The organism is Pseudoxanthomonas composti, from assembly GCF_004122095.1.
GTDB lineage: Bacteria > Pseudomonadota > Gammaproteobacteria > Xanthomonadales > Xanthomonadaceae > Pseudoxanthomonas_A > Pseudoxanthomonas_A composti.
Genome location: NZ_SAWZ01000002.1, coordinates 594,638 through 769,646, shown reverse-complemented (window position 1 = coordinate 769,646; position 175,009 = coordinate 594,638). Strand labels below are relative to the sequence as shown.

135 protein-coding genes, 8 tRNA genes and 1 pseudogene are annotated in these 175,009 nt (G+C 67.5%); 77 read left to right on the top strand and 67 right to left on the bottom strand.

What is annotated here, in order from left to right:
• Positions 1-1,742: 1,742 nt before the first annotated feature.
• Positions 1,743-8,909: a putative Ig domain-containing protein gene (locus EPA99_RS19060; RefSeq protein WP_129470363.1), complete on the top strand. Its 7,167-nt coding sequence runs from the start codon at positions 1,743-1,745 to the stop codon at positions 8,907-8,909.
• A gap of 771 nt (positions 8,910-9,680) precedes the next feature.
• Positions 9,681-9,756: transfer RNA gene (locus tag EPA99_RS06530), tRNA-Gly, on the top strand.
• Between the two features lie 204 nt (positions 9,757-9,960).
• Here EPA99_RS06530 and EPA99_RS06525 read toward each other — a convergent pair.
• From EPA99_RS06525 to EPA99_RS06460, 15 genes and pseudogenes are all read right to left on the bottom strand, one after another.
• The gene (locus EPA99_RS06525) at positions 9,961-10,299 is read right to left on the bottom strand and encodes a DUF3325 domain-containing protein (protein WP_129470362.1); all 339 of its coding nucleotides are present in this window, start codon (positions 10,297-10,299) and stop codon (positions 9,961-9,963) included.
• Positions 10,296-11,933 carry a PepSY-associated TM helix domain-containing protein gene (locus EPA99_RS06520; RefSeq protein WP_129470361.1) on the bottom strand — a complete coding sequence of 546 codons (1,638 nt, stop codon included), beginning with the start codon at positions 11,931-11,933 and terminating at the stop codon, positions 10,296-10,298. The genes EPA99_RS06525 and EPA99_RS06520 overlap by 4 nt, the downstream gene beginning before the upstream one ends.
• The gene (locus tag EPA99_RS06515) at positions 11,930-12,259 is read right to left on the bottom strand and encodes a DUF3649 domain-containing protein (protein WP_129470360.1); all 330 of its coding nucleotides are present in this window, start codon (positions 12,257-12,259) and stop codon (positions 11,930-11,932) included. Before EPA99_RS06515 ends, EPA99_RS06520 begins: the two co-directional genes overlap by 4 nt.
• An 802-nt stretch (positions 12,260-13,061) precedes the next feature.
• The gene (locus EPA99_RS06510) at positions 13,062-16,751 is read right to left on the bottom strand and encodes an ABC transporter permease/M1 family aminopeptidase (RefSeq protein WP_129470359.1); all 3,690 of its coding nucleotides are present in this window, start codon (positions 16,749-16,751) and stop codon (positions 13,062-13,064) included.
• A 16-nt stretch (positions 16,752-16,767) separates the two neighbouring features.
• A complete protein-coding gene (locus EPA99_RS06505) occupies positions 16,768-17,646 on the bottom strand; it encodes an ABC transporter ATP-binding protein (RefSeq protein WP_129470358.1) in 879 nt (292 codons plus the stop codon).
• A 185-nt stretch (positions 17,647-17,831) separates the two neighbouring features.
• Complete coding sequence (locus EPA99_RS06500) at positions 17,832-18,461, bottom strand: YybH family protein (RefSeq protein ID WP_164978579.1); 630 nt, start codon at positions 18,459-18,461, stop codon at positions 17,832-17,834.
• Between the two features lie 104 nt (positions 18,462-18,565).
• Positions 18,566-19,363, bottom strand: coding sequence for a hypothetical protein (locus tag EPA99_RS06495; RefSeq protein WP_129470356.1), 798 nt, complete (start codon positions 19,361-19,363; stop codon positions 18,566-18,568).
• 283 nt (positions 19,364-19,646) lie between these two features.
• Positions 19,647-20,063, bottom strand: coding sequence for a hypothetical protein (locus EPA99_RS06490; RefSeq protein ID WP_129470355.1), 417 nt, complete (start codon positions 20,061-20,063; stop codon positions 19,647-19,649).
• A gap of 64 nt (positions 20,064-20,127) precedes the next feature.
• Positions 20,128-20,607, bottom strand: a complete 480-nt coding sequence (locus tag EPA99_RS06485) for a nuclear transport factor 2 family protein (RefSeq protein ID WP_164978578.1) — start codon at positions 20,605-20,607, stop codon at positions 20,128-20,130.
• 177 nt (positions 20,608-20,784) lie between these two features.
• Complete coding sequence (locus tag EPA99_RS19150) at positions 20,785-21,303, bottom strand: cupin-like domain-containing protein (protein ID WP_425479176.1); 519 nt, start codon at positions 21,301-21,303, stop codon at positions 20,785-20,787.
• Between the two features lie 258 nt (positions 21,304-21,561).
• Positions 21,562-22,317 (bottom strand): annotated as a pseudogene (locus tag EPA99_RS19145) (DUF6065 family protein); the annotation flags it as partial.
• Between the two features lie 13 nt (positions 22,318-22,330).
• Entirely contained in the window at positions 22,331-25,591 is a 3,261-nt protein-coding gene (locus EPA99_RS06475) for an autotransporter outer membrane beta-barrel domain-containing protein (RefSeq protein WP_129470353.1), read from the bottom strand.
• An 845-nt stretch (positions 25,592-26,436) separates the two neighbouring features.
• Positions 26,437-26,964: an ECF-type sigma factor gene (locus tag EPA99_RS06470; protein ID WP_206733703.1), complete on the bottom strand. Its 528-nt coding sequence runs from the start codon at positions 26,962-26,964 to the stop codon at positions 26,437-26,439.
• A 38-nt stretch (positions 26,965-27,002) separates the two neighbouring features.
• A complete protein-coding gene (locus tag EPA99_RS06465; protein WP_164978576.1) occupies positions 27,003-29,852 on the bottom strand; it encodes a serine/threonine-protein kinase in 2,850 nt (949 codons plus the stop codon).
• 623 nt (positions 29,853-30,475) lie between these two features.
• On the bottom strand, positions 30,476-31,489 hold the full coding sequence (locus EPA99_RS06460) for a LacI family DNA-binding transcriptional regulator (protein ID WP_129470351.1): 1,014 nt from the start codon (positions 31,487-31,489) through the stop codon (positions 30,476-30,478).
• A gap of 93 nt (positions 31,490-31,582) precedes the next feature.
• Between EPA99_RS06460 and EPA99_RS06455 the strand changes: the two genes are divergently transcribed.
• The 4 genes from EPA99_RS06455 to EPA99_RS06440 are packed head-to-tail and all read left to right on the top strand — an operon-like array spanning position 31,583 to position 35,938.
• Positions 31,583-32,635 (top strand): sugar phosphate isomerase/epimerase family protein, encoded by a 1,053-nt coding sequence (locus EPA99_RS06455; RefSeq protein ID WP_129470350.1) that lies wholly within the window; start codon positions 31,583-31,585, stop codon positions 32,633-32,635.
• A gap of 33 nt (positions 32,636-32,668) precedes the next feature.
• A complete protein-coding gene (locus EPA99_RS06450) occupies positions 32,669-33,886 on the top strand; it encodes a nucleoside permease (protein ID WP_129470349.1) in 1,218 nt (405 codons plus the stop codon).
• Positions 33,887-33,897: 11 nt separating this feature from the next.
• On the top strand, positions 33,898-35,034 hold the full coding sequence (locus EPA99_RS06445; RefSeq protein ID WP_129470348.1) for a Gfo/Idh/MocA family protein: 1,137 nt from the start codon (positions 33,898-33,900) through the stop codon (positions 35,032-35,034).
• Between the two features lie 58 nt (positions 35,035-35,092).
• Positions 35,093-35,938 carry a sugar phosphate isomerase/epimerase family protein gene (locus EPA99_RS06440; protein WP_129470347.1) on the top strand — a complete coding sequence of 282 codons (846 nt, stop codon included), beginning with the start codon at positions 35,093-35,095 and terminating at the stop codon, positions 35,936-35,938.
• 528 nt (positions 35,939-36,466) lie between these two features.
• Here the strand turns inward: EPA99_RS06440 and EPA99_RS06435 are convergent.
• The 5 genes from EPA99_RS06435 to EPA99_RS06415 form a co-directional block, all read right to left on the bottom strand.
• The gene (locus EPA99_RS06435; RefSeq protein WP_425479167.1) at positions 36,467-37,216 is read right to left on the bottom strand and encodes a 3-keto-disaccharide hydrolase; all 750 of its coding nucleotides are present in this window, start codon (positions 37,214-37,216) and stop codon (positions 36,467-36,469) included.
• A gap of 41 nt (positions 37,217-37,257) precedes the next feature.
• Positions 37,258-37,833: a gluconate 2-dehydrogenase subunit 3 family protein gene (locus EPA99_RS06430; protein WP_129470346.1), complete on the bottom strand. Its 576-nt coding sequence runs from the start codon at positions 37,831-37,833 to the stop codon at positions 37,258-37,260.
• A complete protein-coding gene (locus tag EPA99_RS06425; RefSeq protein WP_129470345.1) occupies positions 37,833-39,518 on the bottom strand; it encodes a GMC oxidoreductase in 1,686 nt (561 codons plus the stop codon). The genes EPA99_RS06430 and EPA99_RS06425 overlap by 1 nt, the downstream gene beginning before the upstream one ends.
• A 27-nt stretch (positions 39,519-39,545) precedes the next feature.
• Positions 39,546-40,421, bottom strand: a complete 876-nt coding sequence (locus tag EPA99_RS06420; protein ID WP_129470344.1) for a hydroxypyruvate isomerase family protein — start codon at positions 40,419-40,421, stop codon at positions 39,546-39,548.
• Positions 40,422-40,997: 576 nt separating this feature from the next.
• Positions 40,998-42,017, bottom strand: coding sequence for an NADP-dependent oxidoreductase (locus tag EPA99_RS06415; protein WP_129470343.1), 1,020 nt, complete (start codon positions 42,015-42,017; stop codon positions 40,998-41,000).
• 519 nt (positions 42,018-42,536) lie between these two features.
• On the opposite strand from EPA99_RS06415, the gene EPA99_RS06410 reads away from it, so the two are divergent.
• From EPA99_RS06410 to trhA, 3 genes are all read left to right on the top strand, one after another.
• Positions 42,537-43,211 carry a response regulator transcription factor gene (locus tag EPA99_RS06410; RefSeq protein WP_129470342.1) on the top strand — a complete coding sequence of 225 codons (675 nt, stop codon included), beginning with the start codon at positions 42,537-42,539 and terminating at the stop codon, positions 43,209-43,211.
• Positions 43,208-44,530 (top strand): sensor histidine kinase, encoded by a 1,323-nt coding sequence (locus tag EPA99_RS06405; protein WP_129470341.1) that lies wholly within the window; start codon positions 43,208-43,210, stop codon positions 44,528-44,530. The genes EPA99_RS06410 and EPA99_RS06405 overlap by 4 nt, the downstream gene beginning before the upstream one ends.
• Positions 44,531-44,760: 230 nt before the next feature.
• Positions 44,761-45,525 carry a PAQR family membrane homeostasis protein TrhA gene (trhA, locus tag EPA99_RS06400; RefSeq protein ID WP_164978575.1) on the top strand — a complete coding sequence of 255 codons (765 nt, stop codon included), beginning with the start codon at positions 44,761-44,763 and terminating at the stop codon, positions 45,523-45,525.
• Positions 45,526-45,883: 358 nt separating this feature from the next.
• Here the strand turns inward: trhA and EPA99_RS06395 are convergent.
• Both EPA99_RS06395 and EPA99_RS06390 read right to left on the bottom strand, forming a co-directional pair.
• Positions 45,884-45,958, bottom strand: a tRNA-Val gene (locus EPA99_RS06395).
• Positions 45,959-46,098: 140 nt separating this feature from the next.
• Positions 46,099-46,854 (bottom strand): sulfite exporter TauE/SafE family protein, encoded by a 756-nt coding sequence (locus tag EPA99_RS06390; protein WP_129470339.1) that lies wholly within the window; start codon positions 46,852-46,854, stop codon positions 46,099-46,101.
• Positions 46,855-46,995: 141 nt separating this feature from the next.
• On the opposite strand from EPA99_RS06390, the gene EPA99_RS06385 reads away from it, so the two are divergent.
• Both EPA99_RS06385 and EPA99_RS06380 read left to right on the top strand, forming a co-directional pair.
• Positions 46,996-47,412 carry a hypothetical protein gene (locus tag EPA99_RS06385; RefSeq protein WP_129470338.1) on the top strand — a complete coding sequence of 139 codons (417 nt, stop codon included), beginning with the start codon at positions 46,996-46,998 and terminating at the stop codon, positions 47,410-47,412.
• Complete coding sequence (locus EPA99_RS06380; protein WP_129470337.1) at positions 47,409-48,722, top strand: PQQ-dependent sugar dehydrogenase; 1,314 nt, start codon at positions 47,409-47,411, stop codon at positions 48,720-48,722. The genes EPA99_RS06385 and EPA99_RS06380 overlap by 4 nt, the downstream gene beginning before the upstream one ends.
• 131 nt (positions 48,723-48,853) lie before the next feature.
• On the opposite strand, the gene EPA99_RS06375 is transcribed toward EPA99_RS06380, so the two are convergent.
• The 3 genes from EPA99_RS06375 to EPA99_RS06365 all read right to left on the bottom strand — a co-directional run bounded on the left by EPA99_RS06375 (position 48,854) and on the right by EPA99_RS06365 (position 53,389).
• Positions 48,854-51,628: a PAS domain-containing protein gene (locus tag EPA99_RS06375; RefSeq protein WP_241688278.1), complete on the bottom strand. Its 2,775-nt coding sequence runs from the start codon at positions 51,626-51,628 to the stop codon at positions 48,854-48,856.
• A gap of 301 nt (positions 51,629-51,929) precedes the next feature.
• A tRNA-Leu gene (locus EPA99_RS06370) sits at positions 51,930-52,016 on the bottom strand.
• Between the two features lie 338 nt (positions 52,017-52,354).
• Positions 52,355-53,389, bottom strand: coding sequence for a LysR family transcriptional regulator (locus EPA99_RS06365; RefSeq protein WP_129470336.1), 1,035 nt, complete (start codon positions 53,387-53,389; stop codon positions 52,355-52,357).
• Positions 53,390-53,522: 133 nt separating this feature from the next.
• On the opposite strand from EPA99_RS06365, the gene EPA99_RS06360 reads away from it, so the two are divergent.
• From EPA99_RS06360 to EPA99_RS06335, 6 genes are all read left to right on the top strand, one after another.
• Positions 53,523-53,744, top strand: a complete 222-nt coding sequence (locus EPA99_RS06360) for a hypothetical protein (RefSeq protein ID WP_129470335.1) — start codon at positions 53,523-53,525, stop codon at positions 53,742-53,744.
• Positions 53,741-54,517 carry an SDR family NAD(P)-dependent oxidoreductase gene (locus EPA99_RS06355; protein ID WP_129470334.1) on the top strand — a complete coding sequence of 259 codons (777 nt, stop codon included), beginning with the start codon at positions 53,741-53,743 and terminating at the stop codon, positions 54,515-54,517. The genes EPA99_RS06360 and EPA99_RS06355 overlap by 4 nt, the downstream gene beginning before the upstream one ends.
• A gap of 141 nt (positions 54,518-54,658) precedes the next feature.
• Positions 54,659-55,861, top strand: a complete 1,203-nt coding sequence (locus EPA99_RS06350; RefSeq protein WP_425479175.1) for an efflux RND transporter periplasmic adaptor subunit — start codon at positions 54,659-54,661, stop codon at positions 55,859-55,861.
• A 29-nt stretch (positions 55,862-55,890) separates the two neighbouring features.
• Complete coding sequence (locus tag EPA99_RS06345) at positions 55,891-59,079, top strand: efflux RND transporter permease subunit (RefSeq protein ID WP_129470332.1); 3,189 nt, start codon at positions 55,891-55,893, stop codon at positions 59,077-59,079.
• Between the two features lie 41 nt (positions 59,080-59,120).
• On the top strand, positions 59,121-59,867 hold the full coding sequence (locus tag EPA99_RS06340; protein WP_129470417.1) for an SDR family oxidoreductase: 747 nt from the start codon (positions 59,121-59,123) through the stop codon (positions 59,865-59,867).
• On the top strand, positions 59,861-61,336 hold the full coding sequence (locus tag EPA99_RS06335) for an efflux transporter outer membrane subunit (RefSeq protein WP_129470331.1): 1,476 nt from the start codon (positions 59,861-59,863) through the stop codon (positions 61,334-61,336). The genes EPA99_RS06340 and EPA99_RS06335 overlap by 7 nt, the downstream gene beginning before the upstream one ends.
• Positions 61,337-61,764: 428 nt before the next feature.
• On the opposite strand, the gene EPA99_RS06330 is transcribed toward EPA99_RS06335, so the two are convergent.
• Positions 61,765-62,388, bottom strand: a complete 624-nt coding sequence (locus EPA99_RS06330) for an NAD(P)H-dependent oxidoreductase (RefSeq protein ID WP_129470330.1) — start codon at positions 62,386-62,388, stop codon at positions 61,765-61,767.
• Between the two features lie 258 nt (positions 62,389-62,646).
• Here EPA99_RS06330 and EPA99_RS06325 point away from each other — a divergent pair, with 258 nt between their 5' ends.
• From EPA99_RS06325 to EPA99_RS06315, 3 genes are all read left to right on the top strand, one after another.
• Entirely contained in the window at positions 62,647-63,111 is a 465-nt protein-coding gene (locus EPA99_RS06325) for an Rrf2 family transcriptional regulator (protein WP_129470329.1), read from the top strand.
• Positions 63,112-63,275: 164 nt separating this feature from the next.
• Positions 63,276-64,208 carry an NAD(P)/FAD-dependent oxidoreductase gene (locus EPA99_RS06320; RefSeq protein WP_129470328.1) on the top strand — a complete coding sequence of 311 codons (933 nt, stop codon included), beginning with the start codon at positions 63,276-63,278 and terminating at the stop codon, positions 64,206-64,208.
• Between the two features lie 69 nt (positions 64,209-64,277).
• Positions 64,278-65,438 (top strand): lactonase family protein, encoded by a 1,161-nt coding sequence (locus tag EPA99_RS06315; RefSeq protein ID WP_206733702.1) that lies wholly within the window; start codon positions 64,278-64,280, stop codon positions 65,436-65,438.
• Positions 65,439-65,477: 39 nt separating this feature from the next.
• On the opposite strand, the gene EPA99_RS06310 is transcribed toward EPA99_RS06315, so the two are convergent.
• The 3 genes from EPA99_RS06310 to EPA99_RS06300 are packed head-to-tail and all read right to left on the bottom strand — an operon-like array spanning position 65,478 to position 67,218.
• The gene (locus EPA99_RS06310) at positions 65,478-65,999 is read right to left on the bottom strand and encodes a GNAT family N-acetyltransferase (protein WP_129470415.1); all 522 of its coding nucleotides are present in this window, start codon (positions 65,997-65,999) and stop codon (positions 65,478-65,480) included.
• A gap of 51 nt (positions 66,000-66,050) precedes the next feature.
• On the bottom strand, positions 66,051-66,443 hold the full coding sequence (locus tag EPA99_RS06305; RefSeq protein WP_129470327.1) for a DUF3037 domain-containing protein: 393 nt from the start codon (positions 66,441-66,443) through the stop codon (positions 66,051-66,053).
• Positions 66,421-67,218, bottom strand: coding sequence for a HipA family kinase (locus tag EPA99_RS06300; RefSeq protein WP_241688277.1), 798 nt, complete (start codon positions 67,216-67,218; stop codon positions 66,421-66,423). The genes EPA99_RS06305 and EPA99_RS06300 overlap by 23 nt, the downstream gene beginning before the upstream one ends.
• A gap of 166 nt (positions 67,219-67,384) precedes the next feature.
• Here EPA99_RS06300 and EPA99_RS06295 point away from each other — a divergent pair, with 166 nt between their 5' ends.
• The 3 genes from EPA99_RS06295 (at position 67,385) to EPA99_RS06285 (ending at position 72,074) form a co-directional block, all read left to right on the top strand.
• Positions 67,385-69,883, top strand: coding sequence for a S9 family peptidase (locus tag EPA99_RS06295; RefSeq protein ID WP_425479166.1), 2,499 nt, complete (start codon positions 67,385-67,387; stop codon positions 69,881-69,883).
• A gap of 71 nt (positions 69,884-69,954) precedes the next feature.
• Complete coding sequence (locus EPA99_RS06290; protein ID WP_129470326.1) at positions 69,955-71,241, top strand: M20/M25/M40 family metallo-hydrolase; 1,287 nt, start codon at positions 69,955-69,957, stop codon at positions 71,239-71,241.
• A gap of 92 nt (positions 71,242-71,333) precedes the next feature.
• Complete coding sequence (locus tag EPA99_RS06285) at positions 71,334-72,074, top strand: hypothetical protein (RefSeq protein WP_129470325.1); 741 nt, start codon at positions 71,334-71,336, stop codon at positions 72,072-72,074.
• A 1-nt stretch (position 72,075) separates the two neighbouring features.
• Here the strand turns inward: EPA99_RS06285 and EPA99_RS06280 are convergent, their stop codons facing one another.
• The gene (locus EPA99_RS06280; protein WP_129470324.1) at positions 72,076-72,465 is read right to left on the bottom strand and encodes a RidA family protein; all 390 of its coding nucleotides are present in this window, start codon (positions 72,463-72,465) and stop codon (positions 72,076-72,078) included.
• A 144-nt stretch (positions 72,466-72,609) separates the two neighbouring features.
• Between EPA99_RS06280 and EPA99_RS06275 the strand changes: the two genes are divergently transcribed.
• The 3 genes from EPA99_RS06275 (at position 72,610) to EPA99_RS06265 (ending at position 76,807) form a co-directional block, all read left to right on the top strand.
• Positions 72,610-73,539, top strand: a complete 930-nt coding sequence (locus EPA99_RS06275) for a LysR family transcriptional regulator (protein ID WP_129470323.1) — start codon at positions 72,610-72,612, stop codon at positions 73,537-73,539.
• A gap of 117 nt (positions 73,540-73,656) precedes the next feature.
• The gene (locus tag EPA99_RS06270) at positions 73,657-76,044 is read left to right on the top strand and encodes a GH92 family glycosyl hydrolase (RefSeq protein ID WP_129470322.1); all 2,388 of its coding nucleotides are present in this window, start codon (positions 73,657-73,659) and stop codon (positions 76,042-76,044) included.
• A 121-nt stretch (positions 76,045-76,165) separates the two neighbouring features.
• Positions 76,166-76,807 carry a SpaA isopeptide-forming pilin-related protein gene (locus EPA99_RS06265; protein ID WP_129470321.1) on the top strand — a complete coding sequence of 214 codons (642 nt, stop codon included), beginning with the start codon at positions 76,166-76,168 and terminating at the stop codon, positions 76,805-76,807.
• Positions 76,808-76,880: 73 nt separating this feature from the next.
• Here the strand turns inward: EPA99_RS06265 and EPA99_RS06260 are convergent, their stop codons facing one another.
• Complete coding sequence (locus tag EPA99_RS06260) at positions 76,881-79,010, bottom strand: TonB-dependent receptor family protein (RefSeq protein WP_129470320.1); 2,130 nt, start codon at positions 79,008-79,010, stop codon at positions 76,881-76,883.
• A 491-nt stretch (positions 79,011-79,501) separates the two neighbouring features.
• Here EPA99_RS06260 and gpmA point away from each other — a divergent pair, with 491 nt between their 5' ends.
• Both gpmA and EPA99_RS06250 read left to right on the top strand, forming a co-directional pair.
• Positions 79,502-80,251 (top strand): 2,3-diphosphoglycerate-dependent phosphoglycerate mutase, encoded by a 750-nt coding sequence (gene gpmA, locus EPA99_RS06255; protein ID WP_129470319.1) that lies wholly within the window; start codon positions 79,502-79,504, stop codon positions 80,249-80,251.
• Positions 80,252-80,546: 295 nt separating this feature from the next.
• Positions 80,547-81,686, top strand: a complete 1,140-nt coding sequence (locus EPA99_RS06250) for an MFS transporter (RefSeq protein ID WP_129470318.1) — start codon at positions 80,547-80,549, stop codon at positions 81,684-81,686.
• 108 nt (positions 81,687-81,794) lie between these two features.
• Here EPA99_RS06250 and hutU read toward each other — a convergent pair whose 3' ends face one another.
• The 4 genes from hutU to hutI all read right to left on the bottom strand — a co-directional run bounded on the left by hutU (position 81,795) and on the right by hutI (position 87,362).
• Positions 81,795-83,462, bottom strand: coding sequence for a urocanate hydratase (gene hutU / locus EPA99_RS06245; protein WP_129470317.1), 1,668 nt, complete (start codon positions 83,460-83,462; stop codon positions 81,795-81,797).
• 51 nt (positions 83,463-83,513) lie between these two features.
• Positions 83,514-84,377 (bottom strand): N-formylglutamate deformylase, encoded by an 864-nt coding sequence (hutG, locus tag EPA99_RS06240; protein ID WP_129470316.1) that lies wholly within the window; start codon positions 84,375-84,377, stop codon positions 83,514-83,516.
• 231 nt (positions 84,378-84,608) lie between these two features.
• On the bottom strand, positions 84,609-86,144 hold the full coding sequence (hutH, locus tag EPA99_RS06235; RefSeq protein ID WP_129470315.1) for a histidine ammonia-lyase: 1,536 nt from the start codon (positions 86,142-86,144) through the stop codon (positions 84,609-84,611).
• 12 nt (positions 86,145-86,156) lie between these two features.
• Positions 86,157-87,362 (bottom strand): imidazolonepropionase, encoded by a 1,206-nt coding sequence (gene hutI, locus EPA99_RS06230; RefSeq protein WP_129470412.1) that lies wholly within the window; start codon positions 87,360-87,362, stop codon positions 86,157-86,159.
• A gap of 83 nt (positions 87,363-87,445) precedes the next feature.
• Here hutI and EPA99_RS06225 point away from each other — a divergent pair, with 83 nt between their 5' ends.
• Both EPA99_RS06225 and hutC read left to right on the top strand, forming a co-directional pair.
• On the top strand, positions 87,446-88,840 hold the full coding sequence (locus EPA99_RS06225) for a formimidoylglutamate deiminase (RefSeq protein ID WP_129470411.1): 1,395 nt from the start codon (positions 87,446-87,448) through the stop codon (positions 88,838-88,840).
• A complete protein-coding gene (gene hutC / locus EPA99_RS06220; protein ID WP_129470314.1) occupies positions 88,837-89,565 on the top strand; it encodes a histidine utilization transcriptional repressor HutC in 729 nt (242 codons plus the stop codon). Before EPA99_RS06225 ends, hutC begins: the two co-directional genes overlap by 4 nt.
• Positions 89,566-89,584: 19 nt before the next feature.
• Here hutC and EPA99_RS06215 read toward each other — a convergent pair whose 3' ends face one another.
• Positions 89,585-90,580, bottom strand: a complete 996-nt coding sequence (locus EPA99_RS06215; RefSeq protein WP_129470313.1) for a restriction endonuclease — start codon at positions 90,578-90,580, stop codon at positions 89,585-89,587.
• A 218-nt stretch (positions 90,581-90,798) separates the two neighbouring features.
• Positions 90,799-91,074 (bottom strand): polyhydroxyalkanoic acid system family protein, encoded by a 276-nt coding sequence (locus EPA99_RS06210; RefSeq protein ID WP_129470312.1) that lies wholly within the window; start codon positions 91,072-91,074, stop codon positions 90,799-90,801.
• Positions 91,075-91,162: 88 nt separating this feature from the next.
• Between EPA99_RS06210 and EPA99_RS06205 the strand changes: the two genes are divergently transcribed.
• Positions 91,163-91,957: an FHA domain-containing protein gene (locus EPA99_RS06205; RefSeq protein ID WP_129470410.1), complete on the top strand. Its 795-nt coding sequence runs from the start codon at positions 91,163-91,165 to the stop codon at positions 91,955-91,957.
• Here EPA99_RS06205 and msrQ read toward each other — a convergent pair.
• Positions 91,839-92,597 (bottom strand): protein-methionine-sulfoxide reductase heme-binding subunit MsrQ, encoded by a 759-nt coding sequence (gene msrQ / locus EPA99_RS06200; protein WP_129470311.1) that lies wholly within the window; start codon positions 92,595-92,597, stop codon positions 91,839-91,841. The genes EPA99_RS06205 and msrQ overlap by 119 nt on opposite strands.
• A gap of 4 nt (positions 92,598-92,601) precedes the next feature.
• Positions 92,602-93,570 carry a protein-methionine-sulfoxide reductase catalytic subunit MsrP gene (gene msrP, locus EPA99_RS06195; RefSeq protein WP_129470310.1) on the bottom strand — a complete coding sequence of 323 codons (969 nt, stop codon included), beginning with the start codon at positions 93,568-93,570 and terminating at the stop codon, positions 92,602-92,604.
• 185 nt (positions 93,571-93,755) lie between these two features.
• Between msrP and serC the strand changes: the two genes are divergently transcribed.
• The 3 genes from serC (at position 93,756) to aroA (ending at position 97,425) form a co-directional block, all read left to right on the top strand.
• Positions 93,756-94,841 carry a phosphoserine transaminase gene (serC, locus tag EPA99_RS06190; protein WP_129470309.1) on the top strand — a complete coding sequence of 362 codons (1,086 nt, stop codon included), beginning with the start codon at positions 93,756-93,758 and terminating at the stop codon, positions 94,839-94,841.
• 65 nt (positions 94,842-94,906) lie between these two features.
• Positions 94,907-96,115, top strand: coding sequence for a prephenate dehydratase (gene pheA / locus EPA99_RS06185; RefSeq protein ID WP_129470308.1), 1,209 nt, complete (start codon positions 94,907-94,909; stop codon positions 96,113-96,115).
• A complete protein-coding gene (gene aroA, locus EPA99_RS06180; RefSeq protein WP_129470307.1) occupies positions 96,112-97,425 on the top strand; it encodes a 3-phosphoshikimate 1-carboxyvinyltransferase in 1,314 nt (437 codons plus the stop codon). Before pheA ends, aroA begins: the two co-directional genes overlap by 4 nt.
• A 314-nt stretch (positions 97,426-97,739) precedes the next feature.
• Here aroA and EPA99_RS06175 read toward each other — a convergent pair whose 3' ends face one another.
• Together EPA99_RS06175 and EPA99_RS06170 are read right to left on the bottom strand one after the other, a co-directional pair.
• On the bottom strand, positions 97,740-98,306 hold the full coding sequence (locus EPA99_RS06175) for an energy transducer TonB (protein ID WP_164978574.1): 567 nt from the start codon (positions 98,304-98,306) through the stop codon (positions 97,740-97,742).
• A 147-nt stretch (positions 98,307-98,453) separates the two neighbouring features.
• Positions 98,454-99,119: an energy transducer TonB gene (locus EPA99_RS06170; protein WP_129470305.1), complete on the bottom strand. Its 666-nt coding sequence runs from the start codon at positions 99,117-99,119 to the stop codon at positions 98,454-98,456.
• Positions 99,120-99,251: 132 nt separating this feature from the next.
• On the opposite strand from EPA99_RS06170, the gene serS reads away from it, so the two are divergent.
• The 4 genes from serS to EPA99_RS06150 all read left to right on the top strand — a co-directional run bounded on the left by serS (position 99,252) and on the right by EPA99_RS06150 (position 102,959).
• Positions 99,252-100,532, top strand: a complete 1,281-nt coding sequence (serS, locus tag EPA99_RS06165; RefSeq protein ID WP_129470304.1) for a serine--tRNA ligase — start codon at positions 99,252-99,254, stop codon at positions 100,530-100,532.
• Positions 100,533-100,977: 445 nt separating this feature from the next.
• Positions 100,978-101,949, top strand: coding sequence for a LysR family transcriptional regulator (locus EPA99_RS06160; RefSeq protein ID WP_129470303.1), 972 nt, complete (start codon positions 100,978-100,980; stop codon positions 101,947-101,949).
• A 178-nt stretch (positions 101,950-102,127) separates the two neighbouring features.
• Positions 102,128-102,217, top strand: a tRNA-Ser gene (locus tag EPA99_RS06155).
• 97 nt (positions 102,218-102,314) lie between these two features.
• On the top strand, positions 102,315-102,959 hold the full coding sequence (locus EPA99_RS06150; RefSeq protein WP_129470302.1) for a response regulator: 645 nt from the start codon (positions 102,315-102,317) through the stop codon (positions 102,957-102,959).
• A 112-nt stretch (positions 102,960-103,071) separates the two neighbouring features.
• Here the strand turns inward: EPA99_RS06150 and rne are convergent, their stop codons facing one another.
• Entirely contained in the window at positions 103,072-106,308 is a 3,237-nt protein-coding gene (rne, locus tag EPA99_RS06145) for a ribonuclease E (protein ID WP_129470301.1), read from the bottom strand.
• A 401-nt stretch (positions 106,309-106,709) separates the two neighbouring features.
• On the opposite strand from rne, the gene EPA99_RS06140 reads away from it, so the two are divergent.
• On the top strand, positions 106,710-107,693 hold the full coding sequence (locus EPA99_RS06140; RefSeq protein ID WP_129470300.1) for an RluA family pseudouridine synthase: 984 nt from the start codon (positions 106,710-106,712) through the stop codon (positions 107,691-107,693).
• A gap of 91 nt (positions 107,694-107,784) precedes the next feature.
• Here the strand turns inward: EPA99_RS06140 and EPA99_RS06135 are convergent, their stop codons facing one another.
• Together EPA99_RS06135 and EPA99_RS06130 are read right to left on the bottom strand one after the other, a co-directional pair.
• Positions 107,785-108,207 carry an energy transducer TonB gene (locus EPA99_RS06135; protein ID WP_129470299.1) on the bottom strand — a complete coding sequence of 141 codons (423 nt, stop codon included), beginning with the start codon at positions 108,205-108,207 and terminating at the stop codon, positions 107,785-107,787.
• Positions 108,204-108,551 (bottom strand): 4a-hydroxytetrahydrobiopterin dehydratase, encoded by a 348-nt coding sequence (locus EPA99_RS06130; RefSeq protein WP_129470298.1) that lies wholly within the window; start codon positions 108,549-108,551, stop codon positions 108,204-108,206. Before EPA99_RS06130 ends, EPA99_RS06135 begins: the two co-directional genes overlap by 4 nt.
• A gap of 92 nt (positions 108,552-108,643) precedes the next feature.
• On the opposite strand from EPA99_RS06130, the gene EPA99_RS06125 reads away from it, so the two are divergent.
• Positions 108,644-109,240 carry an NfuA family Fe-S biogenesis protein gene (locus EPA99_RS06125; RefSeq protein ID WP_129470297.1) on the top strand — a complete coding sequence of 199 codons (597 nt, stop codon included), beginning with the start codon at positions 108,644-108,646 and terminating at the stop codon, positions 109,238-109,240.
• Between the two features lie 210 nt (positions 109,241-109,450).
• Positions 109,451-111,022, top strand: a complete 1,572-nt coding sequence (locus tag EPA99_RS06120) for a hypothetical protein (protein WP_129470296.1) — start codon at positions 109,451-109,453, stop codon at positions 111,020-111,022.
• A 462-nt stretch (positions 111,023-111,484) separates the two neighbouring features.
• On the opposite strand, the gene EPA99_RS06115 is transcribed toward EPA99_RS06120, so the two are convergent.
• Together EPA99_RS06115 and EPA99_RS06110 are read right to left on the bottom strand one after the other, a co-directional pair.
• Positions 111,485-111,940 (bottom strand): c-type cytochrome, encoded by a 456-nt coding sequence (locus tag EPA99_RS06115; RefSeq protein WP_129470295.1) that lies wholly within the window; start codon positions 111,938-111,940, stop codon positions 111,485-111,487.
• Between the two features lie 5 nt (positions 111,941-111,945).
• Positions 111,946-112,350: a c-type cytochrome gene (locus EPA99_RS06110; protein ID WP_129470294.1), complete on the bottom strand. Its 405-nt coding sequence runs from the start codon at positions 112,348-112,350 to the stop codon at positions 111,946-111,948.
• Between the two features lie 250 nt (positions 112,351-112,600).
• On the opposite strand from EPA99_RS06110, the gene EPA99_RS06105 reads away from it, so the two are divergent.
• From EPA99_RS06105 to EPA99_RS06095, 3 genes are read left to right on the top strand one after another with little or no spacing between them, the layout of a single operon-like run.
• On the top strand, positions 112,601-113,716 hold the full coding sequence (locus EPA99_RS06105) for an efflux RND transporter periplasmic adaptor subunit (protein WP_129470293.1): 1,116 nt from the start codon (positions 112,601-112,603) through the stop codon (positions 113,714-113,716).
• Positions 113,713-117,222 carry an efflux RND transporter permease subunit gene (locus EPA99_RS06100; protein ID WP_129470292.1) on the top strand — a complete coding sequence of 1,170 codons (3,510 nt, stop codon included), beginning with the start codon at positions 113,713-113,715 and terminating at the stop codon, positions 117,220-117,222. The genes EPA99_RS06105 and EPA99_RS06100 overlap by 4 nt, the downstream gene beginning before the upstream one ends.
• On the top strand, positions 117,219-120,329 hold the full coding sequence (locus EPA99_RS06095; RefSeq protein WP_129470291.1) for an efflux RND transporter permease subunit: 3,111 nt from the start codon (positions 117,219-117,221) through the stop codon (positions 120,327-120,329). The genes EPA99_RS06100 and EPA99_RS06095 overlap by 4 nt, the downstream gene beginning before the upstream one ends.
• 552 nt (positions 120,330-120,881) lie before the next feature.
• On the opposite strand, the gene EPA99_RS06090 is transcribed toward EPA99_RS06095, so the two are convergent.
• From EPA99_RS06090 to ykgO, 6 genes are all read right to left on the bottom strand, one after another.
• Positions 120,882-122,105: a TraB/GumN family protein gene (locus EPA99_RS06090; protein ID WP_241688297.1), complete on the bottom strand. Its 1,224-nt coding sequence runs from the start codon at positions 122,103-122,105 to the stop codon at positions 120,882-120,884.
• A gap of 12 nt (positions 122,106-122,117) precedes the next feature.
• Positions 122,118-122,648 (bottom strand): GNAT family N-acetyltransferase, encoded by a 531-nt coding sequence (locus EPA99_RS06085; protein ID WP_129470289.1) that lies wholly within the window; start codon positions 122,646-122,648, stop codon positions 122,118-122,120.
• 9 nt (positions 122,649-122,657) lie between these two features.
• Entirely contained in the window at positions 122,658-123,542 is an 885-nt protein-coding gene (locus EPA99_RS06080) for a carbon-nitrogen hydrolase (protein WP_129470288.1), read from the bottom strand.
• 129 nt (positions 123,543-123,671) lie between these two features.
• Complete coding sequence (locus tag EPA99_RS06075; protein ID WP_129470287.1) at positions 123,672-124,709, bottom strand: agmatine deiminase family protein; 1,038 nt, start codon at positions 124,707-124,709, stop codon at positions 123,672-123,674.
• 129 nt (positions 124,710-124,838) lie between these two features.
• Complete coding sequence (locus EPA99_RS06070) at positions 124,839-125,162, bottom strand: hypothetical protein (protein WP_129470286.1); 324 nt, start codon at positions 125,160-125,162, stop codon at positions 124,839-124,841.
• 100 nt (positions 125,163-125,262) lie between these two features.
• Positions 125,263-125,388: a type B 50S ribosomal protein L36 gene (ykgO, locus tag EPA99_RS06065; RefSeq protein WP_010342887.1), complete on the bottom strand. Its 126-nt coding sequence runs from the start codon at positions 125,386-125,388 to the stop codon at positions 125,263-125,265.
• Positions 125,389-125,561: 173 nt separating this feature from the next.
• Between ykgO and cmk the strand changes: the two genes are divergently transcribed.
• The 8 genes from cmk to galU all read left to right on the top strand — a co-directional run bounded on the left by cmk (position 125,562) and on the right by galU (position 133,790).
• On the top strand, positions 125,562-126,242 hold the full coding sequence (gene cmk, locus EPA99_RS06060) for a (d)CMP kinase (RefSeq protein WP_129470285.1): 681 nt from the start codon (positions 125,562-125,564) through the stop codon (positions 126,240-126,242).
• Between the two features lie 146 nt (positions 126,243-126,388).
• Entirely contained in the window at positions 126,389-128,080 is a 1,692-nt protein-coding gene (rpsA, locus tag EPA99_RS06055) for a 30S ribosomal protein S1 (protein WP_129470284.1), read from the top strand.
• 75 nt (positions 128,081-128,155) lie between these two features.
• Entirely contained in the window at positions 128,156-128,461 is a 306-nt protein-coding gene (locus tag EPA99_RS06050) for an integration host factor subunit beta (RefSeq protein WP_129470283.1), read from the top strand.
• 68 nt (positions 128,462-128,529) lie between these two features.
• Positions 128,530-128,817 carry a LapA family protein gene (locus EPA99_RS06045; RefSeq protein WP_129470282.1) on the top strand — a complete coding sequence of 96 codons (288 nt, stop codon included), beginning with the start codon at positions 128,530-128,532 and terminating at the stop codon, positions 128,815-128,817.
• A 3-nt stretch (positions 128,818-128,820) separates the two neighbouring features.
• Positions 128,821-129,999: a lipopolysaccharide assembly protein LapB gene (gene lapB / locus EPA99_RS06040; RefSeq protein ID WP_129470281.1), complete on the top strand. Its 1,179-nt coding sequence runs from the start codon at positions 128,821-128,823 to the stop codon at positions 129,997-129,999.
• Positions 130,000-130,046: 47 nt separating this feature from the next.
• Positions 130,047-130,964 carry an MraY family glycosyltransferase gene (locus EPA99_RS06035; protein ID WP_241688296.1) on the top strand — a complete coding sequence of 306 codons (918 nt, stop codon included), beginning with the start codon at positions 130,047-130,049 and terminating at the stop codon, positions 130,962-130,964.
• Between the two features lie 7 nt (positions 130,965-130,971).
• Positions 130,972-132,891 carry a polysaccharide biosynthesis protein gene (locus EPA99_RS06030; RefSeq protein WP_129470279.1) on the top strand — a complete coding sequence of 640 codons (1,920 nt, stop codon included), beginning with the start codon at positions 130,972-130,974 and terminating at the stop codon, positions 132,889-132,891.
• Positions 132,888-133,790 carry a UTP--glucose-1-phosphate uridylyltransferase GalU gene (galU, locus tag EPA99_RS06025; protein WP_129470278.1) on the top strand — a complete coding sequence of 301 codons (903 nt, stop codon included), beginning with the start codon at positions 132,888-132,890 and terminating at the stop codon, positions 133,788-133,790. Before EPA99_RS06030 ends, galU begins: the two co-directional genes overlap by 4 nt.
• Positions 133,791-134,134: 344 nt before the next feature.
• On the opposite strand, the gene EPA99_RS06020 is transcribed toward galU, so the two are convergent.
• From EPA99_RS06020 to EPA99_RS06010, 3 genes are all read right to left on the bottom strand, one after another.
• Positions 134,135-135,343 (bottom strand): acetyl-CoA C-acyltransferase, encoded by a 1,209-nt coding sequence (locus tag EPA99_RS06020; RefSeq protein WP_129470277.1) that lies wholly within the window; start codon positions 135,341-135,343, stop codon positions 134,135-134,137.
• A gap of 154 nt (positions 135,344-135,497) precedes the next feature.
• Positions 135,498-137,870, bottom strand: coding sequence for a 3-hydroxyacyl-CoA dehydrogenase/enoyl-CoA hydratase family protein (locus EPA99_RS06015; protein ID WP_129470276.1), 2,373 nt, complete (start codon positions 137,868-137,870; stop codon positions 135,498-135,500).
• A gap of 5 nt (positions 137,871-137,875) precedes the next feature.
• Positions 137,876-138,538, bottom strand: coding sequence for a TetR/AcrR family transcriptional regulator (locus EPA99_RS06010; RefSeq protein ID WP_129470275.1), 663 nt, complete (start codon positions 138,536-138,538; stop codon positions 137,876-137,878).
• A gap of 205 nt (positions 138,539-138,743) precedes the next feature.
• Here EPA99_RS06010 and ndk point away from each other — a divergent pair, with 205 nt between their 5' ends.
• The 10 genes from ndk (at position 138,744) to EPA99_RS05960 (ending at position 149,885) form a co-directional block, all read left to right on the top strand.
• Complete coding sequence (gene ndk, locus EPA99_RS06005; RefSeq protein WP_129470274.1) at positions 138,744-139,169, top strand: nucleoside-diphosphate kinase; 426 nt, start codon at positions 138,744-138,746, stop codon at positions 139,167-139,169.
• Positions 139,170-139,181: 12 nt separating this feature from the next.
• Positions 139,182-140,393, top strand: a complete 1,212-nt coding sequence (gene rlmN / locus EPA99_RS06000; RefSeq protein ID WP_129470273.1) for a dual-specificity RNA methyltransferase RlmN — start codon at positions 139,182-139,184, stop codon at positions 140,391-140,393.
• Between the two features lie 16 nt (positions 140,394-140,409).
• Positions 140,410-141,207 carry a type IV pilus biogenesis/stability protein PilW gene (pilW, locus tag EPA99_RS05995; RefSeq protein ID WP_425479174.1) on the top strand — a complete coding sequence of 266 codons (798 nt, stop codon included), beginning with the start codon at positions 140,410-140,412 and terminating at the stop codon, positions 141,205-141,207.
• Positions 141,204-142,064 (top strand): helix-turn-helix domain-containing protein, encoded by an 861-nt coding sequence (locus EPA99_RS05990; protein WP_129470271.1) that lies wholly within the window; start codon positions 141,204-141,206, stop codon positions 142,062-142,064. The genes pilW and EPA99_RS05990 overlap by 4 nt, the downstream gene beginning before the upstream one ends.
• A gap of 91 nt (positions 142,065-142,155) precedes the next feature.
• Complete coding sequence (locus tag EPA99_RS05985; RefSeq protein WP_129470270.1) at positions 142,156-142,785, top strand: YfgM family protein; 630 nt, start codon at positions 142,156-142,158, stop codon at positions 142,783-142,785.
• Positions 142,785-143,966 (top strand): outer membrane protein assembly factor BamB, encoded by a 1,182-nt coding sequence (bamB, locus tag EPA99_RS05980; RefSeq protein WP_129470269.1) that lies wholly within the window; start codon positions 142,785-142,787, stop codon positions 143,964-143,966. The genes EPA99_RS05985 and bamB overlap by 1 nt, the downstream gene beginning before the upstream one ends.
• Positions 143,967-144,110: 144 nt before the next feature.
• Positions 144,111-145,508 carry a ribosome biogenesis GTPase Der gene (gene der / locus EPA99_RS05975; RefSeq protein ID WP_129470268.1) on the top strand — a complete coding sequence of 466 codons (1,398 nt, stop codon included), beginning with the start codon at positions 144,111-144,113 and terminating at the stop codon, positions 145,506-145,508.
• Positions 145,509-145,511: 3 nt separating this feature from the next.
• Entirely contained in the window at positions 145,512-146,729 is a 1,218-nt protein-coding gene (locus EPA99_RS05970) for a molybdopterin molybdotransferase MoeA (protein ID WP_129470267.1), read from the top strand.
• A 28-nt stretch (positions 146,730-146,757) separates the two neighbouring features.
• Positions 146,758-147,897: a molybdopterin-synthase adenylyltransferase MoeB gene (gene moeB / locus EPA99_RS05965; RefSeq protein ID WP_129470266.1), complete on the top strand. Its 1,140-nt coding sequence runs from the start codon at positions 146,758-146,760 to the stop codon at positions 147,895-147,897.
• Between the two features lie 161 nt (positions 147,898-148,058).
• Complete coding sequence (locus tag EPA99_RS05960; protein ID WP_129470265.1) at positions 148,059-149,885, top strand: monovalent cation:proton antiporter-2 (CPA2) family protein; 1,827 nt, start codon at positions 148,059-148,061, stop codon at positions 149,883-149,885.
• 49 nt (positions 149,886-149,934) lie between these two features.
• On the opposite strand, the gene EPA99_RS05955 is transcribed toward EPA99_RS05960, so the two are convergent.
• Positions 149,935-150,231, bottom strand: a complete 297-nt coding sequence (locus EPA99_RS05955; RefSeq protein WP_129470264.1) for a DUF1244 domain-containing protein — start codon at positions 150,229-150,231, stop codon at positions 149,935-149,937.
• A 94-nt stretch (positions 150,232-150,325) separates the two neighbouring features.
• Between EPA99_RS05955 and folD the strand changes: the two genes are divergently transcribed.
• A complete protein-coding gene (gene folD, locus EPA99_RS05950; RefSeq protein WP_129470263.1) occupies positions 150,326-151,183 on the top strand; it encodes a bifunctional methylenetetrahydrofolate dehydrogenase/methenyltetrahydrofolate cyclohydrolase FolD in 858 nt (285 codons plus the stop codon).
• Between the two features lie 124 nt (positions 151,184-151,307).
• Here folD and EPA99_RS05945 read toward each other — a convergent pair whose 3' ends face one another.
• Complete coding sequence (locus tag EPA99_RS05945) at positions 151,308-152,879, bottom strand: glycosyltransferase family 39 protein (protein ID WP_129470262.1); 1,572 nt, start codon at positions 152,877-152,879, stop codon at positions 151,308-151,310.
• 145 nt (positions 152,880-153,024) lie between these two features.
• Between EPA99_RS05945 and EPA99_RS05940 the strand changes: the two genes are divergently transcribed.
• The 3 genes from EPA99_RS05940 to guaA all read left to right on the top strand — a co-directional run bounded on the left by EPA99_RS05940 (position 153,025) and on the right by guaA (position 157,251).
• Positions 153,025-153,906, top strand: a complete 882-nt coding sequence (locus EPA99_RS05940) for a LytTR family DNA-binding domain-containing protein (protein ID WP_129470261.1) — start codon at positions 153,025-153,027, stop codon at positions 153,904-153,906.
• Positions 153,907-154,113: 207 nt separating this feature from the next.
• On the top strand, positions 154,114-155,571 hold the full coding sequence (gene guaB, locus EPA99_RS05935) for an IMP dehydrogenase (protein ID WP_129470260.1): 1,458 nt from the start codon (positions 154,114-154,116) through the stop codon (positions 155,569-155,571).
• A 114-nt stretch (positions 155,572-155,685) separates the two neighbouring features.
• Entirely contained in the window at positions 155,686-157,251 is a 1,566-nt protein-coding gene (guaA, locus tag EPA99_RS05930; RefSeq protein WP_129470259.1) for a glutamine-hydrolyzing GMP synthase, read from the top strand.
• Positions 157,252-157,517: 266 nt separating this feature from the next.
• On the opposite strand, the gene EPA99_RS05925 is transcribed toward guaA, so the two are convergent.
• Entirely contained in the window at positions 157,518-158,423 is a 906-nt protein-coding gene (locus EPA99_RS05925; RefSeq protein ID WP_129470258.1) for a LysR family transcriptional regulator, read from the bottom strand.
• A gap of 97 nt (positions 158,424-158,520) precedes the next feature.
• Between EPA99_RS05925 and EPA99_RS05920 the strand changes: the two genes are divergently transcribed.
• Both EPA99_RS05920 and EPA99_RS05915 read left to right on the top strand, forming a co-directional pair.
• Positions 158,521-158,850, top strand: a complete 330-nt coding sequence (locus EPA99_RS05920) for a nuclear transport factor 2 family protein (RefSeq protein WP_129470257.1) — start codon at positions 158,521-158,523, stop codon at positions 158,848-158,850.
• Positions 158,847-159,632: an SDR family oxidoreductase gene (locus EPA99_RS05915; RefSeq protein WP_129470256.1), complete on the top strand. Its 786-nt coding sequence runs from the start codon at positions 158,847-158,849 to the stop codon at positions 159,630-159,632. Before EPA99_RS05920 ends, EPA99_RS05915 begins: the two co-directional genes overlap by 4 nt.
• A gap of 154 nt (positions 159,633-159,786) precedes the next feature.
• On the opposite strand, the gene EPA99_RS05910 is transcribed toward EPA99_RS05915, so the two are convergent.
• Positions 159,787-160,398, bottom strand: a complete 612-nt coding sequence (locus tag EPA99_RS05910) for a superoxide dismutase (protein ID WP_129470255.1) — start codon at positions 160,396-160,398, stop codon at positions 159,787-159,789.
• Positions 160,399-160,615: 217 nt separating this feature from the next.
• A complete protein-coding gene (locus EPA99_RS05905; protein WP_241688276.1) occupies positions 160,616-161,764 on the bottom strand; it encodes an acyltransferase family protein in 1,149 nt (382 codons plus the stop codon).
• Between the two features lie 355 nt (positions 161,765-162,119).
• Between EPA99_RS05905 and EPA99_RS05900 the strand changes: the two genes are divergently transcribed.
• The 3 genes from EPA99_RS05900 (at position 162,120) to orn (ending at position 164,359) form a co-directional block, all read left to right on the top strand.
• Positions 162,120-163,007 carry a LysR family transcriptional regulator gene (locus EPA99_RS05900; RefSeq protein ID WP_129470254.1) on the top strand — a complete coding sequence of 296 codons (888 nt, stop codon included), beginning with the start codon at positions 162,120-162,122 and terminating at the stop codon, positions 163,005-163,007.
• Positions 163,008-163,018: 11 nt separating this feature from the next.
• Positions 163,019-163,528: a tRNA adenosine(34) deaminase TadA gene (gene tadA / locus EPA99_RS05895; protein ID WP_425479165.1), complete on the top strand. Its 510-nt coding sequence runs from the start codon at positions 163,019-163,021 to the stop codon at positions 163,526-163,528.
• Between the two features lie 264 nt (positions 163,529-163,792).
• Positions 163,793-164,359: an oligoribonuclease gene (gene orn, locus EPA99_RS05890; protein ID WP_129470253.1), complete on the top strand. Its 567-nt coding sequence runs from the start codon at positions 163,793-163,795 to the stop codon at positions 164,357-164,359.
• Positions 164,360-165,213: 854 nt separating this feature from the next.
• On the opposite strand, the gene EPA99_RS05885 is transcribed toward orn, so the two are convergent.
• Both EPA99_RS05885 and ppsA read right to left on the bottom strand, forming a co-directional pair.
• Positions 165,214-166,200 (bottom strand): mechanosensitive ion channel family protein, encoded by a 987-nt coding sequence (locus tag EPA99_RS05885; RefSeq protein WP_206733700.1) that lies wholly within the window; start codon positions 166,198-166,200, stop codon positions 165,214-165,216.
• Entirely contained in the window at positions 166,197-168,572 is a 2,376-nt protein-coding gene (ppsA, locus tag EPA99_RS05880) for a phosphoenolpyruvate synthase (protein WP_129470252.1), read from the bottom strand. Before ppsA ends, EPA99_RS05885 begins: the two co-directional genes overlap by 4 nt.
• A 162-nt stretch (positions 168,573-168,734) precedes the next feature.
• Between ppsA and ppsR the strand changes: the two genes are divergently transcribed.
• Both ppsR and EPA99_RS05870 read left to right on the top strand, forming a co-directional pair.
• Positions 168,735-169,559, top strand: a complete 825-nt coding sequence (ppsR, locus tag EPA99_RS05875; protein ID WP_129470251.1) for a posphoenolpyruvate synthetase regulatory kinase/phosphorylase PpsR — start codon at positions 168,735-168,737, stop codon at positions 169,557-169,559.
• A 127-nt stretch (positions 169,560-169,686) separates the two neighbouring features.
• Complete coding sequence (locus EPA99_RS05870; RefSeq protein ID WP_129470250.1) at positions 169,687-170,166, top strand: DUF1249 domain-containing protein; 480 nt, start codon at positions 169,687-169,689, stop codon at positions 170,164-170,166.
• Here EPA99_RS05870 and EPA99_RS05865 read toward each other — a convergent pair.
• Entirely contained in the window at positions 170,157-170,633 is a 477-nt protein-coding gene (locus tag EPA99_RS05865; protein WP_129470249.1) for a hypothetical protein, read from the bottom strand. The two genes, EPA99_RS05870 and EPA99_RS05865, sit on opposite strands and share 10 nt — an antisense overlap.
• 288 nt (positions 170,634-170,921) lie before the next feature.
• On the opposite strand from EPA99_RS05865, the gene EPA99_RS05860 reads away from it, so the two are divergent.
• On the top strand, positions 170,922-171,413 hold the full coding sequence (locus EPA99_RS05860) for a hypothetical protein (RefSeq protein ID WP_129470248.1): 492 nt from the start codon (positions 170,922-170,924) through the stop codon (positions 171,411-171,413).
• 391 nt (positions 171,414-171,804) lie between these two features.
• On the opposite strand, the gene EPA99_RS05855 is transcribed toward EPA99_RS05860, so the two are convergent.
• From EPA99_RS05855 to EPA99_RS05840, 4 genes are all read right to left on the bottom strand, one after another.
• Positions 171,805-171,880 (bottom strand) — tRNA-Glu (locus EPA99_RS05855).
• Positions 171,881-171,932: 52 nt separating this feature from the next.
• Positions 171,933-172,008, bottom strand: a tRNA-Ala gene (locus EPA99_RS05850).
• Positions 172,009-172,063: 55 nt separating this feature from the next.
• Positions 172,064-172,139: transfer RNA gene (locus EPA99_RS05845), tRNA-Glu, on the bottom strand.
• Positions 172,140-172,191: 52 nt separating this feature from the next.
• Positions 172,192-172,267, bottom strand: a tRNA-Ala gene (locus EPA99_RS05840).
• A 156-nt stretch (positions 172,268-172,423) separates the two neighbouring features.
• Between EPA99_RS05840 and EPA99_RS05835 the strand changes: the two genes are divergently transcribed.
• The 3 genes from EPA99_RS05835 to EPA99_RS18810 all read left to right on the top strand — a co-directional run.
• Entirely contained in the window at positions 172,424-172,831 is a 408-nt protein-coding gene (locus EPA99_RS05835) for a CopL family metal-binding regulatory protein (protein WP_129470247.1), read from the top strand.
• A 99-nt stretch (positions 172,832-172,930) separates the two neighbouring features.
• Positions 172,931-174,772 (top strand): copper resistance system multicopper oxidase, encoded by a 1,842-nt coding sequence (locus tag EPA99_RS05830; protein WP_129470246.1) that lies wholly within the window; start codon positions 172,931-172,933, stop codon positions 174,770-174,772.
• The coding region (locus EPA99_RS18810; protein WP_206733698.1) for a hypothetical protein at positions 174,769-175,009 on the top strand (241 nt) is incomplete at its 3' end. The genes EPA99_RS05830 and EPA99_RS18810, both read left to right, overlap by 4 nt.

Sequence of the window (175,009 nt, the reverse complement as noted above, 5' to 3'; positions counted from 1 at the left end):
TGACAGGCAAGAGGGGAGGTGCTTGGGGTGGGCCGACGGAGTGGTTGTCCAGCGACACGTTATTGCGGGTCCCGGCGATGCAAGGGGAGGCGGCGTCCCCGGCATGGAGCGGGAGTTACATACCGGTTCTTCTGGATTATGACGCCCAACAGCGGCGTTGGACGTTGTTAGTCACTGTGCTGACCTGTCCGCAGTGGTATGAGTTGGGGAGGCCATCGGCGCCCTATCTTCAGTATGAGTCACGGAAGGGGGGGGCTTGGGTACTGATGCCGCTGGATAAGAATTACTTTGGTCAGAAAAGCAACCTGCTTACAGGTCCGCGCCAAACGGATGAAGGTCACTTGGTGACTTGGCAGGAGAAATTGCGGAGGAAGCTAACATCTGCAGATAACTACAGGTTGATCGTGGAGTCATGGAATACGAGTTGCTGATTAACTTATAAATTCTCCTCAAGGAATAGGAAATGACAAGCGAAACTGACTACGCACTACTGGCTAATCGGGTCTACAGCCGCTCTTTCGCGAACAAGATCGAGCTTGTGGGTGAATGGCAAGAGTTCGAATGGTCCTTGCGAACAGATGCTGCGAGCGATAATGATCGCGGCTGGGATGATCGCTAGGAATCCAGGGTCGGCCGTAGGATTACGGATAATTCTTGCTGAGGTGGTTTGAGATAGCTTGATTGATGTGCTTTGTATCGATTTTAAACAATAATCGAAATTGGAACCTATTTCAGTAAAGGAGGGCGTTAGTGGAAAGTGCGCGCGTCACAAGGATACTTGGATTGCATATAGTTTTTGTCGCGCTTGTAATACTACTAATACCGGCTGGATCCATGGAATTTTTGGATGTTGACGGAGCGATTATACCAGTATACAGGTGGGTTCGCGGAATAAATGGTGGGGCTTCGTTCCTAAAAGATGCGTTCATCGTCATATGGATCAGCTCCCCAATTTGGATGGTAATGGCTGGGATTGAGTACCGGAAAAGTACGAGAGGTGAGCGCTATCAGGCTCCTTTCATAATTTTTAATTGGATCCTTGTCCTTCTTGTCGTGGCAATTGTTTTCGTTCCGAATTACATTTTTTCCTCCTCTGGATACTGGCGGTCCGGTCTGTTTGTGTTAGCGGCAAAGAATAGGCTTGCGGCCTTCATGATCTTCCCAGTTATCATGATATTTGTAAATACTCTGATATACGCGGCTTTCGTGAAGCTTCCTATCAATTTCGCGCGATCGATTATACCCTAGCAAGAAAGTCCTTGGGGGCATAAATTTCACGGGTAACAAGATGGCATCGCGTTGATGGTCATGCTGTTTTTCAATTAGAAAGATTTAATTGTAACATTCTCCATCTAATCTCTGGAGGGGGTCTGAGTGACCGGAAAATTAACTAAAGTCGTCCGCAGCTGGCCTGGATTTATTGTGATTTCTTCAGCTTTCGCGTGGATCTCGTTTACTGTCGGTGAGGTGGTCGTGGAGTCAGTTGTGACTGGAGTCGCGCCTTGTCCAGGACGCGCGTGCGTGCGGCCTGTGTACGCAAAAGCTGAGCCGATTACCTATTGGATAAGCATTGGGATGATGTCATTTTCTTCATTTTTTTTAATCTATGTGATCTACAAGTACTTAACGACGGTGTTGCGGCGCGGGAGATAGGCGGAGTTCGCTATGGGGAAGTTGCCATCTCGCAAGGAGTGGTAAGTAATGGTAAGCGTTAACTCAAGCAACTAATAAAGGAGTTTCAAATGAGTGATGGCGCATCAGGTGAAGAGCTGGGCATTTCATCCGAGAATCTTGAATTGTTGGCGAAAGCTACTGGTGAGATTACGAAAAATTACCACGACGCGATGAGGGCGGCGAGAGAAGAGATCCTGGGCGGGCGCGATCAATACGAGGCCATTAGAGAGGCGATAATTAAGCAAAAGCAATTCGAGATGATGGAGTTTGAAAGGCTTCAGCGCCTCATTGCTGGCAAGCCAGCGAACGAGATCGCATTGAAAGCATTATCTGGCTTACGTGCCCAGTCCGTAAAGGAATGGAACATTCTTAATGGAAATCAGATTGATGCTGAGGCGGCAATCAATCAATACTTGAAAGAAAATGAAGATAACTATTCAAAATTCATTCCGCGCGCAAAATTTTCGTCTGCACTGAAATTTGTGGGAAACGCAGACACGGCATATAAACTAGCATCTGCAGTGATGGATCAAAATGGTGAGCAGCTTGTAAAAGAGATTGCTGGACTGGTGTTTGGGGCTGCTGGGGCGCTTCTTGCTACCGCGTTTGCGCCGATGCTTGGCATCACAGGTGTGGCGGCGGGGGTTTTCATCGGAGTAATTTCTTTCGTGGCGAGCATCATTCCTGATATTACTAAGGATGATCCTGCTTGGAGATATCTCGGAGGGCTGGCGGACAGCTTGTTGGGTAAAGATTCAAAAATCAGCGTTGGTCCTGGCTCATACTTCAATTTTGGTACATACGAAGATAATCAACTAACGGGAAGCAGCTCTTCGTCTAATTTCCTTATGGGCGGGGCTGGCAATGATCTTATTTGGGTTACTAATGGTGATTATAACTTTATCGATGGCGGCGAGGGTAATGATGAATTGTCCGGCTGGATTGGGGTTGATCATCTAGTCGGTGGTAACGGCAACGATACGTTGGTGGGCGAGGCGGGAAGTGATCGTCTTGAAGGCGGTGAGGGATTTGATGATTACCAGTTCTTTTCGAAGGATTTCGAATCTGACGGATCCGTGGATATTATCTCCGACTCGGACGGATTGGGGAAATTAACATTCAATGGTTCTGAAATATCTGGATCCTCAGTGGGGAGTGGCGTCCGATATGCATCGCTCGGCGCCTGGGAGTCGGCTGATGGCGAATTCAGAATCTGGAAGAGTGAAGGGGTCGGCGTCTCGCTCTATTTTTTGCATAAAAAGACCCATGCCACTATTGTGGTCGAGAAATGGAAGCAGGGTGATCTTGGGATAACCTTGCCTGAGCATCCCGACAGTCCGAATCTTGAAGGTATTACCCTGGTAGGTACCAACGGATCCGACTACTTAAATGCAAGCTCCGGTTCGCCTGGTACGGTCCACGTGAGCGGCGGGGACGACCGTGACATGATCTTGGGTCGCGATAACTCGGACGGCGATACGCTCAATGGCGGATCTGGCGACGACATTATCAGCGCGGCAGGCGGTAAGGACCAGATCGTGGGTGGGGCTGGTGCTGATTTCATTTCAGATTTCGGCGATGAGTCAGTTGTCTATGGTGGTGAAGGGGATGACTTCATTAGTGCCGAACACGCCTTCCATTTTCGGATTGGGACTTCTGGGTTGATTCCGCATGACGAGTCCGCTGTGTGGCGGGACATCGAGTCCTTCTTTGGCTGGACACGGACTCAGGATCTGATAGTGCGTAAGGATGGCCAACTTGGTGTCGAGGCTGTATCCAACCTGATTGATGCGTTTGATTATTCTGGAGCCTCGCACATCCAAGGGTGGAGCTACCGATTCCATCGCGTGGATGGTCATACCTATGAGCTGAGTTACTTCAGCGATTCTGAGCCGGACGGCATTAGCCCAGGTCCCAGTTATTTCAATTTCGAACAGCAGATTGACGCGAATTTCGATATTGGCGTCTCGCTTTACGGCGAGGATGGCAATGACTCAGTTTCGGGTGGAGAAGGAAGCGACTTCCTTGATGGTGGAAATGGAAATGACCTTATAGCGGGCGGGAAAGGCAATGATGTCTTGGTAGGTGGCCTGGGAAACGACGTTCTTGGCGGCGGCCAAGGCAGCGATGTTCTCGATGGCGGGGGCGGCGCGGATGTGTTGTATGGCGAAGCGGGTAGCGACATTCTTGACGGGGGTGATGGCAATGATGTCCTTTGGGGCGATTATCAAGGCGACTCCGAGACCAATGGCGGGCTCGATATTCTCAGAGGCGGTGCAGGTAGCGATCACCTGATGGGTCAGGGCGGAGACGACCAGCTCTATGGTGGTGCCGATGGCGATACCGTCTTCGGAGGACAAGGCGACGACCGTCTCTATGGCGACAGCGGCGACGATGAGCTGCAGGGCGGTGACGGTAACGATCGCCTGGACGGCGGCGATGGCGATGACGTCCTGTTCGGTGAGGCCGGCGAAGACGACCTGGCGGGAGGCATGGGTGACGACACGCTCTACGCCGGTGACGGCGACGACCATCTGACTGGCGGCGCCGGGGTTGATCGCCTGGCGGGTGGTACGGGCGACGACGTACTAGAGGGCGGGGATGGGGACGATACGCTTGATGGCGAGGCGGGAAACGACACGATCATCGGCGGTGCTGGCAACGACACCATCGATGCGGACGACGGCGACGACCGTGTCGACGCCGGCAGAGGCAACGATGGGATCTATGGCGGCCTCGGTCGCGACGTCATCGACGGTGGGGAAGGAAACGATACTGCCAACGGCGGGGACGGCAACGATGTGCTGTACGGCGGCGCAGGTGATGACAGTCTGGGCGGCGATGCCGGCAATGATGAACTCTCCGGTGGTGAGGGCAATGACAACCTGCAAGGCCATGCGGGAAATGATGTATTGAATGGCGGAGCGGGTGACGATGTCATCGTCGGCGGTACCGGAAATGACGATCTATCGGGTGGCGCTGGCACCAATTTCTACTACTTCGGTCGCGGCTTCGGCGTAGACGTGGTTCGCCAAGCTGCGGGTGCGACGGATAGGGTCTTCTTCCAGGATGGCATTGCCTCTAACGAGCTCGCCTTCACGCGTGATGGTGATGATCTGTGGGTACAGGTCATTGGCCAAGCAGATCGGCTAAGCCTCAATGGCTTCTTTTCGGCTGAGAAGCAAGCAACCATCTACACGGCTGATGGCTACGTTTACTCGCGGAGTGACTTCGAGCAGGGCGTCATGCTGGGTTTGCCAGCGTCCGGTGGTTCGAACGATGACACCATGACCGGCACGAACCAGGATGACCGTCTCTACGGGTTCGATGGAAACGACATCCTGGAGGGCGGCGAGGGGAATGACTTCCTGGACGGCGGGGCTGGCAACGACACGTTGAGGGATGGTCTTGGAAGCGACGTCATGCAGGGAGGCGTCGGCAACGATGTGATCCGGTTCTCGGCTGACGGTTCGATCGGTCGTGCCGACGTGGCGACCGGCGGCTCCGGTGACGACACATACTACGTGCCTTTGAATTCCGGATTCGACCGCATCAAGGGCTTGGGTGACGTCGGCAGCGGGATCGACCGCATCGTGCTGACCGATATCACCAGCTCGATGGTCAGCAATTACGTGATATCCGGAGACGACCTCCACCTCATGGTCGGGAACGCTTGGAACAACGATATCCAGAACGCGTTGATACTCGAGGGCTTTCTGAAGAATGGGGCTGCGGCGCACGTCATAGAATTTTCGGACGGTACCACCATGACCGTAGCGGACTTCGTCCAGCGGGGTTGGACGGGGACCTCAGCAGATGACACGTATGTTGGCGGCTTCTACCCAGACAACATTGATGGGGGTGCCGGGAACGACACGCTTTCCGGCGGACCAGGTGGAGACCAGATACAAGGCGGGGACGGGAACGATGTCATCCATGGGAATGAGGGGAACGATGTCCTTTACGACGGCAAGGGAGGCGACGTCGTCCATGGCGACGAGGGCAACGATCAGATTCATGTGACGGCGTGGGATGGGAATGATCAGTTCCTTGGAGGCGTTGGCGATGATACCTATTACTATCTGTCTCAGCTCAGCACTCCGAGCGTTCCAGGTGCGTCGAGTGGTGAAGTCGAAGAACTGGCCGGCGAAGGTAACGATACGGTCTACACCAACTACTATCACTTCAGCCTGACTGATACGAGTATCGAGAACCTGACGGTTGAAGCGGTCAACTACTGGTATACGTCGGCAACTAACAAGCCGGTACATCGCCAACTGATCGGAAACAGCCTCGATAACACGATTCGCATAGGGTCGAATTTCAACTCCGGCTATTCCTATAATCTTCTGGACGGCGGGGCGGGTAACGATACGCTGATAGGCAGCGCGGGTTCTGATACTTATGTGGTCGATTCGAAGGGTGACGTCATCGTGGAGTCAGGCGCTTACGCGTCGATTGATACGGTGCGCGCTTCGATCTCCTATTCGCTCGCTGACGTGACGGGTGTCGAGAACATCGAGGTCACATCCAACGACACGACCGCAACCGGCGATTCTGGGAAAAACCAGTTGGACGGCTCGATGGCCGCCGGTGCGAACACCTTGATCGGCGGAGATGGGGACGACACTTACATCATTGACGACATGGACACCGTTGTTGAAACCGCCACAGGTGGACACGACAAGATCGTCATCAAGAAGATCAGTTCGAATACCAATACGTTCTATGTTCCGGTTGGCACCAATGTGGAGGTATTCCAACTCGACGAGGGCCTGTCGCGGCGTGTGACGCTCCAAGGTGATGCTGCAAACAATCTCCTCGTCGGTAACGCCACCGCGAACACGCTGCGGGGCGGCGCTGGCGACGATGAGATTCGGGCGGGCGGCGACACGTACGGCGGGATTGACTTCTTGTACGGAGATGATGGTGACGACCTGCTAATTGCGGGATCCGGATACAACGAGCTCGCCGGTGGCGCTGGGAACGATCGGCTGCAGCTTTACTCCGGAACAGATCGAGTGTCGTACAACAAGGGGGATGGAATCGATACTGTTTACGTGTCAGATCTCTTCTATACCGGTGGGATCGACACGCTTAGCTTCGGGTCCAGCATAAGCAGCGAGGATGTGGTCTGGACGCGTGAGGGGAATGACCTGGTAATCACGTTTAAAAACGTGGCAAGTGATTCCATCAAGATCCAGGCTTACTGGAAGGAGGTCGGGGGCGTCGACGCGCTCTCCGGAGTCATTGATCAGTTCGCCTTCTACAATGAGACCGGATACCGAACCGGCCTGACCGTCGAGGCGCTGCGAAACAGGGCTCCGGTGACGAACTCCTGGAGCCTGCGAGCGGCGGCGCCCGCGGGACAGTCGTTCACGTATATCTTGCCGGCAGGCGCCTTTTCCGACGAAGATGTCACCTCCCTGGCGTACTCCACCACTTCGCTTCCCTCCTGGCTGAGTTTCGATCCGGAAACGAGGACTTTCCGGGGCACGCCGCCAGCTGGCGCGCCTGAAGGCCATATCACTGTCACCGCGACAGATGCTTACGGTGCTTCTGCGAGATTGACATTGACCGTGTCGGTCGTGAACGTCGTCCAGGGTACTAGCGGCAACGATACCCTGACAGGCACCAGTGCCGCAGACATGCTCGTCGGCGGGGCAGGAGATGACATCTATACGGTGAACCATTTCGGAGACGTGATCATTGAAGAAGCGGGTGAGGGAAGCGACCTGATCAATGCATCGATCAGTTACGACCTTCCTGAAAATGTCGAAAAGCTTACGCTTACTGGTTCTGCAGAAAATGCATATGGGAACGGGCTCGACAATACCCTGACCGGGAATGGTGATGCGAATTATCTCGTGGGTGGTGCCGGCAACGATACGTTGCTGGGTAACAACGGCAGTGACGAGTTGGACGGCGGCCTTGGAAACGACACGCTCGATGGCGGCGGTGGCGATGACTACATGTACGGTGGCGATGGTGATGACACTTACGTTGTGGGAAGCTCCGGCGATGAAGTGCGAGAGGAGGAGCATGAAGGCGTCGACACGGTTCGTTCCTCCTTGACTTACACGCTGGGCAGTGAGATCGAGAATCTCGTGCTCACAGGGTCCAGCGGCCTCAGCGGAAACGGCAACGAGCTCGATAACGTACTGACTGGCAACAGTGGCGCCAATACACTCCGAGGCTATGCCGGTAACGACTATCTGGACGGCGGAAGTGGTAACGACACCATGATCGGCGGATCGGGTGATGACGTCTACGTGGTTGGCGCCACCGGGGACAAGGTGACCGAGTCGGCGAATGAGGGCGTCGATTCCGTACTCTCCGCAGTCACCTATACCTTGAGCGCAAATCTCGAGAACCTGACCTTGACCGGGAAGTCGGCGATCAATGGCACCGGAAATGCCTCCGCAAATCTTTTGATCGGCAATAGCGGCAACAATGCGCTCTCGGGGCTCGCCGGTGATGACACGTTGGAAGGCAAGCAGGGGGGCGACACCCTGACGGGCGCTGCTGGAAATGATACCTATCTGATGGCACGCACCTATGGTGTGGACACGGTGGTCGACAACGACACGACATCCGGCAACGTAGACACTGCCAGGTTCCTCACTGGAGTGACTTTCGATCAATTGTGGTTCCGTCGCCCATCGGGAGGTAACGATCTGGAGGTATCCATCATCGGGACGAGCGATAAGCTGACTATCAAGAACTGGTATTCGGGTGCCCAGCACCAGATCGAGGAATTTTACGTCGACGATGGCGGTATGGTTTTGCGCTCCAGCGACGTCCAGGCCCTGGTCACGGCCATGTCAGGGATGACGATGCCCTCGCAAGGGCAGACGACATTGACGTCAAGTCAGCGCTCGGCGCTCGACCCGACATTCACCAGCACTTGGCAGAGCCAGCAGCAGCGGCGGTCGGGCTCGTTGCGGGCAATGAGTCTGCCGCCTAGCGCGATGGGCGTCGATGGAGTGCGGATGGACGTTCTGCCGTCAATGGGAGCCTGGCAAAAGCATCGGGTGCTTGGAAATGAGATTGCGGTGGCTCGCCTCCAAAAACGATACAGTCACGGCGGCGCTGGCCTTCCCAGGCAACATTCGCGTGACCTGAATCATTTGATCTCTGCGATGGCCGGCTTCCGTACGCACGAGTCAGATGTCAGTGTATTTCCGATCCATGAGAGGTACCAGCATCCGCAGTTGGTTGCTTCATTGGTTTGACTCCGGTACGCCGAATGACTCCTCCTCCAATACAGATCGGAGGAGGAGTTTCACGGACCGATACCGATACTCTCTTTGGTGAAGAAGCCTGGTTACTCCCCCCGTATGGAGCTTCAACAACACAGGAAGGAGTCACGATGCCTTCGGCCGTCCAGGCGCGCTGATAGGGTTGGCGATCGCAGCACATGTCCCGCGCGGCGGGCACATAATACGCACGCGCAGTTCACCGCCCTTTATCGGTCCGGACCCGTTTAGGGTGCATGACGCCAAACGCCAGGCGTAGGCAGCAGGCCAAGGAGTGCGGCAAGTCCGACAGAGCGGAGCCCCGGCCGAGGTGCCGGACGCCTAGCGAGCGGCAGGGGCCTGTGCATGCCCAGTGCGGGACCGGAAAGGATGCTTACAACGTACACGTCAGCCCCGCGGGGCTTGTTCGGGCAAGTCGCCATGACTGCTCAGTCACCTGCCGCAAAGTGACGGCATGGCCGTGTGCAGTACGGGACGGAGCCAACGCCGTTGTTCCGGATCCACGTCAGTCTCGGATCTGCTTTTTGACCGGCGAGCGGCAGCGCGGCGACGCCTGCTAGCCGAAGGACTGGAGCCGGCATCTGCTGGCCGGGAAGTGCATGTTCCCGAAGGCCTGACTCTCGACCGCTCGCAGCTGTCGATGAGATGAATTTGGGTGTTGCCAAGGAACTGCTGAAGTCTTAAGATTCGCCTCCCCGAGCCGTCTCGGGGGCGTTTTCACCGGACAGTCCGGTCACCAAGTTTCATGCGGGATTAGCTCAGTTGGTAGAGCACGACCTTGCCAAGGTCGGGGTCGAGAGTTCGAGTCTCTTATCCCGCTCCATTTTGATCGGCCACTTGCTGGCCAACGAGAAGCTCCGGTCCGCCGGGGCTTTTTTGTTTTCATCGTCTGCCATCATGCGCTGGCGATGGCGTGCTCGCCCGTGGCAGGCCCCGGAGCAGGCGATGCGCCGGTACAACGGGCAGCGCTTGCCGCCGCGCGGTGATCCGAGCGGCCTTGCCCGACACGGTTACCTCTGCGCCCGCCTCACCCGATCTCAAGCAGCCACACCAAGCCGGCCGCGAGCGGCAGCGCATAGGCCAGGGGTTTGATCCAGCGCGGGCGGTACGGCAGCAGGCCGTAGGTGATGACGATGCCGCCCAGCGTCATCGCGCCCAGCCACAGCACCGCGCCAACTGCCCAGCCGCGGGCCAGTACGGCGGCGGCGAAGGCAGCCACCAGCAGCGTCCAGCCTGCCCAGCCGACGCGTCGTGTCGATCCGCCCGCAGCGCGTGCGGTGCCGGACGGCTCCAGCTGATGCTTGTCCATGGCCAGGCACAGCGCGGTGAATCCGCTGAAGGCCAGGGCAAGGCTGAGCAGCATCATGCGACACCGCCATCGCGCGCGACCTGCGTGGGCGGCGCGCCGTCGACCGCCGCGGCCTGGCGCCTGCGCTTGTCGGCGGCGGAGACGGCCGGTTGCCAGCGCTGCATGCGCCAGCCGCAATAGCCCAGGCACAGGCCGAAGGCGAGCGCGAACAGGTCCACGCCCGCCAGCACCCAGTCGCCAGCCGGAAGCGACACGCCCAGGTGCGCGCGCGTGGTGAGTGCATTGAGCACCGGCAGCAGCACGAACATCGCCGCGCCCAGGTACAGCAGCCACGCCCAGCTCTGGCGGCGCGGGTGCAGCAGGCCTACCAGCGTGGCCAGCCCCCAGCCGGCGAAGAACAGGTTGATCTCCGCCTGCGGGCGCTCCAGGGTGTCCAGCGGCAGCAGGCGGTTGGCCCAGAAGTAGGCGGCGAAGGCGATCGGCAGCCCGGCCACCGCGCCGATGTTCAGGGCATCCACCAGGCGCAGGCCGAAGCCGACCCTACCGGACCGTGCGTGCTTGGCGCGCTCCTTGATCGCCCACAGCACGCAGCCGCTGGCGACCATCAGGCAGCCCAGCAGGCCGGAAACGAAGAGCAGCAGCCGCAGCCCGGCATCGGCGAAATGCGCCAGGTGCAGGCCCATCAGCACATCGCGGGTCGCGGTGGCCCCGCCGGCCTGTCCACCGCGCTCGAGCAGCTGGCCGTTGACCGCATCCAGCCGCAGCGTCGGGGTGGCGATGGACAGCGCCTTGCCATCGCGCTGGGTCAGGGCCAGGGACGCGGCCGCATCGTTGGGGTGGTCCATGCGCAGGGTGGCGACTTCGGCGCCGTTCCATTCCCTGCGCGCACTTTCCATCAGGGCGGCGACGTCACGCATCGGTGCGGATGTCCCGCTCGCCGGGCGCGGCTCGGACAGCCCGCCCAGGGATTCGACGTAGAACTTGTCCTCCTCGCCGGGATAGGCGGCCTTGATACCCCATGGCAGGTACATCAGCATCAGGGTGACGATGCCGGTGTAGGTGATCATCAGGTGGTAGGGCAGGGCCATCACCGCGCTGACGTTGTGGAAATCCAGCCAGGAGCGCTGGCCCTTGCGCGGCCGGAAGGTGAAGAAGTCCTTGAAGATCTTCTTGTGGGTGATGACGCCGCTGATGATCGCCACCAGCATGAACATCGCGCAGAAGCCGACGATATAGCGCGCCCACAGCACCGGGATGTAGTGCAGGTCGAAATGCAGGCGATAGAAGAACTCCCCGCCACGGGTCTGGCGCGCCTGGATGGGCGTACCACTGGCCGCATCCAGGGTCGCTTCCCCGAAGCGTGCGCGGCGGCTGGCGCGGCCATCGCCTTGCCCGTCCTTGGGGGCGGGGTTGAACCAGTACATGGTGATGGCCGGGTTGCGCGCATCGGGCAACTGGATGTGCCAGTACTCGGCGTCGGCGGCGTTGGCCTGGAGGTAGCTCACCGCGTTGGCTGCCGCGACCTCCTGGGACACCGGGGCGGTGGTCAGCTCCGGGCGCATCCAGCGGCTGATCTCCTGCCGGTAATAGCTGGCCGTGCCGGCCATGAAGATCATCAGCAGCAGCCAGCTGGTCAGCAGGCCGACCCAGGTGTGCAGCCAAGCCATCGACTGGCGGAAGCCCTGTTTCATGCCCAGGCCCCCAGCAGGGAGCTGCCCAGCGCGAGTAACAGCGTCGGCACGGCGATGCCGATCCAGGCGCGCGCGGCGCTGCGCGTGGCGAAGGCCCACAGTGGCGCGCAGGCGCAGGCGAGGATGGCCAGCAGCATGGACGTCAGCACGGCCTGGCTGCGCTGCATCGGCAGGGCCAGGGACAGGAAGACGTTCACGCTGGCCGCCAGCGCGTAGCCGCCGAGGATCGAGGCCAGGGTGCGCGAGAGCACGCCCAGCCAGGGGCGCTGATACCAGGCCGGAAGGACGTCGAGGACGCGGGCGGAAGCTGCGGGTTTGCGGGTCATAAGCGCTCTATGGGCGCCCGGGGCGGGCCGGGCATCGCGCGCTTGCTGGCAGAGACTGCGTGGCTGGCGCCAGTGGGGCGTCCTTGCGGACCGAGCATATGATAGAGGATGCGAGTCATTCTCACATCAGTTGGCGATATCCCCTGGCCGGGTGGGGCCGGCTCGAAGGCGGTCTGCGGAAGACGCTGCCGCGCCCGGTCGGGTGCGGGAGTGGGGGGCAGAGGTCAACGGTTTCCTTCCAATGCCGGCTGCCTTTTCTCCAGGCCGATCTACCTGCCGCTGGTCCTGGACGGACGTGGCTGCCCGACACAACGCCGCGCAACGCGGCGGGCGCTGTGATGCGTTCCGTATTTCCTGCACGAGGTGTTCAAGGGGCCCAGCGGGACGCCGATAGCTGCGGAAGGACAGCGACGGAGGGGAGCCATGGCGATGACGGTCTTTGCACTGCTGCTGGTGTCGGGCGGATTGGCCGTGCTGGCGATCCTGCTGCTCGGGACCCTCAAGGAGCGCTGCCGCAGGCTGTGAGCTGGACCCGTGGTGGGATGCGTCGCTTAGGCAGGTCGTCTGCCAATGTGTTCGCACTTGGTCGGATCAGCGGTGCCCGAGAACCGCCAGGTCACACCGCGCGGCCGGCCCGAGGCCACCACCACCGCGGGTGACGACCCACGGCTGACGCCATTGCAGGGCGCCAAGCACGGATCCGCCATCTGCCGGCACCGCCGCTGTCCGGTCGTGGGGGTCGGGACGGGGCGCTTCTCAAGCGAGCGTGCCGGGCCCGTCAGGGCGCGGCACTGCGCGCCGGCTATTTCAGCGACACATCCACCAGGTTGTCCTCTGCGATGCGGTCCACCAGCTTGTTGTATGGGTCCACGCCCGCCCGGGTGGGCAGGCGGTTGACGGTGAAGCTGAAATCGCGCTGGCCCGCCTTGAGGCGCACGCGCTGCACGGCCAGTGGCTTCTCCTTGCCGGCCTCACCCTCGAACACGCCCACCTCCACCAGGTCGTCCATCGGCGCCGGGGTCTCGTTGCCGTTGCCGTCGTCCTGGGACTTGCCGGCCTGGACCTGCAGCGTGACCTGGTAGCGGCCGTCGGCCAGCTTGCGCGCGCTGGCCGACCGGGCGCGGTTGTCGTACAGGACGATGCGCTCGAAGCTGTCCTCGATGAAGGCGTGCAGCTCGGCCGGGGCCTGCGCGCGCAGCGCGGCCACGAACTCGCGCGTGTCCGGGTAAGAGCCGTCGCGGCCCTCGGCCGGGTCGGCGTTGGCGTAGCGGCGATGCAGCAGCAGCTCGCGCAGCGCGGCGTTGACCTTGTCCTCGCCCATGTAGTCGGCCAGCGTGTACATCAGCAGGCCGCCCTTGTAGTACCAGACGTAGGGCTCGTTCTGCACCAGCACCAGTGGGCGTTCACGGCGCAGTTCGCCGGTGCGCCCGCGCAGGTAGTTGTCCAGCTCGCTGCGCAGCACCTTGCGCATGTAATCCGGCCCGTAGCGATGCTTGAGCGCCATCAGCGCCGAATACTCGGCCAACGTCTCGGACATCATGTTCGAGCCTTCCACGTTGCCGCCGATCAGCTGGTGGCCCCACCACTGGTGGCCCAGCTCGTGGGTGGTGATGAAGTAGGCCTGGTCCACGTCGTCATCCTTGCGCCGGCGCTGGATGAACCCCAGCGCCTCGGAGAACGGCACGGTGTTGGGAAAGGACTGGGCGAAGCTGCGGTAGCGTGGGTATTCCAGGATGCGGTACTGGCGGAACTGGAACGGGCTGAAGTTGGCCTCGTTGTAGGCCAGGCCGGCGCGCGAAGACGCCAGCATGGTGCGGACGTTCCAGGCATGTGCCGGGTCGTAGTAGACCTCCAGGTTGATCGGCCCCTCCTTGCCGGCGTAGACCTCCCGGTGCAGCGCGTAGCGCCCGGAGACGAAGGCGAAGAAGTGCTGCATGGGCTGCTGGCCCATGCTGTACTCGAAATAGTTGCGACCGTCCTGCTGCCACCGCTTCTGCAGATACCCCGGCGCCAGCGCGGTCTGGTCGCCGCTGGTGCCCACCACGGCGTGGAAGCTGATCCAGTCGGCGTTGGGGCTGAACAGGTTGACCTTGGACTGCACCGCATCCCCGCGCTTGGCCATTTCCTGCAGGGCGCCCAGGCCCTGCTCGCGGCGGCGACGGGGATCGTCCAGCTCGTAACCCGTCTGGTAGCCCAGGACCGGGAAGTACTCCAGGTCGAAGAACGTGCCGTTGTAGGCGAACTTGCCGCCGGCATCGCCACCGGAGAAATCCAGGACCTTGCCGTCGGTGAAGCCGGGACTGTCATGCCCCACCTTGAACTGCAGGTGCATGGTCTGGCCCGGCTGCAAAGGCGTCTTGAGGGCGTAGATCACGTACAGCCCGCGCGCCGCGCGGCTGACCAGGCGTGTGGGGCGGTCGAAGGACAGCGCGCGCGCCGATTGGTTGACGTCGGTGAAGTGCAGCTCGGTTACCGGCACGCTGCCGCGGTTCTGCAAGGTATAGGTGCCGGTGGCTTCGAACGCACGACGTTCGGGGTGGATCTCCACCCGGGTGTCCACGGCGGTGACCTTGGGCAGGGGCTGATGCTGGTAGCGCTTGAACTGGCGCTCGTAGTCGGCCTGGATCGCGCGGCGGTCCTCGGTGCTCAGGAACTCGTTGAGCACATGCGTGTTGTAGTAGAACCAGCCACCGGCGCCGGCGGCCACGCACAGGCAGGCCAGGGTGGCCGGCAGCCAGCCGGCCGGCCGCCGCAGGGCCGCACCGATGCGACGGCGCAGGCCGGTCTCGGCGCCGCGCCGGGCCAGGGCCATCGACAGCACGCCCAGCGCCGCAAAGATCGCCAGCCAGTACAGGATCGACCAGAACAGCGCCGGCACGTAGTGGCCGTAGCCATTCATGTCCGAATACGTGTAGCCCGTGGTCGCACCAGGCAGATACAGCGTGTTCTCCACGCCGAAGTTGTACAGGATCGGCACGATCACCCACACGCCGATCACGATGGCATGGCCCAGGAACTTGTTGGGGACCACCGTCTGCACGAACAGGGCCAGCATCGAGAACCCCACCAGCTGCGGCAGGACCAGGACGAACAGCTCCTTCAGGTACAGCGGCAACTCGTAGTGGTGGTAGCCCAGCACGGTCTGCATCAGGATGCCGCCCAGCATGGACAGCAACAGCATCACGAGCTGCGCGGCGCTCAGCGCCACCAGCTTGGACGCCGCATCCGGCAGCGGCCGCAGCGGCAGCGCGTCGAAGATGCCATCGAAGCGCACGTCGCGCTCGCGCCACACCAGCTCGCCGGCGTACAGCGCGGTGACGATGATCAGGAACAGGTAGGCATTGCCCTCCACCGATTCGAGCATCAGGTAGGTCACCGGCCACACGTCGGTGCCGCTCATGCGCCCGGCGTAGTAGCCATTGTTGACGATGAAGGCGAACAGCACCCCGCAGAGTGCCCAGAACGGCACCGCCTTGAGGATGGCGCGCGTGCGCAGCCCGGCAAGGGCCAGGAACTGGCGCCAGCGCGTGGCCAGGTCGTAGCGCGGATGCACCTGCGGCAGCCGGGTGGCGATCTGGGTGCGCACCGGCGCGCCCTGCGCCTGCTCCAGGGTGCGCAGCTTGGCCGCGCGGCGCCCCTGCGAGCGCGCGCCCAGGGCTTCGACCGACATCGGGAACAGCACCGCCAGCAGGGTCAGCACGATCGCACCGAAGCCGATCCACAGCAGGCGGTTGTAGAGGAACACGCCGGGCGTATAGCCGCTGGTGGTGTCCAGGGGCAGCAACCAGCTGTTGCGCTCCACCACCGACCAGTAGCCACTGACCACGCGCACCAGCTGCATGCCGATGGGGTCAAGGATGCCCGACCAGAAATGCTCGGTGGAGCGCGTGGCCGAGAACGCGGTGATGCCGATCAGGTACAGCACGAACAGCGCCACGCCCTGCACGTACACCACGAACAGGCTGCGGGTCAGCGCCGCCACGGCGAAGAACAGCGCGCCGATGAAGAACACCTGCACCACCACGATGCTGAGGAAGGGCTGCACGTACCACAGCAGGTGGTTGGGCCCGATGCGCGCCTGGTCGGCCCAGGGCGCGTGCGTGCCCAGCCAGGCGCCCAGCATCAGCCCGGAGAAGGCGAACAGGGTCACCAGCATGGAGCCGGACCAGCGCCCGCCCAGGTAGGCCAGGCGCGAGACCGGCTTGGTGAACAGCAGCTGGAAGGTGTCGCGCTGGAAGTCGCGCAAAATCGAGGTGCCGAAGATCGCGGCCATCACGATCATGCCGAACATGCAGGCGCCCAGCATGTTGAAGGTCATCGCCCATGGTCCGTTGAGCATTACCTTGCCGCTCTGGTTGGACACCGGGCCGAAGTTCTCCGAGGCCACGCAGAGGAAGGCGAACGCCGTCCACATGAAGCAGTAGACGTAGGTGGACGGGCTTTTGAAGCGCAGCTTCAGCTCGAAGCGCAGGAACTCGAGGAACTGGTGCATGGCGCGGCCTCCTGGCTCAGGCGCGCCCGGCGGCGAGCCGGGTGAAGTAGACGTCCTCCAGGCCCGCGCCTGCGGGCGCGAAGCCTTCGCCGGGCGCAGCGGCGGCCAGCACGCGCACCTCGTGGCGGCCACCGACCAGATGGGTGCTGATGAGCGTCATGCCAGCCTCGATGGCGCGCAGCTCCTCGTCGCTGTCCACCAGCTTGGACCACACCTGGCCGTCCAGCGCGGCGATGGCCTCGTTGGGGGCGCCTTCCAGCAGCACCTGGCCGCCAGCGATGATGGCCATGCGCGGGCAGAGCTCGCGCACGTCGTCGACAATGTGGGTGGACAGGATCACCGTCACGTCGCGGCCGATGCCGGCCAGCAGGTTGAGGAAGCGGTTGCGCTCGGCAGGGTCCAGGCCGGCGGTGGGCTCGTCCACGATCACCAGCCGCGGGTTGGCCAGCAGCGCCTGGGCGATGCCGAAGCGCTGCTTCATGCCGCCGGAGTAGGTGGCGATGGCCTTCTTGCGCGCATTCCAGAGGTTGGTCTGGTTGAGCAGCGCCTCGATCATCTCGCGGCGCTCGCCCTTGTGGGTCACGCCCTTGAGCACGGCCAGGTGCTCCAGCATGTCCAGCGCCGAGACCTTCGGGTAGACCCCGAACTCCTGCGGCAGGTAGCCCAGCAGGCGCCGCACCTGGTCCTTCTGGCGGACCACGTCGATCCCATCCAGGGTGATGCTGCCGGCATCGGGATCCTGCAGCGTGGCGATGGTGCGCATCAGCGAACTCTTGCCGGCACCGTTGGGCCCCAGCAGGCCGAACATGTGGTTTCCGATGGTCAGCGACAGATCCTTCAGCGCCTGCACGCCGTTGGGATAGGTCTTGGACAGTCCTTCGATGACGAGAGCCATGCATGGATCCTTGGGGAAGCGGCGGGAGGAGACGCGGCGATGCCGACGCCGCGGCTGGGCGTCGGCGGGGACTGTCAAAGTGACCTGGATTGATTGCCTTGACGCGGGATTCAGGTCGGTGCGGCCACACGGCTGCGCGCCCGGCGTCGGCCGCGCGCCGTGGGAAGTGCCCGGCTTCGCTTGGTTCAGGGCTGGCGCGGAGCGGCGGCCTTCGGCGCGGTGCTTTCCTTGGTGAGCTGACCGGCCGCGATGCGCCAGCGATCGGCGTCATGGACCGCCACCAGCAGCAACGCGCGTTCGATCCCGGGGACGGGCGCCCCTTTGCCGTCGAGGAAGCGGACCCTGAAGAACAGCGTGGCCACGCCGGCCGCGGGCCGGCCGACGGTAGGGGTGTCGAACGGTGCAATGGCGGTCTTGCCTGCCCAGCTGGCATGTGCGACGGCCAGATCCTGCAGGATCGCTGCACGGCCCTCGTCGCGGACTTCCGCCACCGGCACCCAGATCGCCTGCTCGGTGAACAGCGGCTCGAAGCGACGCACGTCATGCGCGTTCCAGGCCTCGACGAAGGCGGGGATCAGCGCTTCCGGCGCGGCAACGGCGGCCTCGTCGGCTGTGCGCGCACCAGCGCTCGCTTGCACGTCTGTCGCTGGATTCGGGCCCAGTTTGGCAGACGAGGCGTCGTGGCCGGCATGGCTGGGCGCGACGTCCATGCGGTCCACCGCAGCCGCCGTGTCGATGCGCGTGTCGCTGGCCGCGGTGGCCGCGTTGGCGTTGGCGGGCTGGGCCTGGTTCGCGGCGGCGCTGCAGGCGATCAACAGCAGCGCCAGGCGGCGGGCGCTGTGTGCGGGAGACGATGGAGTCATGCCGTGGTCCTCGGGCTAGAGTTGACGAACGCGGAGCGACTGCCGGGCCAGCGACATCATCGAGGTGACTGGGCCCAGGCGACGAGCCGCTGGGCGAGCGTGGTCTTGGCGACGATATCGGCGAGGGGATTCATCGCCAGCAGCAGCGCACCGCCGACGACGGTCACGGCAACGACACGCCGGTACATGGCCAGATCGAAAATGAGCAGTGCAAGGATCGAGGCCAGCGGGATGAGGCCGATGAGCGCCGGGTGCTGCACCATCACCGGAAACGTCAGCACCGGGTCGTCCACCACGGGAAAGGCCATCCGGAACAGGGCCGGTGGCAGCAGAGCCGCGTGGGCGATGAGCATCGCGCGCTTGTGCACGATGCGGTCCTTTCGCTTGCAGATGGCCAAGGCGACGAACCCGCCGAAGAACAGCATCTCGATGACGTTGCCGACCAGGAAGGAGGCCGGGCTGCCCAGCGCAGGCGGTAACGCCAGCCCGCGCGCCAGCGTCGCGAAAGTGGTGAGGATCCCGAGCACAACCATCGTGGCGGCGATAAGCGCACCTGCCACGCCGAGCATGCGGTGCAGACGCAGATTCCCCGCCGACACCAGCGCGCACTGGATGACGAACAGGAGCATCCAGGACGAGAACACCAACCCATGCACGTGAACGAGCGCGCTGGGCTGGTGCGAGAGCGCCACGCCACGCAGGAAGTAGCTGGAGGCGAATCCCAGGAAGACGATCGTCAGCATCAACAGCGATGCGACAGTGAAAAACACGTCGTCCGCGTGTTTGGGGATGGCAGGCGAAGGGCGAGACCTGCTGCCTGCGTAAGCTGCCCGCATCGATGAAGGGTCGCTCATCCGCCCTCCATGAAGGCTTCCGCCCGACAGCGCGAAGCGCATGCTCGCAATAGCGACACTGCAATTCGCGCTACAGCCCGATGGTCCCGCCGGATGCTGTCGTAGTGCGCCCTCGCGGAAGGCCTTAAACCATCCTGTGGGAGCGGCTTCAGCCGCGAAGAGGCTTTACCGAGAAAGCCTCTTCGCGGCTGAAGCCGCTCCCACACGGCATTTGCATCTGGCTCGGTCGTGCCCAGTGCAGTCGCACCGCCGCGCCAGGCCCGCACCGCAACGGCCGCTTCGCTCACAACGCCGCCGCCCCGTGCGTCTCCGAACCCTGCTGGGGTGAAACCACTCGCCAGGCGCCATTCGGAAAGAGCCAGATGCGGGTGACGTTGCCCGGTGCATCAAGCGCTGGCCCGTCGCCATCATTGGCCAGGCGCGGGGCCTGCTCCAGCAGGACTGCGCCATCGGCACAGAACTCGGCGCAGGCGCGGCGATGCAGGGACGACGCGTCGTCCCGGGCGCTGCCTGGCGCGTGCGCGGCCTCGCGCCACGCGGCCTCATGCGTGGCGGTCCCGGTCTCCATCCCGGTCGGCCACGGGTTTACTGCCGGGCGCGCCCGCCTGCGGTCTGCCGAGCGCGGTGGGGCAGGGACGACAGCGCGGACTTCGGCCAGGCCGGTGATCAACAGCAACATCAAGAGCAGCAGCAGTTCCATGACCGTCTCCTGGCGTTAGAAAGGGTGCAGCGGACCTCGATCAGGCGATGTCCCGACCGGTGACTCAGTAGTGCTTGACGGCCGGGTCGTAGATCGTGGCCTGACGCGCGATGAGCACCCAGGCACCATCGCTGTACTGCCAGATATTGGTGGCGCGTCGGTGCAGCCGCTTGCCTTTCTCCGGACCGAAGGTCGGCGTGTAGGTGTCCTCGCCCATGGTCACCGCGACATTGCCGTAGAACTCGGCGCGCTCGAGCTCGAAGGTGGTGCCCTGCTCGTAGTCCAGCATGCCGGCCTTGATCGCGCCGAACACCTGATCGCGTGTCAGCACCGAGTTGTCGGGCGAGTTGACCAGCAGCTTGGGCGACCAGAGCTTGTCCAGGGCGACCAGGTCATGGGCGCGGATGGCCCGGCCCACGGCCTCGGCCGCCTGCGGCAGCTGCTGCCTGGCGCGCGCGTCCAGTTCCTGGGCCTGCGCGAGGCCGCAAGCCAGCAGCAACACCAGCAACAGCAGCAACAGCAGCGGTTTGGCGATCTTGAACATGAAATTTCCTTGTTGAAGTGAAACCAAAGGTCGTGACCTGGCCGCGAGCGCGGGACCTGGCCGACCCGGTTCGTCAATGGGTGGGCGCAGGGCGTCTATCGCGCCTGTCCCCATCTGTTACGCCCAAAGGCGCGCCAGTCCGCCATCGATGCGGCCGACACGTCGCTTTGCCCCGGCTCAGGGCGGGTTGGGCCAATGAAAGTCCTCGCGTGCCACCGACACGCTGAAACCCTCGGCCGCGGTCTGGCGCCACCAGCCGTCGGGGACGAACAGCGCATCGCCCGGGGCCAGCAGCACCGCATGCAGTTCCAGGCCGCGCAGCTGCGGCTGGCGCTGCAGCAGGTCCGGCGCGCTCAGGTCGCCCAGCGATCCGGCACGGGCCAGTGGCGCCAGGCGCGCGGCCTCGCCGGGCGGGGCCAGCCACATTCGGCGCTGGCCGTGCAGTTGCAACAGCAGGCGATTGCAGTGCTCCGGTGCGGCCAGGGTGCCGCTGCCGGCGGCTTCCAGCCACAGACGGCCAGGGTCTTGGCCGCTCAGCAGCCGATCCAGGCGGCCCAGCCGCGGGCTCAGCGCGGGCAGCGCTTGCAGCGGGCCGGTCAGGCGCGCCTGACGCCCGGGCGTGCCGGCTGGCTGCAGCGCCAGGCGGACGAACCAGGCCAGGGTGCCGGCATGGCCCAGCGCATCGACCAGCGACACGTGGCCGTGGGCCGAGGCCAGCGACTGCGGCGTCCAGCGTCCCAGCGCTTCCTCGATTTCCCCGGCCAGCAGCACCGGCCAGTTGGCGGCGTAGTGGTCCTCCAGGAAGGCGCCAGCGGGCAGGCCGCCGCTCCGTGGGATGTTGCGGGCGCGCGCCGACAGCGCACGCAGCCGCTGCAGGCGCGAGAGCACCTCGGCCGCGTCGCGCTGCGGCAAGGCCGGAACCACCGCGTTCGCATGCGGGCATGACGGTGGCGAGGCGGCCGTCGGCAGCGGCGCGGCGCCCTGGAAACCGGGCAGGCGCAGCTTGCTGCGATGATCCGGCGCACCCGGCGTGCCGTCGGCATCGGTGCCGTGGAAATAGAACTTCTGCCACTTCGCGCGTGGCGCGGCGTCGGGTGCCGCGGCGAGCTGGCGCTGGAAGGCGTCGCGCGACCGGCTCCATTGCTCGAAGCGCCGCTTGAGCGCTGGCGCCTCATCGATCGGCGCGATGCGTGGCGTCACCTCGTCCAGCAGGTTGCGCGGCAGCGGGAACAGGAAGGCCACCGGCTCGTTTTCCTCGAAACGCACCACGTGTCCTGGCCGGGTGAAGCGCCAGTTCATGGTGAAGGTGTAGGGCGCCCAGTCGGTCTCGATGATGCCGCCCAGCGCGGCCACGCCATCCTTGGCCTGGTTGGGCGAGCCACCGACCCACAGGTCGTGTCCGGGCGCGGTGCAGAACAACCCAGGCACATGGAAGGTGAAAGTGCCCTGGCCGAACAGCGGGATGGGGGCATCCTGTTCGGCCGTGCCCGGATCGACCTCGATGCGCACGTCCTGCGGCAGCGGGCCGCCGTTCCAGTGCGCCTGGAACCCGCACGGACTGAGCAGTTCCCAGCCGTGCGCGTTGGCGATGCCCAGCGGCAGGCAGCGGTAGGCGAAGCCCTCGGGGCTTGCGTCCATCCAGGCGCGCCGCGGACTGGCCGGGCGCAGCCGCGGCTTCCAGCCTGGATAGACGTAGCAGGTCAGCTCCATGCGGGCCTGGTACTCAGAACGTCGTGCGCAGGCTCAGCGTGCCCTGTTGGTCGCTCCAGCCATCGGCCCACTGTCCGTGCCAGACCAGCGACAGCGTCCACGCCCCGCCATGCGCGGTCAGGCCGGCGCCGGCCTGGCCGACATTGCGCGAGATGGCATCGCGGTTGCCGTCGAACAGCGTGCCGTCGGCCGCGGCAAGGGCGTAGCGCTGCCCCTGTCCGGCTTGCGCGCGGCGGTAGCCCAGCTGCAGCTCCGGCGTCCAGCGGATGCCATTGGCCTGCTCGAAGCTGCGGGAGAGTCCAAGCCCGGCAAACGGCGACACCAGGGTCTCGCGCGCGGCCTTGCCGGTGATCTTGAACGCCTCCGGCACCGCGCCGGTTTCGGCGAAGGCATCGCCGGACAGGCGCGTGGCCACCACGCCTGCCACCGGCGTCAGCTGCACCTGGCCCAGCTGCAGCGGCAGCGCCAGCTGCAGTGCCGCGGTAGTTGCATCGGTGCCGCGGCTGGACAGGGCCAGGCCCAGGCCGGTCTGGCGCCAGGCCTGCTCACGCGCGTTGGCATGACCCAGCATCGCCGACACGCCCAGCCGACCGATCAGCTGCGAGCCGTACAGCGCCACGCGGGTGACATCGCTGCGGCCACGGCTGCCGATGCTGTCGTGCATCCAGGCATTGTCCACGCCCACGGCCAGGCCCAGGCGCGTGCCCTGGCCGAGCGTGAAGTCGGTGCCCACCTGCGTGGCCGTGCTGCGCGCGCCGAAGCCGACCTGGTCGCTGGCGCTTTCCACATCCAGATCCTGGTAACGCACTTGCACCCAGCCGCGCGCGGCTGGATCGAGCGCGGTGTCGTGGTTGAAGAGGCTGTTGCCATCGCCCTCGGCGCGCGTGCGGGCCAGCAGGCCCATGGCATCGGCCTGGCTGGACAGCGCCAGGGCGGTGGCCTGGCGGCTGAAGAGCTCGGCATCGTTGGGTGCCACCAGCACCGGTGCGGTGGGGACCGGTGTCGGGGTAGGCGTCGGAGTAGGAGTAGGAGTAGGAGTCGGCGTTGGCGTTGGCGTTGGCGTGGGTGTGGGTGTGGGAGTCGGCGTTGGTGTCGGCGTTGGAGTAGGTGTCGGCGTCGGCGTGGCCGTGGGCGTGCCCAGGGTCAGGTAGGCATTGTTGGCGTCGTAGCTGATCGTGGTGGGAAAGCCAGCCGGCGGCGTTGTGCCCGCGGCGTTGGTCACGGTGGCGAACTGGCCGCTGATGCCACCGCCGGCGGTGAGGAAACTGCGCGTGACCGAGCTGTAGGTGCCGGGTGCCCAGGCGAAGGCCACCGTGCCGGCCAGCGTGGCGGTGCCGGCAAAGCCCGGATTGCCCGCGACCTTGAGCTGGTCGATGGCATCGGGCGTCACCCCGACCACCAAGGTGCCGGTGGCGGTCTGGATGTAGTCGCTGGCGCCGTAGGTCGGGCCCAGGCTGACGGTATTGCCCGGCGTGCCGGATTGGCTCAGGTCGAACACGCCGGCGTTGTTGACCAGCAGCCGGCGTGCGTCGGTTTCGCGCTCGATCAGCAGCCCTTGGCCTGCGATGAAGCGGGAACTGGCATCGATGTTGAGGCTGGCATCGCTGCCATTGCCATCCCCTCGCATGCTGAGCACGCCGGTCATCGTGCCGACGCTGCCGTTGCGCAGGTTGATCGTGTTCCAGCCGGCAAGTGCGATCCCCGGCGCGCTGGCGTTCTGGTAACCGAAGCGCCCAAGCCAGGTCACGCCCTCCAGATTCAGCGTGCTGTTGAAGTTGCCTGCATTGGCGTTGAGGAAGGTCAGGCCGGCCATGTCCGCCTCACTCAGCCCGCGCAGGGTCATGGTCCCCACGCCGATGTTGATGCCGCCACGCACCGAGCCACCCGTCCACAGCACCGTGGTGGGCGCGTCCGCGCTGGGGGCAAAGGAACCGGGCACGGTGTCGCCGACGACTGATCCACTCAGCAGATTGAGCGTGGCGCCAGGGTGCAGCACCATGGCCGTGTAGACCGAGGTGATGGTGCCAGTGTTGTTGAGCACCAGCGCCCGGTTGACGTCGATCCCGCCCACCACAGTGCCGGCGTTATTGAGGGTCAGGACCTTGCTGTTGACCGAGCCGGTCAGTCCGCTGCCCTGGTCCCAGATCCCCATGACGTTGTTGGTGGCGCCACGCGGAATGCTGCCCCCGTTGGCGGCGGCATCGGCCGCGGCAATGGTGGCGCCCGGGGCGATATCCAGGGTGACTTGGTCGCCGCCGGCCATGGTCAGGCCGGTGTAACCCTGGATGGTGCCGTTGATGGTGAGGCGTATGGCCGCGTCTATGCCGGTGCCATCCACGCTGCTCCCGCTACCGCCCAGGCCGGTCACCCTCAGCCCGTTCCCGCCGACCGTGTTGCTGTCGACGACGCTCCCGTCGACGCGGATGTTCATGCTGCGATTGCTGGTACCTGGCGTGGCCGTGGTCCATTGATTGATGCGCCCGCCGTTGGACCCGGCGGTGAGCAAATTGCCCGCGATCACCGCGCTCACCGGTCCATTGAAGTTGTCCACGACCATGCCGGCGCCCAGGGCGTTCTGCAGGGAGGCGCCGGCCGCCACCTGGATGTCACTGCCGCCGGCGCCGCGGTTTTCGGTGTAGAGACCAAAGCCGCCGAAGACGGCGGTGTTGCTGTTGGCCACCTGGCCCTGGATCAGCACCGTGGTCTTGCCGCTGCCGCCGGTGAGGGTGGACTGGACGCCATAACTGCCACCATAGGTGACGTTGCCCACGACCAGCGACAGATCGCCACCGGCGGTGGTGCGCAGGCCGGTCGCGCTGGCGTCGATGCTGCCGGTGGACTGCACGGTGACCGCGCCAGCGCTGTTGGCGATGTAGACGCCATCGCCATTGCGCGCGGTGATGGTGCCGTCGCTGACCAGCGAGAGCGGGGCGCTGCCGCTGCCGACGTTCCAGAAGATGCCGCCGCCACCGGCGATGCTGGACTGCTGGGCATCGGTGAAGCTGCCGGCTCCGGTCAGGGTCAGCGCGGTGGCGGTGTTGCCCACGTCCAGCCCGAAGCCGGCCGCGGTGCTGGCGGTGTCGACGGTGGGGCTGAAGGCAATGGTCTGTGGCGCGGTGTTGGCGCTGGCGGGGCCATCGCAGATCCAGGTCTGGGGCGTGAGGTCGTTGCGCAGGACGCAGGCGGCCAGGGCCTGCTGGCTGGCCAGCACGGCCAGGATGGAAACGCTGAGTGCGGCATAGCGCGGCACGGCCTTGCGCCGGATCGGGTTCATGTCTGCTCCAGGAGGGACGAGGGAGCCATCGCCCCTGGTCAGGACGACGGCGCGGGCCCGCCTCGCACGGGCTCGCATTTCCTGTTACGCCGCATGGACCAGCGCGCCGCCACGCATGACGTTTTTTTTTGCCGCAGAGATAAAGGGACGCACGGCTCGCGTGCGCGGTCCAAGCAGCCCTAGGGTGGATGACGCTCTCCCATCCACCATCGCCTCCAAACGGCCAGCACGACCACGGGGGGCGTCCCGCGCGCAGCCGCGGCAGGCGCCTTGATGGACAAGCTTCGCGTTGTCCACCCCACGTAGGGTGGATGGCGCTTTTCCATCCACCATCGCGGCCAACGACAACAAGGAGCGACGGTGTCCCACGCTCGCCCGCGGCGGCGTCTTGGTGAACAGCTCCGCGTCGTCCCTACGTAGGGTGGATGGCGCTTTTCCATCCACCATCGCGGCCAACAACGACGACAAGCGACGGCGTCCCACGCTCATCCGCAGCGGGCGCCTCGGTGGACAAGCTTCGCGTTGTCCACCCTACGTGGGGTGGATGGCGCTTTTCCATCCACCATCGCGGCCAACAACGACGACAAGCGACGGCGTCCCACGCTCATCCGCGGCGGGTGCCTCGGTGGACAAGCTTCGCGTTGTCCACCCTACGTAGGGTGGATGGCGCTTTTCCATCCACCATCGCGGCCAGGAAAAAAAACGCGGGAACGCGACGTTTTACGCTCATCCGCGGCCGGTGCCTTGGTGGACAAGCTTCGCGTTGTCCACCCTACTCGAGGTGTTTGCAGTGCATGGAAGCGTCGGCTTCCCTCCTTGCTTGTCACGCGCGCTTGGGACCAGCCTCAGGTGCCCAAGGCCTCGTAAAGCAAGGCCTTGGCAATGGACCAGTCGCGCTGCACCGTGCGTTCGGACACGCCCAGGGCCAGGGCGGTCTCGCTGTCGGAATAGCCGGCGAAGTAACGGCAATCGACGATGCGCGCCAGGCGTGGCTGCTGGCGCTCCAGTTCGGCCAGGGCCTCGTCCAGGGCGACGATGCGCTCGTCGCTTTCGGCCAGCACCTCGACCGTGTCGATGTCCAGCAGCGCACGGCCCGGGTCGCGCTTGTGGCGCAGGCGCGCGCGGGCGTGGCTGACCAGCACCTGGCGCATGGCCAGGGCCGCGGTGTTGAGGAAATGCGCCTGACCCTGGAAGGCGCCGTGGCGGCTGAGCTTGAGATAGGCCTCGTGCACCAGCGCCGTGGTCTCCAGCGTGGCCGCGCGCGGGTAGGCGCGGCCGCGTTCGCGCCGGGCCAGGCGCTTGAGGTCGGCGTAGAACATGCGCGCCAGGTCATCGACCAGCGAGGCATCCGGCTGTGGGGGAGCGGCGTCCATGGGGGGATTCTGCCCCAGGGCGCGGGCGGCGGCGCGGTTCATCTCCGCCCCGCCGTGCGTCCGGCCTTGATGCCCGCAGCCTGCGGGGCGCGGCGCGCCTGCGCAAGCGCCTGCTGCGTCTGGACGATGCGCGGGCTCTGCGGCAGGTCCAGCTCGCGGCGCAGCGCCAGCGAGGCCTCCAGCAGGCGCGCGGCGCCGTCGGCATCGCCCAGGGCCAGGGCAGCGCGGCCTTCGATCAGCAGGGCATCGGCGATCGTCGAGCGCAGGTAGGGCGCCAGCGCGCTGGCGCGCGCCGCTTCGACCGCGGCCTGGGCGCGGCGGGCGGCATCGGCGGCATGGCCGCCGGCCAGCGCCAGCTCGGCCTCGGCCAGGGCGCGCTGCAGGCGGCGCGTCTGCGCCTTGGGGCCATCGCCCTCGATTGGCTTCAAACGCGCGTACCCGGCCTGGGCTTGTTCCACCTGGCCTTGCGCCAGCAGCGCGCGCACGCGCAGCAGCATGTTGAAGTCGTTGGGACCGGCGCTGCCGAGCGCCTGCATCAGGCGGTCGCATTCGTCCAGCACCTGCCGGGCGTCGTTCGCCCGGCCCAGTTCCACCAGTGCCTCGGCCTGGCGCTGCAGGGCGGTGGTCAGCACGCTGCCGCCCGGATCGGCCGTGCGTGCCCGGTGCACGGCCTGTTGCGCATCGACCAGGGCGCTGGCCGGATCGCCGGCGCGGACCTTGGCCCGGCTGCTGGTGGTCAGGGCCTGGATCAGCAGGAACTGCGCTTCCGGGTTGTCGCTCGCTTTCGGCGCGGCGGCCCGCACGCGTTCGGCCTCGGCCAGGCCTTCGCGGGCACGGTCGGCATTGACCAGCGCCACGGCCAGCGTGGCGCGTGCACGCACCAGGGCGAAGTCGTTCTCCGCGGTGGAGGCCTGCGCGCGCTGGATGCCACGGCGCAGGTCGGCCGCGGCGGCGGCGTGTTCGTAAGCGTAACTCTCGGTCTCGCCCAGCTGGATGTAGTAACCGGCCAGGGACGGGTTGGGGTCACCATCGGCCTGGATCGAGACCTGCACCGAGCGCCGCAGCGGCGCCACGGCCTCGGCGGTCTTGCCGCTGTAGGCCGTGGCCACGCCTTGCAGCTGCAGCGCGCGGGCCAGCTCGGAAGAGGGCGGATACGCCGACAGGATCGTCACCGCCTGGCTGGCATCGGCCAGGGTGCGGTTCAAATCGCGGGTGTAGTTGTTGGTGGCCGAGGCCACCAGCAGGCGCCCGCGCAGGATCGAATGTCGATCACCGCGCCGGTCCAGGATGGCGCGCGCTTCGGCCAACAGGGCTTCGGCCTGGGCGTGGTCGTCGATGGTGATGCGCGCCTGGGCGATCAGGTCGTTGGCAAGCTCCAGCGAGTCAGACCCATGCAGCTGGCGGCTCAGGGCCACGGCCTGCTGGCGGATCGGCAACTGCTCGCCGCTCAGCGCGAACTCGTCGTAGAGGTTGGCAAACAGGCGAAGCAGCGCCAGCTTGTTCTCCGGCGCCTGGTCCAGCTCGGTCTGGATGCGCGCCGCGCCGATGTCCAGCAGCTCGCGTGCGGTGGTCTGGCGTGCGCGCACCGGGTCGGCCTGGCGGCTGCTGTTGGTGCGGAACAGGTCCACCATGAAGCCCTGCATCGCCGCGGCGCGCTGCGCCTCGCGCTGGGCGCGGCGTTCCTGCCAGGCCAGCGTCACCAGGCCGATGCCCAGCGCCAGGAAGGCGACCCCGACCAGGGCCAGGCCGCGCCAGTGCCGGCGCACGTAGCGCCGCAGCTGGTAGCTGCGCGCGCCGGCGCGGGCCAGCACCGGGCGGTGCTCCAGGTGGCGGCGGATGTCCTCGGCCAGGGCGCGCGCGTCCGGGTAGCGCTGCTCGGGTGCCGGGCGCATCGCGCGGGCGACGATGGCGTCCAGGTCGCCGCGCAGCGCGCGCGCGGGCACCGGGCCATCGGCGGCGACGACACGGCTGGGCGGCGGCGGCTCGGCCGCGGCCAGGCGCCGCACCGCGGTGGCCAGCGCGCTGCCCTCCAGCGCCCAGGGCAGCCTGCCGGCGAGCAGTTCGTACAGGGTCACGCCCAGGGCGTAGACATCGGTGGCGGTGCCGACCAGGCCACCGTCGAGCTGCTCGGGCGCGGCATAGGAAGGGGACAGCTGCAGGGTGCGCGTGCTGGCCGCGGCCGCTCCGCCGCCTGGCGCATCATCAAGCAGGCGTGCCAGGCCGAAATCCAGCAGGCGCGCCTGGCCGTCGTCGGTGACCAGGATGTTGGCCGGCTTGATGTCGCGGTGCACGACCAGTCGGGTATGCGCGTAGGCCACGGCATCGCAGACCTGCAGGAACAGGCCCAGGCGCTCGGCCACGCCGCTGCCACGTGACTGGCACCAGCTGGCCAGGTCCTGGCCCTGCACGTACTCCATGGCCATCCAGGCCAGGCCCTCGTCGGTCACGCCGCCGTCGTAGAGGCGGGCGATGCCCGGATGCACCAGCGAGGCCAGGATGTCGCGCTCGGCCGACAGGCGCCCTTGCACCGGGTCGGGCACCTGCGCGATCAGCTTGATCGCCACCTGCTGTCGGAAGCCCCCGGCGATGCGTTCGGCCAGCCAGACCTGGGCCATGCCGCCCGCGCCCAGCCAGCGCAGCAGCCGATACGGCCCGACCACGCGCCCGGGCGCTTCAGCATCGGCCGTGGGCGAGGCGCTGTGGTCGAAGGGGGAGCGGTCCAGGAAGCCGTCGCCGCCCTCGGCCAGCGCCAGCAGCCGCTGCAGGCGCTCGCGCAGCTCGGGCTGGCCCTCGCAGGCGCGCGTCAGCGCAGCCTGGCGCTGCGTCGGCGGCAGGGCCAGCAACTGCTCCAGCAGCGCATGCACGCCGTGCGCATCGGTCTGCGTCATCGAAAGGTTCCAGGCCCGTCCCCTGCCGTTGACGAGCATAGCGGCACAGACCGGCCGGACGACGAGGGCGGAGCCCGATGCCGACGCGTGCGAGACGGCGATGCAGGTGGCGGGCGCAGGTGGCGGGTGCAGGACGATCCATGCCGTTGCCGCCGTCGGCCTGAAGGCAAATGCTTCGCCGATGAATCGGCTCCCACGCGCTTCGAAGGAGCGGCACGGCGTCAGCGCTCCCGCGCGACCGTTCTTCCTCGTGGCAGCCGATTCATCGGCGATGAGGCTTCCCGAGCGAGTGGGGCGGATCTCGCCAATGCGCTGCTGGACCTTTCGGCAGGCGTGGGCTCCGGCTTTGGGGTTGTCGCGCAAGCTGGCGTCATCGTTACGGACTTCGTGCTTTGGCGGATCACGATCCGCCCTACGCGCTACGCGCCTGTGATCGCGAAAGCATCTTGTGGGAGCGGCTTCAGCCGCGAAGGGGCTTTACCGGTAACGCCCCTTCGCGGCTGAAGCCGCTCCCACAAGGGAGCTCCGCATCGCGATGAGATAGCGACGCCCGGCATTGGGTGTTAACGCCGCGCGCGCAGATGCCTGTGTGCGCGGGAGACTCAAGCTGATGTGCGACGTCCTCACACCGAAGCCGAAGGCGGCGCAGCAGTGGACGCGCGCAGCATCAGCCTGAAGTCCAGTGTCTGCTGGTGCGGCACCTGGGTGTTCTCGATCAGCGCCAGGACCAGCTGCACGGCACGGATGCCGATCTCGCGCATGGGCTGGGCCACGCTGGTCAGCGGCGGGGTCAGATAGCGCGAGGAGGGCAGGTCGTCGAAGCCGACGATGGAAAAATCCTGCGGAACACCGATGCCCGATTCGCGGCAGGCGGCAAGACAGCCCAGCGCCATCTGGTCGCTGAAACAGAACGCCGCCGTCGGCGCCGCGGGCTGGCCGATCAGCCGCATGCCCGCCGCATGGCCGGACTCGACCGAGAAGTCGCCAGGCAGTAACAGCAGCTGCCGCAGACGGCCGTGCGCGCGGGCCGCGGCGCGCGCGCCTTCCAGCCGCTGCTGGTGCAGCGGGTTCTCGGCCGGGCCGCCGATGACGGCGATGCGCTCGTGGCCCAGCGCGTACAGGTGCGTCATTGCCGCGCGCGCCGCGCTGGCGTTGTCGATGTGCACGCTGGGGATGCCCAGCGATGGGTCGAATTCGCAGCCGTTGACCACCGGCGCGGCGGCGCCGAGCCGGGTGACGATCTCGCGTGCGGTGGGCGGCAGGCGATGGCCGAGCACGATCAAGCCATCGGCCTCGTTGCGGCGGAGCATCTGCGCATAGCGCTCCTCGCGCTCGGGCTGGTGCTGGGTGTCGCCCAGCAGCACCGCATAGTCCGCCGCCTGCGCCGCTTCCTCGGCGCCTTGCAGGATCTGCGCGAAGAAGGGGTTGGCGATATCCGGCACGGTGACCAGGATCTTGCCGGTGCGCTGGGTCTTGAGCGTGCGCGCGGCGGCGTTGGGGACATAGCCCAGAGTGGCGGCCGCCTGCTCGATGCGCGCGCGCGTGGTGGGCAGCACCTTCTCCGGGCGCGACAGGGCGCGGGACACCGTGCCCGCGGAGACACCGGCGCGCTTTGCAATGTCATAGATGGTGGGCATGGTCAATCCTGCCTTCGCCGATGCGGCGCACAACGAGTGTACGCACCAAGCCATGCTAGGATCGTGCAATCGATTGCATCTAGGCGGTTCGGCGTGAAAACACTCAAGGGCCCGGCGCTGTTCCTGGCGCAGTTCATTGGTGACAAGCCTCCTTTCAACCGGTTGGACACCTTGGCCGAGTGGGCCGCGGGGCTGGGCTATTCTGGCGTACAAGTGCCCACCAGCGCGCCGCATCTGTTCGATCTGGCCAAGGCCGCCGAGAGCCAGGCCTACTGCGACGACATCGCCGGCATGCTGGCCGGCCACGGCATCCAGATCACCGAGCTGTCCACGCATCTGCAAGGCCAGCTGGTGGCCGTGCACCCGGCCTACGACAGCTTGTTCGACGGCTTCGCGCCGCAGGACAAGCGCGGCAACCCGGCCGCGCGGCAAGCCTGGGCGGTGGAGCAGGTCAAGCTGGCGGCCAAGGCCAGTCAGCGCCTGGGGCTGACCGCGCATGCGAGTTTTTCCGGCGCGCTGGCCTGGCCCTACATGTATCCCTGGCCGCAGCGTCCGCCGGGGCTGGTGGAAGAGGCCTTCGCCGAACTCGGCCGCCGCTGGCGCCCGATCCTGGATGTGTTCGACGAATGCGGCGTGGACCTGTGCTACGAGATCCACCCGGGCGAGGACCTGCACGACGGGGCGACCTTCGAACGCTTCCTGGACGTGGTGGACCACCACCCGCGCGCCAAGATCCTCTACGACCCCAGCCACCTGCTGCTGCAGCAGATGGACTACCTGGGCTTCATCGACCGCTACCACGCACGGATCGGCATCTTCCATGTCAAGGATGCCGAGTACCGCCCCAGCGCGCGCAGCGGCGTCTACGGCGGCTACGAGAACTGGATCGACCGGCCGGGTCGCTTCCGCTCGCTGGGCGATGGCCAGATCGATTTCAAGGCGATCTTCTCCAAGTTCGCCCAGTACGATTTCCCGGGCTGGGCGGTGCTGGAGTGGGAGTGCTGCCTGAAGCATCCGGAGGACGGCGCGCGCGAGGGCGCGGCCTTCATCCGCGACCACCTGATCCGCGTCACCGAACACGCCTTCGACGATTTCGCCGACAGCGGTGCCAGCAGCGAATCGCTGCGCAAGATGCTCGGGATCTGATTCACACCTGTTACTGACCTGGGAGGGGAAGTCATGACGTCCACCATGTCGCGCCTGGGCGCGATGATGTTTCTGCAGTTCTTCATCTGGGGCGCGTGGTTCGTCACCCTGGGCACGTACCTGGTGCAGGGCCCGTTGCAGGCCAGTGCCAGCCAGGTCGCCACCGCCTTCCTCAGCCAGTCCATCGGCGCCATTGTCGCGCCGTTCCTGGTGGGGCTGATCGCCGACCGCTACTTCGCCGCCCAGCGCATCCTGGCGGTGCTGCACATCCTGGGCGCGGTGCTGATGTGGGGCGCTTCGGTGGCCACCACCTTCGACACCTTCGCCGCCTGCGTGATGGGCTACATGCTGCTGTTCATGCCCACCCTGGCCCTGGCCAACAGCATCGCCATGCGCCACATGCAGGTGCCGGAGAAGCAGTTCCCGCCGGTGCGCGTGGCTGGCAGCGTGGGCTGGATCATCGCCGGCGTGCTGATCGGCTGGCTGGGCTGGGAGCAGTCCCATCGCCTGGAGCTGACCTTCCGCATGGCCGCGGGCGCCTCGCTGCTGCTGGGCCTGTACGCCTTCACCCTGCCGCATACCCCGCCGCTGGAACGCGCCCGCAATGCCTCGCTCGGCCAGATCCTGGGCCTGGACGCGCTGCGTCTGCTGAAGTCGCGCTCCTACCTGGTGTTCTTCCTGGCTTCCATCGCCATCTGCATCCCGCTGTCGTTCTACTACAACTTCACCAACCCCTATCTCAACGACCTGGGCGTGCGCGGCGCGGCTGGCCTGCAGTCGCTGGGGCAGGTGTCCGAAGTGCTGTTGATGCTGGCCATGCCGTTCCTGTTCGCGCGGCTGGGCGTTAAGGCGATGCTGGCCCTGGGCATGGCCGCCTGGGTGCTGCGCTATGCCTTGTTCGCCTACGGCGATGCCGGTGCCGGCTTCGCGCTGCTGGTCGGTGGCATCGTGCTGCACGGCATCTGCTACGACTTCTTCTTCGTCACCGGCCAGATCTACACCGATGCGCATGCCGGCCCGGCCGCGCGCAGCAGCGCGCAGGGCTTCATCACCCTGGCCACCTATGGCGTGGGCATGCTGATCGGCAGCTTCCTGTCCGGTGCGGTGGTGGAGCACTACACCACCGCCGCCGGCCGCGACTGGCAGCACATCTGGCTGTTCCCCGCGGGCGTTGCGCTGGTGGTGCTGGTGGCCTTCCTGTTCCTGTTCCGCGACAAGCCGGCCTCGGCTGCGGTCGCGCCTTCGCATTGAGGACCTGAAAGATGAGCAAGCCCGGCATCGCCATTCTCGGCACCGGCATGATCGGCGCGGTGCACCGTCGCGCCGCGCTGTTGGCCGGCGCGTCGATCCGTGGCGTCATGGCGTCCTCGCCGGCACGTGCGGAAGAAGCCGCGCAGGACTGGGGCGTGCCCAAGGCCTATGCCGATATCGCCGAGGTCGTGGCCGATCCGCAGGTGCAGGTGGTGCACGTGTGCACGCCCAACCACCTGCATCGGGCCATGGCCCAGGCGGCGCTGGAAGCGGGCAAGCACGTGATCTGCGAAAAGCCGCTGGCGACCACGCTGGAGGATGCCCAGGCGCTGGCCGCCTTGGCCGCCTCCACCGGGCTGGTGGCCACGGTGCCGTTCGTCTATCGCTACCACCCCGTGGTGCGCGAGGCGCGTGCGCGCATTGCGCAGGGCGAGCTGGGCCCGCTGCGCCTGATCCACGGCAGCTACCTGCAGGACTGGCTGCTGGACCCGGCCAGCAACAACTGGCGCGTGGACCCCAAGCTGGGCGGCACCTCGCGCGTGTTCGCCGACATCGGCTCGCACTGGTGCGACCTGGTGGAGTGGGTGAGCGGTGAGCGCTTCGTCGATGTCAGCGCCGCGTTCGAGACGGTGATCGCCGAGCGCGCGGTGGCCGCCGGCAAGAGTTTCGCCACTCCGGCCGCGGGCGGTGAGGTGCAGGCCGTGTCCAGCGAGGACGTGGCCGCGGCGATGTTCAAGACCAGCGGCGGCACCCTGGCCTCGCTGACGGTCAGCCAGGTTTCGGCTGGCCGCCGCAACCGCCTGTGGTTCGAGATCGATGGCGGCAAGGCCAGCGTGGCCTTCGACCAGGAAGACAGCGAGCGCCTGTGGATGGGCTATCCGGACCAGCGCGAAGTGACCTTCTATCGCGGTCCCGGCGCCGGCAGCGCTGAGCAGCGCCGGCTCTCGACCCTGCCGGCCGGTCATGCCCAGGGCTATGCACAGTGCTTCGAGTCCTTCGTCGCCGACACCTACCAGGCCATCGACGGGCAGCGTCCGGAAGGGCTGCCCACGTTCGACGATGGCCTGCGCTCGGCACAGATCGTAGACCGGGTGATCGCCTCGGCGCGTTCGCGTGCCTGGACCCGCATCGACGCGGCGCAGCCGTGATTCAGATCCAACGCTTCATCTTGTCATCGACTCTGGGAGGAACACCATGACATTCAACATGCCACGCAAACTCGCCGCCGCCGCGCTGCTGTGCTGCGCCGCCTTCCCGGGCCTGGCCCAGCAGGGCAAGGCGCCGGCGCAGCCGATCGCGGTGCAGATGTACACCCTGCGCAGCCTGCCCACGCTGGAGGATCAGCTGAAGGCCGTGCAGGACGCGGGTGTCAGCGCGGTGGAGACCGTCGGCACGCAGAACGTGTCGGCGCCGGAGCTCAAGGGCCTGCTGGACAAGTACCAGATCAAGGCCATCTCCACCCACGCGCAGCTGGCCGACCTGCGCAAGGATCTGGACACCGTGGTGGCCTTCAACAAGGCCATCGGCAACAGCGTGCTGGTGGTGCCCTACCTGCAGGAAAGCGATCGTCCCAAGGACGCGGCCGGTTGGACCGCCTTCGGCAAGGAGCTGGGGCAGATCGCCAGGAAGCTGCAGGCCCAGGGCATGACCCTGGCCTACCACAACCACGACTTCGAGCTGGTGGACTACAACGGCAAGACCGGCCTGGAGCTGCTGTTCGCCGCCGCCGGCCCGGCGTTGAAGACCGAGCTGGACCTGGCCTGGGTGGCGCGCGCCGGCTACGACCCGGCGGTGTTCGTGGGCAAGTTCAAGGGCCGGCTGTTCGCGGTCCACGCCAAGGACAATGCGCCCAAGGGCCAGGCGATGGACGAGGGTGGCTTTGCCGCACTGGGCACCGGCGTGCTGAAGTGGGACGCGATCCTGCCGGCGGCGTCCAAGGCCGGCGTGAAGTGGTACATCATCGAGCACGACCAGCCCAAGGACCCGGCCGCGGTGATCAAGACTGGCGCGACCTATCTCAAGGCGCATCTGCCGGCCCAGGCCAAGCGCTGAGGCGCCGCCGCAGAAGATGGTGAAAAAGGCGACGCCCTGGGGCGCCGCCTTTTTGTTGGTGCTGTGCCTCGTGGGAGCATCAGTTGCGGAAGCTGCACGTGTGGGAGCTCCAATTGTGGAAGCGGCTTCAGCCGCGAAGGGGCTTGCCCGGGAAAGCCCCTTCGCGGCTGAAGTCGCTCCCACAAAAACAACTCCGCAGCTGACGGCCCGAGGCCATCTCGATTCGCTCCCACAGAAAACGAGGAGGGCGGATGTTGATCCGCTGCCACGATCCTGGATTTTCCTCAACCAATGTGGCTGGCGTGAGGCTGTGGTGCAGCGATGGGCGTAATGGGCACGGACCCTGCGCGATGGCGGATCGCGATCCGCCCTACGCTTCAGTCTCCATCACCCTCGAGCCGGAAGCAGCGGGACCCGTGGGAGGGGCTGCACTTGTGGTAGCGGCTTCAGCCGCGAAGGGGCATTGCCTGGGAAACCCCCTCGCGGCTGATCCAGAGCGGCTGCGCTCAACAAGCCGCTCCCATCGGCTCAGCGGCTTGGCAGTTCACGCACCCAGATGTTGCGGAAGCTGACCTTGGAGTCGTGATCCTGCAGCGCGATCGGCGCGCAGCCGTGCGCGCTGTAGGAGGGGGCACCGATGTACTCGGTCTTGCCGGCCAGCACGGTGTCGTCCTGCACCAGCACGCCGTTGTGCAGCACGGTGATGCGGGCCGGCGAGCGCAGGCCACCGCCTTCAGAGAAACGCGGCGCCTTCCAGATGACGTCGTAGCTCTGCCACACGCCCGGCGGGCGCGAGGCATTGACCGCCGGGATCGCCTGCTTGTAGATCGAGGCGGCCTGGCCGTTGGCGTAGGTCGGGTTGTCGTGGCTGTCCAGGACCTGCAGTTCGTAGCGGTCCTGCAGGAAGATCCCGCTGTTGCCGCGGTTCTGGCCGGAGACACCATTGGTGTCGGCCGGGCTGCGCCACTCCACGTGCAGCTGCAGATCGCAGAAATTCTTCTTCGTGCGGATGCCCTTGCTGCCTGGCAACACGGTCAGCACGCCATCGGCGACCGACCAGGGCGCCTTGCCGCCGGACTCCGATTCCCAGGCGTCCAGGCCCTTGCCATCGAAGAGCACGGTGGCATCGGAAGGGGCGGCATGTTCCGGCGTGGCCACGACGGCGGGCACCGGCTTCCAGACCTCGGTCTTGGCGGCCTCGCGCTGCTGCGCGCTCTGCGCCAGGCCAAGCGTAGGCGCGGCCAGCAGCAGGCCCACCATCGCGATGGGCGTGCGCATCGACCATTGCGACAGCGTCAGGGCAGGGCGAGCGCGGTCCATCAGCCGGTCGCCCAGGCCGGCGTGCCCTTTTCGTAGGGCATGTCGCCGTCGTAGCGGCCGGGGACGGCCTCGTAGCGCAGCACCTGGGTGGCGCCCACCTCGGAGGTGAAGAAGCTGAAGAGCACCAGCTGCTTCATCATGGTGAAGTAATGCGGTGGGGTTTGCTTGTCTGCGGCGCCGGCCTTGTTCTTCATCGCCACGGTCTTGGCTTCGGCATCCAGGGTGCGCAGCAGGTCGCCGCGCGCGGCGGGCTTGAGGGCCACAAAGCTCCCCTTGCTGCGCTTGTCGATGTCGGCCAGGCCCGCACGGAAGATGTCCTGCTGCTCCTTGGTGCAGCAGTCGGTGACGTACTGGGCCATGAACAAGCCGACACCTGCGTCCTTGGCCCCCGGCGTGCTGGTCTTGGGCAGGATGACCTCGGCGATCTCATCCAGCTTGGCCACCTCGGTGGGGGAGAAGCTGTTGTTCGCCCCGGGCACCGGCAGCTGGGCCTGCGCGAAGAGCAGCGACGGATTTCCGACCAGCGCCGCGCCAGTGGCGGCGGCGATCATCTTCAACAGTTCGCGACGTTCCATCAGAGATTCCCCGCCTTGAGTTCGCGCACGGCATGGTCGGCCGCGCGCGCGGTCAGGGCCATGTAGGTCAGTGAAGGGTTCACGCACGCGGCCGAGGTCATGCAGGCACCGTCGGTTACGTACACGTTGGGTGCGTCCCACACCTGGTTGTGCATGTTCAGCACCGAGCTCTTGCGGTCGCGGCCCATGCGCGCGGTGCCCATCTCGTGGATGCCCATGCCCGGTGCGTAATCGCTCTCGTAGGTCTTGACGTTCTTCACCCCGGCCGCTTCCAGCATCTCGGCCGCGTCCACGCCCATGTCCTTGCGCATGGCGAACTCGTTCTCGCGCAGCGACACGTCCATGGCCAGCACCGGCAGGCCCCACTTGTCCTTCTTGTTCCTGTCCAGGCTGATGGTGTTGTCGTGGTAGGGCAGCATCTCGCCGAAGGCGGTCATGCCGATGCTCCAGTCGCCCGGGGTGGTCAGGGCGTCCTTCAGGTCCGCGCCGATGTTCAGCTCGGCGATGTCGCGCGACCAGCCGCTGCGGCTGGCCGAGCCCTGGTAGCCGAAGCCACGCGTGTAGGGCCGCTTGTCGGCACCGACGTTACGGAAGCGCGGGATGTAGAAGCCGCAGGGACGACGGCCGAAGTAGTACTTGTCGTCGTAGCCGTCCACCTCGCCCGAGGCGCCGATGCGGAAGTGGTGGTCCATGACGTTGTGGCCCAGCTCGCCCGAGGACGAACCCAGCCCGCCGTCCCACACGTCGGTGGCCGAATTCATCAGCACCCAGGTGGAGTTGAACGCCGAGGCGTTGAGGAAGATCACCTTGGCGGTGAAGGTATAGGTCTGGCCGTTCTCGGCGTCGATGATCTCCACGCCGCGGGCGCGCTTGCGGTCCTTGTCGTAGAGCACTTCCTTGACGATGGAGAACGGGCGCAGGGTCAGGTTGCCGGTCTTCATCGCCGCCGGCAGGGTGGCCGACTGCGTGGAGAAGTAGGCGCCGAACGGACAACCCAGGATGCACTTGTTGCGGTACTGGCAGTTGGTGCGGCCCTGCTCGACCTTGGGCTCGGTGATGTTGGCCGAGCGCGAGTGGATCATGTGGCGGGTGCCGCCAAAGGCCGCCTTGATGCGCGCGGCCACGTCCTTCTCGACGATGTTCAGCGGGATCGGCGGCAGGAACTGGCCATCGGGCAGCACCTCCAGGCCCTCGCGCGTGCCGGAGATGCCGGCGAAACGCTCGACATGGTCGTACCAGGGCGAGATGTCGGCATAGCGGATCGGCCAGTCGGTGGCGATGCCTTCCTTCTTGTTGGCGTTGAAGTCGATGTCGGACAGGCGATAGCTCTGCCGGCCCCACATAATCGAACGCCCGCCCACGTGGTAGCCGCGGAACCAGTCGAAACGCTTGGTCTCGGTGTAGGGGCAGTCCTTCTCATCGGCCCACATGCCGTTGGTGTTTTCCGCCAGCGGGTAGTCGCGCTTGAGCACCGGGTGGTCGGCGATCATCTGCTGCGTGGGCACGTTGCGATGCGGGAAATCCCAGGCCTCCTTCATCGCATTAACGTAGTCCTTGATGTGCTCGATGTTGCGACCGCGCTCGAGCATCAGGACCTTCAGGCCCTTCTCGGTCAGTTCCTTGGCGGCCCATCCGCCGCTGATGCCTGAGCCGACGACGATGGCGTCGTAGTGGTTGTCTGCCATGGGGTGTGTTCCCTCGGTGGATATGTTCTAGATGTCGCAAAGACGGACCGCATCGCGCAGCGAGGCGAGCGGATCGGGGGCGGTCGGGATGAACTCCTGAGCCAGGTAGCCGGTGAAGCCGGTCTGGCCGATCGCGCGGCAGATCGCCGGATAATTCAGTTCCTGGTCGTCGCCGATCTCATGGCGACCGGGCACGCCCGCGGTGTGGTAGTGCACGTAGTAATCATGGTGCTTGCGGATGTTGGCGATGATGTCGCCCTCCATCACCTGCATGTGGTAGATGTCGTATAGCAGGCCGAAATGCGCCGAACCCAGGCGCTTGCACAGCGCGATGCCCCAGTCGCTGTGGTCGCACAGATAGTCCGGGTGATTGACCTTGGAGTTCAGCAGCTCCATGGCCAGCACCACGCCGCGCTTTTCCGCATGGCCCAGGATCCGCTTCAGACCGGCTTCGGCGTTGCGCAGTCCATCCTGCGGATCCATGCCGTTGCGGTTGCCGGAAAAGCAGATCAGGTTGCGATAACCGGCATCGGCCACCAGGTCGATGTGGCGGGTGTAGCGTTCCACCAGCGCATCGTGGAACTCGCGCCCGGCAAATCCCTGTTCCAGGCTGATCTCCGCGCCGTTGCACATCGAGCTGTCCACGCCATGGGCCTTCAGCGTCGCCCAGTCCTGCGGGCCGACCAGATCGATGGCGGAAAAGCCGATGCCCTTGACCGCCACGCACAGCTGCTCGACCGAGAGCTTGGGGAAGGTCCAGCGCGCCACCGAATGCTTGTATGGCGCCTTGAGCGGCGACGAGGGCGCGTTCGACTGCGCAGCCAGTACGCCAGGGGCGGCCAGGGCGACGCCACCGGCCAGGGTGGCGCGCAGCGCATCGCGACGACTGAAGCGCGCGCTCATGCGCCCACCTGCTGGCGGCCTGTGCCGACCGCGTGCACTGGTACGGGTGTGTGTGCTTCCAGGCCAGTTGAAGCCGCCGCGCGCGCGGCGTGTCGCCCGGCGCGAATCGCTGCTGCGTGCGGGCTTTCAGGACGAGGAGAGATCACGCTGGAACCCATCGAGGCGATGGTGGAAAGCGCGCGTTGCGGGTGTGCAGGACAATGGCCACGTTTCCGCTGGCCTCCCAACCAGGTTCCACAGGTTAAATCGTTTCATGCAATCGATTGCACGATAACAGCCATGCCAGGGTTTGCAAGGCCCTTGCGTCTAAAGTCTGTGCTGCAGGGCAGCATGGACACGTGCGCGCTCGAACTTCAAATTTTTAGTGGCAGACAGCGCCGTCGATGATATGCCAAGCAGGTTGGCGGCCGGCCATGCGCATGTGTAGCTGAACGCGCGACAGTGGTGCTGTGTGACCAGGTAGACCAACCAGTGAGCGCAGCTGCCTTGGCCGCGCCGATCGCGATCGACGCGTGGGCGGGCGGCGTGGAAGGGCAGGCCGTCCCTGGCCGCCGCCGCGTTCTGCGGGCTAGGCGATCAGAGCTGGACCAGCAGCTTGCCGAAATTGTGCCCCTGCAGCAGGCCGATGAAGGCCTTTGGCGCCTGCTCCAGCCCTTCGACGACATCCTCCAGATACTTGATGCGGCCTTCCGCCAGCCAGCGCGTCATCTCGCGCTCGAACTGCGGGAACAGCGCGATGAAGTCGCGCTGGATGAAGCCACGGAAGGTCAGGCGCTGCCGCAGGATCTGCCCCATCAATGCAGGCAGCCGGTCAGGGCCCGGGAAAGCCTCATCGCGCGCGTTGTAGGTGGCAATGGTTCCGCAGACAGGGATGCGGGCGAAATCATTCAGCCGCGGCAGCACCGCATCGAACACCTTGCCGCCGACATTCTCGAAGTACACGTCGATGCCATCAGGCGTGGCCTCAGCCAGTCGCTCGGCGAAATCCGGCGCGCGGTGATCCAGGGCGACGTCGAAGCCGATCTCTTCCAGGTAGGCGCATTTGCGCGGGCCACCGGCGATCCCGACCGCACGCGCGCCGTGCATCTTGGCGAGCTGGCCGACGGTGGCGCCGACCGGGCCGCTGGCCGCCGCGACGACCAAGGTCTCGCCGCGCTGCGGCTTGCCGATCTCGTGCAGCCCGGCGTAGGCGGTGAAGCCCGGCATGCCGAACACGCCCAGCGCGGTACTCAACGGCGGGCCGGAGGGGTCCAGGCGACGCGTCAACTGCTCCGCAGGCAGCACCGCATGGGTCTGCCAGCCGCCGCTGGCCAGGACCAGGTCGCCGGGCTTGAAGCCCGGCGCGTGGGAGCGCACCACCTCGGACACGGTGCGGCCTTCCATTACCTCATCCAGCGCCACCGGCGGGGCATACGAGCGCCGGTCGTCCATGCGCCCACGCATGTACGGGTCCAACGACAGGTACCGGTTGCGGACCAGCACCTCGTCGGGCCCGGGTGCCGGCAGCGGCACTTGCTCCAGCCGGAAGTTCTCGGGCACGGGCGCACCCTGCGGTCGCGAGGCCAGGACGATGCGGGTGTTGCGTACATCGGACATGTGGGGGATCTCCGAAAAGTGTAAGGGCGAATGGACCTGATCATGCGAGCAGGCAGGTTCGGCGGACGCGAAAGCCGTGATCGCCAGCCTGCCTGCTCACTGCAGGACCGAGAACAACTCCGGCCGCGAGGGAGCGGAGTTTCCGACCACGCGTGCGCTCCTCGCACGCGGCCGACAGCGCAGGCCGTCCCATGACGACAAGGCGCGAGGGCGTCCTGCGCACAACCGCAGCGGGCGACTGGGTGGACAAGCTGCGCGTTGTCCACCCTATGCAAGGGACGCATCCGCACACTGACGACTGCACGCGATCCCGGCCAATGGCATGTGCTCAGGATTCATGGGTTGCGCTCATTACGCGCGTCGCGGCTGGTGCACGCCATGTTGCGGCAATGTTGCGGTGGTTTGTTGCCACGCCCCCTGGCGGCGCCTGGCCGGTGGCAGGCGGACAGGCCCTCATCCGGCCCGCGCCCACGCCTGCCTACCATGCCGGGCGACGACGGCACGACTCAAGGAACATCCATGCGCATCCTCCTGGTGGAAGACGAGATCGAACTGGCCAGCGCCGTGCGCGGCAGCCTGGAGCGGCAGCGTTATGTGGTCGATCACGCCGGGACGGCTGCGCTGGCGCGGCAGGCCGCGCACGGCGGAACCCATGACCTGGTGCTGCTGGATCGTACCTTGCCCGATGGTGATGGCCTGCGCCTGATCCCCGCCATCCGTGAGCGCAATCCGGGCGTGCCGGTGATCGTGCTCAGCGCCCGTGGTGAGTTGTCCGATCGCATCGAGGGCCTGGACGAAGGGGCGGACGACTACCTGGCCAAGCCCTTCGACCTGGAGGAGATGCTGGCGCGCATCCGCGCCGTGCGCCGGCGGCCGACGGACCTGCGACAGGAACAGGTTGCGCTGGGCCGGCTGGTGTTCGACCTGGATTCGGAGGAGGCCAGTGTCCACGGCGAGCGCCTGGATCTGCCGCGCCGTGAGCTGCGCGTGCTGGCCGCGCTGATCCGCCGGGCCGGGCGCACCGTGCTGCGCGAGTCGCTGGAACAGGCGGTGTACGGATTCGACGATGAGATCCAGTCCAACACGCTGGATTCGCACGTCTCGCGCCTGCGACGCAAGCTGGCCGACGCGGACACGGGGGTGGAGATCCACACCATCCGCGGTGTCGGCTACCTGCTGCGGGAGGCCAAGTGAGCCGCGGCCAGGCGTCGCTGAAGTGGCGCCTGATCCGGCAACTGCTGATCTACCACCTGCTGGCCTTGCTGGTGGCGTTCTTCGTACCGCTGACGCTGCTGGTGCGTGCCGACAGCGGCGGACAGTTCACCGATGAGAGCTTCGCCAAGGTGGCCGCCGATGCGGTGGTGCGTACGCAGGACGGCGGCCTGGCGGTGCGCATGACGCCGGAGCTGGCCGAAGCGCGCGGCCAGACGCCCACCGCGTGGTTCGTGGCCGAGGACGCGCGTGGGCGTTCGGTGTCCTTCGGTCGGGTGCCTTCCGAGTTCGACTCGATGCGCGGGCGCCTGCATCGCCTTGCCCATGGGGATCTGCGCGGTCGGGTGGCCGAGCAGGGCCTGTCGGTGGTGGTGCGTCGCGAGACCGGACCGGCGGGCGAACTCACCGTGCTCGGACACGGCAAGCTGACGGCGGTCACGATGGTGCTGGTGATCGCCGCGAACGTGTTGATGCTTCCCATCTTCGTGCTGCTGGCGGTGGTCACGATCGTGCTGACCACGCTGATCGTGCGGCGCTCCATGGCAGGCGTAGCCCACATCGCCGGCGAGGCCGATCGCATCGATATCAATCAGCGCGGCCTGCGGCTGACCGAGTCGGAAGTCCCCAAGGAGATCGCGCCCCTGGTGCGTGCGGTCAACCACGCCCTGGCACGGCTGGACGAAGGCTACGAGCGCCAGCGTCGTTTCATCGCCTCGGCCGCCCATGAGCTACGCACGCCCATCGCCATCCTGCGCGCCAGGATCGACGTGACCGACGATGCCACGGCGCGGGCGCTGTCGGCCGATGTGGCGCGGCTGGCCACGCTGGCCGAGCAGTTGCTGGACCTGCACCGCATGGAGCACGCCGAGCGCATGGAGACGCTCGAGCTGGGCGCGCTGGCCCGGCGCGTGGTGGCCGACCTAGCGCCCCTGCTGATCGCGGCGCGCAAGTCGGTGGAGGTGGTGGTCGCACGCCCGGGCACCGTGCTTGGCGATGCCGGGGCGATCGAGCGCGTGCTGTCCAACCTGGTGCAGAACGCCGCAGAGCACGGCGCGCGGCGGATCGTCGTGCGGGTGGACGGGACGAGCCTGGAGGTCGAGGACGATGGCCCGGGTATCCCCGAGGAGGATCGCGCGCGCGTGTTCGAACCCTTCCAGCGCCTGCGCCCGCGCAGCACCGGCGCAGGCCTGGGCCTGAACCTGGTGCAGCAGGTCGTGGAGCGGCACGGCGGTCGCATCAGCCTGCTCGACGGCGCCACCGGTGGCGCGCTGGTGCGCGTGGAGCTGGGCCAGGGGCCATGACGGCCGGACAAGGTTGACGCAATGTTGCCGAGCCAAGCTGCGCCAGTCGGTGGTTGTCCCTGGCGTTGCGCGGATCGGCGAACTGCCCCTCCGCGGACGCGGTGCTGACCCAGTCAGGTGCGAACCCGTGCGTGCGTTTTGGGGGTCTTCGCATGACGCGCACCACCGATCCACCGTCGGCGCCTTGCAGGGCGATCCGGCCCTGCCGCCTCACAAGGATCGTCCTGCCCATGCGCGACTCCCAACCCACTGCCTCATCGTCCTCAGTAACCCACCAGGTCGGGCGCGGCCGCTCGCACGGCCTGACCGAAGCCGCATGGAACGTGCGCAGCGCGAGGGCAGCCAGCCTGCAGCTGATGCGGCCGATGCGCGCCATTCCCGATGGCGAGCGTGCGAACGTCATCATCCACGCCATCGGCGCGCTGATGTTCGCCGTGTTGGGCTGGCGCCTGGTCATCGACAGCGCGGCCAGCGTGCCGCCGGTATTGACGATCGCCATCGCCGTTTTCGTGCTTGCGCTGGTCATGACCTACGTGTGCTCGGCGCTGTACCACGGCAGTCGACTCGCCGCGCGCAAGGCCTTGCTGCGCCGGCTGGACCATAGCGCCATCTATCTGCTGATCGCCGCAACCTACACCCCGTTCGCCGTGGAACTCGGGGGCGGGTGGGGCGCGCTGCTGCTGGCCATCGTCTGGCCCGCGGCGCTGATCGGCACCGCGCTGAAGCTGCGCGCGGCGCCACGCCGGAACAGGAGTTCGGTCGGCATCTACATCGCCATGGGCTGGCTGGTGATCATCGCCACCGGCCCGCTGATCGACCATTTCACCGGCACCACGCTGCTGTGGCTGGCCCTGGGCGGCGTGGCCTACACCCTGGGCACACCGTTTTACCTGCGCTCCGAGCGCCCCTGGATGCACGCGCTCTGGCACGGCTTCGTGGTCGTCGGCGGCGCCTTCCACTTCGCCGCGGTGGCGTCGCTGGTCGGTGGGCCATAGCGCGCGGCGCTGATGATTGAGGGACCTTAGTGCGGGCTTATTCGTGGGAGCGGCTTCAGCCGCGAAGAGGCTTTCTCGGTAAAGCCTCTTCGCGGCTGAAGCCGCTCCCACAGGCTTTCGAGTTGGGCCCACTTTGGCGAAGCCAGGTTTTTCAAGTTGGTCCTTTTGCCGCTGCCACTTGTCACCGCTTTTCCGGCATTGCTGGCAGGTGGGGCGCGCGGTCTTGCCGCACTGAGCGGATGCGGGACAGCCCGTTAGTGTGATGGCAGGTCATGCAACGAGGGCTCGCATGGCCAGAATGGATCATCGAGCGCCCAACAAAAAAGCCACCTGCAAAGGTGGCCTTTCGTCGAATCCATGGTGGGCGGTACAGGGATCGAACCTGTGACCCTTGCCGTGTGAAGGCAATGCTCTACCGCTGAGCTAACCGCCCGTCGATTGGCGTGTGGGCCGATCGGGGCCGCAAATAGTAATGGCGCTCGCGCGGCGGGTCAAACATTTTTCATCGGGGGCTCACGCCCGGGGCGCTGATGGCCGTCGGGACGCTCGGCCGGCGCTGCGTGGCCCGAGGTTTCAGGCCGCTCGCTGCAGCAGGTTCGGCAGCGCGGAGGCCAGCAGGGCAATGCCCGAGGCGGTGAGCAGGCCCAGCACCAGCTGGCGGAACCGGGCCTCGCTGATGCCGGCGTAGAGGCGCGCGCCGAGCAGGGTGGGCAGCAGCATCGCCGGGGCGACGATGGCCAGCAGCGGCAGCACCTGGCGGGTGACCAGACCGGTGGCCAGGTAGGTGCCCATGGTGACCAGCAGCATGGACAGGTTGAAGTTCTGGATCACCGCGCGCTGGGTGTCCTTCTGGTAGCCGCGCAAGGTGCACCACAGCGTCGGCAGGGTGCCGGTGAAGCCGCCGATGCCGCCGAGCACGCCGCCCGCCATGCCCACCATGCCATCGGCGATGCGCCCGCCGGCAGTCAGCCGCGGCAGGTGCCGCGAGGCCAGCATCAGCGGGCACCACAGGACCAGCAATCCGCCGAGGATGGCCTTGAACCAGTGCAGGTCCAACTGCGGCAAGAGCCACACGCCCAGCGGCACGCCGGCCAATCCGCCCAGCACGAAGGGCAGTAGCAGCTTGAGGTTGAAGCCACGGCGCACGCTGACCGCGGCAATGAGCTGCCCAATCAGCGCGCCGAACACTGACAGCGTGGCGGCCAGGCGCGGCTCAAGCGTCCAGGCCCAGAACGACATGGCGGTCAGGCCGAAGGCGAAGCCCGACAGCCCTTGCACGAAACCCGCCACCACCGCGCCAAGGGCGACCACCAGATAGACCGAATCCAAACTCACTCCACGACTGTGCACAACGAAGGGTCGCCAGCATAACGATGACCTGCGTCCGCCCGCGTCGTCGCGGCTCACCCTCACGGTGCGCATACGTCGCAGTGGCAGCATCGTGAGACTTCTGCCGTCGAGCCGCATGCCATGCACGCAACTTCACCCACGACCCGCGTCTGGGTCATCCATCCATTCCATGCCGCGGTGCTCGGGGGACTCTGGCCCCTGTATCTGGGCACCCTGCTCAGCGACTACGCGTACTGGAGCAGCCATGAGATCCAGTGGGCCAATTTCGCCGCATGGCTGCTGGCAGGGGCCATGGTGGTGACCACGCTGGCGCTGCTGTGCGCGCTGGTCGGGCTGGCCCGTGGCAGCCGCGCGGTGTTCTACGTGGTGGCGCTGGTGGTGACCTGGTGCGTAGGACTGCTGGGCTCGCTGCACCATGCGCGCGATGCCTGGGCGATCATGCCTGGTGCGTTGGTGTGGTCCGCCGCGGCCTTGTTTCTTGCGCTGCTGGCCACCTGGGCCGGCTTTTCCAGCCTGCGTGACGGAGGTGCACGATGAAGTCCCGGACCTCCTGTGTGTTGGCGGTCTCCGTCCTTGCGGCGTCCCTGGCGGCCTGCAGCGGCAAGGCACCCGAGCTGAACCAACGCGGCGCCACGCCCGAGCTGCCCAAGCCTGCGCGGGGGCTCATGCCGGACATGACCATCGCCAAGCCTCAAGCCTGGGGCGACCGCACGCCGGTGGTTCCGGCCGGCTATCGCATCAGCGCCATCGCCACCGACCTGGGCATCCCGCGCCAGTCGCTGGTGCTGCCCAATGGCGACATCCTGGTGGCCGAAGGGCGCGGCGGCAGTGCGCCGGCGCTCAAGCCCAAGGATGTGATCGCCAGCAAAATCAAGGCCCAGGGCAACACGCCCGGGTCCAAGAGCGGCAATCGCCTGACGCTGCTGCGCGATGCCGACGGCGATGGCACCTATGAGCTCAGGTCGGTGTTCGCCGACAAGCTCAATGCGCCCTATGGCCTGGCCCTGATCGGCGATGCGCTGTACGTGGCCAACCAGGATGCGCTGGTGCGCTTCGATTATCGCCAGGGCCAGACCAAGGCGAGCGGCGCGCCGGTCAAGGTCACCGACCTGCCGTCGGCCATCAACCACCACTGGACCAAGGCCCTGGCGGCCAGCGCCGATGGCCGTTACCTGTACGTGGGCATCGGCTCCAACAGCAACATCACCGAGCGCGGCATGGCCGCCGAGGTGGACCGGGCGCAGGTGTGGCATATCGACGCGGCCACCGGTGCGCACCGCACCTACGCCAGCGGGCTGCGCAATCCCACCGCCCTGGCCGTCCAGCCCGGCACCGGCACGCTGTGGTCGGTGGTCAACGAGCGCGACGAGATCGGCCCGAACCTGGTGCCGGATTACCTGACCTCCGTGCGCGAAGGCGGCTTCTACGGCTGGCCCTACAGCTATTGGGGCAAACACGTGGACCGGCGCGTGATGCCGCAGGACCCGGACAAGGTCGCCTCGGCGATCACCCCGGACTACGCGCTGGGGTCGCACGTGGCCGCGCTGGGCCTGGCGTTCTCGCAGGCCAGCATTGGCGAAAAATTCGCCAACGGCGCATTCGTGGGCGAGCACGGCAGCTGGAACCGCAATCCGCCGGTGGGCTACAAGGTGGTGTTCGTGCCCTTCCGCGACGGCAAGCCGGCGGGCGACCCGATCGACTTCGTCACCGGTTTCTACGGCGATGACGGCATGACCAGGGGGCGCCCGGTGGGCGTGACGGTCGATCCGCGCGGCGCGCTGCTGGTGGCCGACGATCTGTCCAACACCTTGTGGCGGGTGACGCCGGAGCGGGCCGCGGCCAAATAGGCGGCATCGCGTGTAGCGGGCCTGTGCCTGGGATGGCCGGGTCCGCGTCAGCTGGTGGGGCGCGCGGCGCCTGGGCGAGACGACTGCCACGCAGCACGGCCGTCTCGCACGAAGCGCGCGGCCGCGGGTGGTCAGGCGACAGCGACCGAAGCGGGCTCGTCCAGCACCGCACGGACCTGACGGGCCAGGGCGTCCAGGGAATAAGGCTTGTGCAGCAGGTGGACGCCTGGGTCCTGGACGCCGTTATGGCCCATCTCATCGCGGGTGTAGCCGCTGGTGAACAGCACCTTGAGCTGCGGTGACAGCACCCTGGCGGCAGCAGCCAACTGCGGGCCGCTGGCGCCGGGCATCACCACGTCGGTGAACAGCAGGTCGACCTCACGGTGCTGTTTGAGCAGGTCCAGCGCCGCCGCCGGGCTGCCGGCGGTCAACACGCGGTAGCCCAGTTCGGCGAGCGCGGTGCTGGAGAACTCCAGGACGCCGGGTTCGTCATCGACGACCAGGATCAGCTCGGCGCGCACCGGTCCACAGGCGTCGCCGCCGCTTGTCGCCACCACCGGGGTCAAGTCGGCCTGCAGCACGCGCGGCAGATGGATGCGGATGGTAGTGCCGCGTCCAAGCTCGGATTCGAGCCTGACATGGCCCGCGGACTGGGTGACAAAGCCATACACCTGCGACAGGCCAAGGCCAGTGCCGCGGCCGGCGGGCTTGGTGGTGAAGAAGGGGTCGAAGGCCTTGGCCAGCACCTCGGCCGGCATGCCGGTGCCGGTGTCGGAGACTTCGATGACCACGTATTGGCCCGGCGGGACATCCGACGGCACCGCACCGTGCTCCGTGATTTCGCAGTTCGCGGTGCGGATGCGCAGCTGGCCGCCGTCGGGCATCGCATCGCGCGCGTTGACGGCCAGGTTGAGGATCACGTTCTCCAGCTGGTTGGGATCCACCCGCGTCCACCAAAGCCCCGCGCTTTGGACGGTCTCCAGCTGGATGCTGCTGCCCAGCGAGCGGGTGATCAGCTCGGACATGCCCACGATCAGCGCATTGGCATCCACCTGCACCGGCTGCAGCGGCTGCTTGCGCGAGAACGCGAGCAGGCGCCGGGTCAGTTCGGCCGCGCGACGCGCGCCATCCTGGGCCATGCTGATGCAGCGCCGGATGCGCGGGTCGCTCTCGCCCAGGCGGGCTTCCAGGACCTCCAGCGGCCCGATCACCGTGGTCAGCATGTTGTTGAAGTCGTGGGCAATGCCACCGGTCAGCTGGCCCACCGCTTCCATCTTCTGGCTCTGCCGCAGCGCGTTCTCGATGCGCGTGCGCGCCTCGACCTCCTCCAGCACCCGGCTCTCCAGGTGCTCGTTCAATTCCTGCAGGCGCGCCTGCGCGGCCTTGCGCTCGGTGACGTCGATGGCCACGCCGACCACGCGCACGCAGCGATCCTCAACGAAGATGCCGCGGCCCTTGGCCGCCACCCAGCGCACGATCCCGTCCTCCTTGCCGATGGTGCGGTACTCCACGTCGTACAACGCGCGTTGCACCGGGTCTGCCGCGGCGGCGAAGGCCTGACTGGTGGGCGCCAGGTCGTCCGGGTGCAGGCCGCCATAGAAGTCCTGCATCGACACCTCCACGCCCGGGGAGATGCCGAACATGGCCTTGGTCCGCGCCGGCCAGATCAGCTTGTCGCGGATGACATCCACATCCCAGAAGCCCATGTCGCCGGCTTCGGTGGCCAGGCGCAGGCGCTCCTCGCTCTCGGCCAGCGCGGCTTCGGCCATGCGGCGCTCGGTCAGGTCCAGCATCGCGCCGATCATGCGGATCGGTTCGCCGCCTTCGCCGCGCAGGACCGCGCCGCGGTCCAGCACGTCCGCATAGCTGCCGTCGATCCTGCGGAAACGGTATTCGCTTACCCAGCCGGTCCCGCCTGCGTTGATCACCGCCTGGATGGTGGTTTCGACCCGATCCCGATCCTGCGGATGGATATGGTCCAGCCACCACGCCGCATCGGTCTGGGTGACCGGATGGCCGAACAGGTCGCCCATCGCCTCGTTCCAGACCACCTGGTCGTCGGACATGCGCCAATCCCAGATGGCGTCGTTGGTCGCCCGTGCCGCCAGGCGATAGCGCTCCTCGGTCTCCCGGTGCCGGGCTTCATCGAGCTTGCGCTGGGTGATGTCCAGGGAGGTGCCGATCAGGCCGATGACCTGGCCCTCGGCATCGCGCAGCGGCGCCTTGGTGGACAGCCAGTAGGCGTGGGTGCCATCGGGGAAGCTGACTTCCTCCTCGACCTGCTCGGACTGCCCGCTGGACATGATGCGCTCGTCCACGGCCATGATCGCCGCAGCCTGGTCCGGATCGGCCAGGAACTCGGCGTCGGTGCGGCCCACGTACTGCTCCGGGGGCATGCCGATGAGTTCGGTGGTGCCGCGGTTGCCGATCAGCATGCGACCCTGGCGATCCTTGGCGTAGACCACGCCCGGGGCCGCTTCGATGAAGGAGCGCAGCAGCGCCTGGGCCTGGTCGCGCTCGGCCTCGATGCGCCTGCGCTCATCGATATCGATCAGCACGCCGGAGAAGCGTCGCGCCTTGCCTGATGGATCATGATCCACCTGGCCGATCGCCTCGATCCAGCGATAGCCGCCGTCATGCAGCCGGACCCGATACTGCTCCCCATAGCGGCCGCCGCGCTGCAGCGCGCTGGCGATGGCCGCTTCGACCGCGGGCCGGTCCTCGGGGTGGATCGAGTCCAGCAGCAGTTCCAGGCGCACACGCTCACGTGGCGCTGCGGGATCCAGGTCGAAGGCCTTGGCCAGTGCATCGTCGATCGTCAGTCCGTCCTGGGACAGGTCCCAGATCCAGGTGCCGACGATCGCGCCGGCGGCCAGGGCCATGCTGACGCGTTCGGTGTCAGGCACGGGCGGTCGGGGCAGCGAGGGGTTCACGGAGTGCAGGACCTTTCAACGGACTTTGGCCGGCCCTGACCCGGGCCGCGCCACAGCATAAGGTCCGGGCCATGCCGGTGCGGTGATACCGTGCGGTATCGATACGAGAAGAGCCAGCCTGCATGACACCCCCGGGCCATGGTGGGACTGCAAGGGCGAGCTTGGATGAGGCCTGCTGCCGGCGCTCGAACCGGCCGATGGCGTGCCGCCCGCGGCAGCGCCTGCATCCGGATCGATCGCGCCGCCAGACGCCCCCTTTCGCTCACATCGTCGCTGGTGCCCGGAGCCGGGATCGAACCGGCATGGGATTGCTCCCGACAGATTTTAAGTCTGGTGCGTCTACCGATTTCGCCATCCGGGCCCGCGCCGATAGCCTGCCTGAGGCGCGCGCAAATGGAAAGGCACCTGGGGTGGTGGGTGCGCAGCGACCGGGGTTGGGTCGTTGTGCCCGAGGCTGCCGCGCGCATGAAGCGTCGGTGGCTTGGCCTCATGCGATGGCCGATGAAGATCCGCTCCACAAGAGGGTAGGAGCGGCTTTAGCCGCGAAGGGGCTTTACCGGGAAATTCCCCTTCGCGGCTGATGGCCCTAGGCCACCTGGAGCCGCTCCCACAGGATCCTTGCAGGGTGGTGCGAGATGACCTGGCCGCGATGAGGTTCTTCCGCTGAACGCCCATCGCGGCCGACGGCCAGGCGCGCGATCAGTCGCGCGTGATCTCCTCCAGGATGCGCTGGCCGGTGTCGCCGTCCTCCTCCAGCTGCTGCTCGCGCTCGCGCAGGGCAGCCGCTTGCGCTTCCTTCTCGGCCATCAGCACCGGGCACATGGCCATCATGTAGTCGGCGTCGAAGTTGAGGCGTTCGACCAGGAAGTCGACGAAGGCGCGCACCTTGGGCGACATCAGCTTGCCGCCCAGGAACACCGCGCTGAAGTCGTACTCCGGCCCGGTCCAGCCGGCCAGCACGCGGCGGATCACCCCGGCTTCCACGTAGGGCTTGGCGGACACGTCGCCGGTCAGCATCAGGCCTTCGCCGCAGGCCAGCGCGCCGTGCAGGGCGGCCGGGTCGTTAGCGACTACGAAGGGATTGACCGTGAAGTCGGTGGTCTCGTGGCCATTGCTCAGCGTCCAGGCGAAGCGATTGCCGACGCGGTTCTTCCGCATCGCCAGGGTGCGGTGGTACTGAAGGTCGTTGGGGTGCAGCGGCTCGCCGTGTTCTTCCAGGTAGCGTGGGCTGGCGAAGATCTGCGTGCGCAGGGTGGCCAGCTTGCGCGCCACCAGGCCCGAGTCGGGCAGCTTGCCGCCGCGCAGGGCCAGATCGTACTCGCTGCCGATCAGGTCCTGGGTTTCGTTGCCCAGGTGCATGTCCAGCTGGATCTCCGGGTACAACTCGCGGAACGGGCCCAGCAGCGGCGCGATCCAGGTGATGCCGATGGAGTAGGGCACGGTGAAGCGCAGCCAGCCGCGCGGGCCGGACTGCAGCTGGCCCACCGCGCTCTCGGCTTCTTCCAGCTCCTGGGCGATGCGCTGGCTGTGTTCGAAGTACACGGTGCCGGCCTCGGTCAGGCCGAGGCGACGCGTGGTCCGGTGCAACAGCTGCGCGCCCAGGCGCGTTTCCAGTTCCTGCACCTTGCGGCTGACGGTGGTCTTGGGCAGCCCGAGGGAGTTGGCTGCTGCGATGAAGCTGCCTTGCTCGACAACCTTGACGAAGATCAGGGTGTCGTTGAGATCGTGGGTCATGGGGGCTCCATGGTGGGCCGCCGAACCGATTGGCCCGGCCGTGGGATGATTATTCCCTCAAATCCGGACTAATCAAGTCCTCATTTGCGGCCTAAGGTGTCGTCCATCGAATGAAGGACCGACGAGGCCCGCCATGACCAAACTTCTGAGACTGCTGGCGTCGAACTGGAAATCCCCCGTGCGTATTGGGAATTTCAGCGACGCGTTGCGCGATCGCAAGCCCGGCGAAGGCTTTCGCGAGTTCACCACGCCGCGCCGCCATCAGGGCGGGGCCAGCGTGCAGCTGGGGGCGCGGCGCGTCCGGCAGCATCCCGCTGGCGGGATTATCCCGGATATGGGAGGAAACATCCCGTGAGACGGTCCAATCCTGAAGCGCTGGTGCTCGGCGCCGATGGCGTGATCGGTTATGGGCTGGTCGGGGCGCTGCTGGAAGTGGGCAGCCCGGTGCTGGCCGTCGGCCGCGACGGTCCGCGCATGCAGGCGCTGGCCGACTACTTCGCCGACGAACCGGGACTGACCTTCCTGCGTGAGGCCTCGGTGGCCGACGAAGCCGCGGCGCAGTCCCTGGCGCAGCGCATCGCTCAGCGCGGCAAGCCCCTGCGCGCCGTGTTCGCCAGCCTGTCGGGCCTGCCCAGGGCTGGGCGCCTGCTGGACCAGCCGGCCGACGTGCTGCGCGAGCGGATCGAGCAGGACGTGCTGCCGCACCTGGCCGCTGCCCGCCACCTGCTGCCGCTGCTGGCACGCTTCAACGAGGAGTCGCCGTACCAGTCCTGCCACTACGTGCTGCTGGACGGGCCGCTGCCCAAGAACGGCTGGGCCGGGCACGGGCATTACTCGGTGGCCGCCGCGGCCACCCGCATGCTGGCGCAGATGCTGCACGAGGAAGCCGCGCAGTTGGGCGTGCGCGTGCAGCTGCTGGCCACCGAACACCCGATCTCCACCCCGGAGAACGCCGCCGACGCCTGCGCCGAGTGGCCCAGCGCGCTGGCGGTCGGTCGCCAGGCGGTGGCGCTGATGACGCACAAGGGCCCAGCCGCGCCGATCATCGGCCGTGCCGGCAGCAAGGCCTGCGTGCCCACCCAGCCGCTGTACCCACTGGAACGCGCCAGCACCGCCGACCCTCCATGACCGCGGCGCTTGACCTCAACTTCGGTTGAGGTCGCAGGCTGCGCACCGCATCGCATTCGCTTCTCCCGACCGTCCGCGCTCGCGTGGACGCAGGGGCTGTTTTGTTCCTCGTCTCCTCCACCCAAGAGGCTCCTCATGAAAATCTCCCTCCAAGCATCCACCTGGACGTCGCGTCGCCTGGCCCTGATGGCCGCTAGCGCGCTGGCCTTGGCGGTCATCGCCGGCTGCAGCGGCAACGCCGCCGAACAGTCCGCACCGCCGCCGCCGGCCGTGGGCGTCGCCCCGGTCCTGGTCAAGAACATCCACCAGTGGGATGAGTTCAGCGGCCGCGTCGAAGCCGTGCAGACCGTCGAGCTGCGTCCGCGCGTGTCCGGCTACATCGACAAGGTCAACTACGTCGAAGGCCAGGAACTGAAGCAGGGCCAGGTGATGTTCACCATCGACGCGCGCAGCTATCGCGCCGAACTGGCCCGCGCCCAGGCCGAGCTGGCCCGCGCGCGCAGCCAGGCCACGCTGAGCCGCAGCGAGTCCGAGCGTGCCGGCCGCCTGGCCCAGCAGCAGGCCATCGCCACCGAGGCGGTCGAACAGCGCCGCTCGGCCGAAGCCGAAGCCCGCGCGAATGTCGAAGCTGCCCAGGCCGCGGTCGACCAGGCGCGCCTGAACCTGGAATGGACCCAGGTGCGCGCGCCCATCGATGGCCGTGCCGGCCGCGCGCTGGTCACCGCCGGCAACCTGGTCACCGCCGGCGATGCGGCCAGCGTGCTGACCACGCTGGTGTCGCTGGACAAGGTGCACGTGCATTTCGATGCCGACGAAGGCACCTTCCAGCGCTACGTGCGCATGGCCCAGTCGGGCCAGCGCCCGGGCGCGCGCGACACCAATGTGCCGGTGCAGATCGGCCTGGTGGGCGAGGACGGCTATCCGCACGAGGGCCACGTGGACTTCGTGGACAACCAGGTCGCGCGCAGCACCGGCACCATCCGCGTGCGCGCGGTGCTGGACAACCAGGACCGCAGCTTCACCCCGGGCCTGTTCGCCCGCGTGCGCCTGCTGGGCAGCGGCGAGATGAAGGCCACGCTGATCGATGAGCGCTCGGTGATGACCGACCAGGACCGCAAGTACGTCTACGTGGTGGACAAGGACGGCAAGGCCCAGCGCCGCGACGTCGTGCTCGGCCGCCAGGCCGAGGGCCTGCGCATCGTCGACAAGGGCCTGGCCAGCGGCGACCGCGTGATCGTCGACGGCGTGCAGAAGGTCTTCATGCCGGGCATGCCGGTGGACGCCAAGCCCCTGAAGCTCCAGCCCGAGCCGGCGCGCACCGTCGCCGCCGCGGGCACGCACTGATCGGCCCTGCGCCGACGGGAACCCACACCATGAATATCTCCCGCTTCTTCATCGACAGGCCGATCTTCGCGGCCGTGCTGTCGATCGTCATCTTCGTGTCCGGCCTGATCGCCATGCCCCTGCTGCCCATCAGCGAGTACCCCGACGTGGTGCCGCCGAGCGTGCAGGTGCGTGCGGTCTATCCGGGCGCCAACCCCAAGGTCATCGCCGAAACCGTCGCCACGCCGCTGGAGGAGGCGATCAACGGCGTGGAAAACATGATGTACATGAAGTCCGTCGCCGGCTCCGATGGCGTGCTGGTCACCACGGTGACCTTCAAGCCCGGCACCGACCCGGACCAGGCCCAGGTGCAGGTGCAGAACCGCGTCAGCCAGGCCGAGGCGCGCCTGCCCGAGGACGTGCGCCGCCAGGGCGTGACCACGCAGAAGCAGTCGCCCACGCTGACCATGGTGGTGCACCTGACCTCGCCGGACGGTCGCTACGACTCGCAGTACCTGCGCAACTACGCCACGCTGAAGATCAAGGATGAGCTGTCGCGCCTGCCGGGCGTGGGCCAGATCAACATCTTCGGCGCCGGCGACTACGCCATGCGCATCTGGCTGGACCCGGACAAGGTGGCCGCGCGCGGCCTGACCGCCAACGACGTGCTGACCGCCATCCGCGAGCAGAACGTGCAGGTCTCGGCCGGCCAGCTTGGCGCCGAGCCCATGCCCAACGCCTCGGACTTCCTGCTGCCGATCAACGCCCAGGGCCGCCTGCAGACCGAGGAGCAGTTCGGCGACATCGTGCTCAAGGCCGGCCAGGCCGGCGAGATCGTGCACCTGCGCGATGTGGCGCGGCTGGAGCTGGGTGCGGGCGACTACACCCTGCGCTCGCAGTTGAACGGCAAGGCCGCGGTGGGCATCGGCGTGTTCCAGTCGCCGGGCGCCAACGCCATCGAGCTGTCCGACGCGGTGCGCGGCAAGATGGCCGAGCTGGGCGGGCGTTTCCCGCAGGGCATGGCCTGGGAAGCCCCGTACGACCCGACCGTGTTCGTGCGCGATTCGATCAAGTCGGTGGTGCAGACGCTGCTGGAAGCCATCGTGCTGGTGGTGTTCGTGGTGATCCTGTTCCTGCAGACCTGGCGCGCGTCCATCATCCCGCTGCTGGCCGTGCCGGTCTCGGTGGTGGGCACCTTCGCCGCGCTGTACCTGCTGGGCTTTTCGATCAACACGCTGAGCCTGTTCGGCCTGGTGCTGGCCATCGGCATCGTGGTGGACGATGCGATCGTGGTGGTGGAAAACGTCGAGCGCAACATCGAGGAAGGCCTGTCGCCGCTGGCGGCGGCCCACCAGGCCATGCGCGAGGTCTCCGGACCGATCGTGGCCATCGCGCTGGTGCTGTGCGCGGTGTTCGTGCCGATGGCGTTCCTGTCCGGGGTGACCGGTCAGTTCTACAAGCAGTTCGCCACCACCATCGCCATCTCCACGGTGATCTCGGCGATCAATTCGCTGACCCTGTCCCCGGCCCTGGCCGCGATGCTGCTCAAGCCGCACGGTGCGGCCAAGGATCGCCCCACGCGCATCATCGACCGCCTGTTCGGCTGGCTGTTCCGCCCGTTCAATCGCTTCTTCAACACCAGCTCGCACAAGTACCAGGGTTCGATCTCGAAGATCCTGGGCAAGCGCGGCGCGGTGTTCGCGGTGTACGCGCTGCTGCTGGTGGGCACCGGGCTGATGTTCAAGGTGGTGCCGGGCGGCTTCATCCCCGAGCAGGACAAGCTGTACCTGATCGGTGGCGTCAAGCTGCCGGAAGGGTCCTCGCTGGCACGCACCGATGAAGTCATCGCCAAGATGACCACGATCGCCTTGCAGACCCCTGGGGTGGACAGCGCCATCGCCTTCCCCGGTCTGAACCCGCTGCAGTTCACCAACACCCCCAACACCGGCACGGTGTTCATCACTCTCAAGCCCTTTGCCCAGCGCAGCCGCACAGCCGCGGAGATCAACGGCGAGATCAATGCGCGCATCGCCCAGATCCAGCAGGGCTTCGCGTTCTCGATCATGCCGCCGCCAATCCTGGGCCTGGGGCAGGGCGCCGGCTACTCGCTGTACATCCAGGACCGTGCCGGCCTGGGCTACGGCGCGCTGCAGAACGCGACGACGGCCTTCTCCGGGGCGATCTCGCAGACCCCGGGCATGTCCTTCCCGATCAGCACCTACCAGGGCAACGTGCCGCAGCTGGATGCGCAGGTAGACCGCGAGAAGGCCAAGACCCAGGGCGTGGCGCTGACGGACCTGTTCGGCACGCTGCAGACCTACCTGGGCTCCAGCTACGTCAACGACTTCAACCGTTTCGGTCGCACCTGGCAGGTGATTGCCCAGGCCGACGGCCAGTTCCGCGACAGCGTGGAGGACATCGGCAACCTGCGCACCCGCAATGCCGCCGGCGAGATGGTGCCGATCGGCAGCATGGTCAGCGTGGGCCAGAGCTACGGCCCGGACCCGGTGATCCGCTACAACGGCTATCCGGCCGCGGACCTGGTGGGCGGCGCCGACCCGCGCGTGCTGTCCTCCACCGAGGCCATGGCCAAGTTGAAGGACATGGCGCCGGCGGTGCTGCCCAACGGCATGACCCTGGAATGGACCGACCTGAGCTATCAGCAGGACACCCAGGGCAATGCGGCGATGATCGTGTTCCCGATGGCCGTGCTGCTGGCCTTCCTGGTGCTGGCCGCGCTGTACGAAAGCTGGAGCCTGCCGCTGGCGGTGATCCTGATCGTGCCGATGACGCTGCTGTCCGCGCTGGTGGGCGTGTGGCTGACCGGCGGGGACAACAACGTGTTCGTGCAGGTGGGCCTGGTGGTGCTGATGGGCCTGGCGTGCAAGAACGCGATCCTGATCGTGGAGTTCGCCCGCGAGCTGGAGATGCAGGGCAAGGGCATCGTGGAGGCGGCGCTGGAAGCCTGCCGCCTGCGCCTGCGTCCCATCGTGATGACCTCCATCGCCTTCATCGCCGGCACCGTGCCGCTGCTGCTGGGCCATGGCGCGGGCGCCGAAGTGCGCTCGGTCACCGGCATCACCGTGTTCGCCGGCATGTTGGGCGTGACCCTGTTCGGCCTGTTCCTCACGCCGGTGTTCTACGTCGCCCTGCGCAAGCTGGTGACGCGCCACGAGGCGAAGAAGGCCGCCACGCTGGCGCATGACGACGCCCATGGCCACGGCACCCAGGCCGTCTGACCGACACCGCATTCCAACGACAACATCAAGAGAGCATGCAAATGAACGACGCACAGAAGATCGCCCTGGTCACCGGCGCCACCCGCGGCATCGGCCTTGAGACCGTCCGCCAGCTGGCGCAGGCCGGCGTGCACACCCTGCTGGCCGGCCGCGACCGCGACCGCGCCGTGGAGGCCGCGCTGAAGCTGCAGGGCGAGGGCCTGCCGGTGGAAGCCATCGCGCTGGACGTCACCGACGCCGGCAGCATCGATGCGGCCGTGGCCACCGTCAGGACCCGTCATGGTCGCCTGGACATCCTGGTCAACAACGCCGGCATCGCGGTGGACGACGTCACCAAGAAGCCCTCCGAGCAGGGTCTGGACGTGTGGCGCCGCACCTTCGACACCAACCTGTTCGGCGTGGTCGCGGTGACCAACGCCTTCCTGCCGCTGATCCGCGCCTCCAGCGCGGGCCGCATCGTCAACGTCTCCAGCCTGCTCGGTTCCATCACCGCGCATCTGGATCCGGCCTCGCCGATCTACGAGATGAAGATCCCGGCCTATGACGTGTCCAAGACCGCGGTCAACGCCTGGACCGTGCACCTGGCGCACGAGCTGCGCGGCACGCCGATCAAGGTCAACACCATCCACCCCGGCTACGTGCAGACCGAGATGAACTACAGCGACGGCGAGCAGCGCGGCGAGATCAGCGTGCCCGAGGGCGCCAAGACCAGCGTACGCCTGGCGCTGATTGGCCCGGACGGTCCCACCGCCGGATTCTTCTACATGGACGAGGCACTGCCATGGTGATCAAACCCCTAGCCGCCGGCGTGCTGAGCATGCTGCTGGCCGCCTGCACCGTGGGGCCGGACTATGTCCGGCCCGATACCCCGACACCGGCCACGTATCTGCACGCCGGTACCGAGACCGCGGCCCAGGCCGATGCCGACCCGGCCTTCTGGAAGCAGTTCAACGACCCGCTGCTGACCCAGCTGGTGGACGATGCGCTGGCCAACAACCGCGACCTGGTCGCCGCGCTGGCCCGCTATCGCCAGGCCAACGCCCTGTTGCGCGGGGCACGCTGGAACCAGGCGCCGACGTTGCAGGCCGACGCCGGCTACCAGGACCGACGCTCCAGTGCGGCGGGCCTGCCGATGTTCGACCGCGACCTGCGCGACCAGGATGTCTACCAGGGCGAGGTCGGCTTCAGCTGGGAGCTGGACCTGTTCGGCCGCCTGCGCCGTGCCACCGAGGCGGCGCGTGCCGACACGCAGGCGCGTGCCTCGGATCTGGCCGCCTTGCAGGTGTCCATCGTCGGCGAGCTGGGGTCGCGCTACTTCCAGCTGCGCGGTCTGCAGGAGCAGCTGCGCATCGCCCGGGCCAACGCCGAGAACCAGGCGCGCACGGCCAACCTGCTGGAAGTGCGCCAGCGCGAGGGCTTTGCCACCGCTTTCGACGTGGACCGCAGTCGCGCGCAGCTGGAAAGCACGCGCAGCCGCATCCCCGCGCTGGAATCGCAGGCCGCGCAGGTCGCGCACGGCATCGCCGTGCTGGCCGGCAAGCGCCCGGACGAGTTCTGGGCCTCGCTGAGCGCCGATGCGGCCTGGCCGCAGCTGCCCGAGCGCATCGCCACCGACGCGCCGGCCGAACTGCTGCGCCGGCGTCCGGACGTGGCCGCGGCCGAGCGTCGCCTGGCCTCTGCCACCGCCCAGGTCGGGGTGGCCACTGCGGACCTGTTCCCGCGCATCAGCCTGAGCGCGCTGTTCGGTACGCAGGCCCTGGCCAGCGGCGATCTGTTCAAGCGCGACAGCGAGACCCGCACGCTGGGTGTCGGCGTGGGCGGTGGCTTCCTCAATGTCGGCCGGGTGCGTGCGCAGATCGCCGCCACCAATGCCGGCGCGGCCGAGTCGCTGGCCCTGTACGACCAGAGCGTGCTGCGGGCCCTGCAGGATGCCGAGGACGCGCTGGCGCGCTGGCGTGGCAGCCGCGGTGAGCTGACGCATCTGCAGGAAGCGGCGGAAGCCAGCGCCCGGGCTTCGGACATCGCGCGCCTGCGCTTCGACGAAGGCGCCATCGATACGCTGGAACTGCTGGAAGCGGAGAACGCACGCCTGTTGGCCGAAAGCGCGCTTGCCCAGGGGCGCGCGGGGCAGGGCCAGGCCGTGGTCGGTCTCTACCGCGCCATGGCTGGCGGCTGGCTGGACCAGCCGCCGGGCGAGAAGGTGGTGGAGATCGTGCCGGAGCAGGCCGCTGGCAGCGCCAGGACCGTGATGCGCTGAGCAGCGGGTGCGTCCAGTCCGCATGTGCAGCGCGATCGTGCGTGCGGGCTGGCGTCGTGGCCACCGAGGGCATCGAGCCCCGGTGGCCGCGCGCCTGACATGGGCCCGACGTTGTTGCCGGCGCGGGGTATTGTTGATTCCTCGTCGTCGTGCGGGAGGTCTCGATGCGATGTGGCTGGTCGCGGAAAGCAGACTTCCAACACCACTGGCCCTAACTCGGTAAGGCTCTTCGACTCGGTCGTCTCTTCATGCCGAGCGTAGAGGAAGCCTCGAACAACTTTTCTCCGCGACAATTCATCCGCGTGCACCTGTTCTGTGGGAGCGGCTTCAGCCGCGAAAGGGCTTCACCGGGAAAGCCTCTTCGCGGCTGAAGCCGCTCCCACAGGAAGAGCTGCATCTATGGAAGCTTGCTCACTATTCGCCAGCGCTCACGCCAGCGCGCGCTCCTCGCGCGGAGCAGCCGTCGCGCGGAAAACGCGCTGGCCAATCTCACGCGCCGTGTCGTAATGCGCCTGCGGAAACGCAGGGTCCGGCAGCAGGAGCAGCTCCGAGGTGTGCACGCGTGCGCCGCAGTAGCCGAAGATGCCGTGGTCGATCTGCGTCTTCATCGCGCCGAAGTAGCCATGGCGCGCATAGGTGCGCTGGTCGGCGCCGCCGATGGCGACCAGATGCACCGGCAGGTGCCCAAGCTTGCCGACCAGCTTGCCGTTTGCATCGTCCTCATAGGCCCAGCCCTGGACGAAGACGCGATCGATCCAGCCCTTGAGCAGCGCGGGGAAGGACCACCAGTAGATCGGATACACCAGGACCAGGGCATCGGCCCGCTCCAGGCGCGCGTGCTCGGCGGCGATGTCGCTGTCGATGGCTGCGCTCTTCAGCTGTATTGCGACATCGTTCCTGATGAAGCGCGGGTCGAACCCTTCCGCGGCCAGGTCGGCGATCTCGAAAGTGTGCTGCCCGTCGGCGGCAGTCAGCCCCATGCTGAGCTGCTTGGCGACCGCATGGGTATGCGAGTCGGGATTGGGGTGGGCGACGACGATCAGGGCATGCATGGGCGACTCCGGCATTGATTCCTACGAATAGTAACCTACTAATTGTAGGTATTGCGAGGCCGTCACCGTGCCATCGGTGCCAGTGAAGGGAAGCGGTCCACCCGATCGGACGGACTTCCTGCTCGGTCGCGCCGCAGAGGACGGCGTTGGAGCAGGGCGGTCGTGCACGCGCGGCTCACCACCGTGACGACGTTGCCCGTTCTTGAGTGGGATCTGCGCTGTGCTAGCCTGCGGCGCCTTCCTGCCGACCCACGCGCGATGAGAACCGACAGCCGCCTGTCCCGCATGCTGCATGTGCTGCTGCACATGGCGCGCCACGACGGGCCGTTCACCTCGGAGCAGATCGCGCAGATGCTCGGCACCAATGCAGTGGTGGTCCGGCGCACCATGGCCGGCCTGCGCCAGGCGGGGTATGTGCGTTCCGGTGGCGGCCACGGCGGCGGCTGGCTGATCGATTGCGACCTGGCCCAGGTCACGCTGCTGGATGTGCACCGCGCCGTGGGCGGCGCCAAGCTGTTCGCGCTGGGCCATGAGCATCCCAATCCGGACTGCGGGGTGGAGAAGGTGGTCAACGCCGCCATCGACGATGCGCTCCAGCAGGCCGAGGCCTTGCTGCTGGCGCGCCTGGCCCAGGTGAGCCTGGCCGATCTGGCCGCGCAGTTCGATGCGCTGTGCCGCAAGGGCGGCTGGGACCGCAGGACCGCCAAGGCGCATCTCGTCTGACCCCACGGGATTGGCCGGCTCCGCCAGTCACCCGGAAGCAGCACCCGACATGTCCTCAACCTTGCTCTCGTCCGCAAAAACGCGAGCCGCGACGTCGTGACCTATTGAGTAACAAATAAAGTTACGTAAAATGGCGACCATCCCGAACCGAGAGGAGCGCTGCAATGTCGCCTGTATCCGAGCCTTATGACGTGGTGATCGTGGGCGGCAGTTTTGCCGGCCTCTCGGCCGCCTTGATGTTGGGCCGCGCGCGCAAGCGCGTGCTGGTGATCGATGGCGGACGGCCGCGCAACCGCTTTGCCGAGCAGGCCCATGGCCTGATCGGCCACGACGGCAAGCCGCCAGCGCAAGTGCTGGGCGAAGCAGTGGCGCAAGTGATGACCTACCCGACGGTTGAGCTGCACATCGGCCTGGCGCGCCGTGCCGAGCCCGAGGGCGAGGGCTTTTGCATCACCCTGGACGAGGGCCTGGCCGTTCGCGCGGGCAAGCTGATCCTGGCCAGCGGCATCCGCGATGTCCTGCCGCAGGTGGAAGGCGTGGCCGAGCGCTGGGGCCAGAGCGTGCTGCATTGCCCGTATTGCCATGGCTACGAGTTCGCCGGCCAGCCGCTGGGCATCCTGGCCAACAGCGCCATGAGTCCGCACCAGGCCGAGGTCGTCTCCGAATGGGGGCCGACGATCTACTTCAGCCAGGGCCGCTATCTCCCGGACGCGGCGCAGGCCGCACGCCTGCAGGCACTGGGTGTGCAGCTCGAGCACAGCCCGGTGGTGTCGCTGCAAGGCCCTGGAACCCATCTGCGCTTTGCGCAACTGCAGGACGGGCGCCGGATTCCGCTGGCGGCGATGTTCACTGCACCAGGCATCGAACTGGCCAGCGATCTTGCCGTCCAGCTGGGCTGCGAACTGGTTGACGGTCCGCTGGGCCGCTACGTCAAGGTGGACGAGCTGCGCCAGACCAGCGTGGCCAACGTATTCGCCGCCGGCGACATGGCCACGGCGATGCAGAGCGTGCCGCTGGCGGTGGCGGCCGGGGCGATGGCGGGGGTGGCGGCGCACCGGGCGATGATCGAAGCCCGATGCCGCGCCGGCGCGATGTGAAGCGGTTGGCGGCACGGCAACGCGCCAGGCCCGATACTTGGCGGCTCATCCAAGATCACGGAGCCTGCCTTGTTCGGTCCCCTCCTGTTGTGCGCTGCCAGCGGCCTGTCCGCCGCCGCGATGCCGCCCGCCACGCCGCAGACCCTGCTGGTCGGCACCTACACCGCCAGCGGCAGCGGCGGCATCCAGGTGTTCGACTTCGATCCGGCCGCCGGCAAGCTGGGCCAGGCGCCGCGCCAGGTCGCCCCGGCGGAGAATCCCTCCTGGCTGGTGGTGGCGCCCGATGGCCGCACGCTGTTCGTGGTCAACGAAAATGGCCCCGGCCAGCGCGATCCCATCGGCCGTGCCAGCGCGTTCCGCATCGATCCGGCCACGCACGACCTGCAGCAGGCCAGCCAGATCAGCACGCTGGGCAACGAGCCCACGCACGCTTCGCTGAGCCGGGACGGGCGCTTTCTGTTCGTGGCCAACTACTCCGGCTCGGTCGATCCGGGCGGCACCCTGGTGGTGCTGCCGGTGCAGGGCGACCAGCTCAAGCCCGCGGTGCAGGTCAAGACCCACCACGCCAGCCGCGTGAACGCCGAGCGCCAGCAGGCCGCGCATGTGCATTCGGCAGTGGTCTCGCCCGATGGCAAGCGGGTCTATGCGCAGGACCTGGGCGCGGACCGCATCTATGTCTATCGCTACGATCCGTCCCAGCCCGAGGCGCCGCTGAGCCGCGACCCGGACCAGCCGGAAGTGGTGCTGCCGCCGGGCTCCGGGCCACGCCATCTGCTGTTCAGCGCCGACGGCCGCCATGCCTGGTTGACCCTGGAGATGCCGGGGCAGGTGGTGGGCTTCGACGTGCGCGAGGGCAAGCTGGTGCAGACCCAGCAGGTGGACCTGGCGCCCCAGGGCTTTGCCGGCAAGAACTCGGCCGCGGCGCTGCACCTGTCCGCCGACGGGCGGTTCCTGTACGTCAGCAACCGCGGCACCGACAACCAGCTGGTGGTGTTCGCCGTCGATGCCAAGAGCGGCCAGCTCACGCAGGTACAGCGGCGCAGCGTGGAGGGCGACCATCCGCGCGAGTTCACGCTTTCGCCCGATGGCCGCTACGTCCTGGTCGCCAACCAGTTGAGCAACGCGGTGGTGGTCATGCGGCGCGATGCCAAGACTGGGAAGCTGGGCGAGGTGGTGCAGACCGTGCAGGTGACGTCGCCGTCGGACCTGAAGTTCCTGCCGGCGCCTTGAGTCGCCGTTAGCTGTCGTGGGAGCGTCTCGGGCCTGCCTTCAACCATCCACCGGATGCGCCGGTCCGCTGAGCAGGCGCTGGTAGAACACCAGGTCCAGCCAGCGGCCGAACTTGAAGCCCGCATGGCGGATCACCCCGGCGCGCTCGAACCCCAGCGACTCGTGCAGGGCGATGCTGACCGCATTGCCCAGGTCGATGCCGCCCACCAGGGTATGGATGTCCCGACGCTCGGCCTCGTCCACGATGGCCTGCAGCAGGACTCGCCCCAGCCCCTTGCCGCGGTAGGCCGGCGCCACGTACACCGAGTGCTCCATCGTGTACTTGTTGGCCGGGCGCGGGCGGAACGGGCCATAGCTGGCAAAGCCCATCAGCGTGCCGTCCTCGTCTTCCAGGCCGATCACCGGATGGCCGCTGGCCTGCTTGTCGGCGAACCAGGCGGTCATTGCGCTGCGCGGCCGTTCCACGTAGTCGTACAACGCCGTGGAATTTACGATGGCATCGTTGAAGATCGCCAGGATGGCCTCGGCGTGGCGTTCTTCGGTGCAGGTGACCTGGTGCAAGGCGGCATGGGCGCGTGGGGAACCGGCCGAATCTAGCATGCGCCGCGCGCTTCAACGCGGGACGCGGACCATGCGCTCCAGCAGGTGCTCGACGATGTGTTCCGGGCGGGTGGTGCGGCCGACATGGGTCGGGGAAACCTGCACCACCGCGCTGCGCTTGGCGGTCAGGAAGTGAAAGCGCGCCCGTGCCGGCAACTGCGCCACGGGGCCGGCGCTGGCATCGCCGCGGCAGATCGCGACGATGGCCTGCAGCCAGGGCTGCACCGCCTCCGCCTCGAGCGTCGGTGCGAAGGCCTGCAGCCGCGCCGGGTCGATCTCGATGGCCGCCTGCAGGTGCCGCGCACCCGGGCAGGACACGATGACCCCGACGTTGATGAACTCCTCGCGCTCCACCCGCGGCACCACGCGGATGATGGCGTAGTCATACGTGTGCAGCGTGGGCACGCACAGCCTCCTGCACGAAGGCGGCCCGCGCATCACGCCGCCGCTTGAGGTAATCGATGTAGGCGCGCCGGTGCGCGGGGACATCGGCGAAGGCGGCTTCGCCCTGCAGCCAGCTTTCGGGAACGGCGGCGACGACATCCTCGATCACCGCATCGGTCAAGGCCTGCGCCATGTCCGCATCGACCTGCGCGATGCGCGTGGCGAACGGCAGCAGCACGTGATCGCGGACCAGCACGAAGGGCTTCTCGCAGGCGGCACCGGCATTGGCCCAGTCGTGGTGGAAGTACAGCGCCGCGCCGTGATCGATCAACCAGGGTTGGCGGTGCCAGACCATCAGGTTGGGGTTGCGCGCGGTGCGATCGACATTGCTGATGAAGGCATCGAACCAGACGATGCGCGAGGCCAGCTCGGCCTCGACGGTGGCCGCAGCCGGGTCGTAGTTGAGCGCGCCGGGCAGGTAATCCATGCCCAGGTTGAGGCCCTCGCTGGCCCGGACCAGGTCCTGGATCTCCGGGTCCGGTTCGGTGCGCGCCAGCTCGATGTCCAGCTCCACCAGGGCCAGCTCGGGCATCGGCAGCGCCAGCGCACGCGCCAGTTCGCCTGCGATGACCTCGGCCACCAGTGCCTTGGGCCCCTGTCCGGCGCCGCGGAACTTCAGCACGTACAGGCCCTCGTCGTCGGCCTCGATCACCGCAGGCAAGGAGCCGCCTTCGCGGAGTGGGGTGACATAGCGGGTTGCGGTGACGGTCTTCAAACTGGGCGCTGCGACAGGCATCGCGCAAGCCTAGCCCAAGCCGGCCGGCAGGGTCACCAGCCCCGGTGCGCATGCGCGGACCCTGACCTCTGGCCCAGGGGCGAGCGTCTGCCCGGTGCTAGAGTCGGGGAGGACGCGGCCGCGACCAGGCGGCCGCACATGTTCTGGATCGACGGGGAAGCGCCTGATGTTGAAGACCAAGCAAGTACGGCCGGGCCTGTGGGCCGCGGCACTGATCGCCATGGCCGGCACCGCCACGCTGGCCTGGCCCGCCTGGGCCGGCTACCAGGCACCGCCGGAGTCGCTGATGAAGGTGCTCAAGGCGCCACCGCCGCCCGTGCCCAGCGTGGACCCCAGCGGGCAGCGTGTGCTGCTGACCACGATGCAGACCTATCCGTCCATCGAGCGGGTGGCGCGGCCCTATCTGAAGCTGGCCGGCGTCCGCCTGGAGCCGCAGAACCGCAGCCGCCACGATACCCGCGCCGGTTACGGCATCCCGGCCTGCGTGGCCGAGTTCACCCTGGTGGACATCGCCAGCGGCAAGGACATCAAGGTGCCGCTGCCGGCCGGTGCCTGCCCGGGCCCGGCGCGCTGGTCGCCGGACGGCACGCGCTTCGTGTTCGAGAACGTCTCGCCCACCTCGGTCGAACTGTGGGTCGGCGATGCGGCCAGCGGCCAGGTGCATCAGGTGCCGGGCGTGCAGCTGAACCCGATCTTCGGCAGCGCCGTGCAGTGGCTGGAGGGCAGCAAGTCGCTGCTGGTCAAGCGCGTGCCGCCAAAGCAGGGGCCGGCCCCTGCCGATGATGCGCCCGGCCCGGACGTGCAGCAGTCGCTGGGCGGCAGTGGTGAAAGCAGCACCTATGAGGCACGCGACCTGCTGACCAGCGAGCACGACGAGGCGCTGTTCGCCTACTACGGCACCTCGCAGCTGGCGGTGGTGGACGTGGCCAGCAATGCCGTGCGCGATGTCGGTGCGCCGGCCATTTACGACGGCGTCAATGCCGCGCCCGATGGCCGCCACGTGCTGACCTATGCCATCCAGGCGCCGTACTCGCACGCGGTCACCTACCAGCGTTTCGCCAACGACGTGGCGGTGCTGGACCTGGGCAGCAACCAGAGCAAGCTGCTGGCCAGGCTGCCGCTGGCCGAGCGCGTGCCGATCCACGGCGTGCCCGAAGGCCCGCGCGATTACGACTGGCGCGCCACCGACCCGGCCACCCTGGTCTGGGCAGAAGCGCTGGACCGCGGTGACTGGAAGGTCGAGGTGCCGCACCGCGACCGCGTGCTGATGCTCAAGGCGCCTTTCACCGGCAAGCCGACCGAGATCGCCCGCACCAGGCAGCGCTTCGAGGGCCTGGCCTGGACCGCCCAGCCCGGCGTGGCCTTCCTGTTCGAGAACGACGACAACCGCCACTGGCGGCAGACGCACGTGGTCGATGTCGACAAGCCCGGGCAGCCAGGGCGGCTGCTGTGGGATCTGTCCAGCGACGAGCAATACGAAGACCCCGGCATGTTCGTCTACCGCACGCTGCCCAACGGCGCCTATGTCGTGCGGCAGGAAGGCAATACCGTGTTCCTGCGCGGGCAGGGCGCCTCGCCCAAGGGCGATCGCCCGTTTCTGGACCGGCTGGACCTGGCCTCGTTCAAGACCGAGCGGCTGTTCCGCAGCGACGCCGATGCCTACGAGCAGTTCCTGGGCTTCACCGCCACGCCGCAGAAGTTCCTCACCTGGCACCAGTCGGTGATCGATCCGCCCAATGCCTTCGTGCGCACGCTGGGCGCGCCGGTCGCGGCCGCCGACAAGGGCGAGGCCGCCTTCGCATCGACCTCCACCGCGCTGACCCACCTGGCCGACCCCACCCCGGAAGTGCGCCAGATCAAGAAGCGCCTGGTCACCTACAAGCGCGCCGATGGTGTGGACCTGTCCTTCACCCTGTACACGCCGCCGGGCTACACCGAAGGCCAGCGCCTGCCGGCGATCCTGTACGCGTATCCGGCCGATTTCGCCAACAGCGCGCAGGCCGGGCAGGTCTCCGGCTCGCAGCAGACCTTCACCCGGCTGCAGCCGTATCGACTGATGCTGCTGGCCGGCTACGCCATCATCGACAACGCCTCCTTCCCCATCGTCGGCGACCCCAAGACCGCCTACGACACTTATCTGGAGCAGCTCACCGCCGACGCCAAGGCGGCGGTGGACAAGGCGGTGGAGCTGGGCGTGGTGGACCGCAACCGCATCGGCGTCACCGGCCACAGCCATGGCGGACTGATGACCGCCAACCTGATCGCCCACACCGATCTGTTCAAGGCCGGCGTGGCCACCAGCGGCTCCTACAACAAGACCTTCACGCCGTTCGGCTTCCAGAACGAGCGTCGCTCGCTCTGGCAGGCGCAGGACGTGTACCTGAAGGCCTCGCCGTACTTCTATGCCGACAAGATCAAGCTGCCGCTGCTGCTGGTCCACGGCGAGGACGATGCCAACCCGGGCACCGAGCCGTTCCAGTCGCGCAAGCTCTACCAGGCTATCCGCGGCAATGGCGGCACCACGCGCCTGGTGATGCTGCCGCATGAGCCGCACTGGTACACCGCGCTGGAGTCCAACCAGCAGCTGGTCTACGAAATGCTCAGCTGGTTCGACACCTACGTGAAGAACGCGCCGGCCAAGGGCGCGGCCGGCAATTCCAAGTAGCGCCGATTCGCCGCCACTGTTCCGGCAGTGGCGGCGATGCGGGGCTGTTCTCCCCCGGACAGGAAGACGCGATGAAACAGATTGCCGCGGCGATGCTTGGCTGGATGCTGCTGGTGCCGCCGCCCTCACAGGCCGCCTCGGAAGCCGTCAGCTATGAAGCGCAGGCCAAGGCGTTGCTGGCCAGCCCCCGGTTCGCCCAGGCGCGCGCGGCGCTGGAGCGCGACTACGACCGCACGATCGACCACCTGGTCGGGCTGACCGAGATCCCGGCACCGCCCTTCAAGGAACAGGCGCGCGCGCAAGCCTATCTGGCGCTGCTCAAGGCCCAGGGCCTGAGCGATGTGGAGCTGGACGCCGAAGGCAATGCGATGGGCCTGCGTCGCGGCACCGGCGGCGGCCCGCTGATCGTGGTCGCCGCGCATCTGGATACGGTGTTTCCGGAAGGCACGCCCATCAAGGTCCGGCGCGAGGGCAACACGTTGCGGGCGCCGGGCATTGGCGATGACACCAGCGGGCTGGCGGCGTTGCTGGCTTACTTGCGCGCCATGGACGCGGCCGGCTATCGGCACAAGGCCGACATCCTCTTCGTTGGCGACGTGGGAGAAGAAGGCCCCGGCGATCTGCGTGGCGTGCGCCATCTGTTCACCCAGGGCAAGTACAAGGACCGCATCGCCGCCTTCATCTCTTACGAGCCCGGCCGCGCCGGTCGCATCACCAACGGTGGCGTGGGTTCGCTGCGCTATCAGGTCAGCTTCACCGGCCCCGGCGGGCATAGCTATGGCAGCTTTGGCCTGGTCAACCCGGCCTACGCCATGGGCCAGGCGATCACCGGCGTGGGACGACTGCAAGTGGCCGAGTCGCCCAAGACCACCTACAACGTCGGCGTGCTGGAAGGCGGCACCTCGGTCAACTCCATTCCGCACAGCGTGGCCATGACCGTGGACATGCGCTCGGAAGGCCGGGAGCAGCTGGAACAGCTGCGCAGCCAGTTCCTGGCCCTGCTGCAGCCGGCGGTCGATGCGGAAAACGCGGCGCGTGACACCCGCGAGGGCAAGGTGGCTTACGAGGCCAAACTGATCGGCGACCGCCCCGTCGGCCGTACCGGCGAGGACACCGCCCTAGTGCAGATCGCCCGCGCTGTCGCCCAGGCCGGCGGCATCGCCCCCAGGCTGGGCGCCAGTTCGACCGACGCCAACCTGCCGATGAGCCTGGGTATTCCCGCCGTCACCCTGGGCTGCGGACTGGACAGCGAGCGCTCGCACTCGCTGGACGAAAGCGTGGCGCTGGACAAGCCAGTGGATGTGGAGCACCTGTCGCTGGCGTTGGCTTCGTTGTTGCTGCTGGCGGGGGCGGAGTGATCTTTGCCTTGGTGGCACGAACCTGTTTGGTGGCGCTATAGCTGACACTTGTCGCGTGCAGCGCTGAACCCAACCAGGACCGTGGGGCGGCAGTGGATTACATCGTGATCCATTACCAGTACTGGGGGTGGGACCGCGTGAATGAGGTGCATACCATCCGCCCGCGTGGCGACGGCGAATACGGCGACCAATGGGTACAGGAGGGTGAGACGAGGCCTGCCATTCCTCGTCCGGTTGGAGCGCCTGCTGTTCGTAGGCTCATCAGCGCCGTTCAAGCGCGGCCGGTCACCCGTGAATCGGCAGTTCAGACGCTTGCGAAGAAAACCACCGCCGAGCGGATCATGGCGAGGTGGCGCCCATGGAGGAGTTCGCCACCAGAGCCGTGTGGCGATGAGCAGAAGCGTGCGCTGGTGAGCGCCAAGTTGCAGAGTGACGGTGTGGAGCGGCTTGTTCGGTCGCGCTTGGAAGGGCCTTGGACGTTCCGCTGGACAGATGATTACCCGACGCTGACGATCGATATCAGGCTGTCTGATGGTCGGCGCTGGCTCCTGCACTCTGCCTCTCAGTTGGAGCGCATGCTGCCCTGGTCGTACCTCCGAGGGGACGAGAAAAACATAGATGAGATAGCGGCCGCGCCTGTAACTTGGTCAGTCGAGTTGGCCGATGCGATCGCGGGACTTCTGCCCGTGGGCGAGCGCACCCGGGACCGCTTCAGCGATGCCTGGTTGATCAATCAGCTGGCACAAGAGGTCCACCTTCAACATATGGATGCGTGTTTTCCCTCTCAGAAAAAGCCGCCACCAAGTGGCAGCGGCGTAAGCGCTGTGCAGTGAATCACGGCAGCCTGGCAACTACCTTGATCTCGAAATCAAAGCCCGCCAGCCAGGTCACGCCCAGGGCGGTCCAGGTCGGGTAGGGCGCCTGGGGGAACATCTCGTCCTTGATCTTGAGCACCGTGTCGAACTGCTTGTCCGGATCGGTGTGGAAGCTGGTGACATCGACGATGTCGTCCAGCGTGCAGCCGGCGGCCTGCAGGGTCGCCTTGAGGTTGGCGAAGGCGCGGCGGACCTGGGCGTCAAAGTCCGGTTCCGGGGTGCCGTCCTCGCGGCTGCCGACGTGGCCGGAGACGAACAGCAGGCCGTTGGCGCGCACGGCGGGGGAGTAGCGATGCAGCTCGTACAGGGCCTGGCGGCCTTCGGGGAACACGACGTCGCGCTTGCTCATGAACTTGTCCTCGTTGCGGTGACCTGCGCGGCCACGGTGGGGTGATGGACCCAATCTAGGCATCGGTCGCGATGGGATAAACCGGGTAATCGCGCCCTCAATGTTTGTAAAATCCAAACAATCACAGGCAGCAGGGGAAGCGCGATGGACCGTCTCGATGCGATGCAGGCCTTCGCGCGGGTGGTGGAGGCGGGCAGCTTCACCAAGGCCGCCGAGACCCTGCAGGTCAGCAAGACCACGGTGACGCAGCTGGTGCAGCAGCTGGAAGCACGGCTACGCGTGAAGCTGCTCAACCGCACCACGCGCAAGGTCGCCCTGACGGCCGACGGTGCGGTGTACTACGAACGCGTGGTGGGTCTGCTGGCCGAGATCGACGATGCCGAGACCAGCCTGTCCAGCGCTTCGGCCGTCCCGCGTGGACGCCTGCGCGTGGACGTGCCCAGTCCCTTCGCGCGCATGATCCTGGTGCCGGCACTGCCGGACTTCCATGCGCGCTATCCGGACATCCAGTTCGACATGGGCGTGAGCGACCGCATCATCGACCTGATCGGCGAGCACGTGGATTGCGTGGTGCGCGGCGGTGAAATCACCGAACAGTCGCTGGTCGCCCGGCGCGTGGGCGATCTGCGGCTAGGGATCTACGCCTCGCCGGCGTACCTGCAGCGCAACGGTGTGCCGCGGCACCCGTCCGAGCTGGAGGGCACGCAGCATCGCATCGTCGGCTTCCTGTCGGCGCGCACCGGCAGGACCCTGCAATCTGCGATGCAGCGCGGCGATGAGCGCCTGGTGCCCAATGGGCGCCACATCCTGGCGGTGGACGATGGCAATGCCTACCTGGCCGCCGGTCTTGCCGGGTTGGGCGTGCTGTGGTTGCCCGACTACATGGCCAAGGCCGCCGTGCAGGCGGGCGAGTTGGTGCCGCTGTTCGAGGACTGGCAGCTGGAGACCATGCCGATGTACGTCGCGTATCCGCCCAACCGCCATGTCAGCGCCAAGCTGCGGGTCTTCATCGACTGGGTCGCGGCGCTGATGGCGGTACACGCACCGGCGATGGACGCGGTGGCCAGAAAGTAAGCGCAGGTCGGCCCCAGGTGCAGGCCAGGTGGACTTTCGGATGAGTTCGCACTTTTAAACGATTTAGGTCGGCATACTCGGCGCGGGCATTTGTCCGACCATTGCGAGCCTTGCCACATGATCCGATCGCTGTTGTTCACCGCGTCCACGCTGCTGTCGAGCGCGCCAGCGCTGGCCCTTGAGGCACCACGCAGCGTCGATCCGGCCGCCGAGGTGAACCCCTTCATCGGCACCACCAACGGCGGCAATGTGTATCCGGGCGCCACGATGCCCTTCGGCATGGTGGCCTTCAGTCCAGAGCAGACCCCACTGCCGGGCAAGCGCTTTCCTTTCGCCGCGCCCGGCGGCTACGAGTGGCGCGCCAACGGTGTGCGCGGCTTTGGCCTGACGCATATTTCCGGCACCGGTTGCGCCGGGGCCAATGGCGATATCCCGATCATGCCGGTGACCCTGCCGATCAAGGTCTCGCCGTCCTCGGTGGATGCGGGCGTGCTGTACTCCAGCATCCTCGATCATGCCAAGGAGCAGGCCAGCCCCGGCGCGTACGCGGTGACCCTGGACAACGGCGTGGCGGTCGCGCTGGGCGCGAGCGAGCGCACCGCGGTCGGCCGCTTCAGCTTTCCGAAAGACAAGCCGGCCAACCTGCTGTTCCGCACCTCCGACAGCGAAGTGGGCAGCACCGCCTCGACCATCCGCATCGACGCGGACAAGCGCACCGTCAGCGGCTCGGTCACCAGCGGCAACTTCTGCGGCTACCTGGCCGATGACCGCCAGGAGAGTTACTACACGCTGCATTTCGTCGCAGAGTTCGACCAGCCCTTCAGCGTGGGCGGCACCTGGAAGGACGAGACGCTGCAGGCCGGCGCCAGCGAGGGCGGCGGCGGCACCACCTACGGCACGCGCGGGCATCCGCCGGCCGGCAAGGGCGCCGGTGGCTGGATCAGCTTCGACCCCAAGCACCACGCCACGGTCAACGTGCGCATCGGCGTGTCCTATGTCGATGCGGCCGGCGCGCGCGCCAACCTGCAAAAGGAAAGCCCGGCCGGCACCACGCTGGAGGCCACCCAGGCGGCCACGCGCACCGCCTGGAACAGGGCCCTGGGCCAGATCCACATCGAAGGCGGGGCGCAGGACGATCGCACCGTGTTCTACACCGCGCTGTATCACAGCCTGCTGGAGCCGAATCTCTACAGCGACGTGGACGGCCGCTACCGCGGCTTCGATGGCGCGGTGCATCGCCTGGCGCGGCGCCAACAGGCGCAGTACGCCAACTATTCGGGCTGGGACGTCTACCGCTCGCAGCTGCAGCTGGTGACCCTGCTGGACCCGCAGCGCGGCTCGGACATCGCCCAGTCGCTGCTCAACCAGGCCGACCAGAACGGCGGGGTGTGGGACCGCTGGACCCACCAGACCGGCGCCACCGGGGTGATGAATGGCGATCCTTCGCCGCCGTCGCTGGCGGCCATCCACGCCTTTGGCGGGCGCGCCTTCGATCTCAAGCGTGCCTACGCCTCGTTGAAGCGGGCAGCGACCGTGCCGACGGAGAAGGATCTCAGCCGCAAGGGTTGCCCGATCCTGTGCGTGGGCCAGCGTCCTGGCCTGGATGCCTGGCTCAAGCTGCACTACATGCCGGTAGGCGCGCCGGGGTGGGGCATGGCCGCCGACACCCTGGAACTGGTCGCGGCCGATTTCGGCCTGGCCGAACTGGCCCTGGCAGCGGGCGACCGAAAAGGCGCCAAGCTGTTCCGCGAGCGCTCGGGTTGGTGGCGCAACCTGTTCAATCCGCAGGCCACGGCGACAGCCGGCTACATCCAGCCACGCAATGCCGACGGCAGCTGGCCGAGCTTCGACCCGGCCTCGGACGAGGGCTTCGTCGAGGGCTCCGGTGCGCAATACCTGTGGATGGTGCCGTTCGATCCGGCGGGCTTGATTGACACCCTGGGCGGTGCCGAGGCCACCACCGCGCGACTGGATGCCTTCTTCCGCAAGCCCGATGGCAGCTGGGCAGTGACCAAGTCCGGCCCGCTGCACGCCGAGCTGGACAACGAACCGTCCATCGCCGCGCCCTGGCTCTACAACTTCGTCGGCCAGCCGTGGAAGACCCAGGACACGGTGCGCGCGGCCATGCGCCAGATCTGGACCAATACGCCGCAAGGCATCTCCGGCAACGACGATCTGGGGCAGATGTCCTCCTGGTACGTGTGGTCGGCGCTGGGGCTGTACCCGGTGTATCCGGGGCGTGCGGAGCTGGTCATCGGCAGCCCGCTGTTTCCGCGGGCGGTGATCGAACGGCCAGGCGCGCGCATCGAGATCCGTGCACGCAACGCCGCACCGGATGCACCCTACGTGCAATCGCTCGAGCGCGATGGCGCAAGGAGCGAGCGCGCGTGGCTGCCGGCCTCGTTCATTCGGACCGGCGGCACACTGGACTTCACCCTGGGCCGGGAGGCGAAAACGCAGTGGGGCACGAGCGAGCTGCCGCCTTCCTTTGGCCCTGCGCTGTAGGAGGCGGAGAAGCGCCTGACATTTCTGTCGGTATCACCGCTTATAGAAGATGCGTATCATTCCCAACAACGGCGGGGCGCATCCGCGTCCCGTTCTCTCGCATCCGATGATGAGGTTCCGAATGAAACGTCCGCTGCTGTTCTGTGCGCTGCTTGCCGCTGCGGTCTCCGCGCAGGCCCATGAAATCTGGATCGAGCGCGATGGCGCGGGCCCGGTGCGCGTGTACTTCGGCGAGCCGGCGCAGGAGGTGCTGGACCACGGCCAGGATGAGATCAAGCGCATCGTCAAGCCGGACCTGTTCGGCGCGAAAGACAAGGCCGGTGCGTTGACGCGCGAAGGCGACCACCTCAGCGCGCCGCTGAAGGACAGCGGCGATGCCTGGCTGGCCGATGACAGCGTGTTTGCGCCGTGGAAAGGCGAGGACGGCCGCTACGAGTCGGTCAGCTATTACGCGCGTGCCGGCAGGCAGGACACGCAGGGCCGCCTGGCGTTCGAGCTGGTGCCGCGCGCGTCGCAAGGTCAGGATTTCACGCTGCAGTTCCGCAACAAGCCCCTGGCCGATGCCAAGGTCACGGTGATCAACGCCGACAAGTGGACCAAGGAGGTCCAATCCGATGCGAAGGGGCAGGTGACCCTGCCCAAGCTGGCGGCGGGCCGCTACATCGTGGTCGCCAGCCACAAGGAGCCGGTGGACAAGAAGATCGGCGACCAGCAGGTTGCGGTGATGCATCACATCACCACGCTGACCTTCAAGGCCGAGTAAGTCCGGTGTACTGGACTCACACGCCGCGGGCCTGCGTCCGCGGCGTGTCGATCCGCCGCTGTCGCCGACGCGGTCAGTCCAGGCGCAGGCGCAGCCCGGCGTAGAGGCCAAAGCCTTCGCCTGGCGTCGAGCGGGCCATGTCGCGCCCGCCGTCGTCGTAGCCGGGCGTCACCGTCGCCGCGTAGTGGCGATCGCCGAGGTTGCGGGCCTCCAGCCAGCCCTGCCAGCGGCCGTCCGGCGCGTCGAAGCCGACGCGGGCACCGAAGATCACGCGGGCATCGGCGTAGAAGCTGTTGGCGTAGTCCACCGCCATGTTCGAGGCGTACTCGGTGTTGAGCGCGGCGTAGACGCCCGACGGGTGCGCGTGGCGCAGTTCGGCCTGGTAGTAGTGTCGCGGCAGGCCGGGCAGCCGGTTGTCGCCGAAGCGCGCATCGTGGCGATAGCGGAAATCGCTATAGGTATAGGCCTGGCGCAAGGTCAACGTGCCTGCATCTGCTTGCCACAGCGTGCTGTCCAGTCCGGCTTCCACGCCGCGGTGCACGGTGGGGCTGGCGTTGGCTTCGGCTACGATCAGGTTGGGGACTGGCTGTCGCTCCACGGTCAGCAGCTCGTGGCGCAGCTGTGCGTTGTAGGCGGTCACCTCCCAGCGGCCTAGTACGCTTTCACCGCGTGCGCCCAGTTCCAGCGTGGTCGCGGTCTGGTTGTCCAGCGCGACGGGCACGCGCTGGCGGCCGGTCGAAGCGCCGCTGCCTGCCGGGAAGTACGTGCTCGACCCCCAGATCATCGACCAGGGGTGCGGCGGTTCCACCGAGCGGCTGAGGTTGCCGAACAGCTGCAGCTGCGGCGAGCGCTGCCAGGTCAGGCCCAGCCGCGGCGCGTAGTCCCAACCCTCCTGGGCGATGCGCCCGCCACTGGCGGGCCAGGTCACCTGCACCTCGCGCGTGGTATGGACTAGGGCCAGCCCGGTCACCAGGTGCAGCGCCGGTGTCAGCACCAGGTCGTTGCCCGCATGTAGGACGCTGTCGGTGCCGCGATGGTGGAAGTCGCGTGTGCGCGTGCCCGCCGGGTACCCGTTGCTGGCAAAGCGCAGGGTTTCGCGCACGTCCGCGTCCAGGTCATGGGTCACGCGCAAACCGAGGGAGGTGACGCTTTCGCGGTCGAACAACGTATGTCGATGCCGGTAGTCCAGCGTGCCGTTGAGGGCTGCATAGTCCAGCTGCTGGCGGTACAGGCTTTCGTTCAAGTCCATCGGGAACCGGTGATACACCAGCCCGGCGCGCAGGGTGGAGTCGGCATCCAGCGCGAAGGTGGTGACGTTGCCGATCCAGGTGCTCCCCGGCTGCGGGCGTCGCGCATCCAGGGCCAGGAAGGCGGGATTGGCCTGGCGCGGGTTGTCGCGGATCTGCGCGCGGGTCAGGCGGCCGGGCGTGTCGTGCTCGGTCTGGCGGTAACGCAGGAAGAACCGCGTCTGCACGTCGGGCCCGAGCTGCCAGCCCACGTTGGCCATGGCGCCGCGTCCCTGGCCGGCCGCGTGCTGCTGGTAGCCGTCGTACTCGCTGTCGGTGTAGGCCGCGTAGTAATCCACCTCGCCGGCGACACCGCCGTAGCCGAGGCTGCGTTTCTGGTAGCCGTACCGGCCCGCCTCGTAACGCAGTTCCAGACCGGGCGAATCCAGTCCGCTTCGGCTGACGTAGTCGATCGCCCCGCCGAGGGCCAGCGCACCGCGGTCGAATCCGTTGGCCCCGCGCAGCACCTCCACGCGGCTCAGCCAGAGCGGTTCCAGCAATTCGTAGGGCGTGCCGCCGGAAAAGGTGAGGGGCAGGCCATCCAGCGACACCGACACGCCCGTGGCATGCGCGCCCGGTGCGCGGTTGATGCCCGAACCGCGGATGGACACCTTGACGCCTTCGTTGCCGGGCGATTGCGCATGCATGCCCGGCTGGTAGGCCAGCACGTCGGCGGTGCCGACCACGCGGCCCTGGCCGGCCGCGGACAGGTCGATGACGTTGCCGGCGCCGGGCACCTGTTGCAGTCGCGCGCGCGCGGCCTCGAGGGTGTCTGCCCGCTGGCTGGTCACCTTGACCGTGTCCAGGATCACCGAGGCGTCCTGTGTCTGGGCCACGGCGACAGAGGCGGCAAGGCCCTGGACGATGGCGAGCGTCAGCAGCGCGGGGATCAGGACACGGGCAGGGCGAGGGGGCATGGGGTGTTCCAAAAGCGGCGAAGGTGTTACGCGCGCACTCGCTGATCGCGAAGCGCAGGACGCACGCGATCTGGAGAAGCGGCTGACGCGCCTGGACACGGCGACGGCGGCGCGCATTCTTCCGTCGACTCGCCGTCCTGTCAACTTTTAAAAAATAAAATTGGTTTACAGGGCAGGCTGCGCTCCCCTTGCGGATCCGCTCGGATGAGTTGGGACCGATGCACCGGTGGGCATTGCGCGGCAACGCGCTTCAGACTGGTCGCCGCTGCAGTGCCGCCTTGACGCGCGGCCGGCAAGACCTGCGTTGAGCACGGATGTCGCCATGCCCGCGTTCTCGTCTCGCGGCGGTGGTGGATGGAGGAGCGCCATCCACCCCACGTAGGGTGGACAAGCGAAGCTTGTCCACCAGGGCGCGCGGCCGTCGAACCGGCACGGTCCCTTGCGGATGCAGACGCTACAATCGCGCTCCCCTGTTTCGCTTGGAGATCGTAGTGACCCGCAAACTCGTACTGCTGCGCCACGGCCAGAGCCAGTGGAACCTGGACAATCGCTTTACCGGCTGGGTCGATGTCGAGCTGACCGACCAGGGGCGTTCGGAAGCCACCGCCGCCGGCAAGATGATGAAGGACGAGGGCCTGCAGTTCGACGTGGCGTACACCTCGGTGCTCAAGCGCGCCATCCACACCCTGCAGGGCGCGCTGGCCGAGCTGGGCCAAGACTGGCTGCCGGTGCACAAGAGCTGGCGCCTCAACGAGCGCCACTACGGCGGGCTGCAGGGCCTGGACAAGGCCGAGACCGCGGCCAAGCACGGTGAGGACCAGGTCAAGATCTGGCGCCGCTCCTACGACATCCCGCCGCCGCCGATGGATGTGGCCGACCCCGGGCACCCGGCGCACGACCGCCGCTATGCCACGCTGGACCGCAACGCGCTGCCGGCCACCGAGTCGCTGGCCACCACGCTGGACCGCGTGCTGCCGTACTGGTTCGACGCCATCGCTCCGCAGCTCAAGGACGGCAAGACCGTGCTGGTGACCGCGCACGGCAACTCGCTGCGCGCGCTGTACAAGTACCTCAACCACATCGGCAACCAGGAAATCCTGGAGCTCAACATCCCCACCGGCATCCCGCTGCTGTTCGAGCTGGACGACCAGCTGCAGGTGCAGTCCTTCCGTTACCTGGGCGACCCGGAAGCGGCCAAGCGCGCGGCCGAAGCGGTGGCCAACCAGGGCAAGGCCAAGTAGTCCCGCCCGCCCGGGACACGACGCGCTAGGTCGTGTTTCCGCCGTGGACGCAGGGTTTTAAGGCGGATGAGACGCGTCCACGGCGCGCCGTCATCCGCCCTACGGTTAGGAGCCGCTTTGGCCGTGCGCTCATCCACCCCGGCGTAGGGCGGATGACGACACGCCCGCGGCGTGTCTCATCCGCCATCGATCCCTGCCCGCATGCGGGAAGTGCGTCGTGCAGGGACGGGCAATGGCTCGCCCTCAACCGCCATCGGTCCGACTCCCACGAGCGGCACGAGAGAAGGACTCTCCGATGACATCCTCCAGCCCCCGTTCGCAACAACACGCCACCCGCGCCGCCTTCTTCATCCCGGGCTTCGCTGCGGCCGTGTGGGCGCCGCTGGTGCCCTTCGCCAAGACGCGGGCCGGCCTGGACGATGCGGCGCTGGGCCTGGTGCTGCTGTGCCTGGGGACGGGATCGCTGCTGGCGATGCCCCTGGCCGGTGCCTTGACCGCGCGCCAGGGCTGCCGGCGGGTGATGCTGGTCACGACCGCGCTCATCGTCGCCATGCTGCCGCTGCTGGCGTGGATGCCTACGCCACTCTCGCTGGGCCTGGTGCTGTTCGGCTTCGGTGCCGGCATCGGCGCCATGGACTGCGTGATGAACATGCAGGCCGTGGCGGTGGAGCGCGACAGCGGCCGCGCGATGATGTCCGGCTTCCACGCCTTCTACAGCATCGGCGGACTGGCCGGCGCGGCGATGACCACGCTGCTGCTGGCGCTGGGCGCCGCCCCGTGGCTGGCCGCGGTGGTGGCCGTGGTAGCGATCGTGCTGCTGGCGCTGGGCTTTGCGGGCCATTGGCGCAGCGAGCGCGTGGCCCAGGATGCACCGCTGCTGGCCTGGCCCCGCGGCGTCGTGTTGTTCATCGGCGTGCTCGGCTTCGTGGTGTTCCTGGCCGAAGGCGCGGTGATGGACTGGAGCGCGGTGTTCCTGATCGAAGCGCGGGCGATGGCCCCAGCGCGCGCGGGGGCGGGCTTTGTGGTGTTCACCCTGGTCATGACCGTCACCCGCTTGTGGGGCGATGGTCTTGTGGAGCGGCTGGGGCGCCAGCGCGCCATCGGGCTGGGCGCCGCCCTGGCGTGCATCGGATTCCTGCTGGCTGTCCTGGTGCCGGCCTGGTGGGTGGCCCTGCTGGGCTATGCGATGGTCGGCCTGGGCTGCGCCAACATCGTGCCGGCCCTGTTCTCGCTGACCGGCCAGCAGAAGGTGATGCCCGAGAGCGTGGCCATCCCCGCGGTCACCACGCTCGGCTATGCCGGCGTGCTGGCAGGCCCGGCGTTGGTCGGCTTCGTCGCCCACAGCTCCAGCATCGGCATCGCCCTGGCCTGCGTGGCCATGGCCCTGGCGGGCGTGGCGCTGTCCACCCGTTCGTTGATGCGCAACCTGCGCTGAGGGCTGGCGCGAATCGCGCGATGAGGCGCACCTGGCCGGCAGCCTGACCAACCATGCAGCGCATGCGGAATCGGCCACGGCCGCTTCTGCATGCGCGCATTCCTAAGCTCAGCGCAGGATGCCGGGCAGGTCCAGCTGCTTGTCGCGGGCGCAGTCCAGGGCGATGTCGTAGCCGGCATCGGCATGGCGCATCACGCCGGTGGCCGGGTCGTTCCACAGCACCCGGGCGATACGCTTGGCGGCGGCCTCGCTGCCGTCGCAGACGATGACCATGCCGGCGTGCTGGGAAAAGCCCATGCCTACGCCGCCGCCATGGTGCAGCGAGACCCAGGTGGCGCCGCTGGCGGTGTTGAGCAGGGCGTTGAGCAGCGGCCAATCGGAGACCGCATCGGAGCCATCGGCCATGGCCTCGGTCTCCCGGTTCGGCGAGGCCACGCTGCCGCTGTCCAGGTGGTCGCGGCCGATCACCACCGGCGCCTTCAGCTCGCCGCTGGCGACCATCTCATTGAAGGCCAGCCCCAGCCGGTCGCGATCGCCCAGGCCGACCCAGCAGATGCGCGCGGGCAGCCCCTGGAATTTGATCTTTTCGGCGGCCATGTCCAGCCAGCGGTGCAGGTGCGGGTTGTCCGGGATCAGCTCCTTGACCTTGGCATCGGTCCTGGCGATGTCCTCCGGGTCGCCGCTCAGCGCCGCCCAGCGAAAGGGGCCAACCCCGCGGCAGAACAGCGGGCGGATGTAGGCCGGCACGAAGCCGGGGAAATCGAAGGCGTTGCCCACGCCTTCCTCCAGCGCCATCTGCCGCAGGTTGTTGCCGTAGTCCACCGTCGGCACGCCCAGGGCGTGGAAGCCGAGCATGGCGCGGATGTGGTTGGCCATCGAGGCGCGCGCGGCGCGTTCGACGTCCTTTGGCGCCAAGACGCGTTTTTCGTCCCACTGCTCAACGCTCCAGCCCTGCGGCAGGTAGCCGTTGACCGGGTCGTGGGCGGAGGTCTGGTCGGTCAGCAGGTCCGGCTTGACGCCGCGCGCCAGCAGTTCGGCCAGCACGTCGGCGACGTTGCCCAGCAGGCCGACCGAGCGCGGCGTCTTCGCCATGCAGGACGCCTCGATCATCCGCAGCGCCTCGTCCAGGTCATCGGTCCAGGTGTCCAGGTAACCGGTGCGCAGGCGCATGTCGATGCTGCTCTTGCGGCACTCCACCGCCAGGCACGAGGCGCCGGCCATCACCGCAGCCAGTGGCTGCGCGCCGCCCATGCCGCCCAGGCCGCCGGTGAACAGCCACTTGCCGGACAAGTCGCCGTCGTAGTGCTGGCGCCCCATTTCCACGAAGGTCTCGTAGGTGCCCTGAACGATGCCCTGGGCGCCGATGTAGATCCAGCTGCCGGCGGTCATCTGGCCGTACATGGCCAGGCCCTTCTTATCCAGCTCGTTGAAATGGTCCCAGTTGGCCCAGCGCGGCACCAGGTTTGAGTTGGCGATCAGCACGCGCGGCGCGTCGGCATGGGTGCGGAACACGCCGACCGGCTTGCCCGACTGCACCAGCAGGGTCTGGTCATCGTCCAGGCGCTGGAGGGTTTCGACGATGGCATCGAAGCTCTTCCAGTCGCGCGCGGCACGGCCGATGCCGCCGTAGACCACCAGTTCCTGCGGGCGCTCGGCCACGTCGGGGTGCAGGTTGTTCATCAGCATGCGCAGCGGCGCCTCGGTCAGCCAGCTCTTGGCGGTGAGCGTGCTGCCGGTGGGGGCCTGGATGTGGCGGGTGGCGTCGAGGCGGGTCATGCGGGAATCCTCAGGTGGAGACTCGAAAGGGCCGAGCGCGGTGCGCGAGCGTCAGTGGCCGGCGCGGGCGGGTGCGGCGGAGCTGTTGGCGAAGTCCAGGCAGGCCTGCAGCACCTGCTGCAACAACGCGCGCAGCGGCGCGGCGTAGTCGGGTTGCCAGGGTGACGGCCAGTTGCTTTGGTTGACCGTGTCCGGCTCGTGCATGTAGCCGCGGCAGGCCAGCTCCATCTGGATCGCATGCACGCCATCGGCCGGCGCGCCGTGGTGGCGCGTGCTCCAGCCACCTTTGAAGCGGCCGTTGCGCACGTGGCTGTAGCCGCTGCCGGCGCAGACGCGCTCGACCGCATCGGTCAGCACGGGCGCGCAGCTGGTATCGACCGCGCCGGTGGCACCGGCACTGCCGATGTTGAACTGCGGCAGCTCGCCCTCGAACAGGTGCGGGATGCGCGAGCGGATCGAGTGCGCGTCGTACACCACGATGGCCGGGTGCTGGGCGCGCAGGCGCGCGATCTCCGTCTCCAGCGCCGCGTGGTAGGGCGCGAACCAGCGCGTGCGCCGCGCCTGGATCTCTTCCGCATCCGGTTCGGCGCCGCGCCGGTACAGCGGCTGGGCATCGAAGGTGGTCAGCGGACACAGCCCGGTGGTGTTCTGCCCGGGATACAGCGAGACCCCGGACGGGTCGCGATTGACGTCGATCACCGAGCGCGAAATCGCCGTGCGCACGGTGCTCGCACCCAGCGCGGTGGCGAAGTCGTACAGCTGGTCCACCCACCAGTCGGCATCGCGCCGGGCCAGCCAGGGCGAGACGAAGCGCTCGGCCAGCCCATCCGGCAGCACGGTGCCGGTATGCGGAAAGCTGATGATCAACGGCGCGCGACCGCGCTGCACACTGAGCCAATCGGGCAGGGATGTCATAAGGCCTCGCTTCGAGCAGGTTGTGCAGCAGCCGCTATGGCAGCGTCATAGATGGCAGGAGGTCGTGGGAGGGGGCTTCTGTGGAAGTCGTTTTGTGGAAGGGGTTTTGTGGGAGCGGCTTCAGCCGCGAAGAGGCCTCCCCGGGAAAGCCCTTTCGCGGCTGAAGCCGCTCCCACCCCACGACTCCGACACAAGCCGCTTCCACAGCGCCGCTCTCACAGGTCGATCAACTCAAGCGCTCACCCCAGGCAATCGCAGCGCCACCGCTTCGGCCAGCAAGCCTTCGCGCACCAGCGCGGTGGCCGCCAGCATGTCCGGGTGGAAGTAGCGGTCGTCCTGCAGCGTCGGAACCTGCGCCCGCAGCGCGCCGCGCGCCGCTTCCAGCGCCTGGCTGGAGGCCAGCGGTGCATGGAAATCGCAGCCCTGCACCGCGGCCAGCAGCTCGATGCCCACCACGTTGGCCGCGTTCTCGGCCATCGCCATCAGCCGGCGCGCGCCATGCGCGGCCATGGACACGTGATCTTCCTGGTTGGCCGAGGTCGGAATCGAATCCACGCTGGCCGGGTACGCGCGCTGCTTGTTCTCCGAGACCAGCGCCGCGGCGGTGACCTGCGGAATCATGAAACCCGAGTTGAGCCCCGGCTTGGGCGTCAGGAACGCCGGCAGGCCGGACAGGGCCGGATCGACCAGCATGGCGGTGCGGCGCTCGCTGATGGAGCCGATCTCGCACACCGCCAGGGCCAGCATGTCCGCGGCGAAGGCCACCGGCTCGGCGTGGAAATTGCCCCCGCTCAGGGCCTCGCCGGTGTCGGTGAACACCAGCGGATTGTCGGACACGCCGTTGGCCTCGATCTCCAGCGTGCGCGCGGCCTGGCGCATCACGTCCAGCGCCGCGCCCATCACCTGCGGCTGGCAGCGCAGGCAATACGGGTCCTGCACGCGCACGTCGCCCTCACGATGCGACTCGCGGATGGCCGAGCCGTCCATCAGCTCGCGCAGCGCCTGCGCCACCTCGATCTGTCCCGGCTGGCCGCGCAAGGCATGGATGCGCGGATCGAACGGCGTGTCCGAGCCCTTGGCCGCCTCGGTGGACAGCGCACCTGCCACCAGCGCCGCCTGGAACACGGTCTCGATCTCGAACAGCCCCGCCAGCGCATAGGCGGTCGAATACTGGGTGCCATTGAGCAAGGCCAGGCCTTCCTTGGCACCCAGCACCAGCGGCTGCAGACCAGCCTGCGCCAGCGCGTCGGCCGCGGCCATGCGGGTACCGCGATGGAAGGCCTCGCCGGTGCCGATCATCGCCGCGGCCATGTGCGACAGCGGCGCCAGGTCACCCGAGGCGCCGACCGAGCCCTGGCAGGGCACCACCGGCAGCACGTCCTGCTGCAGCATCGCTTCCAGCAGCGCCAGCGTCGCCGGCTGGATACCCGAAGCGCCCTGGGCCAGGCTGGCCAGCTTCAGCGCCAGCATCAGCCGCACCACCGGCAGCGGCATCGGCTCGCCCACGCCGGCGGCGTGGGAGAGCACGATATTGCGTTGCAGGGCGGCCAGGTCCTCGCGCTCGATGCGCACGCTGGCCAGCTTGCCGAAGCCGGTGTTGATGCCGTACACCGGCGCGCCCTTGGCGACGATGGCGTCCACGGTGCGCGCGCTACGCGCGACCGCGTCGGCGGAGGCCGGATCCAGCGCGAGACTGGCGCCGCGATGGATGGCGCGCCATTGCGCGAGGCTGACGGCGCCGGGACGCAGCAGGACGGACGGGTTCATCGGGTTCTCCAGTCAATCGGGATGTCCACGCCACACCCGGGCGTGCAACGGGTTCATGCCCATGCGGTAGACCAGGTCGGCCGGGGAGTCGATGTCCCAGATCGCCAGGTCGCAATCGAAGCCCGCGCGCAGGCGGCCCAGCCGGTCCTGCCGGCCGAGCGCACGCGCGGCATGGCGGGTGAAGCCGGCGATGCATTCGCTCACCGTCATGCGGAACAGGGTGGCGGCCATGTTCATGGCCAGCAGCGGGCTGGTCAGCGGCGAGGTCCCCGGATTGCTGTCGGTGGCCAGGGCCAGCGGCACGCCGGCCGCGCGCAGGGCGGCGATCGGCGGCAGCACGGTCTCGCGGGTGAAATAGAACGCCCCTGGCAGCAGCACGGCCACCGTGCCGGCAGCGGCCATCGCCTCCACGCCGGCCTGGTCCAGGTACTCGATGTGGTCGGCCGACAGCGCCCCCAGGCGCGCGGCCAGCGCGGCGCCGTGCTGGTTGGACAGTTGCTCGGCGTGGATCTTCAGCTTCAGGCCGTGTGCGGCGGCCGCCGCCAGCACCTGCTCGGCCTGCGCGTGGGTGAAGCCGATGTGCTCGCAGAACACGTCCACCGCCTCGGCCAGGCCCTGTGCGGCGACGGCCGGGATCATCTTGGTGCAGACCTCATCGACGTAGTCCTGCGCCGTCATCCCCGGCGGCACCGCATGGGCACCCAGGAAGGTTGTCGCCACCTCGACCCGGCGCAGCTCGCCCAGCCGCCGCGCCACGCGCAGCTGCTTGCACTCGTCCGCAAGGCTCAGGCCATAGCCGGACTTGATCTCCACGGTGGTGACGCCCTCGGCCAGCATCGCATCCAGCCGCGGCAGGCTGGCGGCGGTGAGCGCCGCCTCATCGGCCTGCCGCGTGGCGCGCACGGTGGAGACGATGCCACCGCCGGCCTTGGCGATGTCGGCATAGCTGACCCCGTCCAGGCGCTGTTCGAACTCGCCGGCCCGGTTGCCGGCGTAGACCAGGTGGGTGTGGCAATCGATCAGCCCGGGCGTGATCCAGCGGCCCTGGCAATCGATCTGGTGCGTGGCCTCGAACACCGGCGCGTCGCGGGCCGGGCCGACGTGCACGATGCGACCGTCGCGTGCGGCGATGACGCCGTCGCCAAGCTCGCCCAGTCCGCCGTCCTGCGCGTCCAGCGTGGCCAGATGGGCGTTGTGCCAGAGCGTGTCGCAGCGCATGGGCATGGGATCGTTGGCGAAAGTCTATTTGTCTATACAATAAAACCGTCGTTCAACGCATGTCCAGTCGCCGGAGCCGCGCCATGCCGCTGCAATCGCCACCTTCCGCCGGTCACACGCCGACGCAATACGTCTGGATCGATCAGGCGCTGTTGGCCCAAGGGTGGGCGCGCGGCGTCCGCCTGGCATTGGCAGATGGGCGCATCGCCGACCTGCAGACCGGAGCACTGGCGCAGCCGGGCGATGTGCGCCTGGGCATCGGCGTGCCGGGCCTTGGCAACCTGCACAGCCACGCCTTCCAGCGCGGCATGGCCGGGCTGACCGAGGTCGGGGGCCGCAGCGGCGACAGTTTCTGGAGCTGGCGCGAGCTGATGTACCGCTTCCTGCACCGCCTGGCGCCGGACAGTTTCCAGGCCATTGCTGAGCAGGCCTACATCGAGATGCTGGAAGCCGGCTTCACCCGTGTCGGCGAGTTCCATTACCTGCACCACGCCCCCGATGGCAGCGCCTACGCCGATCCGGGCGAGATGGCCGCACGCATCGCCGCGGCCGCCCAGTCCAGCGGCATCGGCCTGACCCTGCTGCCGGTGTTCTACGCACATGCCGACTTCGGCGGCGCAGCGCCCAATCCGGCGCAGGTACGGCTGATCCATGATGTCGACGGCTTTGCCCGCCTGCTGGAGCACAGCGCACGCGCGATCGCACCGCTCGGCGATGCGGTGCTGGGCCTGGCCCCGCACAGCCTGCGCGCGGTTACGCCGGATGAACTGTCGGCGCTGCTGCCGCTGTGCGATGGCCCGGTGCACATCCATATCGCCGAACAGACCCGCGAGGTCGAGGCCTGCCTGGCCTGGTCCGGCCAGCGTCCGGTGCAGTGGCTGCTGGAGCACGCGCCGGTGGATGCGCGCTGGTGCCTGGTGCATGCCACCCATGTGCAGCCGGAGGAAGTGCAGGGCATCGTCGCGCGCGGCGCGGTGGTCGGCCTGTGCCCGATCACCGAGGCCAATCTCGGCGATGGCCTGTTCCCGATGCGCGATTTCGCCCAGGCCGGCGGCCGCTTCGGCGTGGGTTCGGATTCCAACGTGCTGATCGATGCGGCCGAAGAGCTGCGCCTGCTGGAATACGGCCAGCGCCTGCATGTACGGGGACGCAACGTGCTCGCACAGGGCGAGGGCGTTTCCAGCGGCCGCTGGCTGTTCGACAACGCCCTGCAGGGCGCGGCCCAGGCGCTGGGGGTTCAGGCCGGTCTGCGCACCGGTGCGCCAGCCGACCTGGTGGAACTTGACGCCACGCATCCGGCGCTGCGCGCGCGCCAGGGCGATGCATTGCTGGACAGCCTGATCTTCGCCGCGCGCGGCGGTGCGGTGCGCAACGTCTGGCGCAACGGCCGCCAGCTGGTGCGCGATGGCCGCCACGTGCACCGCGAGCAGGTGGCCCAGCGCTACGCCCAGGCCCTGGCAGGCGTGCTGGACGCATGAGCACGCCCGCGCCGCTCACCCTCAACCAGCGCATCCGCGGCGATATCGAGGCGCGCATCCTCAGTGGCGAATGGCCGCCGGGCTATCGCGTGCCCAACGAGCACGCGCTGATGGCGCAGTACGGCTGCTCGCGCATGACCGTCAACAAGGTGCTCTCGGCCCTGGCCGAAACTGGCCTGATCCAGCGCCGCCGCCGTGCCGGCTCGTTCGTGGCACGGCCGCACCCACACATGGAACAGGTGGCCCTGGAGATTCCGGACATCCCGGTCGAGGTGGCCTCGCGCGGGCACCGCTACGGCTTCGAGCTGCTGGAACGCAAATGCCGCAAGCCGGCGCGCGCGCTGCCGCAGGAGGTCGAGGTGGCCGGCGGCCACACCGTGCTGTCCCTGCGCAGCCTGCACCTGGCCGATGGCCGGCCCTTCGCGCTGGAGGAGCGGGTGATCAATCCGGTGGCGGTGCCCGAAGCGCTGGGGATGGATTTTTCCTGCACCGTGCCGGGCAGCTGGCTGCTGCAGCACGTGCCCTGGACCCGCGCCCAGCACCGCATCAGCGCCATCAACGCCGATGCGACCCAGGCACAGCGGCTGCAGGTGGCCACGGGCACGGCCTGCCTGGTGATCGACCGCCAGACCTGGCGCGGCGAGGCCGCCATCACCTACGTGCGCCAGGTCTTCCTCGGCGAGGCCTACGACCTGATCGCGCGGTTCTCGCCAGGCGGTCGCTGAAACCCAGCCGCGCCTGCGCTCAGCGCGGGACGATCACCGTGGCGCCGCACTGGCGCCAGTGCACGGACTGGTCGCTGCCGGGCGGCGGGTTGAGCTGGATACGGCTCAGGCTCAGGTCCGGATAGCGCGCCAGCACGGCGCAGACCTCGGCCATGGTGGCCTCCTCGTCGCCACCGATGCGGTCCACCTCCAGGGTCGAACGCGAGATCCAGACGCCGCGGCTGATGGTCTTCAGGGCCCGCATCTGCCGCGCGACCACGGTGCGGGCTTCCTCGATCTGCGCCGGGGTCATGGGCGCTGCAGCCGCAGCAGGCGCGGGCTGGGCCGCTTCCGGTGCGGCAGCCGGTGCCGGGGCAGGTGCCACGGCGGGCGTGTACGCGACCGGCGCGGCGAGGTCCTCGTGCCCGGCCTGCGGTCCGACCACGCTGGACAGCACCAGTCCGCTGGCCAGGCCCAGCGTGGCCGCGCCCAGCCAGGTGATGGCGATATGGCGCTTGGCCGTGGCGGTGGCATCGTCGACGATGCGCTGGCGGATCACCGGGTCCAGCACCGGCTTGAGCTCCGGCCACAGCCGCCGGCCGTCGAGGATCTCCACGTTGTAGCGGCGCGCGCGCTCCTGGCCGCCGGCATCCACCGTGCCTTCGGTCACCAGCAGGCCGCGCTGTGCGCCGCGCAAGCGCATCTCCGAGGCGATCTCCTCGATGGCCGCCGAACCGATCCGATAGGCGATGCCGTGCTTGGACGCCAGCAGCCAGGTCTCGACCGGGCCGCGCAGCAGCAGGTTGCTGCTGTGCTCGTCGCGCAGCTCCTCATCGGTGGCCGGGGTCACGCGCTTGAGCTCGCGCGCCTTCATCGCCTCCAGCACCAGGCGCTGGAATTCACGCCAGCGCAGCCCGGCCAGCGTCAGCAGGCCCGCGGCGGTCTCATCGTCGCGTCGGCGCACGAACCACAGATAGAAGGAGAAGGCGCAGCCGACCAACAAGGCGATGGCGGCACCGAAGAGCCAGTAAGTCATGGACTGCCGAGAAAGCCGGGGCGGGTGGAGTCTAGCCGGCTGTCCGTCGCGGGCACGAAAAAGCCCGCCAGTCCAAAACCGTAAGGGGAGGGGAGCATACGGAGGACCGGCGGGCTAGGGAATGTTTTACGCCAACAAATGGTGCTTTGCAACACGAGCCGGGTCCGCCAGAGGAATGCTCCGTCGTTAGCGGCCGATCATCGCAGCACTTGAGGGCTTCAGCTGAAGCGCTCGCCGAGCACGCGGCGGATCTCGGCCTCGATCGGGCCCTTCATCGCCGACAGCAGGAAGTTCAGCTCGGCCGTCACGTGCAGCTGCTGCGGCAGCAGGGCGATCCCGCCGTCGACGCCGGCGCCGTTGAAACTCAGGCGATCGCCCTGCCAGGCGGACTTGACGCCGAAGCGCTCCTCGAGCTTGCGCGCGATCGCATCGACCGAGGCGCGGGCCTGTTCGGTGGACTGGGCGTGGTCGTGGCGGATATCGATGCTGGACATGGGTCGTGGCTCCTGATGCGGCGCGTATTGTCGCGCATGCCCTCGTGAGCGCGCCATGCAATGACACGGCATGCTAGGCTCGCGCCGCGTGCGAAACCTGATTCTTCACTTTCCCCAGCGGCAGCAACCGGACTATCCCCTCGGCACCGGCGTGCATCGCGTGGTGCGCGAGGCCAGCGGCCATGTCGGTGTCGGCGACCATGTGCAGGGCGCATTGCTGGCGCAACTGTGCGTGGACCGCCGCGGCCTTTGGCTGCAGGTGGCCAGCGGCATGCGCGGGCTGCACGTCAACGGCCGCGCGGTGCATCGCGTGGCGCAGCTGCGCGCCGGCGATGCGCTGTTCGCCGACGGCGTGGAGCTGCGCGTGCGCGCCGATGTGACTGCAGCACCGGTCGGCCCGGGGCGTCGTTCCATGGACGTGGCCGACCCGCGGATCGTCCTGCGCGGTGTCGGCGGTCGTTACCACGGTCGCAGCATCGGGCTGGAACGGCCGGTCACGGTCGGCGGCGACCCGGCCTCGGATATCCGCCTCGAGCTGCCGGGCAGCGCCGCGGCGCACGCCATCCTGGAACGCCAGGGCGATCGGGTGCTGCTGCGCGACGCCGGCTCGGCCGATGGCTCGCTGGTCAACGGCGTGCGCATCCGCGAGGCGTTGCTGGAGGCGGGCGACCAGGTGGTGTTCGAGCCGCAGGCGCGCTTCGTGGTCGAAGTGCCCTGGGGCAAGGCCGTGGAGAACGACCTGCCGCCGGAAGTCGAATCGGGCTTCAGCGCCGATCTGCCGGCGGCCGCGCCGGTGTCGGTGGGTCGCTGGCCGTGGCTGCTGCTGGCCGCACTGCTGATCGCCGGGGCGCTGGCTGCGCTGCTGCTGTTCGGCGCCGGCTGATCGCCTTCACCACCCGCCAGCCCAGCAGCATCGCCAGGATGCCGGCATACAGCGCCGGTTCGCGGATGTCGGACTTGACCAGCCACCAGAAGTGCAGCACCGCCAGCACCCCGATGGCGTAGACCGCCTTGTGCAGCCGCGCCCAATTGCGGCCCAGGCGGCGGATCCAGCCGGTAGTGGAGGTGATGGCCAACGCCAGCAGCAGCACCCAGGCGGCAAAACCGACGGTGATGTAGGGGCGTTTGACGATCTCTTCGAAGATCTGCGCCCAGTAGCCACGCAGGTCCAGCCACAGGTAGGCGCCCAGGTGCACGGTGGCGTAGAAGAACGCGTACAGCCCCAGCATCCTTCGGAACCGCACCAGCACGTTCAGCCCGCTCAGCTGCCGTAGCGGCGTGATCGCCAGCGTCGCCATCAGCAGTCGCAGCGCCCATAGGCCGGTGTCGTGTTCGATGTAGGCCACCGGGTCGGCCCCCAATGCATCGACATTGCCGCCGTTGAAAACCTGCCAGAAGCGCCAGCCCAGCCACGCCGCCGGCACCAGGGCCAGCGCATGCACCAGGGTCTTGGCCAGGACGACCCCGCCGGAGGTCTTGCGTCGCGGCGTGAGAGTCGCTTTGGTGCGGGCGGCCTGGCTCACCGGCTCAGTACCACTTCTTCAGGTCCATGCCCGCGTACATCGAGGCGACCTGGTCGGCGTAACCGTTGAACATGCGCGTGGGGATGCGCTCGGCGAACAGCTTGCTCGCCGTGCCGGCGATGCGGCGCTCGTTCTTCTGGCTCCAGCGCGGATGGTCCACGTTCGGATTGACGTTGGAGAAGAAGCCGTACTCGGAGGGCTGAAGATCGTGCCAGGCGGTCTCGGGCATGCGCTCGACGAACTTGATCTCCACGATGGACTTGATGCTCTTGAAGCCGTACTTCCACGGCACCACCAGCCGCACCGGCGCGCCGTTCTGCTGCGGCAGCGGCTTGCCGTACAGGCCGGTGGCCAGGAAGCTCAGCGGGTTCATCGCTTCATCCATGCGCAGGCCTTCGCGATAGGGCCAGTTGATCGAGCGGTAGCGGATTCCGGGCATCTGCTTGGGATCGGCCAGGGTGGTGAAGGCCACGTACTTGGCCTTGGAGTTGGGCGCGAAGCGGGCCAGGACCGAGGCCAGCGGAATGCCCATCCACGGGATCACCATCGACCAGCCCTCCACGCAACGCAGTCGGTAGATGCGCTCTTCGCTGGTGCTGGTCTTGAGCAAGTCTTCCAGGCCGATCTGTCCCGGCTTGTCGCATTCGCCGGTCACGTTGATCGTCCACGGCGAAGTCTTCAGGGTCTTCGGCGCCTGCGAGGGATCGTTCTTGGCGGTGCCGAACTCGTAAAAGTTGTTGTAGCTGGTGACGTCTTCGATCCGGGTCAGCGCCTCGCTGGTCCTGAACCCCGAGCGCGCCTGCTCCGGCGTCACCGTCGCTGCCGGTGCGGCCGGCGGCTCGGCATCGGCGCAGCCGGCCAGGGCCAGCACCGGTGCGGCGCCCAGGGTCTGCAGGAAACCGCGGCGCGCGGCATGGACGGCTTCGTCGGTGACCTGCCACTCGGGAATCCTCAAGGCATCGCGCAGGGACATCGGGGTGCTCCAGTGACAGGTGATGGTGGTCGTTGGACGCGTGGGCGGGCGAAAAATTCCCCGGCCGCAGCGGATTTCGTCGCATCGGTAACCATACGCGCCACGGTGTGATCCGGATGCAGCCATCGCCGCACGGGCCATTCAGGCTGCGGCATACTAGGCAACTTGCCCGCAGGTCCCCCGCAATGACGCGTCACTACAACTTCAGTGCCGGCCCGGCCGCGCTTCCCGAGTCCGTGCTGCGCCAGGCGCAGGCCGAGATGCTGGAGTGGAACGGCATCGGCGCCTCCATCGTCGAGATCAGCCATCGCAGCGCCGATTTCATGGCCGTGGCCGAGCAGGCCGACCAGGACCTGCGCACCCTGCTGGGCATTTCCGATGACTACGCCATCCTGTTCCTGGGCGGTGGTGCGACCACGCAGCAGGCCCTGCTGGCGCTGAACTTCGCCTCGCCCGGCCAGCGCGTGGATTACGTGGTGACCGGGCACTGGGGCAAGACCGCGATCAAGCAGGTCTCGCACTACGTCGACGTGCACGTGGCCGCCAGCAGCGAGGCCGATGGCTTCACCTCCATCCCGCCGCGCGCGTCCTGGACGCTCAGCCCGGATGCGGCCTATGTGCACATCACCGACAACGAGACCATCCACGGCGTGGAGTTCCACGACACCCCGGACGTGGGCCAGGTGCCGCTGATCGCCGACTTCAGTTCCTCCATCGCCTCGGAAGTGGTCGATGTCTCTCGTTATGGAGTGATCTACGCCGGCGCGCAGAAGAACCTCGGGCCGGTGGGCGTGGCGGTGGTCATCATCCGCCGCGACCTGCTGGAGCGCGCCGGCCAGCCGCGCGCGGACATCTTCGACTACCGCTCGCACGTGGCGCGCGATTCCATGCTCAACACCCCGCCGACCTGGAACTGGTACCTGGCCGGCCTGATGTTCAAGTGGATGCTGGCCGAAGGGGGCGTGGCCGAATTCGCGCGCCGCAGCGCCGCCAAGTCGGCCCTGGTCTACGAGGCCATCGATGCCTCCGGCGGCTTCTATCGCAATACCGTGCAACCTGCGGCGCGTTCGCGGATGAACATCCCGTTCTTCCTCCCCGACGAGACGCTGACCACGCGTTTCCTGGCCGAATCCAAGGCCGGTGGCCTGCTGGCGCTCAAGGGCCACAAGGCCGTCGGTGGGCTGCGGGCCTCGTTGTACAACGCCTTGCCGGTGGATGCCGCACAGGCGCTGGTCGATTTCATGCGCGATTTCCAGCAGCGCCATGGCTGATGTTCCAGCGTGCGCGGACCCGGTGACGGTGCCATTGCGCGCTCTCTGTTTCCTGGAAGTGAGAAATGCCCAAAAAGCCCGATAAAACCGCCGCGCCCAAGGCGACGCCGGCCGCCAAGCCCGGCAAGGCGGCCAAGACCAGGCCAGTGCCGGCCAAGGCCGGTGGCGACAAGACCAAGGCGCCTGCGCCGGCCCAGTTCGACCTGGCCGAGGTGCGCCGCCGCATCGACAGCATCGATCGCGAGATCCAGGCCCTGATCGCCGAACGCGCCAGCTTTTCGCTGCAGGTCGGCAAGGCCAAGGGCAAGCTGGCCGCGGCGGTGGACTATTACCGGCCCGAGCGTGAGGCGCAGGTGCTGCGCATGGTGGTGGATCGCAACGAAGGTCCGCTGTCCGACGAGCTGCTGGTGCACATCTTCCGCGAGATCATGTCCTCCAGCCTGGCTCTGCAGGAGCCGTTGAAAATCGGCTACCTGGGCCCGGAAGGCACCTTCAGCCAGCAGGCCGTGCTCAAGCACTTCGGCCGTTCGTCGGTGGGCTTGCCGCTGGCCTCGATCGAGGAAGTCTTCCAGGAAGTGGAGGCGGGCAACGCCGACTTCGGCGTGGTGCCGGTGGAGAACTCCGGTCAGGGCACGATCCAGATCACCCTGGACATGTTCCTGACCTCCAACCTGAAGATCTGCGGCGAAGTGGAGCTGCGGGTGCAGCAGTTCCTGATGTCGCGCAGCGGCCGCATCGAGGACATCGAGCGCGTCTACGCGCACCCGCAGTCCTTCATGCAGACCGCCGGCTGGCTGCGCGCCAACCTGCCCAAGGTGGAGAAGGTGCCGGTCTCCAGCAACGCCGAGGGCGCGCGGCGCGCGCGCGGCGCGGACGACGCGGCCAGCATCGGCGGCGAGAGCGCGGCTCACGTCTACGGCCTGAAGAAGGTCGTCATGAGCCCGATCCAGGACGACAAGGACAACACCACGCGCTTTTTGGTGATCGGCCGCAGCATCTTCCCGCCCTCCGGGCACGACCGCACCTCGGTGCTGGTCTTCATCCACGACAAGCCGGGCGCGTTGTTCGACGTGCTCAGCCCCTTCGCACGCCATGGCATCAGCATGAACCGCATCGAATCGCGTCCCTCGCACCACGCCAAGTGGGAGTACGGCTTCTTCATCGACCTGGCGGGCCACGTCGAGGACGAGGCCATGAAGCAGGCCCTGGCCGAGCTGAAGGAGCACTCGGCCCAGATCAAGATCCTGGGTTCCTACCCGGTGGCCGTGCCGTGAGCGCGCGCCAGGATTGGTTGGCCGCCGCCGGCACGGCGCTCAGCGGCACGGTGGCAGTGCCCGGCGACAAGTCGGTCTCGCACCGCGCGGTGATGTTCGCCGCGCTGGCCGATGGCACCTCGCGCATCGATGGGTTCCTGGAAGGCGAGGACACGCGTGCGACCGCGGCGATCTTCCAGCAGCTGGGGGTGACCATCGAAACCCCATCGGCCTCGCGCCGCATCGTCCATGGCGTCGGCGTGGATGGCCTGAAGGCGCCGAGCGCGCCGCTGGATTGCGGCAATGCCGGCACCGGCATGCGCCTGCTCTCGGGTCTGCTGGCGGCGCAGCCGTTTGGCAGCACCCTGGTGGGCGATGCGTCGCTGTCCAAGCGCCCGATGCGCCGGGTGACCGTGCCCTTGGCACGGATGGGCGCCAGGATCGACACCGAGGACAACGGCACTCCGCCGCTGCGCATCCACGGTGGCCAGGCGATCACCGGGATCGATATCACCACCGAGGTCGCCAGCGCCCAGGTCAAGTCCGCGCTCCTGCTGGCCGGCCTGTACGCGCAGGGCGAGACGGTGGTGCGCGAGCCGCATCCCACCCGCGACTACACCGAGCGCATGCTCTCGGCCTTCGGCGTGCAGATCGAATTCTCGCCCGGCTATGCGCGCCTGCGCGGTGGCCAGCGCCTGAGCGCCACCGATATCGCGGTGCCGGCCGACTTTTCCTCCGCGGCCTTCTTCCTGGTGGCGGGCTCGATCGTGCCCGGCTCGCAGCTGCGCCTGCGCCAGGTAGGCCTCAACCCGCGCCGCACCGGCCTGCTGACCGCGCTGCGCCTGATGGGCGCCAACATCACCGAGGAAAACCGCGGCGAGCACGGCGGCGAGCCGGTGGCCGACCTGGTGGTGCGCCACGCCCCCTTGCGCGGGATCGAAGTGCCTGAGGAGATCGTGCCGGACATGATCGACGAGTTCCCGATCCTGTTCGTGGCCGCGGCCTGCGCGCACGGCCCGACGGTGGTGCGTGGGGCGGCCGAGCTGCGGGTCAAGGAGTCTGATCGTCTTGCCAGCATGGCCAACGGCCTGCGCGCGCTGGGGCTGCAGGTGGACGAGACCCCCGATGGCGCCACCATTCATCCCGGCGTGCTCGGCGGCGGCGAGGTGGACAGCCACGGCGACCACCGCATCGCCATGGCCTTCGCCGTGGCCGCCCAACGCGCCTCCGCGCCGGTGCGCATCGGCGACATCGCCAACGTCGCCACCTCCTTCCCAGACTTCGACGGCCTGGCCCGCAGCCTGGGCATGTCGCTGCAGCCGGCAGACTGAGCCCCGCCAACGAAAAAACCGCCCGTGGGCGGCGTTTTCGTCAGCTCGCGGTTCCGGACGCTCTGGTGGACAAGCTCCGCGTTGTCCACCCCACGTAGGGTGGATGACGCTTTTTCATCCACCACCGCGACGAACCAAACCACGTAGGTGTGTCGCCACGCGAGCCCCCTGACGAAAAAAACCGCCCGTGGGCGGCTTTTTCGTGACCTCGGCGCGGTGGTCAAGCGGCTCAGTGGACAAGCTTCGCATTGTCCACCCCACGGATGCAACCTTCGATCGTGCCATGGTCCAACCATGGCGGCCAATCGAAAGCCTCAGCGCTCGGCGGTCTTGAACTCCACCGGCACCCGCACGTCCTGCGCGACGGCCTTGCCATTGCGGATGGCCGGCGCGAAGCGCCACTTGCGCGCGGCCTGCAGCGCGGCACGGTCCAGGTCGCGATTGCCGCTGCGCTCGATGACCGCAATCTCGGTCGGCACGCCATCGGCACCCACGCTGACATTGAGCATCACCGTTCCGCTCGCGCCCGCGCGCAGGGCGCTCGGCGGATAGGTCGGTTCGGCATTCGAACCCAGCGGCACGGGCGCCGAGTCCGCCACCGGGTCCGGGCGGCTACGATCGCTTTCGGCCGGGCGGCTGGGCTTGCGAGCGGCGGCCGGGGCCTTCTCGCCCTCGTTCGGGGCGGCGGTCTGCTCGACCTCGGTCACCGGCGCAATGGCGTCACCGTCGCCCTCGGTATCGCGCTGACTGCTGAAGTACCAGATCCCCAGGGCGATCACCGCCAGCAACAGCAGGATCCACAGCAGCGGACTGCCCGGGCGGCGGGTCGGGGGCACGTCATGCTGCGTGTCCGGCTCGGTTCTTGGATGGGGCTGAGACATGCGTTCCTCCTCACTCATGTACCCAAAGGGGTGCCGGGCAGTGTTCGGATTCAGGTGTCGTGGACGTGTGAGCCGCGTCGCCTCGGCTGCGGCTGACGCCTGCGGCCGTTCAGGTTAACGGAAGGGTGCCTGGCTGCCGCCGCGCGCTCAGCGGTCCAGGTTGAACTCGAAGGGGATATCCACCGACCCGGGCGCCGGTGCGCCATTGCGCTGGGCCGGCTGGAACTTCCAGCGGCGCACCGCTTCCATCGCCGACCGATCCAGCTCGCGCGATCCGCTGCGGCCGATCAGGGCCACGCCGACCGGATCGCCCTGGGCATCGACCTGCACCCGCACCACGACCGTGCCGGTCTCGCGCTTGCGCATGGCGGCATTGGGATAGCGCGGCGCGGGGTTCTGGCCCTGGATCGGAATCGGCGTCCCGCCACCAGCGGCTGGCGCAGCGGACCCGCCGGCGGCCGTCGTCTGACCTGCGGTTTCGTCGATGCTGGGCGGGGCCGGAGGGGCAGGCGGCGCGGTTTCGACCAGGCGTGGCGTTTCGGCATCGCCGCTGTCGGCGACCTCGCGCGGGGATTCCATGCCGCTGGCGCCGCCTTCTGCCGACATCGGCGCGGGCAGGGCATCGGCCTGTGCGGCAGGTGCGGCTGCCTTCTCGCCGGGCGGCACGGTATAGAAGGCGTCATCGCGCCCGGCCCACCAGACGATCACGAACAACAGCAACCCCGCGCCGAAGGCGATGCCGGCGATCTTCAGGGCCGAGCGGGGCAGGCGCAGTGTCAGTTCGCGGTCGTTGGAAGACGGGGAAGAGGGCATCGGCGGCGCCAGGTGCGAGGGAAAGACGCCGGATCTTCGCACAGCACCGCGCATCGGCCATGAACTGAAGGCAGCATCCCGGCGCGCAAGCGGCGATAATGGCGGTCTTTCCCGCTGTGCGCCTGTGCCCTCATGCTCGATCCCGTCCTGCTCCGCAACCAGCCCGCCGACCTCGCCCAGCGCCTGCAGGCCTCCCGTGGCTTCGCGTTGGACGTCTCCTCGCTGGAGGCCCTGGAGGCACGCCGCAAGCAGCTGCAGGTGCGCACCCAGGAGTTGCAGAACCTGCGCAACACCCGCTCCAAGGCCATCGGCCAGGCCAAGGCCAAGGGAGAGGACGTGGCCGCGTTGATGGCCGAGGTCGCCGGCTTCGGCGACGAGCTCAAGGCCTCGGAACTGGAACTGGACCAGCTGCGCGCACAGATCGAGGCCATCGCCTTAGGGATTCCCAACCTGCCGCACGACAGCGTGCCGACCGGCAGCGACGAGTCCGACAACGTCGAGCAGTCGCGCTGGGGCACGCCGCGCAGCTTCGACTTCAGCATCAAGGACCATGTCGAACTCGGCGCCCGCAATGGCTGGCTCGATGGCGATACGGCGGCCAAGCTGTCTGGTGCACGCTTCACCGTGCTGCGCGGACCGCTGGCGCGGCTGCACCGCGCGCTGGCGCAGTTCATGCTGGACCTGCACAGCAGTGAGCACGGCTTCGAGGAGACCAATGTCCCGGTCATCGTCAACGCCGACAGCCTGTACGGCACCGGGCAGCTGCCCAAGTTCGAGGAGGACATGTTCGCCACCGCGTTGGGCGAGCAGAAGCGCTACCTGATTTCCACCTCCGAAATCTCCCTGACCAACATCGTCCGCGACGAGATCATCGACGAGGCGCGCCTGCCCTTGCGCATGACGGCCCATTCGCTGTGCTTCCGCTCCGAGGCCGGCAGCGGCGGCCGCGACACCCGCGGCATGATCCGCCAGCACCAGTTCGAGAAGGTCGAGCTGGTGGCGATCGCGCGGCCCGGCGAGAGCGATGACGAGCACGAGCGCATGACGCGCTGCGCCGAGGTGGTGCTGGAAAAGCTCGGCCTGCCATACCGCCGCATGCTGCTGTGCTCGGGCGACATGGGTTTCTCGGCGACCAAGACCTTCGACCTGGAAGTCTGGCTGCCATCGCAGGGCATGTACCGGGAGATCTCCTCGATCTCCAACTGCGGAGACTTCCAGGCCCGCCGCATGCAGGCGCGCTGGCGCAACCCGGCCACCGGCAAGCCGGAACTGGTGCACACGCTCAACGGCTCGGGCGTGGCCGTGGGCCGCTGCCTGATCGCGGTGATGGAGAACTACCAGAACGCCGATGGCTCCATCGATGTGCCCGAGGCGCTGCAGCCTTACATGGGTGGGTTGACCAAGCTCGCCTGAGCCGGCATGCGGATCGTGGCGCGGCCGGGCCTGTCCTGGCGGGCACGGTTGGCTGATGGTGCATGCCGCTCGGCTCTGGGCCATGGGCTGCGGTGAGCTTGTTGTGGAAGCTTCTTCGCCTCCCACAAATGCCCAGCGGCCATGCGCGCTTGCAGAAGGTGCGCGTGTCGCGACGGCCATCGCAGGCACAGGTCTGGTCAGCGGCGCGAGGGTGGGTCGCCCCTGGCGCGCGTCAGGTTGGCGTGTGCCGGTGAGCTTGCCGCGTCGACGGCGGCGCGCGGTGAGGCCCGTGGGTTGGGAAGGCACGCACCCCCGTCAGCATGGCGCGCCAGCCGCAAATGGCCTCAACACCGCGGCCCAGCACGAGCCCTGATGTCAGCATTGCGTAATCAGGACCGAAGTGGTCCAATATCACGCATTGTTCTGCTGATGGAACTCACGCGTCATGCACGACCTCAATGATCTGTACTACTTCGCCATGGTCGTCGACCACGGCGGATTCGCCGCCGCCGAGCGCGCGCTGGGCATCCCCAAGTCCCGCCTGAGCCGCCGCATCAGCCAGCTGGAAACCGACCTGGGCGTGCGCCTGCTGCAGCGCTCCACACGGCGGTTCGCGGTGACCGACGTCGGCACCAGCGTGCATCGCCACGCCCAGACCATGCTGGCCGAGGCCCAGGCCGCGCGTGAGGTGGTCGACCGCCTCTCCGCCGAACCGCGCGGGGTGGTGCGCGTCAGCGTGCCGGTGGCCGTGGCGCAGATGCAGCTACCGAAGATCCTGCCGGCCTTCTTGGACAAGTACCCCAAGGTGCGCCTGCAGCTGCACGTCAACAACCGCCGCGTGGACATCATCAACGAGGGATACGACATCGCCCTGCGCGTGCGCGCCAAGCTCGACGACGACGGCAGCCTGGTGATGCGCAGCTTCGGCCAGATCCAGGAGCTGCTGGTCGCCAGCCCCAAGTATCTGTCGCGTGCCGGCCGCCCGCGCGCGCCCGAGGACCTGGTCAACCACGTGACCATGAGCATGAGCGAGGACGAAGCGCGCCAGCGCTGGGAGCTGCACGGCCCCAACGGCGAGGTCCGCAAGATCGAACTGCAGCCGCGCCTGGCCGGCTTCGATTTCCCCTTGCTCAAGGCCATGGCCAAGGACGGATACGGCATCACCATGCTGCCCGAGACCGTCTGCGCCGACGCCGTGCGCAGCGGCGAGCTGGAGGTGGTGCTGCCGGAATGGTCGCTGCCCCAGGGCATCTGCCACGCCGTGTTCGCCTCGCGCCGCGGCCTGCTTCCGGCGGTGCGCGTCTTCATCGACTTCCTTGCCGAGCACCTGCCGCAGCAGATCGAAGCCTCGCGCCTGGACTGCGGCGGCAAGTGCAACGACAAGCTGGTCGAACTGGGCTTGCGCAAGGCCTCCTGACCCGGCTGCCGCCTCGCACCGCATCGTGCGAGAATATGCGGCCGGTTTCCTTCGGGTGCCGGCCTGACGTATCGAGGCGGCAACCTCGATCAGGCCCAAGCGGTCGAACGGCGTGGCAGCCGGTCGTTCGATCATCGAGCGCGGCGCCAAGGTTCCGCAGGTGGACAATGCAAATTACGGAGAGATGGCCGAGCGGTTTAAGGCAGCAGTCTTGAAAACTGCCGTAGGTGCAAGCCTACCGTGGGTTCGAATCCCACTCTCTCCGCCACACTCCCAAGTCTCGAGCATCACGCCCCGCATTGCAGCCGCGGTGAATTCCCCTCTATGCTCGTCTCGGGGAAGGGGCCACCACCGGGGGAACAGGGATGACGATTCGGGTCTTTCTGGTTGATGACCACGCCTTGGTCAGGACCGGGATCAAGATGATCCTGGGCAATGAAGTCGATATCGAAGTGATCGGCGAGGCCGAGGAGGGCGAGCAGGCCTTGCGCCAGATCCGCGCGCTCAAGCCGGATATCGTGTTGTGCGATCTGCATCTGCCAGGCTTGAGTGGCCTGGATATCACCGAGCGCCTGGTCAAGGGCAAGTCCGAGAGCAAGGTGATCATCGTGTCCGTGCTGGAAGATGGGCCCTTGCCCAAGCGGCTGATCGAAGCCGGTGCCTGGGGCTACATCGGCAAGGCGGGCGATGCGGGTGAACTGCTGCGCGCGGTGCGCCAGGTGGCGCGTGGCAAGCGTTATCTGGGCACCAACGTGGCGCAGAACATGGCGCTGGCCCAGGCCGAAGGCCAGTCGCCGTTCGCCGAGCTGACCGAGCGCGAACTGGAAGTCATGATGCTGCTCGCGCAGGGCCTGCGCCAGGGCGAGATCGCCACGCGGCTGAGCCTCAGTCCGAAGACCGTGCATACGCACAAGAGCCGGCTGTTCCAGAAGCTGGAAGTGCAGGACACCATCGCGCTGGCGCGACTGGCCGCGCAGTACGGTTTGAAGGACCCGGCGCACACGCTGTAGCCCCTCGACGCATCGCTGCAAAGAAAAGGGCCGCGCGAGGAATCGTGCGGCCCTTTTTACTTTCTATCCAGGCCGGGCATCCACAGGGTGTGGATGCCCGAGCGTGGAGGCGTCAGGCCTTGGGCCTGTCCTCGTCCCGCTGCTCGTCGCCGCGCTTTTCTTCGGCATCGGCATCGGCATGCGCGACGGACGCCTCGGCACTGGTCGGCTGGACGGCGGGTGTCGCCGGCTCGAACAGGTGACGCGTCACCGAGCGCGGTGTCTCCGCGTCGGCCGTGAAGAACAGCGAACCGGTGGAGGCGGGCGCGGCGGGCTTGGTCACCGGCGCCGCAGGTTCCGGCGCGCTTGCAGGAGCCGGCACGGCAACGTCTTCGGCGGTCTCAGTCGCGCTCGCAACCTCGGGTTTGACCGCTGCGACCGGCGTCGGCGCTGGGGACGGTGCAGCCGGGGTGGCTTCCGCTTCCGGCGTCTGCTCGGTCGCGGTCGGCGTCGCCAGGGGCAGTTCGGTCACCGGGGTGGGCGCGATGATCTCGGCCTCCTGTGCGACCTCGAGCGAGGCGAGCTCGGTTTGCACCGGTTCCGGCCGGGTGGCCTGCACGGTCGGCGCAGCCGGGGCCTCGTCGCGGGACTCGACCACGGCCGGCGCGCTCGCCTGCGGCGTCGGTGCCTCGACCGGCGACACCTCGGCCGCGGCAACTTCAGCCACCTGCGGCTTGGGCGCTTCGACGTCTGCCACCTCGGCACTGACGGCCGCCGGGGCGGCGGCAGCAGCGGCGGCGCGCGGGGGGCGCTCCGCCTTCACCGGCGCAGCGGCAGGCGCTGGCGCATCGTCGAAGTCGAACTCAGGCTGGTTGTTGCTGACGACCACCACGGAGGGCTCGCCGTCGCTGCCGTCCTCGTCGCCGTCCGAACCATCGTCGATGCCATCGGCGGCGCCTGCGGCAGCGCCTTCGCCACCGTTGCCACGACGACGACGACGGCCGCCGCGGCGACCGCGACGACGGCGGCTTGCGCCCTCGCCAGCATCCGCGCCGGGGGTTCCGTCCGCATCCTCCGCTTCGGGGTTGGCGACGGTCGAGTCCTGCGCCTGGGGGGCCACCGCGTCGAGCGTGGTCGCATCGGCCACTGGGGCCGGGGCGGCGGTCACGGGCTTGGCCGTGGGCTCGCTGGTGGCCGGGGCCGGCGCCTGTGCCACGGTCTCGACGATGGCCGCGCCCTGCGCAGCGGTCACGGCAGCCTCGGCCGCAACCGTGGCCTCGTCACGCTGCGGCTTGGGCTGGCGCTCGTTGCGCGGCTTCTGCGGCTGCTGGCCGACCTGCGCGGTCTCGGCGTTCTGCGGCTTGGGCTGCTTGGGCTGCTTGGGCGGGTTCTGCTGGTTGCCAGCGGCGTTCTTCTGCTGCTGCGGCTGGGCGTCCTGGCGCGGCGGCTTCTGCGGCCGGTCCTGCTTTTCCTGCTTGTTGCCGCGATTTTCGTCGCGATCGCGGCGGGTCTTCTCGTTGCGGTTCTGGCCATTGCGGCCGTCACGACCATCGCGACGCTGCTGGCCACCCTGGCCGCGGCCTTCCTGGCGGGCGCGGTTGTCCTGCGACGGTGCGGCCGGTTGCGGCGCCGGTGACGGCGCACCGGCGAACACGCGCTTGAGCCAACCCATCACGCCGCCCGTGGCCGGGCTGGCCATCGGCACGGCCACGGGCGCAGGCGTCGGCTCGGCCGCCACCGGCTCCGGCGTTTCCTTGCGGATGGGCGCCGGCTGGCTGTGCTTGACCGTGGTCACCGCCGGGGTTGCCGGGATGTTGAGCTGGGCCTTGGTCAGCGCATGCACCGGCAGCTTGCGCGGGGTGCCGCGCTGGTAGCTCGGCTTGCTGGACTCTTCGCCCAGCTCGTTCTCGCGGATGCGGGTGACTTCGTAATGCGGGGTGTGCAGCTGGTCGTCGGCGACGATGATGATCGGCGAGCTGTGGCGCTGCTCGATCTCGCGCAACGCACCGCGCTTCTCGTTGAGCAGGTAGTTGGCGATCTCCAGCGGCGCCTGCACCAGGACCTGTCCGGTATTGTCCTTCATCGCGTGCTCTTCGGCCACGCGGATGATCGACAGCGACAGCGACTCCACGCTGCGCATGCGGCCATGGCCGTCGCAGCGCGGGCACACGATCTGGCTGGACTCGCCCAGGCTGGGGCGCAGGCGCTGGCGGCTCATTTCCATCAGGCCGAAGCGCGAGATGCGGCCCAGCTGGACGCGGGCGCGGTCGTACTTCAGCGCGTTCTGCAGCTTGTTCTCCACCTCGCGCTGGTGCTTGTTGGAGGACATGTCGATGAAGTCGATCACCACCAGGCCGCCCAGGTCGCGCAGCCGCAGCTGGCGAGCCACTTCCTCGGCCGCTTCCAGGTTGGTGTGGAACGCAGTCTCCTCGATGTCCCCGCCCTTGGTGGCGCGGGCGGAGTTGACGTCGATGGCGGTCAGCGCCTCGGTCTGGTCGACCACGATGGAACCGCCCGAGGGCAGGCGCACGTTGCGCTCATAGGCGCCTTCGATCTGCGACTCGATCTGGAAGCGGTTGAACAGCGGGATGTCGTCGGTGTAGTGCTTGAGCTTGCGCAGGTTGTGCGGCATCACCTGCTGCATGAATTCCTGGGCGGTGGCGTAGAGCTCCTCGGTATCCACCAGGATCTCGCCGACATCGCTGCGCAGGTAGTCGCGCAGGGCGCGCACGATCAGGCGCGACTCCTGGTAGATCAGGAACGGCGCCGGCTTGGACAGGGCGGCCTCGGCGATCGCCTTCCACACGCTCAGCAGGTAATCCAGGTCCCACTGCAGCTCTTCGGCATCGCGGCCCACGCCGGCGGTGCGGATGATGACGCCCATGTCCTCGGGGATGGCCAGCTTGTCCATCGCTTCCTTGAGGGCGGCGCGGTCGTCGCCCTCGATGCGGCGCGAGACGCCGCCGGCGGTGGGCGAGTTGGGCATCAGCACCATGTAGCGACCGGCCAGCGAGATGAACGTGGTCAGGGCAGCGCCCTTGTTGCCGCGTTCGTCCTTGTCGATCTGGACGACCACTTCCTGGCCTTCGCGCAGCAGTTCACGCAGGCCGGCCTTGTGGTGGTCCACGCCCGCCTGGAAATAGTCGCGGGAGATTTCCTTCAGCGGCAGGAAGCCGTGGCGTTCGGCGCCGTAATCGACGAAGGCCGCTTCCAGGGAGGGCTCGAGCCGGGTGATGCGGCCCTTGTAGATATTGGACTTCTTCTGTTCCTTGGACGGCTGTTCGATGTCGATGTCGTACAGGGTCTGGCCGTCGACGATCGCCACGCGCAGTTCTTCCGCCTGCGTGGCATTGATGAGCATTCGCTTCATTGTTGCGTTCCTGGCGCTACTACCGCGCGGAACGCCATGGCGTTTTGCTTCTGGAACGTTCGGCCGCCCCTCGCGCGCAGCGCGGGTGGGGCGGGTTGGAGCTTCCAGCGCTTCGACACCACGGCAGGCCGCGGGAGCGCTTTATTGTTGTGTTGCGGGACCGGTGCTGCGTTGGTCGGACCAGCGCGGCACACGGGACATGTTCAGCTCCGGAGCCCCGAAAGACCCGGGCGGTATCCGGGCCTGCCGGTGAGCCGCTAACATGGCCGCCCCTGGGGCGGTGGCCGCGCGCTACGCCGGAAATCGCGGGAAGCTGGGCTTCTGGCCCGACAACAACTCCCTGCGAAATCAAACCCTTATCTCGCCCCCCGAGTGTATCAGAATAAATTGGTAAATCTGCGATGAGCTCCCACGTTCCCGAGAGGCCCGCCGCCAAGCAGGCGTCGGTCAGGTTGGTCCGCGTGCCCGAGGACCGGGGCGGACAACGGCTGGACAACTTCCTGCTGGGCCAGCTCAAGGGCGCGCCACGCAGCCTGATCTACAAGCTCGTGCGCAGCGGCCAGGTCCGGGTGAACGGTGGCCGCGCCAAGGCCGAGCGCAAGCTGGAGCCCGGTGATGAGGTCCGCATCCCGCCGGTCAGTCTCGCCGAGGAAGGAGAACGGACGGCGCCGCCGGCTGCCTTCATGCAACGGCTGGAGCAGGCCATCGTGTTCGAGGATGAGCGCCTGCTTGCGCTGAACAAGCCCTCGGGCGTGGCCAGCCATGGCGGCAGCGGGATCAGCCACGGCGCCATCGAGACCCTGCGCGCGCTACGTCCCAACCGGACCCTGGAGCTGGTCCACCGCCTGGACCGCGACACCTCCGGCCTGCTGATCGTGGCCAAGAAGCGTTCGGCGCTGACCGAGCTGCAGGCGCTGATGCGCGAAAGCGACGCCGACGATGGCCGCGGCATCGCCAAGCGCTATCTCACCCTGCTGGTGGGGCGCATGCCCGACGGGGTGATGACGGTGGATGCACCGCTGCACATCGGCCTGCGCCAGGGCGGCGAGCGCCATGTGCAGGTGCATCGCGACGGCAAGGCCTCGCTGAGCCACTTCCGCGTGCTGGAACGGCGCGGCGGGCATTCCTATTGCGAGGTGAAGATCGAGACCGGCCGCACCCACCAGATCCGCGTCCATGCCCAACACATCGGCCATGCGGTGGCCGGCGACGAGAAATACGGGGATCCGGAGATCAACAAGCGCCTGCGCGACCAGGCCGGGCTGCGGCGGCTGTTCCTGCATGCCGCTTCGCTGGAGTTCGCCCTGGAAGGGGGAAAGACGCCTTATGTGCTCAACGCCCCGCTGGCGCCCGAGCTGGCGCAGGTGCTGGATGCGTTGGCCTGAAGCTCAGGAACGAGTGAAGAGGAACGAGAAACGAGTGATGGCAAGCTTCTGGCCTTTCACTCGTTCCTCTCCGCTCGTTCCTCGTTCCTCGTTACTTGCCGTCGTACTGGAAGCACTCGGCCGGGCGCTCGGCCGGGGCGGAGAACTTGATCGGCACCTGGATGGTCTTGGCGTAGGGCTGGCCGTTGCGCGTGGGCGCGCGGAACTTCCAGACCTTGACCTGGTCGGCGGCCAGCTTGTCCAGCTGCGCGTTGCCGCTGCTGCTCAGCAGCTTGATGTCGGTGGGCGTGCCTTCCACGCCGATGGTGACCTGCAGGTTGGCGGTGCCCACCACGTCCTTGCAGGCCAGCTCCATCGGGTAGGGCGGCGGCGGGGTGTCCACCGCCAACAGCTCGGTCGGGGGCTTGACCGGCTGGGCGGGTGCCTCGGGCTGGCCACCGCCGCAGGCGCCCAGTAGCAGCGCGGTGGCGAAGGAGGTGGCCAACAGGCCGGCGGGGGCGCGAAAGAGGGTCATGCCTGCTCCTTGAGGGCTTGCGCCTTGGCGGCGCAGATGAAGTCGTTTTCGCTGAGGCCGCCCACGTCGTGCGTGGAATAGCGCACCACGGCCCGGTTGTAGTGCACGCCCAGGTCCGGATGGTGGTCCTCGGCGTGGGCGATGAAGGCCAGCGCGTTCACGAAGGCCATGGTCTGGTAGTAATTGCCGAAGGTGAAGGTCTTCACCAGGGCGTGGCCTTGTTCGGCCAGCTCCCAGCCGGGCACCTGCGGCAACAGCTCGGCGATGCGCGCCTGGCTCAGGCGGTGTTCGGCACCGCTCAGCGGCACGCAGTGCGCCTTGTGGAGGGGGACGAGGTCAGACATGGCGGGCTCCACTGGTACGACGGGGTGAACGTAGCATTCCAGACCGTGCTTTGCGGGTGAGAAGGGCAGCGGCAGACCGGTAGAATAGCGGCATGATCCAGATCTCAGAGACGGCGCAGGGCCACTTCCGCAAGTTGCTCGAGCGCGAATCCATCCCCGGCATGGGCGTGCGCCTGAGCGCGGTCGACCCCGGGACGGCGCGGGCCGATGCGCGCTTGGAGTTCGCAGAGCCGGCGGAACTGGCCGGGGACGAGTGGGCGGTGGACTGCGAGGGCTTCACCCTGTACGTGGACGCGCACAGTGTGCCGTGGCTTGACGGGGCGGAGATCGACTTCGTCACCCAGGGCACCGGCAGCCAGCTGACCATCAAGGCCCCGCATATCAAGGGCAAGGCGCCGGCCGAGTCGGCCTCGCTGGTCGAGCGCGTGCGCTGGGTGGTGGAAAACGAGATCAACCCGCAGCTGGCTTCCCATGGCGGACGCGTGGCGGTGGAGGAGGTCACCGGCGAGGGCGTGGTGAGGCTGCGCTTCGGCGGCGGTTGCCACGGCTGCGGCATGGCCGATGTGACCCTCAAGCAGGGCATCGAGACCACGCTGATGGCCAAGGTTCCCGGCATTACCGCGGTACGCGATGCCACCGACCACGACACGGGGCAGGCGCCGTACATCCCGCGCGACAGCGCGGCCTGATCGCCCGCATCGGTGACGCGCGCCGCGGAGGTCATCGCCCATCTCCTGCCCCGCAGGGCGGCGCCATTGCTGGAACGGGTCACCGGCCTCCCGCATGGATGGGGGCTGTGGCTACGCGGCCAGGCGGTTCGGCGTGGCGCGCTGGGCCGGGACCGCACCGCCGCCGTGGTGGCATGGGCGGTCGCGCGCGGGCCGGCACCTTCCACCGGTTTGCTGCCTGCCCTGAGTCGCTGGCAGGCGCTGCGCTCGCTGCTGTATCAGCATTGGGATCCGCCACCGCGGGAAGAGCGCGGCCTGCGCTGGTTCGCCGGTGGCGTCAGTTTCCTGCTACACCTGGGCTTTGCGCTGCTGCTCGTCCTGGCGGCCCTGGTCAGCTATCTGCCGCCGGTCCCGCAGCAGGACCCGACCCGCACCCAGGTGAGTTTCCTTGGCCGGGGGACACCGGGCGAGAACGACGGCGGCTCGCCGGCGCAGGAGCCGGCAGCCACGACGGCAGCTGAGGAGAACGCTGCGTCGGGCTCTGCGGCAACGCCGCCTCCAACGCAGACGCCGCCCACGACGCAGACGCCGGCCTCTCCTGTGCCGCCGACCGAGAGCATGCGCGAGACGCAAGCCGAGGCCAGCGCGGCCGCGCCGCCGATGCCGGAACCGCAGCCGGCCGAGCCCGCACCGCCCACGCCGCAGCCGCCTGAGCCTGCCCAGCAGAACGTGCAGGTCAGCCAGGCCGATGAACAGCCGCAGCAGGCCTTCGTGCTGCCGCCGGTGACGCCGCCGCAGTTGCCACAAGTGCAGCCCCGGGCGAGGGAGGTGACAGTCCCGCAGCGTGAGGTGACCCTGGTCGAGCGGCCAGCGCTCAGCGCGCCCGCCATGCCGCTGGCCGCGCTGCCGCAACCGACGCTGCGCACCCCCGAGATCGCCGTGCGCGAGCGCGAAGTGCCAGCGCCCCCGGAACCGTTGCCGCAGTTGCGCAGCCCGCGGCCGGTGGCCGAGCGCGAGGTGCAGCTGCGCCAGCCGCAATCGCCGCGTGCCGACCTGGCCCAGCGCGAAATCCGGATGCCGGAGATCACCCAGCCAGCGCCGCAGCCTGCAGCGCCCACGCCGGCACCTGCACCTGCCCAGCCGCAGCCACGAGAGGTGGCTTCTGCGCCGGCCGCCGCCCCGCCAGACGCTTCGAAACAGGTATCGGAGACGCCCGCGCGTGCACCGGCCCCGGCCGCGGACGCTCGCGATACGGCCGCCACCACTCCATCCGCGGCCGCCACGCAGCGCGCATCGCCGACGTCCGCCGCGCCTGCGCCAACGCCGGGCAGCTGGTCTTCGGCGCAAAAGGCCGACGACTGGGGCTTGGCCGACCGCACCGCGCCCAATGCACGTGCCAGCGACGGACTGTTCAATGCCGATGGCTCGCCGCGGGTGACCGGGCAGGGCGATGGCAAGACGCAGGACAAGGGGCCGCCCGGGTCGCAGCAGGCACAGGCCCTGGACGCGGACAAGGCCGGTCAATGGCTGGAGCGCCCGCCGGCGTTTACCTACGAGCAGTCCAGGTTCGAGCGCTACTGGGTGCCCAACGAGTCGCTGTTGCAGGAATGGGTGCGCCGGAACATCCGCGAGATGGAGATCCCGATCCCCGGCACCAGCAAGCGCATCAAATGCGTGGTGTCAGTGCTGCAGCTTGGCGGTGGCTGCGGCGTCTACGATCCCAACATGCAGGAAAAGCCAGCGCAGTCGCGTCCGCCGCCGGAGATTCCGGTCAAGCGCAATCCGATTCCTGTCGGGAGTTAGATCCGCAACCCTGCGCGACTTGAGGCGGAAAGGCCGCGCCTCGCGAATGGAGTAAGGCGATGCGCGGCGCCACTTTGGAAGGCCTGGATCTGGCAAGGGGAGCGGCTGGTTTCTCCATGCAGCCGCACCCAGCCTCGCCTGGGAGGTTCCTCGAGACACCGGTCCGCTCCACGAACGAACCAATTGCAGGTTTTCCTGTGGGAGCGGCTTTAGCCGCGAAGGGGCGCTCCCGGTAAAGCCTCTTCGCGGCTGGAGCCGCTCCTACAAAAGTTCACTGACAACGACCCGTGCGCGCTCAATCCGCTCGCTAGGGGCGCCTGCTAGTCAGGCTGGTGATGGAGTCCGCGTGCTTGGGCTGTGCTCCTGGCGTCGCGGGTGCGCTTTGCACCGGCAGGTGGAAGCCCAAAAGAAAACGGGGCACGCGGCCCCGATTTTCTTGGACATTCGAGCGGGCTTGAGGGCTTACTTCAAGCCATGCAGGTCGCGCAGCTGGGTGGGGCGCGAGGCGAAGTAGGCGGCCAGGTCGGAGATGTCCTGATCGCTCAGCTCCGAGGCCTGCGGGCTCATCAGCGCGTGCTCGCGCTGCTTGTCGCGGTAGTTCTGCAACGCATGGGCCAGGTAGTCGGCGTACTGGCCGCCCAGCTTGGGATAGGTGGCATCGATCGGGGCGTTGCCTTCGGCGCCGTGGCAATCGATGCAGCTTTGCTTGGTGGCCTGGCTCTTGACCTGGGCGCGCTTCTCGCCGGCCTCGATGCGGCCGGCAGGCAGTCCTGCGGACGAGGACGAGCCATGCTCCCCGCTGGCGTGACCGGGGTCGGCCGCCGCGGTCTCGTTGGTCTCGATCTTGGAGCAGCCGGTGAGCAGCAGGCCGGCGAACAGCAGCGATGCCACGGTGGTGATGGTCGATTTCTTGGCCATGGCGCTCACTTCAGGCTGGAGAGGTAGGCGGCCAGGTCAGCGATGTCCTGGTCGGAAAAGCTCTGCGCCTGGGCTTCCATGGTCGGATGCTTGCGCGTGCCCTTGCGGTATTCGGTGAGCGCCTGGGTCAGGTACTGCGCCGACTGGCCGCCGATCTTGGGCACGTGGTAGTTCGGGTAGGCGTTCTTGTAGCCGGTGACGCCGTGGCAGCCCTGGCAGGTGTAGGCCAGCAGGCGGCCCTCGTCCGGGCGACCGGTCGGTGCCGCTGCCGGAGCGGGAGCCGGGGCCGGAGCGGCAGTCGCGGGTGCCGCGGCGGGGGCGGGGGCGGGTGAGTCCTGGGCGAACGCGGGCGCCAGTGGCGCGAACAAGGCAACGACAAGCCAGCTGAACAGCCGCAACGATCGCTTCATCGGTGTCTGGACCCCTCTCTAGCGTGCGCCCGCACAGGCTGGGGCGCTTGGCTGCGCCGGAGTATAGCCCGGGGTGGATGGGGCGCATCAATTAGCCAAACTATTGAATTTACTGGTGCAACGCAGCAAATCCGTGTGTCTGAAGATGGCAAGGGCTGACACATGACCTTGGTCACCATGACCTTCGGCGCATGAGTCTTTCGGGTGCTGGTGGTGTACTTGTCTACAACACCAAGACAACGACGTCGCCATGAAGACTCCTGCGCACCCCGCCGCCCGGACCCTGCTCCCGGCCGCTCTCTTTCTCGGATGCGCGCTGGCGCTGTCGGCCTGCGGCAAGGGCAATGTGCCCGAGGCCAAGGCGGCCGAGGCCAAGGATGCGGTCCCGGCGGTGCCGGTGGAGGCGGTCAAGGCCTCCCACCGCGCCATCGCCGCCAGCTACACCGGCACGGCCGCGCTGGAGCCGCGGGCCGAGGCCCAGGTGGTGGCGCGCACCTCGGGTGTGGCGCTGAAGGTGCTGGTGGAAGAAGGACAGGTGGTGCGCGCCGGCCAGCCGCTGATCCGCCTGGACCCGGACCGCGCCCGCCTGGCGGTGGCCCAGACCGCCGCCCAGCTGCGCAAGCTGGAGAACAACTACCACCGCGCCGAGCAACTGGTCGTCCAGCGCATGGTCAGCGCCAGCGACGTGGACCAGCTGCGTTACGACACCGAGAACATGCGCGCCCAGCACCAGCTGGCGCAGCTGGAGCTGTCCTTCACCACGGTGGTGGCGCCGATCTCCGGCGTGGTGGCCTCGCGCTCGATCAAGGACGGCAACTTCGTGCAGATCAACACCCCGGTGCTGCGCATCGTCGATAACGCCCGCTTGGAGGCGGTGCTCAACGTGCCCGAGCGCGAGCTGGCCACGCTCAAGGCCGGCCAGCCGGTGTCGCTGGTGGCCGATGCGCTGCCCGGGCGCACTTTCGAAGGCCAGGTGGACCGTGTCGCGCCGGTGGTCGATTCCGGCAGCGGCACGTTCCGCGTGGTCTGCACCTTCGAAGGCGGGCAGGCGCTGCAGCCGGGCATGTTCGGCCGCGTGCGCATCGACTACGACAAGCGCGCCGACGCGCTGGTGGTGCCGCGCGTGGCGCTGCTGGACGATGGCGATGCGGCGGTCTACGTGGTGCGCGATGGCAAGTCGGTACGCACGCCGGTGACGGTGGGCTACAGCGACGGCGAATGGATCGAGGTGCGCAAGGGGCTCAAACTCGGCGATGCGGTCGTGACCGCGGGCAAGGTGGCCCTGCGCGATGGCACCGTGGTCCAGGTCATCGACACCGCCGCGCCGAAGGTGGCCGCGGCCAAGCCGACGGATAAGCGCGGATGAGCGCGATCGACCTGGAGCCGCCTGCACACGAACAGGCACCGCCGCGCGGTGGGCTAGTGGAGTTTTCCACCCGGCGCCGCGTCACCATTGCCATGGCCACCGTCACCCTGCTGCTGTTCGGCGCCATCGCGCTCAACAGCCTGAAGGTCAACCTGCTGCCGGATCTGAGCTATCCGACCCTGACCGTGCGCACCGAATACACCGGCGCGGCCCCCGCGGAGATCGAGACGCTGGTGACCGAGCCGGTGGAAGAATCGGTGGGCGTGGTCAAGAACCTGCGCAAGCTCAAGTCGGTCTCGCGCACCGGCCAGAGCGATGTGGTGCTGGAGTTTGCCTGGGGCACCAACATGGACCAGGCCAGCCTGGAGGTGCGCGACAAGATGGAGTCGCTGCAGCTGCCGCTGGAAGCCAAGGCGCCGGTGCTGCTGCGCTTCAACCCCTCCACCGAGCCGATCATGCGCCTGGCCCTGTCCACCAAGGGCCGCGCGGTGGACCAGGCCGATGCGCTGCGCCAGCTGGCCGGCCTGCGCCGCTACGCCGACGAGGACCTGAAGAAGAAACTGGAGCCGGTCGAAGGCGTGGCCGCGGTCAAGGTCGGCGGCGGCCTGGAAGACGAGGTGCAGGTCGATATCGACCAGCAGAAGCTGGCGCAGTTGAACGTGCCGATCGATACGGTCATCAAGCGGCTGCAGGACGAGAACGTCAACCTGTCCGGCGGGCGCCTGGAGCAGGGCAGCCAGCGCTTCCTGGTGCGCACGGTCAACCAGTTCGCCGACGTGGATGAGATCGGCAACCTGCTGCTCACCGTGCGTGGCGGCGGCAGCGGCGACAGCGCCGTGTCCTCGGCCGCGCAGCAGATGGCGGCCATTGCCGCGGCGACCGGCGATGCCAGCGCCATGGCCGCGGCCGCCTCGGTACAGAGCGCATCCTCGTCCAACGGCAGCGTCGCTGCCGGCGGCATGCCGGTGCGGTTGCGCGATGTGGCCACCATCAGCCAGGGCCACAAGGAGCGCGAGGCGATCATCCGCATGGGTGGCCGCGAGGCGGTGGAGCTGGCCATCTACAAGGAGGGCGATGCGAATACCGTCGCCACCGCCGCGGCGCTGAAGCAACGCCTGGAGCGCATCAAGACGCTGATCCCGTCGGACGTGGAGCTGACCACCATCGACGACCAGTCCCGCTTTATCCAGAACGCCATCAGCGACGTCAAGAAGGACGCGGTGATCGGCGGCCTGCTGGCGATCCTGATCATCTTCCTGTTCCTGCGCGATGGCTGGAGCACGTTCGTGATCAGCCTGTCGCTGCCGGTGTCGATCATTGCCACGTTCTTCTTCATGCAGCAGCTGGGGCTGAGCCTGAACGTCATGTCCCTGGGCGGCCTGGCGCTGGCCACCGGCCTGGTGGTGGACGACTCCATCGTGGTGCTGGAGAGCATCGCCAAGGCGCGCGAGCGCGGGCTGGGCGTGGTGGAAGCGGCCGTGGCCGGCACCCGCGAGGTGAGCATGGCGGTGGTGGCTTCCACCTTGACCACCATCGCGGTGTTCCTGCCGCTGGTGTTCGTGGAGGGCATCGCCGGCCAGCTGTTCCGCGACCAGGCCCTGACCGTGGCCATCGCCATCGCGATCTCGCTGGTGGTGTCGATGACGCTCATCCCCATGCTGAGCTCGCTCAAGGGCAAGGCGCCGCTGTCCTTCCCGGAAGAGCCGGCAGGCCAGCGCTGGTCGCCCGATGCACGCTGGCAGAAGCCGCTGGCGATGGCCGGGCGGGGGGCGGGTGCGGCCACCCGCGGTGGCCTGTTCGGTATCGCCTGGCTGGTGGTGCGCCTGTGGCGCGCCGCGGCAGCGGTGATCGGGCCGGTCATGCGCAAGTTCAGCGACCTCACCATGGCGCCTTACGCGCTGGCCGAGCGCCGCTACCTCAAGCTGCTGCCGGCGGCGCTGGATCGCCCGTGGCGGGTGCTTGGCATCGCCGCGCTGATCCTGGCCGGCGCGATGGCACTGGTGCCGACCCTGGGCACCGACCTGATTCCGCAACTGGCGCAGGACCGTTTCGAGATGACGGTGAAGCTGCCGCCGGGGACGCCGCTGGCCGATACCGACCGGGTGCTGCGCGCCCTGCAGGAACAGCACGACCGCGATCCGGGCGTGTCGGTGCTGTACGGCGTCAGCGGCAGCGGCACGCGGCTGGACGCCAGCCCGACCGAAAGCGGCGAGAACATCGGCAAGCTGACCGTGGTGATGGAAAACGGCGGCAGCGAAGAGATCGAAGCGGCCGAAAGCGAGCGCCTGCGCAAGAGCATGCAGGCCCATCCCGGCGCGCAGGTGGATTTCGCGCGTCCGGAGCTCTTCAGCTTCTCCACGCCGCTGCAGGTGGAGCTGCGCGGGCAGGACCTGGAAGGCATCGAGCTGGCCGGGCAGCGCCTGACCGCGTTGCTGCGCGGCAACCCGCACTACGCCGATGTGAAGTCGACGGTGGAGCAGGGCTTTCCCGAGATCCAGATCCGCTTCGACCAGGAGCGTGCCGCGGCGCTGGGCATGACCACGCGGCAGATCGCCGATGCGGTGGTCAAGAAGGTGCGCGGCGAGGTGGCCACGCGCTACAGCTTCCGCGATCGCAAGATCGACGTGCTGGTGCGCGCCCAGGAAGTGGACCGCAGTTCGGTGGATCGCATCCGCCAGCTGATCATCCACCCGGCCGGTGGCCGTGCCGTGCGCCTGGAAGCGGTCGCCGATGTGGTGGCCACCACCGGTCCGAGCGAGATCCACCGTGCCGACCAGGTGCGGGTGGCGATCATCTCTGCCAACCTGCGCGACATCGACCTGGGCACGGCGGTACGCGAGGTGCAGTCCATGGTGGCGGCCCATCCGCTCGGCGCCGGCGTGGGCCTGCACATCGGCGGCCAGGGCGAGGAGCTGGCCGAATCGGTCCGGTCGCTGCTGTTCGCCTTCGGCCTGGCCGTGTTCCTGGTGTACCTGGTGATGGCCTCGCAGTTCGAGTCGCTACTGCACCCGTTCGTGATCCTGTTCACCATCCCGCTGGCGCTGGTGGGCGCGGTGCTGGCCCTGTGGCTGACGCGCTCGCCGATCTCGGTGGTGGTGTTCATCGGCCTGATCCTGTTGGTAGGCCTGGTGACCAAGAACGCCATCATCCTGATCGACAAGGTCAACCAGCTGCGCGAGGCCGGCGTGCCCAAGCGCCGGGCCCTGGTGGAGGGCGCGCGCTCGCGCCTGCGGCCGATCATCATGACCACGCTGTGCACGCTGTTCGGCTTCCTGCCGCTGGCGCTGGCCTTTGGCGAGGGCGCGGAGGTGCGCTCGCCGATGGCGGTCACCGTCATCGGCGGCCTGCTGGTGTCCACCGTGCTGACCCTGCTGGTGATCCCGGTGGTCTACGACCGCCTGGACCGCCGCGGCGATGCCGCCTACGTGGAGCGCGGCCGCCGCCACCGCCGCTTGTCCGGTGAGGATGCGGCGCACCAGGCCAACCCGGGCGAGGTCGGCGCATGAGCGTTGCCGCTTTCAGCATCCGTCGCCCGGTCACCACCATCATGCTGTTCGTGTCGATGGTGGTCGTGGGCATCATCGCCGCGGTACGCCTGCCGCTGGAGGCCTTCCCGGACATCTCCGCACCGTTCCTGTTCGTGCAGGTGCCCTACACCGGCTCCACCCCGGAGGAAGTGGAGCGCAACATCCTGCGGCCGGTGGAGGAGGCGCTGGCCACGCTGCCGGGCATCAAGCGCCTGCGCTCCAGCGCCGGGCCCGATGGCGCCAACATCTTCATCGAGTTCTCCGACTGGGACCGCGATATCGCCATCGCCGCTTCCGACGCGCGCGAGCGCATCGATGCGATCCGCAGCAGCCTGCCCGACGACATGCAGCGCTACTTCGTGCACAAGTGGTCCACCAGCGATGAAGCGGTGCTGCGCGTGCGCCTGGCCAGCCAGAGCGACCTGACCCAGGCCTACGACATGATCGACCGCGAGTTCAAGCGGCGGATCGAGCGTATCCCCGGCGTGGCGCGGGTGGAGGTTTCCGGTGCGCCCCCCAATGAGGTCGAGGTGGCCATCGCCCCGGACCGGCTGACCGCGCACGGTTTGAACCTATCCGACCTGAGCACGCGCCTGCAGGCGGTGAACTTCTCAGTCTCCGCCGGCGAGATCGACGACAACGGCCAGCGCCTGCGCATCCAGCCGGTGGGCGAACTGCGCGACCTGGACCAGCTGCGCAACCTGGTGATCGGCGACCGCGGCCTGCGCCTGGGCGATATCGCGCAGGTGCGGCTCAAGCCCCAGCGCATGGACTACGGGCGTCGCCTGGACGGGCGCCCTGCGGTGGGCCTGGATGTCTACAAGGAGCGCAGCGCCAACCTGGTGGAGGTCTCGCGCGCCGCCCTGGCCGAGGTGGAGGCCATCCGCGCCCAGCCGCAGCTGCGCGACGTGCAGGTCAAGGTCATCGAGAACCAGGGCAAGAACGTGACCTCCTCGCTGCTGGAGCTGGCCGAGGCCGGCGCCATCGGCCTGGTGCTGTCCATCGCCGTGCTGTTCTTCTTCCTGCGCCACTGGCCCTCCACGCTGATGGTGACCCTGGCCATCCCGATCTGCTTCGTGATGACTCTGGGCTTCATGTACTTCGTCGGCGCCACGCTCAACATCCTGACCATGATGGGCCTGCTGCTGGCGGTGGGCATGCTGGTGGACAACGCGGTGGTGGTGGTGGAGAGCATCTACCAGGAACGCGAGCGCCTGCCCGGCCAGCCGGTGGCCGCCTCCATCCTTGGCACGCGCCACGTGGCCATCGCGCTGTCGGCCGGCACGTTGTGCCACTGCATCGTGTTCGTGCCCAACCTGTTCGGCGAGACCAACGAAATCAGCATCTTCATGGCGCAGATCGCCATCACCATCTCGGTGTCGCTGCTGGCCTCCTGGCTGGTGGCGGTGAGCCTGATCCCGATGCTGTCGGCGCGCATGAAGACCCCCCCGCAGGTGCGCTCGGATCGCGGGTTGATCCCGTGGATGCAGCGTCGCTACGCGCAGCTGCTGCGCTGGACCTTGAACCACCGCGGCTGGAGCGTGCTGGGCATCGTGGTGATCGTGGCCGCCTCGCTGGTGCCGATGAAGCTGACCAAGACCGACATGTTCGGCGGCACCCGCCCGGGCGAGATCAACCTGTTCTACCAGTTCAAGGGCTCCTTCACCCGCGACCAGATCTCGCGTGAAGTGCTGCGCACCGAGCAGTTCCTGGAGCAGAACCGCGAGAAGTACGGCATTACCCAGATCTACTCGTGGTTCAGCGAAAGCGAAGGCGCCAGCACCCAGGTCAAGCTCAAGACCACGCGGGCCGATGAGACCGAGCGCCTGACCGAGGAGCTGCGCAAGCACATGCCCAAGTCGGCGCGTGCGGATATCGGCATCGGCAACAACCCCAACAACGGCGGTGGCGGCGGCAGCGGTGGACCACCGACGGTGCAGGTGGCCCTGACCGGCGACTCCAACCAGACCCTGCAGGAGATCGCCCGCGAGGTCCTGCCGATCCTTGCACGGCGTCCGGAGCTGCGCGACGTGCGCATCAACAGCGGCGACCAGAGCAGCGAGCTCAACGTGCGGGTGGACCGGGAGCGGGCGGCGTCCTTCGGCTTCAGCGCCGACGAGGTGGCCAGGTTCGTCAACCTGGCGCTGCGCGGCGGCCAGTTGCGCGAGTTCCGCCGCGGCGAGAACGAGGTGCCGGTGTGGCTGCGCTTCGCCGGTGCCGAAAGTTACCGCGCCGAGGACCTGGCCGGCTTCACCGTACGCAACGCCGCCGGCCAGAGCGTGCCGCTGATGGCCATGGTCAAGGTGGACATCAAGCCGTCGGCCTCGCAGATCAACCGTACCGACCGCCAGACCATGTTGACCGTGCAGGCCAACCTGGCCGAGAAGGTCACGGTGCCGGAAGGCCGCAAGGCGATGGAAGACGCGCTGAAGGGCATGACCTTCCCGGCTGGCTACAACTACAGCTTCGATGGCGGCAACTACCAGGACGACAACAAGGCCATGCAGCAGATGCTGTTCAACCTGATCATCGCCCTGGTCATGATCTACGTGGTGATGGCGGCGGTGTTCGAATCGCTGCTGTTCCCGCTGGCCATCATGTCCGGGGTGGTGTTCTCCATCTTCGGCGTCTACTGGCTGTTCTGGCTGACCGGCACGGTGTTCGGCGTGATGTCCTTCATCGGCATCCTGGTGCTGATGGGGGTGGTGGTGAACAACGGCATCGTCATGATCGAGCACATCAACAACCTGCGCCGCACCGGCATGAGCCGCACCGACGCCCTGGTGGAGGGCAGCCGCGAGCGCCTGCGCCCGATCATGATGACCATGGGCACGGCGATCCTGGCGATGGTGCCCATCGCCATGGGCGGCACCCAGATCGGCGGCGACGGTCCGCCGTATTTTCCGATGGCGCGCGCGATCGCAGGCGGCCTGGCGTTCTCCACCATCGTCAGCCTGCTGTTCCTGCCGACCATCTACGCCATGCTGGACGACATGAGCCTCGGCATGGGCGAACTGGTGCGCCGCGCGCGCGGAGTGCGCGTGCAGGCGCCGGCACAGCCAGCCGGGCAGGGCGCCACGCCCTGACCGCAGGACCGCGCGCTTCGAGCCCGCGATCGCCAAACAAGCGCCGCGTCATCTCCCCTGAGGGTGGATGACGCTCCACCATCCACCACCTCAGCACACAGGCAGCGCGGACGTGGCGTGTTGGCCGTAGGGTGGATGGCGCTCTCCCATCCACCATCACCACGAAACGAACAGCGTAGCGTGGTCTTTACGCGGCGAACGCCTTGGTGGACAAGCTTCGCGTTGTCCACCCTACGCGGGTGGCTCGCGTGTCTCCATCCGCCAGACAGCGCGGACATGGCGTGTCGGCCGTAGGGTGGATGACGCTCTTTCATCCACCATCGCCACGAAACGAACAGCGTAGCGTGGTCTTTCCGCGGCGAACGCCTTGGTGGACAAGCTTCGCGTTGTCCACCCTACGCGGGTGGATCGCGTGTCTCCATCCGCCAGACAGCGCGGACATGGCGTGTATGTCCGTAGGGTGGATGGCGCTCTTCCATCCACCATCACCGCGAAACGGTCAACGTGCCATCACGGCCTGCCAGCCTGAGCCCCGCAGCCCTCGCACCAGGATCAGCTGGCAACCTTGCCGATGATCCTGATCCCGGCGATCCACACCCCGATCATGCTGCCGAAGTTGGTCAGCAGGAAGGTCATCAGTACCCGCGAGACCCGGTTGCGGTACCAGCCGCGCAGGCTCTGCACGTCATCGCGCAACGACATGAAATCGCCATAGGCCGGCTTGCGCATGTGCACTTCCACCCAGGCGGCAATGGCGCCGGAAGGAATGCCGGGACGGAACGGCTTGAGCGGCGAGGCGATCACCGCCGACAGGATGCTCAGCGGGTGGCTGCCGGCCAGCAGGCAGCCCAGCCCAGCCAGGCCGCCAGTCCACAGCGCCCACTGCAACAGCAGGCTGGCGCCCATGCCGAAGCCGCCCTTGTAGAAGCCCCAGGCGATCCCGCCCAGGATCAGCGTGCCCAGTGTCAGCATGATCCAGGGCACCTTGCGCTTCTGCACGGTCTGCTCCAGCGCCGGCACGACGCTGGAGGGCGCTTCCTGGTCTTCCAGCAGGTGACGCGCCATGCCGGCCATGTGGCCGGCGCCGACCACCGCCAGGACCTCGCGCGCACCGCTGGCCGGGCCGGCATGCTCGCGCAGCTTGGCCGCCATGTAGCGATCGCGCTCGGCGATGATGGTCTGGTACAGGGCCGGGCTTTCGCTGGCGAACTCTCCGAAGCTGGATTCCAGCATGTCGCCCTGCTTGAGCCGCTCGATCTCCTCGTCGGCGACCTCCTCATCGGCGAACATGCCGACCAGGATCCCGCTGCCGACCTTGACCCGGCCCCACCAGCCCAGCGCCTGCATCGCGCGCTTGAAGGTGATGCCGACCTCGCGGTCGATCAGTTCCACCTTCAGCCCGCGCGCCTTGGCATCGTGCGCGGCGGCCTTGAGCTCGGCGCCGGGCTCCACGCCCAGCTGTTCGGCCAGGCGCCGCTGGTAGGCGGCCAGCGCCAGGTTGGCGGCAAATACATGCATCTTGCCCTGGCGGATCACCTTGACCAGATCCAGTTTGGCCATGGCCTGCGGGTCGGACAGCGATTGCAGGCGGCCGGCGTCCAGTTCCACCGCGACCGTGTCGTAGGGCCCCTCGGCCACCGCGGCGCGCACCGCATCGACGCTGGCGCGCGAGACGTGCGCGGTGCCCAGCAAGGTGTAGCGCACGCCATCGCGCTCGACGATGCGATGGGGCTGGCCGCCGAAGGCGGCGGTGTCGTGACCGGAGGGCTGCGGGATGTCGTTCAAGAGTCAGTCTTCGTCGGGTGCGGTGGTCGCGCCGTCGCCTAGCGCGCGTTGGAGTTGAAGGGCATCCAGCCAGCGTCCGTGCTTGCGTCCAAGGCCCGGGAAGCGCCCGGCCTTCTGGAATCCCAGAGCCTGGTGCAGCGCTACGGAGGCCAGGTTGGTCTCATCGCCGATGACCGCGATCATCTGCCGCCAGCCGCGCTGCGTGCAGCGTTCCACCAGCGCGCCCAGCAATGCGCGGCCTGCGCCGCGACCCCGCAGCTGCGGCGCCACGTAGACCGTGCACTCGCAGGTCCAGCGATAGGACGCGCGCGCCCGGTAGGCGCTGGCGTAGGCATAGCCGGCAAAGGCCCCGTCGATGCTGGCGACCAGGTACGGAAAACCCGCCTGCACGAGCTCGCCGTGCCGGTACCACATCTGCGCTTCATCCGGCGGCTGGCGCTCGTAGGTCGCCGTGCCGTGCAGCACCTCGTGCGCGTACAGCGCAGTGATGGCCCGCATGTCGTCGCGTGCGGCGTCGCGGACCGTCGGCGTCATCGAGCGGCGTCAGTCGATATAGCGCTTGAGCAGGTCGCCGTAGGCATCGATCCGCCGGTCGCGCAGGAACGGCCAGATGCGGCGCACGTGTTCGCTGCGCTGCAGGTCCACCTCGGCCATCAGGATCTCAGGCTCGGCCTTGGCCTGAGCCAGGAACTCGCCCTGCGGTCCCAGCACGTGGCTGTTGCCCCAGAAATCGATGCCCGATGCGCCCAGCGGCGAGGCTTCGTGGCCGACGCGGTTGCAGCTCAGCACCGGTAGCCCATTGGCCACGGCGTGACCGCGGTGGCTCAGCACCCAGGCATCGCGCTGGCGGTTCTTTTCTTCCTGGGCGTCGTCCGGGTCCCAGCCGATGGCAGTCGGGTACAGCAGCAGGTCGGCGCCGGCCAGCGCCATCAGGCGCGCGCCTTCGGGATACCACTGGTCCCAGCACACCAGCACGCCCAGGCGGCCGACCGAGGTGTCGATCGGCTTGAAGCCGATATCGCCCGGAGTGAAATAGAACTTCTCGTAGAAGCCCGGGTCGTCGGGGATGTGCATCTTGCGGTACTTGCCGGCAACGCTGCCGTCGGCTTCGAACACCACCGCGGTGTTGTGGTACAGCCCCGCGGCGCGGCGCTCGAACAACGAGCTCACCAGCACCACGCCGTGCTGCCTGGCCAGCGAGGACAGGCGCGTCGTGCTCGGGCCGGGAATCGGCTCGGCCAGGTCGAACTCGTGGACCGCCTCATGCTGGCAGAAGTAGGCGCCGTTGTGCAGCTCCTGCAGCAGCACCAGCTTGGCGCCGCGTGCGGCCGCCTCGGCCACGCGCTGTTCGATGAGGGTGAGATTGGCGTCGGCGTCGCCTTGGTTGCGCTCCTGGATCAGCGCGACCGGCAGGTGGGTACGAGGCATGGCGGAATCGATGCGGGCTGTGCGAAACGCACATGTTACCGCGCCGCCGTGACTTTCCCGGGAACGCGGTCCCGCCAGGAAGAATCCGGCGCCTGCGCAAAGGCGGCGCCGGAGGTGCGCGCCTTCGCCTCAGTCGACGGTGGCCAGTACGCCAGCCGGCAACTGCATGGTGATGCAGTGCAGGCTGCCGTTCTGCCAGATCAGCGGACGGCACGGCACGCTGACGATCTCGCGGCCCGGATAGGCCTGCGCCAGCACCGCGGCGGCGGCCTGATCGGCGACATCGCCATAGGCCGGCATCAGCACCGCGCCATTGAGGATGAGGTAGTTGGCGTAGGACGCGGCCAGCCGCCGGCCCTGGTCCAGCACCGGCTGTGCCCACGGCAGCGGAAACAGGCGATAGGGCTGGCCATCGCGGGTGCGCAGCGCGGCGATCTCGGCAGCCATCGCCTGCAGCTCGGCGTAGTGGCTGTCGCCTGGGTCGTCGCAGGCCTGGAACACGATGCCGTGGTCCGGCGCCAGCCGGGCCAGGGTGTCGATGTGGGCATCGGTGTCATCGCCCTCCAGGTACCCATGCTCCAGCCACAGCACCCGGTCCTGCGCCAGCGAGGTCTTGAGCTGGTCGGTCACCGCTTCGCGCGAAGCGTCCGGATGACGCTCGTGCAGGCAGCGCCAGGTGCTCAGCAGGGTGCCTTCGCCATCGGTTTCGATGGCGCCGCCTTCCAGCGCGAAGTCCACGCTGTGCACCTGCGCGTTGCCGAACAAGCCTGTCGCGGACAGCGCCCCGACCAGCAGGTCATCGCGGCTGGCCTCGAACTTGCCGCCCCAGCCGGTGAAACGGAAGTCCATCAGGCGGAAACGCTCGCCATCGCGCAGGGTGATCGGGCCCGAATCGCGCAGCCAGGTATCGTCGTACTCGGCCGTCACGAAGCGCACCTGCGCCATGTCCACGCGCGCAGAGCGCAGGCGCGCCTCGGCATAGGTCTGCAGGTCGTCGTCGGCCACGCAGATCACGATGGGCTCAAAGCGCGTCACCGCCGCCACCAGGGCCACGTAGGTCTCCTCGACCTCGCCCAGGCGCTCGGCCCAGTCGGTGTCGGCATGCGGCCACGCGATCAGGATCGCGGATTGGGGTTCCCACTCCGCGGGGAAACGTACGTCAGACATTGGGGCTTTCCATCGACAGCGCCGGGCAAGCGTGCACCGGCAGGGATTTTCAGGGAAGGCGGAACGCGGCGGCCTGGCGCGCGATCGCGCCAGGCCAAGGGCAGGGCGGGGCGCCGCGCTGCCGCCGGTTCAGCGGATCGGCGGCTTGGGCCCGATTTCCTCGGCGCTGGCCTTGTTGGCGACCACGTCGATCACCTTGTTGCGCTCGAAGTACACCGTGAACTGCGGGTAGACCCAGCGGTTGATGGTGGGCCACTGGCGCTTCTGTCCGCCGCGCGGATCCAGCCGCTGCTGCGGCTCGCCATACCTGGCCTGCACCTGGGAGGTGGTCCAGCCGCGGACCGGCAGGTTGCTGGCCGAGTCCTGCGCGCGTTCCACCAGCAGCGTGTCGGCCAGGGCCGGTGCGGCGGCGAAGGCGGTCAGGACGATCAGGGACAGGGCACGCACGTTCATGGCTTGGGCTCCGCGGAATTGCGCGATTTATAACAGAAGCGGCCGGGCAACAAAAAACCGCCTCAAAGGCGGCTTTCTGTGGACTCGCTGGCGCGATGGATCAGCGCTGGCGGGCCTTGAAACGCGGGTTGGACTTGCAGATCACGAAGACCTTGCCACGACGGCGGACCACCTTGCAGTCGCGGTGACGGGCCTTCGCCGACTTCAGGGAGGACAGGACCTTCATGATGAAACCTCGGCGTAAAAGGGTTGGGCGGAAATACGAAGCCGCGCATTCTAGCCCGGTTTTTGTTTGACGATCAAGTACATGGGCGCCACGCCGCGCATGAGCCCGGGCCGGCCCGTCCCGGGCGGCGTCATAATGCCGGCCTTCCCCACCCATTCCCCCTGGAGATTTCCATGTCCGAAGCCGTTCCCGTGCTGACCATCGATGGCCCGAGCGGGGCAGGCAAGGGTACGGTCAGTCGGCTGGTGGCGCGCCGCCTGGGCTGGCACTACCTCGATTCCGGCGCGCTGTACCGGGCGGTCGGGGTCGCGGCCAGCTGGGCCGACCTGGACCTGTCCGACGCGGCCGCGCTGGTGCGCTGCACCTTCGATACCGAAGTGCGGTTCCGCGAACAGGGCGAGGGCGACCTGCGGGTGCTGGTGAACGGGGTGGACGCGACCGGCGAGCTGCGGCTGGAAACCACCGGGACAGTGGCCTCGGCGATCGCGGCCATCCCCGAGGTGCGGGCGGCCCTGAAGGAGCGCCAGCGCGCCTTCCGCACCGCCCCGGGGCTGGTGGCCGACGGGCGCGACATGGGCACGGTGATCTTCCCGGATGCGCCGTTCAAGGTGTTCCTGACCGCCAGCGCCCAGGAGCGCGCCGACAGGCGCTATAAGCAGTTGAATGACAAGGGGGTTTCGGTTACATTGGACGGTCTGTTGCGGGAGATCCTTGCCCGCGACGCCCGAGATGCACAGCGCACGGTGGCGCCTCTCAGGCCGGCGGAAGACGCCGTCCTGCTGGATTCCACCGGCATGCCCATCGAGGCCGTCGTCGACAAGGTGCTGTCGCTGGTGCGTCCGGCGGCGGTGTGATGCCGCAGCAGAAAGCCCGGTCACCCAATCCTGGGGGCTGATCAATCCAACCTCAAGACAGCCTGTGCGACTAGCAGGCAAGCGCGGGCGAACGCATTCCGGCAAACGCCGGGCGAGCGTCCAGTGTCCAACCGAGTATTCAACTAATGACCGAATCATTTGCAGAACTGTTTGAGCAGAGCCAGAGCCAGCTCGCCAAGCTGAAGCCGGGTGCCATCGTTATCGGCACCGTCGTCGACGTGCGCAACGACGTCGTCGTGATCAACGCCGGCCTGAAGTCCGAAGGCATCGTGCCGATCGAACAGTTCCGTAACGACGCAGGCGAGATCGACGTGGGCATCGGCGACCAGGTCAAGGTCGCGCTGGATTCCATCGAGAACGGCTTCGGCGAAACCGTCCTGTCGCGCGAGAAGGCCAAGCGCGCCATGGTGTGGGACGAGCTGGAAGAAGCCCTCGAGAAGAACGAGACCATCACCGGCCGCATCAGCGGCAAGGTCAAGGGTGGTTTCACCGTCGACATCAAGGACGTCCGCGCGTTCCTGCCCGGCTCGCTGGTCGATGTGCGCCCGGTGCGCGACCCGGCCTACCTGGAAGGCAAGGAACTCGAGTTCAAGCTCATCAAGCTGGACCGCAAGCGCAACAACGTGGTCGTCTCCCGCCGCGCGGTGGTCGAGAGCGAGCACTCGGAAGAGCGCGAGCAGCTGATGGAGAAGCTGCAGGAAGGCGTGGTGCTGAAGGGTGTGGTCAAGAACCTCACCGACTACGGCGCGTTCGTCGACCTGGGCGGCATCGATGGCCTGCTGCACATCACCGACATGGCCTGGAAGCGCGTGCGCCATCCGTCCGAAGTGGTGGAAGTGGGTCAGGAGCTGGACGTGCGCGTGCTCAAGTACGACCGCGAGCGCAACCGTGTCAGCCTGGGCCTGAAGCAGCTGGGCGAGGATCCGTGGGACAACATCTCGCGTCGTTATCCGTCCAACAGCCGCGTCTACGGCAAGGTCTCCAACGTCACCGATTACGGCGCGTTCGTCGAGATCGAGCCGGGCGTGGAAGGCCTGGTGCACGTGTCCGAAATGGACTGGACCAACAAGAACGTCAACCCGTCCAAGGTCGTGCAGGTCGGTGACGAGGTCGAGGTCATGGTCCTGGACGTGGACGAGGAGCGTCGCCGCATCTCGCTGGGCATGAAGCAGGTGGCCGCCAATCCGTGGGAGACCTTCGCGGCCGTCCACAAGAAGGGCGACAAGGTGTCCGGCCAGATCAAGTCGATCACCGACTTCGGCATCTTCATCGGTCTGGACGGCGGCATCGACGGCCTCATCCACCTGTCGGACATCAGCTGGAACTCCACCGGCGAAGACCTGGCCCGCAACTTCAAGAAGGGCGACAACGTCGACGCCGTCGTGTTGGCGGTCGATCCGGAGCGCGAGCGCATCAGCCTGGGCGTCAAGCAGCTGGAGCAGGATCCGTTCGGCCAGTACATGGCCTCGCATCCGAAGGGCTCCAAGGTCGAAGGCGTGGTCAAGGAAGTGGACGCCAAGGGCGCCACGATCGAACTGGCCGACGGTGTCGAAGGCTATGTGATGGCCCGCGACGTGTCACACGACCGTGTGGACGACGTCAGCCAGCACCTGAAGGTCGGCGACAAGGTCGAAGCCAAGTTCATGGGCATGGACCGCAAGGGCCGCACCCTGCAGCTGTCGATCAAGGCCAAGGACGAGGCGGAAACCGCCGAGGCGCTGGCTGAGTACAACAAGGCCGCTGCCGAGGCTTCCACCGGCACCACCAGCCTGGGCGCCCTGCTGCGCGCTCAGTTGGACGGCGGCAAGTCCGAGTAAGTCTGCTTCAACCTCCCACACCGGCCCGGATCATCCGGGCCGGTCGTGGTGCGTATCGCCCCACACCCTCCGCCGATGACCAAGTCCGAACTGATCGAGATCCTCAGCCAGCGCCAGCCGCACCTGAAGCCAGACGACGTGGACCTTGCGGTCAAGTCGCTGCTGGAAATGATGGGGGGCGCCCTGGCCGAAGGTGAGCGCATCGAGATCCGCGGCTTCGGCAGTTTTTCGCTCCATTACCGTCCGCCCCGCATCGGTCGCAATCCCAAGACCGGCGATTCGGTGGCCCTGCCGGCCAAGCATGTTCCGCACTTCAAGCCTGGCAAGGAATTGCGCGAGCGCGTCAGCGATGTCGTCCCCATCGAGGACGGCGCCGACTGACACCGGCCCATGCGTCTGGACGACGCGCGCTCGGCTAAGCTAGGGCGGTCCCAGCTAGGAGTGGCTTCATGAATGTCCTTCGCCTGATCGTGGCGATTCTTCTTATTGCAGTGGGGCTGGTGGCAGGTGTCCAGAACACCGACCAGGTCACGCTCAAGTTCCTGACCGCTTCTGTCCAGACCTCTTCCGGTGTGGCCATCATGCTTTCCGTGCTGATCGGCGCCATCGCTGGGGTGCTGATCGTGCTGGCGACCATGGTCTGGCCGCTGTACAGCAAGCTGCGCCGCCTGAACCGCGAAGCGGCCCGTGCCGTGCCCGTCTCTGAGCCGCCGACCACGCCGCCCGCAGGTCTCTGACGCATGGAAGCGCTCAATGAATGGATCTGGTTCATCCTGTTCGTGCCGTTGGCGGCGCTGGCGGGCTGGATCATTGGACGCAGGGGCGGGCAGCGCCATGGGTTTTCCCAGGTCAGCCGGCTGTCCAGTACGTATTTCCGGGGCCTGAACTATCTGCTCAACGAGCAGCCGGACAAGGCGATCGAGCTGTTCCTGCATATCGCCGAGCTGGACAAGGAAACCTTCGAGACCCAGGTCGCGCTGGGTCATCTGTTCCGTCGTCGCGGCGAGGTCGACCGTGCCATCCGCCTGCACCAGGGACTGGTACAGCGCCCGGACCTGAGCGACCAGCAGCGCGTGCAGGCCTTGCTCGCCCTGGGCGAGGACTACATGCGTTCAGGCCTGTTGGATCGGGCCGAGACGGTGTTCGGCGATCTGGCCAAGATCGACCAGCGCGCGCCGCAGGCGCTCAAGCACCTGATCGGGATCTACCAAGCCGAGCGCGACTGGGCCAAGGCGATCGAGAACGCCGCGCGCTACGAGGAAGTCACCGGCGAGCCGATGGGCAAGCTGATCAGCCAGTTCGAGTGCGAGCTGGCCGAGCGCTATCGCACCGCCAACCAGCAAGAAGATGCGCGCGCGGCCGTCGCGCGGGCCTACCAGGCCGATGCCAAAAGCGTGCGCGCCGGCCTGATCGAGGGCCGCATCGAGTCCGAGGCAGGCAACTACGAGGCGGCGATCCGCGCATTCGAACGGGCTGCCCGCCACGACCCGGAGTTCCTGCCCGAGCTGATGGCGAGCCTGCTGGCCGCCTACCAGGAGGTTGGCGACCTGTCCGGGGCGCGCGCCTTCCTGTCGGAGATGTGCGAGCACTATCGCGGCATCTCGCCAGTGCTGGCGCTGACCAAGCTGGTCGAAGCCCAGGACGGGGTGCCTGCCGCGCGTGCGTACCTGGCAAGACAGCTGAAGGACCGTCCGTCGGTGCGCGGCGAAGCGGCGCTGATCGATCTCACCCTGGCCGAAGGCGCAGACTCCACCGCCACGCTGTCCGACCTGAAGCACATCACCGATCAGCTGCTGGTGCGTAATCCCAGCTATCGCTGCAACCGCTGCGGCTTCGGTGCGCGCACGCACCACTGGCAGTGTCCGAGCTGCAAGGAGTGGGGGTCGATCAAGCCCTTGCTCAACTACGCGGTCGTATGACGCCTGCGAGCCTCGCACTGTGGGCCGGATGCTGCGCTTTGACGGCGGTGCTGACCTGGATGGCGATCCGTTATGCCAAGCGCGCAGGCCTAATCGACGCACCGGGCGAGCGCCGCAGTCACGTCCAGGCCACGCCACGCGGTGGCGGGGTCGCCATCGTGGTGGTCATGGGGCTGGCCAGCCTGCTGCTTTGCCTGGCGGGCCGGCTCGCCGTGGTGGAGGTCGCCTTGGCGTTGGCCGGCCTGGGCCTGGTCGCGGTGCCGGGCTGGATCGATGACCACCGCTCCCTGCCGGTCTGGCCCAGGCTGCTGGCCCACGCGCTTGCGGCCGTCTGTGTCGCGGTCCTGGCCTGGCGCGCGAGCCAGTCGCTGCTGCATGCCGCGGTGGGATTTGCGGCGAGCCTTGCGCTGGTGAATATCTGGAACTTCATGGACGGCATCAACGGCATCGCCACCACGCAGGCGGGGCTGGTTGCGGCGGGATTCGCGGTGCTGTTGTGGCCGTCCGCGTGGGCCATGCTGGCGCTGTGCCTGGTGGCATGCGCGCTGGGCTTTTTGCCATTCAACTTTCCCCGCGCCCGCATTTTCCTGGGGGATGTTGGAAGCGGTTCCCTGGGCTATCTGCTGGCCTTGTTCGGTGTATTGGCGTGGCCAGCATCCGGATGGTCGCTGGCGGTGGTCCTGCCCCTGATCGCCTTCGCAGTCGACGCCGGCTTCACTTTGCTCAGGCGCATGCTCGCCGGCGAACGCTGGTGGACGCCACACGCCTCCCACGCCTATCAGCGCCTGGCCCGACGGTGGGGCCATCCCGCTGTGACAGGTGCTTATGGTCTGTTCACTGCCTGCGCGGTACTTGTTGCGCTGCAATTTTCCACCCCCCTGTCCCCCCTCCCGTTGCTGCTGGCGCTGCTGTTGTTGGTCAGCGCCGCTGCGGCCTGGTGGAAGGTCACCCGCCACTGGGCTTGAGGTCTGAATGTCCCTAACCAAGGATTCCTGGCGCATTTCATTGGCTGGTCGCCTGCCGCGACTGGCGGTGTCCGCGCACGATTTGTTGGTGACCTGGATCTGCTGGCAGGCCTTGCACCATGTGCGCTACGCCATGCTGCCCATCCCGCCGGATTACCCGCTGATCTCCCTTGAGGTCGTCATCGTGCTGTTGGCGCAGGGGCTGGTGTTCCGCCTGGTGGGGCTCTACCAGGGGCTGTGGCGATTCGCCAGCGTGCCGGACCTGATCAACATCCTGAAGTCCGCCGTCATGGGCGTGCTGGCCATTACGCTGGGCCTGGGGCTGTACAACCGGCTCGATGGGGTGCCGCGCACCGTGCTGGCGCTCTATCCCTTCGCCCTGATGGGCGGCCTGGGGCTCCCGCGCCTGGTCTACCGGGCCTGGAAGGACCATCAGCTCGGCGAAGTGCGCGGCGCCTCGGCCCAGCGCGTGCTGATCCTGGGCGCGGGGCAGGCCGGCGAGGCGCTGTTGCGCGACCTGCTGCGCAATGGTGCCTACCAGCCCGTGGGATTCCTGGACGATGCACGCGAGCTGCACGGCACGCGGGTGCATGGCATCCGCGTCCTGGGCGGCCTGGATGACGCCAATCGCGTGGCCAAGGAGTCGGCCGCCAAGATGCTGGTCATTGCCATGCCCTCGCTGGACGCCTCGTCCATGCAGCGCGTGTTGGCGATCTGTGAGGGCACCGGCCTGCCGTTTCGCAAGGTGCCGCGCCTGGTCGACGTGCTGGAAGGCCGCTCGGCGCCCGGCGCGCTGGAAGAGGTGGCCATCGACGATCTGCTCGGCCGCAAGCCGATCACGCCGGACTGGAAGCTCATCCGTGGCTGGCTGGGCGGGCGTGCGGTCCTGGTGACAGGGGCGGGTGGTTCGATCGGCTCGGAGCTGTGTCGCCAGTGCGCGCGCCATGGCGCGACCAAGATCGCACTGCTGGAAATCAGCGAGTACTCCCTGCTCAAGGCCCAGGCAGATCTGCATCGGGCCTTCCCGGACGTGGAGATCGTGCCGATCCTGGGCAACTGCGGAGATCCGGCTCTGGCGCGTCGCGCGCTGGAGCTGGCGCAACCCGACGCGGTCTTCCATGCCGCGGCCTACAAGCAGGTGCCCCTGCTGGAAACCCAGCTGCGCGAAGCCGTTCGCAACAACGCGCTGGCCTCCGAGACGATGATCAAGGCCTCCAAGGCCGCCGGTGTCGGCACCTTCGTGCTGATCTCCACCGACAAGGCGGTCGATCCTGCCAACACGCTGGGGGCGACCAAGCGCCTGGCCGAGATGCTGTGCCAGTCCGCCGATGATCTGACCTCCACGCGGTTCGTCACCGTGCGCTTTGGCAATGTGCTCGATTCGGTGGGCAGCGTGGTGCCGCTGTTCCGCGATCAGATCCGCGCCGGCGGCCCGGTCACGGTGACCGACCCGGACGTGACCCGTTACTTCATGACCATTCCCGAGGCCTGCCAGCTGATCGTGCAGGCCGCGGCCAGTGCGGCCCATGCATCGATCTACACCCTGGACATGGGCGAGCCGATCGCCATCCGGGTGCTGGCCGAGCAGATGATCCGCCTGGCAGGCAAGCAGCCCGGCCGGGATATCGCCATCGTCTACACGGGGCTGCGCCCGGGCGAGAAGCTCCACGAGACCCTGTTCCACGAGGAAGAGGCGTACCGGCCGACCTCGCACCCGAAGATTTTGCAGGCCCGTGCCCGCGAGGTGTCGGCCGAGGCGCTGAGCAAGGCCCTGGTCCAGCTGCGCCAGGCCGTCATCGACTACGACGAGGACCAGATCTGGCGTCTGCTGAAAACCACGGTCCCGGAGTTTTCTCCAGATAATCCTCACGAGTCGACTGATACGATCGTTCAGTTCCCCATCCGAGAAGCGAGAAACAGTAGATGACGCAACGCATCCGTAAGGCCGTTTTCCCAGTCGCAGGCCTGGGCACGCGCTTTTTGCCCGCTACCAAGACGGTACCCAAGGAGATGCTCCCGATCATCGACCGGCCGCTGATCCAGTACGCGGTGGACGAGGCTGTCGAGGCCGGCTGTGACACGCTGATCTTCGTGACCAACCGCTACAAGCACGCCATCGGCGACTACTTCGACAAAGCCTACGAGCTGGAAGACAAGCTGGAGGCCTCGGGCAAGCTGGAGCTGCTGGACAAGGTGCGCAATCCGCTGCCCAAGGGCGTACGCGCGATTTTCGTCACCCAGGGCGAGGCGCTGGGCCTGGGCCATGCGGTGCTGTGCGCCAAGCCGATCGTCGGCGACGAGCCGTTTGCGGTGATGCTGCCGGACGACATGATCGTCAACCAGGGCGGTGACGGTGCGCTCAAGCAGATGGCCGAGGCGCACGCGGCCACCGGCGCCAGCCAGATCGCGGTGCAGGACGTCGAGCCCTCCAAGACCGCCAGTTACGGCATCGTGGCCACAGACGCCTTCGACGGCCGCAGCGGCAAGATCAATGCCATGGTCGAAAAGCCAAAGCCGGAAGACGCGCCGAGCAACCTGGGCGTGGTCGGCCGTTACGTGCTCGACGGCAGCATCTTCAAGCTGCTGGAAGAGACCAAGCCGGGCGCCGGCGGTGAGATCCAGCTCACCGACGCCATCGCCACGCTGCTCAAGCAGAAGCCGGTGCATGCCTATCGCTTCCAGGGCACGCGTTTCGACTGCGGCGCGCACATCGGCCTGGTCGAGGCGACGATCCACTACGCGCTGCAGAGCGAAAAGATCGGTGACGCGGCGGCCGAGGCCATGCGCAATGCGCTCAAGGAACTGGGCGTGCGCGCCTCGGCTTGAGAAGGCCTGTAGGGTGGACAACGCGAAGCTTGTCCACCTGACGCGCTGAGACACGGAGCCCTAGGAAGTATCCGAGGGCCCGTCATTCCACACTTGAACGACTAAGTCTCACAGCATCCGATGTCAGGTTTCTGGCATCGGATTTTTTTGTGCCCATCGAGCCCACATTCGTGGAACCTTCCGATGGGATGACTCCGGCGGACCGGCCGGCGGTGTGCTTTTGCCGCGGTGGTGGATGTAGGAGCGTCATCCACCCTACGGTTGTGGGCAAGAAGAAGGCGGCCATGGGCCGCCTTCTTTGTCTCGCGGACAGGGCAGGGAACGGAGCCCCTGCCGCGCCAGGCTCAGAGCGCTTCGAAGATGCCCGCCGCGCCCATGCCAGTGCCGATGCACATGGTCACCATGCCGTACTTCTGCTGGCGGCGACGCAGGCCATGGACCAGGGTGGCGGTGCGGATTGCACCGGTCGCCCCCAGCGGGTGGCCCAGGGCGATGGCGCCGCCGAGCGGGTTGACCTTGGACGGGTCCAGCTCGCTGTCGCGGATCACCGCCAGCGACTGGGCAGCGAAGGCCTCGTTGAGCTCGATCCAGTCCAGCTGGTCCTTGCTCAGGCCCGCCTGCTTGAGCGCCTTGGGAATCGCCGCGATCGGGCCGATGCCCATCACTTCCGGGCGCACACCGGCCACCGAGAAACTGACGAAGCGGGCCAGCGGGGTCAGGCCGTAGTCCTTGATCGCCTGCTCGGAAGCCAGCAGCACCGCACCGGCGCCATCGCTCATCTGCGAGGAATTGCCCGCGGTCACGCTGCCCCCGAACTGGCCATTGCGGAACACCGGGCGCAGCTTGGCCAGGCCTTCGAGCGAGGAATCCGGACGCGGGCCCTCGTCGTGCTCGACCAGCAGCTTGCGCAGGGCGATGGTGTTGCCGTCGGCCAGGTTGGGCTGGTAGGAGTGGATCTCGTACGGCGTGATTTCCGAGGCGAACTCGCCTGCCTGGATCGCCGCGATCGCCTTCTGGTGCGACGCCAGGGCAAAGGCATCCTGGTCCTCGCGCGAGACCTTCCATTCCTCGGCGACCTTCTCAGCCGTGATGCCCATGCCGTAGGCGATAGCGACATGGTCGTCCTTGAACACCGACGGGCTCAGGGCGACCTTGTTGCCCATCATCGGCACCATCGACATCGATTCGGTGCCGCCGGCCAGCATCAGGTCGGCGTTGCCCAGGCGGATCTGGTCGGCGGCCAGCGCCACGGCCTGCAGGCCGGAGGAACAGAAACGGTTGATGGTCTGCGCGGCGATCACGTCGGGCAGGCCGGCCAGCAGCAGGCCGATGCGCGCCACGTTCATGCCTTGCTCGCCCTCGGGCATGGCGCAGCCGATGATGGCATCGTCGATGCGGCTCGCATCGATGCCCGGCGCCTGCGCCACGACCGCCTTCAGCACATGCGCCAGCATGTCATCAGGGCGGGTATTGCGGAACACGCCCTTGGGCGCCTTGCCGACCGGGGTGCGGGTGGCGGCGACGATGTAGGCGTCCTGGATCTGCTTGGTCATTTGGGTTTCTCCGGAGGCCGGGATTGGGGATTCGGGATTGGGGATTCGTAAGTGCGGATCCCGACACGAACGCTTCTGCCCGGCGGATGAATGTGTTGGAGGCGAGAGGGTCGAGGGGAGGAGATCCGCTTCAACGAATCCCCAATCCCCAATCTCAGTTCCTAAGCGGCTTCCCAGTCTTGAGCATGTGCGCGATGCGCGCCTGGGTCTTGTCCTGCTGGGCCAGCTCGACGAAGTGGCGGCGTTCCAGCTTGAGCAGCCATTCCTCGTCCACCAGCGCGCCGCGATCCACCTCGCCGCCGCACAGCACGGTGGCGATGCGGGTGGCGATCTCGTAGTCGTACTCGCTGATGAAACGGCCTTCCAGCATGTTGACCAGCAGCATCTTGAAGGTGGCGATGCCGACGTCGCCGGCGACCTGGATGCGGCGTGCGGGCAGGGGCGGGCGGTAGCCCGACTCGGCCAGCGCCGCGGCCTCGTTCTTGGCGATGTACAGCGACTCGTAGGCGTTGAAGACCACCTTGTCGGTCGGCCGCAGCAGGCCCAGTTCCTGCGCATTGACCGCCGAGTTGGAGACCTTGGCCATGGCGATGGTCTCGAAGGTCTTCTTCAGCTCGGCGAACACGTCGCCGCCCGGGCCGGCGGCCACCGAGGCGCGCGCGGCCAGTTCCTTCAGGCCGCCACCGGCCGGCAACAGGCCCACGCCGGCCTCGACCAGACCGATGTAGCTCTCCAGGCCGGCCACGGTCTTGGCGCTGTGCATCTGAAATTCGCAGCCGCCGCCCAGGGCCAGGCCGCGCACCGCGGCCACCACCGGCACGAGCGAGTACTTGATGCGCTGGCTGGTGGCCTGGAAATTGGCGACCATGGCCTCGAACGCGTCCACCTTGCCCGCCTGCAGCAGGCCCAGCGCACCGGCCAGGTCGGCACCGGCGGAGAAGGGCTCCTTGGGCTGCCAGATCACCAGACCCTTGTAGTCCTTCTCGGCGCGGGTCACCGCTTCCTGCAGGCCGTCGAGGACCTGGTCGGACACGGTGTGCATCTTGGTCTTGAAGCTGACCACGGCCACGTCGTCGCCGTCGTGCCACATGCGCACGCCATCGTTTTCGTAGACGGTCTCGCCCTGCAGGAAGCGCTCGCCCAGCACCGGGTCGGGGAAGCGCTGACGCTTGTACACCGGCAGCGACGAGCGCGGCAGCTTGGCGTTCTGCACCGGGCTGTAGGAGCCTTCGGCACCGTGCACGCCCTCGCGGCCGTCGAACACCCAATCCGGCAGCGGCGCGTCGGACATGGTCTTGCCGGCCACGATGTCATCGGCGATCCACTGCGCCACCTGCTTCCAGCCCGCGGCCTGCCAGGTCTCGAACGGCCCCAGCGACCAGCCGTAGCCCCAGCGGATGGCCAAATCCACGTCGCGCGCGGTCTCGGCGATGTCGGCCAGGTGATAGGCGCTGTAGTGGAACAGGTCGCGGAAGGTCGCCCACAGGAACTGCGCCTGTGGGTGCTGGCTCTCGCGCAGCCTGGCGAACTTCTCGGCCGGGTCCTTGATCTTGAGGATCTCGACGACCTCCGGTGCAGCTGTGCGGTCCGAAGCGCGGTAGTCCTGTTTCTCCAGATCAAGGACAAGGATGTCCTTGCCGGCCTTGCGGAAGATGCCGGCGCCGGTCTTCTGGCCCAGCGCGCCCTTGGCGATCAGCGCCTCCAGCCACTTGGGCGACTTGAAATAGGCATGCCAGGGGTCGTCGGGCAGGGTGTCGGCCATGGTCTTGATGACGTGGGCCATGGTGTCCAGGCCAACCACGTCGGAGGTGCGATAGGTGGCCGACTTCGGCCGGCCCACCAGGGGGCCGGTCAGCGCATCGACCTCGTCGAAGCCCAGCCCGGACTCCTGCGTGTGGTGAATCGTGGACAGGATGGAGAACACGCCGATGCGGTTGCCGATGAAGTTCGGCGTGTCCTTGGCGTAGACCACACCCTTGCCCAGGGTGGTGACCAGGAAAGTCTCCAGGCCCTCCAGCACGGCCACGTCGGTGGTCCTGGCCGGGATCAGCTCGGCCAGGTGCATGTAGCGCGGCGGGTTGAAGAAATGCACGCCGCAGAAGCGGTGGCGCAGCTGCTCGGGCAGCACTTCGGACAGCTTGTTGATGCCAAGGCCCGAGGTGTTGGAGGCCAGCACCGCGTGGTCGGCCACGAACGGGGCGATCTTGGCGTACAGGTCCTGCTTCCAGTCCATGCGCTCGGCAATGGCCTCGATGATCAGGTCGCACTCGCGCAGCAGCTCCAGGTCGCTGCCGTAGTTGGCCGGGGTGATGGCCTCGGCCAGGCCCTTGGCGGCCAGCGGGGCGGGCGAGAGCTTGCCCAGGTTGGCGATGGCCTTGAGCACGATGCCGCTGGCCGGTCCCTCCTTGGCAGGGAGATCGAACAGGATCGTATCGACGCCTGCGTTGGTCAGGTGCGCCGCGATCTGGGCACCCATGACGCCGGCGCCGAGGACGGCCACGCGGCGGACGAGAAGTTTCTGGGACATGCGGATCAAGCCTCTGAAGGATCAGGGGAAGCGGTGGGACGCCCGCCGCCGGCATGGAAGCCGGCTTCGGCGAAGCGGATGAGTTCTGCGGCGGCCTGGGCACGGTGCTGGGCTTCGCTGACCCCCTGCGGGCGCTTGATCACGCCGAAGTCGGCCATTGCGTAGGTCAGGGCGCCGGCCAGGAAGTCCAGCCGCCAGTACAGGGTTTCCTTGTCCAGGTCGGGCAGGCAGGCGGCCATGGCCCGGCCGAAGTCGCGCAGCACGTGGCCATAGTGGTCGGACAGGAAGCGCCGCAAGCTGTCGTTTTTTTCCGCGTAGGCACGGGCGATGACGCGGACAAAGGCGCCACCGCCGTTGCGGTCCAGCGCCATGGCCAGGGCCGGCTCGACGAAGGCCGCCAGGATCGGGCGCAGCTGGCCCGGATGCGCCGACAGCGCGCGCTCCAGCTGCGACAGCCGCAGCGCGGACATCACGTCCATGCGCCGGCGGAACACCTCGTTGACCAGGTTTTCCTTGGAGCCGAAGTGGTAGTTGACCGCCGCGATGTTCACGTCGGCCTTGCTGGTCACCTGGCGCAGCGAGGTCCCGGCGAACCCGTGGAGCGCGAACAGCTCCTCGGCAGCGCCAAGGATGCGGTCTTTGGTGGAGAACTGCGCAGCGGGTCCCATCTGGCCTGGCACATGAATCAAACGATTGTTTGAGTCTACGCCGCCCGTGCGCCCTGTCATGCTGCATCGCCGCATCCGCAGAGGTGCACGAGCGCCCGGCTTGCGTTAGAATTTGCGCAGGAATAAAGCCTAAGCCCGCGTTTCGACGCGGGTTTTTTTCATGTAACCTCGGGTCCTTGAGTGACCCGCCCACCGGAGAACATCCATGGCGCTGGAGCGCACCCTGTCCATCATCAAGCCCGATGCCGTCGCCAAGAACGTCATCGGCGAGATCTACGCCCGCTTCGAGAAGGCCGGCCTGAAGGTCGTGGCGGCCAAGTACAAGCAGCTGTCGCGCCGCGAGGCCGAGGGCTTCTACGCCGTGCACAAGGACCGCCCGTTCTTCAACGCGCTGGTCGAGTTCATGATTTCCGGCCCGGTGATGATCCAGGCGCTGGAAGGCGAGAACGCCGTGGCCGCGCACCGCGAGCTGCTGGGCGCGACCAACCCCAAGGACGCCGCCCCGGGCACCATCCGCGCCGACTTCGCCGACTCCATCGATGCCAACGCCGCCCATGGCTCGGACTCGGTCGAGAACGCCGCCATCGAAGTGGCTTACTGGTTCGCCTCCACCGAAGTGGTTTCGCGCTGAGGTAGCGCCACCGTGAAAGAGATCGTGTTGATTCCCAGCGTGACGACCACCGGCGAGCCCCTCGCCACGGTGGCCGTGCGCAAGCAGAACCTGCTCGATCTCGATCGCGGCGGGCTGGAACGCTTCTTCGAGGACACCCTTGGCGAGAAGCGTTTCCGCGCCCACCAGGTGATGAAGTGGATCCACCACCGCTACGTCACCGACTTCGACGAGATGACCGACCTGGGCAAGCCGCTGCGCGCCAAGCTGCAGCAGCATGCCGAGGTGGTCGTGCCGAACGTGGTGTTCGACAAGCCTTCCGCCGACGGCACCCATAAGTGGCTGCTGTCGATGGGCGCCGATGGCAAGAACGCCATCGAGACGGTGTACATCCCGGACAAGACCCGCGGCACGCTATGCGTGTCCTCGCAGGTCGGTTGCGCGCTGAACTGCCAGTTCTGCTCGACCGCCACCCAGGGCTTCAACCGCAACCTGTCCACGGCCGAGATCATCGGCCAGGTCTGGGTGGCCGCGCGCCACCTGGGCAACGTGCCGGCGCAGATCCGTCGCCTCACCAACGTGGTGATGATGGGCATGGGCGAGCCGCTGGCCAATTTCGACAACGTCGTGCGCGCCATGAGCATCATGCGCGACGACCTGGGCTATGGCCTGGCCAGCAAGCGGGTGACCCTGTCCACCGCCGGCATGGTGCCGATGATCGACCGCCTCTCCACCGAGAGCGACGTGTCCCTGGCCGTGTCCCTGCATGCGGCCGAGGACGACTTGCGCAGCGAGCTGGTGCCGCTGAACAAGAAGTACCCGGTCGAGCAGCTGATGGCCGCCTGCGCGCGCTATCTCAAGGCCAGTCCCAAGCGCGACTCGATCACCTTCGAGTACACCTTGATGCGCGGGGTCAACGACCAGCCCGCGCATGCTCGGGCGCTGGCCCGGCTGATGCGCAGCTTCGGCAACCAGATGCAGTCGCGCGAGGCCGGCAAGGTCAACCTGATTCCGTTCAACCCGTTCCCCGGCACGCGCTACGAGCGCTCGGACGAGACCAGCATCCGCGCCTTCCAGAAGATCCTGCTGGATGCGCAGGTGCTGACGATGGTCCGCCGCACGCGTGGCGACGATATCGATGCGGCCTGCGGGCAGCTCAAGGGGCAGGTGATGGACCGCACCCGCCGCCAGGCCGAGTTCAAACGCCATCTGCGGGAGCAGGGGCTGGACGATGCGGCGGCCTGAGCGAGCCCTGGTCTTGATCCCGCTGCTGGCAGCCGTGCTGGTGCTGGCCGGCTGTTCGCGCCTGACTTTCGTCAAGACCAAGCCGGAGATCGTCAAGTTCAAGAAGCACGAGTCGCCTTATGAGGTAAAGGACAGCGCCGCGACCCGGCAGCGCCTGGCCGAGCAGGCGCGCGTGGACCGGGCTTGGCAGCGGCTGACGGCGGGCGATGTGGAGGAAGCCGGGCGCGAGGCCTCGGCAGTGTTGAAGGCCGACCAGGACAATGTGGCGGCCCACACCATCATGGGCATCGTCCAGTCCAGCCGGGGCCAGGCCGCGGCCGCCGGCCAGCACTACCGCCGCGCCGCCGAGCTGTCGCCCAAGGATCCGGGCGTCATCAACAATTACGGGGCTTGGCTGTGCGGCAATGGCAGTCCGGCCGAGGCGCTGGTGTGGTTCGACCGTGCGCTGGCGCTGCCGAACTACACCAGTCCGGCCTCGGCGCTGGCCAATGCCGGCGGCTGCGCGCTGCAGGTGGGCCAGTACGAGCGTGCCGAGCGCGATCTGCGCAAGGCGCTCGAGCTCGACCCGGTCAATGCCTACGCCTTGGCTTCCATGGCCTCCAATGAGCACCGCAAAGGCCGCGATTTCGAGGCCCGCGCCTTCATCGAACGTCGCCTGGCAGCTGCACCAGCGGATGCTGGCGTGTTACAACTTGCAGCAGACATCGAAAGTGGGCTGGGCGACAAGGTAGCCGCCAGCCGATACCTGCAGCGCCTGGGGACGGAGTTTCCCCGCCAGGGCGCGGCGAATTCCGGGGATTCCGCAAGACCATGACGGAACACAACCGCAGTCCCAACGCGGCCGGGCAGGCTGCTGAATGCGGCGCGATGCTGCGGCAAGCGCGCGAGGATGCCGGGCTGGACATCGCCCAGGTCAGCCAGTCCTTGAAGGTGCCCATGCGCATCGTCAGCGCCCTGGAGGCCGGACAGTGGGAGCGCCTGGGCGCACCAGTATTCGTGCGCGGACAGCTGCGCAGCTATGCGCGCCTGCTCAAGGTCGATGTCGCGCCCTATCTGGACGGTGCCGAGGTCGGCGCGGTGCGCCCTTCGGACATCGTCAGCCACGTCCACACGCCGGCCTACCAGCGCCTGTTCGAAGCCACCGCCCGCCGCGCGGTCTACGTGGTGATCACGGTGTGCTTCTTCGCCGTGCCGGTGTGGCTGGCCACCCGCGGACCCGGTCCGCAGACCACCGCCTCGCTGGACGAGGCCCCGACCGCACCTGCGGCCGGCGAGCTGGCGCCGCAGGTGCAGAAGCAGCAGACCGAGCAGGCGGCGCGTCGTCCGGACCCGTCTCCGCTGGCGGCCTCGATGACGCCACCGCTGTCGAGCACGCGCGATGCTCCCGTCGCCGAGGCATCGGACAGCGCCGGGCTGCGCCTGAGCTTCCGCGGCGACAGCTGGGTGCAGGTCATCGCCGCCGATGGCACCGCCCTGGAGAAGGGCGTGCTCAAGGCCGGCGACGTGCGTGACTTCCCGGCCGGCCAGGTGCAGCGCGTGGTGCTGGGCAATGCGGCTGCGGTGGATGTTCAGCGAGCCGGGAGTACGGTAGCCCTCGATCCCTACCGGCGGGGCAACGTGGCCCGCTTTGAGGTATCCTCCGACGGCTCCCTCGTGCCGGTCCAGCAGTGACCTGCCCGGGGGTTCGTCCGTTTTGATGCGGCGGCACCGGAACACTTCTTAGAACGACAACACCCTGCCGGTGTGCGGGGCGAGAGTAAGCATGGCGATTGATGATCTGCTCGACGAGCACGAACAAGGCGAGCGCGTCCGCGGCTGGCTGAGAAACAACGGCGCGGGACTGGCAGGCGGTGTGCTCATCGGCCTGGCGCTGATCTTCGGTTGGCAGTGGTGGCAGAAGCGCACGCATCTGCAGGACCAACAGGCCTACGACCGCTACGACCAGGCGAGCAAGGCGGTGGCCGCCGGCGATCTGGCCAAGGCCGAGGTTTCGGCCATGGGCGCCGACAGCGGCGTCTACGGCACCCTGGCGCAGCTGTCGCTGGCCAAGGCGCAGGTCGATGGCAAGAAGCTGGACGAGGCCATCGCCACCCTGCGCGCGATCAAGCCCGAGCCGGCGCTGCGCTTGGTGGTCAACCAGCGCCTGGCGCGCCTGTTGATCGAGACCGGCAAGCCGGACGAGGCGGTCAAGGTCATCGGCGAGTCCTCGCTGGCGTCCGACCTGGAAATCCGCGGCGATGCGCTGCTGGCCGCGGGCAAGCAGGAAGAAGCCAAGGCCGCCTATCTGAAGGCGCTGACCTCGATGGACGTGGCCGCGCCGGAGCGGCGCCTGGTCGAAATCAAGCTCACCCATGCCGGCGGCACACCGCCTGAAGTCGCGGAGTCCACCTGATGCAACGCAAGTCCGTTTTCGTCCAGCGCGCGCTGGTGATCTCCGCCATGGCGCTTGCGCTGGGCGGCTGCAGCACCGTCAAAGGCTGGTTCAGCAGCAAGGATTCCGACAAGAAGGCCGCCGAGCCGGCCGAGCTGGTGAAGCTGAAGAACAGCATCGCCATCGACAAGGTCTGGACCGCCTCGGCTGGCAATGGCGAGAAGAAGCTGGGCACGCGTCAGCGCCCGGCGGTGTCGCAGGGCCGCGTCTACGCGGCGGCCATCGAAGGTGGCGTGCATGCCTTCGACCTGCAGACCGGCAAGAGCATCTGGCGCTACAAGTCCGACGACCGGATTTCCGCGGTCGGTGCGGGCGATGGCCTGGTCGTGGCCGGCACCCTGGATGGCCAGCTGATTGCCCTGGATGGCGCCACCGGCGAGGAGAAGTGGAAGGCCAAGATCAACAGCGAGGTCATCGCGGCCCCGACGATCGGCCAGAACAATGTTGTGGTGCATTCCAACGATGGTCGCGTCACCGCCTACGACCACGATACCGGCGAGCGTCGCTGGTTCTGGAGCCATGAGTTGCCCTCGCTGACGGTCCGTGGCGGCAGCCCGGTGACGCTGGCGCCGAACATCGTCTTCGTCGGCAACGACGACGGCACCCTGACCGCACTGAGCCTGGCCGATGGCCGCCAGATGTGGGACCTGCCGATCGGTTCGGGCGAGGGCCGCACCGAGCTGGAGCGCATGGCCGACGTGGACGGCGCCCCGGTGATCGATGGCACCACCTTGCTGGCGACCAGCTTCAAGCGCGACACGGTGGCCATCGACGGCCCCAGCGGCCGTCCGATGTGGACTCGCGAGAATGGCGGCATGGGCGGTATCGGCATCGGCACTTCGGCGGCGGTGGTGACCGACCCGGATGGCAGCGTGTGGGCGCTGGACAAGAGCAGCGGCGGTTCGCTGTGGTCCAACACCACCCTGGCGCGGCGTTCGGTGACGGCCCCGGCCGTGCAGGGCGACTACGCGGTGGTGGCCGACTACAAGGGCTACGTGCACTGGATGCGCCTGGACAATGGCGAAGTCGTGGCGCGCGAGCGTGCCGGCGGCGACCCGATCAAGGGCCAGCCGGTGGTGGCCGACGGCATCCTGATCGTGCAGAACACCGACGGCAAGCTGACCGCGTTCAAGCTGCGCTGATCCAGCCGGCCTGGGTCCCAAACGGCGACCTGCCTTGCGGGTCGCCGTTGTCGTGTCGGACCGGGCGTGATCGGCCTGCCGGGCCAACTCCGGTAATCTTGTCGGCGCGCAAGCGCCGATTCCTCATTCTTTCCTGGTGTTCCTATGCTTCCCCTCGTCGCCCTGGTCGGGCGCCCCAACGTGGGCAAATCGACGCTGTTCAACGCGCTGACCCGCAGCCGCGACGCGCTGGTCCACGACCAGCCGGGCGTGACGCGCGACCGCAACTACGGGGTCTGCCGCCTGGACGAGGAACGCCATTTCGTCGTGGTCGATACCGGCGGTATCGCCGGCGATGAGGAAGGCCTGGCCGGCGCCACCGCGCGCCAGGCGCGGGCCGCGGCCGAGGAAGCTGACCTGGTGCTGTTCGTGGTCGATGGCCGCGAGGGCCCCTCGGCTCTGGACGACGACATCCTGCGCTGGCTGCGCAAGGCCGCCCGCCCGACGGTGCTGGTGATCAACAAGATCGACGGCATCGACGAGGAGGCGGCGCGCTCGGAGTTCGCCCGCTACGGCTTCGAGGACGTGCTGACCATCGCCGCCTCGCATCGCCAGGGCGTGGACGACCTGGTCGACGAGGCGTTGGCGCGGCTGCCCGAGGAGGGCGCCGGCGAGATCCTGGATACCGACCCCAACCGCATCCGCGTGGCCTTCGTCGGGCGCCCCAACGTGGGCAAGTCCACGCTGGTCAACCGCCTGCTGGGCGAGGAGCGGATGATCGCCTCGGACGTGCCGGGCACCACCCGCGATTCGATCGCGGTGGATCTGGAGCGCGATGGCCGCCTGTACCGGCTGATCGATACCGCCGGCCTGCGTCGCCGCGCCCGGGTAGAGGAGGCGGTGGAAAAGTTCTCGGTGTTCAAGACCCTGCAGGCGATCGAACAGTGCCAGGTCGCGGTGCTGATGCTCGATGCCACCGAGGGCGTGACCGACCAGGACGCCACGGTGCTGGGTGCGGTGCTCGACGCCGGCCGTGCGTTGGTGGTGGTGATCAACAAGTGGGACGGCCTGACGACCTACCAGCGCGAACAGGCCGAGGCGCTGCTCTCGCGCAAGCTGAGCTTCGTGGAATGGGCCGAGGTGGTGCGCATCTCCGCGCTGCATGGCTCGGGCCTGCGCGAGCTGTTCAAGGCCGTGCATCGCGCGCATGCCTCGGCCAATCGTGAGTTCGGCACCAGCGAGGTCAACAAGGCCCTGGAGATCGCCTACGAGACCAACCCGCCGCCGAGCATCCGCGGCCATGTCTCCAAGCTGCGCTATGTCCACCCAGGCGGGGCCAACCCGCCGACCTTCGTCGTCCACGGCACCCGCCTGAAGGTGCTGCCGGAGTCGTACAAGCGCTACCTGGAGAACTTTTTCCGCAAGCGCTTCAAGCTGGTAGGCACGCCGGTGCGCTTCATGTTTCGCGAGGGCACCAACCCCTACGAGGGCAAGAAGAACGTGCTGACCGAGCGCCAGATCGCCAAGAAGAAGCGCCTGATCCGCCACGTGAAAGGCCGCTGAGCCGTGCAGGCCTACCCGAGCCGCATCGCCTGGCGTGAGGCGCTGGAGATCGTGGCGGCCACCGCGCAGGCGCGACGTCTGCCGCTGGAGCGGCTGAGCCTGGGGCGCGTGGATGGCCGGGTGCTGGGCCAGGATCTGGTGGCGCCGATGGCGTTGCCACCGTTCGACAACAGCCGCATGGATGGCTTCGCGCTGCGCCATGCCGACCTGTCCACAGATGCGCCCACGCGCTTGCGCCTGGTGGGCGAGCAGTTCGCTGGGGCAGGCGAGGGCCTGAGTGTCGGTCCAGGCGAATGCGCGCGCATCACCACCGGCGCGGCGCTGCCCGCTGGCGCGGACACGGTGGTGATCAAGGAAGCGGTGATCCTGGTCGAGGACGGGATCCGCGTGCCGGCGGGCATCGCGCTGGGCGCGGACATTCGCCGGGCCGGCGAGGATGTGCGTGAGGGCGAGCTGGTGCTGCGCGCCGGGCAGGTGCTGACGCCGGCCCGGGTCTCGCTGGCCGCTGCGCTGGGCGTGAGCGACTTGGCGGTGGCGCGCCGCCCGACCGTGGCCGTGTTCACCACCGGCGATGAGCTTATCGAGCCGGGCATGCCGCTGCTGCCGGGGCAGATCTACGACAGCAATCGCGACCTGCTGATGGGTCTGCTGCGCGCGCAGGGACTGGAACCGGTGGCCTGGCCGCGCCTGCCGGACGATCCGGCGCGCATCGAACTGCTGTTGCGCGATGCGGCCAGCGCCTTCGATGTGGTGATCACCTGCGGCGCGGTCTCGGCCGGGGAGAAGGACCACTTGCCGGGGCTGCTGCAGCAGCATGGCCAGATCGATTTCTGGAAGGTGCGCATGAAGCCCGGCATGCCGGTGCTGTTCGGGCGCATGGACCAGGCGGTGTTCCTGGGGCTGCCGGGCAATCCGGTCTCGGTGCTGGCCACCTTCCTGATGCTGAGCCGGCCGTTGCTGGACGGCCTGCAGGGTCGCCAGGACGCGCGCCCGGTGGTCACTGCGGCCTTACGCGCGCCCTGGCGCAAGACTCATGCACGGCTGGAGTTCCTGCGCGGGCAATTGCAGTACGGCGAGGATGCAACGCTGGGCGTGTTGCCCAATCCGGCCGACGCCTCGCACCGCTTGCGCGGCGCGGCGCAGAGCGATGCGCTGATCCTGCTGGAAGAAGGCGAGCGCGAATACGCGCTGGGCGAACGCGTCACGGTGTTCCCGTACTGATCGCCTGGCCAGCGCCCATAATCGGCGCATGAGCATCGAACGCATCAGCCCACGGGAGGCCCAGCAGCGCCTCCGGCAGGGGGCCTTCCTGATCGATGTGCGCGAGCCGCACGAACACGCAGGTGGCCACGCCCAGGGCGCCGCCTTGGTGCCCAAGGCCAGCCTGCTGGCCGAACCGGCGCGCCACCTGCCGGCCGGGGGCGCCCAAGCGCTGCTGATCTGCCAGTCCGGGGCGCGCTCGCTGGAGGCGGCGCAGATGCTGCGCACCGCCGGCTTCGCGCAGGTCGCCTCGATCGATGGCGGCACCTCGGGCTGGATGGCAGAGGGGCTGCCCATGGTGGTGCCCGAGCAGGATGCCCACACACGCGACTTCAACGAGCGCTACGCGCGCCACCTGCTGCTGCCGCAGGTGGGACAGGCCGGCCAGCGCCGCCTGCGCGCCTCGCGCGTGCTGCTGGTGGGTGCGGGCGGGCTGGGCTCGCCGGCCGCGTTCTATCTGGCCGCGGCCGGGGTGGGGACGCTGCGCATCGCCGACGACGACGTGGTCGAGCGCAGCAACCTGCAGCGACAGATCCTGCACGCCGAGGCGCGCGTGAGCATGCCCAAGGTGGCGTCGGCGGCCGTGGCCTTGCAGGCGCTCAATCCAGGCGTGTGCGTGGAGGCGGTCCCTGAGCGTGTCACCGCGGGCAATGTCGATCGGCTGCTCGACGGCATCGATGTGGTGGTCGATGGTGCGGATAATTTCGCCACGCGCTATGTGCTCAACGATGCCTGCGTGCGGCTGGGCAAGCCGCTGGTGTATGGGGCGGTGCAGCGCTTCGAAGGCCAGGCCAGTGTGTTCGATGCCGGCCGTCATCGCGGACAGCTGCCGTGCTATCGCTGCCTATTCCCCGCACCGCCACCGCCGGAACTGGCGCCGGACTGCGCGCAGGCGGGCGTGCTGGGCGTGCTGCCCGGGCTGGTCGGGATGATCCAGGCCAGCGAGGCGATCAAGCTGCTGCTGGGCATCGGCGAGCCGCTCAGCGGTCGCCTGCTGCATGTCGATGCGCTGACCATGCGCTTCCACGAGATGCGCCTGGCGGCCGATCCCGCGTGCCCGGTCTGCGCGCCTGGCGCGGTGAGCGAACAGCCATCGACAAACGGCGCGGACCAGGTCCGCGCCGGCTGACTGATCATGAGGCACACGTCGTGGATGCGGCAGCGGTCCATGTCAGCGCCGTGCCTGCGATGCTACGTTGCAATGCCCGTGGCTTGCCTGCGCCTGCGCGAGCCGCATCTCATCCAGCCACCTCTCGATGACCAAAGCCCCATGACCGGAACCCCTCGCGCATGAGCGCCCCTTCCGACACCAGCGAACTGGTCAGTGTCGTGGCCTTGCTGGGCGCGGCCGTGGTGGCCGTGCCGCTGTTCAGACGGCTGGGGCTGGGCTCGGTGCTGGGGTATCTGGCCGGCGGCCTGGTGATCGGCCCGTTCGGGCTGGGCTGGTTCTCCGACCCGCAGGCTATTCTGCACACGGCCGAGCTGGGCGTGGTGATGTTCCTGTTCGTGATCGGCCTGGAGATGCGGCCCTCGCACCTGTGGAGCCTGCGCAAGCAGATCTTCGGCCTGGGCACGCTGCAGATCGCCGCCTGCGCCGCGGCGCTGACCGTAGTCGGCAAGCTGTTCGGCTTCTCCTGGCCGGTGGCCTTCGTCGGGGGCGCCGGCTTCGTGCTGACCTCCACCGCGATCGTCATGCAGTTGCTGGGCGAGCGTGGCGATATCGCCTCGCCAGGCGGCCAGAAGATCGTCTCGGTGCTGCTGTTCGAAGACCTGCTGATCGTGCCGCTGTTGGCGCTGGTGGCCTTCCTGGCGCCGAGCGAATCGGCCGGGGCAGGCTCGCGTTGGACGGCCATCGGCATTGGCATGGCCAGCGTGGCCGGGCTGGTCGCGGCCGGCATCTGGCTGTTGAACCCGTTGTTCCGCGTGCTGGCCAGGGCGCGGGCGCGCGAGGTCATGACCGCCGCCGCGCTGCTGGTGGTGCTGGGCGCGGCGCTGCTGATGCAGCTCGGCGGCCTGTCGATGGCAATGGGCGCCTTCCTGGCTGGCGTGCTGCTGTCCGAGTCCACCTTCCGCCACCAGATCGAGGCGGACATCGAGCCTTTCCGCGGCATCCTGCTGGGCCTGTTTTTCCTCAGCGTGGGCATGTCGCTGGACCTGGCGGTGGTGGCGCGCAATTGGCCGCTGATCGTCTCGGCGGTGCTGGCGATGATGCTGGTCAAGGGCCTGTGCATCTACTTCGTGGCGCGGGTGGCGCGCAGCGGCCATGGCGAGGCGCTGGACCGGGCGGTGCTGATGGCCCAGGGCGGCGAGTTCGCCTTCGTGCTGTATTCGGCCGCGGCCTCGGAGGGGCTGATCGACGCCACGCTCAATGCCAACTTCACCGCCATCGTGGTGCTGTCCATGGTGCTCACGCCCATCGTGGTGATCCTGGCACGCGGCTTCATGCCCAAAGCCGAGCAGTCGATGGAGGGCATCGAGAAGGTCGAGGGGCAGACCGGCAGCGTGCTGATCATCGGTTTCGGCCGCTTCGGCCAGGTCATGAGCCAGGCGCTGCTGGCGCGCGACGTGGACGTGACCATCATCGATACCGACCTGGACATGATCCGCAGCGCCGAGGAATTCGGCTTCAAGATCTACTACGGCGACGGCACGCGCCTGGACGTGCTGCACGCCTCGGGCGCGGCCACGGCGCGGCAGATCGCCATCTGCATCGACGACCGCGAGGCGACCAACCGCATCGTCGAACTGTGCCGGCATGAGTTCGGCCAGGCCAAGGTGCTGGCGCGTTCGTTCGACCGCGAGCACTCCCTGGAGCTGGTCAACGCGGGCGTGGACTACCAGATCCGCGAGACCTTCGAATCGGCGGTGCGCTTTGGCCAGGCGGCGCTGGTGGAGCTGGGCATGGACGAGGCCGAGGCGCGCAACGTGGCCGCCGAGGTCAGGCGCCTGGACGCCGAGCGCTTCGACCTGGAAGTGGCCGCCGGCACCTCGCGCGCCGGGATTCCGCTGCTGATCGGCAATACCGCGCCGGCCACGCCCACGCCCTTCACCGTGCCGCGCCGCGAGAGCAAGCGGCTGGATGCCTCAGCGCCAGTGCAGGACGCGACCGGCGCCTGAGCCCCGCATCCGCCTGCGGTGTGGCGATGCGGGCGGTGCGGGCTCGGAGTCAGCCGTGGCGCTGCTGGGCGGCTTCGAAGGCGGCCAGCTGCTCTGGCGTGGCCGGCTGCTGGTACTTGGCCTTCCAGTCGGCGAAGGGCATGCCGTAGATCGCCTCGCGCGCCTGGTCCTTGCTTATGTCCTGGCCGGCGTCCTGGGCCGCCTCGCGATACCAGTCGGCCAGGCAGTTGCGGCAGAAGCCGGCCAGGATCATCAGGTCGATGTTCTGCACGTCCAGGCGGTCCTGGTTCAGGTGCGCCAGCAGGCGGCGGAAGGCGGCCGCTTCCAGGGCGGTGGTGTCGGTCATGGGAACTCCTGTGGACGGGGCAGGGCGGTGCGCCTACCCGCTGCTGGATGAATCGGGGACAATAGGCGGCCGACTGTACACCCCCAACAGACCGATGACTGCCCGCATTCTCGATGGCCGCCGCGTGGCCGAAGACCTGCTCGACACCCTCAAGACCCGCGTGGATGCGCGCGTGGCCGCAGGGCAGTCGCGCCCGGGGCTGGCCGTGGTGCTGGTGGGCGGGGACCCGGCCTCCAGCGTCTACGTGCGCAACAAGCGCCGCGCCGCGGAGAAGGTGGGCATCGAAGCGTTCGACTACGACCTGCCCGAAGGCACCACCGAGGCCGAGCTGCTCAAGCTTATCGATGAACTCAATGCCGACCCCAAGGTGCACGGCATCCTGGTGCAGCTGCCGCTGCCGGGCATTCCCGACGCGCGCCACCTGATCCACCGCATCGACCCGCGCAAGGACGTGGACGGCTTCCACCCGGAGAACGTGGGCCACCTGGCCCTGCGCGAGTTCGGCCTGCGGCCCTGCACGCCGCGTGGCATCGTGACCCTGCTGGCCCACACCGACCAACCCGTGCGTGGCCGCAACGCCACCATCGTGGGCGTGTCCAACCACGTCGGCCGGCCGATGGCGCTGGAGCTGCTGATCGCCGGCTGCACAGTGACCTGCTGCCACAAGTTCACCCCGGCCGAGGTGCTGGAAGCGCGCGTGCGCGACGCCGACATCCTGGTGGTGGCGGTGGGCCGGCCCAACCTGGTGCCGGGCGAGTGGGTCAAGCCGGGCGCGGTGGTGATCGACGTGGGCATCAACCGCCTGGATGATGGCAGCCTGACCGGCGACATCGGCTACGAAGCCGCCGCCCAGCGCGCCAGCTGGATCACGCCGGTGCCGGGTGGCGTGGGTCCGATGACCGTGGCCACGCTGATGCAGAACACCATCGAGGCGGCCGAAGCGGCTGGCTGAGTCGCGCCGGCAGGGCGCTGGCGCCTCGTCGGGGCGGGATGGCATGCCAGTGGGAGGCACGCCTGCGGCCCCGACCGCCGCGACCTGAGCCAGGCCACGGCGGCGTCCGCGGCGCGGTTCCCGCTCAACCGAACCTGGGCTTGGTGCCCCAGATCTGCGGCCAGATCGGCGGGATGTCGCGGCAGACGAAGATCTCGTAGCCGTTGTTCGATTCCTCGTTGGCCACGTTCTCGCGGTTGCGGACCGGACCGTGCGAGGTGCACCTGGCAACGCTGCCACGCTGGTCCTTGGCGGTATTGCCCAGTTCGATGATGACCTGGGGCGGCGGCTCGCCGTAGCCGCGATACCAGGCCGTGTTGGTCCGGCTGATCACCGGCGGCAGGCCCAGCGCCGGGCCGTACAAGGCCATGGCGCCGGTTTCGCCGTAGTTGTTGGCCAGGATGGCGGTACGGGCGCGCTCGGCCTCGGGCAGGGCGTGATAGATGGATGCCACTTGCTCAGCCAGTTCCTGCCAGCCGATCTCCTCGGCGTAATCGCGGTGCAGGCGCTGGTTGACATGCCAGAGCGGGGAATTGACCGGCGCGATAGGCAGGTGCAGGGCCCAGCCCAGCGGTAGCGCCACCACCAGCAGGCAGACCAGCGCCATGCGCAGGCCGCGCGCGCGGCTAGCCGGCAGGCGGGCGCACCAGGCCTGGATGGCCACGCAGCCGGCGGCCAGCAGCATCGGATAGCCCGGCGCCATGTAGTAGCCGCGCCCGCGCGACAGGGCGAACAGCAGCAGCGGCAGTGCATACATCCACACCAGCACGCGGTAGCGGCGCATCGTGGCGGCCAGCGTAAGGAAGCCCAGGCCGGCAAGCCAGATCGGCAGGGTCAGCGCGCTGGCGTTGGCGTAGAGCTGCTCGGGAAGGAACAGGTCGGTGCGGCCGATGGCGACATCGCGCGCGTGGATGTGGGCGACGAAGTCCAGGTAAATGAAGTCGTGCCTCACCTGCCAGATCAGGTTGGGCAGGAAGATCGCCAAGGCCACGGCCACCCCCAGCCACGGCCAGCGCGTGCGCAGCTGGGCGCGCATCGGCGTGGCCAGCACGCCCGCGGCCAGGCCGATGGCCCAGTACACGATGGTGTAGCGCGTCATCAGGCCCAGGCCGAAGACTGCGCCCATGACCAGCCACAGGCGCAGATCGCCGCCGTTGGCCAGGCGCAGCGCCAGCCAGGCGGCCGCCACCACCCACAGCAGGTCCGGGCCGCAGTACATGAGGATGCTGCTGTTGACCAGGCCGAAGGGCATGCAGGCGGTGGTCAGCGCGGCGGCGAGCTGGGCCAGGCGCCGGCCGCCGAGTTCGGCGGCGATCAGGCCCGCCAGCACCATCGCCCCGCATTGGGCCAGGGTGGCGACCGCGCGAAAGCCTGCCAGCGAGGTTCCGAACAGGAACAGCTCCAGCCGTGCCAGCCAGGGCACCAGCGGCGGGTAGGGCACATAGCCCCAGTCCAGGTGCCGGGCATCGTCCAGCACCTGCAGTTCGTCGCGGTGGAAGCCGTAGGCGCCGTTGAGCCACAGATGGGCCAGGAAACGCACCAGCGCCAGGACCAGCAGCCATTTCAGTTCGCGATGGACCGGGGCCACCGATGGGGCGGCCGCATGCGGGTGTCCGGGCGCTGGAGGAGACGGAGCGGCGGGCAGGGGAGCAGTCATGGCAAGTCATGGTCTGGAGAGGCGGCCAGTGTTGGCGCGGCAGCCTGCCCCGGCCAGGTAAATGTGACGATCCGGCGCGGCTTTGGGACCAGCCGCGGGCCCACAGGGGCGGGTGGGACCGGCTGGTGCCCCGTAGAATGCAGGCATGCAAGCATCATCGCCCACCGCCTACGAGCGGCTGTTGCCCTGGAAGCAGATGGTCGAGGTGGGGTTCTGGGTCGTCTACATCGCCTGGAACGCCAGCTTCAACAGCATCACCGTGCTGATGGACGTGCACAAGTCGTCACTGGCCTTCGCCGACTGGGAGCCGGTGGTGTGGGAGTGGTCCAGCGGCCTGACCTGGCTGCTGCTGGTCTGGCCGGTGGTGCGCTTCACTGCCTGGCGGCCGCTGCGGTGGACCGGCTGGGGGCGCACGTTGACCGAGTACTTGCTGGCCAGCGTGGTGTTCTCGATGCTGCACGTGGTCGGCATGTATGCCCTGCGCGCCTGGGTGTATCGCTGGATGGGTGGCGAGTACGGATTCGGCGGCTGGCTCTCGGCCTGGCCCTACGAGTATCTCAAGGACGTGCGCGGCTTCTTCGTGCTGGTGGTGTTCATCGAGACCTGGCGCCTGCTGATGCGGCGGCTGCAGGGCGAGGCCCAGCTGCTGGCCGCGCCCGACGAGGGGCCGCCGCTGGAGCCGGTCGAGCGGCCCGAGCGCTTCCTGGTGCGCAAGCTGGGCCGCGATTTCCTGGTGGCCACCGAGGAGATCGAATGGATCCGCGCGGCCGGCAACTACGTCAACCTGCAGGTGCGCGGCCACGACTATCCGCTGCGCAGCACGATGACCGAGATCTCAGGCCGCCTGGACCCGGGCCGGTTCGTGCGGATCCAGCGCAGCTACATCGTCAACCTGGCCCAGGTGGCCTCGATCGAGCCCATCGACGGCGGCGAGGCCCGCATCCACCTGAAGGATGGCACGGTCTTGCCGTGCAGCCGCAGCTATCGCACCGCGCTGCGGGAGCGACTGGGCGCGGGCGAGGGCTGAGCCTGGGCAGGTGAGGCAACCGCCCAGCGTGCGCCCGCGCGACTGCGCACGCCCTGATCTGAGTCGCGCGCATCATGGCTTTGATGCACACCGCCCATCGCCCGTCATGCCACGGCGGAAACGCAGCGTCGCGGCCCCTGCCAGGCTGCAGCCGGGCCGGTCTTGGGGCTATAATGTCGCGCTTCCCACGAACCGGTTAGGTGGCCGATGCTCCGCATCCTGGCTGAAGCACTGACGTACGACGACGTTTCCCTGGTCCCCGCGCACTCGACCGTCCTGCCCAAGGACGTGAGCCTGGAAACGCGCCTCACCCGTGACCTCAAGCTCAAGCTGCCGCTGCTGTCGGCGGCCATGGACACGGTCACCGAGCACCGTCTTGCGGTGACGATGGCCCAGCTGGGCGGCATCGGCATCATCCACAAGAACCTGACCGTGGATGCGCAGGCGGCCGAAGTGGCCAAGGTGAAGAAGTTCGAGGCCGGCGTGATCGCCGAGCCCTTCACCGTGGGTCCGGAAACCACCATCGCCGAGGTCCTCAAGCTGACCCGCGCCCGCAACATCTCCGGCGTGCCAGTGGTCGATGGCGGCCAGCTTCTGGGCATCGTGACCAGCCGCGACATGCGCTTCGAGAAGAAGCTGGACGATCCGGTCCGCCACATCATGACCAAGAAGGACCGCCTGGTCACCGTGCGCGAAGGCGCCAGCGACGAGGAAGTGCTGGAGCTGCTGCACAAGCACCGCATCGAGAAGGTGTTGGTGGTCAACGACGGCTTCGCCCTGAAAGGCCTGATCACGGTCAAGGACATCCAGAAGAAGTCCGACAGCCCCAACGCCGCCAAGGACGCCAGCAGCCGCCTGCTGGTGGGCGCCGCGGTGGGCGTGGGTGGCGATACCGAGCAGCGCGTGGAAGCGCTGGCCGCGGCCGGGGTGGACGTGATCATCGTGGACACCGCGCACGGCCACTCGCAGGGCGTGCTGGACCGCGTGCGCTGGGTCAAGAAGACCTACCCGCAGATCCAGGTCATCGGCGGCAACATCGTCACCGGCGATGCCGCCCTGGCGCTGATGGAGGCCGGTGCCGACGCGGTCAAGGTCGGCGTGGGCCCGGGCTCGATCTGCACCACGCGCGTGGTCGCTGGCGTGGGCGTACCGCAGATCACCGCCATCGACATGGTGGCCGAGGCGCTGCAGGACCGTATCCCGCTGATCGCCGACGGCGGCATCCGCTACTCGGGCGACATCGGCAAGGCGCTGGCCGCCGGTGCCTCCACGGTGATGGCCGGCGGCCTGTTCGCCGGCACCGAGGAAGCCCCGGGCGAGGTCGAGCTGTTCCAGGGCCGCAGCTACAAGAGCTACCGCGGCATGGGCTCGCTGGGCGCGATGGAGAAGGGGTCAAAGGACCGCTACTTCCAGGACGCCTCCGACGCCGACAAGCTGGTGCCCGAAGGCATCGAAGGCCGCGTGCCGTACCGCGGCCCGCTGAGCGCGATCATCCACCAGCTGGTCGGCGGCCTGCGCGCCACGATGGGCTACGTGGGCTGCGCCACCATCGAGGAGATGCGCACCAAGCCGCAGTTCGTGCACATCACCGGTGCCGGCCAGCGCGAGAGCCACGTCCACGACGTGCAGATCACCAAGGAACCGCCGAACTATCGAGCCGGGTGAGGCAGGAACGAGTGGAGAGGAACGAGAAACGAATGTTTCCGTTCCTCTTTTCACATCGGCCCCCTGCTCCTGTTTTCTCTCGTTCCTCGTTCCTCCCAACTCGTTCCTGCCCTCATGACCAACATCCACACCGACAAGATCCTGATCCTCGATTTCGGCGCGCAGTACACGCAGCTGATCGCCCGCCGCATCCGCGAGATCGGCGTGTACTGCGAAATCTGGGCCTGGGACCATGATCCGGCCGAGATCGCCGGCTTCGGCGCCAAGGGCATCATCCTGTCCGGTGGGCCGGAATCGACCACGCTGCCGGGTGCGCCGGCCGCGCCGCAGCAGGTCTTCGACAGCGGGCTGCCGATCCTGGGCATCTGCTATGGCATGCAGACCCTGGCCGCGCAGCTGGGCGGTGCCACCGAGGCGGCCGACCAGCGCGAGTTCGGTCACGCCGAAGTGGACGTGGTCCAGCCCGACGCGCTGTTCTCCGGGCTGTCCGACCATGCCGGCGCGGCGCGTCTGAACGTGTGGATGAGCCACGGCGACCACGTCTCGCAGGTGCCGCCGGGCTTCACCATCACCGCCACCACCGACCGCATCCCGGTGGCCGCCATGGCCAACGAGGACAAGCGCTGGTACGGCGTGCAGTTCCATCCGGAAGTCACCCACACCCTGCAGGGCCAGACCCTGCTGCGCCGTTTTGTGGTGGACGTGTGCGGCTGCGCCACGCTGTGGACGGCGGCCAACATCATCGAAGACCAGATCGCCCGCGTGCGCGAGCAGGTCGGCGAGGACGAGGTGATCCTGGGCCTGTCCGGTGGCGTGGATTCCTCGGTGGTGGCCGCCCTGCTGCACAAGGCCATCGGCGACAAGCTGACCTGCGTGTTCGTCGATACCGGCCTGCTGCGCTGGCAGGAAGGCGACCAGGTGATGGCGATGTTCGCCGAGCACATGGGCGTCAAGGTGATCCGCGTCAACGCCGCCGACCGGTACTTCGCCAAGCTGGAGGGCGTGAGCGACCCGGAAGCCAAGCGCAAGATCATCGGCAACCTGTTCGTGGACATCTTCGACGAGGAGTCCAACAAGCTCAGCAACGCCAAGTGGCTGGCGCAGGGCACCATCTACCCCGACGTGATCGAGTCGGCTGGCAGCAAGACCGGCAAGGCCCACGTCATCAAGAGCCACCACAACGTCGGCGGCCTGCCCAAGCACATGAAGCTGGGCCTGGTGGAACCGCTGCGCGAGCTGTTCAAGGACGAGGTGCGCCGCCTGGGCGTGGAACTCGGCCTGCCGCGCACCATGGTCTACCGTCACCCGTTCCCCGGCCCGGGGCTGGGCGTACGCATCCTTGGCGAGGTCAAGCCCGAGTACGCCGAGCTGCTGGCCAAGGCCGATGCGATCTTCATCGACGAACTGCGCAAGGCCGACCTGTACGACAAGACCAGCCAGGCCTTCGCCGTGTTCCTCCCCGTGAAGTCGGTCGGCGTGGTCGGCGACGCCCGCGCCTACGAATGGGTGATCGCCCTGCGCGCGGTGGAGACCATCGACTTCATGACCGCGCACTGGGCGCACCTGCCGTACGACTTCCTCGGCACGGTGAGCAACCGCATCATCAACGAACTGCGCGGTGTTTCGCGGGTGGTGTACGACATCTCCGGCAAGCCGCCGGCGACGATTGAGTGGGAGTGAGCCTGCTCGGCATAGCTTGATGAAACGAAGGGCGCTGAGGCGCCCTTTGTTTTTGTCTGCCTTGCTAGAACGTTATTGGGCGCAAGCGATGACGTGCCCTGGCATGACGCAGGATCGGATCGCAGTCCGACAGCTTGTTTCGAGTCGGACTTGCCGGGCGAGATGATCGCCATGGCGAAAAAGCGGGTCTTGCAGGCTAGGAGACAGAACAGCTACTGCTCCGGGGAACTTGTAGTTCCGCCGGTGTTGCTGCGCGGAAGGCACGGCTAAACCCCTTGGGGCCGATCCAACAAGCAGTCGATAAACATCCCAAGCAGGGCGGGGCGATGCTGTCGGTTGGGGTAGTAGAGAAACAGCCCGGGGCGTGAGATCGACCAATCCGCGAGCACCTGCACTAGCCTGCCCTGGGACAGGTGCTCGGCCACGCCGTCGCGTTCGAAGTGATAGGCGATGCCCAGGCCTTCCAGCGCGGCGGCGATGCCGATGTCGGCGTGGTTGGTCACCACCGGGCCATTGACCGCCATGTCCAGTCGTTGGCCCTTGCGCTCGAACTCCCAACGATAGTGTCTGCCGTCGGTCTGCAGCCGCCAGTTGATGCAGGCGTGGTCATGCAGATCCTCGGGCGTGCGCGGCGTGCCGCGGCGTGCCAGATAGTCCGGGGAGGCCACCGCGACCATGTCCAGGTCCGGCGTCAGGCGCACGGCGATCATGTCCTTTTCCAGCCGCCCACCCACGCGGATCCCCGCATCGAACCGGCCGGCGACGATGTCCGTCAACGTGTCATCGACCACGATGTCCAGCAGCACCTCGGGGTGGGCCTGGTGGAAGCGCGCCAGCCGCGGTCCGATCAGGGTGCGCGCGGCGATGCCGAGGGTGTTGATGCGCAGCGTGCCGCGCACCTGTCCCGTCGCTTCGCTGGCTTCAGACACCGCGGCGGTCATCTCGCGGAACAACGGCGCGATGCGTTGATAGAGCCGTTCGCCGCTCGCCGACGGCGCCACGCTGCGGGTGGTGCGGTTGAGCAGGCGGGCGCCGATGCGGCTCTCGAGCTGGCGGATGGTCTGGCTCAAAGCCGAGGGCGACAGGCCCAGGTGCTCGGCGGCCCGGGCAAAGCTCTGGCGCTCGACCACGGCGACGAAGGCCTTGAGTTCGGCGTATTCGGATCCGCGCATTATGCACTCCGGTCTACATAAGCCATGAGGAATCTACCGTATTCACTGAATGATGACCGGGGCGCAGGCTGTGCGCCATCCCAACCCGGAGAGCACCATGACTGCGCTGACACTGCCCGAACCCATCGTCGCCTACTTCCTGGCCGACACCCAGGGCCCTGACGAGCTTGCCCGTTGCTTCACGCCGCAGGGGAGCGTCAGGGACAAGGGCCAAAACCACATCGGTCGCGACGCGATCAAGGCCTGGAAGGCCGAAACCGAAACCCTGTACACCTACACCAACGACCCGTTCGCCATGACCCTGGTCGATGGCAAGCATGTCGTGCGCAGCCACGTGGCGGGGAGCTTTCCCGGCAGCCCGATCGACATGACCTTGTCCTTCCGCCTGGAATGTGGACTGGTCGCCAGCCTGGAGATCAGCGCATGATCTTGGATCTGCAGCTGAGCGGCCTGCGCGCCGTGGTGACCGGTGGCACCCTGGGCCTGGGCGCCGCCGTCGTGGAGGCCCTGGTGGAAGCCGGCGCGCGGGTGGTCACCGCCGCGCGCAGCAAGCCGGTGCATCCGGTGGAGGGCGTGACCTATGTCAGCGCCGACCTGTCCACCGCCGAAGGGGCCGCGCTCTTGGCAGAGGCAGCGCTGGAGGCACTTGGCGGCGTGGATATCGTGATCAATGCCCTGGGCGGGTCGAACACGCCGCAAGGCGGCTTTGCCGCGATCACCGACGCGCACTGGTTCGCCGAATTGAATCTCAACCTGATGCCCGCCGTGCGCCTGGACCGGGCGCTGCTGCCGGCCATGCTGTCCCAGGGATCGGGTGTGGTGATCCATGTCAGTTCCATCCAGCGCGTGTTGCCGCTGACCGAGTCCACCACCGCCTATGCGGCGGCCAAGGGAGCGCTGACGACCTATAGCAAGGCACTGGCGCGCGAAGTCACGCCCAAGGGCGTGCGCGTGCTCAGCGTGGCCCCGGGCTGGATCGAGACCGAAGCCTCGGTGGCCTTCGCCGAACGGATGGCGGCGCAGGCCGGCACGGACTACGAGGGCGGCAAGCAGATGATCATGGACTGGCTGGGCGGGATCCCCGTGGGCCGTCCGGCAAAACCGCGGGAGGTGGCCGACCTGATCGTGTTCCTGGCCTCGCCGCGGTCGGCTTCGATCGCCGGGGCCGAGTACCGGATCGACGGCGGCACCGTGCCCACGGTGGTCTAGTCCAGGTTCGGAACACTGTCTGGACTGGCCGTCAGCGCAGCCGGGTCGAGCGCTCGCCATCGACCCGGTGCAGCGACTGCTGAGTCTGCCAACGTGACCTACGAAGACGCCGCCAGGGAAGGCGGCGCCGTTGTCTTGAACAAAGCGCGGCAGCTCAACCCCTGGCGTCGTGGTAGCGACGCTCGACCTCGTTCCAGTCGACCACGTTGTAGAAGGCCTCGATGTACTCGGGTCGACGGTTCTGGTACTTCAGGTAGTAGGCGTGTTCCCACACGTCCAGGCCCAGCACCGGCGTGAGCCCCTGCATCAGCGGGCTGTCCTGGTTGGCGCTGCTGGTCACGCTGAGCTTGCCGTCCTTGTCCACGCACAGCCAGGCCCAGCCGCTGCCGAAGCGGGTGATCGCCGCCTGGGTGAAGGCCTGCTTGAATGCGTCGAACCCGCCCAGCTCCGTGTCGATGGCCTTGGCCAGAGTGCCCACCGGCATGCCGCCGCCCCGCGGGGACATCACCGTCCAGAACAGCGAATGGTTGGCATGGCCACCACCGTGGTTGATGACCGCGGGCCTGAGCTTGTCGGGCAGCTCGGACACCTGCGAGACCAGCTGCTCCACGGGCAGGTCGGCCCATTTGCTGCCTTCGATTGCGGCGTTGAGCGAGTTGACGTAGGTCTGGTGGTGCTTGCTGTGGTGAACCTCCATCGTCTTGGCATCGATGTGGGGTTCGAGCGCGTCGTAGGCGTAGGGAAGCGCGGGCAGGACGTGTGCCATATCGGGATTACCTCATCAGGGTCTGAAGAAGAACCGAGCTGGCGTGCATGCAGCGGCTGGCGGGCCTCGGGCGATGCCCCGCCGGAGCGGGGCGACGTTGGACGGCCACAGGGCGCAGTCCTGCAATCCGTCCAAGCGGGCTCGATTATCGTTCAACGCGACTGGTCTGATGATGAAGGGCGCCACTTGCGGTGCGGCAACCCTTGCAGGCCTGCCGTCAGGAGCCGCCGCGTGAGCCCGCATAGGCGGCCACGCGCTCAGGCTGGGCGAAGCGCTGGGTGATCCATCGGCGCGCCGGCGCCTCGAAGGCGCGATTGACCAGCATCGCCAGCACGATCACCGCGGCTGTGCACAGCAAGCCCGACAGCCAGGGACTGACCAGCACGAAGATGCCCTGGTGTTCGAACAGGTCGATCACCGGCACGTGCAGCAGGTAGATGGCAAAGCTGGCCTGGCCGATCTCCCGCACCAGGCGTCCTCCTAGCACCGCCTTGGCCGGCGCCGTGCTGAAGCTGAAGGACAGCACGATCAGCGCCGCCATCGCCGTGCGGGGCAGGTCGCTGTAGTACCACTTGCTCTCATCGGCCACGTCCTTCCACGGAAAGACGTCCAGCAGCATCTGTTCCAGCGGGACCAGCAGAGCCACAATCGCCAGCACCGACAGCCCCTGCAGCAGGCGCACGCGGGCCTGGGTCAGCCACGCGCGCTCGACCAACACGCCGCGCAGCACCGCCACGCCAACACCGGCCATGAAGATATGCAGCTTGGAGAAGAACAGCACGCCGGGCGTATACGGGGAGGTGACATAGCTCAGTGCCACGACCGCCATCAGCGCCAGCATCGACAGCCAGCGCAGGCGCCCGTGCAGCGAGGGGATCAGCCACACGCAAAGGAAGAAGAAATAGAACTGGAACTCCGGACCCACCGACCAGAACACGCTCAGCGAGCCGGTGAAGGACAGCAGGCGCGCAAGCTGGGCCGCGTCCATCCGGTAGGTGAAGCCTTCACCCAACCAGTGCGAGGCAATGAACGCGAGCACGACCACGGTGTAGTACAGCGGCACGATGCGCGCCACGCGCGAGACCACGAACTTTCGCGCGTGATCCGCCGTGAGGGGCTTTTGCAGGTACAGGTGGCCCATCAGAAAGCCGCTCAGCACGAAGAAGATCAGCACCCCGCAGGCGCCGAAGTCCGAGCGCGCCAGTTCGGCGGCACGATTGGGCAGGTGCGAAAGCACCACCGACAGCGCCGCCAGGCCGCGCAGCCCGTCCAGCTCGGACATGTGTTGCCTCGGCGCCCGCGTGGGCAAGGTGGCGGCCTGGCGAGTGGCGCGGTCGGTTGGACTTGCGGCGGCGGGCACAGGCATGCAGGACTCCTGACGTTGCAAGGCCGGCGCGGCGCGAAGGCCGTGGGCGGAGGGCATCAGGCCTTGGGCCGGATCGCATCGCTATCGGGAGCGTCTGCATGACCTCAGCCCGGAGATGCCGCGGCCTTGGGTTGTAGGCGCGGCGCTGTGCCGCTTCGGTGGATTTGCGGGCCGGATCGTGGCTCGCGGAGGCGGGCAGGGCCCAACCGTTCGAGATTGAACGGTGCGCGGAGCGCTTGGCGGGCGCCCGCCCTGTCGCATGAGGCGAGTCCGACTCTACCGCAGCCCTAGCGGATCGCCTACCCGCATAAGTAGAATGCATTCATCAACTTGTACAGATTCCGGAGGGGAATCCATGGAGTTGCGAAACCTGCGTGCCTACGCCGAAGTGGTGCGTCGTGGCGGCTTCTCCGCGGCTGCCAAGACCCTCTACGCCACCCAGCCGACCGTCAGCAAGGCCATCAAGCAGCTCGAAGACGAGCTGGGGCTGCCCCTGCTGGAGCGCTCCAATCAAGGCGTGCGCATGACCCAGGCAGGCGAGGTTGTGTATCGCCGCGCCCTGACCCTGCTGGCCGAACGCGACAGCCTGCTGACCGAGCTGGATGAGATGCGTGGCCTGCGTCGCGGCGAGCTGCGCCTGGGCATTCCGCCGCTGGGCAACGACACGGTGTTCGCGCCGATGTTCGCTGCCTACCGCGCCAAGTATCCGGAGATCGACATCCGTCTGTTCGAGCAGGGTAGCCAGAACCTGGAAGACAGCCTGATGGCGGGCGAGATCGAGATCGCCGGCAGCCTGCTGCCGGTGTCCGAGGCGTTCGAGGCCCAACCGGTGCGCCGCGAGCCGCTGGTGGTCTTGCTGCCGCTGCAGCACCCGGCTGCTCGGCTGGCCAAGGTCAAGCTGGAAGCGCTCAAGGACACGCCCTTCATCCTGTTCGACAAGGGCTTTGCGCTCAATCGCACCATCATCGATGGCTGCCAGCGTCGCGGCTTCACCCCGACCGAGGCCGCGCGCAGCGGGCAGATCGATTTCATCGTCGCCCTGGTCGCCGCGGGCATGGGCCTGGCCATGCTGCCGCAGATGATGGCGCAGGAGCGCCCGCGCCAGGACGTGGCCACCGTGCTGCTGGACGAGCCGGACATGGACTGGCAGATGGCGCTGATCTGGCGCAAGGGCGCCTTCCTCTCGCACGCGGCCCAGGCCTGGCGCCAGCTCGCCAGCGAGATGCCGCACCTCAAGCGCTGAGCGGCGTTGCCGTGAGCCTGCCCGAGGCGCCTGCGCAACCGGTCGAGCACGCCTCGCGCGACGAGGCGTGGATGGCGCGCGCAATGGCCCTGGCCGAGCATGCCGCGCAGGCACTGGACGAGATTCCCGTCGGGGCGGTGCTGATCGGCGCCGACGGGCAGTTGCTGGCCGAAGGCGTCAACCGCAATCGCTGCGACCACGACCCTACCGCACACGCGGAAATCGTGGCGATGCGCGCGGCCGGGCAGGCGCTGGCCAACCATCGTCTGGTCGGCTGCACGCTCTACGTCACCCTCGAACCCTGCGCGATGTGCGCCATGGCCATGGTGCACGCGCGTATCGCCCGCGTAGTCTACGGCGCCGCCGATCCCAAGACCGGCGCCTGCGGCAGCGTGTTCGATCTGCTGCAGGACCCTCGGCACAACCATCGCGTGCAGGTCACCGCCGGCGTGCTGGGCGAGCAGGCCGGTCGCCGCCTGACCAACTACTTCCGCGCCAAGCGCGGACGCCCGCTGCTGTAGCCAACAGCGGATGAATCCGCTTCGCCAATCTGGCCGCGCGCGCATCCTGTGGGAGCCGCTTCAGCCGCGAGGTGGCGTTCCCGGTCAAGCCACTTCGCGGGTAATGGCCCGAAGCGACCTCCAGCCGCGTCCTCACGGGATGCTTTGAGGATCATTCAAAGTTCCCCATGGCCCTGACAGCGCGCCTGCGTGCCCGTCCGATCGGCTCGCTGCAGTGAGCTATGATGCTGCGCCCATCGTCACCGAGACCAGAAGAAGAGCCGCATGAGCGCCCATCCCAATGCCAGCCACCTGATCTGGATCGACCTGGAAATGACGGGTCTGGATACCGACCGCGATTCCATCCTCGAGATCGCCACGGTCGTGACCGACTGCAAGCTCAACGTGCTGGCCGAGGGCCCCGAATGCGCCATCGCCCATTCGCTGGAGACGCTGGAGGCGATGGACGACTGGAACCGCAATCAGCATCGTCGTTCCGGCCTGTGGGACCGCGTGGTGGCTAGCGATGTGTCCATCGCCCAGGCCGAGGCCAGGACCGTGGAGTTCCTGCTGCAATGGCTGCCGGCCAACGCCTCGCCGATGTGCGGCAATTCGATCTGCCAGGACCGTCGCTTCCTGCACCGGCTGATGCCGCGGCTGGAGCGCTTCTTCCACTACCGCAACCTGGATGTCAGCACGCTCAAGGAACTGGCGCGTCGCTGGGCGCCGCAGGTGCTGGATGGCATCAAGAAGCAGTCATCGCACACCGCGCTGAGCGACGTGCACGACTCGATCGCCGAGCTGCGGCACTACCGCAAGCACATGGCCGCGCTGGCCGATCCTGCGGCCTGAGGCGCTGAGCCCGCGCGAGCGGTTTCGAGGTTTCCCGGCACGCGCTGGGGCTTGATGCTCCTGGTGCTCGTCGGCCTTGTTCCATCACTTCGGCAATCGTCCTGGCCCCACGCCGGGTGTGATGCATCGGTGCGCTATCTGATGCCTATTTCTTATGCGGCGTAGTCATCAGACATCGCGCTTGCGACAGCGGACCGGCGGGCGGTGATGGCTGCAATGAGGCAGAAGGCGGAATGGTCCTGTGGGGGCGCTTCAGCCGAATGGGATTTACGCGGCAAGCCTCTTCGCAGGAAGCCTCTCCACGAAAGCCAACTCAAAGCGAAAACCGGGGTCAGAGTGCAGTTTCCGCCCCGGGAGGCCGGCTCACGCGTAGCCACCTCTGACGTTGGAACGCGATTGACAAAGGCGTGCTGGAGCCCGCGCGTGCGCTGACCTTAGTCAGAAGTGGCCGAGAAACTGCACTCTGACCCCGGTTTCCCATGTCTCATGCAACGAAAGTCATCAGACATCTCGCTTGCGGCAGCGAACGGGCGATGGTGGCGAGGAGGCAACATGGGCCTATGGGAGCGGCTTCAGGCGCGAATGGGCTTTACGGGTGAAGCCTCTTCGCGGCTGATGGCCCTAGGCCACCTGGAGCCGCTCCTACAGGGTTATCGCTTTCGGCAAACTGAGTCGTGCTCGATGAGGTGCGGCCTGCCGCTTTCAGCGAGAACGAGCCAACGCCCAGTGGACCGCTGCGCTTGCAGAACACAACTGCGCGATTGGGAGCCTTGAAACGGGTAGGCAGCTGAAAAAAAGGCGGCTCTACGGTCGCCTCTTATCCTGCTTTTCCACCAGGCATAACGCTTCGCAAATCAGTTGCCCTTGGCCAAAGGCTTACCCGGCGGGCCGACATCGCCGTCGTCGGTCACCGACTTGGCCAGCAACTCGGCCAGCGGACGTCCGTCGGCGTCGTGGTGATACACGTGCAGGTCACGCTGCGGGTAGGGGATGGACAGCCCCTTCTCCAGCAGCTCGTTGCGGATCGACTCGAGCATCGTGCTCTTGGCGTTGCCGAACTCGCCGTTGAGCGCGTAGGCGAACACCATCAGATCCACCGTGCTTTCGCTCAGGTTGGTGACCTGCACGAACGGCGCCGGCTCCTTGAGCAGGTGCGGATTGCGCTGAGCCAGGCCCAGCAACAGCGCCTGCGCCTGCTTGAGGTCGTCGTCGTAGCCCACGCCCACGGTGATCTCCAGCCGCCGGGTCGGCAGGGTGGAGTAGTTGATGATCGGCCCGGAGGTGATCGTGCTGTTGGGCAGGGTGATCACCCGCTGGTCGAAGGCGCGGATGCTGGTCTGGAAGATGCGGATCTCATCGACGATGCCCTCCTGGCCACCGGCCACGACATGGTCGCCATCGCGCATCGGTCGCAGGATGATCAGCATCACCCCGGAGGCGATGTTGGACAGCGAATCCTTCAGCGCAAGGCCAACGGCCAGGCCGGCCGCGCCCAGCACCGTGGCCACCGAGGTGGCCGGAACGCCGATCTTGGTCAATGCCGATACGAACACCAGGACCAGCAGGGCGGCGTAGGCGACGTTGCGCAGGAAACTGCTGAGCGTGCTCTCCACGCGCGCACGCGTCAGTGCGCGCTCCAGCCCCAGGCTGATGCGCTTGGCCAGCCACATGCCCACCAGCACGATGACCAGCGCCGCGGCCCAGTTCACCAGGTAGTCGCCCCAGGGAATGGCTCGCCAGTCGACCGCGGCATGCGTCGCTGGCCGCGCCTGTGCAGCCGCAGCCGGCGCCGCGGCGTTGGCCGCGGCGACCAGCAGGGCATTGAGGCCCAACGCCATCATGCCGCCTTGGTCTTGGCAAGCGCGAGCCAGGTATCGACCACGGTGTCGGGATTCAGCGACACCGACTCGATGCCTTCCTGCATCAGCCACTCGGCCAGGTCGGGATGGTCGGACGGGCCCTGGCCGCAGATGCCGACATACTTGCCCTTGGCGCGGGCGGCCTTGATGGCCATGGACAGCAGCTTCTTCACCGCAGGATTCCGCTCATCGAACAGATGGGCGACGATGGACGAGTCGCGGTCCAGGCCGAGTGAAAGCTGGGTCAGGTCGTTGGAGCCGATCGAGAAGCCGTCGAAGATCTCCAGGAACTCGTCGGCCAGCAGCGCGTTGGACGGCACCTCGCACATCATGATGATCTTCAGGCCGTTCTCGCCCTGTTTCAGGCCATTGGCCTCCAGAACCTCGACCACCTTGCGGCCTTCCTCCAGGGTGCGCACGAACGGGATCATCACCCACAGGTTCTCCAGGCCCATCTCGTTGCGCACCTTCAGCACCGCCTTGCACTCCAGCGCGAAGGCATCGGTGAAGCTGGCATCGACATAACGGCTGGCGCCGCGGAAGCCGATCATCGGGTTCTCTTCTTCCGGCTCGTAGCGGGTGCCGCCGATGAGGTTGGCGTACTCGTTGGACTTGAAGTCCGACAGGCGCACGATCACCGGGTTCGGCGCCACCGAAGCGGTCAGCGTGGCGATGCCTTCGGCGAGGCGGTTGACATAGAAGTCCACCGGCGCGCCGTAGCCGGCGATCTTGGCGTCGATCTTCTTCTTGGTCGCCGCGTCCTGCTTGTCGTATTCCAGCAGCGCCTTGGGATGGATGCCGATGTGGCTGGCGATGATCATCTCCAGGCGCGCCAGGCCGATGCCGGCATTGGGCAGCTGGCCGAAGTCGAACGCGCGCTCGGGGTTGGCCACGTTCATCATGATCTTCAGCGGCGCCGGCGGCATGTTGCCCAGGTCGGTGGTGGTGCGCTCGAACTCCAGGATGCCGTCGTAGATGAAGCCGGTGTCGCCCTCGGCGCAGCTGACGGTGACTTCCTGGCCATCCTTCACCAGCTCGGTCGCGTTGCCCGAGCCGACCACGGCCGGCACGCCCAGCTCGCGCGCGATGATCGCGGCGTGGCAGGTGCGGCCACCGCGGTTGGTGACGATGGCCGAAGCGCGCTTCATCACCGGTTCCCAGTCCGGGTCGGTCATGTCGGCGAACAGCACATCGCCCGGCTGCACCCGGTCCATGTCTTCCAGCGAACGCACGACACGGGCCACGCCCGCGCCGATCTTGGCGCCCACGGCGCGACCTTCGGCCAGCACCTTGGCGCCCTTGGACGACAGGGCGAAGCGCTCGATCTGGGTGGCGTGGCTGCGCGACTTCACCGTTTCGGGGCGGGCCTGCACGATGAACAGCTTGCCGCTGACGCCGTCCTTGGCCCACTCGATGTCCATCGGCCGCTGGTAGTGCTTCTCGATGGTCAGCGCCTGCCGCGACAGTTCCTGTACATCCTCGTCGCTGATGGAGAAGGTGCTGCGCAGCTCGGCCGGGGTGTCCTCGGTCCTGACCCGCTCGCCGGGTACGTCCGAATACACCATGCGCAGCTGCTTGCTGCCGATCGAACGGCGCAGGATCGCGGGCTTGCCGGCGTTCAAGGTGGGCTTGTAGACGTAGAACTCGTCGGGGTTCACCGCGCCCTGCACGACCATCTCGCCCAGGCCGAAGGAGGAGGTGACGAACACCACGTCGCGGAAACCCGACTCGGTGTCCAGGGTGAACAGCACACCCGAAGCGCCGACATCCGAGCGCACCATCAGCTGCACGCCGGCGGACAGGAACACGTCCTCGTGCTTGAAGCCATGGTGCACGCGATAGGCGATGGCGCGGTCGTTGTAGAGCGAGGCGAACACCTCCTTGACCTTGTGCACCACATCGTCGGCGCCGGTCACGTTGAGGAAGGTCTCCTGCTGGCCGGCGAAGGATGCATCGGGCAAGTCCTCCGCGGTGGCCGAGGAACGCACGGCCACGGCGATCTCGCCGCCGCCGTTCTCGTCGCACAGCTTGCGGTAAGCCTGGCGGATGTCCTTGTCCAACTCCGGCTGCAGCGGGGCATCGATGACCCAGCCGCGGATCTCCTTGCCCGCCGCGGTCAGCGCGCCGACGTCTTCCACGTCCAGCGTTTCCAGCCGGTCGAAGATGCGCTTGGACAGATCGTTGTGCGCAATGAAGTCCTTGAAGGCCTCGGCGGTGGTTGCATAGCCGCCGGGAACGGAAACACCAAGCTGCGCGAGATTGCCGATCATCTCGCCGAGGGAAGAGTTTTTGCCGCCGACGCGGGCCAGATCCGTGAGCCGAAGCTCGTGCAGCCACAGGATGTTCTCGTTCAAACGCTGAGCTCCTTGGAAGACGTGGAATCCGCGCGAAAAAAACGGCGGGCCATGCGTCCGTTGGGGGGAAAGTGGTGTGCTTATGATGCAGGCCGATATCGCGCTGCACAAGCAATGGTGCGATATTGGTCTTATCAGTGTCCCGCGCGAAGGATGAACGTAATGTCGAGTGCAGTCAGGCCGGTGTTCTATGTTTCGGATGGAACCGGTATCACCGTGGAAACCATCGGCCACAGCCTGTTGACCCAGTTCGCCGGCTACAGCTTCATCACCGATCGCATTCCCTTCGTGGACGACGTGGACAAGGCGCTCAGCGCCGCCGACAGGATCCGCGACACCGGCCTGCGGCACGATGCGCGCCCCATCGTGATCCACTCGATCGTGGAGCCTGAAATCGCTTCCATCCTGACCCAGAGCGGCGCGCTGATGCTGGACGTGTTCGCACCCTTCATCAGCCCGATGGAGACCGAGCTGGGCACCCAGCGCCAGTCGCGCGTGGGTCAGGCGCATGGCATGGTGAACTTCGAGGCCTACCATCGGCGCATCAACGCGATGAATTTCGCGCTGACCCATGACGACGGCATCGCGGTGAACTACGACGAGGCCGACCTGATCTTGGTGGCGGTCTCGCGCGCGGGCAAGACGCCGACCTGCGTCTACCTGGCCCTGCACTATGGGGTGCGCGCGGCGAACTATCCGCTCACCGACGAGGACCTTGACAGCGATCGCCTACCGCCACGTCTCAAGCCCTATCGCAAGAAGCTCTTCGGGCTGACCATCGATCCCGAACGCCTGTGCCAGATCCGCCAGGAGCGCCGGCCCAATTCGCGCTATGCGATGCTGGAGACCTGCAGGCGCGAGGTGGCGGCGGCGGAGACCATGTTCCAGATGGAGCGCCTGCCCACGCTGAGCACCACGCACACCTCCATCGAGGAAATCGCCAGCAAGGTGATGTCGACCCTGGGCCTGCAGCGCGAGATGTACTAGCGCGCGGGAGGTCGGGCAGCCAAAGGTGAGGGCCCAACAGGGCAGCCAGGCTAGATCCCCACGCTATGCCGGCCCCGCGGTGACGTCAATGCTGCCGCGCGCCGGTTCCAGCGTGTAGGATCGAGGCATGGCAGAACTGCTCGCTCGCTCCGCGAACATCCCCCGCATCGGCCGCTTCGGCTGGCTGATGGGACTGTACGCGGAGAATTACACGCGGCTGGCCCGCTTGTTCGCGCCGGCCGATCTTCGTCCCGGCCTGTACACGTCCAGCATCGGCGATGGCCTGGACCTGCGTATCGAAGTCATCGAGACGCACCCGTACACGGTGGAACTGCGGTTGACCTACGACCTGCAGGACCCGGTGACCGGCGAGTCCGACCCGTCCGCCTTTGTGCGCGTCTACCGCGACGCGCGCCAGGCCGAGGCCACGCATTGCTATGTGGGGCGGCGCTGGCAGGATGTGATCGGCATGTTCCCGCCACCGGCGGAGCTGATCAGCCACCGCATGCGCATGAACACCTTTCTCGGCAAGTGGCTGGAGTACCTGGCTGAGTCCGGGCACGGCGTGGCCACGTTACGCCGCAGCGAGGCGACGGTTCACCAGTAGTCGGGGAGCGGGCGCCGTACGATGGCGCCTTCGCAATCGATCTGCGACTCGATGTGCATGCGTGCCAGGTTGAGGTAGTTGGCCTTGGGGCCAGAACCCGATCCGGTCACCTCACCCAGGTATTCGTCGTCGGCCCAGACGCGACCGATCCAGCTGGCCTCGTTCTCGCCCAGGGTCAGGGTGATCGTATAGCGCAGCTCTCGACCCTGGCGATTGCGGCAGTAGTGGATGTTGGGGAACTGCGCCCTGAAGGTCTGCTCGCCGGAGATGCGGTGCAGATGTTCGCGGGTGGCCTCGAGAATGCGGTCCGATTCCTCGGTAGGCAGATGCGCCAGCACCTCTTTCATGTAGGGCGAGCGTTCGATGAACATCGCCACCGCTTCATCCGGGCTGCGGCCGTGCCGGCGGACCCAGGAAGTGAAGGCCGCCTCATGCTGGGCGAACAGGCTCTTGGGGGTTCGGGTCACGGAAAGGCTCAGGCTGGGGGCTCCTGTTAACTTTGGTGAATCGGCGTTGCTTCCGCGTGATGATTGGGCTGATCGCTTTGATTTGCTTTTAACAACTGTGTCCGATTGCCTCGAAGCTGCGTCGAAGGCCTGCGCTGCGTTGCAACGTGAACCTTGCACCGGGCAGGTCTAACGTGCAGCTGTCCCCAGGGGAGAAAGACCATGTCTGCAGTGCCTTGCAATCGATGCGACGGGCGGATGGAAGAGCATGCATTCACGTGCCCGGACTGTGGCACCAGGCGACAGGACGTGGACCGTCCGCTGGACGCGCCTGCCTCGCCTGGCATGGGCGAGGCGCCCTACAAGGACTACAGCGGCTGGCTGATCATCGTGGTCTTCATCATGGTGATCGTCGGTGTGGTGTTCTTCGTCACCCGTGGCGATGGTGGCTTGACCACTGATGCGCCTCCGCCGGGGACGCCGGTCACCGAAACCTTCCAGGGGCGGCCGAACTGGCGCGACGCCGGCACCATCGGCAGCAGCCACTTCGTGGTCATGTCGCAGACCGTGCGTGACATGGATGAATTCCAGGCCGCCGGCGAGCGCATCTGCGGGAAGCAGCGCCCCTGTGAGGTGAACTTCTGGACCGATCCGGCGATGGTGCCCACGCAGCTGCCGCTGAGCCAGCTGCAGGAGCGCGCCCTGGTCGCGACCTACCGGGTCGACCCGATGCGCGGCGCCGGCACCTGGCGCTGGGATTGCAGCCGCTTCAGCGATGCCGAAGCGACGGAGTGCTTGTAGGGCAGGTGCGCGTGGTTCGTGCCGCGCGATGGTGGATGGAGGAGCGCCATCCACCCTACGTAGGGTGGACAACGCGAAGCTTGTCCACCGAGGCGTCCGCGGCGGCAGAGCTTAGGGCTCCGCCAGGTCCGCATGGTTCGTGCCGCGCGATGGTGGATGGAGGAGCGCCATCCACCCTACGTCGGGTGGACAACGCGAGGCTTGTCCACCGGGGCGTCTGCGACGGTTGAGCGTGAGGTGCTCGCACACCCGCACCGTCCGGGCTTTGCGATGGTGGATGGAAGGGCGCCATTCACCCTACGGTCGCTGTCGGGGCGGCGCGGCGCGCTCTGCCTTGACTGGGAGGCGATCAAAGAAAAAGCCCGGCGTGAGCCGGGCTTTTTTGTGTTGCTGGCGTCCCCACGGGGATTCGAACCCCGGTCGCCACCGTGAAAGGGTGATGTCCTAGGCCTCTAGACGATGGGGACGCGTTGAGCGTTGACGCAAGACGGAAGGGCCTAACTTCCATCTTTTGGAACTTGGTGGAGCCAGGCGGGATCGAACCGCCGACCTCCTGCATGCCATGCAGGCGCTCTCCCAGCTGAGCTATGGCCCCGATACTGCTTCGAAGAAAAAGCGCGGCGATGTCTCGCTGCGCTCTCATCGTGAAATGGCGTCCCCACGGGGATTCGAACCCCGGTCGCCACCGTGAAAGGGTGATGTCCTAGGCCTCTAGACGATGGGGACGCGTTGAGCTTTGAAGCAAGACAGAAGGGCCTATCTTCTGTCCCTTGAAACGTGGTGGAGCCAGGCGGGATCGAACCGCCGACCTCCTGCATGCCATGCAGGCGCTCTCCCAGCTGAGCTATGGCCCCGGTGTCTTGGGAGCGCGAAATGATAGCGACGCCTTCACGAGCGCGCAAGCGTTCGCCGCAACTTTTATTCGCATGCCGCCGAGGCAGCTGCCCGGATGGGGCAGGCGGGGCGGTCGCGGCCTGACCTGCGCTCGGCGCTGGGCTACAGTAAGCGCCATGTCGCTTGCCTCGTTCCTGTTGCGGATCCTGCTCAGCGTGCTGCTCGTGTTCAACGGGGCGGCCGGCGCGGCGGCAGGCGTGCGCATGGCGGCGATGGAACACGGGGCGAAAGTGATGTCGTCCCCGGCGCCGCAACCCGGCATGGCCGCGTGTCACGACAAGGCCGCTGGGACCAAGGCGGCGCATGCGTCAGCCGACCATGCGGATGCGGACCATTCCCGCGACGACACCTGCTGCAAGGACCGCGACGCCTGCCGCTGCGACTGCCTGCACCAGGCCAGCGCGCTGATGCCAGGCCTGCGGTGGCTGACGGTCTCGCCGCCGCCGCCCTCGGCCGTGGTCGCGACGGTGCATCGTCTGGCCGCCGCACCCCAGCGCCTGCCGCTTCGACCTCCCATCGCATGACGCACTGAAGCCGGGCGCCTGATCGCCCGGGGCGTGGCCGTGTCTGGCCAGCATCCGTTGCCTGGGCGCGGATGTCTTTCAGTCTGCGATGGAGGTGTCATGTCGTTTCCTTTCACTGGGCGTGCCGAAGGTGCGCCGGTTCATGCCGCGCGGCGGCGTTTCATGCAGGGCCTGGCCGCGGGCGGCGTGCTGGCTGGATTGGGCGGTTGGCCGCGGCATGGCTGGGCGCTGGCGACCGCGCACGCGCCAGGCGTGCTGGCCGGCACCGAGTTCGATTTGCGGATCGGCACATCGCCAGTCGACTTCACTGGCAAGCCGCGTACGGCGGTGACCGTCAATGGCAGCCTGCCTGCGCCGCTGCTGCGCTGGCGCGAGGGCAGTACGGTGAACCTGCGGGTCAGCAATGCGCTGCCGCCTGGGTCGGTGCATGGCACGACCACCTCGCTGCACTGGCACGGCATCGTGCTGCCGGCCAACATGGACGGCGTGCCGGGATTGAGTTTCGATGGCATCGGGCCCGGCCAGACCTACCAGTACCGGTTCGACGTCCGCCAGGGCGGGACCTACTGGTACCACAGCCATTCCGGGTTCCAGGAGCAGGCCGGGCTGTATGGGCCGCTGATCATCGACCCGGCCGAGCCGGAGCCGTTCTCCTACCAGCGCGACTACGTGGTGCTGTTGAGCGACTGGACGGACCTGGATCCGGCGGCGCTGTTCGCGCGGCTGAAGAAGATGTCCGACTTCGACAACTACGCGCAGCGCACCGTGGGCGACTTCGTTCGCGATGCGCGCCGCGGTGGCCTGCGCGCCACGCTGCAGGACCGCGCAGCCTGGGGACAGATGCGCATGACCCCGACCGACCTGTCCGACGTCAACGGCAACACCTACACCTACCTGCTCAATGGCACGACCACGCTGGGCAACTGGACCGGGCTGTTCAAGCACGGCGAGCGGGTGCGTCTGCGGCTGATCAACGGCTCGTCGATGACGCACTTCGACGTGCGTATTCCCGGCCTGAAGATGACCGTGGTGGCCGCAGACGGTCAGTACGTGCATCCGGTCACCGTGGATGAGCTGCGCATCGCCACGGCCGAGACCTTCGATGTGATCGTGACGCCGAGCGGGCAGGACGCCTTTACCGTGTTCGCGCAGGACCTTGGGCGCACCGGTTACGTGGCCGGCACGCTGGCCACGCGCGAGGGGCTGCGCGCGCCGGTTCCCGCCGTGGATGCGCGGCCGATCCTGAGCATGGCCGACATGGGCCATGGCGCAATGGTGCATGGCGCCATGGATCACGCCGAGATGGGGCACGCGGGCATAGGACATGGCGACGCGGCGTCGGCGGATGGGACAGCGGCCGCGAATGCGCATGCGATGCATGGCGCCCACCAGGCCATGGGCTCCACGTCGCAGGGCATGCAGACGCATCCGGAAAGCGAGCGGGGCAATCCGCTGGTGGACATGCAGACGATGTCGCCCACGCCGAAACTGGACGACCCCGGCATCGGCTTGCGCGGAAACGGACGCGATGTGCTCAGCTACGCGCGCCTGCGCAGCCTGTTCGAGGACCCGGACGGGCGCGAGCCGGGGCGTGAGATCGAGCTGCATCTGACCGGGCACATGGAAAAGTTCGCCTGGAGCTTCGACGGCCTGAAGTTCGACGATGCCAAGCCGCTGCGCCTCAACTATGGCGAGCGCCTGCGCATCGTGCTGGTCAACGACACCATGATGACCCACCCGATCCACCTGCACGGGATGTGGAGCGACCTGGAGGACGCGCAGGGCGAGTTCATGGTGCGCAAGCACACCGTGGACATGCCGCCGGGTACGCGCCGCAGCTACCGCGTGCGCGCCGATGCATTGGGCAGCTGGGCCTACCACTGCCACCTGCTGTACCACATGGAGGCCGGGATGATGCGGCAGGTGCAGGTGGTCGAATGAGCATTCCGACCCGCCTGTCCGCTGCGCTGCTGAGCGCGCTGCTGCCAGGCTTCGCTGGTGCCCAGGATGGGCATGGGCACGGCGTTAGCCGCGATGAAACGCCTGGGTCTGCGCAGCACGCTGACGGGCATGCGCTGGCTGACGGGCCCGACGATCAGGCGGCCGCCGCGAACCCGGCCGGCACGGAGACACACCGTCGGCAGGCGCATGCGCCCGTGCAACGCACGGGCCATGACC

Excerpts from the sequence above, each read along its gene's own strand:
- EPA99_RS19060 (WP_129470363.1), top strand. The coding sequence starts at position 1,743 with ATGAGTGATGGCGCATCAGGTGAAGAGCTGGGCATTTCATCCGAGAAT.
- EPA99_RS06525 (WP_129470362.1), bottom strand. The coding sequence starts at position 10,299 with ATGATGCTGCTCAGCCTTGCCCTGGCCTTCAGCGGATTCACCGCGCTG.
- EPA99_RS06520 (WP_129470361.1), bottom strand. The coding sequence starts at position 11,933 with ATGAAACAGGGCTTCCGCCAGTCGATGGCTTGGCTGCACACCTGGGTC.
- EPA99_RS06515 (WP_129470360.1), bottom strand. The coding sequence starts at position 12,259 with ATGACCCGCAAACCCGCAGCTTCCGCCCGCGTCCTCGACGTCCTTCCG.
- EPA99_RS06510 (WP_129470359.1), bottom strand. The coding sequence starts at position 16,751 with ATGCACCAGTTCCTCGAGTTCCTGCGCTTCGAGCTGAAGCTGCGCTTC.
- EPA99_RS06505 (WP_129470358.1), bottom strand. The coding sequence starts at position 17,646 with ATGGCTCTCGTCATCGAAGGACTGTCCAAGACCTATCCCAACGGCGTG.
- EPA99_RS06495 (WP_129470356.1), bottom strand. The coding sequence starts at position 19,363 with ATGAGCGACCCTTCATCGATGCGGGCAGCTTACGCAGGCAGCAGGTCT.
- EPA99_RS06490 (WP_129470355.1), bottom strand. The coding sequence starts at position 20,063 with ATGGAACTGCTGCTGCTCTTGATGTTGCTGTTGATCACCGGCCTGGCC.
- EPA99_RS06485 (WP_164978578.1), bottom strand. The coding sequence starts at position 20,607 with ATGTTCAAGATCGCCAAACCGCTGCTGTTGCTGCTGTTGCTGGTGTTG.
- EPA99_RS06475 (WP_129470353.1), bottom strand. The coding sequence starts at position 25,591 with ATGAACCCGATCCGGCGCAAGGCCGTGCCGCGCTATGCCGCACTCAGC.
- EPA99_RS06470 (WP_206733703.1), bottom strand. The coding sequence starts at position 26,964 with ATGGACGCCGCTCCCCCACAGCCGGATGCCTCGCTGGTCGATGACCTG.
- EPA99_RS06465 (WP_164978576.1), bottom strand. The coding sequence starts at position 29,852 with ATGACGCAGACCGATGCGCACGGCGTGCATGCGCTGCTGGAGCAGTTG.
- EPA99_RS06460 (WP_129470351.1), bottom strand. The coding sequence starts at position 31,489 with ATGCCCACCATCTATGACATTGCAAAGCGCGCCGGTGTCTCCGCGGGC.
- EPA99_RS06450 (WP_129470349.1), top strand. The coding sequence starts at position 32,669 with ATGACGTCCACCATGTCGCGCCTGGGCGCGATGATGTTTCTGCAGTTC.
- EPA99_RS06445 (WP_129470348.1), top strand. The coding sequence starts at position 33,898 with ATGAGCAAGCCCGGCATCGCCATTCTCGGCACCGGCATGATCGGCGCG.
- EPA99_RS06440 (WP_129470347.1), top strand. The coding sequence starts at position 35,093 with ATGCCACGCAAACTCGCCGCCGCCGCGCTGCTGTGCTGCGCCGCCTTC.
- EPA99_RS06435 (WP_425479167.1), bottom strand. The coding sequence starts at position 37,216 with ATGCGCACGCCCATCGCGATGGTGGGCCTGCTGCTGGCCGCGCCTACG.
- EPA99_RS06430 (WP_129470346.1), bottom strand. The coding sequence starts at position 37,833 with ATGGAACGTCGCGAACTGTTGAAGATGATCGCCGCCGCCACTGGCGCG.
- EPA99_RS06425 (WP_129470345.1), bottom strand. The coding sequence starts at position 39,518 with ATGGCAGACAACCACTACGACGCCATCGTCGTCGGCTCAGGCATCAGC.
- EPA99_RS06420 (WP_129470344.1), bottom strand. The coding sequence starts at position 40,421 with ATGAGCGCGCGCTTCAGTCGTCGCGATGCGCTGCGCGCCACCCTGGCC.
- EPA99_RS06415 (WP_129470343.1), bottom strand. The coding sequence starts at position 42,017 with ATGTCCGATGTACGCAACACCCGCATCGTCCTGGCCTCGCGACCGCAG.
- EPA99_RS06410 (WP_129470342.1), top strand. The coding sequence starts at position 42,537 with ATGCGCATCCTCCTGGTGGAAGACGAGATCGAACTGGCCAGCGCCGTG.
- trhA (WP_164978575.1), top strand. The coding sequence starts at position 44,761 with ATGCGCGACTCCCAACCCACTGCCTCATCGTCCTCAGTAACCCACCAG.
- EPA99_RS06385 (WP_129470338.1), top strand. The coding sequence starts at position 46,996 with ATGCACGCAACTTCACCCACGACCCGCGTCTGGGTCATCCATCCATTC.
- EPA99_RS06380 (WP_129470337.1), top strand. The coding sequence starts at position 47,409 with ATGAAGTCCCGGACCTCCTGTGTGTTGGCGGTCTCCGTCCTTGCGGCG.
- EPA99_RS06365 (WP_129470336.1), bottom strand. The coding sequence starts at position 53,389 with ATGACCCACGATCTCAACGACACCCTGATCTTCGTCAAGGTTGTCGAG.
- EPA99_RS06360 (WP_129470335.1), top strand. The coding sequence starts at position 53,523 with ATGACCAAACTTCTGAGACTGCTGGCGTCGAACTGGAAATCCCCCGTG.
- EPA99_RS06345 (WP_129470332.1), top strand. The coding sequence starts at position 55,891 with ATGAATATCTCCCGCTTCTTCATCGACAGGCCGATCTTCGCGGCCGTG.
- EPA99_RS06340 (WP_129470417.1), top strand. The coding sequence starts at position 59,121 with ATGAACGACGCACAGAAGATCGCCCTGGTCACCGGCGCCACCCGCGGC.
- EPA99_RS06335 (WP_129470331.1), top strand. The coding sequence starts at position 59,861 with ATGGTGATCAAACCCCTAGCCGCCGGCGTGCTGAGCATGCTGCTGGCC.
- EPA99_RS06330 (WP_129470330.1), bottom strand. The coding sequence starts at position 62,388 with ATGCATGCCCTGATCGTCGTCGCCCACCCCAATCCCGACTCGCATACC.
- EPA99_RS06325 (WP_129470329.1), top strand. The coding sequence starts at position 62,647 with ATGAGAACCGACAGCCGCCTGTCCCGCATGCTGCATGTGCTGCTGCAC.
- EPA99_RS06320 (WP_129470328.1), top strand. The coding sequence starts at position 63,276 with ATGTCGCCTGTATCCGAGCCTTATGACGTGGTGATCGTGGGCGGCAGT.
- EPA99_RS06300 (WP_241688277.1), bottom strand. The coding sequence starts at position 67,218 with ATGCCTGTCGCAGCGCCCAGTTTGAAGACCGTCACCGCAACCCGCTAT.
- EPA99_RS06295 (WP_425479166.1), top strand. The coding sequence starts at position 67,385 with ATGTTGAAGACCAAGCAAGTACGGCCGGGCCTGTGGGCCGCGGCACTG.
- EPA99_RS06290 (WP_129470326.1), top strand. The coding sequence starts at position 69,955 with ATGAAACAGATTGCCGCGGCGATGCTTGGCTGGATGCTGCTGGTGCCG.
- EPA99_RS06280 (WP_129470324.1), bottom strand. The coding sequence starts at position 72,465 with ATGAGCAAGCGCGACGTCGTGTTCCCCGAAGGCCGCCAGGCCCTGTAC.
- EPA99_RS06275 (WP_129470323.1), top strand. The coding sequence starts at position 72,610 with ATGGACCGTCTCGATGCGATGCAGGCCTTCGCGCGGGTGGTGGAGGCG.
- EPA99_RS06270 (WP_129470322.1), top strand. The coding sequence starts at position 73,657 with ATGATCCGATCGCTGTTGTTCACCGCGTCCACGCTGCTGTCGAGCGCG.
- EPA99_RS06265 (WP_129470321.1), top strand. The coding sequence starts at position 76,166 with ATGAAACGTCCGCTGCTGTTCTGTGCGCTGCTTGCCGCTGCGGTCTCC.
- EPA99_RS06260 (WP_129470320.1), bottom strand. The coding sequence starts at position 79,010 with ATGCCCCCTCGCCCTGCCCGTGTCCTGATCCCCGCGCTGCTGACGCTC.
- EPA99_RS06250 (WP_129470318.1), top strand. The coding sequence starts at position 80,547 with ATGACATCCTCCAGCCCCCGTTCGCAACAACACGCCACCCGCGCCGCC.
- hutU (WP_129470317.1), bottom strand. The coding sequence starts at position 83,462 with ATGACCCGCCTCGACGCCACCCGCCACATCCAGGCCCCCACCGGCAGC.
- hutG (WP_129470316.1), bottom strand. The coding sequence starts at position 84,377 with ATGACATCCCTGCCCGATTGGCTCAGTGTGCAGCGCGGTCGCGCGCCG.
- hutH (WP_129470315.1), bottom strand. The coding sequence starts at position 86,144 with ATGAACCCGTCCGTCCTGCTGCGTCCCGGCGCCGTCAGCCTCGCGCAA.
- hutI (WP_129470412.1), bottom strand. The coding sequence starts at position 87,362 with ATGCGCTGCGACACGCTCTGGCACAACGCCCATCTGGCCACGCTGGAC.
- EPA99_RS06225 (WP_129470411.1), top strand. The coding sequence starts at position 87,446 with ATGCCGCTGCAATCGCCACCTTCCGCCGGTCACACGCCGACGCAATAC.
- hutC (WP_129470314.1), top strand. The coding sequence starts at position 88,837 with ATGAGCACGCCCGCGCCGCTCACCCTCAACCAGCGCATCCGCGGCGAT.
- EPA99_RS06215 (WP_129470313.1), bottom strand. The coding sequence starts at position 90,580 with ATGACTTACTGGCTCTTCGGTGCCGCCATCGCCTTGTTGGTCGGCTGC.
- EPA99_RS06210 (WP_129470312.1), bottom strand. The coding sequence starts at position 91,074 with ATGTCCAGCATCGATATCCGCCACGACCACGCCCAGTCCACCGAACAG.
- msrP (WP_129470310.1), bottom strand. The coding sequence starts at position 93,570 with ATGTCCCTGCGCGATGCCTTGAGGATTCCCGAGTGGCAGGTCACCGAC.
- serC (WP_129470309.1), top strand. The coding sequence starts at position 93,756 with ATGACGCGTCACTACAACTTCAGTGCCGGCCCGGCCGCGCTTCCCGAG.
- pheA (WP_129470308.1), top strand. The coding sequence starts at position 94,907 with ATGCCCAAAAAGCCCGATAAAACCGCCGCGCCCAAGGCGACGCCGGCC.
- EPA99_RS06175 (WP_164978574.1), bottom strand. The coding sequence starts at position 98,306 with ATGTCTCAGCCCCATCCAAGAACCGAGCCGGACACGCAGCATGACGTG.
- EPA99_RS06170 (WP_129470305.1), bottom strand. The coding sequence starts at position 99,119 with ATGCCCTCTTCCCCGTCTTCCAACGACCGCGAACTGACACTGCGCCTG.
- serS (WP_129470304.1), top strand. The coding sequence starts at position 99,252 with ATGCTCGATCCCGTCCTGCTCCGCAACCAGCCCGCCGACCTCGCCCAG.
- EPA99_RS06160 (WP_129470303.1), top strand. The coding sequence starts at position 100,978 with ATGCACGACCTCAATGATCTGTACTACTTCGCCATGGTCGTCGACCAC.
- EPA99_RS06150 (WP_129470302.1), top strand. The coding sequence starts at position 102,315 with ATGACGATTCGGGTCTTTCTGGTTGATGACCACGCCTTGGTCAGGACC.
- rne (WP_129470301.1), bottom strand. The coding sequence starts at position 106,308 with ATGAAGCGAATGCTCATCAATGCCACGCAGGCGGAAGAACTGCGCGTG.
- EPA99_RS06140 (WP_129470300.1), top strand. The coding sequence starts at position 106,710 with ATGAGCTCCCACGTTCCCGAGAGGCCCGCCGCCAAGCAGGCGTCGGTC.
- EPA99_RS06135 (WP_129470299.1), bottom strand. The coding sequence starts at position 108,207 with ATGACCCTCTTTCGCGCCCCCGCCGGCCTGTTGGCCACCTCCTTCGCC.
- EPA99_RS06130 (WP_129470298.1), bottom strand. The coding sequence starts at position 108,551 with ATGTCTGACCTCGTCCCCCTCCACAAGGCGCACTGCGTGCCGCTGAGC.
- EPA99_RS06125 (WP_129470297.1), top strand. The coding sequence starts at position 108,644 with ATGATCCAGATCTCAGAGACGGCGCAGGGCCACTTCCGCAAGTTGCTC.
- EPA99_RS06115 (WP_129470295.1), bottom strand. The coding sequence starts at position 111,940 with ATGGCCAAGAAATCGACCATCACCACCGTGGCATCGCTGCTGTTCGCC.
- EPA99_RS06110 (WP_129470294.1), bottom strand. The coding sequence starts at position 112,350 with ATGAAGCGATCGTTGCGGCTGTTCAGCTGGCTTGTCGTTGCCTTGTTC.
- EPA99_RS06105 (WP_129470293.1), top strand. The coding sequence starts at position 112,601 with ATGAAGACTCCTGCGCACCCCGCCGCCCGGACCCTGCTCCCGGCCGCT.
- EPA99_RS06100 (WP_129470292.1), top strand. The coding sequence starts at position 113,713 with ATGAGCGCGATCGACCTGGAGCCGCCTGCACACGAACAGGCACCGCCG.
- EPA99_RS06095 (WP_129470291.1), top strand. The coding sequence starts at position 117,219 with ATGAGCGTTGCCGCTTTCAGCATCCGTCGCCCGGTCACCACCATCATG.
- EPA99_RS06085 (WP_129470289.1), bottom strand. The coding sequence starts at position 122,648 with ATGACGCCGACGGTCCGCGACGCCGCACGCGACGACATGCGGGCCATC.
- EPA99_RS06080 (WP_129470288.1), bottom strand. The coding sequence starts at position 123,542 with ATGCCTCGTACCCACCTGCCGGTCGCGCTGATCCAGGAGCGCAACCAA.
- EPA99_RS06075 (WP_129470287.1), bottom strand. The coding sequence starts at position 124,709 with ATGTCTGACGTACGTTTCCCCGCGGAGTGGGAACCCCAATCCGCGATC.
- EPA99_RS06070 (WP_129470286.1), bottom strand. The coding sequence starts at position 125,162 with ATGAACGTGCGTGCCCTGTCCCTGATCGTCCTGACCGCCTTCGCCGCC.
- ykgO (WP_010342887.1), bottom strand. The coding sequence starts at position 125,388 with ATGAAGGTCCTGTCCTCCCTGAAGTCGGCGAAGGCCCGTCACCGCGAC.
- cmk (WP_129470285.1), top strand. The coding sequence starts at position 125,562 with ATGTCCGAAGCCGTTCCCGTGCTGACCATCGATGGCCCGAGCGGGGCA.
- rpsA (WP_129470284.1), top strand. The coding sequence starts at position 126,389 with ATGACCGAATCATTTGCAGAACTGTTTGAGCAGAGCCAGAGCCAGCTC.
- EPA99_RS06050 (WP_129470283.1), top strand. The coding sequence starts at position 128,156 with ATGACCAAGTCCGAACTGATCGAGATCCTCAGCCAGCGCCAGCCGCAC.
- EPA99_RS06045 (WP_129470282.1), top strand. The coding sequence starts at position 128,530 with ATGAATGTCCTTCGCCTGATCGTGGCGATTCTTCTTATTGCAGTGGGG.
- lapB (WP_129470281.1), top strand. The coding sequence starts at position 128,821 with ATGGAAGCGCTCAATGAATGGATCTGGTTCATCCTGTTCGTGCCGTTG.
- EPA99_RS06030 (WP_129470279.1), top strand. The coding sequence starts at position 130,972 with ATGTCCCTAACCAAGGATTCCTGGCGCATTTCATTGGCTGGTCGCCTG.
- galU (WP_129470278.1), top strand. The coding sequence starts at position 132,888 with ATGACGCAACGCATCCGTAAGGCCGTTTTCCCAGTCGCAGGCCTGGGC.
- EPA99_RS06020 (WP_129470277.1), bottom strand. The coding sequence starts at position 135,343 with ATGACCAAGCAGATCCAGGACGCCTACATCGTCGCCGCCACCCGCACC.
- EPA99_RS06015 (WP_129470276.1), bottom strand. The coding sequence starts at position 137,870 with ATGTCCCAGAAACTTCTCGTCCGCCGCGTGGCCGTCCTCGGCGCCGGC.
- EPA99_RS06010 (WP_129470275.1), bottom strand. The coding sequence starts at position 138,538 with ATGGGACCCGCTGCGCAGTTCTCCACCAAAGACCGCATCCTTGGCGCT.
- ndk (WP_129470274.1), top strand. The coding sequence starts at position 138,744 with ATGGCGCTGGAGCGCACCCTGTCCATCATCAAGCCCGATGCCGTCGCC.
- EPA99_RS05990 (WP_129470271.1), top strand. The coding sequence starts at position 141,204 with ATGACGGAACACAACCGCAGTCCCAACGCGGCCGGGCAGGCTGCTGAA.
- EPA99_RS05985 (WP_129470270.1), top strand. The coding sequence starts at position 142,156 with ATGGCGATTGATGATCTGCTCGACGAGCACGAACAAGGCGAGCGCGTC.
- bamB (WP_129470269.1), top strand. The coding sequence starts at position 142,785 with ATGCAACGCAAGTCCGTTTTCGTCCAGCGCGCGCTGGTGATCTCCGCC.
- der (WP_129470268.1), top strand. The coding sequence starts at position 144,111 with ATGCTTCCCCTCGTCGCCCTGGTCGGGCGCCCCAACGTGGGCAAATCG.
- moeB (WP_129470266.1), top strand. The coding sequence starts at position 146,758 with ATGAGCATCGAACGCATCAGCCCACGGGAGGCCCAGCAGCGCCTCCGG.
- EPA99_RS05960 (WP_129470265.1), top strand. The coding sequence starts at position 148,059 with ATGAGCGCCCCTTCCGACACCAGCGAACTGGTCAGTGTCGTGGCCTTG.
- EPA99_RS05955 (WP_129470264.1), bottom strand. The coding sequence starts at position 150,231 with ATGACCGACACCACCGCCCTGGAAGCGGCCGCCTTCCGCCGCCTGCTG.
- folD (WP_129470263.1), top strand. The coding sequence starts at position 150,326 with ATGACTGCCCGCATTCTCGATGGCCGCCGCGTGGCCGAAGACCTGCTC.
- EPA99_RS05945 (WP_129470262.1), bottom strand. The coding sequence starts at position 152,879 with ATGACTGCTCCCCTGCCCGCCGCTCCGTCTCCTCCAGCGCCCGGACAC.
- EPA99_RS05940 (WP_129470261.1), top strand. The coding sequence starts at position 153,025 with ATGCAAGCATCATCGCCCACCGCCTACGAGCGGCTGTTGCCCTGGAAG.
- guaB (WP_129470260.1), top strand. The coding sequence starts at position 154,114 with ATGCTCCGCATCCTGGCTGAAGCACTGACGTACGACGACGTTTCCCTG.
- guaA (WP_129470259.1), top strand. The coding sequence starts at position 155,686 with ATGACCAACATCCACACCGACAAGATCCTGATCCTCGATTTCGGCGCG.
- EPA99_RS05925 (WP_129470258.1), bottom strand. The coding sequence starts at position 158,423 with ATGCGCGGATCCGAATACGCCGAACTCAAGGCCTTCGTCGCCGTGGTC.
- EPA99_RS05920 (WP_129470257.1), top strand. The coding sequence starts at position 158,521 with ATGACTGCGCTGACACTGCCCGAACCCATCGTCGCCTACTTCCTGGCC.
- EPA99_RS05915 (WP_129470256.1), top strand. The coding sequence starts at position 158,847 with ATGATCTTGGATCTGCAGCTGAGCGGCCTGCGCGCCGTGGTGACCGGT.
- EPA99_RS05910 (WP_129470255.1), bottom strand. The coding sequence starts at position 160,398 with ATGGCACACGTCCTGCCCGCGCTTCCCTACGCCTACGACGCGCTCGAA.
- EPA99_RS05905 (WP_241688276.1), bottom strand. The coding sequence starts at position 161,764 with ATGCCTGTGCCCGCCGCCGCAAGTCCAACCGACCGCGCCACTCGCCAG.
- EPA99_RS05900 (WP_129470254.1), top strand. The coding sequence starts at position 162,120 with ATGGAGTTGCGAAACCTGCGTGCCTACGCCGAAGTGGTGCGTCGTGGC.
- orn (WP_129470253.1), top strand. The coding sequence starts at position 163,793 with ATGAGCGCCCATCCCAATGCCAGCCACCTGATCTGGATCGACCTGGAA.
- EPA99_RS05885 (WP_206733700.1), bottom strand. The coding sequence starts at position 166,200 with ATGATGGCGTTGGGCCTCAATGCCCTGCTGGTCGCCGCGGCCAACGCC.
- ppsR (WP_129470251.1), top strand. The coding sequence starts at position 168,735 with ATGTCGAGTGCAGTCAGGCCGGTGTTCTATGTTTCGGATGGAACCGGT.
- EPA99_RS05870 (WP_129470250.1), top strand. The coding sequence starts at position 169,687 with ATGGCAGAACTGCTCGCTCGCTCCGCGAACATCCCCCGCATCGGCCGC.
- EPA99_RS05835 (WP_129470247.1), top strand. The coding sequence starts at position 172,424 with ATGTCGCTTGCCTCGTTCCTGTTGCGGATCCTGCTCAGCGTGCTGCTC.
- EPA99_RS05830 (WP_129470246.1), top strand. The coding sequence starts at position 172,931 with ATGTCGTTTCCTTTCACTGGGCGTGCCGAAGGTGCGCCGGTTCATGCC.